Origin of the sequence: Rathayibacter sp. AY1A2 (genome assembly GCF_002930935.1) — a bacterium.
Taxonomy (GTDB): Bacteria; Actinomycetota; Actinomycetes; order Actinomycetales; family Microbacteriaceae; genus Rathayibacter.
In genome coordinates this window covers 137,022-305,304 of record NZ_PSTP01000003.1, presented here as the reverse complement: position 1 = coordinate 305,304, position 168,283 = coordinate 137,022, and the positions used below count along the sequence as shown (strand labels likewise).

Below are 168,283 nucleotides of genomic sequence, written 5' to 3'. Positions count from 1 at the left end.
CGCCCACCCCCGCCACCGCCCGCCCGCGGATCCGCGTCGGCGCCGTCCTCTACGGACTCGTCCTCGCCGCCGCCTCGATCGGCCTGCTCGTCGTCTCGGCCGACCCGGTGCTGCGCGCGCAGGTCGTCGAGCGCGGGATCACGCTCGAGCCCGGCGCCGCGCTCGCCCTGGCCGTCGCGGCGCTCGGCGCCATGGCGCTCCTCCTCGGACTCGCCCGCCTGCTCGACCGCCGCGCCGCTCGCGACGACGGCTGACCCCGGCGCGGGACGCCGGGTGCTCGCAACCCCCTGCCCCGCATCCGCCGAGAGGCGCAGACTCGTCCCGGGCGATCGCCCGCCACCCCCTGGAGACGAGACCATGCCCTTCTGCGCCCTCGAGAGCCTCCGCTGATGGAGCTGGGCATCGCCGCGATCGTCGGCGTCTCGGTCCTCGTCGCGGTCGCCGTCTTCTCGCGGCGCCTCGGCGTCGCCGCCCCGATCGTCCTCGTGCTCGCCGGCGTCGGCCTCTCGTACATCCCCGGGGTGCCGGAGGTGGTCGTCCCGCACGAGTGGGTGCTCGACGGCGTGCTGCCGCCGCTGCTGTACGCGGCGGCGCTCAGCGTCCCGTTCATCGACTTCCGCCGGAATCTGACCACCATCACCGGCCTGTCGGTCGTGCTGGTGCTGATCTCGGCGGCCGGCGTCGGCGCGCTCCTCTTCCTCCTCCTCCCCGAGCTCGGGCTGGGCCTGGCGATCGCCGTGGGCGCGATCATCAGCCCGCCCGACGCCGTCGCCGCGACCTCGGTCGGCCGGCGGCTCGGCCTCCCGCCGCGGCTGCTCACCCTGCTCGAGGGCGAGGGACTGATCAACGACGCGACCGCGCTGGTGCTCCTCCGCTCGGCCCTCGCCGCCGCCGCGGGGACGCTCGCGACGCCGTGGGCCGCGATCGGCGACTTCCTCTACGCGGTCGTCGTGGCCGTCGTGGTCGGGTTCGTGGCCAGCGTCGTCACCGTCTTCGTCCGCTCGCGGCTCGAGGACCCGGTGCTCAACACCGTCCTCTCCTTCATCGTCCCCTTCGTCGCGTTCATCCCCGCCGAGGGCCTGGGCGCCTCGGGCGTGCTCGCCGTGGTCGTCGCCGGCCTGCACACCGGACACGCCTCCTCCCGCGCCTTCACCGCGCAGTCGCGGGTGAACGACCGGATCAACTGGCGGACCGTGCAGTTCCTGCTCGAGAACGGCGTGTTCCTGCTGATCGGTCTCGAGATCCGCTCGCTGATCCACGACGCCGACAGCGCGCGCCTCTCCGTGCCCGGAGCGGTCGGGATCGGGCTGATCGCGGTGGTCGGGCTGATCGTCGTGCGCTTCCTCTGGGTCGGGCCGGTCCTCCTCGGCGAGCGCTGGCAGACCCGCCGGGCCGAGCGCCGGGCCCGCGAGCAGAAGGAGCTGCTCGAGTCGCCCGAGGCGCAGGAGCTGCCGAAGGAGGAGCGCGGCCGGGCGAAGCGGCGCTACCTGCTGCGGCGCAGCGACTACCGGCACTTCAGCCGCAACGGCATCGGCTGGCGCGGCGGTCTGGTGCTCGGCTGGTCCGGGATGCGCGGAGTGGTGACCCTCGCGGCCGCGCAGTCGCTGCCCGAGGACATCCCGTACCGCCCGCAGCTCGTGCTGATCGCCTTCACCGTGGCCGTCGCGACCCTGCTGATCCAGGGCAGCACGCTGCCGCTGCTGATCCGGGCGCTGGGCATCCGCGGGATCGACGTGCCCGAGGACCAGCGCGCACTCGCGGGCCTGCTCGACGAGATCACCGAGAAGGGCCTCTCGGTGCTGGAGCACCCGGGCGACGCCGTCGAGGGCGCCGACGGCGTCGCTCCGGACGTCCTGGAGCGGGTGCGCCAGACGTCGTTCCTCCGCTCCGAGGCCGCCTGGGAGCGCTCGCGCGGCACGGAGCGGTCGGTCGCGGACACTCCGCACCGCCTCTACCGGGCGCTGCGCCTCGCCGTGGTCGCGGCCGAGCGGGAGGCGCTGCTGGACGCGCGCTCGCGCCGCGCCTACCCGCAGCGCATCCTCCGCGACGCCCAGTCGCTGCTCGACCTCGAGGAGACGCGGCTGCGGGTCCGGCGGGGCTCCGAGTCCTGAGGGCTCGGGATCGTGACGATCGCTCCCGGGGATGCCCGCGCTGATCCGCGCCCTGTGGAGGAGCGCCGAGCTCCTCGAGTGCGCCATCCGGATCGACCCCTCGGACCACGGCCGTCCGGCCTCCCCGGCATAGCCCGCCGATGCGTCACCCCCCGTTAAGCCCGCGCTCCCCGCTTCCTCTGGCACTGCCGTCGCCCCGCCCGTAACCTGCGGATCGCCTGAGAATCGGAAGCTCGATTCGGCCGCACTCGAAGAGGGGTGGCGGGCCGGGGCGGATCCCCTCGGGCGATATCACGAGGGCCGATCCGCGCGCCAGCCCTCGCAGAGAGGGCAGACGGGGCGCTGAGAGGAACGCTATCCCGTGCGGCGCCGGAGCGCACGCGCCACTTCGTTCGAGTGCTCTCAGGTCCAGTCGAGAGCGGAGCGCTCGGCCCAGTAGCGGACCGGATCCACGGCGAGCGCCGGGAGGTCCGGGAGCTCCCGGGGCCGCGCGCGCAGGTTGGCCCGCAGCTGCTCCGGAGTCGCCGCGCCGCTCAGCACGACGTCGGCCCAGGGCTGCGCGAGGACGGCCCCCAGGGCGACGGCGTCCGGCGCGGCGGCGGCGTGCTCGATCGGGTGCGCCACGAGCCTCCCGTTGGCGAGGGCCTCCTTGACCACCACCAGCCAGCCGTCGTCGTGCGCGGCGGCGAGCGCCCGGCCCGCGGACTGCTCGAGCGGGTTCCAGGTGCTCTGGACCGCGCTGAACGGCGACTCCGGGATCGCGCGGGCGAGCTCGATCACGCGCGCCTGCTCGGGTCCGCTGGTGGAGAGGCCGACGCGCACTCCGGAGCCGGCGAGGCCGCGCAGTCGGTCCAGCAGCGGGCGGTCGGTGAGGGCCGGGCTCTCGGGAGTGATCGAGTGGACGAGGTAGGAGTCGGGCGCCGAGCCGAGCGCGTCGAGCGTGAGCGGCCACTGGCGGTCGAGCATCGCGACCGAGTGCTCCTTGCGCTCGTGCACCGGCGCATCCATCGCCCACCCGCCGACGTACTCGTAGCCCCACTTCGACTCGATCGTGAGCGCCGCCCGCCGCTCCGGATGCCGGGCGAGCCAGCCGCCGAGGAACTCCTCCGCCCGCCCGTAGGAGCGCGCGGCGTCGAGGAAGCGGACGCCGGCGTCCCACGCCGCGTCGAGCAGCAGGTGCGTGCGCTCGCGCAGCGCGTCGACGCTCCGCTCGGCCGCGGGGCCGAGGTCGTCGTCGCGCCCTGCCGTGATGTACGCCGGCCGGCCCACGGCCGCCAGCCCGATCCCGAAGCGCTGCATCCCGCCCACGGTACGCCCGTCCCGGAGCTGCGGCAGCCGCTAGCGTCGAGCGGTGACCTCCGCCCTCGACCGCAGCATCCTCCGGCTCGCCGTCCCGGCGCTGGGCTCGCTGGTCGCCGAGCCGCTCTTCCTGCTCACCGACTCCGCCCTGGTCGGCCATCTCGGCGCCGTCCCGCTCGCCGGGCTCGCGCTGGGCGGCACGGTGCTGCAGACGATCGTCGGCCTGATGGTCTTCCTCGCGTACAGCACCACTCCGCGGGTCGGCCGGGCCCTCGGCGAGGGCGACGAGCGGAGGGCCGTGGCGGCCGGGATCGACGGCGGCTGGCTGGCCCTGCTCCTCGGCGCCGGCATCGCCGTGGTGGGCGCGCTGACCGCTTCGGCCGTCGTGGCGCTCTTCGGCGCGGAGCCGGCGGTTGCCGAGGCGGGCGTGCGGTACCTGGCGGTGAGCATGGCCGGGATCCCCGCCATGCTCGGCGTCTTCGCGCTCACCGGGCTCCTCCGCGGCTTCCAGGACACCCGCACTCCGCTGGTGATCGCCGCCGGCGGATTCGCTCTCAACGCCGCTCTCAACGCCGTGCTGATCTACCCGGCCGGCCTGGGGATAACCGGCTCCGCACTGGGGACGGTGATCGCGCAGTGGGCCATGCTCGCGGCCTACGCGGGAGTCGCGCTGCGGCTCGCCCGGAGGGTCGGCGCGCCGCTGCGGCCGCACCTCGCGGGCCTGGCCTCCTCCGCGGGATCCGGCGGCTGGATGCTGCTGCGCACAGCGAGCCTCCGCGCGGCGATCCTGCTCGCGGTCGCGACCGCCACCTCGCTCGGGGCGGAGGAGCTGGGCGCCTTCCAGGTGGCGATGACGCTGTTCTCGACGGTCGCCTTCGCCCTCGACGCGGTGGCGATCGCCGCGCAGGCGCTGCTGGGCCGCCTCCTCGGCGCGGGCGACGCCGAGCAGGCCCGCGCCGTCACGAAACGCTGTGTGACCTGGGGAATCGGTGCGGGTGCAGTGCTCGGAGCGCTGGTCACCGGTCTGAGCGGTGTCCTGCCGTACGTCTTCTCGAGCGACCAGGAGGTGCTGCGGCTGCTCCCCGCGGCGATCGCGGTCGTGGGCCTCACCGCTCCGCTCGGCGGCTACGTCTTCGTGCTCGACGGCGTGCTGATCGGCGCCGGCGACGGCCGCTACCTGGCGCTCAGCGGCCTCGCGAACCTCGCCGTCTTCGTCCCGCTCGCCCTGCTCGCCCCCGCCGCGCCCGCCGAATGGCGCCTCCTCGCGCTCTGGCTCGCCTTCGCCGTCGGCTTCCTCGGCGCCCGCGCGGTCACCCTCGGGCTCCGGGTCCGCAGCGACGTCTGGCTCCGCTGACCGCACTCCTCCCCTGTGGAGAAGCCTGTGGACAACTCCGGTCAGCGCGGCGGTGCGCTGGTGTTCCCGCGGTGGAAGACGGCGTGGAAGCAGACCGCCTCCGCCTCCTCGTCGGCCAGGAGCGCGACCGCGGCCCGTCCCGCCGCACGGCCCTTCTCGACCGCGGGCTGGGCCATCGTCGTGAGGTCGTACTCGGCCGCGAGACCGGGCACCTGCACGCCGTCGAAGCCGACCACCGAGAGGTCCTCGGGCACGCGCAGCCCGCGCTCCTCCGCCGCGAGGATCACGCCCGCGGCCAGCAGATCGCTCTGCGCGACGACCGCGGTCGGCGGCTCCGCCCCCTCGAGCAGCGTGCGGCCCGCGGCGACGCCCTCGTCGACGGAGCTCGCCGCGGCGGCGGCGACCGACGCGTCCGGGAAGACGTCCTGCACGCCGAGGAGGCGGTCGACCGGAGTGATGCTGGGGCTCGAGCGCCAGCCGGCCGGGATCGCGCCGCGGCGGCGGTCCTTCGCGAACGGGAGCGAGACCACCGCGATCCGCTCGTGGCCGAGCTCGCGCAGGTGCTCCGCGAGGGTGCGGCTGGCCTCGCGGTTGTCGAGCGAGATCACGGCGCCGCCCAGCTCCGAGAGGCCCTCGACCACGACGACCGGCACCCCCCGGCGGCGCAGCACGGCGACGGAGTCGTCGACCGACGGGCTGCAGCCGACCAGGATCATCGCGTCGACCGGGGCCGTCGCCAGCAGGCCCGCGCCGTCGCCGGTCTCGGTGAGCAGCAGGATCCCGGCGTCGACCCCGCCGAGCACGTCGGCGATCCCGTCGAGCATGGCGATCTTGATCGGGTCGCGGAACGCGTGCAGCATCCGCTCGTCCACAACGACCCCCACGATCCCCGAGCGGCCGCGGCGGAGCGAGCGCGCCCGCGGGTCGGGGCCGGCGTAGTCGAGCTCGGACGCCGCGCGCAGCACCCGCTCCTTCGTGGCCTCCGAGACGGGGCCGGAGCCGCTGAAGACCAGCGAGGCGGTGGAGGGGGACACTCCGGCCCGGCTCGCGACGCGGGCGAGCGTCGGCCGGGGGCTCTTGCGGGGTTCCACGTTCCTCCTCGTGGGGGCGGCGCGCTCGTCGTCGGTTGACCGTCCCCGGGGTTCCGGATAGCTTAGACCGGCTCGCTTCGAATCGATTCGACCGTGCCTCTCGATCCGATGCCCGGATCCCGCCCGCACCAGGAGAACCGCCATGACCTCGACGTCCGCGCTCACGCGCCCGCACCTGGTCGCCTGGCGCAACGCCGTCTTCACGATCTTCGTCCTCAGCGGGATCTCCATCGCCACCTGGGTCTCGCGCACCCCCGCCATCCGTGATGAGCTCCAGCTCTCGACCGCCGGAGTGGGCCTGCTGATCCTCTCGATGTCGATCGGCGCGATCGTCGGACTCGCGTTCTCGACGCCGGTCATGGGCGCGATCGGCGCCCGGCGCGGCATGGCGCTCGGCCTCACCGTCTCGGCGGCGGGGCTCGCGGTGCTGGGCGTCTCGGCCGACGTCATCGGCGTCCTCCCCGCGGCCTTCGCCGGCATGGCGATGCTCGGCTTCGGCAACGGAGCGGTCGACGTGATGATGAACGTCGAGGGAGCGGCCAACGAGAAGGCCTTCGGCAAGACGCTCCTGCCGCTGTTCCACGCCTTCTTCAGCCTCGGCACCGTGGCCGGCGCGCTGATCGGCGCGGGCGCCTCCGCTCTGGCCGTGCCCGTCGCCGTCCACCTCGGCGCGATCGCCGTGGTGATCGCCGTGACCGCGGTGATCGCGATCCGCTTCGTCCCGGTCCGCGAGGAGCTCGACACCTCCGGCGCGGCGACCACGGTGAAGCCGCCGGTCCGCGAGCGCGTCGCCGCCTCCCTCGGCGTCTGGCGCGACGGCCGCCTCGTCCTCATCGGCCTGATCATGCTGGGCATGGCCTTCGCCGAGGGCTCCGCGAACGACTGGCTGACCCTGGCGATGGTCGACGGCCACGGCACCGACAAGACGACCGCCGCCGTCGTGTTCGGCGTGTTCGTCGCCGCCATGACGGTCGGACGCGTGATCGGCGGACCCGTGCTCGACCGCTTCGGCCGCGTCCCGGTGCTGCGCGCCTCCGCCGGGCTCGCGATCGTCGGCATCCTGCTGTTCATCCTCGCCCCGGTCGACGCGCTCGTCGTCGTCGGCGCGGTCGCCTGGGGTCTGGGCTGCTCGCTCGGCTTCCCGGTGGGCATGTCGGCCGCGGCGGAGGGGCCGCACTCGGCCGCCCGCGTCAGCGCGGTGGCGATGCTCGGCTACGTCGCGTTCCTGGTCGGACCGCCGGCGATCGGCTTCCTCGGCGAGCACTACGGCCTGCTGAACGCCCTCTTCCTGGTTCTGGCCCTGGTGGTCGTGGGCGGGCTCGCCTCCCCCGCCGCCCGCAGGCGACGGAGCTGACCGCCGCGCCCTCGACGCCGCCGCAAGCCCCCGTGCGGCCCGGGCGCCCCGACGCGCCTCCCCCTAGGCTTCCCAGGACGGCGGCGGAGGGGGAGCGGATGCGGTACCGAGCGCGCGACGGCGCCCTGCTCCACGTCGACGAGCACGGAGCCGGTCAGGGGCGGCCCCTGGTGGTCGTCCCCGGCGAGCCGGAGCGCCATCCCTCCTACCTCGGCTCGTTCGCCTCGATCGCCTGCACGCGCCGCGTCCTCGTGCTGCACCCGCGCGGAGTGGGCGGCTCCGCGGAGCTGCCTCCCGCTCCCCCGGCCACGACGGCCGCCGACGTGGAGGACCTGCGCCGTCACCTCGGCGTCGACGAGCTCGATCTCGCCGCGCACGACTCCGGATGCCGCGCCGTCCTGCTCGCCGCCGTGGACGCGCCCGAGCGCATCGCCCACCTGCTCCTGATCGCCCCCGGCACCGCCTGGCTCGGGATCGACGACCGGGCTGCCGGTCACACGACTCCCGCCGGCTCCGACGACACCGCGGCGATCCGCGCCGCTCTGCAGCGCCTCGACTGCCCCGCGGTCGTCCTCGGCGGGGAGGACGATCCGGTGACGGGCATCGCCGCTCTGGAGGCGCTCACCGCGCTCCTGCCGCAGGCGAGCCTGGCCGTCATCGAGTCGAGCGGCCACCACCCGTGGGCGGAGGCGCCGGCCGAGTTCGCGGTCGCGCTGCGCGCCTCGCTCTCGGTGCCGCCGCCCGCTCCTCCGCTCGGCCGCCGGCCTCCCGTCGCCGCGCGCTGAGCCGGGAGCCCGCCGGAGCCGCGCCGTCTATCCTCGACGGGTGCGTCTCGTCATCGCGCGCTGCTCCGTCGACTACACCGGCCGTCTCAGCGCCCACCTCCCGCTCGCCACCCGCCTCCTGCTCGTCAAGGCCGACGGGAGCGTCCTCATCCACTCCGACGGCGGCTCCTACAAGCCGCTGAACTGGATGAGCCCGCCCTGCACGCTGATCACGGGCGAGCCCGACGAGGAGGCGCGCGCCGCGGGAGTGACGCAGCAGTGGACCGTCGCGCACCGCAAGACCGGCGACGCTCTCGTCGTCTCGATCCACGAGGTGCTGCACGATTCGGCGCACGAGCTCGGCGTCGATCCGGGACTCGTGAAGGACGGAGTGGAGTCGCATCTCCAGCGCCTTCTCGCCGAGCAGATCGGCCTCCTCGGAGAGGGGCACACTCTCGTCCGGCGCGAGTACATGACCGCGATCGGCCCGGTCGACATCCTCGCCCGCGATTCCTCGGGAGCCGCCGTCGCCGTCGAGATCAAGCGCCGCGGCGAGATCGACGGAGTGGAGCAGCTCACCCGCTATCTCGAGCTGATGAATCGCGATCCGCACCTCTTCCCGGTGACGGGAGTCTTCGCCGCTCAGGAGATCAAGCCGCAGGCGCGGACTCTCGCCGAGGACCGCGGAATCCGTTGCGTGGTGCTCGACTACGAGGCCATGCGCGGCACCGACGACTCCCACACCCGCCTGTTCTGACAGGCACGGCGACAGGCACGGCGAAGTCGCGGCGACAGGCACGGCGAAGGCCCCCGCGATCGGATCACGGGGGCCTTCCGCTCACCGGGCGCGAGGCCCGGGAATGCGGCGTCTCACCGGGCCGAGAGCCCGGCGGCCGCTACTTGTGGGCGGCCTGGTAGGCGGCCTGGACCTCGGAGGGGATGCGTCCGCGGTCGGAGACGGGGTGGCCGTTGGCGTTCGCCCACTCGCGGATGGCCTTGAGCTGCTTGGGGTCGCTCTTGGAGGCGGTCGCGACGCTCGTGGCGGCCGCGGGGCGCGAGCCGACACGGCGGGCGCTCGAGACGAACTTCTCGAGCGCCGAGTGGAGCTCGGCGATGTTGTCGGGGCCGAGATCGATCTCGTAGTTGGCGCCCTCGATGCTGAAGCGGACGGTACCGCCGTCACCGGAATCGATAAGGGTTCCGTCGATATCGTCGACAAGCGTGATCTTCTGGGCCACTTTTCCTCCTGGAGTTCGCGGGACCGGACTGTCTCGACCCGGACCGGGAGAGACATTACCCCCTTTCACAATCGAGTGCGCCATGAATGGCGCCATTCGTCCCTTTCTCGCGCCATGTCGAGGGGAATGTTCAGGATAAGCGGAGGCAATCACGGCTGAATCGAGCTGTTCGCCACCAGCCGTCGAATAGAGGACACGGTGTCCGCAGACGGCCGTAACGATTCCGGACACCGATCGCGCGCATTCCCGGGAACCGGTCCCGGCGATTCCGATCACGCCCCGGTCTTCGTTAGCGTGGAGCCATGGCACGACGAGGCGGACCCCCTGCACGCCCGGCGCGACCCGGTCCGTACCGCAATGCGGAGGCTCGGGAAGCACTGGAGGCGCTCGTCGCCGCTCCCACCGCCGAGGCCGTCGACCGGCTGCTCGAGGCCTGCCTCGACGGCTCCCTCGTGGTCGACGTCACGGGCTCCCAGCCCGGAGGCGTGCCGCACGTCCGCACCGTCGCGACGACCACCGGGGAGCAGGTCCTGCCGCTGTTCACCTCCACGGACGAGGTGCGCACCGCGGTCCCCCGGCAGCAGCATCCGCGGGTGCAGATGCTGGTCCTCCCCGGACGCGAGGCCTTCGCGCTGATCCGCACCGCCGACTTCGTCGCCGTGCAGCTCGACCCCGGCTCGATCGCCCAGGTCGTCACCCGTTCGTTCGTCGAACGGGCTCTGGACGCCGAACGGCCGTAGAGTGTGGCCCCCGGCGGGGCAGCGCCGGCGTCACCCCGTCCTCCGAGGTCAGGAGCCCGCCATGTCCGACACGACCCTCGCCGCCACCGGCCTCGACGCGCGAGCCGGCACCTGGTCCTGCATCCTGTTCGACCTCGACGGCACGATCACCGACTCGGCCCCCGGCATCACCGGCACCCTCGTCGAGACCTTCGTCGAGCTGGGCCGCCCCGTGCCCGCTCCGGCCGAGCTGCTGGCCTACGTCGGCCCTCCGCTGCTCGAGGCGTTCCGCGAGCTCGGCGGGATGACCGTCGAGGAGGCACAGGCCGCGCTCGTGGTCTACCGCCGCCGCTACAACGCGGGCGGACTGTTCGACTCCTCGGTCTACCCGGGGCTGCCCGAGGTGCTCGCGCGCATCGCCGAGGCCGGCGTGCCGCTCTCGCTCGCGACCTCCAAGCCGGAGTCGGCGGCCACGCGCATCCTCGAGCACTACGGACTGGCGCAGTACTTCACGGTGATCTGCGGCGCCTCCGAGGACGAGGTCCGCAGCGCCAAGGCCGACGTCGTGGAGGAGGCGCTGCGCCGGCTCCGCGAGCTCGGCGTCGACCTCTCGGCGCCGGTGATGGTGGGCGACCGCGAGCACGACGTGCAGGGCGCCGCCGCCCACGGCGTGCCGACGATCATGGTCGAGTGGGGCTACGGATCGCCGCTCGAGGCGGTCGGGACGATCGCGCTGGTGTCCGGCGCCGAGGAGCTCGCGGACCTCCTGCTCCCGTGACCTGCGTACGATGAGGGCATGACTGGTCTGGGCGTCGTCCTCTCGTTCGTGCTGTTCCTCGGCGGGATCCTCGTTCTCGGCAACTCGTTCCTGCTGCCCGACATCGCCGGATTCCTCTTCGTCGGCGGCATCCTGATGATCTCGGGATCGCTCGCCGTCGCGTTCCACGTCCTGCCGAAGTCGCAGTAGCCGGGTCGCTCCGGGCGGCCGCCTCCGCGGCTCGCCGCTCCGCTCAGCCCAGCGTGCTCGCGTCGAGGTTGATGACTGCATTGATGTAGACCGCCTCGCCGGCTCCGGCGATCGTCGGGTTCATCCGGAGCAGCTGCTGCACCGGGATCCCGAAGCGCTGCGCGATGTCGAAGAACGTGTCGCCCTGCACCACGGTGTAGCTCACGATGTCCCCCTCCCCGTCGCGGGTCGGCTCGCCGTTCGCCCCGGGAACCGCGCCGTTGTCGACCGCGAAGGCGGTCTCGGGGATGTCCGGTGTCGCGTTCGGCGTGAAGGTGACCGTCGCCTCGGGGACCGGCGCGAAGACCGTGGCCGTCGCTTGCGGGAGCGCCGCCGTGACGGTCGGGTCCGGCACCGGAGTCGGCGTCGCCGTGGCGAACACGGTGACCGTGACCGTCGGAGCCGGAGCGGGCGCCGAGCACCCCGCGAGCGCGAGCACACCGGCCAGTGCCGTCGCTCCGATGACCGTCCTGCGCATGTCCCCCGCCCTCCGCACGCCCCGCGGCGCCCGCTCCACCCTAGGAGACGGGGCGGCCGGGGGCACGTGCGCTGTCGCAGGAGGCCGGTGCTGCGGATCCACCGTCGTGCAGGGAGCTCCGCGGTCGCCGGGGCCGGGTCGGCCTCACCGGGACCGGGTCAGGACGGGGGCTCGGGGAGCAGGCGCAGCCCGCCGCCGCTGTTCGCCGCGTCCATCAGGAGCTCGACCCAGGCCGGGTTGATCGTCGGCTGCCGGCTCCCCGCGAAGTGGAACTGCAGGGCGATGTTCGGGTTCATCCAGAAGGAGTGGCGGCCGCGCGCGCCCTCGGGCATCGAGTCGAGGGTGAGACTGAAGCGCTCGTCGCGGCGGAACTTCGCGTAGATCACGATCTGGAGGTGGGCCAGGGTCCGGTCCTCGATCTCGATGACGGCGGGAGGAGTGCCGTAGAGGAATTGACCCATGCCGCCAGACTATAGGCCCCCCGGCTTATTACTAGTCCGTCTAGCTATTTCGCTGCGGAGGGTTCCGCGTCGTCCGCTTCGTCCGTATCGTGCCCGTCGCCGTGCTCCGCGTCGATCTGGTCGACGGCCGCGCTCATCCGGCGGAGGAAGTTGACGACGACCTCGGCCTCGGGAGCGTCCAGGTCCTCGGCGATCTCGAGCATCCGGCGGTGCATCTCCTGGAGCGTGGCGCGCACCTCGTCGTCGCTGTCGACGGTCGCCTCCACGACGATCCCGCGCCGGTCGGTCGGGTTGGGCTTGCGCACGAGGTGGCCGCTGCGGACCAGGCGGTCGATGAGGACCGTGGTCGACGCGGACGAGATGGAGAGGTGCGAGGCCAGGTCCTTGCCGGTCACCAGCTCGCCCTTGCGCTGCTGGCGGAGCAGGTACTGGATGGCGATCAGGTCCGTCTCGCCCATCGCCATCCGCTCGCGCGTGCGGCGGCGCATCGAGACCTCGGAGACGCGGTACGTGCGCATGGCGCTCAGCACCTCGACCGCACGGCGGGTGGACGACTCGTCCGGGTACCAGTACCCGGCGCCGCTCCGCAGGCTCGTGTCGCTCATCCGCACATCCTAGACCGGCTGATCACCAGGCCGTCTAGCGAGTCGCCCGCGCCTACGCTGGACCGGTGACCGCCACCCTCGTCGCCAAGGGCCTCTCCGGAGGCTATGCGCACCGCACCCTGTTCGACGGACTCGACCTGACGGTCGCCCCCGGGGACGTGGTGGGCGTCGTGGGGGCGAACGGAGCCGGCAAGTCGACGCTCCTGCGCATCCTCGCGGGCGAGACGGCTCCGCTCGAGGGCTCCGTCGTGCTCTCGCCGGGCGACGCCTTCGTCGGCTGGCTGCCTCAGGAGCACGAGCGCCGCGAGGGCGAGACCGTGGCCGGCTACATCGCGCGCCGCACCGGCTGCGCCGAGGCCTCCGCCGAGCTCGACGCCGCCGCCTCCGCCCTGGCCGACCCCGATCCCGACGGCTCGATCGCGGACCGGTACGCCCTCGCGCTCGACCGCTGGCTCGCGAGCGGCGCGGCCGACCTCGACGAGCGCACCCCGGTCGTCCTGGCCGACCTGGGCCTGTCGCTCGGCGCCGCGGCCGCCTCCTCGACGATGACCTCCCTCTCCGGCGGGCAGGCGGCGCGGGTCGGCCTCGCGGCGCTGCTGCTCTCGCGCTTCGACGTGGTGCTGCTCGACGAGCCGACCAACGACCTCGACCTCGACGGCCTGGAGCGCCTGGAGGCCTTCGTCCGCGGGCTCCGCGGCGGCGCGGTCCTCGTGAGCCACGATCGCGAGTTCCTCGCCCGCAGCGTCACCCGCGTGCTCGAGCTCGATCTCGCGCAGGGCACCAACCGGGTCTACGGAGGCGGCTACGACGCGTTCCTGGAGGAGCGCGAGACCGCGCGCCGCCAGCGCCGCGAGAAGTACGAGGACTTCGCCGAGCAGAAGGCCGACCTGGTCTCCCGCGCCCGCACCCAGCGGGAGTGGTCGAGCCAGGGCGTGCGCAACGCGATGAAGAAGGCCCCCGACAACGACAAGATCCGCCGCAAGGCCTCGGCGGAGTCGAGCGAGAAGCAGGCGCAGAAGGTGCGCCAGATGGAGAGCCGGATCGCGCGGCTCGAGGAGGTGGAGGAGCCGCGCAAGGAGTGGCAGCTCGCCTTCACGATCGGCAGCGCCCCGCGCTCGAGCTCGGTCGTCTCGACACTGAACGGCGCGGTCGCCCGCCGCGGCGCCTTCACGCTCGGGCCGGTGTCGCTCCAGGTCGACGCGGGCGACCGGATCGGCATCACCGGGCCCAACGGCGCCGGCAAGTCGACGCTGCTGTCGCTCCTCCTCGGCCGCGCCGAGCCGGAGGAGGGCGGCGCCTCCCTCGGAGCGAGCGTGGCGATCGGCGAGATCGATCAGGCCCGCGGGATGCTCGCCGCCGAGGTGCCGCTCGCGGACGCGTTCGAGGCGCTGGTGCCCGAGTGGCCGACCGCCGAGGTCCGCACGCTGCTGGCGAAGTTCGGGCTGAAGGCCGACCACGTCGGCCGCCGCGTCGGCGAGCTCTCGCCGGGCGAGCGGACGCGGGCCGCCCTGGCGCTCCTCCAGGCCCGCGGCACGAACCTCCTGGTGCTCGACGAGCCGACCAACCACCTCGACCTCGTCGCCATCGAGCAGCTGGAGGAGGCGCTCGAGGCGTACGAGGGCACCCTGCTGCTGGTCACCCACGACCGGCGGATGCTCGAGACGGTGCAGCTGACGCGGCACTGGCACGTCGAGGCGGGCGTCGTCACGGAGGCGTGACGCCCGCCGCCGCGTCAGTCCCCGGAGGCGCGGGCCGCCTCGTCCTCGCGCCAGCCGGCCTCCTTCTGCACGTACTCGTTGTCGGCGAACTCCGCGAAGTCGCTCTCGTCGGTGATCCGGCGCACTTCGAGGCGGTTGCCGGGCACCAGCGGGCAGCGCAGCGCCCACTCGCGGGCCTGCTCCTTGGAGTCGACCCCGATGATCCAGAAGCCGTTGAAGAGCGACTCGGTCGGGCCGTAGGCGCCGTCGACGACGGTCGGCGGCTCGGAGGAGAAGTCGACCACGAAGCCGGAGGAGGCGACGTCGTCGGCCAGGCCGTCGCCCGAGAGCAGCACGCCCGCCTCGATCATCGCCTCGTTGTACTGCCCCATCCGGGTGATGATCTCGTCGATCGGGATCGAGGCGTATGCCTCCTTCGCCGCATCGGTCGCGCGCATGATCAGCATGTACTTCATCGGGTCTCCCTGGGGTCGGTGCGCGGGGGCGCCGGGCCTACTCTGGCCCATCCGGGGTGCCTGCGGAACGGTGGGTCCCGAGCGTCTGCGCCACGGGGGCGAGCGCGGAGCGACGGACCTTGCCCGCGTCGCTCCGAACGGGCTCGTGCACGATCCGGAGGGCCCGGAGGCGCCGCTCAGCGCCCAGCTCGGCGTTCGCCCGAGCGAGCAGACCGGCCGGGTCCACGCCCGCGTCGCCCACGTCGACGACCGCCTCCACCGCCTGCCCCAGCTCCGTGTCCGGCACGCCGAAGGCGACCGCCCCGCGGACTCCGGGCAGGGCCTCCAGCACCCGCTCGACCTCGGCCGGCCAGACGCTCGCTCCGCCCCGGAGGATCAGATCGTCGGCGCGGTCGACCACCCAGAGCCACCCGTCCCCGTCGACGCGGCCGACGTCGCCGAGGGTGTCCCAGCCCTCCTCCGTCCGCCGCGAGCCCGCGCCGAGGTAGCGGTAGGCGGGGGCCTCGCCGCGGTGCAGCCAGATGCGGCCGAGCTCGCCGGTCGGAGCCTCCGTGCCGTCCTCCCGCAGGATGCGCAGGGTCGTCCCGCTGATCGGCCGTCCGACACTGCCCGGGTGCTCCAGCCACTCCCGGCCCGTGATCATCGTCAGCCCGTTCGACTCGCTGCCCGCATAGACCTCGACCACCCGCTCCGGGCCGAGCCAGCCGATCAGCGCCCGCTTGTCGGCGGGCGCGCAGGGCGCTCCGAGGTGCAGCACCGTCGCGAGCGAGGACACGTCCGCCCCCGACCGCTCGGGCGCAGCCAGCAGGCGGCGGATCGTGGTCGGGACGAGCAGGGTCCAGGTGACGCGGTGCTCCTCGATCGCCGCGAGGACCCGGGCGGCGTCGAACCGCGGCAGCAGCACCAGGCGCTGCCCGGTCATCAGCCCGCGGAAGGCGTAGGTGAAGGTCGCCGAGTGCATCAGCGGGCCGCTCACCAGCTGCACGCCCTCGCGCGGCAGGAACGGCGCGACCGGCGCGTCCGAATCCAGCAGCGCCGGGCCCGCGGCCAGCACCACCTTCGGCCGCCCCGTGCTGCCGGAGGAGGTGGGCGCCTTCCAGGACGAGGCCCATCGGTCCTCGAGCGAGCCGGCCGGCACCTCCGGCCCGGGCCGCCAGTCGCCCGCGCGCCACGGGACAGCGGAGGAGGAGGGCGCGCCGATGACGAGCGCCGGCCGCGCGATCCGCTCCACCTCGGCGCGCTCCGCCGCCGACAGCCCGGTCGAGACCGGCTGCGGCACGGCGCCCGCCTTCCAGACCGCCGCGCAGACGACGAGCGCGTCCAGCGAGTTCGAGAGCGAGACGGTGACGAGGTCGTCGGTCCGGACGCCGAGATCGCGGTAGGCGCGGGCGAGGCGGGTGCTCTCGCGGTCGAGCTCCCCCGCCGTCAGCGCGCCCTCGTCGGCCACGGCGACGATCCGGTCGGGATCGGCGTCGGCGAGACCGGTGACGATGCGCGAGATCGACCGGCGGGTCACCGGCGGCGCCCGATCGTGTCCAGGCGGCAGGACGGAGTCATCCGGGCACGCCTGCTCGCGCGGATCCCGGCCCGTCCGGAGGAGTTCCTCCTGAGCTCTGAACCGAGCCGTCGAGCACCCGCTCGTAGAACCGCAGATGCGCGGCCGCGACGTCGTCCCAGGAGTGCGAGGCGGCCAGGGCCCGGCCGTCCGGCGAGGGCAGCGTCAGGGCCTCCTCCAGCGCGTCGGCGAAGGAGGCGGGGTCCCGCCCGTAGCGAACCGCGTCCCCGAACACCTCGTGGATCACCGGCAGCTCCCGCGCCACGACCGGCACCCCCGCGGCGAGCGCCTCCATCGCCGCCAGCCCGAACCCCTCCTTCACCGAGACGAAGCCCAGCGCGGAGGCGCCGGCGACGAGCGGAGCGAGCCTCTCCTCCGGAACGGTGCCGAGGATCACCGGAGCGATCCCGAGCTCGGCCGCCCTCCGGTCGAAGGCGGCCCGGTACTCGCGGTAGTCGAACAGGGTCTCGCCGCCGCCGAACACCAGCGCGACGTCGTGGCCGCGCTCGCGCAGCAGAGCCCACGCCTCGAGCAGCTCGATGCTGCCCTTCCGCGGCTCGATGCCGCCGAGGGCGAGGAGGTACGGGCCGAGCTCGGCCCGCCACCCCCCGGTCAGCGGATCGTCGACGGCGGCCGCGAACCGCGCCGCGTCGACACCGTTCGGGATCACGTCGGGCAGCAGCCCCCAGCCGGCGCGCACCTCCTCGGCGACCGCAGCGGACACGCACAGCCGGGTCAGGGGGAGCCGGACGGCGCGGTCGTGGCAGGCGCGCAGCTCCGGGGTGGTGAAGTCGTCCAGGTGGTGGATCGTGCGGATCGGCGCGAGTCCGGCGGCGAGCGCCGCGTTGGCCGAGATGCAGTCCTGCGCGTGGACGACCGGGGCGTCCTCGCCCCGCAGGGCCTCGGCCATCGCGGCGATGGACCGGACGATGCGGGCGCCGACCGGCTCGCCCTCGCGGTGCGGAAAGGGCACCACCCGCACGGTCACGCACGGATCGACGGGGCGGAAGAAGGAGTCGTCGCCGCCCCGGGCGAGCGTGCGCACCGTGACGTCGTGTCCGGCGCGCGCGAGCGCCTCGGCGAGGGCGAGGGTGTGCACCACCCCGCCGCGCGGCCGGGTGGAGTAGGTCAGCAGGCAGATCCGCATCTCAGCTCCGGTAGGCGTGCTCCGCGCGGTCGCGGAGGTGGTGCATCGTGCGGCGGGCGCGGGCGACGGAGCCGGCGACGTCAGCGGAGGCGAGCGCGAGCCCGCCCTTCGCCCAGGTCTTCGCGATGATCTCTCCCGCCGGATCCACGACCTTCGCCTGCCCGAGGAACCGCAGGCCGCCGAGCACGCCGGTCTGGTTCGAGGAGACGAGGTAGACCTGGTTCTCGGCGGCGCGGGCGCAGTCGTAGAGATCGAACAGGTGGGCCTGGCGGTCGTTGCGGATCCGATCGGAGCGGTCGGTCACGCTCGCGGGCCACGCGCTGAGGCAGGCCAGCACCTCCGCGCCGTCGAGGGCCAGCGAGCGCGAGGACTCCGGGAAGGTCTTGTCGAAGTCGATCAGCATCCCCATCCTCCCGATCGGCGAGTCGAAGGCGGCGAAGCCGCGACCCGGCAGGTACGCCTCGGACTCGCCCAGCGGCAGGTGGACCTTGCGGTGCGTGCCGATCAAGCGCCCGCCGTGCACGCAGACCGCGGTGTCGTAGCGGACCTCGCGACCGCCCTCGAGCGCGCGCTCCGCGATCCCGAAGCACACGGTGAGATCGCCCGCCAGCTCGGCCACGCGGGCGACCTCCGGCCCATCGAGCTCGAGGCTCGGCGGCAGGTCCGGCCCGGGGTGCTGGAGGTCGAGCAGGTAGCCGCCGAGGGTCGCGTCCGGGAGCACGAGCAGGTCGACCGAGCGCTCGCGGGCGTGAGCGATGATGCCGGCGAGCTTGGCGAGGGTGCGGTCGATGTCGCGACCGAAGTGCGCTGCGACCGCACCCATCACCGTCTCCGTCATGCGAGGAGGCTATCCGGCGAGATCCGACTCGCGCTCCCGAGCGAAGCGCCCCGCCTCGCGCACTCGCCGGACCTCCTCCGCCAGGTGCCCCGCATCGCGGGCGATCGCCTCGAAGCGGCCGGACCCCCAGGTGTGCAGCCACGGCAGCCCGAGGAACGACAGGCCCGGCACGCTCGTCACTCCGCGCTGGTGGGTGGGATGGCCGGCGCCGTCGAACACGCCGATCTCGACCCAGCGGTAGTCGGAGCGGAACCCGACCGCCCAGACGACGCTGCCGATGCGCGCGAGGTCGAGCCCGGTCGCCTCGGACTCCGGCCGCCAGACCGGACGGCAGCGGTCCTCCTCGGGAGCGTCGATGCCGTGCGCCGCGATGTAGCGGTCGATGTCGTCCTTGATCGACTCCGCGACCGAGTCCGCGTAGTCGAGCGACGCCTCCGCCGTGGGGGCGAAGCGCAGCCGGGACCCCTCCACCCCGGCCAGTCGGCCGTAGAGGTGCATCCCGTCGCGGGCGAAGGCGCGCAGGTCGATGTTCCGCCCGCCCCCGCGCCCCGTCACGTAGTGGTTGGTCGACTCCCGCTTGGTGAGCCCGCCGACCTGCGCGTGGACGGGCACGTCGTACACGCCCATGTCCTGGAGCCAGGCGACGCAGTCGCGGCCCCGGTAGAAGCGCGCCACCCGCGGCGCGCTGCCGAGGGCGAGGTGGACCTCGCGCCCGGCGAGGAAGAGGTCCTCGGCGATCTGCGCGCCCGACTGCCCGGAGCCGACGACGAGCACGCCGCCGGGCGGGAGCGCCTCCGGCGAGCGGTAGTCGGCGGAGTGGAGCTGCAGCACGTCCGACGGCAGCCGCGCGGCGACGGCGGGGAGGACCGGGCGGTGGTAGCCGCCGGTCGCCACGACGACCTGGTCGGCCGTGATCGCGCCCGCGCTCGTGATCAGCTCGAACCCTCCCCCGGCGCGCTCGCGGAGCCGGCTCACCTCCACGCCCTCGACCACGGGGGCGTCGAAGCTCTGCGCGTAGCGGCGCACCCACGCGTGCACCTCGTCGCGCGTCATGAATCCGTCCGGGTCCGGCCCGTCGTAAGGGTACCCGGGGAGGCGGCACTGCCAGTTCGGCGTGACGAGGGTGAAGGCGTCCCAGCGGCGGTCGATCCAGTCGTGGCCGATGGTCGCGCGCTCGAGCACGACGTGCTCGATGCCGTCGTCGACCAGGTGCCGGCTGATCGAGAGCCCGGCCTGCCCGCCTCCGACCACCGCGACCTCGACGTGGCGCCCGGGCTCGATAGCGGCGCTCACGGCCGCACCCGCTGCCCGGCCGGAGCGGGCGGCTCCATCGCGAGCACCCTGACCGTGCCGCCCTCGAAGCGCTGCGCCGTGCGGAGGATGTCGGACTCCTGCTGCATCGCGGAGGTGCAGGCGAACCCGAACCGCTCCCGCACCCGGTCCGACGCGATGCGCAGCGCCTCACTCGAACGGGCGACGAAGTCCTCGAGCGAATAGGCGGTCCCGGTCCCGAGGAACTCGTGCACGACCAGGCTCGGCGAGTAGCAGCGCTCCTCCGAGCCGTCCGGCCAGCGGACGTGGAAGGTCATCTCAGGCATGGACGAGTCCTCCGTTCCAGACCCGGTCGATGTCGTAGGCGCCGGGCCGCCGGTCGCGCAGGTGGAACATCCCGCCGCGCATCGCCTCGAAGGCGCCGCGCACGTCGATGTCGGCGACGGCCATGCCTGCTCCGAGCAGCGTCGTCGCGAGCACGTTGCCGCCGGGATCGACGACCTTCGCGTTCCCGACGTAGCGGAGCGAGCCGAAGGTCCCCGACTGGTTCGAGGCGAGCCAGAACACCTGGTTGTCGAGGGCGCGGGCGATGTCGAACTGATTGAACCGGTACGTCCAGCGGTCCTCCTGCAGGTTCTCGGCCGTCGCCGTCCGAGCGGCCGGCCACGCCGAGAGCGAGGCGATGATCTCGGCGCCGTCCAGCGCCATCGACCGCGCCGCCTCGGGGAACGCCTTGTCGTAGCAGATCTGCAGGCCCACCCGGCCGACCGGCGTCTCGAAGGTGCCGTAGCCCGGGCCCGGCGAGTACGAGAGGTGCTCGCCCAGCGGCTGGTGCACCTTCCGGTAGCTGCCGTAGACCTGCCCGCCGTCCAGGAGCGCGGCCGCGTTGTAGCGGGTCTCGCCGTCGTCGTCGAGCTCGCAGAAGCCGATCGCCACCACCAGGTCGCCGACGATCTCCTGCACCCGCCGCAGCTCCGGCCCGTCCAGGCGCACCGCCGGCGGGAGGGAGCGGCGGGTGGTGGCGACCGTGTCGCCGTGGTTGCCGAGCGAGGAGAGGTAGCCGCCGATCGCGGCCTCGGGGAGCACCAGGAAGCGCACTCCCCTCTCGCGGGCCTCCTCGGCCAGGGAGGCGATGAGCGCGTAGTTCTGATCCAGGTCGCGGGTGAAGTTCGCCGCGACCGATCCGACGAGGGTCATCGCGATCGCCTACAGGTTGTAGGTGGAGTTGATGATCGCGCCCTTGCGGGCGTAGTGGATGAGCGCGTCCTGCACGTCGAGCGGGTGGCAGGGGATGCAGCCCTCGATCAGGTCCTCCTCGCGGAGGCCGTGGAGCGCCATGCCGAACCGGCAGACGAAGACGCGGTTCCCCTCCTGGATGAAGGTCTCGATGGCGTTGTTGAGGTTCTGCTCGCCGGGGAATCCGGAGTCGCCGACCGTCGGGAAGCCGCGGGTGGCCATCGCGTTGATGGTGCCGGGCCCGTAGAAGTAGAGCGCGGACTCGTAGCCCTTCCGCGCCGCGCGGGTGGCCTGGAGCACTGCGACGAAGCTGACCGAGGACTCGTGGGCGATGCCGTGCACGAGGGTCAGGTACGACTCCCCGGGCTCGGCCTGGTAGTCGGGGAAGACCTTGGTGGAGCCGTAGAGGTTGCTGCCCTTCGGGAGCGCCGGGTGGGCGATCTCGGAGCGCGACATCTCGATGTTGGCGCTGACCTGGTCTTCGATCTCCTGGGAGACGGACATGGTTCCTCCTGGTGTCGGTCCGCCGAAGCGGCGTGCGAGTGCATGGCTCCGGCGGGATGCGCTGAGACGACGCGGGACGACGTCCGCCGGGGTGGAGCAGTGGTGCGGAGTGGAACGCGTCCAGTCAACGGCCGGGATGTTTCGGAGTGGTTTCCACCGGAAGAAGCTCCCGTGACGGCGGATCCGTAACGAGACCGCGTTCCTCCCGTCACGAGGGCGAAACACGAGGCGCCTTGACTGGGGGGTGAGACGACCGCACCGACATCCCGGCCGCCGCTGTGCGCGGCCCGTCCGGCCCGCTCCGCGGTGCCACGAAGGAGTCCTCGTGACCGATCTCCGCAGTCCCTCCCCCGCGTCCTCGCCGCCGGCAACCGGTGCGGCGCACCCGGCCGCCGGCCCGCACCCGGTCGGCGGGGCGCACTCCCCGGGAGGGGCGCACTCGACCGGGATCCGCCGCACCGGCCCCTCCGCCCTCCGCACTCGCGTCGACATCGCCCTGCAGGGCATCCGCGTCGAGGCACCGGTGCACCGCGAGGCCGGCGCCGGCCCGAGCGACGACGGGCACGTGATGCTCGGCGGCCTGGGCGCCGCGATCCCGGTGAACCCCGACAGCCCCTACGTGGTGAGCGGGAACCGCCTCCTGCTCGAGGGCGCCGACATCGGCCTGGACGTGACTCCCGTCCGCCGCCCGCGCTTCTACGATCTCGACACCGCCGACGGCGTCTCCTACGAGAAGATCGCCCGGCTGCACGGCCGTGACATCCTCGCGACCACCGTCGTCCAGACCTGCATGCGCTACGACGAGGCGGAGCGCTGCCGCTTCTGCGCGATCGAGGCCTCGCTCGAAGCCGGTGCGACCATCGCGGTCAAGACCCCGGCCCAGCTCGCCGAGGTCGCGGAGGCGGCGGTCCGCCTCGACGGCGTGCGCCAGATGGTGATGACCACCGGCACCTCCAAGGGCCGCGACCGCGGAGCGGCCCACCTCGCGCGCTGCGTCCGCGCGGTGCTCGCGGCGGTCCCCGGGCTGCCGATCCAGGTGCAGTGCGAGCCGCCCTCCGACGTCTCGGCGCTGCAGGCGCTGAAGGACGCGGGCGCCGTCTCGATCGGCATCCACGTGGAGTCGATGGACGACGCGGTGCGGCAGCGCTGGACCCCGGGCAAGGCGCGGGTCAGCCTGGACGAGTACCGCTGGGCGTGGCGCGAGGCAGTGCGGATCTTCGGCCGCAACCAGGTCTCGACCTACCTCCTGGTGGGCCTCGGCGAGGACCCGGACGAGCTGGTCACGAGCGCCCGCGAGCTGATCGGGATGGGGGTCTACCCCTTCGTGGTGCCCTTCCGTCCGCTGCGCGGGACCCTGGCGACCGAGGTCGACCACGTGCTCCCGCCGGCCGGGTCACTGCTGGAGCGGGTCAGCGCCGAGGTCGCCGCGCTCCTGATCGAGGCCGGGATGCTGAGCAGCGGCCAGAGTGCGGGCTGCGCGGCGTGCGGGGCCTGCGGCGTCCTGAAGACGGCCGGCGCCTGATGGTGGAGCTCTCGATCCTCGAGGGTGTTCGGGTCGCGCCTGCGTTCACGGTGGTGCGGGCGGAGGAGCGCGAGCTCGCCGCGCACCGGGCCCTGCGGCGCGAGGTCTTCGTCGCCGAGCAGGGGCTGTTCGCGGGCGACGACCACGACGACGCCGACGACGATCCGCGCTCGGTGGTGCTCGTCGCGGTGGCTCCGGACGGCGCGGTGCTCGGCGGGGTCCGGATCGCGCCTGTCGGCGGCGGACGCGATCTGGGCTGGTGGACCGGCAGCCGCCTGGTGGTGGCGCGCGAGGCGCGGGGCGGCTCCGGGATCGGTGCCGCCCTCGTGCGCGCGGCCTGCGCGGAGGCGGAGGCGCGCGGGGTGCTCCGCTTCGAGGCCTCGGTGCAGCTGCGCAACGAGGTGCTGTTCCGGCGGCTCGGCTGGCGGAGGATCGGCACGAGCACCGTCGCCCGAGTCGAGCACGCCCGGATGCGCTGGCCGGTCGACCGGCTCGACCGGGCGGCCACCGCGGCCAAGGCGGCCCTCGGCGCCCTTCTGGCTCCGCTGGCGGCCGAGGGGGGCCTCGGTGGGGCCGGCTTCGTCGGCGACGACGGAGCACCGGTCCCGGGCAGCGACCTGATCGCCGTCTGCGACGCGATCGTCCCGTCCATGGTGGAGCGCCACCCGGAGTGGGCGGGGTGGTGCTCGGTGCTGGTCAACGTCAACGACCTCACCGCGATGGGCGCGACCGGCATCGGGCTGATGGACGCGATCGGCGCTCGCGACGCGGCCGCCGCCGCGCGCATCGTGAGCGGTCTGCGGGCCGCCTCCGCCGCCTGGGGCGTCCCCGTGCTCGGCGGGCACACCCAGCTCGGAGTGCCGGCGGCCCTGAGCGTCACCGGTCTCGGCCGTACCGCGGCGCCGGTGCCGGGCGCCGCCGCTCCGGGCGACGAGCTCTCGCTGACGGCCGACCTCGGCGGCGGCTGGCGGCCCGGCTTCGCGGGCGCCCAGTGGGACTCGACGTCGTCCCGGCGCGCGGAGGAGCTCCGGGCGATGGCCGCCTCCGTCGGACTCGCGCGGCCGAGGGCGGCGAAGGACGTGAGCATGGCCGGGCTGGTGGGGACGGTCGGCATGCTCGCCGAGGCCAGCGGAGGAGGAGCGGTGATCGACCTCGCGGCGGTCCCCGTCCCCGAGGCGGCCGGCACCGCCGACTGGCTCGGCTGCTTCCCCGGCTTCGCGATGATCACCGCCGACCGGCGGGGGGAGTCGAGGATGGGCACACCCTGGACCGCGACGGCCGCGGTGGGGAGCGTCGTCACGGAGCCGGGCGTGCGGCTGCGCTGGCCGGACGGCGAGGAGACGACGGCGATCGCCGGTGCGGTGACGGGGCTCGGCGCAGCGGGCTGACGGGCCGGGCCGGAGGCGCATCGTCCTCGGCGCGGCCGTGAGACGCAACCCCGTGCAGATCCTCGCCGAGCGGCGGAGACTGGCGGCGGCCCGTTGCTCGACGGGCGCTCATCGACGGAAGGAACGACCCCATGGTGGATCTCGGAGGACTCGCGGACAAGGCGAAGAACGCCGTGAACAGCGACAAGGGCGAGGAGCTGACCGACAAGGGACTCGACAAGGCGGGCGACGCCGCCGACTCCGCGACCGGCGGGAAGTTCGCCGGCCAGGTCGACAAGGCCCAGGAGGCCGGCGACCAGCACGTCGGCAACGACTGACCGCCGGGCGGCCCTTCCGCGCTGTCGCGGAGGGCCGCCCGTCCATCAGTCCCGGTCGCCGAGCCCGCGCAGCAGCGCCCGCACCACGGCGACGGAGCGATCGGCCGCGTCGTCGACGTGCGCCTCGAACTCGCCGGGGGCGCAGAGGTCCGAGATCCCGCGGACCGAGACGAATGGCAGCCCGTGCACGTGCGCCGTCTGCGCGAGGGCGACGGACTCCATGTCGGTGGCGAGCGCGCCGGGGAAGTCGTTCCGCACGCGGTCCACGTGGGCGCTCGAGACGAAGACGTCGCTCGAGACGATCAGGCCGCGGCGCACCGGCGGCCCCTCCAGCAGCTCGAGCTCCGCGGCGAGCGCCGCGTTGTCCCCGGAGTAGCGGGCGGGCATCCCCGGGACCTGCCCGAGCGCGTAGCCGAACGCCCGCGCATCGGCGTCGGTCTGCACGTACTCGGCGCCGATCACGACCTCGCCCACGCGGACGTCGGCGCCCAGGCCGCCGGCGGTCCCCGCGCTCACCACGAGCGGCCGGGAGCCGCCCTCCCGCAGGATCGCTGCGGTGAGACCGCCGGCCGCGTTGACGAGGCCGATGCCGGTGCGGACGAGCAGCACCGCGCGGGAGTCGAGCTCGAGCTCCCACTGCAGCGCGTTGCCGACGGCGCGCGGCTCGGAGGCGCTGGACGCGGCGGCGAGGAACGGCGCGGCCTCCTCGTCCATCGCGACCAGGACGATCGCCGTGCTCACGCGGTGACCGTCTCCCACTCCGAGCGGTGCGCGAGGAACGTGCGCGCCGCCTCCTGCGCCCCCTCGAGGGAGTGGTTGGCGCCCCAGCCGCACTGGGTCTCGTTGGCGGCCGGGACCTCGTCGGCCTCGGTGATGTCCTGGAGCGTCGCCTCGACCAGGCCGAGCACCTCGGAGAGCTCGGGCTCGCCCGAGAGGAGCAGGTAGAAGCCGGTCTGGCAGCCCATCGGCGAGAAGTCGATCACGCGGTCGGAGTGGTTGCGGGACTTCTCGGCGAACAGGTGCTCGAGCGAGTGCACGGTGGGCATCTCGAGGTGCCCGCGGTTGGGCTGGGTGAAGCGCACGTCGTACTTGACGAGGTGGTCGCCTCCGGGCAGCGTCTTCGCGTCGGCGAGGCGCACGTACGGCGCGGCGACGGTGCGGTGGTCGAGGTTGAACGACTCGACGTTCATGCGCGGCTGATCCACGGTGGTCTCCTTCACTGGGGGTCCCTCCATTGTCCTCCGCTCCGCGGAGCGGAGGCGGACCCCGGCGGATCCGGCTGCTTCTTCTCCGGGGCTGCGCCCGGATGCGAGGGCGGAACGGAGATCCCCGATCGACCGGGCGGAGGGGTGGCCGGAGCGGGGCGGCCGTACGCAGGCGGGTAGCGGAGGGCCGTCGAGCCGTCGTTCGCAGTCGTCTTCCCGGTCGTCGTTCCTCCTCCTCGGCGTGCGGGGCGGCGTCCTCGGTCCACTCGACCACGGACTGGTCGGGCACGGAGAGCAAGCGTGCCGTCGCGCCCGACGCGGCGGGGACCCGGACCCCTGAGCGGTGGAGAACGGGCAGCTCCGATTCCTGGGGAGGAGCCTCGGCCGCTCCTCAGAACAGGTCCGAGAACCCCATCGCGACGAGGTTCGCGTGCGAGGTCCGCAGGCAGTCGAGCGCGCTCCGCCCGTAGCGCTCGTCCTGCTCGACGAGGAGGTGGTCGACGCCGAGCGCGAGGCTCGTCCCGATGATCCCCGGGAAGTCGAGATTGCCCTCCCCCACCTCGGCGAACTGCACGTTCGAGGTGAAGGCGTGCACAGACCACCCGCCGGACATGTCGGCGGGCGGCCCGACCCGGTAGTCCTTCAGGTGCACCAGGGCGACGCGCTCCCCGTACCGGCGCAGCGTCGTCACAGGATCGAGCCCGCCCCGCTGCACCCAGTGCACGTCGAGCTCGAGCCCCAGCAGCGGAGCCCGCTCGGCGACGACGTCGAGCAGGAGGCGGCCGCCGTGCCGCGCGAACTCGTGGTGGTGGTTGTGGAGCAGCAGCCTCAGCCCGTCGTCGCGGAGCCTCGCCGCGGCGGCCTGGCAGCGGTCGGCGAAATCGAGCAGAGCGGCCGGCGAGGCCGCCGCGGAGGCGGGCAGCATGCCGATCCGGACCGTGCGCGCGCCGAGCGCGCGGGCGTCGGAGACGATCCCGGCGAGCCCGCCCTCGAGCGCGGCGCCCGGGGAGTCCCCCGGTGCCAGACCCGCCGAGATCGCCGCGATCTCCACACCGAGCTCGTCCCGCGCCCGCTGCAGCTCGGCCACGGTGGCCGCCGTCAGCGGGATCTGCGAGATCTCCACCGACCGGTAGCCGATCGCTCGGACCTCCCGGAGCGTCGCGAAGGCGCCCGCCGAGGCGAACGCGTCCTTCAGCATCATCGCCTGCACGCCGATCCTGGTCACGGCAGTCCTCCCGATCGCGGTGGGGGCCGACGTCTCCGCGGCCCGGAACGCTCCCGACGGTAGAGGCGTGCCTCCGATCTTGTCAATCGGTTGCCAATACGCGTATGGTCGTGGCACGGCGGCGCTCCTGCCCGCCGGTTCCCGACGACGAGAACGAGGCACGCACCGTGACCACCGCACCCGCGACCCCCGCACCCGCGACCACCGCACCCGCGAACCCCGCACCCTGGACCCTCTCCGGCTTCGGCGACGAGATCGACCCCGACCCGGTCGTCCAGGTCGCCGTCCTCCGAGCGCTCGGCGCGCACAGCATCGAGGTGCGCAGCGCCTGGGGCCGGAACGTCGTCGACCTCGACGACGAGCGCCTCGCCCGCCTCGCCGCCGTGCTCGAGCGCGGCGGCCAGTCCGTCTCGGCCGTCGCCTCACCCATCGGCAAGGTCGACGTCGCCCTCGATCCCGAGCTCGAGGTCGCGCGCCTCGACCGCGTCATCCGCGCCGCGCACGCCCTCGGCACGCCGAGCATCCGCGTCTTCTCGTTCTACCGGGGCGAGGGAGTGCCGGTCGAGAGCATCCGCGACGACGTCCTGCTGCGCTTGCGCATGCTCGCCGACCGCGCCGAGCGCGAGGGCGTGGTGCTGCTGCACGAGAACGAGAAGGACATCTACGGCGACGTCCCCGAGCGGATCCTCGACCTGGTCGAGTCCGTCGGCTCGCCCGCCCTGCGCCTCGCCTGGGACAACGCGAACTTCGTGCAGTGCGGGGTGCGGCCCTTCGACGACGGCTGGACGGCGCTGCGGCCCTACGTCGACTACCTGCAGGTGAAGGACGCGGTGGCCGCGACCGGCACCGTGGTGCCCGCCGGCGAGGGCGACGGCCAGCTGCGCGAGACGCTCACCGCCCTGCGCGACGACGGCTGGACGGGCGTCGCCTCGCTGGAGCCGCACCTCGCGATCACGGACGCCCTCGGCGGATTCTCCGGCCCCGAGTCGTTCGGGGTGGCCGCTCGGGCCTTCCGGGGGCTCGCCTCCTCGCTCGGGATCGACCTGCGATGACCGTCCGCGCGGCGGTGATCGGCTGCGGCGACATCTCCTCCGTCCACCTCGCGGCGATCGGCACCGCACCCGGCGCGGAGCTGGTGGCGGTCTGCGACACCGACCCGGGCCGGCTCGCCGCGGCCGCCGAGAGGCACGCGGTGCCGGGCTTCCCCGAGGCGGTCCGGATGCTCGACTCCGTCCGCCCCGACGTCGTGCACGTCTGCACTCCGCACAGCACGCACGCCGCGCTGGCGGTCGCGGCCCTGGACCGCGGCGTCGCGGTGCTCCTCGAGAAGCCGCTCGCCTCCTCCGTCGCCGAGGGCGAGCAGGTGATCGCCGCGGCCGAGCGGGGCGGAGCGCGCATCGGCGTCTGCTTCCAGAACCGCTACAACCCGCCCGTGCAGCGCCTCCGCGAGCTGCTGGCGTCCGGCTCCCTGGGTGCCGTGACAGGTGCGGCCGCGATCGTGCTCTGGCACCGCGCTCCCGGCTACTACCTCGACCGCCCCTGGCGCGGGATGCGGGCCGAGGGCGGCGGCGGGATGCTGATGAACCAGGCGATCCACACCGTCGACCTCCTGCAGTGGCTCCTCGGCGACGTGGTCGCGGTGAGCGGCTCCGCCTCCACGCGCCTGCTTCCGATCGAGGTCGAGGACACCGCCGACCTGGTGCTCAGCCACGCCTCCGGCGCGCGCAGCGTCCTCTACGCGACCGTGGCGAACGCGTGGGACGAGCCGGTCGAGCTCCGCCTGCGCACCGAGCGCGCCACCGTCTCGCTACGCGGTGCCCTCACCGTGCGGCGCGACGACGGATCCGTCGAGGTCGTCCCGGACACGGAGCGCCGATCCGGCGGGCGCTCGTACTGGGGCGCCTCGCACGAGCTGCTCGTGCACGACTTCTACGCCCGCCTCGGCGAGGACGAGCCCTTCTGGATCTCGCCCCGCGAGGCGGCGAGGTCGCTCGCGATCGTCCAGGCCGCCTACGCCCCGAGCGCGCCCGCGCGGATCCCCCACTCCACCCCGAACGAAGGACTCCTCCCATGACCACCGTCCGCCTCGGCATCATCGGATTCGGCGCCCAGGGCTCCTCCTACGCCCGCTTCCTCGCCGACGGCAGGGTGCGCGACCTCGTCGTCACCGCCGTCGCCGACGTCGACCCCGCCCGGGAGGCGGCGGCCGCCGCGCTCGCACCCGGAGCGTCCTTCCACGCCGACCACCGCTCCCTCCTCGCGAGCGGGGAGGTCGACGCCATCGTCGTCTGCACTCCGCACTACCTCCACCCCGGGATCGGCATCGACGCACTCGAGCACGGGCTGCACGTGCTGGTCGACAAGCCGGCGGGCGTCTACGCCGCGCAGGTGGCGGAGCTGAACGAGGCCGCCGCCGCCCGTCCCGGTCAGCGCTTCGCGATCATGTTCAACCAGCGGGCCAACCCGCTCTACCGCCGGCTCAAGGAGGTCGTCGACGAGGGCGGGATCGGCCGGATCCTGCGCTCGAACTGGATCATCACGACCTGGTGGCGGCCGCAGGCCTACTTCGACCAGAGCGCGTGGCGTGCGACGTGGGGAGGCGAGGGCGGAGGCGTCCTGGTCAACCAGGCGCCCCACCAGCTCGACCTGTGGCAGTGGCTGTGCGGAGTGCCGGAGTCGGTGGTCGCGAAGGCCGGCTACGGGCGGTGCCGCGACATCGCGGTGGAGGACGAGGTGACGGTGCTCGCCGACTTCGGCGGGGGCACGACCGGCGTGCTGGTCACCACGACGCACGACCCGATCGGCACCGACCGCCTCGAGATCGTCGGCGACCGCGGCCGGATCGTCGTCGACGACTCCCGGGTCGCGACCATCACCCGGCTGAACGCCCCCGAGCGCGAGGTCAGCGCCGCCCTCAGCGCCGAGGACGTGGGCCTCCTGCTCAGCGGTCGCTACGACACCGCGGGCCTCTCCACGACGGAGCGGATCGAGTCGGCGTCGGTCTGGGGCGAGCAGCACACGGCCGTCCTGCAGGACTTCGCGGACAGCATCCTGCACGGCACGCCGCTGCTCGCACCCGGGGCGGAGGGGATCCTCGGGGTCCGGCTCGCCAACGCCATCCACTACTCGAGCTGGACGGGACGCGAGGTACCGATCGACCTCGACGAGGGCGTGTTCCTGGCGGCGCTCAACGAGCGCATCCGCGAGGAGGGGGCGTTCCCGGAGCGGAGCTGACGGGGCGGAGCCGCGCGGACCCGCGCTGGACGGGGCCGGAGCGGTGGGCGGCCGGCCGGCGACGGCGGCCTCCCGGAGCGCGGGCTCCCCGATCCGGCCCGACCCGGACGCGAGCGACGGGCCGGGCGGGCTTCTCGGCCCTGTGGCAGCATGGGCGGCGGACGGCGCCCCGTCCGCCGCCGTGCCCCTCGAGAGAAGACCGCGATCGTGCCCAGCGAAGACGTGCCCACCGGCCCCTCCGCCGCGAGACGCCGCGGCCGCTCCGCGACGACGATCTACGACGTCGCCCGACTCGCCGGCGTCGCCCCCTCCACCGTCTCGCGCGGGCTGAGCACGCCCGGACGGCTGAACGCCGCGACCGAGCAGCGGATCCGCGCCGCCGCCAAGGAGCTGGGCTACCGGCTCAACCCGATGGCGCGCGCGCTGCCGACGGGCCGCACCTCGACCCTCGGGCTGCTGGTGGCCGACATCACCAACCCGGCCTTCTTCCCCGCCGTGCGCGGAGCGGAGCGGGCGGCGTCGCACCGCGGCTTCACGATGATCCTCGCCGAGTCGCAGGAGTCCGGGGAGCGCGAGGCCGAGGCGGCCGACCGCATCGCCGCCTCCACCGACGGGCTCGTCCTCGTCAGCACCCGCCTCAGCGACGAGGAGATCATCGCGCTGGCCGGGCGAATCCCCGTCGTCGTCCTCAACCGCGTGGTCCCCGGCGTCGCGGGGATCGTGCCCGATCTCGCCCCCGGGATCGACGCCGCGCTCGACCACCTCGCGGCCCTCGGCCACCGCTCCCTCGCCTTCATCGCCGGTCCGCCCGACTCGTGGATGAGCGCCGCGCGATGGGAGCTCCTCCTCGACCGCGCTCCGCAGCGGGGCATGACGGTCGTCGAGATCGGGCCGGGCGTCTCGACCCTCGAGGGCGGGAGGAGCGCGCTCGCGAGGGTGACCGCCTCCGGCGTCGGCGCGGTGATCGCCTACAACGACCTGGTCGCCATCGGACTGATGCGCGCGGCTCAGGAGTCGGGCGTCGCGATCCCGGAGCAGCTCAGCATCATCGGCTTCGACGACATCTTCGGGAGCGACTTCACCTCGCCGCCGCTGTCGACCATCAGCGCGCCGCTGGGCCGGATGGGCGAGCGGGCGGTCCGCCGGGTGCTCGGCGACGAGGAGCCTCCGGAGCGGGCCGACGACCTGCCGACGGAGTTCGTCCCGCGCGCCTCGACGGGACCCCGCCGCGACTCCTGACCCCGGTCCGCGACCGGCGCGCCATCCGGTGCGACACCTCTGGCAATCGGTTGACACTCCTCGGCACCCATACTTGGATGGCCCCGTGCCGACGAAGCTGCTGAACGATCCCGACCGACTCCTGCCGATCGACCCGACGACCCGGGCGATCGCCCGCGATCTCCACGCGAGCGTCGCCGACCTGCCGATCCTCTCCCCGCACGGGCACGTGGATCCGCGCCTCCTGCTCGAGGACCGCCCCTTCGCCGACGCGTCCGAGCTCTTCCTCCGGCACGACCACTACGTCACCCGGCTGCTCCACTCCGCCGGGATCGACCTCGGCGATCTCGGCATCCCCGGGGGCGAGCGCCTCGCCGGCCCGGAGGAGGTGTGGCGCACGTTCTGCGCGCACTGGCGGATCTTCGCGGGAACCGCCTCGGGCTACTGGCTCCAGTCGATCCTCGCCGAGCAGTTCGGCATCACCGAGCAGCCCGACGCCTCCACCGCCGACGCCCTCTTCGCGGCGATCGGGGGCCAGCTGGCGTCCGACGCCTTCCGCCCGCGGGCGCTCTTCGAGCGGTTCGGGATCGAGGTGCTGGCGACGACCGACGATCCGCTGGACGACCTGGCCGTCCATCGGGCTCTGGCGGAGGATCCGGCGTTCCCGGGCCGCGTGCTGCCGACCTTCCGCCCCGACGCCTACCTCGATCCCTCCACCCCCGGCTGGCCCGAGCGCGTCGCCGCCCTGGCCGCCGCCACCGGAACGAAGGAGTCCAGCTTCCCCGGATTCCTCGAGGCCCTCCGCGCCCGGCGCCGGTACTTCCTCGACCACGGCGCCGTCTCCGCCGACCACGGAGTGCTGGAGCCGCTGACCGTCGACCTCGACCCCGCCGAGGCGCAGTCACTCTTCGCCCGCGCCCGCGCCGGCACGATCGACGCCGAGGGCAGCCGCGTCCTCGCCGCCCACCTGCTGCTGCAGTCCGCCCGCATGAGCGTCGACGACGGCCTGGTGATGACCGTCCACGCCGGCGTGCTGCGCAACCACGATCGGCCGACCTTCGAGCGCTTCGGTCCCGACACCGGCCACGACATCCCCGTCGCGACCGGGTTCGCCGAGCCCCTCCGCCCGCTGCTGCAGGAGCTCGGCAACGCATCGGGCTTCCACCTCGTCCTCTTCGGGATCGACGAGAGCACCCACTCGCGCGAGCTCGCTCCCCTCGCCGGCTACTACCCGTCGGTGTTCCTCGGAGCGCCGTGGTGGTTCCTCGACGCGCCCGACGCGGTGCTGCGCTTCCGCGCCGCCGTGACGGAGACCGCCGGCTTCTCGCGGAGCTCCGGCTTCATCGACGACACCCGCGCGTTCCTCTCCATCCCGGCCCGTCACGACATGGCGCGGAGGCTGGACGCCGCGTTCCTCGCGCGCCTGGTCGCCGAGGGGCGCATCGACTCCGAGACGGCGAGCGCCGTCATCCTGGACCTCGTCGACGCCCAGCCGCGGAAGGTCTTCAAGCTGTGAGCGGGCACGGCGAAGGAGGCGGTCTCGATCGCGCGTCCGCGGGCCTGCCGGCGGCTCCCGTCCGCATCGTCCACCTCGGCCTCGGCGCCTTCCACCGAGCGCACCAGGCCTGGTACACGCACGCCGTCGACGACGACCACGAGTGGGGCATCGCCGCATTCACCGGCCGGAGCCCCTGCGCGGCCGAGGAGCTCGCCGCGCAGGACGGCCTGTTCACGCTGATCGAGCGCGGACCGGAGGGCGACTCGGCGACGGTCGTGGGCAGCATCGTCGAGGCGGTCGACGGCGCGGACGTCGCGCGTCTCGTCGAGCTCGTCGCGGCTCCGGCGACGGCGATCGTCACGCTGACGATCACGGAGGCCGGGTACCGTCTCGCCGCGGACGGCGGCCTCGACCTGGACGACCCCGCCGTCCGGAGCGACCTCGCCGCCCTCCGATCGGGAGGAGCGCCGACGACCGCGCTCGGCCGCCTCCTCCTCGGCCTCACCGCCCGGCGCGACGCCGGCTCCGGCCCGCTCGCCGTCGTCCCCTGCGACAACCTCTCCGGCAACGGCCCTCTCGTGCGCCGTGGGCTGCTCCTGCTCGCCGAGCGGCTCGACCCGTCGCTCGCCGACTGGATCGACCGAACCGTCTCGTTCGTGTCGACCTCCGTCGACCGGATCACTCCGGCCGCCACGGCGGCGGACCGGGAGGCGGCGGCCGAGCTCACCGGCATCAGCGACGCCGCGTCCGTCGTGACCGAGCCGTTCCGCGACTGGGTCCTCTGCGGCGGCTTCCCCGCCGGCCGGCCCGCCTGGGAGCGCGCCGGAGCCCGCTTCGTGGACGACATCGAGCCCTTCGAGCGGCGCAAGCTGCGACTCCTCAACGGCGCGCACACGCTCCTCGCCGCCACCGGCCGCCGGCGGGGTCTCGCCACCGTCGCGGAGGCGATCGCCGACCCCGCCTGCCGGAGCGCCGTCGAGGCGTTCTGGGCGGAGGCGGCGGCCGGCCTGCCCGCCGGTCTCGACGCGGACGCCTACTGCGCCGCCCTCCTCGGGCGCTTCGGCAACCCCCGGATCGAGCACCGGCTCGAGCAGATCGGCGCCGACGCGACCGCCAAGCTCCGCATCCGGATCGCGCCCGTGCTCCTCGCCGAGCGCGCGGGCGGACACGACGGAGCCGCCTCCCTCCGTGCCGTCGCCGACTGGATCGCACTGCTGCTCCAGGGCGACCGCCTGCCCGACACGCAGCGCCACGCCCTCGACCGCGCCCTCGGCTCCGCCCGGCCCGTCGAGGCGCTGCTGCGGCTCGTCGACCCGCGCCTCGCCGACGACCCGGCCCTCGTCGCCGCGGTCGCCGCTCAGGCGGCCTAGACCTCCACCCCGCCTCTCCGCGCGGCGCCTCCGGCGCCGTCGGCAACCGATTGCCACCCTCGCACCGTCTCGACGCGGCGCGGATCCCGACGGGTCCGCGCCCGGGTAAAGGAGCCCGCATGACCCCCCGCACCATCGCGCCCGGAGCGCCCGCCGCTGAGAAGCTCTCGAAGCTGAGCATCGTGGGCTACGGCGCCGGCGACACGGCGAACAACCTCGCCTTCACCACCGCCACGATGTTCCTGCTCGTCTACTACACCGACGTCGCCGGGATCTCCGCGGCCGCGGCGGGCACGCTGCTGCTCGTCGTGCGGATCTTCGACGCGTTCGCCGACGTCTTCGCCGGCCGGGTCGTGGACCGCACCTACAGCAGGCGCTTCGGCAAGTTCCGGCCCTTCCTGATGTTCGGGTCGGTCCCGCTCCTGCTGCTCTCGGCCGCGACCTTCTCCGTCCCGCAGATCGGCGAGAGCGGAACCCTGCTCTACGCCTACCTGAGCTACGCCGCGCTCGGCCTCGCCTACAGCCTCGTCAACATCCCCTACGGCTCGCTCGCCGGAGCGATGACGCAGGTCGGCACCGAGCGCGCGAAGCTCGCCAGCGCCCGCGCCATCGGCGGCGCGATCGTGGGGGCCGGGCTCGGCACCTTCATGGCCCCGCTGGTCGTCCCCGGCGCCGATCTGCAGTCGCTCTTCTCGATCGTCACGCTGAGCTTCGTCGTCGTCGGCTCCGCGCTCTACCTCTTCACGATCCTGACCGCGAAGGAGCGCGTCCAGCGCGACGTCGCGCACGTCACGTTCCGTCAGAGCATGACGACCCTCCGCTCCAACCGGCCGCTGCTCTTCCTCTGCCTCAGCTCGTTCCTGTTCCTCACCGGGACGCTCGCGCTCCAGACCGTGCAGCTCTACTACCTGCGCGACGTGCTCGGATCGGTCCAGCTCTACGCTGCGATGTCGCTGATCCAGCTCGCCCTGACCTTCGGACTGGCCGCCCTCGTCCCGACGATCGTGCGGCGGTTCGGCAAGCGCAACGCCTACATGGCCGGAGTCGGGGTCCTGATCAGCGGCGGAACGGTCGTCTTCCTCGCCCCGGGCGACGCGGTGGCGGTCGGCTTCGGCGGACTGGTCCTCGCCTACGTCGGCATCCAGCTCGTCAACATGCTCGTCTGGGCGATCGAGGCCGACACCGTCGAGTACGGGGAGTGGAAGACCGGCATCCGCTCCGAGGGCACGATCTACGCCCTGTTCTCCTTCACCCGCAAGACCGGCCAGGCGGTCGGAGGCGCCCTCGCCGCGTACGCGCTGGCCTGGGGCGGCTACGTGGCCGGCGCCGCGGAGCAGAGCGAGCACGCCGAGTGGGGCATCCGCGCCGCCGCCGGCCTCATCCCGGCCGTCGCGGCCCTGCTCGCGGTGCTGATCATGGCGTTCTACCCGCTGACCGACCGCCGGCACGCGCAGATCGTCGCCGAGATCGCCGAGCGCCGCGAGAGCACGGGTCAGGCCGCGCCCGTGGCGCCCGGCCTCTCGACCGCCGCGTTCTCGATGGACCGCGCTCCCGGCCGGAACCCCTGACCCGATCCCCCACCACGAAAGGCATCCCATGAAGATCGACAAGGCCGAGGTCGTCGTCACCAGTCCCGACCGCAACTTCGTCACCCTCAAGCTCACGACCGACGACGGGCTGACCGGCCTCGGCGACGCGACCCTCAACGGCCGCGAGCTCGCCGTGGTCTCCTATCTCGCCGACCACGTCGTGCCGCTGCTCCTCGGCCGCGACGCCTCGCGCATCGAGGACACCTGGCAGTTCCTCTACCGGTCGTCCTACTGGCGCCGCGGGCCGGTCACGATGGCGGCGATCGCGGCGGTCGACACCGCCCTCTGGGACATCAAGGGCAAGGCCGCGGGCATGCCGCTCTACCAGCTGCTCGGAGGCGCGTCCCGCACCGGCCTGCTCGCCTACGGCCACGCGTCCGGGCGGACGGACGCGGAGCTGTTCGACAGCATCCGCGAGCACCAGGAGCAGGGGTACCGCGCGATCCGCGTGTAGACCGCGGTGCCGGGACTGACCTCGATCTACGGCATCGCCTCCAACGCCGTCCTCGAGGGCAACGCCGGCGTGCGCTACGACCACGAGCCGGCGCAGCGCGGCGGCCTGCCGACCGAGGAGGACTGGGACACCCGCGCCTACCTGCGCCACGTCCCCCGCGTCTTCGAGGCCGTCCGCAACGAGTTCGGGCCGGGGCTCCCCCTCCTCCACGACGGCCACCACCGGATGACGCCGATCCAGGCCGCGGCCCTCGGCAAGTCCCTCGAGCCGTACGACCTCTTCTGGCTCGAGGACTGCACGCCCGCCGAGAACCAGGAGGCCCTCCGCCTCGTCCGGCAGCACACCACCACGCCCCTGGCGATCGGCGAGGTCTTCAACACCGTCTGGGACTACCAGCTCCTCATCCGCGAGCAGCTGATCGACTACATCCGGAGCGCGGTCACGCACACCGGAGGCGTCTCCCACCTCCGGAGGATCCTCGACCACGCCGCGCAGTACCAGATCAAGTCCGGGATGCACGGACCCACCGACGTCTCCCCGGTGGGCATGGCGGCCGCGATGCACCTGGGCCTGGCGATCCACAACTTCGGGATCCAGGAGTACATGAAGCACGGCGAGCGGACCGACAGCGTCTTCCAGCAGTCGTTCACCTGGAGCGAGGGACGGCTGCACCCGGGCGACGCCCCCGGTCTGGGCGTGGAGCTCGACGTCGACGCCGCCGGGAAGTACCCCTACGTGCGCGCGTACCTGCCCTTCAACCGACTCGCCGACGGCACCGTCCACGACTGGTGACCTGCCCCCCTCCGCCGAGGCGATCCCGGCCCGTCGAGGGAGCCACGGCCAGCGGGCCCCCTCGACGGTCCGGGGTTCCCCCGCCGAGCACAGGCCGGTCAGGGCACGAAGCGGTAGCCCATGCCCGCCTCGGTCAGCAGGTGGCGCGGATGTGCGGGGTCGGGCTCGAGCTTCTTGCGCAGCTGCGCGAGGTAGAGGCGCAGGTAGCCGGTGTCGGTGACGTGCGCGGGGCCCCAGATCTCGGCCAGCAGCGAGCGGCGGGTGACCAGCTTGCCCGCGTTGCGGATGAGGATCTCGAGCACCTGCCACTCCGTCGGGGTGAGCCGCACGGAGACGCCGTCCCGCGTCGCGCTCTTGGCCACCAGGTCCACGGTCACCTCGCCGATCACGACCAGCGGCTCGCCGTCGGCCGGCTGCACCCGCCGCGAGAGGGCCCGGATGCGCGCGAGGACCTCGTCCATCGAGAACGGCTTGGTCACGTAGTCGTCCGCGCCGGCGTCGAGCGCGCCCACCTTGTCGGCCGCGCCCGTGCGCCCCGACACCACCAGGATCGGCGCGCTCGTCCAGCCGCGCAGTCCGTGGATGACCTCCACCCCGTCGAGCCGGGGCATGCCGAGGTCGATCATGTAGAGGTCCGGATGCTCGTCCACCGCGCGGTTGATCGCCTCGGTGCCGTCGCCGGCCGTCACCACGTCGTATCCGCGGGCGGTGAGGGTGATGCGCAGGGCGCGCAGGATCTGCGGGTCGTCGTCGGCGATCAGGATCTTCATGCGGCTCCTCCGGAGTCCTCGTGCGGAGCGGTGCCCGACCCGCCGTCGTGCGGGGCGGGACCCGACCCGCCGTCGTGCGGAGCGGCAGGAGCGACGTGAGCCGCAGGAGCAGCGGCAGCAGTCTCCTTCGCCAGCGGCAGCGTCACCACCATCGTCAGCCCGCCCCCCGGAGTGTCCTCCGTCTCGAGCGTGCCGCCCATCCCCTCCGTGAACCCCTTCGAGAGCGCGAGGCCGAGGCCGAGGCCCGTCAGGTTGTCGTCGTCGCCGAGTCGCTGGAACGGCACGAAGATCTCGGCGCGGCGCTCCTCGGGCACCCCGGGGCCGTGGTCGACGATCCGCAGCTGCGCGCTCCCGCCGAAGGCGCTGGCGGCCACGCGCACCCGGGTGCCGGACGGCGCGTAGCGGACGGCGTTCGCGAGCAGGTTGACCACGACGCGCTGCAGCAGCACGGCGTCGGCGAGCAGCGCCGGGCCCTCCGGATCGAGGTCGAGGTCGACCTCGCCGGGACCGAGCCCGAGCTCGTCGAGCGCGGGGAGCACCACGTCGGCGGCGTCGAGCGGAGCGAGCGCCACGGCGAGCGCCCCCGCCTCCAGCCGCGTCACGTCGAGCAGGTCGGTGACCAGCGCGGCGAGCACGGTGAGGCTCTCGTCGGCGGTGGCGAGCAGCTCCTCCCGGTCGCGCTCGCTCCAGACCACTTCGGGCGAGCGCAGTCCGCTGACGGCCGCGGTGGCCGCGGCGAGGGGCCGGCGCAGGTCGTGGCTGACGGCCGAGAGCAGGGCGCTGCGCACCCGGTCGGTCTCGGCCAGCGGAGCGAGGGAACTGGCCGTCTCGCTGAGGGCCGCGTTCTCGAGCACCGAGTCCAGCTGGGCGGCGACGACCTGGAGCAGCCGCCGCTCGCTCCCCTCCAGCTCGCGGCCGTGCAGCTCGAGCACCGCGCCCTCGCCCACCGCGATGCGCGCGGGATCGCCCTCCGGCTGCGGCTCGCCGTCAGCCGCGACGAGCTCGCCGCCGCGCAGCAGCCGCACGCCGGTCAGCCCGAACGCCTCGCGCGAGCGCTCGAGGATCGCCTGCAGCGCCCCCTGCCCGCGGATCACGCCGCCCGCGATCGTCGCCAGCAGCTCCGACTCCGCCCCCGACCGCTTGGCGGCCCGCGCCCGCCGGGCCGCGCGGTCGACCACGGCGCTGACGAGCGCCGCGTTCAGCACGTAGAGCACCAGCGCGAGCGCGTGCAGAGGCTCGTCGACGGTGATCGTGTAGAGGGGATCGACGAAGAAGAAGTCGAGGGTCAGCCCCGAGAGCACGGCCGCGAAGAGGGCCGGCCAGAGCCCGCCGACCAGCGCGACCACCACCACCAGCAGCTGGTACGAGAGCACGTCGCTCGTGATCGACTCGTCGCTGCGGAGGCTCGAGAGCAGCCAGGTCACCAGCGGGCCGCCCACGAGGGCGAGGGCCAGTCCCAGGAGGCGGCGCCGCAGCGTCAGGGCCCCGTCGAGCCTCGGCAGCACCGCGGTGCGCCCGGCGGCGGAGTGGCTGACGATGTGCACGTCGATGTTGCCGGACTCGCGGATCACCGTCGACGCCGTGCCGGGCGTCAGCGCCGAGGCGAGGCGGCTCCGCCTGCTCACGCCGATCACCAGCTGCGTCGCGTTCACCGAGCGGGCGAACTCGACCAGCGTGCGCGGCACGTCCTCGCCGACCACCTGGTGGTAGCTGCCGCCGAGCTTCTCGACCAGCACCCGCTGCGCCTCGAGCACGTGCGGCCGGGGAGTGCGGAGGCCGTCGGGGGTCACCACGTGCACGGCGAGCAGGTCGCCCCCGGAGGCGCGGGCCGCGATCCGCGCGCCGCGCCGCAGCAGGGTCTCCCCCTCCGGCCCGCCGGTGAGGGTCACGACCACGCGCTCGCGCGCCTCCCAGGTGCTGTCGATGCCGTGCTCGACGCGGTAGTCGCGCAGCGCGCTGTCGACCTCGTCGGCGAGCCAGAGCAGCGCGAGCTCGCGCAGGGCGGTCAGGTTGCCGAGCCGGAAGTAGTTGGACAGCGCCGCGTCGATGCGCTCGGGCGGGTAGACCCGGCCGTCGGCGAGGCGGTCGCGCAGCGCCTGGGGCGCCAGGTCGACGACCTCGATCTGATCGGCGGCGCGGAGGACCGCGTCCGGGATCGTCTCGCGCTGCGGCGCTCCGGTGATCGCGTGCACCACGTCGTTGAGCGACTCGATGTGCTGGATGTTCACGGTCGAGAAGACGGTGATGCCGGCGTCGAGGAGCGTCCTGACGTCCTCCCAGCGCTTCTCGTGCCGGGAGCCGGGGGCGTTGGTGTGTGCGAGCTCGTCGACCAGCGCGACGTCGGGCCGGCGGGCGAGCACCGCGTCGAGGTCCATCTCGTCGAGCAGCACACCGCGGTGCTCGACGGCCCTCCTCGGCACGACCTCCAGCCCCTCGACCATCGCGGCGGTGGCGGAGCGGCCGTGCGTCTCGACCACGGCCACCACGACGTCGCGACCCTCGGCGGCGAGCCGGCGGCCCTCCTCGAGCATCGTGTAGGTCTTGCCCACTCCGGGCGCGGCTCCGAGGAGCACGCGCAGGCGGCCCTTCGTCATGCTCCCGGCCTCCCCTCGTGCTCGCGGCTCCGGGGCGTCCCGGGCTCGCGGGACCGGCGTCGATCCGCTCGATCGGACGGTCCCGACGAGCCGATCGCGATTCTACGAGCCGGAGGCGCCACCGGAGCGGTCACAGCCGCGCGAGAGCGGCGTTGAGCTCGAGCACGTCCACCGTCGGCTCGCCGAGGTACCCGAGCTCGCGGCCCGCGGTGTGCTCCTCGACCAGCGCGCGCACGGCGCTCACGTCGAGCCCGCGGGCGGCGGCGACGCGGGGCGCCTGCAGCTGCGCGTAGGCGGGGCTGATCGCGGGGTCGAGCCCCGAGGCGGAGGCGGTCAGCGCATCGGCCGGCACCGCGGCCGGGTCGACGCCCTCGAAGGCGGCGATCGCGGCCCGGCGCTCCTCGACGGACGCGACCAGGTCGGCGTTCTCGGGGCCGAGGTTGCTGCCGGTCGAGGCCGCGGCGTCGTAGCCCGCGGCGGAGGGACGCGACTGGAACCACTCCGGCAGGGGCGCTCCGTCGGCGTCCGTGAACGACTGCCCGATGAGCGACGAGCCGATCACCGCGCCGTCCTGGCGCAGCAGCGAGCCGTTCGCCTGGGCGGGCAGGGCGAGCTGCCCGATCCCGAGCACCGCGAGCGGGTACGCCGCTCCCAGCAGCACGGTGAGCACGATCATCGCGCGCAGCGCGACACCGTAGGGACGGAACATGGTCTCTTCTCTCTGTCTTCGGTGGTCGGGACGGACGGGTCAGAAGCCGGGGATCGCGGCGACGACCAGGTCGACGAGCTTGATCCCGAGGAACGGAGCGATCACTCCGCCCAGCCCGTAGACCAGGAGGTTGCGGCTGAGGATGCGCGAGGCGGCGACCGGGCGGTACGCCACTCCCCGCAGCGCGAGCGGGATCAGCACGACGATCACCAGCGCGTTGAACACGATCGCCGAGAGGATCGCCGAGGCCGGCGAGTGCAGCTGCATCACGTTCAGCACCGCGAGCCCGGGGAAGACTCCCGCGAACATCGCCGGGATGATCGCGAAGTACTTCGCCACGTCGTTCGCGATCGAGAACGTGGTGAGCGCGCCGCGGGTGATCAGCAGCTGCTTGCCGATCCGCACGATGTCGATGAGCTTGGTGGGGTCGGAGTCGAGGTCGACCATGTTGCCCGCCTCCTTCGCCGCCGAGGTGCCGGTGTTCATCGCCACGCCCACGTCGGCCTGCGCGAGGGCCGGGGCGTCGTTGGTGCCGTCGCCGGTCATCGCGACCAGCGCGCCGCCCTCCTGCTCGCGCCGGATCAGGGCGAGCTTGTCCTCGGGGGTCGCCTCGGCGAGGTAGTCGTCGACTCCCGCCTCCGCCGCGATCGCCTTCGCGGTCAGCGGGTTGTCGCCCGTGATCATCACGGTGCGGATGCCCATCGCGCGCAGCTCCGAGAAGCGCTCGGCGAGCCCGTCCTTCACCACGTCCTTCAGGTGCACGACGCCGAGCAGGCGGGCGCCGTGGGCGTCCTTCACCGCGACGACCAGGGGCGTGCCGCCGCTCTCCGAGACACCGTCGACGAGCACCGTGAGGCGCGCCGCGACCGCGGACGGCAGCGGCCCCTCCTCCTCCACCCAGGCGCGCACGGCCGAGCCGGCGCCCTTGCGGATGGAGGAGCCGTCGGGGAGGTCGAGCCCGCTCATCCGGGTCTGCGCGGTGAACGGCACCACGGCGGCCTGAGCGGGCTCGACGGCGGGGCGGCCCGAGTCGCCCGCGAGGTCGACGATCGACTTCCCCTCGGGTGTCGGGTCGCTGAGCGAGGAGGAGGCGGCCGCGTCGACGAGGGCGGCCTGCGCCACTCCGTCGAGGGGGAGGAACGCCACCGCGCGGCGGTTGCCGTAGGTGATGGTCCCCGTCTTGTCGAGCAGGAGCGTCGTGACGTCGCCCGCCGCCTCCACCGCCCGGCCGGACATCGCGAGCACGTTGCGCTGCACGAGCCGGTCCATGCCGGCGATGCCGATGGCCGAGAGGAGGGCGCCGATGGTGGTCGGGATGAGGCAGACGAGCAGCGCGACCAGCACCGGGACGCTCACGGAGGCTCCCGCGAACGAGGCGATCGGGTTCAGGGTCAGCACGACCACGACGAACACGATCGAGAGGCTCGCCAGGAGGATGTCGAGCGCGATCTCGTTCGGCGTCTTCTGCCGCGACGCGCCCTCGACCAGGCCGATCATCCGGTCGACGAAGGTCTCGCCCGGCCGCGAGGTGATGCGCACCACGATCCGGTCCGAGAGCACTCGCGTGCCGCCCGTCACCGCGCTGCGGTCGCCTCCGCTCTCGCGGACGACCGGGGCCGACTCGCCCGTGATCGCCGACTCGTCGATGGAGGCGATGCCCCAGACGATGTCGCCGTCGCCGGGGACGAGGTCGCCCGCCTCCGCCACGACCACGTCGCCCAGCTGCAGCTCGGCCGAGGAGACCTCGACCAGGCGGGCCGACAGGGCGGAGGGGTCCGCGGGGTCGTAGTCGGCCACGCGCCGGGCCGGAGTGCTGGTCCGGGTGGCGCGCAGGCTCTCGGCCTGGGCCTTGCCGCGGCCCTCGGCCACCGACTCCGCGAGGTTCGCGAACACCACAGTGAGCCAGAGCCAGATCGCGATGCCGGCCGTGAAGGTGACGGGCACCGTCGATCCGCCCGACTCCTCCGGCCCCCCGAGGAACGGCTCGGCGATCGCCAGCACCGTGGTCAGCACGGCGCCGACCTCGACGATGAACATCACGGGGTTGCGCCACATCAGGCGCGGATCGAGCTTGCGCAGCGCTCCGGGGAGGGCGGCGGCGAGCTGGCGCGGCCCGAGGGCGGCGCGGGTGGGGCGCGCGGGTTCCGCGGGGGCCTCGGTGAGTGCAGTGGTCATCGGAGTCGCAGTCCTTCCGCCAGGGGGCCCAGCGCGAGTACGGGGAAGTAGGTGAGCGCGGTCACGACGACCGTGACGCCCACGAGGAGGCCGACGAACTGCGGCCGGTGGGTGGGCAGCGTGCCGGCGCTGGAGGGCACCGGCGACTGCGCCGCGAGCGAGCCGGCCAGGGCGAGCACCAGCAGGATCGGGAGGAAGCGGCCGAGGAGCATCGCGACGCCGAGCGCCGTGTTGAGCCAGGGCGTGTTCGCCGTCAGCCCCGCGAACGCCGAGCCGTTGTTGTTGGACGCGGAGGTGAAGGCGTAGAGCACCTCCGAGAGCCCGTGCAGCCCGGGGTTCAGGATCGACGTGCTCTCCACGTCCTCCCGCACCGCCGGGATCGCGAAGCTCAGGGCCGTGCCGGCCAGCACGAGCGTCGGCGTCACGAGGATGTAGAGGCTCGCGAGCTTGATCTCGCGCGGGCCGAGCTTCTTGCCCAGGTACTCGGGCGTCCGGCCGACCAGCAGCCCGCCGACGAACACGGCCAGCACCGCGAGCACGAGCATCCCGTAGAGGCCCGAGCCGACGCCGCCGGGGGCGACCTCGCCGAGCATCATGTTGAGCATCGGCAGCATGCCGCCGAGCGCGGTGAAGGAGTCGTGCATCGCGTTGACGGCGCCGGTCGAGGTGAGCGTCGAGGCGGTCGCGTAGAGGGCGGAGCCGGCGATGCCGAAGCGCGTCTCCTTGCCCTCCATCGCGGCTCCGGCGGCCTGCGCCGCGGATCCTCCGCCCGCCGCCTCCAGCGCGGTGAGGGCCGCGAGCGACACGACGAAGATCGTCGCCATCGCCGCGAGGATCGCGCGGCCCTGCCGCACGTCGCCGACCATCCGGCCGAAGGTGCGCGGCAGCGAGAACGGGATCGCGAGGATCAGCACGATCTGCAGCAGCGACACCCACGCCGAGGGGTTCTCGAACGGGTGCGCGGAGTTGGCGTTGAAGTAGCCGCCGCCGTTGGTGCCGAGCAGCTTGATCGCCTCCTGCGAGGCCACCGCGCCGCCCGGGATGCTCTGCTCGCCGCCGGTGAGCGTGGTCACCGTCAGCGGGCCGTTCAGGTTCTGGATCACGCCGCCCGCGATCATCACGACCGCCGCCACCACCGCGAGGGGCAGCAGGAGGCGCAGCGTGCCGCGCACGAGGTCGACCCAGAAGTTGCCGAGCGTTCCGGAGGAGCGGCGCGCGAATCCGCGGATCAGCGCCACCGCCACGGCCAGGCCCACGGCCGCCGAGACGAAGTTCTGCACGGCGAGGCCGCCGAGCTGCACCGCGAAGCCGAGGGTCGCCTCCGGGGAGTAGGACTGCCAGTTGGTGTTGGTGACGAACGAGACGGCGGTGTTGAACGCCAGCCCCTCCGGCACCGCGGGCAGGCCGAGGGAGCCGGGCAGGACCGCCTGGAGGCGCTGCATCCCGTAGAGCAGGAGCACGCCGACGAGCGAGAAGGCCAGCACGGCCCGGAGGTAGGCGCGCCAGCTCTGCTCGCCCGCGGAGTCGACGCCGATGAGGCGGTAGACGCCGCGCTCGAGGGCGAGGTCGCGCGTCGAGGTGTAGACGCGGAACATGTGGTCGCCGAGGGGGCGGTGGAGGAGGGCGACGGCCAGGCCGACGGTCGCGACCTGGAGGACGGCGAGGAGCGGATCCATCAGAAGCGCTCCGGTCGGATCAGGGCCGCGACGAGGTAGACGACGGCGGCGAGCGCCAGCACGGCCGCGAGGGCGTCGAAGACGATCACCGGCCCGCCTCCTTCTCGCGGGTCCCGCGGGTCGCCGAGGGGGGCGGTCCGCCCAGCCGCTCGACCCCCTTCGCGGCGAGAGCGATGAGCGAGAAGAGGGCGAGCACGCCGAGGAGGTAGGCGAGGTCGAGCACGGAGGACTCCATCCGGGGAGCGGACGACGCCCGGGACCGGACGCCTGCCGGGAAGCGGCACAGGAAGCGATGCAACACCTCGCGGGGGCCCCTCGGAGCGGTCCTCACGGTTCCCCTACGGCCCGGCCCGGAGTCCTCGCGTTTCCCTCACGCGGACGGCGGCGGGCGCCCGGCGGAGGGGCGCGAGCCGGGCGGGAGCCGAGCGGTGAGAGCGTTCTCTCCCAGCAACGGCGGGGGTCGACGTCCCGAAGATCACATTTCGGCATCGCCTGGACAAATTCACCGCCCGCGCTTTACTCCCCCCGATCGAAGGAATATGTTCTCTCCGTGGACAAAGCCCCTCGGGGCTCTCCCGCCCTCCCGGGCGACGACACGACGACGTGCGCCACACGTGCACGCCTCTTGTCGTCCTCTCCCTCGGACACTGCTTTCAGAGAGGAATGCACTCCATGAAGTTCTCCCGCGGCATCACCACGCTGGCCGCCGCCGGCATCATCTCCCTCGGCCTCGCGGCCTGTTCCGCGAGCCCCGCCAACTCCGGAGGCGCCGCTGCCGGCGCCGGCGCGGAAGGCGACTGCACCGTCGGCATCTCGATGCCCACGCGCAGCCTCGAGCGCTGGATCAACGACGGCGAAGGCCTCCAGTCGCAGCTCGAGGGCGACGGCTGCACCGTCGACCTCCAGTACGCCGACAACAAGACCGATCAGCAGATCTCGCAGATCCAGAACCAGATCGCCGGCGGCTCCAAGATCCTGGTCATCGCCGCGATCGACGGCGAGGCGCTCGCGCCCGTCCTCGCCGAGGCGAAGAAGCAGAACGCCACCGTCATCGCCTACGACCGTCTCATCAACGGCACCGCGGACGTCGACTACTACGCGACCTTCGACAACTACAAGGTCGGCCAGCTCCAGGGCCAGTACATCGAGTCGACCCTCGACCTGAAGAACGCCGCGGGTCCCTTCACCCTCGAGCCCTTCGCCGGCAGCCCCGACGACAACAACGCGAAGTTCTTCTTCTCCGGCGCGTGGGACGTCCTGCAGCCCTACATCGAGAGCGGCAAGCTCACCGTCCCCTCGGGCAAGTCGCCCGCGTCGGACGACGACTGGGCCTCGATCGGCATCCAGGGCTGGGCCTCCGACAAGGCGCAGTCCGAGATGGACAACCGCCTCTCGTCCTTCTACACCGGCGGCCAGAAGGTCGACGTCGTGCTCTCCCCCAACGACAGCCTGGCCATCGGCATCGAGGCCTCGCTGAAGTCGGCCGGCTACACCCCCGGCGCCGACTACCCGGTCATCACCGGCCAGGACGCCGACAAGGCCAACGTCAAGGCGATCCTCGCCGACGAGCAGTCCATGACGGTCTGGAAGGACACCCGCACCCTCGGCGACCGCGTCTTCCAGATGGTGCAGTCGATCGTCGCGGGCGAGGAGCCCGAGGTCAACGACACCGAGACCTACGACAACGGCGAGAAGGTCGTCCCGTCCTACCTGCTGGAGCCGCAGGTCGTCACGAAGGACGACGTGCAGTCGGTCCTCGTCGACTCCGGCTTCCTCAAGGCCGGCGACGTCGGACTCTGATCCGTCGGGCGGGGGCGGGGAGGAGCGATCCTCCCCGCCCCCGCCTCCCCGTCCGCACACCACTCCCCCCCAACGAAGTGAGGCCCTGTTGGCCAGTCCCATCCTCATCATGCGCGACATCGTCAAGGAGTTCGGCGGCGGCGTCCGCGCCCTCGACGGCGTCTCGCTCTCGGTCCAGCCCGGCGAGGTCCACGCCATCTGCGGCGAGAACGGCGCCGGCAAGTCGACCCTGATGAAAGTCCTCTCCGGCGTGTACCCGTACGGCAGCTTCGAGGGCACCATCGAGTTCGAGGGCGAGGAGGCGCAGTACCGGTCGATCAACGACAGCGAGGCCGACGGCATCGTGATCATCCACCAGGAGCTCGCCCTCAGCCCCTACCTCTCCATCGCCGAGAACATCTTCCTCGGCAACGAGAAGTCGACCCGCGGCGTCATCAACTGGAACGCGACCAACGCGGAGGCGGCCAAGCTGCTCGCCCGCGTCGGCCTCGCCGAGAGCCCCGCGACCAAGATCCTCGAGCTGGGCGTCGGCAAGCAGCAGCTCGTCGAGATCGCCAAGGCCCTCGCCAAGGAGGTGAAGCTCCTCATCCTCGACGAGCCCACCGCCGCCCTCAACGACGAGGACAGCGACCACCTGCTCGGCCTGATCGACCAGCTCCGCAAGCAGGGCATCACCTGCATCATCATCAGCCACAAGCTGAAGGAGATCCGCGCCATCGCGGACACCGTCACGATCATCCGCGACGGCCGCACCATCGAGAGCTTCCCGATGGCGGGCGAGGAGGCGTCCGAGAGCCGGATCATCCGCGCGATGGTCGGCCGCGACCTCAACAGCATGTTCCCGCCGCGCGACCCGCAGATCGGCGAGGAGAAGCTGCGCGTCGAGAACTGGACGGTCCACCACCCGGTCGACATCAACCGCGTGGTCGTCGACGACGCCTCCTTCACCGTCCGCGCCGGCGAGATCGTCGGCTTCGCGGGCCTGATGGGCGCCGGACGCACCGAGCTCGCGATGAGCATCTTCGGGAGGAGCTACGGCACCGGCATCTCCGGCCGCGTCTACAAGGACGGCGAGGAGATCCAGACCCGCACCGTCGACGAGGCGATCCGCAACGGCCTCGCCTACGCGACCGAGGACCGCAAGCGCTACGGGCTCAACCTCATCGGCGACATCACCGTCAACGTCTCGGCCGCCGCGCTCTCGCGCCTGGCCCGGCTCGGCGTGATCGACAAGCACCGCGAGTACAAGGTCGCCGACTCGTACCGATCGAAGATGAACATCAAGGCGCCGACCGTCTCGGCCGTCACGGGGAAGCTCTCCGGCGGCAACCAGCAGAAGGTCGTCCTCTCGAAGTGGATCTTCTCCGGTCCCGACGTGCTGATCCTCGACGAGCCCACCCGCGGCATCGACGTGGGAGCCAAGTACGAGATCTACGGCATCATCAACGAGCTCGCGGCCCAGGGCAAGGCGGTCGTCGTCATCTCGTCCGAGCTGCCCGAGCTGATCGGCCTCGCCGACCGCATCTACACCATCTCCGAGGGACGGATCACGGGCGAGATCGATCGCGCCGACGCCACCCAGGAGCACCTCATGCACTACATGACCGCCGGAAAGGAACAGGCCCGATGAGCGCCACGACCACCACAGCGCCGGCGGACACGCCCGCCAACACGCCCTCCACCCCGCCCAAGCGCTCGCGCCGGCTGAACATCAACCTCCGCCAGTACGGCATCCTCGCCGCACTGGCCATCATCGTCCTGCTCTTCCAGGTGCTGACCGGCGGGCGCCTGCTCCTGCCCGGCAACGTCAACAACCTGATCCAGCAGAACGCCTACGTGCTGATCCTCGCGATCGGCATGGTGATGGTCATCATCGCCGGCCACATCGACCTCTCGGTCGGCTCGGTCGTGGCGATGGTCGGCGCCATCTCGGCGATCGCGATGAACAACTGGGGCCTGCCCTGGTGGGCGGCCGTCGTCGTCGCCCTCGTCACCGGCGCCGCCGTCGGAGCCTGGCAGGGCTTCTGGGTCGCCTTCGTCGGCATACCGGCGTTCATCGTGACCCTCGCGGGCATGCTGATCTTCCGCGGCTTCACCCTCGTCCTCCTCACCGGCGGAACGATCAACGGCCTCCCCACCGAGTTCACCGCGATCGGCGCCGGCTGGCTCCCGGGCGTCCTCGGCGGCATCGCCGGGCGCGACGCGCTCACCCTGGTCCTCGGCCTGATCGTCTGCGTCGTCCTCGTGGCTCAGCAGCTCCGCAGCCGCGCGACCCTCCGCCGCCTCGAGCTGCCCCGCGAGCCCATCGGCTCGCTGGTGGCGAAGTCGGCCATCGCCGTCATCGCGATCATGGCCCTCTCCTGGCTGCTCGCCGGCTACAGCGGAACCCCGATCATCCTGATCGTGCTCGCCGTGCTGATCCTCGCCTACAGCTTCGTGCTCGGCCGGACGGTCTTCGGCCGCCACATCTACGCGATGGGCGGCAACCTGTTCGCCGCGATGATGTCCGGCGTCAAGACGAAGTGGGTCAACTTCTTCATCTTCGTCAACATGGGCGCACTGGCCGGAGTCGCGGGCATCGTCAGCACCGCCCGCGCCGGCGGTGCGGTCGCCTCGGCCGGACAGAACTACGAGCTGGACGCGATCGCCGCGGTCTTCATCGGCGGCGCCGCCGTCCAGGGAGGCGTGGGCACCGTCGTCGGAGCCGTCATCGGCGGACTCGTGATGGGCGTGCTCAACATGGGCCTGTCCATCCTCTCGGTCGACGCAGCCTGGCAGATGGCGATCAAGGGCTTCGTGCTCCTGCTCGCGGTGGCGTTCGACATCTTCAACAAGCGCCGCGCCGGCGGCCGCTAGGCGAACGCCGGGCGCCGCCCAGCGGCGCTCCTCGTCCTTCTCTTCTACAGTTCTCGGGCGCGGCTTCTCCTCGGGGGAGCCGCGCCCGAGTGCATCCGAGACCCGTCGGGGTCCAGCGACAGGCAGGCGATCATGGCAGGAGCAGTCGGAGCCTCCAGCAACGCGCTGCTGCGCCGCACGAACCTCGCGAGCCTCGCGACGCTGGTGCACCGCTCCGGTCCCACCAGCCGCGCCGAGCTCGGCCGCCTCACCGGGCTGAACCGCTCCGCCGTCGCGAACCTGGTCGGCGAGCTGAGCGAGCTCGGCTGGGTGGCGGAGGAGACCACCGCACCGGACGGCCGCATCGGCCGCCCCAGCGCCACCGTCGTCCCCGGCGACCGGTTCGCGGCCGTGGGCGTCCACCTCGACACCGACGCGATCATCGTCGGCCTCGTCGGCCTGCACGGCGAGCTGCTGCGCCGCGTCCGCTTCGACACCCCCAAGCCCGCGAGCCCGGCCACGGTGGTCCGCGTCGTCACCGGCATCGTCGAGGGCTTCCGCTCCGAGCGGGAGTCGCTCCGCACGCTGGTCGGCGCGGGCGTCGCCGTCCCCGGCCTCGTCCAGGCCGACTCCGGCTTCGTCCACCGCGCCCCGCACCTGGGCTGGCGCGACGTCGACCTCGCCACCCAGCTGAGCCGCGCCCTCGACCTCCCGGTCGCCGTCGGCAACGACGCAACCCTCGGCGCCATCGGCGAGTCCCTCTTCGGAGCCGCGCACGGCGTGGCCGATGTCGTCTACGTCACCGGCGGCGCGGGCGGCATCGGCGGAGGAGTCATCATCGGCGGCGTCCCGCTCCAGGGCTCCTCGGGGTTCGCGGCCGAGCTGGGCCACACCCTCGTCGCCACGAACGGCCGCCTCTGCGGCTGCGGCCGGCGCGGCTGCCTCGAGGCCGAGGTCCGGATGCGCTCCCTCCTCGACGTCCTCGGCGCCCGCGTCCTCGACCAGGACGAGCTCGACATCGCCCTGGGCACCTCCCGCGACCCCGCCGTCCTGGGCGAGGTCGCCCGCCAGGTCGACCTGCTCTCGGAGGGCCTGTCCACCTACATCAACCTCTTCAACCCCACCGCGGTCGTGCTCGGCGGCTTCCTCGGCTCGCTGCTCACCGTCGACCGCGAGCGCCTCGCCGCCCGCGTCTCGGCCCGCGCCCTGAGCGACCTCGCGCGCGGCGTGCGGATCGAGCGCGCGGCCCTGCGCTCGAGGCTGGAACTCGTCGGCGCCGCGGAGCTACCCTGGCGGCGGGCGCTGGCGGATCCCGCCGCCGTCACCGGGGGCGCACAGCCGCCGGGTGGGAGCAGCAGCCGCGAGGACGCTCTGGGCGCCCGCGCCTGACCCCGGCACTCGAGTGCCGGCACCGCGTCGAGGAGGACGAGCATGGCCGACTGGAACGACACGATCATCGAGGAGTTCCGCGCGAACGGCGGGACCGTGACCACGGGCGGCTTCGGGAGGAGCCTCGTGCTGGTGCACCACCGCGGCGCCCGCTCCGGTGAGGAGCGCGTGACTCCGCTGATGGCGCTGCACCCCTCCGAGGACGTCTGGCTGCTCGCCGCGTCCGCCGCCGGTGCGCCGAAGCACCCCGCCTGGTTCCACAACACGATCGCCCACCCGGACCTGGCGATCGAGACCCCCGACGACGGCACCGTCGACGTCCGGGCGCGCGTCCTCGCCGGGGAGGAGCGCGACGCTGGCTGGGCCCGCTTCACCACCGCCTCCGCCGGCTTCCTCGACTACGAGAAGCGCACCACCCGCATCATCCCGGTCGTGGAGCTCACCCGCCGCTGACCGCGGCTCGTCAGCGCAGCAGCACGGGCACCGTGTCCGGCGTGCTCCAGCTCAGCGCGATCCGCTCGCGGAAGCCGCCGCTGCGCACCTCCGCCTCGAGCGCGTCGATCACCACGGGGAGCAGCGCGCGCCGCTCGATCAGCAGGTCGAGCACGAGCCGGTCGCCGGCCGTCAGCAGCACCGGGCCCGATCCGGGCAGCACCGCGATCCACTGGCACTCCCCCACCTGCACGCTCCGGTGCCGGCGGAGGCGTCGGAGCAGCTCGGGCAGCGCCTGCGGATCGAGGGCGGACACGTCGGCACGGAGGGCGATCACCCCGCGAGCGTGCCCGCGCCGGACGACCTCGCGCCGACCTCCCGGTGAACACCGCCCCTCCGCGGGACGCCGTCCGCGAGAACGACACGACAGGAGCCCGCCCCGCGGCGCACCGCACCCGGGAACGGAAGAAGCCCCCGACCGGACATCCGATCGGGGGCTTCTCCTCTGGTTCTCTCGAACCCGGTTCTCTCGAACTCCGGTTCTCGTGAAGTCTGGTGCGCGAGGGGGGAGTTGAACCCCCACGCCCTTTCGGGCACACGGACCTGAACCGTGCGCGTCTGCCTATTCCGCCACTCGCGCTCACCAGCGGCACCGAAGCGCCGACGAGAAATCGTAGCACCCCCCGGCCCCCGAGCCGAACCGGCGCTCACCGTCCCGGGCCGCCGCTCCCCCGGGAGCCGCCGCCGAGCCGCCCCGGTGAGAGCGCGCACACGGCAGTCCGGCCGCGAAACCACTGCGGAGGATCGCGCATCCAGACCATCCCAGTAACATGCCCGTAGCCGTGCGCGGCGCAGACCAAGAAGAGGAAGCGGCGACGGGCGCGCAGACATCTCGATCCGTGCGCGACCGCCGAGAAGGCGAAGAACCGGAAGATCGGAAGACTGTGGGCATACTGGACAACTTCGAGAAGGGACTCGAGCGCGTCGTCAACGGCGCGTTCGCGCGGACCTTCAAGTCGGGTCTGCAGCCGGTCGAGCTCGCCTCCGCCCTCCGCCGGGAGCTCGACACCTCCGCCGCCGTGGTCAGCCGCGACCGCATCCTCGTCCCCAACAGCCTCGTCCTGCGGATGTCCGCGACCGACCTCGACCGGATGCAGCGCCTCGGCGCCACCCTGATCGACGAGCTCACCACGGTCGCCACCGAGCACGCCACCAAGCAGGGCTTCCGCTTCCCCGGCCCGATCGACATCTCCCTCGCCGTCGATCCGGCGCTCAGCGACGGCATGGTCGAGGTCGACTCCCGCAGCGTGAAGGGCACCGTCGCCTACACGCCCGTCCTCGACATCGACGGCCGGCGCCACCCGATCACGAAGGCGCGCACCGTCATCGGCCGCGGCAGCGACGCCGACATCACCGTCGACGACTCGGGCACGTCCCGCAAGCACGTCGAGATCCTCTGGGACGGCTCCCGCGCCCAGGTGCACGACCTCGGGTCCACGAACGGCTCCAAGCTCGACGGCCGGCCCGTCACGCAGGCGCCCCTGGCCCCCGAGCAGACCATCACGATCGGGCGCACCTCGATCGTCTACCGCGTCGTGCAGGGCTCCGCGCCCGCACGCACCGACCGCCCGTCGTCCGGCAGGGCAGCCGGACGCGGCTCCGAGGGATTCTGGGACGACCGGCTATGAGCGAGCTCACTCTCTTCCTCCTGCGCATCGCGTTCCTCGCGCTGCTGTGGTTCTTCGTGTTCGGCATCGTCTACGCGCTGCGCTCCGACCTGTTCGGGCAGCGCGTGCGCAAGCTGCCGCCCGGCGCGCAGGCCGCGTCCCCCGAGGCCCCGTTCGTGACGGCGGCCCAGCCCGTGGTCGCCGCGGCCGCCGCGGCTCCCGCGCCCGCGCAGCCCGCCTCCCCGTCGGCCCCCTCGGCCCGGAGGAGCCGAGAGGCCGCCGCCGAGCGCGCCGAGCAGGGAGGCGCCGCCACGGTCCACACGGCGCAGCGCCTCGTGATCACCTCGGGCCCCAAGCGGGGCACCGAGCTCGAGCTGACCGGCGACCCGCTGACGATCGGCCGCTCCGCGGAGTCGACGCTGGTCATCCGCGACGACTACACCTCGACCCACCACGCCCGCCTGCTCCTCTGGAACGACGAGTGGATGATCCAGGACCTCGACTCCACCAACGGCACCTTCCTCGACGGCCGCCGCGTCGGCGCGCCCACCAAGGTGCCGCTGGACACGCCCGTGAAGGTCGGCACCACCACCTTCGAACTGCGGCGGTCGTAGCGCGTGGCCCCCACTCCGGAGAGCGGCTCCGGCCACGGCGCGGTGCGCGAGAGCGCCGCCGTCTCGCACGTCGGCAGGATCCGCTCGAACAACCAGGACTCCGGCTACGCGGGCCGGCAGCTCTTCGTCGTCGCCGACGGCATGGGCGGCCACGCGGGCGGCGACGTCGCCTCCTCCATCGCGATCAAGCGCATCGCGGAGGCCGACCGCGTCTACGCCTCCACCTACGAGGCCGAGGACGAGCTCAAGCGCACCCTGCTGGCGGCCAACACCCTGCTGGCCGACGCCGTCGTCGACCACCCCGAGCTCACCGGCATGGGCACCACCGTCAGCGCGATCGCCCGCGTCGGCGAGTCGGTGGCGATCGCGCACATCGGCGACTCCCGCATCTACGTCCTCCGCGACGGCCGGCTCGAGCAGGTCACGACCGACCACACCTTCGTGCAGCGCCTCGTCGACTCCGGCCGCATCACGGAGGAGGAGGCGATGACGCATCCGCGCCGCTCCGTCCTGATGCGGGTCCTCGGCGACGTGCACACCAACCCCGAGATCGACACGCTCACGCTCGAGACCGAGCCGCACGACCGCTGGCTGATCTGCTCCGACGGCCTCTCCGGCGTCGTCCCGCACGACGAGATCCTCAAGGAGCTCAGCCGCGACGAGACCGCCCAGCAGGTGGCCGACCGCCTGATCCGCGACAGCCTCTCGCACGGCGCCCCGGACAACGTCACCGTCGTCGTCCTCGACATCCCCGGGGCGGGCGACACCGCGCGCATCCTCGCCCCCGTGGAGGAGCCGGTGGTCGTCGGATCCGCCGCCGCACCCACGCCCTTCAGCACCGACGACTCGCAGAACCGCGTCCGGATCCCCGGCCTCCGCCTGCACACCCGGGCTCCCGCCGCGCAGGGCCCCACCCACTTCGAGCCCGCGTCCGAGGACTACCTCGACGAGCTGATCGAGGAGGACCGCCGCCGGCACCTGCGCCGCCGCATCACCTGGCTCGTCGGCCTGTCCCTCGTGCTGATCATCGGATTCCTCGGGATCCTCTTCGCCTACGACTGGACACAGTCCCGCTTCTACGTCGGCACCGACGGGGACACCGTGATCATCTACCAGGGCATCCAGCAGTCGGTCGGCCCGCTCTCGCTCTCGGAGGTGAAGGAGGACACGGGCATCCCGCTCGACTCCCTCCGCGCCTACGACGTCGAGCAGCTGGAGCAGACGATCAGCGCCGACTCCTACGCCGGCGCGGTCGACATCGTCGAGCGCCTCACGGACGCGAACGGAGCACCATGACGGACGCCGCCACGGCCACCGCCCGCCCCGCCCCCGAGCGGCAGGGCTTCTTCCGCCAGAAGCTGCGCAATCTCGAGCTCCTGCTCCTGATCGGCGCATGCCTGATCGACGCCGGCGCGATCGTGCTCGTGCAGCTCGGCGCCCTCGGCTCGATCGACACCACGCTGGTCTCGCTGGGCGCCGGCCTCTCGGCGCTCGTGCTCGCCGTGCACGTCGTGCTGCGCTTCGCGGCCCCGGCGGCCGACCCCTTCCTCCTCCCGATCGCCACCGTGCTGAACGGCCTGGGCGTCGCCGAGATCTACCGGATCGACATCGCCGACGGCGCGACCGGCTGGGAGTCGGTGGCGGTGCGGCAGATCTTCTGGAGCGCCCTGGCCGTCGTGGCGGCGATCGTGGTGCTGCTGGTCATCCGCAACCACCGCGTGCTGTTCCGCTACACCTACGTCGCCGGGTTCGCGGCGATCGTGCTGCTCCTCCTGCCGCTCCTGCCCTTCATCGGCCGCGAGGTCAGCGGCGCGCGCGTCTGGATCGGGATCGGCGACGTGGCGAGCTTCCAGCCCGGCGAGATCGCCAAGATCGCCCTCGCGGTCTTCTTCGCCGGCTACCTCGTGCGCAACCGCGACTCCCTCTCGATGGTGGGCCGCACCGTCCTCGGTATGCGCTTCCCGCGCCTGCGCGACCTCGGCCCGATCCTGGTGGTCTGGGCGGTCACGATGGGCGTCATCGTCTTCCAGCGCGACCTGGGGACGGCGCTGCTCTACTTCGGCCTGTTCCTGGTCATGCTCTACGTCGCGACCGGCCGCACCGGCTGGGTCCTCATCGGCGTCGGCCTGTTCCTCGGCGGCGCGCTGCTGGCGAGCCAGACGCTCGACTACGTGGGCAACCGCTTCGCCAACTGGCTCGAGCCCTTCAGCGCCGAGCGCTACGGGGCGGATCCGGGCGGCAGCTACCAGCTCGTGCAGGGCCTCTTCGGCCTCGCGCACGGCGGACTGCTCGGCACGGGCCTCGGCCAGGGGATGCCGGATCTCACGCCGGTCCCGCAGTCCGACTACATCATCGCCAGCCTCGGCGAGGAGCTGGGCCTCGCCGGGCTCTTCGCGATCTTCGGCCTCTACCTCCTGCTGGTCTCGCGCGGGTTCCGCATCGGCTTCGCCGGGCAGGACGACTTCGGGCGCCTCCTGGGAGTCGGCCTCTCGTTCGTGATCGCCCTGCAGTGCTTCATCGTCATCGGAGGCGTCACCCGCGTCATCCCGCTGACCGGCCTGACCACGCCGTTCCTCGCCGCCGGCGGCTCCTCCCTCGTGGCGAACTGGATGATCGTGGCGGTGCTGCTGCGCCTGTCCGACACAGTCCGCAGTCAGCCTCGTCTGGTGGTGTGATCCGTCGATGAACCGAGAACTCAAACGGGTGAGCCTCGTCGTGCTGACGATGTTCGTGGCCCTCTTCCTCTCCACCACCACCATCCAGGTGATCCAGGCCGACTCCCTCGACGAGGACGGCCGCAACACGCGGACCCTCTACGAGAGCTTCTCGACCGAACGCGGCGCGATCCTCGCCGGCGGTCAGCCGATCGCCTCCTCGACGCCGTCGGACGACCTCTACAAGTTCCAGCGGCAGTACGCGAACGGCCCGCTCTACTCCGCCGTGACCGGCTACTTCACCCTGAACCAGGGCACCACCGGCATCGAGCGCACGCTCAACGACTACCTCTCGGGCACCTCGAACTCGCAGTTCTTCGACGAGATCAACAACCTCGTCACGGGCCAGGACCCGAAGGGCGCGTCGGTCGAGCTCTCGATCGACCCGGTCGCCCAGCAGGCCGCCTTCGACGCGCTCGGCGACTACACGGGGGCCGTCGTCGTGACGGAGCCGGCCACCGGACGCATCCTCGCGATGGTCTCGAAGCCCACCTTCGATCCCACCGCGCTGGCCTCCCACGACACCGACGACGTCCTCGCCGCCTACCGGGCGCTGAACGACGACTCCTCCGAGCCCCTCGTGAACCGTGCGATCGGCGGCTCGCTCAACCCGCCCGGCTCCGTCTTCAAGCTCGTCGTGGCCTCGGCCGCCCTCGAGTCCGGCCGCTTCACGGCCGACTCGAGCTTCCCCAACGTCGAGTCGTACACGCTGCCCGGCTCCTCGTCGCAGGTGATCAACTCCGGAGGCGGTCTCTGCGGCTCCGGAGAGACGGTCACGCTGGCCACCGCCGTCTCGCTCTCCTGCAACGTCCCGATGGCCGAGATGGGCGTGCAGCTGGGAGCGGACGCGATCCGCTCGCAGGCCGAGAAGTTCGGCTTCGACACCGAGCTCGAGATCCCGATGTCGGTCGAGGCGAGCACCTACCCGACGAAGACGGACGACGCCCAGACGGCCCTCACCGCCTTCGGACAGTACGAGGTGCGTGCGACGCCGCTGCAGATCGCCATGGTCTCCGCGGCGATCGCGAACGGCGGCGAGGTGATGCAGCCGAACCTGGTCGACTCGATCCGCTCGCAGGACCTCAGCGTGCTGCAGCAGTTCCAGGAGAAGTCGCTCGGCCGGGCGGTGAGCACGCAGACCGCGGACGCCGTCAAGGCGATGATGGTCGCCAGCGTCCAGGGCGGCGCGGCGACGAATGCAACAATAGGGGGCGTCACTGTGGCCGGTAAGACCGGTACCGCCGAGAACGGCGGGGACGACCCGTACACCCTCTGGTTCACCGGCTTCGCGCCTGCGGACGACCCGCAGTACGCCATCACCGTGCTCGTGGAGAACGGTGGAGGGCTCGGCCAGACCGGGTACGGCAACCTGATCGCCGCACCCATCGGACAACAGGTACTAGAGGCGGTGCTGAACAAATGAGACCCACGACAGGCCTCACCTTCGGGGGACGCTACGAGCTGCAGTCCCGGATCGCCATCGGCGGCATGGGAGAGGTGTGGCAGGCGACCGATCTGGTCATCGGCCGCACCATCGCGATCAAGATCCTGAAGGACGAGTACCTCGGCGACCCCGGCTTCCTCGAGCGCTTCCGCGCCGAGGCCCGCCACGCGGCGCTGGTCAACCACGAGGGCATCGCCAACGTCTACGACTACGGCGAGGAGGACGGGTCGGCCTACCTGGTCATGGAGCTCGTCCCCGGCGAGGCGCTCTCGACCGTCCTCGAGCGCGAGCGCGTCCTCTCGACCGACAAGGTCCTCGACATCGTCGCGCAGACCGCGCTCGCCCTGCACGCCGCGCACGCCGCGGGCCTCGTGCACCGCGACGTGAAGCCGGGCAACCTGCTCATCACGCCGGACGGCCGCGTCAAGATCACCGACTTCGGCATCGCGCGCATCGCCGACCAGGTCCCGCTGACGGCGACCGGGCAGGTCATGGGCACGGTCCAGTACCTGTCCCCGGAGCAGGCGAGCGGCCAGCCCGCCTCCCCCGCCACCGACATCTACTCGCTGGGCATCGTCGCGTACGAGTGCCTGGCCGGGCGCCGCCCCTTCACGGGCGAGTCGCAGGTCGCCATCGCGATGGCGCAGATCAACGACACCCCGCCGGAGCTGCCGGTCACGGTCGCGGAGCCGGTGCGCAACCTCGTCTACTCCTGCATCGCCAAGAAGCCGGCCGACCGCCCCGCCACCGCCGCGCACCTCGCGCGGGCGGCCCAGGCGCTGCGCTCGGGCGACGTGCGCGGAGCGGCGCTGGCCGTCCCCGCGGTCCTCAGCGACCTGCCCGCGACGCAGGCGACCACGGTCCTCCCCTCCAACCAGGGCGCGACGCAGGCGACCACGGTGCTCCCCTCCGGCGCGCCCGCGGCCGCGGCCGCCGCTCCGTTCGTGCCGATCGAGGATCCGCTCGAGCCGGCCGAGGAGCCGCGTCGCCGCAGCCCCTGGACCTGGCCGCTGATCGCCCTCATCGTGATCCTCGCCGTCGTCATCGCGGGCACGATCTTCGCCCTGACGACCGGCGGGAGCAGCGACCCGGCCGCCTCCCCCACCGCGCCGACCAGCACGGCCCCGTCGCCGACGCCGTCCGAGACTCCGAGTCCCACGCCGACGCCGACCTCGAACACGGTCGTCATCGACAAGGCCGACTACGTCGGGCGCTCCTTCGACGACGTCGAGACCGAGCTCGAGGCCCTGGGCATGGGCGTCCGCCGCGCGGACGGTCCGAGCGCCCCCACCGCCGAGCAGGTCGGACTCGTCGAGGACGTGAACCCCACCGCGAACGTGGTGAAGGGCACGACCATCGAGGTCTCCGTCTTCACCGAGGTCGCGACCCCGGACGCACCGACCGCCGTGCCGACCGTCACCCCCGCCGCCTCCAGCGTCGAGGCGGGCGCGACGTTCAACGTCACCTGGAGCAACTACAACCAGTGCCCGAGCGGAACCTCCGTGAGCGGTTACCGGGTGACCGCGACCGGTGAGGGCGCGAGCGTGACGAGCACCAACCCGTCGAACTCGACGACCGCGACGATCCAGGCCGGCACCACGGCGGGCACGATCGACGTCACGTACACCGTGCTCTGCGGCGAGTCGGAGTCGGCGGCCTCGCCCACCCTCTCCGTCACCGTCGAGGAGCCGGCTCCGACCCCGGCGCCGACCCCCACCTCGAAGGCCACCTCGACGCCCACCCCCTCCGAGTAGCGGCGGCGCGCCGGCTCGGGGCACTGCTCCGGCCCGGCGCCTCGCGGCCGTCGCGTCGCGCCCCCGCCCGGAACACCAGGGGCCCATAGGTACACTTGCCGTGGCTCCTCGGGGCCGCACCACACGGAAGTACAGGGCGGGAGCGTGCGCGTGACGGATGAGGGTCGCCTGATCGCGGGACGGTACCAGGTCGGGCCCCGGCTCGGCCGCGGCGGGATGTCCGAGGTGTACCTCGGCACCGACACCCGGCTCGGCCGCACCGTCGCCATCAAGGAGCTGAAGCTCTCCCTCTCCTCCGACTCCGCCTTCCGCCTGCGGTTCCGCCAGGAGGCGCAGTCCGCATCGCGCATGTCGCACCCCACGATCGTCCGGGTCTTCGATGCGGGCGAGGAGGTCTCGCTCGACGACAGCGGCGCCGAGTCGCGCCGGCCCTTCATCGTCATGGAGCACATCGAGGGCCGCCTCCTCAAGGACCTGATCGCCGAGGGCCCCCTCGACGTGGACGAGGCCGTCCGCATCACGGAGGGCATCCTCACCGCCCTCGAGTACTCGCACCGCGCAGGCGTCGTCCACCGCGACATCAAGCCCGGCAACATCATGCTGACCCCGTCGGGCCAGGTGAAGGTGATGGACTTCGGGATCGCCCGCGCCGTCTCCGACTCCGCCGCCACGGTCGCTCAGACCACGGCGATCCTCGGCACCGCGGCCTACTTCTCCCCCGAGCAGGCGAAGGGCGAGCAGGTCGACGCCCGCAGCGACCTCTACTCCGCCGGCATCGTGCTCTTCGAGCTCCTCACCGGGCGTGCGCCCTTCCGCGGCGACACCCCGGTGGCCGTCGCCTACCAGCACGTCAGCGAGACGCCGCCGGCGCCGAGCTCCATCAACCCGGCCGTCACCCCCGCACTCGATGCGGTCGTCGCCCGAGCACTCTCGAAGGACCGCTACGAGCGCTTCCAGGGAGCTGCGGAGTTCCGCGACGACCTGCGCGACGCCGCCGCCGGACGCCTCCCCGACCACCGCCCGATCGACGAGCTGACCACCTCGCTCTTCGCGGCCCGCAGCCAAGGTGGAGTCAACGACTCCGAGCTCGCCCTCCGCCAGCTGGCCGAGGACAACTCGATCGTCCGCACCCAGCGCCGCCCGCCGGTCCTCTGGATCTGGTCCTCGATCGTCGTGCTGGCCGTGATCGTCGCCGCACTCGTGATCTGGGTGCTGACGCTCCAGCCCGCGTCGACCCTCCCGTCGCAGTCGCGCGAGGTCCCCACCCTCACCGAGACCACCTACGACAGCGCCCAGTCGACCCTGACCGAGCTCGACCTCGTGCCGAGCCAGGTCGCGGAGTACAGCTCGACCGTCCCCGAGGGCGAGGTGATCCGCACGGATCCGGGCTCGGGCACGATCGTCGCGCCCGAGACGGTCATCCGCATCGTCGTGTCCCAGGGTCCGCAGCCCGTCGCCGTGCCGGACACCGTCGGGCAGAGCCTCGCCGAGGCCATCGACGCGCTCACCGCCGTCGGCTTCGTCGAGGGCTCCCAGACCCGCGAGAACTCGCCGACCGTCCCGGGCGACGTCGTACTCGCCGCCTCTCCCGGAGCGGGCCAGCAGGTCGCCCCGGGCACGCCGGTCGACCTCACGGTCTCCTCCGGCCAGGTCACGCTCCCCGACCTCGTCGGGACGTCCCTCAGCAGCGCGCTGGCCACCCTCGCCTCCGAGAAGCTGCAGCTCGTGGGGGTCGAGGTCCCGGACGAGACCTGCGACGCGACCCGGGCGAACCCGCCCATCACGACTCAGTCCCTGGCTCCGGGCGACGTCCCGCAGGGATCGACCGTCCAGCTCGGCTACTGCGCGGGCTGACCCGGCCTGCAGCCCGCTGCGGCTGCGGCGTCGGCCGACGGTGCTCGGTGGAGGCCGGGCCGCTGCTCTGCGCGCCGAGAAGGGCTCGTCCGGACGTCGCTCGTCGGGGTCGATGCTCCGCGAGGCCGACGGCCCCGAGGTGAACGGCTACGCCCGGCGCGCGTCGGCGAGCGGGGGCTGGAGCCGCACGACCTCGCCGGCTGCCGATCCGTCGGCGGGGCGCGCGATCCTGCCGCGGATGTCGCTCGGGGTGAGCCCCTCGCGGCGCTTGAGCGCACGGCGGAGGTGGTCCGCCGAGGAGAATCCGGACGCGGCGGCGATCGCCTCGAGCGGGACCTCCCGCGGGCGGCGGCGCAGGAGCTCCACGGCGCTGGCGACCCGGGAGCGCTCGATCTCGCTCGCGACGGTGGTGCCCGCGTCCTCGAAGAGCCGCTGGAGGGAGCGGGTGGACACGTTGACCGCGTCGGCCACCGCCTCCGGGGTGCAGCGTGGCGTGCGGTGCGTCCGGTCGATGACCGTGCGCGCGCGCCCGAGCGTGGCGGCCCGGACGCTCGTGGTGCCGGGCTGCGAGCTCGCCGCCGCGAGGAACGCGCTGGTGAGGAGCTGCTTGACAACGTGGGCGAAGCCGGTGACCTCGCCCTCACCGGGCAGCCCCGTCCCGGACTCCGCCGCGAGGGCGAAGGCGGTCGTGAAGGCGTATGCGGCGCGGGTGGACCGGGCGTCGGGATCGAGCGCGTAGACCGGGGCCGACGTGTCGAAGCCGTAGCGGCGCATCTCGTCGGCGCGCAGCGAGAGGTGGAGGATCGTGGCCGGAGTCGTCGACTCGGTCGTGAACGTCGTCGTCCCCTGCTGGTACGAGATCGAGCCCGGACGCAGCAGCACCGTTCGGTCCGGGGCGACCATGCGCACGAAGCCGTCGATGAGGAAGCTGAAGGTGAGGAAGGAGGTGTCGTCGGCCGGCCACGTCCCGCGGAGGACGCGCAACGGCGAGACCGTCATCAGCACGACGCTCAGATCGGCGGTGCCGAATCCCGAACCGGTGATGCTCGGAACGGTGCCGGGTTTGACGACGATGCGCGGTCCGAGATTCTCGAGTTCTCGGATTCCCGAGAAAGCCCAGGAGATCGATGCGACCATGAGGTCCCCCCGGACTTCTCTTCTGCGGCGCCGACCCCCTGTCGGCGCCCTCTGATTATGCAGGGAAAAGGGGCCGCATCCTCCGCCGGGAGCCCGTCAAATCCCGCCACCTGATCGGGGGGTGCGCAAGGGGGTGGACAAGGTCACGCTCATACCCTGTCTCGGCTTTCTCCTCCGCCCACCGTCATTTAGCCGTCAGATGGCGGATTTCTACGTGAGAACGCACTCAGGGCGGCATCCCCGTTCGGGGGACGGTGGTCGCTGATCATTCTCAATGCTCTCGACTCGATAACGAGCCCGATAAGCCCGGCGAATTCCGCCTCACCGAGCCGGGATCGAGAGTCCGGGCGTGTCGTCGGCCGATACGGACGACCGGATCGACGTCACCTCGCGCAGCCAGTTCTCGAGAAGGCGCCGCCCGCCCTCGGTGAGGACCGACTCCGGATGGAACTGCACGCCCACGAGCGGAGCACTCCGGTGCCGGACGGCCATGACCACTCCCTCCGGTGTCCGCGCCGTCACCCGCAGCTCCTCGGGAAGGCTCTCACCGTCGACCGCGAGCGAGTGGTACCGCATCGCGGCGAATCCGGAGGGCAGGCCGTCGAAGAGCGGATCTCCGTCGTGGAGGACCGCGGACGTCCGGCCGTGCAGCAGCTCCGGCGCCTCCGTGACGCGGGCGCCGAGAGCGTGGGCGAGCACCTGGTGGCCGAGGCAGACTCCGAGCAGCGGCCGCCCGGTCGCCTCCGCCCGCTGCACGAGCGCCGTCGACGCGGGGACGTCCCCGGGACGGCCCGGCCCGGGTGAGACCAGGACTCCGTCCGCCTCCTCCGCGCGAGCCAGGAGCGCCGTCGTCCCGAGATCGTCGCCCTCGACCACGTCGACCTCGGCACCGAGCTCGCGGAGGTACGAGACGAGCGTGAAGACGAAGCTGTCGTGGTGGTCGACGACCAGGATCCGCGGGGCCGCGCCGGCGGTCACGAGCCGACGGTCACGTTCCGGTCGAGCACGAGCGACTGCACCCAGGGGAACACCCACTCGTCGAGCGCGACCAGGACCGCCGCGACAAGGACGAGGACGATCAGGAGCCGGACCCACCACGGCCCGGGCAGGAGCCGCCACAGCGCTGCATACACGGTCAGCCCTCCTGAGCCAGCGAGGCGGCGATCTCGGCGGGGGCGCCCGCGGACCGAGGCTGGAACGAGTCGAAGACGCCGTACGCGATGATCCGCTCGGCCGTCGAGTAGAGCGGGTTGCAGCTCGTCAGCGTGATCAGGCGATCGGTCGGAGCCGCGTCCGGAGTCCACGGAACCGGGTCGATCACCTGGACGTCGGAGGGCTGGACGTACTCGAGATTGCGGAAGCGGTAGGTGTACCAGCCGTCCGCCGTCTCGATGTAGATCGGGTCGCCGAGCTGGAGCTCGTCGATCAGGTGCATGCCTCCGCCGTACGCGCTGCGGTGCGCGGCGAGCGCGAAGTTGCCGGCCTGGCCGGGCATCTGCGTCCCGGGGTAGTGGCCGATGCTCCCCTCGTCGAGCACGTTCTCGGCGTCGATGCCCTCGGCGATCGTGCGCACCCACCCCTCGCCGTAGCGGGGGATGTAGAGGTTGCCGAAGGAGGTGTCGAGGGCGGCGACCGACGCGACGACCGGCTCCGCCGGGGCGGCCTCGGTCGGCTGCGGTGCCGGAGAGGAATCGCCCCAGGTCTCGCGGAGCTCCGCGGCCTGCGTCGTTTGCCGGCCCGCGATCACCGCGTCGTTCCACCAGAGCTGCCAGGCCAGGAAGAGCAGGACCAGGACGCCGGCGGTCATCAGGAGCTCGCCGACGACTCCGAAGAACGAGAGTCGTCGGACCGGGCGGGCCCTCCGTCGCTTCGCTCGCGGCCGCAGAGCCGCCCCGTCAGGGTTCTGGGCGGTCATGCGACGAGTCTAGGCGCGAGCCGTGACCCGCTGTGGCGCATGATCCGGACCTGTGGAGAGCCCTCCCGAGTCGCCGCCTGAGGAGGGCCGATGAGACCACTCGAGCGCCCGCACCGGCCGCTCCGCGAGTCCGCACAGCACCCGCGCAGCCCCGACGCTCCCGGCCCGGAGCCTCCGCCCGGTACAGTGGTCGGCATGGCACGAGCGACGAAGAGCCCGAAGCCCGAGCGCGACGAGGCCCGGACCGGCGAGAACGCACCGAATCCGGTCTGGTTCAAGCCGGTGATGTTCGGCTTCATGCTGCTCGGACTCGCCTGGATCATCGTCTTCTACGTGAGCCAGGGCACCCTGCCGATCCCCGATCTCGGCAACCTCAACATCCTGATCGGCTTCGGCATCGCGTTCATCGGCTTCCTGATGACGACGCGCTGGCGCTGAACCTCCCCCAGTCGTGAACGACGCCCCGTCCGGTCCGCCGACGGGGCGTTCGTCGTCGGTGGAGCGTCTGCGCGCCGCCGGCTGCGTCTTCGCCGAGGAGGAGGCGGGCCTGCTCGAGGAGGCCGCCGACTCCTCCTCCGACCTCGAGCTGCTGCTCCGTCGCCGCGAGACGGGCGAGCCCCTCGAGCAGATCCTCGGCTGGGTCGCCTTCCGCGGCCTGCGCGTCCCCGTCGCACCCGGCGTCTTCGTGCCCCGCGTGCGCACCGAGTGGCTGGTCGACTGCGCCCTGGAGGTCCTCCCGGACGGCGCCGTGGTGCTCGACCTCTGCTGCGGATCCGGCGCCCTCGCCCGGTCGATCGCGGAGGAGCGGCCGGACGTCCGCCTGCTCGCGGCCGACCTCTCCCCCGCCGCCGTCGCCTGCGCGCGCCGCACGCTCGCAGGCCGCGCCGACGTCCACGAGGGCGACCTCTTCGACGCTCTCCCCCGGAGTGAGCGCGGGCGGATCGACGTCGTCGTCGTCAACGCCCCCTACGTCCCCACCGCGGCGATCGCGCTCATGCCGCCGGAGGCCCGGGTGCACGAGCCGATGCTCACGCTCGACGGCGGATCGGACGGGCTCGCCCTCCACCGCCGCATCGCTCAGGAGGCGGGAGCGTGGCTCGCACCCCACGGCGTCGTCGTGATCGAGGTCGGCGCGGATCAGGCCGCGGCGAGTGCCTCCGCGTTCCAGGCGGCCGGGTTCGCCACCTCGCTGCACCGCGACGACGACCGTGAGGCGACGGCCCTGGTGGCCGTCCGCCGGAGAACTACACCGCTGTAATTATCCCCAGCTGTGGAATCTCCTGTGGAGAACTCCGCGGTCCCCGCCGCGCTGGCCTGCTCGAGGCGAGCAGGGCCCGGATCCGCACCAGTCCGCCGGTCCTCGGACGCGCCGCCGTCCCCGGATCGTCCTCCCGAGGAGGACACCCGGGACGTTCTCCCCAGTGTTAACAACTCTGTGGATAACTTCCTCCCCACCTGTTGAGAGCACCTGTGGACAGCGGTGGAGACGGTCGCCGCGGGAACGACGAAGCGGCGGGCCCGGGAGTGCGCGAGGCACTGCCGGACCCGCCGCTGCGGGAGAGGACGGGGTCAGCCGAGGACATAGGCGCCCGCGGTGATCGCCACCAGTCCGACTCCGATGAGCCCGACGAGGAGGTTCTGCGTGCGCCGCTGGGCGCGCTGCCGCGTCTTCGTGAAGACCAGCCCGATGAGCGCGCCCGCCACCAGACCGCCGACGTGCGCCTGCCACGCCACGTTCATCCCGGGCAGGAAGCCGATGACGAGGTTCAGTCCGACCAGCACCAGCAGCTGCGACGCCTGACCGCCCAGGTGCCGGAGGATCACCAGGTACGCGCCCATCAGCCCGAAGATCGCACCGGAGGCGCCGATCACCGGGGTCAGCGGGTTCGCGAGGAGCAGGACGCCCACCGACCCGGCGAAACCGCTCAGGAGGAAGAGGGTGAGGTACCGCCCGCGGCCCAGCATCCGCTCGAGCACCATGCCGAACACCCACAGCGTGTACATGTTCAGCACCAGGTGGAACGGGATGACGATGAAGAGCGACGTGCTGTGGAGGAACACCGAAGTGAGCATCCGCCACGGCTCGAAACCGGCGCCGAAGCCGGGGAGCGTGTAGGCGGGGGCGTACAGAAGAGCGTTGACCGCCGGCCCGCCGACGAAGGGGAGGATCTCGACGATCCACAGCACGATGCAGAGCGCGATGATCGCGTAGGTCACCGTCGGCTGGTCGGCGCGGGTCATGGCCCGCACGCGGGAGAGAAGGGGACCGCGGGTGCGCGGCGCGGTGGCGCGCTGCTGCGCCATGTCGTCCGGGCAGATCACTCCGACCGGAGCGGGCGTCTGGCACTCGCCGCAGATGGTGCGGCCGCACCGCTGGCAGCGCACGAAGCTCTGCCGGTCGGGGTGTCGGTAGCAGGAGTAGGTGCTGCTCGGCGGGACCTGGGTCACGGACGTGCCTCCGGGGAGAACGAGGGCCGGGCCCTGACGGACCCGGCCCTCGAATGAGTGGTGGATGAGGCGATCAGACCTCGGTGATCTCGACGCTCTCGATCACGACGTCCTCGAGCGGCTTGTCACGGCCGTCGGTGGGGACCGCCGAGAGCGACTGCACGAGCTTCTTCGACTCCTCGTCGGCGACGGCGCCGAAGATGGTGTGCTTGCCCTGGAGCCAGGTCGTCGGCGCCACGGTGATGAAGAACTGCGAGCCGTTGGTGCCGCGGCCCGCCTGCTTGCCGGCGTTCGCCATCGCGAGGATGTAGGGCTGGGTGAAGTCGAGCTCCGAGTTGATCTCGTCGTCGAACTGGTAGCCCGGGCCGCCGATGCCCTGCCCGAGCGGGTCGCCGCCCTGGAGCATGAAGTCGGGGATGATGCGGTGGAAGACGGTGCCGTTGTAGAGCGGCTCCTTCGTCTTCGCACCCGTGGCGGGGTGGGTCCACTCGATGTCGCCGGTCGCGAGACCGACGAAGTTGCGGACCGTCTTGGGAGCGTGGTTCCCGTAGAGGTTGACGACGATGTCGCCCTTGTTGGTGTGGAACGTCGCGACTGCGGTGTGCAAAGGCATGCTCGGATTCTCGCACAGCGCGTCTGTAGGCCCCTGCAACGCCCGGTGTCAATGCGCTGGGTGCGCGATGCGGACGCCGATCGATGAGTGGCAGTATTGAGGCGTTCGCTGCTCGTAGCCGATGGAGGACCAACATGGGTCTGTCACGTAAGCACAAGAAGGACCTCAAGCGTCTTCGCAAGAACGCCGAGGCGGTCTGGGGCGAGCAGCAGGAGGTGCTGGCGCACGCGGCCTCCGTGCTCGAGAAGAGCCGCCGCCACGCGTCGAAGTACGCCAAGAAGGAGCTCGTCCCCTTCGTCAAGGACACGTACGACTCGCGAGTCAAGCCGGTCTACGACAACGGCGTCTCGGCCGTCGAGGGCACGTACTCCTCGGCACGCAACGCCTACAAGCACAAGGTCGTCCCGACCTTCGCCGCTGTGGGCGGCACGGCCGCCGCCGCCTTCGAGGCCGCCAAGGACTCGAAGAACCGCGCGAAGCTCGCCGAGATCTCGAAGGCGCGCTGGGAGGAGCTCACCACTCCGCCGAAGAAGAAGAGCAAGGTCGGCACGGTCTTCGCGATCGGCGCCGCGCTGGTCGCCGTCGGCGGCATCGGCTACGCCGTCTGGCAGACGTTCCGCGCCGACGACGAGCTGTGGGTCGCCGAGGACGAGCCGCAGAGCGCCGCGCAGAACGCGGCCTCGACCGCTTCCTGACGTTCTCGTCGCTGGAGCCGGGCCCCTCAGGGGGTCCGGCTCCTTCGCATGCCCGGGTTAGGCTTCTGCGGTGGACATCCGGGTCGCCGCGTACGGCGTGATCATCGACGGCGAGCGGATGCTGCTCGCGCACTGGAGCCAGGGCCCCTGGTCGGCCTGGACGCTTCCGGGCGGCGGGATCGACGAGGGCGAGTCGCCCGCCGACGCCGCGGTCCGCGAGATCTTCGAGGAGACGGGCTACCGTGCCGAGCTCGACGCCCTCATCGGCGTGGACTCGCACGTGATCCCCGCGCACCGCCGCAGCGATCCCGAGGCCGGCCCCCTGCACGCCATCCGCGTCGTCTACCGCGCCCGCATCGTGGGCGGCGAGCTCACGCACGAGGTGGACGGCTCCACGGACGCCGCCGCCTGGTTCCCCCTGAGCGACGTCGAGGAGCTGGAGCGCGTCGAGCTCGTCGACGCGGCCCTCACCATGAACGAGGCCTGGCTCCTCCGCTGACGGTGCCCGGGAATCCCCGGCCGCGCCCCGGCGTTCCCTTCGTCGTGATCGTCGAGCTCTACACCTCCGCCTTCTGCGGCGCCTGCCATGCCGCGCGCTCGGTGCTGGAGCGCGCCGCGGAGCTCGTCCCCGCCGCCGAGATCCGCGAGCGCGACGTGGCCTTCCACCCCGTCGAGGCCGAGGCCGCCGGCATCCGCTCGACCCCCACCGTCGTCGTGCGCGATACGGCCGGAGAGGTGGTCTTCCGAGCGGAGGGCGCTCCCTCCCTTCCGCAGGCTCTCGCCGCTCTGGCCCTCGCGCTGCCCGCGTAGGGTGGCCGCGGGAGGACCCATGCACTGTCGTGCCGCGCTCGCGAGCACCGTCGTTCTGCTCGGCGCCCTCGCGCTCTCGGGATGCGCCTCCGAGGAGCCGGTGACCACGGCCGCGGTCGGGCTCGGACGGGGCGGCGAGCGAGGCGAGGTCCTCGGGGTCGTCGTCGTGTGCTCGGGGTCCGTCGACGGCCTCGACCTCGCCGCCTCCGACTCCGCTCCCCTGACCATCGGCGACGGGCTGCGGAGGGTCACCCGCTGGGTCTCCCCGTCCCCGGTCACGCAGCTGGGCGCGACCGACCTCTCCGGATCCACGGTCTGGCCGGCCGACACGGTGATCGAGCGGTTCCCGCTCGGCGTCGACCTCGCGCTGGGCGCCTACGCGACCGACCGCTCCGTGCTCGCCCGCCCGGTCGTCTTCACGGCCGAGCAGTTCGACACGCTCTCCGTCGGCGAGATCATCGTCGGCGACATCCGCGACGGCACGTCCGAGACCCTCTCGGTCCAGCAGTTCCTCGGCCTCGCCTGCGTGGACCGCTGAGCGGGCGACTCGGTCATCCGAGTGGCGACCTCGATCGCGGGGACCGCACGGTCGGCGACAGGAGGGGCCGCCGAAGACCTCGACACGGTGACCCCGCGACGGCGGAGGACCCGGAGTGCCGTGCGCCGGTGGACCAGAAGGGCCGGCGAAGGGGAAGCACCCGCGAGAGGGAGGAAGTGTGGAGCCTAGGAGATTCGAACTCCTGACATCCTGCTTGCAAAGCAGGCGCTCTACCAACTGAGCTAAGGCCCCGGGCCGGAGACGGGGCGATCCGTCTCCGAGAGTCGAACGGCCCGCCACCGCGAGGTGACGGGCCGTTCGGACCGGGTGGGGGTACCAGGACTTGAACCTGGGACCTCTTCATTATCAGTGAAGCGCTCTAACCGCCTGAGCTATACCCCCGGAATGGCCAGAGGAGACTCTACCCGACATCGAGCAGGAATCCCAATCGGCCGGACCGTGCGCCCTACTGGTTGGTGAAGCCCACCAGGAGGCCGCCGGTGATCTTGACGCTGAGGTTGTACAGCAGCGCCACGATCGCGCCGAGCGCGGTGGTGACGATGGTGTTCAGCACCGCGACGACGATCGCGAAGCCCATGACCTGCGGCAGCGAGATGATCGTGTTGAGGTCGAACGCCTCCGCGCCGGCGATGTCCTGCACAAGGCCGTTGACCTCGTCGAACACTCCCGTCTGAGCCAGGACCGTGTAGACCAGGTAGACGACGACGATCGTGATGATCGCGAGCGTCAGGCCCAGCAGGAACGAGAGCTTCACGGCCGACCAGAAGTCGACGTAGACGAGCTTCAGGCGGACCTGCTTCGCCGCCGGGCTCTTCGCGGACTTCCTGGCGAGCTTCTCGGCGACGGTGCTACTCATCTACGGACCCATCCTCCTCCGACACCGGAGCGGACTCGGCCGGCGCCGCGGCGTCGGGATCCTCGTCCTGGGCGTCGAGATTGCGTTCGGTGTTCTTGGCGAGTGCGATGATGCGGTCGTCCTCAGCGAATCGTGCGAAGACGACTCCCATGGTGTCGCGACCCTTGGCCGGTACCTCGGCCACCGCAGAGCGTACCACCTTGCCGCTGGCGAGCACGACGAGCACCTCGTCGTCCTCTCCGGTGATGATGGCGCCCACGAGGTCGCCGCGCTTCTCCTCCAGCTTGGCCACCTTGATGCCCAGCCCGCCGCGTCCCTGGAGGCGGTACTGGTCGACCGCGGTGCGCTTGGCGTAGCCGCCCTCGGTGACCACGAACACGAAGCCCTCGTCGCTGACGACGTTCGCGTCGAGGAGGCGGTCCTCCCCGCGGAACGACATGCCGCGGACTCCGGAGGTGGAGCGGCCCATCGGACGCAGCGCCTCGTCGGACGCGGTGAAGCGGATCGACATGCCCTTGCGGGAGACCAGCAGCACGTCGCTGTCCTCCTCGACCAGGAGCGCCGAGACGAGCTCGTCGCCGTCGCGCAGCTTGATCGCGATGATGCCGCCGGAGCGGTTCGTGTCGTACTCCGAGAGGGCCGTCTTCTTCACGAGGCCGTCGCGCGTGGCGAGCACGAGGTAGCGGGCCGCCTCGTAGTCGCGGATGTCGAGGATCTGCGCGATCTGCTCCCCCGGCTCGAGCGCGAGCAGGTTCGCGATGTGCTGGCCCTTGGCGTCGCGGCCGGCCTCCTGCAGCTCGTAGGTCTTGGCGCGGTACACGCGACCGGTGTTCGTGAAGAACAGCAGCCAGTGGTGCGTGGTGGTGACGAAGAAGTGCTCGACGATGTCGTCGGCCTTCAGCTGCGCGCCGCGCACGCCGCGGCCGCCGCGGTGCTGCGCCCGGTAGGAGTCGCTCCGGGTGCGCTTGAGGTAGCCGCCGCGGGTGACGGTGACGACCATCTCCTCCTCGGGGATCAGGTCCTCGACGCTCATGTCGCCGTCGAACCCGAAGAGGATCTCGGTGCGGCGGTCGTCGCCGAAGCGGTCGACGATCTCGTCGAGCTCGTCCGAGATGATCGTGCGCTGGCGCTCGGGGCTCGCGAGGATCGACTTGTAGTCCTCGATCTCGGCCTGGATCCGGTCGTGCTCGTCGATGATCTTCTGGCGCTCGAGGGCCGCGAGGCGGCGCAGCTGCATGTCGAGGATGGCGCGGGACTGCACCTCGTCGATGTCGAGCAGCTCCATGAGGCCGTCGCGCGCCTCCTCCACGGTGGGGGAGCGGCGGATGAGGGCGATGACCTCGTCGAGCGCGTCGAGCGCCTTGAGGTAGCCGCGCAGGATGTGGATCCGCGCCTCCGCCTCGTCGAGGAGGTACTGGGTTCGGCGCACGATGACCTCGACCTGGTGGTCGACCCACGCGCGGATGAAGCCGTCGAGCGAGAGCGTGCGCGGGATGCCGTCGACGATGGCGAGCATGTTCGCGCCGAAGTTCTCCTGCAGCGGGGTGTGCTTGTAGAGGTTGTTCAGCACCACCTTCGCCACGGCGTCGCGCTTGAGGACGACGACGAGGCGCTGGCCGGTGCGACCGGAGGTCTCGTCGCGGATGTCGGCGATGCCCGAGACGCGCCCGTCCTTGACCAGCTCGGCGATCTTGATCGCCAGGTTGTCCGGGTTCACCTGGTACGGCAGCTCGGTGACGACGAGGCAGGTGCGGCCCTGGATCTCCTCGATGGAGACGACGGCGCGCATCGTGATCGAGCCGCGGCCGGTGCGGTACGCGTCCTGGATGCCGCGGACGCCGAGGATCTGCGCACCGGTGGGGAAGTCGGGTCCCTTGATCCGCTGCAGCAGCGCCTCGAGGAGCTCCTCGCGCGTCGCGTCCGGGTTCTCGAGCGCCCACTTGGCGCCGGCGGCGACCTCGCGCAGGTTGTGCGGCGGGATGTTGGTCGCCATGCCGACCGCGATGCCGACGGAGCCGTTGACGAGCAGGTTCGGGAACCGGGCCGGCAGGATCGCCGGCTCGCGCGTGCGGCCGTCGTAGTTGTCCTGGAAGTCGACGGTGTTCTTGTCGATGTCGCGGACCATCTCGAGCGCGAGCGGCGCCATCTTGGTCTCGGTGTACCGGGGAGCGGCCGCACCGTCGTTGCCGGGGGAGCCGAAATTGCCCTGGCCGAGCGCGAGCGGGTAGCGGAGGCTCCACGGCTGCACCAGGCGGACCAGCGCGTCGTAGATCGCGGAGTCGCCGTGCGGGTGGAACTGGCCCATCACGTCGCCGACGACGCGCGAGCACTTCGAGAACGCCTTGTCGGGGCGGTAGCCGCCGTCGTACATGGCGTAGATCACGCGGCGGTGCACGGGCTTCAGGCCGTCGCGCACCTCCGGCAGGGCTCGCCCGACGATGACGCTCATCGCGTAGTCGAGGTAGGAGCGCTGCATCTCGAGCTGCAGGTCGACCGGCTCGATCTTGTCGTGACCGTGGATCACCACACCGGTCTCGGTGACGATGTCGTCGCTCTCGTCCGGGCCGGTGGGGGTGGTGGGTTCTTCTGCCATGGTCTCTGGTCTCTCAGGTGGGTCCGTGCCCCGGAGGAGCGGGGGCGGCGGTCGCGCTGGGTGTCAGGTGTGTCGTCGGTGTGCGGGCCGGTGAGGGCCTCTGTCGCGTTCTGGTCGAGGATGCGGCCCATCGAGGGCCGCCGTCACGTGTTCGAGATGCTCGCGAGGGCGGTCCACTGGACCGCCCGGCCGCCGCCTCTCGAAGGACGTCCGTTTCCTCGACAGCTAGATGTCGAGGAAGCGCACGTCCTTCGCATTCTTCTGGATGAAGGAGCGGCGGGACTCGACGTCCTCGCCCATGAGGGTGGAGAAGATCTCGTCGGCCGCGGCCGCGTCGTCGAGCGTGACCTGGAGGAGGGTCCGCGTGGCGGGGTCCATCGTGGTCTCCCACAGCTCCTTGTAGTCCATCTCGCCGAGGCCCTTGTAGCGCTGGATGCCGTTCTCCTTGGGCATGCGCTTGTTGGTCGCCGAGCCGTGCGCGATCAGGGCGTCGCGCTCGCGGTCGCTGTAGACGTACTCGTGCGGGGAGTTCGACCACTTGAGGCGGTACAGCGGCGGCTGCGCGAGGTAGACGTAGCCGAGGTCGATCAGCGGGCGCATGTAGCGGAAGAGGAGCGTCAGCAGCAGCGTCGTGATGTGCTGGCCGTCGACGTCGGCGTCGGCCATCAGGATGATCTTGTGGTACCGCGCCTTGTCGGGGTTGAAGTCCTCGCCGATGCCGGCGCCGAACGCCGTGATCATCGCCTGGACCTCGTTGTTGCCGAGAGCGCGGTCGAGCCGCGCCTTCTCGACGTTGAGGATCTTGCCGCGGAGGGGGAGGATCGCCTGCGTCTCGGGGTTGCGGCCCTGCACCGCGGATCCGCCCGCCGAGTCGCCCTCGACGATGAAGATCTCGGAGATCGACGGATCCTTGGACTGGCAGTCCTTGAGCTTGCCCGGCATGCCGCCGCCCTCGAGCAGGCCCTTGCGGCGGGCGGTCTCGCGTGCCTTGCGCGCCGCCATGCGAGCCGAGGCCGCCTGGATCGCCTTGCGGATGATGTCCTTGGCCTGGCTCGGGTTGCGGTCGAACCAATCGGCAAGCTGCTCGCCGGCCACGCGCTGCACGAACGCCTTCGCCTCGGTGTTGCCGAGCTTCGTCTTGGTCTGGCCCTCGAACTGCGGCTCGCCGAGCTTGATCGACACGACGGCGGTGAGGCCCTCGCGGATGTCGTCGCCCGAGAGGTTCTCGTCCTTCTCCTTGAGCAGGTTGTTCGCGCGCGCGTAGCGGTTGACCAGCGTGGTCAGCGCGGCGCGGAAGCCCTCCTCGTGGGTGCCGCCCTCGTGGGTGTTGATGGTGTTGGCGTAGGTGTGGACGCTCTCGGTGTAGGCCGTGGTCCACTGCATCGCGACCTCGAGCGAGATGCGGCGCTCGGTGTCCTCGGACTCGAAATCGATGATCTCGGAGTGCACGAGGTCCGACTTCTTCAGCGAGTTGATGTACTCGACGTAGTCGACGAGGCCCTTCTCGTAGTGGAAGACGTCGGTCCGGTCTCCCTCGGTCTCGTTCTCGCCCTCCCCCTCGAACTCGACCTCGTTCTGGTCGGTCAGCGCGATGCGCAGGCCCTTGTTGAGGAACGCCATCTGCTGGAAGCGCGCGCGCAGGGTCTCGTAGTCGAACTCGACCGTCTCGAAGATGCCGGCGTTGGGCCAGAAGGTGATCGTCGTGCCGGTCTCGTCGCTGGCCTCGCCCTTCTCGAGCGGGGCGTCCGGCACTCCGTCGGTGAAGCCCATCCGGTACACGGCGCCCTGGCGCTTGACCTCGACGTCGAGGCGCGTCGACAGCGCGTTGACCACGGAGGAGCCGACGCCGTGCAGGCCGCCGGAGACCGCGTAGCCGCCGCCGCCGAACTTGCCGCCGGCGTGGAGCACGGTGAGGACCAGCTCGACCGTGGAGATGCCCTCGGTCGGGTGCATGTCGACCGGGATGCCGCGGCCGTTGTCGGAGACGGTGACGCCTCCGTCGGCGCGCATCAGGATCTCGATGTTGTCGCAGTAGCCCGCGAGCGCCTCGTCGACGGCGTTGTCGACGATCTCGTAGACCAGGTGGTGCAGACCGCGCGGACCCGTGGATCCGATGTACATGCCGGGGCGCTTGCGGACCGCCTCGAGGCCCTCGAGGACCTGGATCTGGTTCGCGCCGTAGTCGCCGGACGACTTGGTCGACATGCTCTCGTGCGGAGCGGAGGGGGCTGCTGAGCCGTTCGCGTCCAGGTCGTTCGCTGCGGGTGACGTGGAGTCGTTCGGCTCGTGAGTCATAGCTGTGGAGTTCTCCTCTGACGGTCCGTCGCGACGCGCACGGTGATCTGGAGATCGCCCGCGCGGCGGCGTCACTGCGGTTCGGCGGCCCTCCATTCTACCGCGTGCCGGGTCGATCCGAAGCGCTGGACGGCGATCTGAGGCGCGAAAGATCGGCGGTCGACCGAAAATGCGTCCTCAGCCGTAGGTGTCGCGCGGACCACGCCCTGGAATCGACCTGGGACCCTTTTTCCAGTTCGGGACGTCCGGGCCCTGGAATCGGATCGACGCGATGCCCGCGTCGGGGAAGTTCACGGCGATGTGGTTCATGATCTCGATCCGCATCAGCCGGAGCTGCGTCGACCACGCCGTGGACTCGCACGCGACGGTCAGCACGCCGTCGACGACGCCCACCGGAGTCGAGTGCTTCGCGGTCTCCTCGCCGGCGATCGCCGTCCACGACGACATCAGGTCGCCCTGCGCCAGCGGCGCCGTCCAGCCGAGCTTCACGGTGAGGGAGTCGAGGACGTCGCCGAGGTCGTGCGGGTCGCGGCCCTTGCCGAACGGGATCGCGTCGCCCTTGGGCTCGGCGCGCTCGACGGTCTTCCGGATGCGGCGCCGACGGGGCGGGGGCGGTCGGCTCCGGGGACGCGGGATCCGTGGACGCCGGCGCTGGGGACGCGGTCTCCGAGGAGGAGGCCGCGGCGGAGGAGACGGCACCAGGAGAAGGGGAGTCGGACGAGACCGGATCGGGAGAAGAGGAGCGGGAGGACTCGGGACCGGGAGGAGGGGAGTCGGAGGACACCGGATCGGACGAGGCGGAGTCGGGTGCGGTCGGCTCCGGCACGGCGATCGGCGCGGCGGCGGCGCCCGTGCCGACGATCCGGCCGGCCTCGATCCGCACGGTGTGCGCGGCCAGCGCCTCCGGGACGTCGTCGAAGACGGCCGCGGTGATCAGGACCTGCTCGTAGTCGGCGACCACCGAGGCGAGGCGCTCGCGCCGGCGCGCGTCCAGCTCGGCGAAGACGTCGTCGAGCATCAGCACCGGATCGCCCATGGGGGAGTCGCGCCGGAGCAGCTCCGCGGCGCCCAGCTTCAGCGCCAGCGCGAACGACCAGCTCTCGCCGTGGCTGGCGTAGCCCTTGGCCGGCAGCGCGTTCAGCTCGAACTGCACGTCGTCGCGGTGCGGGCCGACGAGGGAGACGCCCCGGTCGAGCTCGCGGCGGCGCACCCCGGCCAGGGCGGACGCGAACGCCTCCGCCAGTCCCTCGCCCGCCGCCGGTGACGCGGCGCCCGGCTGCTCCACGGGCTCGCCGTCGTCGTCGACCGCGCCCTCGATGCTCAGGCGGGAGCGGAGCACCGGACGCTGGTCGGCACCGGCGACCGCCTCGTACGCGGCGCGCACGGGTCCGCTCAGCTCCTCCACCAGGGTGAGGCGCGACTGCATGATCTCGGTCCCGAGCGCGATCAGGCGCTCGTCCCAGATGTCGAGGGTGCCGAGCTTCGACGGGTCGCGGACGCCGCTCGCGCGCGCCGACTTGAGCAGCGAGTTGCGCTGGCGCAGCACCCGCTCGTAGTCGGCCTGGACGGCGCTCATCCGCGGGGAGCGGAGGATCACCAGCTGGTCGAGGAAGCGGCGGCGGGCCGACGGGTCGCCGCGGATGAGGAGGAGGTCCTCCGGCGCGAAGAGGACGCTGGAGAAGAAGCGGGGGAGCTCGCGCGGCTTGATCCCGCCGCGGTTGATCTGCGCGCGGTTGGGGGAGGAGCGGTTGATCTGCACCTCGGCCAGCAGGTCGCGCTCGCCGTTGCGGAGGCGGGCGCGCACCACGGCGCTGTCCCGGCCGGCGCGGATGAGCGCCTGGTCGCTCGACACGCGGTGCGAGCCCAGGGTGGAGAGGTAGCCGAGAGATTCGACGAGGTTCGTCTTGCCCTGGCCGTTGCGGCCGACGAAGAGGTTCGGTCCGGGCACGAGCTCGACATCGACCGACTCGTAGTTCCGGAAGTCGCTGAGCGCCAGCTGCGTCACCTGCACGTCGCGCTCCTCTCCTCCACCCGTCGTCGCGGGCCTTCCCTGCACCCCTGCGGGTCCTCGCCCGTCCCGATCGGGCTGGTCCGCCCGTTCCGGCGCCTGCGATCCGCTCTCCCAGCGCCGGCCAGACCCTCGCCTCGAGCCTCGATACGCCCCTCCGGGGCTACTCGACCAGCATGCTGGCAAGACCATCCGTCGGGCTGGTCTCCATGCGCCGTCGCGGGGCTACTCGACCAGCATGATCGGCGGCGCCCCGTCCCTGCCCGTGAAGGCGGCCGCAGGCTCGCCGCCCGACGCCGGTAGCAGGGTGGAGGCGGCCGGAGGCCCGCCGCCTCCGCGAGAGCATCCTTGCCTCACGGGGGCGGCGGGCCGCAGTCCGCCGTCCGTCACCGGCTCTACGGAACGCGCCCGCCTCCGGAAGCCGACCGCCGTGAGGACTGCCGGAGGCAGTCCTCACCAGCCGACTCAGTCGACGGCCTTGACGGAGTGCCCGCCGAACTGGTTGCGGAGCGCTGCGACGGCCTTCATCGCGGGGGAGTCCTCCTGACGGGAGACGAAGCGGGCGAAGATCGAGGCGCTGATCGTGGGCACCGGGACGGCGTTGTTGATGGCCTCCTCGATGGTCCAGCGGCCCTCGCCCGAGTCCTGCACGTAGCCCTCGATGTTCTTGAAGTCCGGGTCCTGCTCGAGGGCGCGGACGAGGAGCTCGAGCAGCCAGGAGCGCACGACCGTGCCGCGCTGCCAGGCCTTGAAGGTGCCGGTGACGTCCTTGATGATGTCGCTGCGGGTCTCGAGCAGCTCGTAGCCCTCGGCGAACGCCTGCATCAGGGCGTACTCGATGCCGTTGTGGACCATCTTCGCGTAGTGGCCGGCGCCGACCTCGCCGACGTGGACGAAGCCCTCCTCGCGGGGGCCCTCCGGGCGCAGCGCGTCGAAGACGGGCATGGCGTACTCGACGAGCTCCTTCGGGCCGCCGACCATCAGGCCGTAGCCGTTCTGGAGTCCCCAGACGCCGCCGGAGACGCCCGCGTCGATGTAGTGGATGCCCTTGGGCTTCAGCAGCGCGTCGTGCTTGAAGTCCTCGGTGAAGCGGGAGTTGCCGCCGTCGATGACGAGGTCGCCCTCGCTGAGCTTCTCCGACAGGTCCTTGACGACCGCGTCGGTGATCTCGCCCGCCGGCACCATCACCCAGACGATGCGGGGCGAGGGGAGTGCGGCGATCATCTCGTCGAGAGAGGCCGCGTCCGAGACGTCGGGATTGCGGTCGTAGCCGGTGACCTCGAGCCCCTTGGAGCGGAGGCGGGAGCGCATGTTGTCGCCCATCTTGCCGAGGCCGACGAGTCCGATGTGCATGGTGAACCTTCCTGGATTCGTTGTCCGGCGGGCGGGCGCTCGTCGGGAGCGGGGCGGTCGCGGCTCTGCGATCCGGGGAGTGGTCAGCGCAGCAGCAGGTTGGGCTGGAGCAGGTAGCGGTAGCTGTCGCTGCCGGGCTGCTCCCGCGAGGTCTGCGCGGTGATCAGGACGGGGCCGGGCTTGTTGGGGTTCTCGGTCTTCGTGAACGCGATGCGCACGAACTCCGAGTGGACGGCGGCGAGGCCGTCGAGCAGGAACTGCGGCTTGAGCGAGACGACCACGTCGTCGCCGGTCACGATCGCGTCGATGCTCTCGGACGCCTGCGCCTGCTCGGAGCCGATGGCCTCGAGGGTGAGGCCGTCGCTGCTGAAGCTGAAGCGGAGGGCCGCCTCGCGCTCGAGCACGAGCGAGACGCGGCGGGTGGCCTCGATGAGGTCGCTGGTCGACATGACCGCGTAGTTCTCGACGGAGGCGGGGAAGAGGCGCTTCACGGGCGGGAAGTTGCCCTTGATCAGCAGCGAGGTGACGGTCTTGCGGTCCGCGGTGAAGGCGATCAGCTCGCGCTCGTCGCGGTTGGTGATCCCGACGGAGACGGTGCCGGAGTGGCCGAAGGTCTTGCCGACCTCCTGCAGCGTGCGTGCGGGCACGAGGGCGGTGAGCGGCTGGGTGGGCGCGGGGTTGTCCCCGTTGTCCCAGTCGATCTCGCGGACGGCGACGCGGTAGCGGTCCGTCGCGACGAGGCCGATCGTGTTCTCGGTGATCTCGAGCTGCACGCCGGTGATGACGGGGGTCACGTCGTCGCGGGAGGCGGCGACCGCCACCTGCGAGACGGCGGCTGCGAAGGCGTCGGCCGGGACGAGGCCGGTGGAGGCGTCGATCTCGGGGATGCTCGGGTACTCCTCCACGGGCATCTGCAGGAGCGTGAAGTGCGCCGAGCCGGCCGAGACCGAGACGCGCGACTCCTCCGTGGCGATGCGCACGGGAGCGTTGGGGAGGCGGTTCGCGATGTCGGCGAGCAGACGGCCCGAGACGAGCACGGTCCCCGTCTCCTCCACATCGGCGGCGATCTGCGTCTGCGCGGACACCTCGTAGTCGAAGGAGGACAGCGTCAGACCCTCGGCGGTCGCCTCGATGAGGACTCCGGAGAGGATCGGCAGGGTCGTGCGCTGCGGAAGCAGCTTGACCGCGAAGGACACCGCCTCGCTGAAGACATCGCGGTTGGCTTGGAACCTCACGAGTACACCCCTGACGAGTCGCGGACGAAGACCGTCGCCCATCGTACCCGCCGGGCTCGACGAGCTCGGAAGGGGGTGGACCGCCGAGCACTCCCGAGCCGCTGTGGAGAGGTTGCCGGTCGAGGCTTCATTAAAGAGAGAACTGCGTTAACAGTGTTAACACGTGTGGAAACTGTGGAAAACGCTTAGGACCCCTTCTCCTGGGTGGGATCGGAGGGACCCGCCCCTGTGGAGGGAGTGTGAGCGGGGCCGTGGACGCCCTGTGGAGGGATCCGAGCCGACCGGTCGCCCTCCACAGGCGGGCTCTCCCGGCGCACAGTCCCGAGGCGGTTGTCCACAGTTATCCACAGGTTCCTCACACTGTGGAAATCGGCCCTCCGGGGTGCGCGAGGCGGCGTGTCCGAGGCGCGCGCGGAAGGTCCGAGGAGTCCGTCGACGACTTCTCCGGTCACGACGGAGACCGTCGAGGGCAGCTGCCGCCGTCCGAGCGGCCCGGAAGACAGTGCGCGCTCCCTCTCCCCCGCGTTGCCCTCCGGGCCAACGCACGGCGGATCGACACCGTCCGATCGCACGCCGGCCGCTCAGCCGCCTACCCGGACCCCTTGAGCACGTGCGGTTCATGCTGGTCGAGTAGCCGCAGCGCGGCGTGTCGAGACCCCCGCCAGCGCCTTCGCCTGATCTCGACGCGCGCCGACACCGACGTCCTGCTGCTCGCGCCGCGATCCCCGTCGCCTCCGCCTCCCCTCACGCGAGGAAGGAGGGGAGCGATTACCCGACCACCGGGCACGGACGCTGATGGACCCCGGGGCACGCCACCCGGGACAGGCGGTCCCGGGGACCGCACGACTGCCGGCTAGCGGTTCGTCTTGATGCGGGTGGTCAGCTCGGTGACCTGGTTGTAGATGCTGCGGCGCTCCTTCATGAGCTCCGAGATCTTCTTGTTCGCGTACATGACCGTGGTGTGGTCGCGGTTCCCGAACAGCTGGCCGATCTTGGGCAGCGAGAGGTTCGTCAGCTCGCGGCACAGGTACATGGCGATCTGGCGCGCGGTGGCGACGGCCTGCGAGCGCGACGAGCCGTAGAGGTCGTCGACCGTGAGCTTGAAGTAGTCCGCGGTGTGGTTGATGATGTCGACCGGCGAGATGACGTTGTCCTCGTCGAGCGTGATCAGGTCCTTCAGCACGGTCTGCACGAGCGACATGTCGACCGGCGTCCGGTTCAGGCTCGCGAACGCGGTGACGCGGATGAGCGTCCCCTCGAGCTCGCGGATGTTGCTCGACACCTTCGACGCCATGAACTCGAGGATGTCGTCGGGCACGAGCAGCTTCTCGCTGACCGCCTTCTTGCGGAGGATCGCGATGCGGGTCTCGAGGTCGGGAGCCTGCACATCGGTGATGAGGCCCCACTCGAAGCGCGAGCGCATCCGGTCCTCGAAGCCGGTCAGGGCCTTCGGCGGCAGATCGGACGTGATCACGACCTGCTTGTTGTGGTCGTGCAGCTGGTTGAAGGTGTGGAAGAACGCCTCCTGCGTCTCCGCCTTCCCCTGCAGGAACTGGATGTCGTCGATCAGGAGGATGTCGACGTTGCGGTAGCGGCCGTGGAAGGCGTTGCCCCGGTTGTTCGCGATCGAGTTGATGAAGTCGTTCGTGAACTCCTCGCTCGAGACGTACCGCACGCGGATCCCCGGGTAGAGGCTCATCGCGTAGTGGCCGATGGCGTGGAGGAGGTGCGTCTTGCCGAGCCCGGAGTCGCCGTAGACGAAGAGCGGGTTGTAGGCCTTGGCGGGAGCCTCGGCGACGGCGACGGCCGCGGCGTGCGCGAACCGGTTGGAGCCTCCGATGACGAAGTTGTCGAAGCTGTACTTCGGGTTCAGCCGGGTGTCGGTCGCCGGCACGGTCCGCAGCTCCTCGACCCCGCGGGTCGGCGCGACCGTCGCCGAGGAGGCGGTGATCGGCTCGAACGGGTTCATCGACTCCTGCGACGACGGGGAGCTGAGGGGCTCGTGCTCGATGTCGGGGTTCACCACGAAGGCGAACGTCGTGACGCCGAAGGAGTCGTCGAGCGTCCCGATCGCGCTGAGCAGGGGCACGCGCACGCGCTGCTCGAGCATCCCGCGGGTGAACTCGTTCGGGACCTCCAGGTAGAAGGTGCCCGCCATGATGCCCTTGGGCTCCACGAGCGAGACGAACCCGTAGAGGGGAGCGGTGATCCGCTCGTCCTGGGACAGTGCGCCGAGGATCACGTTCCACGCGTCGACCATGGACGTGTCGTCTGCCATCTGTCTCCGGTCCTGGGTGCTGTCGCTGTGAAGTCGCTGCGGGATCGCCGTCTCCGCCGGACCCGTCGCCGCCCGCTGCAGGGGCGTCGCGGACCGGGCGCGGAGCCGGGTCTCGAGTGCCGCTCTCTCCACAGGGTTGTCCACCGGCCTCGAGCGATGCCTGTGCGGGCGCGGGAGGACGCGGATCCCACCTGTGGATAACTGCGGCTCAACACCGTAACGAACGGAGCCGACGGGAGACAAATCCACCACAGCGACACCCGCGTGTCAATGCGCGGAACCCCGTGTCCCGTGTGCATGATCGAGGTTTCGCGCCGTCCACATTTGACCGGTGACGGAACAGGCCGTAGTTTAAATCAGTTGACGCCTGCCCGGTGTCGTCCGTGCGGCCCTCGCAGGCCGAGCGGATTCCGCAGCCGGGCACCCCTTCTTCCCGGAGGATCCGAGTCTCCGCCCGAGCGGGTGGTGCCGGTTCGCGCCGCGGAACACGTACGTGGAGATCTGATTATGAGCAAGCGAACCTTCCAGCCGAACAACCGTCGTCGCGCCAAGGTGCACGGCTTCCGTCTGCGCATGCGCACCCGTGCCGGCCGCGGCATCCTCAGCGCGCGCCGCGCCAAGGGGCGCACCGAGCTCTCCGCCTAGCAGCGAGCGGTACCGACCAGCGGTGCTGGCCAGAGCCAATCGCATCGTCCACGGAGGCGAGTACCGGACAGTCGTCCGTCGCGGTGTGCGGTCCACAGGACCGCACACCGTCACGTATGTCCGCCGGTCCTCCGCGGGCGATCCGGCGCGGTTCGGGTTCATCGTCGCCAAGACGGTCGGCACCGCGGTGACGCGCAACACCGTCCGCCGCCGGCTCAAGGCCGTGGCGTTCGAGCTCGTCCCCGAGATCGACCCCGGCACCCAGGTCGTCGTCCGCGCGCTGCCCGGCAGCGCCGACGCCCCCTGGTCGGAGCTGCGCTCCGAAGTGTGGTCCGCGATGGCGCGAGCCGCGCGGAAGAGCGGGGCGTCCTCGTGACCGCCGTGCTCCCCCGCCGCGAGGCGCCGCTCGCCCGGTTCGGGTGGGCGATCCTCCTGCTGCCGCGGAACATCGGCGTCCTGCTCCTGATCGTCTACCGGGCGGTCGTGTCCCCTCTCTACGGGGACGTCTGCCGTTACTACCCCTCGTGCTCCGCGTACGCGCTCCAGGCGGTCCAGCTCCACGGGCTCGTCCTCGGCTCCGTCCTCGCGGCCCGCCGTCTGCTCCGCTGCCACCCGTGGGCGGCCGGCGGCATCGACGACGTCCCGACCTCGATCCCCCTGCACCGACCGGCTTCCGGCCGGACCCGCTTCGCCGTGACGCGAGCCGGGTTCGTCGTGGGCCCTCGAAAGGACTGACCCCACTCCATGGACCTCCTCGGCACGATCCTCTGGCCCCTCAAGTGGGTGGTCGAGCTGCTCCTCGTCGCCTTCCACCAGCTGCTGACCTTCACCGGCATGGAGGCGGCCGCGGGAATCACCTGGGTCCTCTCGATCGTCGGCCTGGTCATCGTCATCCGCGCCGCGCTCATCCCGATCTTCGTCAAGCAGATCAAGAGCCAGCGCCGGATGCTCGAGGTCGCACCCCAGCTCAAGAAGATCCAGGACAAGTACAAGGGCAAGCGCGACCAGCTGTCCCGCGAGGCGATGTCCCGCGAGACCATGGAGCTCTACAAGAAGACGGGCACCAACCCCCTCGCCTCCTGCCTGCCCCTGCTGATCCAGATGCCGATCTTCTTCAGCCTGTTCTCGGTGCTGAACGCGGCTCAGCACAGCCAGAAGGGCGTGGGCCCGCTCGACGAGACGCTCGCCCGCCAGTTCGGCGAGGCGAACCTCTTCGGCGTCGCACCGCTGCACCAGTCGATCCAGGGCGCACTCGCCGAGGGCGGCCAGGAGCCGGTCATCATCATCGCGGTGATCATGGTCGTCCTGATGACGGCGTCGCAGTTCATCACGCAGCTGCAGATCGTGTCGAAGAACATGTCGCCCGAGGCGAAGGCCTCGCCGACGTTCAAACAGCAGCGGATCCTGCTCTACATCCTCCCCCTCGTCTTCGCCTTCTCGGGCTTCGCCTTCCCCCTCGGCGTGATGTTCTACTGGCTGACCTCGAACATCTGGACGATGATCCAGCAGTTCATCGTCATCCGGAACATGCCGACCCCGGGCAGCGAGGCCGCCAAGGCCCGCGAGGAGCGCCTGCGCCGCAAGGGCAAGCTGGTCGAGGAGACCACGGCCGCCGGCGACGTCACCCTCGTCGAGAAGAAGGCCGTGCAGCGCACGCAGCCCGTGAGCAAGAACCGCTCCAAGAAGCAAGCCGGAAAGAAGTAGAGCCGCCATGACCGATCCGATGCAGACCATCACCGAGGACGCGTCCGCACCCGTGGACGCGTCCGCCGTCGACGAGGCGCCCGAGTCCACGCTCTCTCAGCTCGAGGACGAGGGCGACGTCGCCGCCGACTACATCGAGGAGTTCCTCGACATCTGCGACCTCGACGGCGACATCGACATCGAGGTCCGCAACGGCCGCGCCTACCTCTCGGTCACCGCCTCCGGCGACACGAACCTCCGGGTGCTCTCCCGCCCCGACGCCGTCCAGGCGCTGCAGGAGCTCACCCGCCTGGCGGTCCAGACGAAGACCGGCGCGTTCTCCCGCCTCATCCTCGACATCGGCGGCTCCCGCGACGCCCGCGAGGCGGAGCTGGCCCAGCTGGTCGACCGCGCGATCGAGCGGATCGAGGACGGCGCCACGTCGGCCTCGCTCCCGCCCATGTCGTCGTACGAGCGCAAGCTGGTCCACGACATGGTGGGCGAGCGCGGCTTCGTGTCGGAGTCGCGCGGCGAGGCGCGCGAGCGCCACACCGTCATCACCCGCGGCTGAGCGGCGTGGAGTCGACCCTCGAGGCCGAGCCTGCAGCCGCTGCGGCGATCGCCGGCGATCGCCTGCCCGTTCTGCGGCGCTTCACGGAGGCTCTCGCCGACCAGGGCGAGGAGCGCGGCCTGATCGGGCCGTTGGAGCTCCCCCGGCTCTGGACGCGGCACGTGCTCAACAGCGCCCTGGTGGCCCCTCTCCTGCGTCCGGGACTGGTCGGTGATGTCGGCAGTGGCGCTGGCCTTCCCGGGCTCGTCCTGGCCATCGTGCGGCCGGACGTCCGCTTCGTGCTCATCGAGCCGATGGAGCGTCGCGTCGTCTGGCTTCAAGAGCAGGTCGACGGACTCGCACTCGAGAATGTCTCAGTTATTCGCGCCCGTGCCGAAGAGGTGCAGCTCCCGGAGCCTCTCGACCAGGTGACCGCTCGGGCGGTCAGCGCCCTCTCGAAGCTGATCCCGCTGACCGCGCCGCTGCTGCGGCCCGGAGGCGAGCTGGTCCTGCTGAAGGGCATCAACGCCGAGAAGGAGATCGAGGCGGCGGCCAAGCAGATCCGTCGTTTCCGGCTCTCCCCGCCCGAGGTCGTCGTGCTCGGCGACGGCGTGCTCTCCGAGGTGACGAGGGTCGTCCGGGCTACAGTGGGTTGATCGCCACGACGCCGCAGTGAGCCCCCGACTCCTCGTCCGTCGACTCCTCGGTGCTGATGTCCGTCCCACTCGCTGAGCGAAGGTTTCACGTGAAACAAACCGATTCCGCCGGTCTGACCGGAGGCTTCGATTCCTCGACTCCCCTGGCCCGGGAGATCGCGGACATGACCCGTCGGCGCGCACTGCTGAACGCCCAGCCGCTGCCCAAGCCCGAGTCGACGCGCGTCATCACGATCTCGAACCAGAAGGGCGGCGTCGGCAAGACGACGACGACCGTCAACCTCGCCGCCGGGCTCGCCCGCGGTGAGGCGAAGGTGCTCGTCATCGACCTCGATCCGCAGGGCAACGCGTCGACGGCCCTGGGCATCGAGCACCGCGCCGAGACGGCCAGCGTGTACGACGTGATCGTCAACGACACTCCCCTCGCGGACGTCGTGCAGAAGAGCCCGGAGTTCGCCTCGCTCTACGGTGTGCCGGCGACCATCCACCTGGCCGGCGCCGAGATCGAGCTGGTCTCGCTCGTCGCACGCGAGCAGCGTCTCCGCCGTGCGCTCGACCGCATGCTCGACACCATGGACGAGCCGTTCGACTACGTCTTCATCGACTGCCCGCCGTCGCTCGGTCTGCTGACCATCAACGCGTTCGTCGCCGCTCGCGAGGTGCTCATCCCGATCCAGTGCGAGTACTACGCGCTCGAGGGGCTCAGCCAGCTGCTCAAGAACATCGACTTGATCGAGCGGCACCTCAATCCGAACCTCGGTGTCTCGACGATCCTCCTGACGATGTACGACGGCCGCACGAACCTCTCCCAGCAGGTGGCAGCGGATGTCCGAGAGCACTTCCCGAAGGAGGTGCTGCGCGCGGTGATCCCGCGCAACGTGAGGATCTCGGAGGCGCCGAGCTACGGACAGAGCGTGATCAGCTACGACCCGCAGTCGTCCGGTTCGCTGGCGTATCTGGAGGCGGCCGCGGAGATCGCACGACGCGGAGCTCGGAAGACACCCGAGACGGCACACGAAGGAGAGGCACGCTGATGGCGACCAAGCGCACGGGACTCGGCCGGGGGATCGGCTCGCTCATCCCGACCAGCGACGAGTCGCGCTCCCGGCCTGTCGACGTCTTCTTCCCTGATCAGGTCGGCGATTCGGCCCGTGCCGAGGAGCTCCTCGAGGTCCCCGGAGCGCGCTTGGCGCGACTCCCCCTCGCCGACATCACGCCCAACACGGCGCAGCCGCGGTCGGTGTTCGACGAGCACGACCTCGCGGAACTCGTCCACAGCATCCGCGAGTTCGGAGTGCTGCAGCCGATCGTCGTCCGGCCCGTGACGGCTCGCGGCGGAGCGAAGTACGAGCTCGTGATGGGTGAGCGCCGGTTCCGCGCCTCGAAGGCCGCGGGACTGACCACCATCCCCGCGGTCGTCAAGGACACGGCCGACGAGAACATGCTCCGCGACGCGCTGCTGGAGAACCTGCACCGCGCCGACCTCAACCCGCTCGAGGAGGCGTCCGCCTACCAGCAGCTCCTCAGCGACTTCGGGATCACCCAGGAGGCCCTGGCGACGCGGCTCGGACGTTCGCGGCCGCAGATCTCGAACACACTCCGTCTTCTGCGTCTCCCGGCCGATGTGCAGGCCCGCGTCGCTGCCGGCGTCCTGACCGCAGGACACGCGCGTGCGGTTCTGTCCCTCGACGACGTCGAGATGATGCGCCGCCTGGCCGACAAGATCGTCAACGAGGACCTGTCCGTCCGCGCCGCCGAGGCCGCCGCCGCGCAGATGAAGGCGCCGCGGACGACCGTGCGTCCCGTGGTGGAGGAGCAGGGCGGGCACTCCGGACACCTCTCGTCGATCGCGGATCACCTCGGCGACCGGTTGAACACGCGCGTCAAGGTCACCCTGGGTGCTCGCAAGGGCCAGATGGTCATCGACTTCGCCACCATCCAGGACTTGAACCGCATCCTCGCCGAGATCGGGGAGCCGACCGAGGTGTCGCTCGCTCCGTAGTGGCCGGCCTAGCGGCCGCCACTGATTCGCCGTGCGGCTGGCGTGCGCGTGCTCGCGCTGTGTTCTTGGCCGCAATCGCCGATGTGGCGGTATCCGCTCCCCTCGTCGGCACCGCGATCGCAGATCAGCACGCTTGGGGCGATCTTCGAGATGCCTTGTGAGCTGAGAATTCTCGGTTGTCGTCCTCTCTCTGATTGATAGGCCCTTCTGACCGGTACAGTCCGATGAAGTGGTTCCAGGTTCTGCGGGGCCCTGCTGACTCCGGTCCTGGTCGAGAATACGGCTGGTATCGCCGAACGGTGACGATCGCCGGGTATCTGGGGCATTGATCTCTGGATGGAGTAGCTCACGATGCGCCTATATCGCGGTTGAGTAGGCGTGGAGCGCCGGATCTAGGGTTGGCTGAGTTCAGACCTCCTGACCTCCGGAGTTCATGTCGCTTTCAGTGACTCGCTGGCGGGCTCAGGACGGGTGCCTGGGCGGGTCGTAATCGGTGGCGCTCTCCGCTGCCCGGGGCGACGTCATGGTCGCCCATAGTCGCGTGCGCAATGTTTCACGTGAAACATTCCTACGTTGGCCGCTGAGATGAGGATCACCTCGGCTGTCCGTGCATCCCAAGTCTCCGGTGAGGAGCGCTTCCTCGGCCTCCAGAAATTGGCCGGCGGGGGGGCAACCTTAGACGAATTGCAGTATTGCTTCGTTTTCGCGGATCGATGCAGATGTGATGACTGGGTTCGCCGAGCTTTGACGGAGGACTCCGTCGGCGGTCGCCCCCGGAGAGCACTGAAAGAGACGATGGAAGGGCCGTTTCACGTGAAACGGTCCGCTCTAGGGCGGCCTAGCCATTGAAGAGCTACGAGCTTGTCAGGTAGGAGAGGAGGCCCTCGTCGGCTCGACTCGCTCCAACGAGCGCAACATTTCGGATCGAAGTTGCTCAACGGCTGCGGAAGCGTTTCACGTGAAACGCCCCTGCCGAGAACATTGGACGCCCATGCGGATCATCGTGGGACCGACTTCGACCGCAATGCTCGAAAGAGATTGCTCGCCTGACCAGCGGAATAGAGACACCACCCCCCCGAGGCGAAGTTGAGGTCGGAGAATCAAGCTAAAGGGGTCCCTTCGGGCCGTGGGTCTCGGTACGTCGCGTAGTGGCTACTCGACCCGCATGGCGACGGGTGCCTGGTGTCGATCAGCGTCGATCGACCATGTTGTGTCTCCCCAGAGATGGCGCGGGTGGCGATCGTGGTGAGCCTCGATTCGACGCACTACTGCTCTTCACCGGTATGTCTGCGGATATGGCCAGACAGTGGGCGTGGATACATCGCTCCAGGCAACGCCCGCCAGGTACCCACTGGGGGTGGCCGGGTCTCGATACGCGGCAATGCGTCTACTCGACCAGCATGACGACGAGGACCAGGTGGCGATGGATGCCCGTGGGCCTGGTGAAAAGGTGGCGGCGGGGGCGGGATGTACCACGCTGATCTGCGGATAATCGGCCGGCGCGGCGACAGATGTCCGACGTTGGTGGGAGTCGATACGCGGCCTCGGGTTCTTCCCCGAGTTGGCACTAATGGTCTGCTGATGATGACGTGGACCCGTTATTGAGCGGCTACTCGACCCGCATTGTAGGGAGAAGGCGGCGATAGAGGGTCCTGATCGGCCGCGACGCAACTACTCGTCTGGCATGGATTCGAGCTTTCGTTCAGAACTCAGCAGCCATGTGATCAGGAGCGTACGCGCAGCGGACCGTTTCACGTGAAACGGTATGGAGTCAGGAGGCGGCGAGCTTCGCGAGAGTGGAGTAGACGTCGCCGAGGTAGCGGCCGGATGCCTCGATGGCCTGGGGAACGAGTGAGGTCTCGGTCATTCCGGGAAGGACGTTCGCGTCGAAGAACCAGGGGAGTCCGGCGTCGTCGATGATGAAGTCGAGCCGCGACAGGTGGCGGAGTCCCAGCAGTTCGTGGATCGCAACGGCCACGCGGGACACCTCCTCCGTAATCTCCGGCGGGATCCGTGCCGGCGTGTAGAAGTGCGTCTCCCCCGCGTTGTAGCGCGCCTCGAAGGTGTACTGGCCCGCGACGGGTGCGATCTCGACAGGCGGCAGGGCGAAAGCTCCGTCACCGAGGTCGAGAACACCGACGGAGACCTCGGTCCCCTGGATCTGCTGCTCGATGAGCACGACGTCGCCGTAGGTGTACGCCTCCACCATCGCTCGCGGGAGCTGCGACGACTCCGTCACGATGCTGACACCCTGGGCCGAACCGCCCTGGGCGGGCTTCACCACGAGGGAGCCCGGCAGGTGCGCCTCGACCTGCTCCAGGATCCCGGCGGCTCCGAGCTCGCGGAAGGTCTCGCGGGGGAGGGTGACGGAGCGCGGGGTCGAGAAGCCGGCGCGAGCGACGAGCGTCTTCGCGGTCGGCTTGAACCAGGCCAGGCGCGCCGCGTCCGTCCGCGAGCCGACGTAGGCGAAGCCCGCCGCCTCGAGGAGCCCGAGGAGCGCACCGTCCTCACCGCTCGCCCCGTGCACCGCGGGCCAGACGACGTCGGGACGCTTCTGCAGGAGCGTCGAGAGGAGGCTGGCGTCCGGTTCGTGCAGGGAGACGCGGTGGCCCATCGCGGAGAGACGATCCGCCACGCGTCGGCCCGACCGCAGGGAGACGTCGCGCTCGTGGCTGATGCCACCGCTGATGACGACGATGTCGAGTGTACGGTCGAGCACAGAGAAATCGGTCATGACCAGGGCTTTCTTATCGAAGGAGCGGTGTCAGGAGACGTTCGGCGGCAGGACGGCGTCGCGCTTGCTCGCGTCGGCGCTGCTCAGCCGGCCCGTGCCCGCGAAGGTCGACAGCAGATCGAGCTCCCCGTTGATGACCGTGGCGAGGCGGCGGATGCCGTCACCGATGCGCTCCGGCGTCGGGTAGCAGAACGAGAGGCGGATGTTCTGACGTCCGTCTCCGTTGCCGTAGAACGCGGTACCCGGCGTGTACGCGACGAGCTCCTTCACTGCGCGCGGCAGCATCGCCTTGGAGTCGAGCTCCTCGGGCAGCGTGACCCAGACGTAGAAGCCGCCGTTCGGGTTCGTCCAGCTGAGGCCGGGCAGATGGGTCTGCAGGCCCTTCAGCATCGCCTCCTTCCGCTCGCGGTAGACGCCACGGAAGGTGTCGATCTGTCCGCGCCAGTCGGCTGTCTCGAGGTACTTCGAGATGACCAGCTGGCTGAAGGACGACGGACTGAGGACGGCCGCCTCGTTGGCGAGGATCAGCCGCTCGCGGATCGCATGCGGAGCGAGAGCCCAGCCCACTCGGAAGCCGGGAGCGAGCGTCTTCGAGAACGTGCCGAGATAGATCACTCCGTCCTCCTCCAGCGAGCGCATCGCCTTCGGCGGGACGTCCTCGAAGTAGAGGAGGCCGTACGGGTTGTCCTCGAGCACGAGGATTCCCTCGGACTTGCAGATCTCGAGGATCTCGACGCGGCGCTCCCAACTGAGGGTCACGCCCGCGGGGTTGTGGAAGGTGGGGATCGTGTACAGGAACTTGATCGTCTTGCCGGCGGCGCGCACGCGGGCGATGTGCTCGCGGAGGGCGGCGGGGATGAGCCCGTGCTCGTCCATCGGGACGTGCTCGACCTCGGCCTGGTACGACCGGAAGATGACCATCGCCGTGACGTAGCTGGGGCCCTCGGAGAGGACGACGTCCCCCGGGTCCAGGAACAGCTTCGAGACGAGCTCCAGGGCGTGCTGAGAGCCCGTGGTGACCACGATGTCGTCCGCACTGGCGGAGATGCCCTCGAGGGCCATGACGTCGAGGATCTGCTCGCGCAGGACGGGGACGCCCTGGCCCGACCCGTACTGCAGCGCGACGGGTCCCTGCTCCCGCATCACGGTGTCGATGGCGCCGGTCACCAGGTCCTGGGGGAGCGCGGACACGAACGGCATGCCGCCGGCGAGCGAGACCACTTCGGGGCGTGACGCGACGGCGAACAGGGCTCGGACCTCGCTGGCGGCCAGACCGGCCGTGCGCTCCGCATAGGAGTTGTACCAGGGGTCGAGGTTGGTGCCGCGGTTGGTCACGATGGTTCCGCTTCGCTCGGTGGACAGGGTCTCTCCGGCCGGAGCCGGGTGGATCCACAGTACCGGCCGGTCCTGTGCTGCGGCGGGGCGGTCGGTCGCCACCGCAGGGATCGTGGCCTGCGCCCCGGCGGGGCTGTTTCACGTGAAACAGCCTCGGGAACGAGGAGAGCCCCCGTCACGACGTGACAGGGGCTCTCGGAGACCGCAGAGGGCGGTCAGGAGTGCGAACTCAGAGGAACGCGGCCAGGTCGGCCTCGAGGGCCGGCTTCGGCTTGGCGCCGATGACGGTCTTCACGACCTCGCCCTTCTGGTAGACCTTCATCGCCGGGATCGACGTGATCTGGTACTTCGCGGCGGTCTGCGGGTTCTCGTCGACGTTCAGCTTGACGATCTCGATCTTGTCGCCGTGCTCGGCCGAGATCTGGTCGAGGATCGGTGCGACCATGCGGCAGGGGCCGCACCACTCGGCCCAGAAGTCGACCAGGACGGTCTTCTCGGAGTCGAGGACGTCGGACTGGAACGATGCGTCGGTGACGCTCTTCGCGGTGGACATGGTGTTCTCTCCTTCACGAGTCGGCGGGCTGCCGGCTCCGATGTGCGATGACCGGACGGTCAGCGGGTGATGAGCTCGGCCCGGGGTGAGCCTTCGGTGTGGGCGGTGCCATCGGCGAGCGAAGCGAGGTAGTGCTCCGCGTCGAGGGCGGCGACCGTTCCGGATGCCGCGGCGGTGACGGCCTGACGGTAGGTCGGGTCGATCACGTCGCCGGCGGCGAAGACGCCGGGAACGGAGGTCTGGGAGGAGCGGCCGACCACCGAGATGGTGCCCTCGGTGGTGAGGTCGAGCTTGCCGTGAACGACGTGCGTGCGCGGGTCGTTGCCGATCGCGATGAACAGGCCGTCGAGGTCGAGGTGGGACTCGGTGCCGTCGACCGTGTCGCGCAGCTTCACGCCGTCCACGTGGTTCTCGCCGGTGATGCCGGTGACCTCGGCGTTCCAGATGAACTCGATCCTCTCGTTGTCGAAGGCGCGCTTCTGCATGACCTTCGAGGCGCGGAGAGAGTCTTTGCGGTGGATCACGTAGACCTTCGCGGCGTGCTTGGTGAGGAAGGTCGCCTCCTCCATGGCGGAGTCGCCTCCGCCGACGACGGCGATGGTCTTCCCCTTGAAGAAGAAGCCGTCGCAGGTGGCACACCACGAGACACCGTGTCCCGACAGGCGGTCCTCATCGTGGAGGCCCAGCTTGCGGTAGGCGGATCCGGTCGCGACGACGACGGTCTTCGCCTCGATGCTCTCGCCGGAGCCGAGGTGGACGGTCTTGATCTCACCCTCGAGATCGAGGGAGGTGACGTCGTCGTAGAAGGTCTCGGCGCCGAACTTCTCGGCCTGCGCCTGCATCGAGGTCATCAGCTCGGGGCCGAGGACGCCGTCGGGGAAGCCGGGGAAGTTCTCGACGTCCGTCGTGTTCATCAGGTCGCCGCCGATCTCGACCGACGAGGCCACGACCACCGGGTGCAGCTCGGCGCGCGCCGCGTAGATGGCGGCGGTCCAGCCGGCGGGGCCGGATCCGATGATGACGATGTCGCGCACGGCAACTCCTCGGGGTCTGTACGAGCGGTGACGGGTGGGGCGGGAGCCGAGCACCCGGAGCCGGTCGCTCGAATCGTTCCGCGGCTCCGTGGGCTACAACACATCCTAGGCGGGCACTATTCCGCGGGCCCGGGAGTGCCGGTCGTGCCACGCGCCGCTCGATGCAGCAGCCCAGGAAATGCACTCTGACCGGGCTTTTACCGGAGCAGCATCAGCGGCCGAGTCGGCGGAGCACCGGAGCGAGGACGGCGCGCAGCTCCGGCACCCGGAGGAACCAGAGGACCGCGAAGTAGACGAGCGCCATCACGGTGCCGGTCGCGGCCATCGAGAGCAGCGGCTCCACGTAGTTCGAGACGGCGAAACCGCCCGCGCGCGTGCCGCCGAGGGCGACCAGGACGCCGTAGCCGGCGGCGGCGGAGGGCACCGCGGCGAGGACGAACTGCGCGAGCCTGACGAGGATCCGCCTGCCTCCGCGGCCGCCGAGCCGGCGGCGCAGGAGGAGGGCCGCCACGAGGGCCTGCACGCAGATGCCGAGCGAGGTCGCAGCGGCGATGCCGACAGCGGTGCGGTCAGCGGGGAGCCGGAGCACGATCAGGTACCCGGCGACCGCCACGACGACCTGCACCAGGGTGAACAGGAACGGCCGCGCTCCGTCGCTCAGGGCGTAGAACGCGCGCTGCATGATGGCGATCGAGGAGAACAGCGGCAGGGCGATCACGTAGGCCATGGCGATCGCTCCGATGGCCTGCGCGTCCGCGAACGAGTCGGTGAAGACGGAGCCGAACGGCACCGCGACCACGACGATCGCGGCGGCGGCGAAGACGAGCATCATCAGCACCAGGCGGAGCGAAGTGGAGACGTCCGAGCGGAACTCCTTCATCTCCCCCCGCGCGGTGTGGCCGCTCATCTTGGTGAAGTACGCCATGGCGATCGAGATCGCGATGACCGAGTGGGGCAGCATGAAGATCAGCCACGCCTTCTGCAGCGCCGCGGCCGAGGGCCCCTCGCCGGACGCGGTGGAGGAGACCTGGCTCTCGACGATGCCGGCGACGATGGTCAGCAGCACCGTGGCGAACGACCACAGCGACATCCGCCCGGCCGTGCCGAGGCCGACGCCCCGGAAGCGGAAGTCGGGGCGGTAGCTGAGGCCGACCCTCCGCCAGAAGAGCATCAGGAACAGCGACTGGACGACGATGCCCAGCGTCGCGCTCCCGCCGAGGAGGGTGACCATCGCCGGGGACCACGAGTCGACCGGACGGTTCCCCTCCGGATCGGCGCCGAACAGCACCATGAAGGCGACGAGCCCGGCGATCACCACGACGTTGTTCAGCACGGGCGCCCAGGTGAAGGGGCCGAACGAGCCGCGGGCGTTGAGCACCTCGCCGAGGATCGTGAACAGGCCGTAGAAGAAGACCTGCGGCAGGCACCAGAACGCGAAGGCGACGGCCAGCTGGTACTGCTCCGGTCCGTAGCCGGGCGCGTAGAGGCGCACGAGCAGGGGAGCGAGGACCGTGGCGGCGATCGTGGTCACCAGGAGCAGGCCGAGCGCCAGGGTCAGCAGGCGGTTGATGTAGCCGCGGCCGCCGTCGGCGTCGAGGCCCGCCCGCACGATCTGCGGGACGAGGACGGCGTTCAGAGCGCCGCCCGCGATGATCGAGTAGATCGTGTTGGGGAGCAGGTTCGCCGTCGTGAAGGCGTCCGCGCCCGGCGCGACCGCGGCTCCGATCGTGTTCGCCATGACGATCGACATGATGAAGCCGAGGATCCGCGAGACCATCGTGCCGGAGGCGAGGACGGCGCTCGCGCGTCCGAGGGAGAAGCTAGCCACGCGGGTCCGATCGCTGGTCGTCGAGATCGGGCTGGACCTCGAGCACGGCGTTCGGGTCCTCCTCGTCCTCAGGGGTGTCGCCTCGACGGCGACGGCGGATGTTGCGGAGGATGCCGGCTCCGAAGACGACGACGAGCGCGATCCCGATGACCAGGGTGCCGACGGTCTCCCAGTCGGCGCGGACGCTGGTCGTCATGCCCGTGGGGGTGCCGATGGGGACGCCCTGCGCCGAGGTCAGCTGCAGGCCGAGGCTCGTCTCGCCGTTGCCGACCCGGGCCTTCACGGGGATGAGGACGCGGCCCTGCGAGCGGGCGTCGATCTCGGTGGTCTCGATCGCCTCCTCGTCGATGTCGAGGACGGCGTTCGAGGTCGAGGCCTGGATGCGGACGGCGATCGGCCAGGGGAGCTCGTTGCGGACGTACACGGGGATGCTCGAGTCGCGGGAGACCTGCAGGATGCTGCCGGTCGCGTCGATCGACACCAGCGAGAGCGTCCGTTCGGCCTCGGTCATGGCCGCGCCGACGGCGTCGCCCCAGCCGCTGCCGTCTCCGCGCCAGGTGACCGAGAGCAGCGCCAGCACGTCGTTGCGGCTCTTGCCCGACAGCAGCTCCGGCTCCTGCAGCACGGAGGAGAACGCCTCGACCTCGGAGCCGGCGTCGAGCAGGTCGCGCACCCGGTCGAGCCGCGACTCCGACTCCGGCGAGTCGACGACGCTCGCGCCCTCGGTCGCGGGGACGGCGAGGGCGGTGGAGAGGGCGACTCCGCGGGCCCAGGGCAGCGACTCGATCGCGTCGAGGGTCTCGGAGAGGCGCGCGGCGCCGATCGCCGAGCCGCGGCCGAGGGTGAGCACGACGTCCGGCGCGGTCCCCTCCTCCTGCACCTCGGCGAGATCGGTGGCGATCTCGGACATGCGGGCGCGCCACTCGGTGTCGTCGGTGGCGGTGGTGGCCGCATCGAACGCCTCGGTGAGGCGCGAGTCGGCCACGACCAGGTCCGAGTCGCCGACGGTGGCGCGCGAGGTCGTGGTCACCTCCTCCGGCAGCAGGAGACCGGAGGAGGGGACGACCGTGCGGTTCACGCCGCTGGCCGCGTAGACGTCGAGGTCCGACCCGCGGAGGGTGCCCTCGTCGGGCCAGGCGACGCTGCCGAGGGAGGTGCTCCAGTCGGAGGCGAGCAGCGACTCGGTGCTCGGACGCGCCGGCAGGTCCTCGGCCGGCTGGTCGGAGTCGACGGCGACCGTGGGCGCCGGGCTGGCGGTGCCGGGGACCGCGGCGAAGCGGGTGTCGTCGATCGCGTACTCGAAGGAGGTGGGAGAGAGGAGCGCGGAGAGCCCGGCCTGCGCCTGGGCCGAGACGTCGGCGTCGGCGTACGGCAGGGCGAAGCGCTCGTTCGGCACGGACTGCAGCCGGTCGAGCCAGCCGAGGGCGGACTCCGGAGCGGCGCTGCCGAGAATGCGGATCGAAGCGAGGATGCGCGGGTCGACCCCGATCGTGACGCCCTTCCCCGCGACCGCGTCGAGCTGCCGGGTGAGGGTCCCCGTGCCGTCGGTGTAGTCGGCGAGGGCCTCGGCCGAGAGCAGGCCGTCGGCCGTGTCCGGGACGGTGAGCGGGACGAGGACGCTGACGCCGGTCTCGCGCTCCGGGGCCACCGCGTCGTCGGTCAGCTCGACGGCGGTGCGAGCGGTCGAGACGACACCACCCGGACCGGTGACCGTGACGAGGACGGCGTGGGTGCCGAGCGCGGTCCGGTCGTTGGAGAAGGGGATCTGGTCGACCGGCACGGTGAGGCCGGCCTCGGCGGTGCTGGAGGGCAGCAGGCGCAGCTGGGCGGTCGCACGGACCGGGTCGGTGTCGTTGTCGGCCTCGGCGTCGAGCCAGTCGTGCAGCTCCGCGCGGGTGTCGAGGGTGGCGTAAGAGAGGGCGACCGTCACGTCGGCGCTGTCGATCGCCTCGGTGGTGCCGTTGCGCACGGCGATCGAGAGCTCGAGGTCCTGGCCGGGCCGCAGGACGCCGTCACTGCCGGCCCCGGCGGTCGTGGTGACGGTGCCGGGAGCGGGCGTCGAGGTCGCCGTCGCGGCGGTGACCGGGGCCGCGAGGGCGGGGGAGGCCACGCCGGTCAGGCCGAGCGCGAGGGCGGCAGCACCTGCCGAGCGGAGCAGGAGGAGGGCCGCCCGCGAGCGGCGGGAGCGGAGGGAGGGGTCGCGCCGATGCATCGGACTCACTCGGCCTCCATGCGGGTGATTCTACGGGCAGCCCTCCTCGGGGCAGGCGGTGCGTCCGCTGTGCAGGCGGTTCCCCCGCGTAACCCCCTGGCACGGTCACCCGCTGCCGGGACACCCCCCGCCACTAGGATCGTGCGAATGCACAGCGTCCAGACCGCTCTCGAGACCCTCCGCGCGCTCGCGGGGACGCCCACGGTGGCGCGGCTGGCGGAGGCGTTCGCAGCCCAGGGCCACGAGCTCGCGCTGGTCGGCGGCCCGGTCCGCGACGCCTTCCTCGGCCACGGCGTGCACGACCTCGACTTCAGCACCTCCGCACGCCCCGACGACATCGTGCGGATCGTCGCTCCGATCGCCGAGGCGCACTGGGACATCGGCCGGGCCTTCGGCACGATCGGCGCTCGCGTGGCCGGCGAGACGGTCGAGATCACGACCTACCGCAGCGACAGCTACGACGGGGTGAGCCGCAAGCCCGAGGTCGAGTTCGGCGACTCGCTCGAGGGCGACCTGGTGCGGCGCGACTTCACGGTCAACGCGATGGCGCTGCGGCTCCCGGAGGTCGTCCTCGTCGATCCCTCGGGAGGAGTGGAGGACCTGCTCGCCGGCCGGCTGCGCACCCCCTCCCCCGCCGACCTCTCCTTCGGCGACGATCCGCTCCGGATGCTCCGCGGCGCGCGCTTCACCTCGCAGCTCGGATTCCGCACCACCGACGAGGTCGAGTGGGCGATGGCCGAGCTCGCCGGCCGGATCGACGACGTCTCGGCGGAGCGCGTGCAGGAGGAGCTGCGGAAGCTCCTCGCGACCGCCTCGCCCCGTGCCGGCCTGGAGCTGCTCGTCGACACCGGTCTGGCCGGTCGCTTCCTCCCGGAGCTGCCCGCGCTGCGCCTGGAGCAGGACGAGCACCACCACCACAAGGACGTCTACACCCACAGCCTCACCGTGCTGGAGCAGGCGATCGCGCTGGAGGAGTCGCGGCACCCCGGAGCCGCGCCCGACGTGGTGCTGCGGCTCGCCGCCCTCCTGCACGACATCGGGAAGCCGGCCACGCGGCGGCTCGAGCCGGGCGGAGCGGTGAGCTTCCACCACCACGACCTGGTCGGCTCCAAGCTCGCGATCAAGCGGTTGCGCGCGCTCAAGTTCGACAACCAGACGACGAAGGACGTGGCCCGCCTCATCGAGCTGCACCTGCGCTTCTTCGGGTACACGGACGGCGCGTGGACCGACTCCGCGGTGCGCCGCTACGTGACCGACGCCGGGCCCCTGCTCGAGCGGCTGCACATCCTCACCCGCGCCGACGTGACCACGCGCAACCGCCGCAAGGCCGACCGGCTCGCGCACGCCTACGACGACCTCGAGGCGCGCATCGCGGAGCTCGCCGAGAAGGAGGAGCTCGCCTCCAAGCGCCCCGACCTCGACGGCACGCGGATCATGGAGATCCTCGGCCTCGCCCCGGGCCCCGAGGTCGGACAGGCGTACCGGTTCCTGCTGGAGCTGCGGCTCGAGGAGGGGCCGCTCGGCGAGGAGGTCGCGACGCAGCGGCTCCGCGAGTGGTGGGCGTCTCGCTGAGGCGCTGAGCCGGGCCGCGTGCCCGCCCCGCCCTGCACCCGGGGTGGTGCGCCTCGAGCGGATCCGTCCGGCGCGTCGCGGCGGTCCTGTTGTAGTCTGTACAGGTTGTCCACGACCAGACGCACTCGCGTCCGCGGGAGTGGGCAGATGCTACATACCCTCCTGTCACGGAAATACCGTGGCCGTTCAGTCCGAAGGAGGTGGGTTAGTGACGCATCAGTACGAGATCATGGTCATCCTGGACCCCGAGATCGATGAGCGCACCGTCGCTCCGAGTCTCGACAAGTTCCTCAACGTCATCCGCACCGATGGTGGATCCATCGACAAGGTCGACGTCTGGGGCCGCCGTCGTCTGGCGTACGAGATCAACAAGAAGTCCGAGGGCATCTACGCCGTCGTCGACTTCACGTCGACCTCCGCCGCAGCGAACGAGCTCGACCGTCAGCTGAAGCTGTCCGAGGCCGTCATGCGCACCAAGGTGCTGCGGGCCGAAGAGGGCATCGCCCAGGTCGCGGCCGCCGCGAAGCTCGCCGACGAGAAGGCCGCCCGCAAGGCTGCCAAGGCCTCGGCCGCTCCCAAGGCGTAGCGCTCATGGCCGGCGAGACGATCATCACCGTGGTGGGGAACCTCACCGCCGACCCCGAGCTGCGCTACACGCAGGGCGGGCTCGCGGTCGCGAACTTCACCATCGCCTCCACGCCGCGCACCTTCGACCGTCAGGCGAACGACTGGAAGGACGGCGAAGCGCTGTTCCTCCGCGCCTCCGTCTGGCGCGAGTTCGCCGAGAACGTCGCAGGAACGCTGACCAAGGGCAGCCGCGTCATCGCGACCGGCCGCCTGAAGCAGCGCTCCTACGAGACGAAGGAAGGCGAGAAGCGCACCAGCATCGAGCTCGAGATCGACGAGATCGGGCCCTCGCTGCGCTACGCGACCGCGCAGGTCACGCGCGCCTCCGGTGGAGGCGGACGCGGCCAGGCCGGTGGCGGCCAGGGCAACGGCGGTCAGATCGGCGGCGGCCAGGGCGGCTTCGGCGGCGGCGGTCAGGGGGGCTCCGGCAACGCCGGCGGCAACCGTGGCGGTCAGGCCGAGGAGCCGTGGGCGCCGAGCGCTCCCGCCGGTGGCGACGTGTGGAGCACGCCGGGCAGCTACAACGACGAGACGCCGTTCTGAGCCTCGGCTCGGACGCTCTCCTCACCTGAATCACGCCTCCCCCGCACCGCGATCGCTCGCGGCGGGGCAGGGGCGAACCAGAATCTAAGGAAACCACTATGGCTGGAAAGAGCAGCGGCGACCGCCGCAAGCCGATCCGCGGCAAGGGCGCGAAGAACGCGGCCCCCGCGAAGTCGGTCCGCGTGGGTGTCATCGACTACAAGGACGTCGCGACCCTCCGCAAGTTCATCTCGGAGCGCGGGAAGATCCGCGCCCGTCGTATCACCGGCGTCTCCGTTCAGGAGCAGCGCCTCATCGCCCGTGCCGTCAAGAACGCCCGCGAGATGGCGCTCCTGCCCTACGCCGGCAGCGGAAGGTAGGTAACGGTATGTCCAAGGTCATCCTGACCCACGAGGTCGACGGACTCGGCTCGGCCGGCGACGTCGTCGACGTGAAGAACGGGTTCGCCCGCAACTACCTCATCCCGCAGGGCTTCGGCGTCGCGTGGACCCGCGGTGGCGAGAAGCAGGTCGAGCAGATCAAGTCGGCGCGAGCCGCTCGTGAGCACAAGACCATCGAAGAGGCCCAGCACACCAAGCAGGTCCTCGAGGCCAACCGCGTGAAGCTGACGGTCAAGGCCGGCAAGGACGGCCGCCTGTTCGGCTCGGTGAAGACCTCCGACATCGCGAACGCGGTGGCGGCGGCCGGATTCGGCGAGCTCGACAAGCGCAAGATCGTCATCTCGAACGCGATCAAGCACGTCGGCGAGCACGAGGCCGTGGTGCGTCTGCGTGACGACATCCAGGCCACTGTGAAGCTGCAGGTGGTCGCGGCCAAGTAAGGCCGCGAGAACGCCGCGGAGGGCGGTGCGACGGGACTTCCGAGTCCCCTCGCACCGCCCTTCGTCGTTCCCGTTCTCCACAGCTCCATCCACATACACCCTCCAGCGGGACCAACCTTCACTGTGGTCTTGAGACTCTTTTCCCCACACACCTGTGGAAAGCAGGAAATGCCTGGTCAGGAGCCGGAAAAAACTTACTGAGAGCCGCTGATCCCACAGGGTTGTCCACATGTTGCCCACAGTGGGCCCGGCGTTTCCCCGCGGTTCTGCACAGCTCTCTCCACAGGGCGGTTTGCGTGCCGCGGGCGGCGGTCCGTAGGGTGGCGCAGCGCCCCGCGAGGGGTGCGGGCAGGCGCCCGTGCGCCGCTGTCGGAGGTCGCTGGTAGACCGGATCCCGGCACCGCGCGACCGGACGCGCAGCACCCGACAGGAGGAGGCGAAGGCATGACGATCGCGCACCTGGCGGTACCCGGCTCGGACGGACGGGACGGTCGCGGAGACCGCGGCGAGTCGCGCGGGAACGAGCGGACCCCTCCGCACGACCTCCTCGCCGAGCAGTCGGCGCTGGGCGGCATGCTGCTCTCGAAGGACGCGGTCGCCGACGTCGTCGAGAGCGTCAAGGGCACCGACTTCTACATCCCCAAGCACGAGATCGTCTTCGACGCGATCCTCGCCCTCTACTCGCACGGCGAGCCGACCGACGTCATCGCGGTCACCGACGAGCTCACGAAGCAGGGCGAGCTGCAGCGGGCCGGCGGCGCCGACTACCTGCACACGCTCACCTCGATGGTCCCCACCGCGGCCAACGCCGGCTACTACGCCTCCATCGTCGCCGAGCGCGCTCTGCTGCGCCGCCTCGTCGAGGCGGGCACCCGCATCGCGCAGATGGGCTACCAGGGCGAGGGCGAGGTGCTCGACCTGGTCAACACGGCGCAGGCCGAGATCTACAACGTCACCGGCTCCGAGACGGCGGAGGACTACGTCCCGCTGACCGACGCGGTGACCGTCGCGATCGACGAGATCGAGGCGGCCGCTCACAAGGACGGCAGCTTCACCGGCGTCCCCACCGGCTTCGCCGACCTCGACGACCTGACCAACGGCTTCCACGCCGGGCAGATGATCATCGTCGCCGCGCGCCCCGCGCTCGGAAAGTCGACGCTGGCGCTCGATTTCGCCCGCGCCGCCGCGATCAAGCACAACATGGCCACGATCTTCTTCTCCCTCGAGATGGGGCGCAGCGAGATCGCGATGCGCCTCCTCTCGGCCGAGGCGTCCGTGCCGCTGCAGCACATGCGCAAGGGCACGGTCGACCAGCGCGACTGGACGACCATCGCCTCCACCCGCGGCCGGATCAACGACGCGCCGCTCTACATCGACGACTCGCCCAACATGACCCTCGTCGAGATCCGGGCGAAGTGCCGCCGGCTCAAGCAGCGGGTCGGGCTCAAGATGGTCGTCATCGACTACCTGCAGCTGATGACCTCCGGCAAGAAGGTCGAGAGCCGCCAGCAGGAGGTCTCGGAGTTCTCGCGTGCCCTCAAGCTCCTCGCGAAGGAGCTGCAGGTGCCGGTCATCGCGCTCTCGCAGCTGAACCGAGGCCCCGAGCAGCGCGCCGACAAGCTCCCCGCGATCTCGGACCTCCGCGAGTCCGGCTCGATCGAGCAGGACGCCGACATGGTGATCCTCCTGCACCGCGAGAGCGCCTACGAGAAGGACAACCCGCGCGCGGGCGAGGCCGACCTCATCGTCGCCAAGCACCGCAACGGCCCGACCCGCACGGTCACCGTGGGCTTCCACGGCCACTTCTCGCGCTTCGCCGACATCCCGGCGGTCTGACGTGTGCTACCGACAGGGGCGAATCCCGGTCATGATCTTCCCAATTTGACCTACTCAGTGCGAGGTGCATGTAAGGGCACCGAGGCAAGACCGAACTGCGGCTGGAACCGTACTGTTCAGCGTGCCGTGCAATAGCATCGATGACGGCAGACTGCTTCCGATCGCGTCCGAATACAATCGGCGTCGGATCGATCTCGGCCACTCCCCACACTTGCCGGTGAGCCAATTGCCGAAGCGCTCTCCTTGCATCGAAATTGTCGGCGCTCCTCAGCGGGAATGCCATCATCGGACACGCCGCCTCACCGGAACAGCAGGTGAACGCCAGCCGCGCCGTGCTCTGAACGGATCCGAACCGGTTGTCGAGAATCCGAGATGTCGCGTCACTCGATCAATAGGTCAAGGGCGCTCCTGGCAACATCGATGAACTTCGATCGATAGAGCTCCAGTGGGTCACCGGGTTGTTCGGATACGCCCAGGGCAACCACGGAATAGACGGCACCGTCGCTCCCCACGGCAACCAGCGTGACCGCCACGACGCCTGGCGAGCTTCCGATCTTCTCCGAGAGTGTCACCAACCCGCGTTCTACAAACGGCGAAGAAGACGCGATCTCGGGTGACCGGAGGATCTGCGACATGCGCGGATCGTCGCGTCCCAGCTCCACGACCGCCCGGTGCGCACTCGCCACGTCTTCAGCGTTCGCGAACCAATCGATGTCGCGTGGCCAGAACGGCGCGCGCTCGATCCATGCCGGGTCCACTGTCAGCGGCTGACTGCTCAACTTCTCAAGAATGCCATGGCGAGCCGCGCTGGATGCCTCGTTCCAGTCGTTCGCGAGCGACGTGTCGCCGCCGAGCGTCAACTGGAACATTTTCCTCGTCGTCGGGAACGGTTCGAGGAGGTCAGGTTGGTGATGCCCGAGATCGCGCACCGCGGCCGACAACCGCTGGGCTCCGACAGCGTCCATGAGAACGTCGGCTGCTGTGTTGTCGCTGATCTGCATCATCAAACGTGAGAGCTCGAACACGCTAATTTCTGTTCCGTCCGGCTCGAGGTGCAGCCGACCGGTTGGGAGACTCTTCTTCCCATCGTCGATCATGAGCACGTCCTCCCAGGAGAGATCCCCTTCTTTGATCGCTTCCACTACAGCTGCCAGAACGTACAGCTTCATCACCGATCCAACCGGACGGAGAACGTCGTGCGCCCGCTCGTGAACCGACTCCGTGTGCGACCCGCGTGTCACCTGCATGAGCAGTGATGACGCAGGAACGAGCGCTTCGAGACGAGCCGCTGCTTCGGCAAAGGATGCAATCGATGGTGATGCAGTGGCAACCGCCGCGTTCACGACGAGCGCTCTGAGCTCTCCGTTCGCGTTCGCGGTGATCTGCAGATCGAGGAGAATGCCAAGCCGATTGCGGACGACAGCAAGAGCTCCCTCGGGTCGAAGTTCGAAGGACTTCACCGTGTATGGGCCCAGGGGCCGAAGGCTCGAATTCACCATGGTGACCAAATGCGCGGTGGACTCCGAGTCGAACGCACCCGCGTCCGATTTCGACTCGACAGCCTCAGTGGTCAAGTCCTCCTCTGCGTTCAGCCGTTCGACCGCCCACAGCATCAGATCTTGGGTCCGGAGTTCCTTAGCGGTCAGGTCTGTGCCCGCTGTCGGAACAGTTTCTCTGAGATTCAGGCTGCATCCGACCAGCACCGAGCACAGGAGGAGCGGAACGGCGAGCTTGCGCCAGTAGGCGTGATCCGTGCGGACTGCGCGCCGGACGCAACCACCCGTGCTCGGCGCCTCACGCCTTTGCCGCGGCCTGGCCGACCGGAGGAATCGCAGCATCACAACACCTCCGATCGCCGAACGGCATCGTCGTCTCCGAGGATCGATGGAGAGTCGTCCTCGTCACTCGCAGAACCGGGCGAAGCGGAGGGCGGGACGAGCTTCATCGTCGCGATCCCGACGGTTGCGATCATGATGATCCCGAAACTCCACAGCCCGATGCTGAGGATGATCCCGACGTGCAATGCGACCGCCATAATGAACGCGATCCGTCGACCGAAGTCAATGGTCACAACGAGAATTCCGATGCAGATCTCTGCGACGATGACACCCCAGGTGATGACGGCTAAGAGGAGCGGGACTGACGTCGCCCAGTGCAGCACATCTGCGATGAGGCCGCTTGCGCCAAACATGTACCCGCGAGAGATGTAGTACTCGGCCGATCCGTTGGACCAGTCATCGACGTTGAACTTCTCAAATGCACTATTGAGATAGATCAAGGTCACCTGGAGTCGCAGGGCATAGATCCCAGCGAGTGCAACACCTCGACCGACTGGTCCGACGGGCCGGCGCTCCTTGGACCATGCCCATCTCCGATCATCCGCAGCCATGATGAAGATGATGATCACCGAGACGATCGCGGCCACAGAATCGCCGCCATCGGGCAATGAGATTCCGGTGGAGATGGAGATGGCGATCCAGGCATGAACGAACGCCATCACCCTCGGCAGGAACCCGACGAGCACGAGGCCCAGCAAAACAATCATGACGATGACCCGCACGATCGAGGGCACCTCTGGACCACCGATGCAGAAGGCGGAGATGATCCGCGCCCCAGCACAGTAAGGCGCCGGTTCGGCTCCTCCGACCGTTTGCATCAGTGCGCTGAACGGCGTGAAAACGAGGATGGAGATCTGGGCGGCCGCCAGAGCGCCGCGGCCGAGCGTGAAGGCACGCTGCCGAACCTCCAACGATTGCAAGGCGATCTGGAGCCGTAGCGCTGGCCCGGGTCGCTCGTGCATCAGCACACCGCGTCCACGGTCGTGAAGGTCTCGATGGAGTGCATGGGGAGATCGAATTCTCGGTATTCGAAGGGCGTGAACGTCTCTGTGGTCAGAATGATCGGGCCGCAAAGCGTACGGTGAGCGAGGTTCACGGTGATCTTCTGTGGCTGCAATGAACTGGCCTCGGCGAGGCAGTGTTCGCGGGTCTGGCCAGTTTCACACTCGTGCCACTGCCCGACGGCTTCGGAGAGCTGTGCGAGCTCGGGCCCCTGCGCCCGCTGCGCCCTGCTGAGGCCGAAGAGATTCTCCACCCGCCCTTGAGGTGCAAGCATCAACGACGCCATCGTCTCCGCGTCATATGCGGCGATCTCAGTCGCCTGTGGTGCGTTCGTGAAGAACCCACACCCCTGTGGGGAGACCGTTGTGAATGCCAGCTGCAGGTTCTTGTGCACGTCCGACTCACTTGACAGAACATTGGGCGGGAGCACGAAGTACACGCTTGCCCCGATCCAAACAGCGAGCACGGCCAAGGCTGCCCCGAAGAACCAGACAGCCTTGTCCGCGATCACTCCCCTCTCCCTCGAGCGCGGAGGCAGCCTCACCTACTTGCCGAGAGCCGCAGCGAACTGGGCCGCGCGCTTCTCATGCGAGATCGGGCTCTGCTCAGTGCTCGTCCCCCAGAAATCGATGGTGTTCCAGACCCATCGCACGTTCCCCGCCCCGGCGACCGTCGCCACGGCCGCTCCGGCGACAGCAGCCACGACGACGACGAAGACGATCGATCGCGCCGAGACGAACTCCTCCTTGTCGGGCACGTTGAGCCCCATGACCTCCGCTACGCCGTAGGAGATCTCGGAGAAGTTCTCGAGAGCAACGTCGACGAGACGAGGATCACCGGACTGCAGCGGCACGGTAACGAGCTCGTTGAAGTTCGGTTCGACACCCATGAACAGGGCGTACATCTCGTCTCGTGCTTCGACGGTGACGCTATCCACTTCCGGCGCATACGGCGAGAGTGCCTTGTGGTCCTCGTAGACCGGACCCGAGCCGAGCACCAGGAAGCTGATGATGTCGTGGTCCGTGTACGACGTCGTCGTCGCCGCCTCGTGCTGTGCAACAAGGCTCGCGCCGGAGGGCGCCGCAACCGCAGGCAGGTTCCCCGCGAGTACCAACGCTGCCGCACACAGCACCGAGACAGCCGACTTCATCCTGATAGCCAATGTTCCCCCAAGAGTGATGGCCTCGAGCGCCAGGGACGGGCTCGTGGACCAGTGGAGCGGAGGCGAGTTGCCAGCGCCACATCGCGAGCTGCACTTCGCAGACTCGTCGAATCAAACCAAACATGTACGGTGCTTTGTTTCTGGGCGCGAAAATTGGCGCGACGACCGACGGCGCGAACGACGACATACAACCGTGCATGTATGTTTGGTTCATGGTTTTCGGAGTGCTCGTCCTCGTGTTCGCTGCTGCTGCCGTCGTCGCAGCCGTCGAATGCGCCGCCCGAGGGCGACTCGGCCCGAACAACCTGGTCGGGATCAGAGCAGCCTCGGTCATGGCTTCCGATGAAGCCTGGCAGCGGGGCCATCAGGCAGCCCGACCCTGCGTGTGGATCGGCGCATTCTTGGCGGTCACGGGGGGCTCGCTCAGCCTCGTGGTCGACCCCACGCACTCGAACGCGTTCGTGCTCGCAGGCCTGTCGGCGTTTCTGATCTTCGTGCTGCTCGGAAGCGCGATCGCCGTGCGCGCGGCACGCCAGGTCCCCCCGCCGGGCGTCGACGACGACCGGCGAGCAGCGCCCCTCCCCTAGCGTCCAGCACGATGCACTCCGGGAGAGCACCATCCCTGTCGATCCGGTGACACCTTGCCTGATCTACGGCACGGGCTCGGTTGCAGCGGAACTCGCGATGCAGGCAAGGCGCCGGGGCATGCCGTTCCTCCTCGCCGGGCGCGACGGCGCGAGTCTCGACATGCTGGCTGACCGGTACGGCGTCGCGAGGATGCAGCTCGACCTCCGGCAGCGTGCGAGCTCCCTGACGCAACACCTCGACGGCGTCAGCGGGGTGATCAACGCAGCCGGACCATAGTCCTCCACCGCGAAGCCGCTCATGGAGGCCAGCGCGGAAGGTTGCGTCTCCTACGCTGACCTGTCGAATGAGGGCCGCACTCACGAGTACGCGTGGAAACGGGATGCCCACTGGCGAGAATGCGGCATCGCCGTGGTAACCGGCGCGGGGTTCGGCACGTATCTGGCCGAAGTGCTCGCCGAGCATGCGCTCCGAACGATAGACCAGCCGCAGAAGGTCAGCCTGACGAGCCTCGCGAGTGGCAGGACTTCGAAGTCACCAGGCGTCACAGCTTCGTCGCAGGCAGTTCTCGCTTCAGGAAGCTGGCGCTTCCGGTCCGGGACGCTGGTCAGGCTGAGAGTTGGAAGAGCAGTTGAGACCTCTGAGACGAGCTCTCACCTGACACTGCACACCGGCGACCTGTTCGCTCTGCGGAGGACGACGGCGGCGACCGACATCCAGGTGTTCGCCGAGCTCGGGTTGCCTCGCGGCCAGCTCCTCCTGCTACTCCCGCTCCTGCGAGTGCTGTCTTCGCTGCACGGAGTTCGCCCTCTCAGGCTTCCATCACATCGGCGAACGCGGCCTCGGATGCTCACGTCGACCGCGAGCACCATCATCAAGCCTCGTCTCCGAGTCACCGTGGAAGGCAGCGCCGGCGATCGTGCATCGTTCGTTCTGACTGCTGGGTCTGGAACAGCCTTTGCGGCTGCGATCTACCTGGAAGTACCGGCAGCCCTCGCAGCCGAGGCACGGTCCGGGTGCATGACGCCGCTCGAGATCCTGGGATCGAATCCGGCGAGACACCTTCCAGGCGTGCACATATCACCAGACCGATCAGAAGATCCGAAGGGACGAGATGCACCACTTTGATGGGCGGCCATTAAAGGAGATACTCGGCAAGGAGTCCGGCCGATACTTCGGTTCGGGTCATCGACACATCAGGCATACCGTCAGCCAGGTGGCCGAACACGTCGACGGTGACAGGATCCGACTTTCGGCGGTTAAGCAGGCGGTCTATCCGCGCCGCTGGTCGCTGGACGCGGCAGGAGATCCCCGCGAGGTGCATCTCAGTTCTATCGATGCGATCAGCCTGGCGCTGAAGACCATCAGCTTGTGTGAGAACACGAATCGCGGCGCTTGGTGGGAAGGGCCGTTCGATGTCACAGGGTTCTCAGTCGTCGCCGGACGTGTGGCGACAACTGATGTGGGCTCTGTCCCCATCGGCATCACGACCGATCACGGCGGACCGCTCGTCAGCACCAAGTCATTGCGGGCTTGTATCGGCGGACTGGACGTCGACTTGGAGTGCGCCCCGAGCCGAGCCCGACCGGGCGCAGCCGAGGCGGCACCCGGCCTCACCCATGCGGCAGCAGGCGACTCGAACCAGATGTCGTCCCACGTCGATCGCGTGGACCTCGTCGATGGACACCTCGAGACGTCCCATTCCGTCACATCATCCCAGGCAGGGTACTCAGCCGCCCCGCCCCGCCTTGACGCCGTCGATGAACTCGTCATGTTCGGTCAGTTGGCGCAAGTCCTCATCTACGCCGTCAATGACACCAGCCGCTCCGCTGTACCGAACCTCTGGCTCAGGCGCGCCTCCGTCTCTCGGACGCCCGCTCCGTCCGGCGGCCAGGCTCGATTCTCCGCTCGCACGTCCGTGCGCAGGAACGCCGAGGTCGTCATCGGCGGCCGAACCCTCCGCGACGTGAGGTTGGTCTCGACATCCGAGCACGGTGCGAGCGCCAGCGCGGCGTTCGGCTACTCAGCGTGAACCCTCCCGAACGGGGACCAGACGGCAGAGACGCTGAACCATGGGCCGATAGAGTGGCTTTGGGATCAGTCGGAGGTGCGCGTGGCACAACAGGAACGCGGGATCGCCACACGAGAGGCGATTATTCTCGGTGGGGCGAAGGTGTTTGCGCGCCTGCACTACTCGACCGCTCGCGTCGCCGATATCCTAGAAGCAGCATCCGTCACGCAGGGTGGTTTCTACTTTCATTTCCGCAGGGGCAAGATCGAGGTGGCGGAGGAGATCATCCGCCGCCAGGACCAGGGCTTCATCCTCCTCCGGGATTCGATTCTGGAGTCGGGCGACGACGGCCTCGCTTCACTGCTCACGCTGTCCCGGTCCCTCGCGAGAGCAGTGCAGCACGATCCAACGGCGCAAGCAGGCCTGCGTCTCGTCGCACAAGCCTCATCTGAATTCCCCGGCGTTGCGAAGTTGCCGGATCCAGTCTGGCTCGACGCGATAGCGTTGTTTCTCGAACAGGCACGAGCTGAAGGCAATCTTCGCGCCGAGGTCGATATCCCGACTGCCGCTCGAGCCGTCGTCTATATGTTCACCGGCGCGCAGACGAGCTCGTTCGTCTCGAACGGTTGGCGACACCTGGAGGCGAGCCTCGAGGCGACACATTGGTTCTCCATGCAAGCGCTCGCCACGCCGGAGTACCTGGCGACCACGAAGAACACCCTCTAGTGCTTCGCCCGCAGGCATGCATGCGAAACAGCCGCACCGACATCGCCCTGACGCCTCGCTTGTTGCGGCTGTTCCGGCAGCCAGCCCGTTCGAGCAGGCCGCGCAGGGCGGCAGCTCCGACGCCGACCGCGACGCCGAGGAAGGCTTCGTGGAGACTGAACCCGAAGTCTGTGCCAACCCGACCTCGTATGGCCGCCGGGCACTTCCTGCGCGGCGAGGGGCCACCGAATGACCCCATCGAGGCCTCAGATCCGCGGAATCACGCGGGCATGTTCGGAGCGACACGTTGTGCTGGAAACTGCGGCGACACTTACGTGGGAAACCCGCTGATCCAGGGGGCCTGCGGCGACATTTCGCGGGCGCGTTCACAGACGTGAAGGGCGCCGCTGCCGTCCCCGAGCCCGTCGACGTCCCGCTGGGCGGCGGGTCGATCCGTCTGGGCCAGTTCCTCAAGTTCGCGGGGATCCTCTCGGGCGGCGAGGCCAAGGAGGCGGTCGCCGAGGGGATGGTGACCGTCAACGGCGAAGTGGATCTGCGCCGCGGGCGCCAGCTCGCCGTCGGCGACGTCGTCGGGTTCGATCGGAACCGCTTCCGCGTCTGCGAGTGAGGGCGGCCGCCCCTCGGCGGGTGCGATCGGCCGAGACGGCGCGGAACCGATGAGACGCCGCTCAGAGGCGGACGCGTCGGCGTGTTGAGCGGTGGCTCGGCGCACACTGGCTCCTGGACATCCCGGGACGACAGGAGACGCGCGTGCAGCTCGGCATTCACTTCATGGACTTCACCCTTCCAGGCGGGAGCGCGGGGATCGCGCCGATCCTCGGAGCGACCGCGCGGACGGCCGAGGACGTCGGCTGCGCGTGGTTCACGCTGATGGACCACTACTTCCAGATGGAGCACTTCGCGACGAGCGAGGATCCGATGCTCGAGGGCTACACCTCGCTCGGCTTCGTCGCCGGCCGGACGGAGCGGATGCGGCTGGGGCTCCTCGTCACCGGCGTGACGTACCGCCATCCGGGACTGCTCGCGAAGATCGTCACCACCCTCGACGTGCTCTCCGGCGGGCGCGCGATGCTCGGCATCGGGGCCGCCTGGTACGAGCGCGAGCACCTCGGGCTCGGCGTGCCGTACCCGCCGCTGAAGGAGCGGTTCGAGCGGCTGGAGGAGACGCTGCGGATCTGCCGTCAGATGTGGAGCGACGACGACGGGCCGTTCGAGGGGACGCACTACCGGCTCGCCGAGACGCTGAACCACCCGGCGCCGATCCAGCAGCCCGGCCCGCCCATCCTCATCGGCGGCGGCGGAGAGAGGAAGACGCTGCGGCTGGTCGCGCAGTACGGCGACGCCTGCAACCTGTTCGGCACCGGCGCGGACGACGTGGCGCACAAGCTCGACGTGCTGAAGCGGCACTGCGACGACCTCGGGCGCGACTACGCGACGATCACGAAGACCATCACCGGGGGCGGCGATCCGATCGGCGACCCCGACGGCTTCGTCCGCGCGATGGAGGAGTACGCGGCGCTGGGGATCGACCACGTGCAGCTGGCGCCGGCCGGGCCGGATCCGGAGGGGTACGTCGCCCGGCTGGGCGAGGGCGTGATCGAGCGGGTGGCGGCTCTCGGCTGAGGGCTCCCGGGACGCACAGCACTCCGACCGGTTCGGGTGCCGCGGGCGTCACCGCTGATCCGCTCCGCCGGCCGGGTCCGCCGTCACCGGCGCGAAGACTCCGGTGGCGGGCATGTCCCGGGTCGGGGGACGCCGTCGGCGGATCCTGCCCCCCGTCAGGGTCGCGGCGTAGACGCGGGCGAGGAGCGCGACCCACGGTTCGAGCCTCCCACCTCGGGTTATTGAGCTCACGCTGACGTGGGCAGATCGCTGGCCTCATTGCCGCACGTGTCCTCTCGTACCTCGCTCCGCCGTCATCGGCAGAACCGCAGAAGAGGGGCGATCGGGACGGGTGTCGTCCTCGCCGTCGTCGGCGCCGCGCTCTTCGCCGGCGTCTCGGCGCACGCGGCCACTGCTCCCGACCTCGGCACGGCGGAGGACTACTCGGTCCTGGCCGCGTCGACCGTGACGAACACGGGGTCGAGCGTCCTGGACCAGAGCGTCGGGGTCAGCCCGCTGACCGCCGTCACCGGGTTCCCGCCCGGACGGACGGACGGAGTGATCCACCGCGGAGACGCGGAGGCGGCTCAGGCCCAGGCCGACGTGGGCACCGCCTACGGACAGCTCGCCTCGCAGGCGACGACCGCGCAGATCGACGCCGAGATCGGCGGCAGGACGCTGAAGCCCGGGGTCTACACCGCGGCCGGACCGGTCGGAGTGACGGGGACGCTCACGCTCGACGCCGAGGGCGTCAACGAGGCGGTCTTCGTGATCCGCGCCGCGTCGACGCTGACGACGGCCTCGTCGAGCACGGTGGCCCTGATCAACGGAGCGTAGGCCTGCAACGTCTACTGGCAGATCGGCAGCTCCGCGACGCTCGGCACCGACTCGGACTTCGTGGGCTCCGTGCTCGCCTCGGCCTCGATCGCGGTGACGACGGGCGTCTCCGTCGAGGGCCGCGCACTGGCCCGCACGGGAGCGGTCACGCTCGACTCCAATGACTTCACCGAGCCGGGCTGCGAGCCCTCCGACGGCGGATCGTCGCCGACGGCGACTCCGACCATCACGCCGACCGTGACGCCGACGATCACGCCGACCGTGACGCCGACGGTCACGCCGACCGTGACGCCGACCGTGACCCCGACAGTCACGCCGACCGTGACGCCCACGGTCACTCCGACGGTGACCCCGACCATCACGCCGACCGTGACGCCGACCGTGACTCCGACGGTGACCCCCACCGTCACGCCGACCGTGACTCCGACAGTGACGCCGACCGTGACGCCGACCGTCGTGCCCACCGTGGCTCCGACGGTCACGCCCACTGTCACGCCGACCGTGACTCCCACCGTCACCCCGACGGTGACCCCCACCATTACTCCGACGGTGACGCCGACGATCGCGCCCACCGTGGCCCCGACGGTCACGCCGATGACCACGCCGACGGTGACGCCGACCGTGGCTCCGACGGCGACTCCCACCACCACGCCGACCGCGACGTCCACGGCCTCGCCGACTCCGACCGCGACCACAGCGCCGCGACCGGCGCCCTCCCACGCCGCGGTCGTTCCCGTGTCCGGGTCGAACGGTCCCCGCGGTCCGGCTCTCGCCTCGACCGGAGTGGACGCCGCAGCGACGGCGACCGCCGGAGTGCTGGGCCTGCTCGCCCTGGTCGGCGGCGGTCTGATGCTCCTCACCCTCCGACGCCGCGGTGAGCACACCGGCAGCTGATCCCGGCTGATCACCGGAAGCTGATCACCGCCAGGCCGTGCGCCGGACTCCCGAGGGGTCCGGCGCACGTCTGCGCCCTCGATCGCGCTCCGCCCGTCTCTCGGGTGTCCTCGCCGATGCGCGCAGGCCCGCTCGTGCGTCGAGACGCCGCTCCGAGCGTCGGGACACCGCTGAGCAGGCGGTGTCCTCCGCGTTCTCGCGGAGGGCGGGGGCGTCAGCCGGAGGACTCCCGCGGCACGAAGCGGACGGGCATGGCCTGCACGCCCGCGGTCGGACGTCCGTGGATCGCGTTCGAGAGCTCCTCCGCGGCGGCGCGGCCGAGCGTGTCGAGCATCATGTCGATGCTCGAGAGCGGCGGGCGGGCGGCCTCGACGAGGAGGTCCCAGTTGTCGAAGCCGACGACGGCCACGTCCTGCGGCACCCGCCGGCCGGTCTCGCGCAGGTAGTCGAGCGTGCCGCGGGCGATCTGGTCGCTCGCGCAGATGATCGCGTCGAGGTCCGGATGCGCCCGCAGCAGCGTCTCGGCGCACTGACGCCCCCAGCTCTCGGACCACTGCCCGAAGAGGACGCCGCCGCCGACCAGCGGCAGCCCCGCCTCCGTCAGCGCCTGCTCGACGCCCCGGGCGCGGTCGTGCGCGGCGGTGTAGCTCGGCTCGCCGTTGACGAGGGCGATCCTCGTCCGTCCGCGCTCGATCAGGTGGCGGGCGGCGAGGACGCCGGCCTGCACGTTGTCGGGCGTGAAGGAGGAGTCGCGCGGATCCTCCGAGGGCGCATAGGCGTAGACGACCGGCACCGGGATGGTGCGGGTGATCGAAGGGCGCGGGTTCGTCGTCCGGCCGAGCACCACGATCCCGTCGACGCGCTTGGCGAGCAGGTTCTTGATGTGGTGCTGCTCGCGGATCGAGTCGCCGCGGGCGTCGCAGAGGAGCACCGACGTCGATCCTGCGCCGAACGCGTCCTCGGCGCCGAGCAGCACGGGGAGCACGAAGCGGTTGTCGAGATCGTTGGTGAGCATCCCGATGGTGCCCGTGCGCCGGGAGTTGAGGGCCTGCGCGAACGGGTTCGGGGTGAAGGAGAGGGCCTCGGCGGCGTCCAGCACGCGCTGGCGGGTCTCGGCGCGCACCTGGTCGCGGCCGTTGAGCGCCTTGGAGGCGGTGGCGATCGAGACGCCGGCGGCGGCCGCCACGTCGGTGAGCGTGATGGTGCCGGTGGGCTTGCGTGGTGGCACCGCGCCTCCGTTCCGGGCCCGGCGGGCCGCCGCGTCGATCCTCGCACGACTCCGGCGAAAAACCGAAAAGACCGAAAAGGTCGCATCTCTTGACGCGCTGACCGCCCCTGCCTAGGTTTACCCGACAGAAAGTAGTTTCGGCCCGGCGTAGACGATCGGGACGACTGCCGAGGAATCCGTCAACGACGAAGGGATCATCCGTGAAGACGAGGAAGCACGCTCGGGGCCTCGCCGCCGCCGTCCTGCTGGGGACGGCCGCCGCCGCACTGACCGGCTGCGCGAGCGGCTCCGGGGGAGACTCCGGCTCCGCCGCGGGAGGCAGCTACACGTTCTGGGACCCGTACCCCCAGTTCGACGAGTCGTCCGACTGGGCGAAGCTCATCGACTCCTGCGGGACCGAGGCCGGCGTCACCGTCGAGCGCACCGGCTACGACACCACCGACCTGACCAACAAGGCGCTGCTCGCCGGCCAGCAGGGCAACTCGCCCGACCTCCTGCTCGTCGACAACCCCGTGGTCTCGACGCTCGCGGAGTCGGGCATCCTGACCACGACCGCCGAGTCCGGGCTCTCCACCGACGGGATCGACGCGAACATCCTCGCGGCCGGCCAGACCGGCAGCGACACCTTCGGCGTGCCGATCGGCGCCAACACGCTCGCGCTGTACTACAACAAGGCCGTGCTCGAGAAGGCCGGCGTGGACGCCGCCTCCATCACCGACTGGGCCGGGCTGACCGACGCGCTCGAGAAGGTCACCGCCTCCGGCGGCAAGGGCATCACGTTCTCCGGCATCGGCACGGAGGAGGGGACCTTCCAGTTCCTGCCGTGGTTCTGGGGCTCCGGCGCCGAGCTGACCGACCTCGACTCGCCCGCCGCGGTCGACGCCGTCTCGCTCTGGAGCGACTGGCTCGAGAAGGGCTACGCGCCCAACTCCGTGATCGGCAACACGCAGACCACGAGCTGGCAGGAGTTCGAGACCGGCGAGTACGCGTTCGGCGAGAACGGCACCTGGCAGCTGGCCAACGCGAAGGCCTCGGGCATCGACTACGGCGTCCTGACCATCCCGTCGAAGGACGGCGGAGCGGCCCCCGCACCGACCGGAGGCGAGTTCCTCACCCTCCCGGTGCAGTCGGATACGGCGCGCTACGAGACCTCGAAGCAGATCGCCGAGTGCCTGACCTCGACGGAGAGCCTGGTCACGACCGACAACACGCTCTCGTACATCGCGCCGACGGCCGAGGCGCAGCAGGAGCAGGTCGCCGGCAACGCCGACCTCGAGCCGTGGGTCACCGCCGTGCAGGCCGCGAAGGGCCGCACCTCGGACGACCTCGGCACGAAGTACCCGAAGATCTCGGAGCAGCTGTGGGGCGCGGTGCAGACCGTGCTCAGCGGCTCGCAGTCTCCCGAGGACGCCCTGAAGGCCGCCCAGTCGGCCGCCGAATCCGCCACGAAGTAGGACGACCGGGGGCTCCCGCTCCCCGAACGAGGTCCCCCCGGCCGGTGCTCCGCGCACCGGCCGGGGGGACGGGAGAGACCATGACCACTGCCACCGAGACCGCCCGCCTTCTGCGGCGCGGCACCGAGCCGCCGGCCCCGCCCGCCCCGGCCGCCGAGAGCCGTCGGCGCCGCTGGCGACCCGAAGGCGGCCGCCTGGTCGCGTGGGCGTTCCTCGCCCCGCTCGTCGCCTACCTGCTCGTCTTCTACGCGTTCCCGCTCTACCGCAACCTCGAGCTGAGCCTGAAGGACTACACGGTCCGCTCGTTCGTGCAGGGGAACGCGCCCTTCGTCTGGTTCGACAACTACGTCCAGGTGTTCCAGGACGCGACCTTCGGCCCGGCGCTGCTGCACACGGCGGTCTTCACCGGCGTCTCGCTCCTCTTCCAGTTCACGCTGGGGCTGGCGCTCGCCGTGTTCTTCTACCGCCGCTTCCCCCTGGCGAGCACGCTCCGGGCGCTGTTCCTGGTGCCGTGGCTCCTGCCGCTGATCGTCTCGGCCTCGACCTGGTCGTGGATGCTCAACAGCGACTCCGGCATCGTGAACGCGTTCCTGGAGTCGTTCGGGATCGGCCAGATCAACTGGCTCACCTCGCCGACCACCTCGCTGATCGCGGTCCTGATCGCGAACATCTGGATCGGCATCCCGTTCAACCTGGTGATCCTCTACTCCGGCCTGCAGAACATCTCGCAGGACCTCTACGAAGCGGCCTCGCTCGACGGCGCGACCGGCGCCCAGCAGTTCTGGCGGATCACGCTGCCGCTGCTGCGGCCGGTGTCGGCGATCACGATCCTGCTCGGCCTCGTCTACACGCTGAAGGTGTTCGACATCATCTGGATCATGACGAAGGGCGGCCCCGCCGACTCCTCGACCACGCTCGCCACCTGGACGTACCAGCTCGGCTTCGGCTCGATGCTGCCCGACTTCGGACCGGCCGCGGCCGTCGGCAACCTGCTGATCATCCTGGCCCTCGTCTTCGGCCTCGTGTACATCCGCGTCCAGCGGAAGCAGGCCGACTCGTGACCGCGCGCCGCCCCTGGTACCTGACGGTGGTCGGGATCGCCCTCACGGCGGTCATGCTGTTCCCCGTCTACTGGATGATCAACGTCTCCCTCACTCCGACCGGCTCGATGCGGAAGGATCCGCCGGACTGGTTCCCGTTCTCGCCCACGTTCACCGGCTACCAGGCGGTGCTGAGCGAGCAGCTGCCCTACCTGGGCACCAGCCTCGTCGTCGGCCTGGGCACGGTGCTGCTGACCGTGGCGATCGCCGCTCCCGCCGCCTACTCGCTGGCGAAGCTGCGGCCCCGCGGCGGTCAGGCCCTCTCGTTCGTGCTGCTGATCGCGCAGATGATCCCGGCGATCATCATGGCGATGGGCTTCTACGCCATCTACCTCAACCTGGGGCTGCTCAACTCGATCCCGGGCCTGATCGTGGCCGACTCCACCATCGCGGTGCCGTTCGGCGTGCTGATCTTCACGGCCTTCATGTCGGGGATCCCCGACGAGCTCACCCAGGCGGCGCGGATGGACGGAGCGAGCGCCTGGCGCACCTTCACCTCGGTGATCATGCCGATCAGCCGCAACTCCGTCGTCACCGTCTCGCTGTTCGCGTTCCTCTGGGCCTGGTCGGACTTCATCTTCGCCTCGACGCTCGACAGCGGCGGGAAGCTCCAGCCGATCACCCTCGGCATCTACAAGTACATCGGCAACAACAACCAGGAGTGGAACTCGATCATGGCGACCGCCGTGGTCGCCTCGCTCCCGGCCGCCGTCCTCCTCGTCGTCGCCCAGCGGTACGTCTCGGCGGGAGTCACCGCCGGCGCCGTCAAGGACTGACCCGTCCCTCCAAGGAGACACCGTGACCCTCACCGCCCCCACCGCCACCGCCCTCGGCGGCCCGGTCGCCCCCTCGCGGAGCGTGCTCCGGCCGCTGCGCCAGGACGAGATCCGCCTCACCGGCGGCTTCTGGAAGCACTACCAGGACCTCAACTCCTCCGCCGTCATCGAGCACTGCCGCTCATGGATCGAGCGCGTCGGCTGGGCCGGCAACTTCGACCGCGCTGCCGACGGCTCGATCTCGTCAGCCGAGAGCGGCGACGCGCACGCGGGCATCGAGTTCGTGGACTCCGAGGTCTACAAGCTCCTCGAGGCCATGGCCTGGGAGCTCGGCCGGAGCGACGACGCCGGGCTGCAGGAGCGGTACGACGACCTCGTCTCGCGGGTCGCCTCCGCCCAGCACCCGGACGGCTACCTGCACACGAGCTTCGGCCGGCCCGGCCAGCGTGCGCGCTACTCCGACCTGGAGTGGGGCCACGAGCTGTACAGCTTCGGGCACCTGATCCAGGCCGGAGTAGCGCGGCTCCGCACCGGGCACGACGACCTCCTGCCGCAGGTCGCCCGACGGCTGGCCGACCACGTGCACCGCGAGTTCGGGCCCGAGGGGAGGGTCGCCGTGTGCGGCCACCCCGAGATCGAGCCGGCGCTCGCCGAGCTGGCGCGGGCGACGGGGGAGGAGCGCTACCTCGAGCTGGCCCGCCTCTTCGTGGAGCGGCGCGGGACGGGGACGCTGAAGCCGATCGCGTTCGGCGCCGAGTACTTCCAGGACGACGTGCCCGTGCGCGACGCGGAGGTGCTGCGCGGCCACGCGGTGCGGGCCCTCTACCTCGCCTCCGGGGCTCTCGATGTCGCGGTCGAGACCGGCGACGCCGAGCTGGAGGAGGCGGTCCGCCGCCAGTGGGAGGCGACCGTCGAGCGGCGCACCTACGTCACGGGCGGGATGGGCTCGCACCACCAGGACGAGGCGTTCGGCGCCGACTACGAGCTGCCGCCGGACCGCGCCTATGCCGAGACCTGCGCGGCGATCGGCTCCACGATGCTCAGCTGGCGGCTCCTGCTCGGCTCGAACGAGCACCGCTACGCGGACCTGATGGAGCGGACGCTGCTGAACGCGGTGCTCCCCGCCACCCGCGACGACGGCCGCGCCTTCTTCTACACGAACACGCTGCAGCAGCGCGTCGACGGAGTGGCGCCGGACGAGTCGCGCGAGACCGACCGCGCGCAGTCCAGCCTCCGCGCGCCGTGGTTCTGGGTCTCGTGCTGCCCGACCAACACCGCCCGCACCCTCGCGAGCGTCGAGCTCGGCTTCGCGACCGCCACCGACGACGGGGTGCAGCTCCACCAGTACGGCGCGTACGAGGTGCGCACCGGAGGCGTCGCGCTGCGCGTCGAGACGGAGTACCCGGCCGACGGCGAGATCGTCGTGCGGATCCTCGAGGACGCGGAGTTCGCGTTGACGCTGCGGGTGCCGCCGTTCGCGCGGGGCTCGGCGCTGCTCGACGGCGAGCCGGTCTCGACGCCGACCGTCACCGTCCGCCGGGCGTTCTCCGCCGGCGACACCGTGCGTCTCTCGCTGCCGATGTCGGCCCGCTTCGTCGCCCCGCACCCCCGGATCGACGCGGTGCGCGGCCAGGTCGCCCTCGAGCGCGGGCCGTTCGTGCTGGCGATCGAGTCGCTCGACCTGCCCGAGGGCCTGGACACCGAGCACATCGCGGTCGACGCGTCGGTGCCGCCCGTCGTGACGGCGGAGGGAGCGCGCGTGTCCCTCGTGGCGCGGGAGGCGGCTCCCGGCTGGCCCTACGGTTCCGTGCCGGTGGAGGAGGGGCGCCGCTTCGAGGCGGAGTTCCGGCCGTACCACCGCTGGGCGAACCGCGGGCCGTCGACGATGCGGATCTGGACGCCGACGGCCTGACGGGCACCGCTCGCGAGAACGCAGAAGTCGTCGCACTCGCGCTCGAGTGCGACGACTCCTGCGTAGTGGCTGCCGTTGCGGCGCCTCCGCTCAGATCCAGCCGCGCTCGCGGGCCTCGATCACCGCGCGCTGGCGGGTGTCGACGTCGAGCTTGCGCAGGATCGACGAGACGTGGTTGCGGACGGTGCCGGAGGAGAGGTGCAGCGCCGCGCCGATCTCGCCGATCGTCTCGCCGCGGGAGCCGGCGCTGAGCACGTCGAGCTCGCGGTCGGTCAGCGGGCTGCGCGTGCTCGCCAGGGCGTCGGCGGCGATCTCCGGATCGACGTAGCGGCGTCCGCTCGCGACCTGGCGGATCACCTCGGCGACGTCCTCGACCCGGCGCGACTTCGGCAGGAAGCCGCTGACGCCCGCTCCGAGCGCTCGCCGCAGGACCCCCGGCCGCGCGTGCCGGGTGACGACCACGACCCGCGTCGCCGAGACCCGGCGCAGCCGCTCCGCCGCCTCGATCCCGTCGAGCCCGGGCATCTCGACGTCGAACAGGCACACGTCGGGCTGCAGGCGCAGCGCCTCCGCGACCGCCTGCTCGCCGTCGCGGCACTCGCCCACGATCTCGAGGTCCTCCTCGAGGCGGAGGAGCGCGGCCAGCGCCGTGCGGATCATGTCCTCGTCGTCGGCGATCAGCACCCGGATCACGAGTCGCTCCCCACCGGCAGGCGCGCGTCCAGCTCGAAGGAGCGGCGGACCGCCCCGGCGCGCAGCGTCCCGCCCGCGCGCTCGACCCGCTCCGCCATGCCGAGGACGCCCGAGCCGGTCCCGTCCGCCTCCTCCGCGTCCGGTGCCAGGTCGTTCACCGCCTCGAACCGCCACTCGTCCTGCTCCCGCGCGAGCCGCAGCCGCGCGCTGGAGCCGCCGCCGTGCTTGAGGATGTTCGTCGTCGTCTCGCGGACCACCGGCCCGAGCGTCTCCGCCGGCGCGTGGGACGCCGCCGGGTCGACCTCGAGCTCGACGCGGAGCCCGGCCGAGCGGAGCAGGTCGGCGGCGTTGGCCAGCTCGTCGACGAGCGGGACGCTGCGGAAGCGCGTGGCGAGCTCGCGGGTGCCGGTGCGGGCGCCGTCGACCGAGCGCTGTGCGGCGCGCAGCTGCTCGAGAGCGGCCTCCGGGTCGCTGCCGAGGAGGCGCTCGGCGAGCTCGAGCTGCAGCGCGATCACCTGGAGGTGGTGGCCCTGGAGGTCGTGCACGTCGCCGGCGAGCAGCAGGCGCTCCTGCGCGGCGGCGAGACGGCCCTCGGCGGCGCGCGCCCGGTCGAGCTCGCGGACGATGTCCCACCACCACAGCGCGCTGACGACCGTCAGGGGCAGCAGCGTCGCGAACAGCAGGAGGGTCGAGAGCGCGGCCGACGCGTCCGGCGCCGCGCGCGTCTGCTCGAGCACCGCCGCGACCGCGAGGACGATCGTGCAGAGCACCATCACCCGGAGCCGCACGCCGCTCTGCCAGGGCAGCACGGCGACCAGGGTCGCGGCGAGCGAGAGCCCGAGCGCGAGGCTCCCGGCGGCCGTGCCGGTGAGCGCGGCGGCCGCCACTCCGAGGCAGAAGACCAGGGTCGGCGCAGCCCGGAGACGCACCGGGCCCTCGCGGTCGGCGCGCCGGTACGCGAGCGCGGTCGGCGAGAACACCGCGACCCAGGCGGCCGCACCCAGGAAGTAGGCGCCCTTCCGCCACTCCTCGGCCTCGGCGCTCAGCACCGCCACGGACCAGACGGCCAGGACGACCACCACGAAGGAGGCGGCCGACGCGAGCGTGTACCACCAGGTCACGGCGACGCCGCGGCCCGCGCGCACGGGCGGATCCGCCTCGGTCGAGTTCACCATGCGGCCCAGGCTACGACCATGACACTTGTCACCCCTCGGGCCGTCGATCCTCCCGGGACGCGGTGACCCGGCGGCACTGCCGCAGCGGGCGCGGACACGGTCGGATGGAGGAGTCCCGAGAGCCGGGGCCACGTACCGGAAGGCACGACCATGACGATCATCAGCGACGCGATCCTCGGATTCCAGGACCTGATCGGCCGCGTTCCCGAGCTCGTGCAGCCCCTCGTCGTCGCCGCGGCCGGGGCCGTCCCCTTCATCGAGGGCGAGGGAGCGGCGAGCATCGGGATCATCGGCGGCATCCACCCGGTCGTCGCCGGGCTCGCCGGGGCGATCGGCAACTTCGTCTGCGTGGCGCTGCTCGTGCTGCTGGGCACCGGCGTCCGCTCGGCGATCACGGGCCGCTCGGAGGCGAAGCGGACGACTCCGCGGCGCGAGAAGTTCCAGCGGGCCTTCACCCGCTACGGCGTCCCGGGCGTGAGCCTGCTGGGGCCGCTGCTGCTCCCGACGCACTTCACCGCGGTGATGCTGGCGGGCGCCGGAGTCGGCCGCGGGCGGATCCTGCTCTGGCAGGGCGTCGCGATCGCACTGTGGACGACGGTACTGACGGTGATCGTCGGGCTCGCGGTCTCGGGCGCGACGCAGGCGGGCTGAGCGGGCCGGACACGGTCCTGAAGCGTGCGACCCCGGTGGCGCAGAGGCGTTCGCGCCACCGGTCAGTGCCGGATGCGCCGTCCCGGTCCGCCGTCCGGATCCGCCGGGCCGGCGGACTGCAGGTGCGTGTGCAGGCGGATGAGGGTGTCGCGCAGCCGGGTCTTGACGGTGCCGAGCGGGATCGACAGCTCCTCCGCGATCTCGGAGTGGCTGTACCCGCGGACGTAGGCGAGGTAGAGGACGTCGTGGTGGATGGCGGCGAGCTGCCGGATCGCGCCGGCCGCGGGCGCCAGGGCCAGCCGGACGTCCGAGCGCTCCCACTCGTGATCGCGGGGCCGGTCGAGGACCGTGTACTGCAGCTCCCGGCGCCGCGCCGACCGGTCCGCCCGGGCGCGGTCCACGGCACGGCGGTGCGCGACCTGGGCCAGGAAGGCGAGCACGGGACGGCCCGGGTCGAGCGAGCGCGCGGTGCGCCAGAGCTCGAGGTAGACCTCCTGCGCGACCTCCTCGGCTGCGGCGCGGTCGTCGAGCACGGCGTCCGCGACGGAGAAGACCCGGCCCGCGGTGAGCGAGTAGAGCTGCCGGAAGGCGGTCCGGTCGCCCGCGCAGACCCGCAGCAGCAGGGCCGCTGACCGCGCAGGGCCGTCCCCGGGCTCACGCCGCTTGCCCGTCATCGTCGACACAGGGCTCAGCCTGGCACCGCGGACGCGCTCCTCCCGGGGTTACTCCCTGTGAGGTGGCCCCCGTTAGAGGCTCACTTTCACAGGAGTCCGCCGATGCGCGCCGCACGCCCGCCGATGCGCGGCCCCGGTCGCGCACGGGGCCCGTGCGGCGGCGTCGACGGACTCGGCCGCCCGTCAGGCGGCGACGCGCGCGTTCGACTGCGCGAGGAGCGCGACCGAGCGCAGGCGCGCCTCCGTCTGCAGCGACGCGTGAGCGACGATGACCTCGTCGGCGTCGGCGGAGCGGGCGAAGTCGGCGGCGTAGTCGGCCACCTGGTCGCCGGTGCCGACACCGGTGTAGGTGGTCATGCTCGCGACGTGGGCGCCGATCGGCGCGCTGAGCAGGGCGTCGAGCTCCTCGTCGTCGAAGGTCTGGCCGACGGGGATCTGCCCGCTCTGGCGCAGCAGCATCATCAGGCGGGCGCGCTTCATCTGCGCGAACTGCTCCTGCGCGTCCTCCTCGGTGTCGGCGGCGATGGCGTTCATCCCGGCGATCACGTAGGGGGCGTCGAGCGGCTCGGAGGGGCGGAAGCCGCGCCGGTACTCCGCGACGGCCTGGTGGAGCGCGTCCGGAGCGAAGTGCGAGGCGAACGCGTACGGCAGGCCCAGCGCGGCGGCCAGCTGCGCGCCGAAGAGCGAGGAGCCGAGGATGTAGAGGGGGACGCGGGTGCCGGCACCGGGCGTCGCGCTCACTCCGGGGATGCGGGACTCGCCGGCGAGAAAGGCCTGCAGCTCCAGCACGTCCTGCGGGAAGCGCTCGGAGGAGTCGGGGTCGCGGCGGAGCGCGCGGAAGGTCGCCTGGTCGCTGCCGGGGGCGCGGCCGAGTCCGAGGTCGATCCGTCCCGGGTGCAGCGTCTCGAGGGTGCCGAACTGCTCGGCGATGGTGAGCGGGGAGTGGTTCGGCAGCATGACGCCGCCGGAGCCGAGGCGGATCGTGGAGGTCTGCGAGGCGACGTGCGCGATGAGCACCGAGGTCGCGCTGGAGGCGATGCTCGCCATGTTGTGGTGCTCGGCGTACCAGACGCGGCGGTAGCCGTTCCGCTCGGCCTCCTGGGCCAGGGCGACGGAGGCGGCGAAGCTGTCGCGAGCGGTCTCACCGGGGGCGATGGGGGCGAGGTCGAGGATGGAGAGGGGAACGCTCATGGTGAGGGCAACGCCCGCGACGGCTCCGGTGTTCCCGTCGCGGGCGCCTTCCTCACGCCTCGGGGATGTCGCGGCCGTACGCCTCCAGCGTCACGGCCTCGGGCTCCGGTCCGCCGCGCACGCCGGCCTCGAGGGCGTCGATCCTTGCGAGCTCCGAGCCGGAGAGCGCGAAGTCGAACACGTCGATGTTCTCGGCGATGCGCTCGGGGCGGGTCGACTTCGGGATGACCTGGCGGCCCTCCTGCAGGTGCCAGCGGAGCATCACCTGCGCGGCCGTCTTCCCGTACTTGGCGCCGAGCTCGAGGAGCACCGGGTCGTCGAAGCTGCGGCGCGGGGAGTCGCGGTAGGCGGTGATGCCGCCGATCGGTGACCAGGCCTGGGTGAGGATGTCGTTCTCGCAGCCGAAGCGCTCGACCCGCCGCTGCTGGAAGTACGGGTGCACCTCGAGCTGGTTCACCGCGGGGACGACGTCGGTCTCGGCGAGCAGGCGGGTGAGGTGCTCGACCATGAAGTTGCTCACGCCGATCGCCCGCACCCTCCCGTCGGCGAGCAGCCGCTCGAGCGCCCGATAGGCGTCGAGGGTGCGGTCGAAGGCCTCGGGCAGGGCCTGGTGCAGGATCAGCAGGTCGATCCGCTCGACGCCGAGCTTGCCCGCGCTCTTGTCGAAGGCGTGCAGCGTCTCGTCGTAGCCGTAGTCGCTGATCCACACCTTCGTCTCGAGGAAGACGTCGTCGCGGCCGGCGATCGCCTCGCCCACCTCGCGCTCGTTGCCGTAGGCCGCCGCCGTGTCGATGTGCCGGTACCCCGCGTCGAGCGCGGCGGCGACGGCGGCGCGGGTCTCGTCGGGCGGAGACTGGAAGACGCCGAGTCCGAGGGCGGGGATCTCGACACCGTTGTGGAGAGTGAACGTGTTCATGAGCCCACGCTACGTCCGCAGACGCCGAGTCGCCCGAGAAGCCGCGCGCGACTCCTCAGGCGACCCCGTCGCTCCGGCCCTGCTCAGCCGTCGATCGGCAGCAGGATCCCCTTCACCGTCTCGTCCGTGGCGAGGAACTCCTGCACGGCCGGGTCCTGGAAGGCCTGGACGAGCTTCTTCACGTTCTCGGTGTCGCGGTACTTCGAGCCGATGGTGAGCTGCCCGGCGAAGTCGTCGGGGGCCTGCGGGGCGAAGATCTGCTGCTCGATCGGGATGCCGGCGGCGAGGTAGTACTCGGTGTAGCCGACGGCCGCGTCGAGGTCCGGCAGCGCGCGCGACTGGGCGGCGAAGTCGAGCAGCGTGAACTGCAGGTTCTTCGGGTTCTCGGCGATGTCGTCCTGGGTCGCGGTGCCCGGCTCCGTGCCCGGCTTCAGCGTGATCAGGCCGGCGTTCTGCAGCAGCCAGAGGCCCTGCGCCTCGTTGGCGGGGTCGGAGTAGAGCGAGACCGTGCCGCCGTCGGGGATCTGGGAGACGTCGGAGTACTTGTCGCTCCAGAGCCCGAAGCCCCAGCGGAAGACGGGGGTGGCCGCCTCCTCCTCGAAGTCGGGGTTGGCCTCGAGCACCTGTCCCAGCCAGAGCTTGTGCTGGTAGACCGTGGCCGCGACCTCGCCCTCGCTCACCGCGCGGTTGATGGTGTTGCTGTCCGAGAGCCCCTTGAAGGCGACGGTGATGCCGTAGCGCGGCGCCACCTCCTTCGCGACGAAGTCGACCAGGGCCTGCTCGGAGGCGTTGCCCTCGGCGGTCGCGACGTAGAGCGTCGCGCCCTCCTGCTCGTTGGCCGAGACGGCGGGGGAGAGGAGCGGGACGGCGATCGCGGAGGCGACGCCGACGACGACGACGGCCGCTCCGGCGATCCAGGGCCAGCGGCGCTTCTTCTTGAGATCGAATCCGAGGTCGTCGGGAGTGGACATGGCGATGCCTTTCGAAGAGGGAGCGCGCGGGCGCGCGCGAGGGACGCCCGAGGGCGCAGGAGGAGGAGTGGTTCTAGACGGCGGCCGCGACCCGGGGCGCTCGCCGCGAGCGGGAGGCGCCGGGCGTGGTCGCGCGGACGAGGGCGTCGCCGGTGAGCTGCACGGTCGCGACGGTGGCGACCAGGATCACGATGGTGGCGAGCATGACGGTGGTGTCGAAGCGCTGGTAGCCGTAGGTCACCGCGACGTAGCCGATGCCGCCGGCGCCGATCGTGCCGGCGATCGCCGAGTACTCGATCATCGCGATCGTGTTGATCGTCAGGCCGCCGATGATCTGCGGCACCGCCTCGCTCAGCTGGGCGGTCCGCACCACCTGCAGCCGCGACGCTCCGGAGGCGCGGGCGACGCGGGTGAGCGAGAGCGGCACGCTGCGCAGCGCGTTCTCGACGATCCGGGTGAAGAAGGCGATCCCCGCGATCGACATCGGCACGACGGCGGCCGCGATCCCGATGTTGGTGCCGGTGATCAGGCGCGTGAACGGCATGATCGACGCCATCAGGATGAGGAACGGCAGCGAGCGGCCGACGCTGATGACGGCGCTGAGCACCTGGTGGGCGGCCCGGTTCTCGGCCAGCCCGCCCGGAGCGAGGTTGTGCACGAGAGCGCCCAGCGGCACGCCGACCAGCACCACGATCGCCATGACGATGCCGACCATGATCAGCGTCTCGCCGAGCGCCGGCAGCACCAGCGCGGGGATCTGCTCGAGCGGGACCTTGTTGTCGAGGTGGAGGATCACGCCGCCACCTCCTCGGCGAGGACGCGCACGCCGGCGGGCCGGACCGACAGGCCGAGCTCGGCCGCCGCACGGGTGAGCCGCGCCTCGTCGACCGGGCCGAGCCCGATCGTCGCGTGGCCGACCGCCTGCCCGTCCACCGTCTCGATCGCCGCGCCGAGCAGCGAGACGGGGCCGACCGCCTCCGCGAGCCGGGTGACCCAGTCGGTCGGCACTCCGGAGCGGGAGTAGCCCACCACCCATTCGCCCAGGCCCGGGCCGGGCGCGACGGCGGGGCGCACCGGGTTGAGGGCGAGGCCGAGCGGGGACGCGGGGTCGCGCAGCAGGTCGACGAGACGTCCCGACTCCACGATGCGGCCGTGGTCGAGGCGGGCGACGGAGTCGGCCACCTGGCGCACCGTCTCCATCTCGTGGGTGATGAAGAGGATCGAGAGGCCCAGGTCGTCGCGCAGCTCCTTCAGGAGCGTGGTGATCGCGGTGGTCGAGGCGGGGTCGAGGCCCGAGGTGGCCTCGTCCGAGAGCAGCACCGAGGGGCGGAGGGCGAGCGCGCGGGCGATGCCGACGCGCTGGCGCTGACCGCCGGAGAGCTGGTGCGGGTAGTAGCGCGCGCGGTCCGAGAGGCCGACGCGCTCGAGCAGCTCCGCGACGCGGCGCTTCGTCTCGGCGGCGGTGACGCCGAGGTACTCCAGCGGAAGGGCCACGTTCTGCTCGGCCGTGCGGCGGCTGAAGAGTCCGTCGGACTGGAAGACGGTGCCGATGCGGCGGCGGGCGACGCGCAGCCGCTCCTCCGAGAGCTGCGAGAGCGCCTCCCCGTTGACGACGACCGTGCCCGAGGTGGGCCGTTCCAGGAGGTTCACGCAGGCGGCGAGCGTGCTCTTGCCCGCACCGCTCGGGCCGACGACGGCGAAGATCTCGCCGGTCGCGACCGAGAAGTCGAGGCGGTCGAGCACGGTCGCCGGACCGTACGACTTGCTGAGCTGCTCGAGCCGGATCATCGCGTTCCTTCGGACGGGTCGGGCGGCCGCGGCCTCTCCGCGTCGTCCCGGACACGATGATGGAGCACCGCGGGCCCGCCCGTCCCGGCCCGCGTCGCCCGGCGTAATCCTTCGTCGCCGGGCGTAACAGTGCGCGGGGCGGAGGGGGTCGCTCACGCCGGTCCCGCCGCTGCCGGGCGCTCCCGCTCAGCTCGCGGCGGCCGCCGCGCGGGGGCTCTCGGCGCTCGCCTCGCGGTCGAAGCGCTCGCGGCTGAAGACCTGGTCGGCTGTCGTCAGGGCGAGGCCGATCACGCCGGCCAGCTCGCCCAGGTCCGATGTGTGGATGGTCAGGTGCCGCGTGGCGAGCGGGTGGGTGCGCAGGTAGACGCGCTCGCGCAGGCCCGACATCAGCACCTCCCCGCAGTCGCCGAGCTGGCCCGAGATCACGATGGTCCGCGGGTTGAGGATGTTGACGAGGTCGGCGACCGCCTCGCCGAGGACGCGGCCGGCCTGGCGCACCGCCTGGGTGGCGCGCATGTCGCCGCGGAGCACGCGGGCCGTGACGTCGGCGACGTGCTTGATCGAGGGGTCGTCGGCCGAGAGGTCGCGGACGAGGGCCCAGCCGCTCGCGTACGCCTCCACGCAGCCGGCGTTGCCGCAGCGGCAGGGCAGCGGATCCGCGTCGACCGTGCCCGTGACCGCGCGGGTGTGGCCGATGTCGCCGGCCGCGCCGACGGCTCCGCGGATCGTCGCTCCGTTGAAGACGAGGCCCGAGCCGATGCCGGTGCCGAGCTTCAGGCTGATCAGGTTGTCGGAGCCGTGGTGGCGCGACTCGGCGAGGGCGCGGGCGTTCGCGTCGTTCTCGATGACGACCTGCACGCCCTCGTGCGGCTCGGCGAAGTAGCCGGCGATGTCGAAGTCGTCCCAGCCGGTCATGATCGGCGGGTTGCGCACGCGCCCGGCGGCGAACTCGACCGGCCCCGGGACTCCGACGCCGATGCCGGCGACCGCGTCGCCCTGCTGCAGCCGCTCGAACGCGGCGATCACCAGCGAGAGCACGGCGTCCGGTCCCTCCCAGACGTCGACGACGCCGCTCTCGTGCCGGAGGGGGGTGCCGCGCAGGTCGCAGGCGGCGGCGACGAACCCGCTCGCCCCGATGTCGGCGGTGAGGAACACCGTGCCGACGAGGTTCATCGCGAACATGCTCGAGGGGCGCCCGCCGGTCGACTCGCCGCCGGTGGTGGGGGCGATCAGGCCGAGATCCACGAGGGTCGCGAGGCGCTGGTTGACGGTGGAGCGGGAGAGCCCCGTCTGCTCCATCACCGCGTTGCGCGAGACCTCGCCCTGCTCGCGGAACAGCGCGAGGACGTCGGCCACGTGCGAACCGGCCTCGCCGGTGGAGTACCCCGTCATCGCTCCCCCTCTTGTCACGGTCAGCGTACATGCCTGCCGACGGGAAACCTGAAGTTCCCCGACTTTCGTGTTGCGGTAACGCGAAAGCGCCGGTAGTTTTCACACACCGGCACGCAGTGGTGCCACTGATCCTCAAGGATGACGATGAACCGCACAGCACGCCGCCTCCTCCCGGTTCTCGCACCGGTCGGCGCCCTCGCACTCCTCCTCACCGGCTGCGCCTCGGGTGGCGACACGGCCGCCGGCGGCTCCGGATCGACCAAGGTCGCCGCGGTCATCAAGGGCCTCGACAACCCCTTCTTCCAGGCGATGGAGAACGGCATCGAGGACACCGCGAAGGACGACTCCGTGGACGTCTCGGTGCAGGCCGCCGCCGACATCGGCGACACCACCGGACAGGCGGACAAGCTCACCACGGTCGCCGGCCAGGACTTCGGCTGCCTGATCGTCAACCCGATCAGCGGCACGAACCTGGTGCAGGCCCTCGCCTCCGCCACCGGCAAGACGATCGTCAACATCGACAGCCCGCTCGACCCCGACGCGGTCGAGGCCGCGAACCTCGACGTCACCACCTACATCGGCACCGACAACGAGGCCGCGGGCGGCAAGGCCGGCGACTTCCTCCTGCAGCAGCTGCCCGCCGGCTCCGAGGTCGCCGTCATCGGCGGAGTCTCGGGAGACGTCACCAGCGCCGCCCGCGTCGACGGCTTCACCGCCGCGATCGGCTCCGACCTCACCGTCGTCCAGGAGGCCGCGGCCGACTGGAAGCGCGAGGTCGCGCTGACCAAGGCGACCGACATCCTCGCCGCGAACCCCGACGTGAAGGCGTTCTTCGCCGCGAACGACGACATGGGCCTCGGCATCGTCAAGGCCGTCGAGAACGCGGGCCTCACCGGCTCCGTCCAGGTGGTCAGCGTCGACGGCAACGAGGACGCGCTGCAGTCCGTGAAGGACGGCGGGCTCACCGCCACCGTCGCCCAGTACCCCTTCGCGATCGGCCAGCTCGGCGTGCAGGCGTGCGAGGCCGTCGGCGCCGGCGAGGAGATCCCCGCCGAGATCGAGTCGCCCACCGCGCTCGTGACCTCCGAGACCGCGGAGCAGGCCCTCGGCGCCTTCCCCCAGCCGTTCGAGGAGTTCGACAACCCGCTCGCCGCGCTCGTCCCCGGCAAGTAGGACCTCCCGCCCATGGCAACCCAGGAAGCGACCATGACCTCAGTCACCGCCCGACCCCCGGCCAGCGCCTCCCCGCTGCTGGCGAACCTCCGTCAGCTCAGCTTCTGGGCCGAGAACGCCGCACCGATCGGGCTCGTCGCCCTGGTGATCGTGTTCTCGATCGCGACGCCGACGTTCCTCAGCCTCGGCAACATCAAGGCGATGCTCGTCGCCGCCGCGATCCTGGTCATCCTCTCGATCGGCCAGTCCTTCGTCATCACCACCGGCGGCATCGACCTCTCGATCTCGGCGACGATGACCGTCGGAGCGGTCGGCTTCGGCATCGGCTGGAGCGCCGGCTGGGGCTTCTGGCTCTCGGCGCTCGCGGCCCTGCTCTTCGCGGGGCTGATCGGAGTGATCAACGGCTTCCTGATCGCGAAGGGCAAGGTCACCGACTTCATCGCGACACTGGGCACGCTCTCGGTGGCGACCGGTCTCGCGCTGATCGTCTCCGACGGCAAGCCGATCACGGTCGGCAGCCCCGAGCTGCTCCGCCTCACCACCGGCTCGATCGGGATCATCGGCTACCCGATCATCCTGGCCGCGGTCATCGGAGTCCTCGCCTGGGTCGTCATGTTCCGCACCCGCTTCGGCCTGCACGTGCAGGCGGTCGGCGGCAACGAGGAGAGCGCGGTCGCCAACGGCATCAAGGCCGGACGCGTGCGCATCGCGGTGTACATCATCGCCGCCGTCCTCGCCGGAGTCGGCTCGCTCCTCCTCGTCGCCCGCGTCGGCGCCGCGGAGCCGGCCATCAACACGCAGTACCTGCTCAACTCCATCGCGGCCGTCGTGCTCGGCGGAGTGAGCCTCACCGGCGGCAAGGCCAAGATCGTCGGCCCGATCATCGGAGCGTTCCTCCTGACCGCGCTGACCAACGGCCTGACCCTGCTCGGCGTCTCGCAGTTCTACCAGCCCCTCGCCGTCGGCCTGGTGGTCGTGCTCGCCGCCCTCATCACCCGCTACCAGAAGAAGTGAGCCCAGCCATGACCAGCGACATCCTGCTCGAAGCGCGGGACATCAAGAAGTCCTTCGGCGGCGTCCACGCTCTCAAGGGAGCGTCGATGTCGATGCGCCGCGGCGAGATCACCGCCCTGATCGGCGACAACGGCGCGGGCAAGTCCACCCTCGTCCGCTGCCTCTCCGGGGTGCACCCCGCCGACTCCGGCACCATCACCCTCGACGGCGACGTGGTGCACTTCACCACTCCGCTCGGCGCGCGGGACGGCGGCATCGAGACGGTGCACCAGACCCTCGCCCTGGTCGAGGACCTGACCGTGTGGCAGAACTTCTTCCTCGGCCGCGAGCTCACCAAGGGCGTGCCCGGGGTGCGGTTCCTCGACCGCACGCAGATGAAGAAGACTGCCCAGGAGCTGCTCGGCGACCTCGCCGTGAACGTCCCGCCGGTCACCAGCAAGGTCCGCCGCCTCTCGGGCGGCCAGCGCCAGGCGGTCGCGATCGCCCGGGCCGCGGGCTGGGGCAGCAAGATCGTGATCATGGACGAGCCGACCGCGGCGCTCGGCGTCCAGGAGACGGCGCGCGTCGAGAAGATCATCCTCAAGCTGCGCGACGCCGGAGTGGCCGTGCTGCTGATCAGCCACAACTTCGACCAGGTGATGTGCCTGAGCGACCAGGTGTGGGTGATGCGCGCGGGCCTCGCCGTCGCCGGCCGCCGCACCGCCGAGACCAGCGGCGACGAGCTCGTCTCGCTGATCACGGGCGCGAAGGCCGCCTGATGCACCCCGAGTTCCTGCACCGCGGGAGCACGGAGCGCTCGTCGCCGATCGGGGTCCACGCGGGCCTGCTCGTCGGCGACTGGACGCCGGAGTCGGGGCGCCTCGCGATCGGCGCCGCCGCCTCGATCGGCTTCGACCTGATCGAGATCCCGGCTCCCGCCGACCCCGACGCCTCCGCGTGGACCGCCGACCTGCTCGACGAGCACGGGATCGACGCGGTCGTCTCGCTCGCGCTGGACGCCGACTCCGACATCACCGACCAGGCCACGGCCGGCCGCGGCGAGGAGCGGCTGCTGGCGGGGGTGCGGTTCGCCGAGGCGATCGGCGCGCGGTACGTCGGCGGAGTCACCTACTCCGCCATGCGCAAGTACGAGCACGCGGCCGACATGGCTGCCCGCTCGCGCTCGCTCGACGTGCTGCGGCGGGTCGCCACGGCCGCCGCTCCCGCCGGCGTCGTCGTCGGAGCGGAGTACGTGAACCGCTACGAGAGCAACCTGCTGAACACGGCCGCCCAGACCGCCGCGTTCCTCCGCGAGCTCGACGCGCCGAACGTGCTCCTGCACCTCGACACCTTCCACGCCCACCTCGAGGAGGTCGACCTCGCGAGCGCCGTCCGCGACGCCGGCGACCTGCTCGGCTACCTCCACGCCTCCGAGAACCACCGCGGAGAGCTGGGCACCGGGAGCACCGACTGGACCGGGCTCGCGGCGGCGCTCGCCGACTCCGGCTACCGCGGCCCGCTCACCCTCGAGAGCTTCTCGCCCGCCGTCCAGCCCCCGGCCTCGGCCGAGGGCATGGGCCTCTGGCGCGAGCTCTGGCACGACCCCGTCGCCCTCGCGACCTCCGGCCACGCGTTCCTCGCGGACCTGCTCGACACCGACCCCGCGGCCCGACGCCGCCTCTGAACCTCTCGAACCAAGGAGCACCACCATGACCACGAACCCTCTCGGAGTGCACGCCCTCGTCTTCGCCGGCGGCACCACCCCCGACGAAGTGACCGCGACGATCGAGCAGACCAAGGCGGCCGGATTCGACCTGCTGGAGCTCTCGCTGCACGACGTGCAGAACCTCGACACCGCCTCCGCCCGCGCCGCCCTCGAGGCGAACGACCTCGGCATCGTCTGCTCGCGCGGCCTCGCCTTCTCGGCCGACGTCTCCAGCGACGACCCGGAGGTGGTGGCCCGCGGCGCGAAGCTGCTCGCCGACTCCCTCGAGACCACCCACGCGCTCGGCGGCACCCACTTCACCGGCGCCCTCTACAGCGCGCTCGGCAAGTACAGCGCGCCCCTCTCGGCCGCGGGCCGCGCGAACGTCGTCTCGGTGCTGACCGACCTCGCCGCCGAGGCTGCGACGAAGGGCATGACTCTCGGCCTCGAGATCTGCAACCGCTACGAGACCAACGTCATCAACACCGCCGCGGACGCCCTGCGCCTCGCCGACGACATCGGCGCCGACAACGTCCTGATCCACCTGGACACGTACCACATGAACATCGAGGAGGACGACTTCTTCCGCCCGGTGCTGCTGGTCGGGGATCGTCTCGGGTATGTCCACATCGGCGAGAACCACCGCGGCTACCTCGGCAGCGGCCACCTCGACTTCACGACGTTCTTCCACGCCCTCGCCGCGATCGACTACCGCGGACCCATCACCTTCGAGTCCTTCTCGTCGGCCGTCGTCTCGCCGACCCTCTCGAACGACCTGGCCGTGTGGCGGAACCTCTGGAACGACGGCCCCGCGCTCGCCCGCCACGCCCACGGCTTCCTGGTGAACGCGCTGGAGAGCAGCCGTGGCGAGGCCTGAGACCGAGGTCGCGCCCGACGCGGTGCGGCCCGGCCTCGACGAGTTGGCCGGGCGCGCGCTCGCGCTGACCTCGCCGGGCCGCCGCGCGATCGTCGCGATCGCCGGCAGCCCCGGGGCCGGCAAGACCACGCTCGCCCGGGCCGTGGTCGCCCGCGCGAACGAGCTCGCGGGGGAGGGGACCGCCGCCTTCGTGCCGATGGACGGCTTCCACCTCGCCAACGCCACGCTCGACGAGCTCGGCCGCCACGACCGCAAGGGTGCCCTCGACACGTTCGACGGCTGGGGCTTCCTCGCCCTGGTGCGGAGGCTGCGCGCCGAGACCGACCACGTCGTCTACGCGCCCACCTTCGAGCGCACCGTCGACGAGGGAGTGGCCGGCGCGCTGGCCGTGCACCCCTCCGCCTCGCTCGTCGTGCTGGAGGGCAACTACCTCCTCGTCGACGAGGGCCCGTGGGCGCTGCTGCGCGCCGAGTTCGACGAGGCCTGGTTCTGCGCGACTCCCGAGACCGAGCGCTTCGAGCGCCTGGTCGACCGCCACGTCTCCTTCGGCCGCGCCCCCGAGGCGGCCTCCGCCTGGGCCTCCGAGGTCGACGGGCGGAACGCGCTGCTGATCGAGGCCACTCGCGACCGCGCCGACCTGATCGTGTCGGGGACGGCGGCGGGGGTGGTCTGACGCCCGATGTGGCGGAGGAGCGGTCCGCTTCGGGGCGCGACCTCGGCTCTCGGGCGGGTCCGGCCGGTCGATCGGTCGGACGACGGAGGACCCGTCGCCCGGCGGATGCGGTCTCGACGGGTCGGGCGCCAGGCTCGAGGGATGGACGACTCGACACGGAACTCCACGGAACAGCCCTCTCCCACCACCCCGCCGGCCGTTGCGCGCCCCGGAGCCGGGCAGCCGCCCCTCCCCGTCGCTCTCCTCCTCCTGCTGCGGCGGAGCGACGGGCGGCCCGCGGCTTCGTCGGGCGCTCTCGACACCGTCCTGGCCGCTTCCGTCCTCGCGGAGCTCTCCCTCCAGCGGCGCGTCGAGGTGGACGCCGGAGTCGTCGCCCTCGGGCCGGAGCGGTCCGCGCTCGGGGACGCCGTGCTCGACGGGGCCCTCGGGTGGATCGAAGCGGAGCGAGCACCGCGCAGCGCCTCCTGGTGGATCGCCCGCCTCACGCGGAGGGAGCTGCATGCCGCCCTCCTCGAGCGGGTCGCCGCCGTGGAGCCGGCGGAGGACGAGCGGCTGCGGATCCGGGTCGCCGAGGTCCTCGCGGCTCGGACGGCGCCCCAGCCGTCGGACGCGGCGCTCATCGGCCTGCTCGACGCGGCCGGAGCGCTCTCGCCGAGGCCCGGCATCCCGGACCGGCAGGCGATCCGGTCGCTCGCGGCGCAGCACTGGGCAGGGCCGGCGGCCGCCGCCGTCCTCGCGGGAACCGCCGCGAGCGTCACGGGAGCCGCGGTGATCGCCGCGACGACGACGGTCACGATCACCGGCATGTGATCCGACGCGTGCGACTCGCTGAAGCCGCGCGCCCCTACTCCGCCGGGTAGTCGGGCGCGACGAAGACGCAGAACGGGTGGCCGGCCGGATCGGCGAGGACGTGGAGCGCCTCCTCCGGGTCGTCGCTCCTGTCCTCGATCAGCTCGGCGCCGAGGGCGAGCGCCCGGGTCTTCTGCCGGTCGAGCTCGTCGGCGTCCGCGACCATGAAGTCGAGGTGCAGCTGCTGCGGGACGGGCCCCTCCGGCCAGGTCGCGCGCGGCAGGGCGGCCACCCGCTGGAACGTGAGCTTCGCGCCGTCGGCGGTGACGATCGCGACCCACTCCGCCTCGTCGTCCGAGCCGTCCGCGGGCGGCTCGTCGCCGGGGCGGTACTCGCCGCCGAGCAGGGCGAGGTAGAAGGCGGAGAGGGCGCGGGCGTCCTCCGTGTCGAGGACGACCTGGCGCAGGCGCATGCGGGCAGGGTACCGCCGGACGGCACCTGAGAGGGATGACGTGCTGTGCGGGACGGCTGCGGCGGGCCGGGCGTCGTGGGTCGCGGCCCGACGTCGGCTGAGAAGGGGGGTCCCTGCCCCGACACGGCAGGCCGCGTCTCAGCGGAGGTTGTCCAGCTCTCTCGCTCCCGACCGCGCAGCCCTGCCACTCCGCGCCCGCTTCCTCAACCCCTCCCGGCTCCCGGCCTCGCGCCAGGGCCCGGCGCGTACTGTGGCCGCTGACTCACGACGGCTACGAGGGAGACACCATGACGGAGCAGATCGGAATCCCCGAGGCCGCGGCGCTGGGGAGCGAGCAGCGGAGCATCGCGATCCTCGGAGCGGGCGGCGACCTCACCGAGCGGCTGCTGCTGCCGGGCCTGGGCCGGGTGGCCGAGCTCGCGCGCGACCTCGAGCTCACGCTGATCGGGGCGGCGCGCACCCCGCAGACCGACGAGGAGTGGCAGGGCCTCGTCCGCCGCAGCCTCGAGGCGGCCGGAGTCGCCGCGCACACGGTCGAGGCCCTCGCGTCGCGCGCGCGCTTCGTCGCCACCGACGCCTCCGACCCGGAGCAGCTGAAGGCCCTCCTCGACGCCTGCCCGTCGACTCCGGTGCTCTACGTCGCCCTGCCGCCGGCGATGGGGCACAAGGTCGCGGCCTCGCTCGCCGAGCTCGACCTGCCCGAGGAGCTGGTCGTCGCCATCGAGAAGCCGTTCGGCGAGGACCTCGACGACGCGATCGCCCTCAACGCGGCGTTCGCGAAGGTCCTCCCCGAGAGCCGCCTCTGGCGCATCGACCACTTCCTCGGCAACGCGACCGTGCTGGGGATGCTGGGCCTGCGCTTCGGCAACAGCCTGCTCGAGGCGAGCTGGAGCGCCGAGTGGATCGAGAAGGTCGAGATCGTCTACGACGAGACGCTCGGCATCGAGGGCCGCGCGGCCTTCTACGAGAAGACCGGTGCGCTGCGCGACATGCTGCAGAGCCACCTCCTGATGGTGCTCGCGCTGACCACGATGGAGCGCCCCGACGAGGTCGCGCCCGACGAGGTCCACGCGCGCATGGCCGAGGTGCTCGGCGCCGTGCGGCTCTGGCGCGACGACCCCTCCTCCGCCCGCCGCGCCCGCTACACCGAGGGCCGCGTCGACGGCCGCTTCTTCCCCTCCTACGTCGACGAGCCCGACGTCGACCCCGAGACCGGCACCGAGACCCTCGCGCAGCTGCTGCTCCAGGTCGACACCCCGCGCTGGGCGGGCGTCCCCTTCGTCCTCCGCTCCGGCAAGGCGATCGGCGACCCTCGCCGGGAGGTGGCGATCCACTTCCGCGCCGCCACGCCCCCGCGCGGCCTGCAGGCGGCCGAGGGCGACGCCGGGACGGTCCTCCGGATCGGCCTCAAGGGCGGCGACGTCAGCCTCGACCTGGTCGTGAACAGCGCCGACGAGCTGACCGATCTCGAGCGCACCACCCTGACGGCGCAGCCCGGCGCGGCCACGCTCGACCCCTACGCGCAGGTCCTCGCCGGGATCCTGCAGGGCGACACCCTGCTCTCGGTCCCGGGCGACGTGGCCGAGCAGTGCTGGCGCATCATCACTCCGGTGCTCTCCGCCTGGGCCGCGGGCGACGCTCCACTGGACGAGTACGAGGCGGGGAGCGCGGGGCCCGAGGGCTGGTGAGCGCGCGGTGAGGCGGGCGGGCTGAGGCGTCGGCGCGTGGCGTGATGCGGGGTCGGGTCCGCCGACGCCGGTCGCGTCGCCTCCCGCCCGGCTCCGCTGCTGGCCGTCCCGCTGGTCGACCCGTCCCGCCGGTCGACCGGCCGGTCGGTCGACCTTGCCGCCCATCGACCCTCCCGCTCGTTGACCCTCCCGCCGGGGGAGACGGGATGCTGGAGGCATGTTGGGCATCGGGGAGTACGCAGGCATCACGGGTCTGAGCGTGAAGGCGCTCCGGCACTACGACGAGAAGGGCGTGCTGGTCCCGGCGGAGGTCGACGAGCGGTCGTCGTACCGCCGGTACGCCGACGCCCAGGTCCGGGCCGGAGTCGTGATCAGCGCCCTCCGGAGCGCGGGGGTGCCGCTGCCCGAGGTCGCAGCGGCGACTCGAGCCGGCACCGCGGCGGAGGCGCTGCAGGCGCACAGGGAGCGCGTGCTCGCGGAGCGGGAGCAGGAGGACCGGGCGTTCGGGGCCGCCGAGGTGACGCTGCGGGCGCTCGCCGTGCCGGTCGAGGTCGCCGAGCGGACGATGCCGGCGCAGCCGTACGTCGGCCAGGTCCTCACGATCGCCCTGGACGAGGCCGACGGGCCGGGCGACGACGAGGCGAACGAGATCTTCGGCGCGCTCGCCACCCGAGTGCACGCGGCAGGGCTCGGGCCGACGGGACGTTTCTGGACGGCGCTCCGGGCGGGCGAGCCGGGTTCGGCGGAGCTCGTCTGCTGCTGGCCGACGTCGGCGGAGGCGGAGGGCGACCTCGCCGATCTCGCCGCGATCCTCCCGGCGCGCACCGAGCTGGTCGCCACCTGGCGCCCCCGCGACGGGGAGGAACTGCCCGAGGGGACCCTGCATCCGGCGATCGTCGCGCTCTTCGACGCCGCCGGAGACCGCGGTCTGCGGCTCGACGGGGTCGAGGTGCGGCAGACGGTGCTGGGGGAGGGGCCGGAGGACGTGGCGGTCGAGGTGTCGCTGACGGTCGCGGGGTGAGCGCAGGGCGGGAGGCGGGGCGACCGCAGTCGCCCCCGTCTCCCGGTCCCGGTGCTGCTCAGTAGGCGAACTGCCACATGTAGCGGCGTCCCTCCAGCGCGCAGCCCCGGGCCGCGGCCCAGTGGGCGGCGAGCCGGGAGACCAGCGTCGAGTACACGAGCGGTGCGACGAAGGCGCGCTGGGGCGCCGCGATGCCGGGCAGCTCGAGGTCGCGGGAGTCGACGTAGTGGGTCGTCCCGCTGTACTGGTCGAGGAAGCTCCGGGCGCGCTCGCCCATCGGCCGCGTCGCGTCCTCGGCGAGGAGGACGAGGCTCTGCGTCTCGCCGTCGAAGACCTCGAAGGGGCCCTGGAAGAACTCGTCCGCGTTGATCGTCGCGGCGTGCATCCACTGCATCTCCTGCAGGTAGCAGGAGGTGAAGGTCTGACCGGGGCCCATGAGCGACCCGGAGGTGACGAGGTAGGTCACGGGGACGTCCTTCATCGCGGCGGCCAGCTCCTCGGCCCTCGGCTCGAAGGCGGCGACCGTGGCGACCATCGCGGACGGCAGGGCGCGCAGCGCCTCGAGCCGATCCGTCACGTCCACCCCGTCGCGGCGCAGGACCGCGAGCGCGAGCAGCTGCAGCACGAGCTGCGTGCCCTGACCGGTCTGCGCGACGAAGGCGGTGTCGAGGGCGAGCGCGAGCGGTCCCTCCTGCTTGAGGGTCACTCCGACCACGGCGGCGCCGCGCTCCTGCGCCCACTCGCCGGCCCGCACGGTCTCGGGGGTCTCGCCGGTGCCCGAGAGCACGACGACGAGGGCGCCGGGGCCGACCGAGGCGGGCGCGCGGAAGAAGAACTCGTCCGAGTTGTAGGAGGCGGCGGGCGTGATCGCGGCCGTGTCGAGCAGGTACTGAGCGGCCTGGACGCCCATCAGCGATCCGCCCGCGCCGACCAGGAAGACGCGGTCGACCGCGGGGAGGGAGGCGACGTGGTCGTCGATCCGGCTCCACCCCTGCCGGCCATCGGCACGGCGGACGTCGCCGGGGAGCGGAACCTCTGCGCCACTGACCGCGTCGGGGCGACCGGATGGATCGCCGGCTGCGCGGGAGTGTCGCGGCGCTCTCGGTGCCGAGGTCAGACGGGGCTCGGCTCGACCGCGCCGACGTCGCGGTCGTATGGCGCCACTCCGGGCATACCTGTATGCTGTCACGCATGATAGATGGAGTCGGGGCACAGCTTCGAAAGGGCGTAGCCGAGTTCTGCATCCTGGGGCTGCTCGACACCGTTCCCATGTACGGGTGGGAGCTGTCCACGCGCTTGCAGGAGGTCGGTGTGATCGGGAGCATCGGCACCCTGTACCCGCTCCTGGGTCGGCTGCGGGACCGAGGCTCGATCACCGCAGTCGTCGTCCCGAGTGCGCAGGGTCCGGCTCGGAAGTACTACTCGTTGACCGACGTGGGGAAGGTCGAGCTCGGGCGGTTCAGGGCGGAGTGGCCGTCCTTCGTCGGGCAGGTGAACGAGACGATCGGAAGGGGAACGTCATGAGCACGACGACATCGCCGGCGGCGGCGCGCTACCTCGAGGAGCTGAGGATCGCATTGTCCGGCGTGCCCGCCGACCTCCGGAGTGAGATCTGGAGCGGGATCGCGGAAGAGCTGGACGGCCTCGACGACGATGCCGCCCGTGAGCGGATCGATGAACTGGGAAGTCCCTCTCGGATCGCGCAGGCCGCCGGCGGATCGCTCGCTGGGGGCGGCGGGTCGATCTTCGACCGCCCCTGGTTCGCCGTCGTCGCCTCGCTGGTCTTCGCCTTCGGCTGGCTGGTGATTCCCGGATTCGGCTGGCTCCTCGGCGCCGTCGCGATTCTCCTCTGCTCGTCCTGGACCGTCTCGCAGAAGAGGAGGGCGCTGGTGATCCCCGTCGTCGCTGCCGTGGTGGTCGGCGGGGCGATCGGGCTGTACTACTGGCTGTCGGCGATGCCGAGTTCCGGTATGACGACGTGGACGGTCCTGGCTGGTGCGTGGCTGGTCGGGGGTGGCACCAGCCTTGTTCTCGGGACGCGACTGTGCGCCCGCTTCGTGAGGACGCGGCGGGCGCACAGCGCGTTGGAGTGAGCCGGATGAGCTCTGCTCGTCAGCTCCAGCTCACCGTCGCGGCTCCTCCGGAGACCGTCAGGCGCAACTCGAAGGTCGTGTTGTAGGGGACGCCGCACATCTGCGCGTTGATGAGCATCTGCGCGCGGTTGGCGAGCGGTCGGCCGAGGTAGTTGAGCGACGAGCCACAGGCTCCCCCGATCGTCCAGGCCGGGCCCCACGGGTTGGCGGTCACCGTGTTGCTCGACAGGTTGTAGGAGGTGTAGAAGCTCATGCTCACCAGTCCGACCCAGGTGTCGATCTTGCAGCCGTTCCGCGCGGACCCGCTCACGGAGCACTCGCTGATGCCGCGCGTCTTCACGTCGGCGCCTTCTCCTCCGATGCGGACGACACTGACGGATCCGTCCTCATAGGTGGAGATCGTGTAATCGCCATCAGGACGCTTCTCCTCGACCACCTTCCTTACCGTTATTTCCGTGGATCCGGGGCAGTTGTAGGCTCCGGAACGCGCCAGGGGTCCCGGGTATGGCTGACCGCCTTCAGCCGACTGATGGCACGCCGTGATTAGCCGCCCGGGACCCCGCAACGGCAGGACCGCTCATTGAGAAACGCGACCAGATCGCCCCGTAAGGACATGCCGGCAAGGTCGTTCACGGCGCACCGCACCCTCAACGGAAGGACCCTGCGTGCCCCAACTCTGGGCCGGTATCGACGCCGGCAAGACCGAACACCACTGCGTCGTCATCGACGCCAACGGAACCAAGCTGCTCTCCCAACGGTTCAAGAACCGAGAAACGGCGATCCTGACCCTGATGGGAGACGTCGCCTCCCTGCCAGGCGGCACCGACGTCGCCTGGGCAACGGACCTCAACCACGGCGGGACAGGGCTGCTGCAGACGCTCCTGCACTCGCATGCGCAGCCGCTGTTCTACATCTCAGGCCGCGTCGTGCATCACGCCTCGGGCGCCTACCGCGGCGAAGCCAAAACAGACGCGAAGGACGCGGTCATCATCGCCGACCAAGCGCGGACCCGGCGAGACGTGACGCTGATGCGCCAGGCCGACGAGGTCACGGCGGAACTGCGCCTGCTCTCGGCGCGACGAGAAGACCTGGTGCACGATCGCACCCGCGCCGTGAATCGCCTGCGCGCCATCCTGGTCCACTACTTTCCGTCGCTCGAGGGGGCATTCAACTACGCGACGACCAGGGGACCTCTGGTGCTGCTCACCCGGTACGCGACCCCCGGTGCGATCCGGCGCATGGGGGAGAGCCGGCTGGCGGCGTGGTTGAAGGGACAGGGCTGCTGGAAATCCGCGGCGGTCGCGAAGACGGCGGTGGAAGCCGCGCGCGAGCAGACATCGGTCGTCGTGGGGGAGGGGGCAGCGGCTCGGCTGGTGAGCCGGTCCGCGCGTGATCTCCTCCGCATCCGCGACGAGGTCGCCGAGCTCGACGGGGAGATCGAAGCCGCTTTGCAGGACAGCAGATCCGCGGATCTTCTGGTGTCGATTCCTGGGTTCGGGCGCAGGCTCGCCGCGGATTTCCTTGCCGCGACCGGTACTGACCTCGCCGCGTTCGAGACGCCCGACCGGTTGGCCAGCTTCGCGGGTCTCGCTCCCGTGCCGCGGGACTCCGGGAAGATCTCCGGCAACCATCACCGGCCACGTCGCTATGACCGGCGGCTGTTGAACGCCTGCTTCCAGGCGGCGTTCATCGCGTCGAGGAACTGCCCGGTCTCGCGCTCGTTCTACGATCGGAAACGCCAGGAGGGGAAGTCGCACAAGCAGGCTCTGATCGCTCTCGCCCGGCGCCGTATGAACGTCATCTGGGCGATCTTCCGTGACCAGACGACCTTCAACCCCACCCCGCCCCGGCCGAACGATCCCGTCACCCCGCTTCTGCAGCACGGTCCAGAGTCGCCATCGAGGAGCAGACCCACCATCGCCCTTGCGGCCGCCTGACGCGTCTAGGTGAGGAGTTCGGTCTGGATCCGGGCGGCGACGGCCTCGCGGAGGGGGCGGACGTTCTCGGTGCTCCAGTCGGTCGGGTCGGGGAACTTCCACTCCAGGAATCGGCCGGTCGGCGTTGCGGGGAGGGTGAGGCCGGGCTTCATGGTGATGACGATGTCCGCGTTCTCGAGGTCCTCGACGGTGACGGCGCGGGGGATGTGGTTCCTGATGTCGAGGCCGAGCTCGGCGACGGTCGCAGCGATCGCGGGGTTCACCGTCTCGGCGGGGGAGAGACCGGCGGAGGTGGCGGTGTAGCGGTCGCCGGCGAGGACTTCGAGCAGGCCTGCGCCGAGTTGGGAGCGGCCGGCGTTGTGCTGGCAGAGGAAGAGGACGGTGGGCTTCTCGGTCATGCGGGGATGCTGCTTCCGGTGGTGGTGCGGGTCCAGGTCTGGGTGGCGATCTGCACGGCGTCCCAGGGGGAGCCGAGCGGGGGTGTGTAGGAGAGGTCGAGGTCGGAGACCTGCTCGACGGTGAGCCCGGCGAACAGGGCGGTCGCGTACGTGTCGACGCGCTTGGCGGTCTCGGTGCCGAGGCGTCCGACGAGCTGCGCGCCGAGCAGACGTCCGTCGCGGGTGTCGCCGGTGATGCGGATCGTGATGGGCTGCGCGCCCGGGTAGTAGCGCTTGTGGTCGTCCGCGACCGCGCTCGTCGTCGCCGGCGCGAAGCCCGCGGCGAGGGCCTCGTGCTCGCGAAGGCCGGTGCGGGAGGCGACGAGGTCGAAGACCTTCACGACCTGCGTGCCGACCGAGCCGGCGAACCGGGCATCGCCGCCGAGAGCGTTCTCGCCGGCCACCCGTCCCTGCTTGTGGGCCGTGGTGCCCAGCGGCAGGTAGGTGCTGCCGAGCAGACGGTGGTGCGTGGTCACTCCGTCGCCTGCCGCGAACACGTGCGGCAGGCCCGTGCGCATCGCCTCGTCGACGACGACCGCGCGGCCGGCGCCGAGAGACGCTCCGGCGCGGGCGAGCAGGTCGGTGTTCGGCTTCACGCCGACGACGAGGAGGACGACGTCAGCGGTGCGGGTGAGAGGTGTGCCGTCGTGGTCGGCGTGCACGGCGAGGCCGGTGGCGGTCTTCTCGATCGAGGCGACGGTGGTGCGGGTGAGAACCTCGACGCCGCGCTCGGTCAGTTCGGTGTGGACGAGGGCGCCGAGTTCGGGGTCGAGGGTGGAGAGCACTTCCGGGCCGCGCTGGAGCTGGGTGACTCGGAGGCCGCGGACGGTGAGGGCTTCGGCCATCTCGAGGCCGACGTAGCCGGCGCCGACGATGATCGCGGTCTGCGGGTCTCGACTGTCGAGGAACCGCTCGAGCGCGAAGGTGTCGCCCATCGAGTGCAGCACGTGCACTCCGTCCTCCGGCCCCAGTGCGTCCACTCCCGCGATGCCGGCGGAGGAGGCGAGGGCGCCGGTGCCGACGATCAGCTCGTCGTACCCGATCCGGTCGAGCGAGCAGTCGGGGGTGCGGACGGTGAGCTGCTGCCCGGCGACGTCGATGTCCGTCGCGAAGGTGTCCAGGCGCAGGGTCATGCCGGTGGCTTCGAGATCGGCGTGGCTGCGGTGCGCAAGCGACTGCCATGGCTGCACCTCGCGGGAGAAGTAGTACGGGATCCCGCAGATGGAGAAGTTCGGGTACGAGTCGGCGACGACGACGGTCACGTCGACGGACGGGTCGAGCTCGCGGGCGCGCAGCGCGGCGGAGATCCCCGCGTCGCTGCCGCCGATAGCGACGAGATGCATCAGATGGGCCTTTCGAATCAGACGTGTGAAGAGGTCGAGGTGGCCGGGACCACAAGGTCCCCGGCGGCCCGGGCGGCGCCCGGGAAGAGGAACACGGCGATGCCGACGCCGATCGCGGCGCCGACGAGCTGCGCAGCGACGAACGGCAGGACGGAGGCGGGGGCGATGCCGGCGAAGGTGTCGGTGAAGACGCGGCCGAGAGTCACGGCGGGATTCGCGAACGAGGTCGAGGACGTGAACCAGTACGCGGCACCGATGTACGCGCCGACCGCGGCCGCCGCGAGCGGGCCTCGGTGCGTACGGGCGAGGGAGAGGATCACGAGGACCAGGCCCGCGGTGGCGACGACCTCCCCGAGCAGGTGCCCGGCAGTGACCCGCTCCGTCGTCGCGATCGAGGACGGGATTTCGAACATCGCATTCGCGAGGACCGCGCCGCCGATGCCTCCGAGCAGCTGCGCGCCCACGAACACCGCCAGCTCCCGCCCCAGCAGGCCGGTGCGGTCGCGACGACCGAGGACCGCGTCCACGGCGGAGACGAGCGGATTGAAGTGCGCCCCCGACACCGGGCCGAGAGTGAGGATCAGCACCGCCAGCCCCAGCGCGGTCGCGAGGGAGTTCTCCAGCAGTTGCAGACCGACGTCGTCCGGGGAGAGCGTCTGAGCGGCGATGCCGGAGCCGACGACGATCGCCACGAGCAGACCGGTGCCGAGGAACTCGGCCACGGCCCGACGAGCGAGCGGAGGAGGGGAAGTGGTGTCCATGTCGTCGGCCATCTTGACCGCTCACGATCACTCAGTCAAGATTGAGTCAATGAACACCGAGCGAACCGAACTCGAAGCGCGCGCCGCCCGGCACGCCGCCCTCAGCGACCCCGCGCGCCTGCGGATCACCGACCTGCTCACCCTCGGAGACCTCGCGCCGCGGGAGCTGCAGGACCGTCTTGGGATGCCCTCGAACCTCGTCGCGCACCACCTCGCCGTCCTCGAGCGCGAAGGCATGATCCTCCGTCGCCGCTCGGAGGCGGACCGGCGCCGCAGCTACGTCCATCTGATCCCCGGGGCGTTCGACCAGCTCGGGCCCTCGACCACCGCCGCAGCGCGGCGAGTGCTGTTCGTGTGCACCGCGAACTCCGCCCGCTCCAAGCTCGCCGCGCAGCTCTGGGCGCAGCGCAGCCCCATCCCCGTCGCCTCCGCCGGCACCCACCCGGCCGCCGCGGTGGCCGCCGGAGCGATTGCGACCGCCGAACGCCACGGCCTCCCGCTACCCGAAGGAGCCCCGCAGCAGCTCGCGGACGTCGCCGCCGACACAGACCTCGTGATCACCGTCTGCGACGCCGCGCACGAGGAACTCGGCTCGGACGCGCTGCACTGGTCGATCCCCGACCCGGTACCTGCCGGCACGGATGCCGCGTTCGATGCGGCCTACGACGAGCTCGCCGCGCGCGTCGACGCTCTCGCGGCGAGGGTCACGGCCGCCTGATCAGACGCGGGTGAGCATCCCGGCGAGGGAGTCGAGCGCGCCGGGGACGAGGGAGAAGTACGCCCACGTGCCGCGCTTCTCGCGGGCCAGGATCCCGGCGTCCACGAGGATCTTCAAGTGGTGCGACACGGTCGGCTGACTCAGCCCGACCGGCTCCGTGAAGTCGCACACGCACACCTCGCCCGAGCTGCTCGACGCCACGATCGACACCAGGCGGAGCCTCGCCGGATCCGCCATCGCCTTCAACGCTCGCGCCAGCAGCTCCGCGCCCTCGGCGCTCAGCGGCTCGCGCGCGAGCGGCGCGCAGCACGCGGCCGCCGCCGCGGTGAGAGTCAGCTCGGTCGTCGCCATGCCTCCACCCTCCCACACATTGACAGCCATCGATATGCCGGGGCAGACTCGATCCATCGATGACCGTCGATGTTGAGGAGTGCACCTGATGACCCTGCTGCTGACCGTCCCGCCCCGCACCGACGAGCGCCGCCTCACCGGCCTGCCCGTCGCCGTCATCGGCGCCGGCCCCGTGGGTCTCGCCGCCGCCGCGCAGCTGCTCGAGCGCGGCCTCGACGTCATCGTCTACGAGGCGGGTGAGAGCGCAGGTGCCGCTGTGCAGCAGTGGGGTCACACTCGCTTGTTCTCCCCGTGGGAGTTCCTGGTCGACGCGGCCGCCGGGCGCCTGCTCGACGCCGCCGGCTGGGAGGCCCCCGCAGCGAAGAAGCTGCCCACCGGGCACGAGTTCGTCCGCGACTACCTCGCTCCTCTCGCCGCGACCCCGGAGCTCGCCCCGGTCATCCGCTACCGCTCCCGTGTCACCGCCGTCTCTCGTGAGGGCATGGATCGCACCCGCTCCACCGGCCGCGCTGCGACCCCGTTCCTGCTGCGCCTGGACACTCCGGAGGGCGCCGTCGACGTCACCGCGCGCGCGGTCATCGACACCTCCGGCACCTACTCCACGCCCAACGCGCTCGCCTCCGCGGGCCTTGACCCAATCGGTGTCCTTGATGTCGCGGAGCACCTCAGCCACGCACTGCCGGACGTGCTCGGTGCGGACCGTGCCCGGTTCGCCGGGAAAAGCGTCCTCGTCGTCGGCGCCGGCCACTCCGCCGCGAACACCCTGATCAAGCTCGCTCGACTCGCCCGCGAGGAACCGGAGACGAGGATCACGTGGGCGATCCGCGGCACGAGCCCGGTGCGCGTCTTCGGCTCCGGCGACGACGAGCTCGAGGAGCGCGGCAAGCTCGGCGGCACCGTCCACCAGCTCGTCCGCGACGGCGCGATCACCCTCCTGGACCGCTTCGAAATCGACCGCCTCGAGAAGACCCCCTCCGGCGGCGTCACGGTGATGGGGCGCCGCCGGAAGGAGCGCGAGAGCGTGGAAGTCGATGTCGTGGTGCAGGCCACCGGGTTCCGGCCCGACCTCGACATGCTGCGCGAGATCCGCGTCTCCCTGGACGAGATCGTGGAAGCACCCCGCGCCCTCGCCTCGCTCATCGACCCGAACCTGCACTCCTGCGGCACCGTCGACCCCCACGGCGTCGCGGAACTCGCCCACCCCGAGCCGAACTTCTTCATCGCCGGGATGAAGTCGTACGGCCGTGCGCCGACCTTCCTGCTCGCCACCGGCTACGAGCAGGTCCGCTCCATCGCGGACGAACTCGCCGGCGATCACGCCGCCGCCCGGCGCGTCCAGCTCGTGCTCCCCGAAACCGGCGTCTGCTCCACCGACATCGGATCCGCCGGAGGGAGCTGCTGCTCATGACCGCGATCCGGCCGATGACCCCCGGAGACTGGGCGGCGGTCGAGACGATCTACCGCGAGGGGATCGCGACCGGGCACGCCACCTTCGAGGCCGAACCGCCCACGCGGGAGGCGTTCGACGCGGGGAAGCTCGACGTCGGGCGCCTGGTCGCCGTCGACGGAGAACAGATCCTCGGCTGGGCCGCGTTGTCGAAGGTCTCGGCCCGCCCCGTCTACCGGGGCGTGGTCGAGCACTCCGTCTACATCGCCGCCGCTGCACGTGGCCGCGGCGTCGGATCGAGGCTGCTGGCCGCGCTCATCGCCGCGGCGGACGACGCGGACCTGTGGACGATCCAGTCGAGCATCTTCCCCGAGAACACCGCCAGTCTCGCCCTCCACGACCGCGCTGGATTCCGGCGTGTGGGCATCCGGGAGCGCATCGCGCAGATGACGTACGGGCCGGAGGCTGGCCGCTGGCGCGACACGATCCTCATCGAGCGGCGGCGCCCGTGACGCCGTGACTCGTCCAGGATCCGCGTGTATCGTGATCGTCACAACGGGCCGGTTCCCGGAACGTTGCCAGCCGAAGACCCCGCCTAGCGGGGTCTTCGTTTTTAAGGCGTCCAGATCCGGTCGTGCGACGTCGACGCGTCGATCAGAGCGCCCAGGCGCGTCATCGTCGCCGCGGACTTCGGGTGCGTCTCCGTCACCGTCTGCCGACGCCGGTGCAGGTAGATCGCGAGGTCGGCCGCCTGCACCCCGGCGGCGTTCCTCGAGGACGCGAACTGGATCGGGGAGGAAATCAGGTTAAGGCGGCTCGTCAGGTAGCCCGGCGTGCCCAGTGACCGGTAGCTCTCGAACTGCCGCCGGTGCTCCTCCTGCGTCGCGATCTCGTCGGCCACGACGATCACCTCCTCGGTATCGAAGGAGAAGACGTCACGGCGGTACTCGTTCACCCGCTCGAGCAGGTGCTGCAGCACGATCTTGTGCGGCTGCTCCGGGTACCGGTACCGGGCGTTCAGGCGCTTCACGTCCACGCCCCGGAACAGGTAGCGGACTTCTGCCTCCTGCGCGATGCGCAGCGCGGCCGCGTAGATGCCCGCCGCCTCACGATGCTTCCCGCGCAGAGGAGCCCACTCGCCGGCGCCGCCCATCAGCTCGTGCCCGTGAAACTCGACATCCGCCGGCACCCCGTGATCCGCGGCGATCTGCTCCCGGAGAGCGGCGTAGCCGTGCTCGAGCTGCTCCCACTTCTCCTGTGTCGTCACGGCAGCGCCGATGAAGTAGAAGTCCTGTGTGTAGGACTCGTCCAGGTACGCGATCAGCACCCCGTCATCATGTCAGCGACCCCCGCCACCACTGGCGGCAGAACAGCCCGGACGGGCCGCTCCGGACAGCTCAAAGGCGCGAGCATGTCGCAGGAACACACATGCTCGGGGTGCATGGAGAGCACCCGATCGATCGGCTGTCACCGCTTGCGCGCGTCGGCGTCGAGGGTCTGCTGGAGAAGTCGGAGAGCCTTAGGTCCTACCCCATGGAGGGTCGCGAGGTGGTCCAGGCCCACCCGCCGCAGGTCGTCCGCATCGTGCACGCCCGCTTCCTCGAGCGCGCGGGAGGCCGGGGCGCCGATGGCGGGTAGCTGTCGAGACGGTTCCATAAGTCCGACCCTACGAACCGAACTGCTGCCCCGATAGCCGATGTCATCGCTCACCTCGGCACGCCTGCGCCAGGCTGCGGCGCTACTGCGGTCGTGTTCGTTCGCCTCATCCCACGGATCGCAGCGGATCGAACTGCCGTGAAGCCGTCGAAGGACAAGCGGGAACGCTTAGCCAGGGCGCCGGTATCCCGCTGCGTCGAGGACCGCCGGCGTCATTCAGGGCGGGTTGCGCACTTGAACGTCAGGAGCGGACGAGCCGCGCGATGGCGTCGGAGGCTTCTTGCAGCTTGATCTTCGCTTCGTCGCCGCCGGCTGCGGCGGCCTCGAGGACGCAGTGGTTCAGGTGGTCGTTCAGGAGACCGAGCGCGACGGACTCGAGGGCGCTGGTCATCGCGGAGATCTGGGTGAGGATCTTGATGCAGTACTGCTCGTCTTCAACCATGTTCTGCAGGCCGCGAGCCTGCCCCTCGATGCGGCGAAGGCGGCGGAGGTACTGGTCCTTGTCGGAGATGTAGCCGTGGGCGCCGGTGATGTCGGTCTGCTCGCTCGTCTGCTCGGTCACGGTGTCCTCATCCCCCGGGTGCTGGTGCAGCTCGTCCGCTGCTGCGCGGGGCGGACGGGTACGGAGGGGGTTTTCAGCCGCTCCGGCTGCTTTCTGCATACTCTAGGGGGGTATGCATGGGCGTCCCTTCTGATGCCCTCGGACGAGTGACGAGCAGTGTCGGAGGTGTGGATCATGAGCGACAGCGTCGTTTCTAAGCTGTCCGCGCCGCTGATGCGCGCGGTGGTCGTGGTGCTGACGTTGGCGGCTCTGCTGCTGGGCGTGTTCGCGATGCACTCGATGATGGGCAGCCATTCCGACGCGTCTGTGTCCGCAGGACACACGCATGCGCAGACCGATGCTCACGCCGACCCGGTAGCTGCGTCGACAGGCGGGATGGCTCTCGTGGCTGGCGCCGATCAGGGCGCGGTCGTGCCGATGGTGCCGTGTGATGACAGTTGCGCGATGGGGTGCGCTCTGATGGCGGCGACGTGCGTCATCGTCTTCTTCCTCGCGTCCCTGATCCTCCTGGCCCGGGTGCCGGCGCTGTTCGCGCGCGTGCTCGACGCGGGTCCGCGTCTTCTGCTGCTCGTTCCGCGCGCGAAGTTCCATGTGTATCTGCCGTCGTTGACGGTGTTGTCGATCAGTCGCACCTGATTCGCCTGTCGTCGCAGCGTCCGCTGCGACCTCATCACCCCGCCCGCAGGGCGCGGTTCCGGCGATTCCTGCTACCGACTGAACGGATACGACACTCATGAACAACAAGCGCACTCTTCTCGCCTCGACTCTCGCTCTGGCGACCGCAATTACTCTGGCCGCCTGCTCGGACAGCTCCGGCACGGGCGGCATGGAGGGGATGGACCACAGCAGCTCCTCCTCGTCCGCGTCCGCGTCGCCGTCTTCGACTGCTGCGGCGGAGGCGGACTTCAACGATCAGGACGTGATGTTCGCGCAGATGATGAAGCCCCACCACGAGCAGGCGGTGGAGATGGCCGACATGATCCTCGCGAAGGACGGCATCAGCACCGACGTCACCGACCTCGCGACCCAGATCAAGGAAGCGCAGGGTCCGGAGATCGCGCAGCTCGAGGAGTGGATCAGCGCGTGGGGCGCTGAGGACTCGATGTCGGGCATGGATCACAGCATGGACGGGATGATGTCCGACGAGGACATGTCCTCGCTGGAGAGCGCGACCGGCGCCGAGGCGGAGACGCTGTTCCTCGAGCAGATGATGATGCACCACGAGGGCGCCGTGGAGATGGCGCAGACCGAGGTCGACGAGGGCCAGAACGCGGACGCCATCGACATGGCGAACACGATCGTGCAGACCCAGACCGAGGAGATCGCAACCATGCAGGATCTCCTCGCGTCCCGCTGACCCGTCTTTCTGACGCCCCTTCCCCCTCCTGGGCAGGCGGAGCGCTGCTGCGTCGCGCCCGTGCGCGCTACCGCCGCGCCCCGGTGGGGGTCGCCGTACCTGGCGATCCCCACCCTCTACTTCTTCGCGCCCTCTGAGGGCGCTCGAACCAGAAACGTCCCCCTATGCACCGCCTTCCTCTTCACCCCCGTCCGCTTCGCTCGGGAGTCGCCCGGTGAGCGCCGCGTCGACGCCGACGAGCGACCCGCGCCGCCGCGACGTGCACCGCACCCGAACCCGCACCCGCGATGCCTCCCCGCGGCAGGCTGCGCTCACGCTCGGACGCCGGGTGACGTACACGGCGCCCTCGCGAGCCGACGCGCAGGCGTTGCAGCACGCCGCCCGCGTCGCGGCCCGCCCGCGCCCGGCCCCGCCGGGCACGGCCACGATGCGGCCGCGCCTGGCTGGGATGTCCGCGATGACTCTCGTCACGATGATCGCGGTGACCTCCTCCATGCCCGCGTTCGCCGTCGACGGCACCCCGACCAAGACCACGACCCTGGCCGTCAGCGAGGCGCAGCCGCAGACGTTCGTCGCGGCCGGCGCGGTGCAGCTCACCGTCACCCGGGACACGTTCGGCGCGGAAGCCAAACCCGAGGTGCTGGTGACCGCCGCCGTCGCCACGGAACTCGTGGACGACGCATCAGAAGAGTCCGCCGCATCCACTGAGGACAGCGAGGTCGCGTCCGCTACCTGGCGGGTGCCGGTCGCGGGGCGCATCTCGAGCACGTTCGGTCCTCGCCCGGATGCCCCGGTCGCGGGCGTGAGCGCGTTCCACAAGGGCACCGACCTCGCCGCCCCCTGCGGAACCCCGGTGGTCGCAGCGACTGGCGGCACGGTCGAGGAAGCCGGCTACGCCGGCAGCTACGGCAACTGGATCCTGCTGGCGAGCAGCGACGGCATCGAGACCGGCTACGCGCACAACAGCGACCTGCTCGTGGACGTGGGTGACACGGTCGCCGCCGGCGACCTGATCGCTCTCGTGGGCTCCACCGGCGCCTCCTCCGGCTGTCACCTGCACTTTGAAACGCGCGTGGACGGGAGCCCCGTGGACCCGGAAGGCTTCATGAGCGATCTGGGTGTCGGCCTTGGCTGAGCATTGCGGGCACCGCTCGCGCCGCACGCGGCGTCTCGCCGTCATCGTCGGCGCCGCCGTGACGGTGGCGCTGCTCACCGGCTGCGTTTCGTCAGGCCGCGTGGAGACGGGCGCGCTCGTGGCCGCGCCGGCAGGGTTGGAGCACGTGCACGGGCTGGGCTGGGATCCGGTGACCGGGCTCACCTACGCGGCTGCGCACTCGGGAGTGTGGGTGATCCCCACCGACACCCTCCCGGACACCTACCCGGCCAGCCCCACCCCGACCGACGACGAAGCGGGCGGAGGGCCGGTCGCCGGCCGGGCGCAGGACACGATGGGGTTCACGATCACCCCGGAGGGAGTGTTCTACGCCTCCGGGCATCCCGACCCCGCCGACAGGTCCGCGCCAGGACCCAACCTGGGTCTGATCCGCAGCATCGATGCGGCCGCGACCTGGGAGCCGGTGTCCCTGAGTGGGGAGACGGATTTCCACGACCTCGCGACCGTCGCTCTCACCGATGCGGCGACCCGCGTGTACGGGTACGACGCGAGCCGCGGCGTCATCCTCCGCAGCGACGACTCCGGCGCCGCATGGACCCCGTCTGCGCAACTGCCGCTGCGCGATCTGACCGTGGACCCCGAGCGTCCCGACCGGGTGTTCGCGACGACCGAGACGGGCTTACAGGTCAGCGAGGACGCCGCGGTCACGTTCCGGCCCGTCTCCGGCGCGCCCGCCCTGTTCCTCGTGGACGGCAGTGCCGGCGGGCAGCTGGTCGGTGTCGACGTCGACGGGACGTTGTGGACGGGAACTCTCGAGGGCTCCTGGCAGAGCCACGGAACCCTCGAGGGGCAGCCGGAGGCGTTCGCGCTCGTCGACGGCGAAGAACAGTGGGTCCTTGCCGCCGACGAGCGCGGAGTGGTCGCCTCCGGCGACTACGGGCGCACCTGGACGGTACTGCGGCCCTCCTCGTGACGGACTGGGCTGGTGTCGCGTTCGCGCGCGGCGCGGGTGCTGGCCTGCGGGGACAGCTCCAGGCGGCGCAGCAGCTGCGCGTTCACGGCGACGACGACCGTGGACGCGGACATCAGCAGAGCCCCGACCGACATCGGCAGCACGAACCCGATCGGCGCGAGCACTCCCGCGGCCAGGGGGACGGAGAGGAGGTTGTAGCCGGCCGCCCACCACAGGTTCTGCTTCATCTTCCGGTAGCTGGCCCGGGACAGCTCGATCACGGACAGCACCGACCGGGGGTCATCGGAGGCCAGGATCACCCCGGCGGATGCGATCGCGACATCGGTGCCTGCGCCGATCGCGATTCCCACGTCGGCCTGCGCGAGAGCGGGAGCGTCGTTGACGCCGTCACCGACCATCGCGACCCGTCGGCCCTCGCGCTGCAACTCGATGACCTTCGCGGCCTTGTCCTCCGGCTTCACGCCGGCGAACACCCGGTCGATGCCGAGCTCCTCGCCCACGGTGCGGGCGACCGCTTCCGCGTCGCCGGTGATCATGACCACCTGCACGCCGATCGCGTGCAGCGCGTCGACAGCCTGCCGGGACTCCTCCCGCACCTCATCCGCGAGCCCGAGAGCCCCGATGACCCGACCGCCGGCGAGGACGTGGAGGATGATCATCCCCTCCGCCTCCCACGCGCGCGTCTGCTCGAGCGCGGCAGCGTCGTGCGCGCGCAGCATCGACGGACCGCCCACGCTCACCGCACGCCCCTCGACCTGCGCCGTGACGCCGACAGCGGTCGACGCCTGGAAACCGGTCGCTGCCGGCACCCGCACGCCGCGGCTGTTCGCGGCTGCCACGATCGCCCGAGCGAGAGGGTGCTCACTGTCCGCCTCGACCGCCGCAGCGACCGCGAGCAGCTGCTCCTCGTTCACCCCGTCGACAGTGTGCACGGCGGCGAGCGTCGGCTCGCCCTTGGTCAGGGTGCCCGTCTTGTCGAACAGGACCGTGGTCACCGTGCGCATGCTCTCCAACGCGAGACGGTCCTTGACGAGGACGCCGCCCTTCGCGGCCCGCTCGGTCGCGATGGACACCACCAGCGGGATCGCGAGTCCCAGCGCGTGCGGGCACGCGATGACCAGAACCGTGATGGTGCGGATCACCGCCTCGTCGGGACTGCCCAGCAGCGACCACACGATCGCGGTGATCACTCCCGCGCCCAACGCGAACCAGAACAACCACCCGGCGGCAACATCAGCGATGCGCTGCGCCCGGGAGGACGAGTTCTGCGCCTCCGTGACCAGGCGCTGGATGCCGGCGAGAGCGGTGTCGTCGCCGACGGCCGTCACCTCCACCCGCAACGCCGTGTCCGTGGCGACCGTGCCGGCCACGACCATCGATCCCGGGCCGCGACTGACCGGGCGGGACTCCCCGGTGATCATCGACTCATCCACGTCCGCGGTGCCCTCCAGCACCCGGCCGTCCGCCGGCACCCGGCCGCCGGGACGCACGACCACGACATCCCCCTGCACCAGGTCCGCGGGAGACACCTTCTCCACCTCACCCTCGCGCACCCGCTCCGCCTCATCCGGCAGCAGCGCCGCGAGAGAGTCCAGCGCCGAGGACGTCTGCGCGAGAGAGCGCATCTCGATCCAGTGCCCGAGCAGCATGATCACGATCAGCAGCGCCAGCTCCCACCAGAAGTCCAGCTCGTGATCCAGCAGCCCCGCGCTCGCACCCCACGACGCGAGGAACGCGACCGTGATCGCCAGAGCGATCAGCAGCATCATCCCCGGCGTCCTCGAGCGCAGCTCCGACACCGCCCCCTGCAGGAAGGGCCGGCCGCCCCAGACGTACATCACCGTCCCGAGCACCGGCGAGATCCAGCCGACCCCCGCAACGTCGGGGAGGGAGTAGCCCAGGATCATCGAGAACATGCCGCTGAACACGACCACCGGCACCGCGAACACCAGCATGATCCAGAACAACCGCCGGAACTGGCCGACATGATCGCCGTGGCCGCCGTGGCCGCCGTGGCCGCCGTGGCCGCCGTGGCCGCCGTGGCCGGCAGCGCCCGCCGTCATGTTGTGGCCTGCGTGAGGATCAGGCGCTCCGCGCATCTGGTGCCCGGCGTGCCCGTCAGGGGCCGTACTCACGTGATGACCTGTCCTTCCCGCGTCGACGTCGCGTGCTTCGACGGTGCGGTGAGCACTCTCGTGCTCGTCATCGTGCAGGTGGTGCTGCGCCATCATGACTCCTTCCGGCCGCTTCCGGCCTGATCCGACGGTATACCCCCCGGGGGTATCAGACAACGGGGTGATCGGGCGGAAGATTCCCGACTTGACCGAAGATGTCGGGGCAGGGGCAACGCACCACATCGATACGGGATGGGTTGGGCGGGTGCCTAGGCTGAGCGCATGAGTGACTCCAACCCGTCTGGCACGCCGTCGCCCGTCCCGGAGCGCCCCCGCTGGGTGAAGGTGTTCATGGTCGTCGTCGTCGTCCTCGCGATCGGCTTCATCGTCGTGCACCTGCTCACCGGCGGCGGGGCGCAGATGATGAATCACTGATGATGCTCGGCCCGCGAGCTCGCCGAGTCGCCCTCACCGTCCACGTCCTGGTGTCCGTGGGCTGGTTCGGCGCGGTGGGCGCGTTCCTCGCGATCGCGCTCGTCGGAGCGACCAGCAGCGACCCCTTCACGGTCCGAAGCGCCTACTTGGCGTTGGACCCGCTGGGGACGTTCGTCATCATCCCGTTCGCCCTCGCCTCCCTCGCCACCGGAATCCTGCAAGGCCTCGGAACGCACTGGGGACTGGTGCGCCACTACTGGGTGGCGATCAAGCTGTGGCTGAGTGTCTTCGCAACCGCAGTCCTCCTGCTGCACACGCGCCTCATCGAGACGATGTCCCTCGCCGCCCGCCACGGGCTCATCCCCTCCACGCTCGAGGGAACCCGCACGCAACTGGTCGTCGCGACCGCCGGCGGCGCCGTCGTTCTCGTGGTTATCACCGCCCTGTCCGTCCTCAAGCCTCGCGGCCGCACCCGGCTCGGGCTGAGAGCAACCCGAACGACCTGACCGGCGTTGAGTTCCGGCGTGTCAGCGCCGAGACAATGAGGAGGCGCGGGGGTGATCGCTGCCCGGGCGCAGCGCTATCCAGAGCCCGCACCGCCGGCACACGTACGCGGCGCCATCGTTGAGTGCGTGAACCTGACGTCGACGGCGGGCCCGTCCGCAGCAGGAACAGGTGACGGAGGAATCAGGGTTCACGGGCAGCGATCGCTTCCACGAGCTGCTCCGTCGTCGGAAGACCCGCCAGCCCGCTCGGCGTGAAGTAGATCCGACAGGCAAGATCCGTGGTCCGCCCGCCCGACGGGAACAGGTCTTCCCCGTCGAGGGTGATCGTCGGGGAACCCGCGAAAGCGACGCCGGCGGCGTCCTCCGGTGTCGCCAGAAGCCGGTAGGTGACGGGGATGTCGGAGTGGCCGGTGGACTTCAGCGCCTGGTCCAGGCGAGGGCCGACGTCCTTCCAGTTCGGGCAGTCGTCGATGTGAAGAACCTCGATCATCATTCTCCGATCATCCTCCCGCCGTGCGCGTCGCACCCGAGGAGAGCACTTCTGAGGTTGAGGGTGTCTGCCCCGGAACATCGATCGTCAGCCCGCTCGTGGCTCGCCTGTCGGCGCCCGCTCTAGTCATCGTCATCGTCGTCTTCTACGAGCTCGCCTTCCCAGGCCTCGCGTCCCTCGTGAATGGCGAAGAGAGCGATGACGAACCCTGCAACCGGGTCAAGCCACGCGGCTCCAGTGAGGGCGTAGAGGACGAGCCCGACGAGGGTGGAGACGCTCAACAGCACGCAGATCCGAGTCTCCGCTGCGTCCGCGAGGATCAGGGGGTCTCCGAGCCTCTTCCCGACACGCGTTTTCACCGCCGCAAGGACCGGCATGACGATGATCGAGAGGATCAGGAGCACGATGCTGACCGGGGAGGACTCGGGAGCGTCACCCGCGATCAGGCTGCGGATGCCCTCGATGCTCACGTAGGCGGCGAGGAGGAAGAACGTCACGGCGACGAACTTCAACGTGCGCCGCTCCTTCGCTTCGTCCGCCTCACCATGCCGCAGCCGCGCCGCCAGGCGCAGCCCTACCAGCACGGCGGCGATCGACTCGATGCCGGAGTCGATGCCGAACCCGATCACGGACACGAGTCCCGCGGCGATACCGGCCGCGATCGCGACGATGCCCTCGATGACGTTGTAGGCGACGGTGAACTGCGCCAGGCGCAGCCCGCGTCGGGTCAGCTGTTCGGTCTCGGCGGGGGTGAGTGCGCTCATTCGGTGGTCCTCTCGGGGCGGGGGTGACGGGTCAGATGGGGAGGACGAATCCGTTGATCAGGTTCTGGAGGCGGTAGATCAACTGGGTCCACAGGCCGCTGACCATGGCGGTGCCGATGAGGATGAGTAGCCCTCCGCCGAGGAGGTTGATGGTGCGGATGTGGCGTTTGAGGAAGCTGGTCGCGGTGGCGGCCCAGGAGAATCCGAGGGCGATCAGCAGGAACGGCAGTCCCAGGCCCAGGCAGTACAGCAGGCCGAGGAACGCGCCGCGGCCGGCGGAGGCGCCGTCCAGGCTCAGCGCGGAGATCGCGGCGAGGGTGGGCCCGAAGCAGGGTGTCCAGCCGAGCCCGAACACCACACCGAGCAGGGGTGCTCCGGCGAGTCCGGTCGCGGGTTTCCAGCGGGGGCGGATGGTGCGTTGCAGGAACCGGACCTGCCCGATGAACACGACGCCCATGAGGATCACGAGCACTCCGAGGATGCGGGTGACGGTGTCCTGCCATTCGAGCAGCCATGTCCCGAGGGCGCCGAACGCGGCGCCGTAGGCGATGAAGACGACGGCGAAACCGGCGATGAACAGGCCCACTCCGGCGACGAGGCGGCGCCGGCTGCCTGTGGCGAGGTCGGGGTTTCCGCCGATGTAGGCGAGGTAGCCGGGGACGAGGGGGAGCACGCACGGGGACGCGAACGAGACGAGGCCGGCGAGGACCGCGATGGGCGCGGCGAGCAGGAGTTGGCCGCTGAACACAGCCTCTCCCCAGTTCACGAGGCCGCCTCCGCGATGGTGTCCGCGATGAGGGTGTCGAGGATGGAGCGGGCGGTGACCCGGCCGAGGATCCGCGCGGCGGGTCGGCCGTCGACGTCGAGCACGAGGGTGGTAGGGACGGCGTTCGCGGCGAACTTCCCAGAGAACGCGAGGGCCACGGCGGCGTCGGTATCGATGATCGAGGGGTAGGTGATGCCGTAGGTGTTCGCGAACGAGGTGGCGGTGTCGGCTTGGTCGCGAACGTTGACACCGAGAAACGCCGCTCCGTTCCCGTCGTACTGCTCGTGCAGCGCTTGCAGGTCGGGTGCTTCGGCGCGGCAGGGGGCGCAGGCGGCGTACCAGAAGTTCACGACGAGCACCTGCCCGCGGTAATCCTCGGAGCTGATCGCGTCGCCCGTTTCGCTCGTTCCGGCGAAGTCGACCGGCTCGCCGCGGCTGCCGACAGGCCATTCGATGACGGTGCCGTCACCGGCGACGTAGTTCTTGTTCGACCCGCCGCGGTACTGCTCCGCGAGGTCGTCCCGCGCGCATCCGCTGGTCCCGATGCCGATCATCGCGAGCGGGGGAAGGGCCAGCAGGGCGCGGCGGCTGAGGGCGCTCACGAGGCGAGAGCGGCGTCGAGAGCGGCCTGGATGTCTTCGAGGCGTTCGAGCTGGATCGCCTCGTCGTTGACGAAGATCGTCGGCGTGCCCTGCACCCCCAGGTCCTTGCCCGCCTCGAAATCAAAGCGCACCCGCTCGAGCGTCGACGGGTCGGCCACATCCGCGTCGTACTGCTCCAGGTCGAGGCCGATCTCCTCCGCGAAGCCGCGGAACACGTCGGCCTTGGAGTCTTGGCTCTCGCCCCAGCTCGCCTGCGTCTGGAACATCCGGTCGTACATCTCCTCGAACCGGTCCTGCCGCGCTGCTGCCTCGACGGCGAGAGCGGCATTCTCGGAGTTGCGATGCGAGGGAATCGGGAAGTAGCGGGTCGCGAAGGTGACCCGGCCTGCGTACTCCTCACGCAGCTGCTCGATGGTCGGGTAGACGGCCGCGCAGACCTCGCACTCGAAGTCGAGGAACTCGACCAGCGTCACCTTCCCGTCCTCCGCCTGATCGAGCATGTGGGTGTTCTGCTCGAGGACGGGCGTCGCGGCGGCGACCTCTTCGCGGGAGGCGGAGAAGGGCCGGAAGATCGCGATCGCGGCGATGACCGCGACGACGAAGACAGCCGCGGCGATGGCGATCAGGTTGACCTTGGTGCTGGTTTTCACGGGTGGTGCTTTCTGTCAGGCCGGTGGTCGGCAGAAACAAGGGGACGGCGCCGTGATCCGGCGAACGGTGAGGCTCAGGGCTGCGCCTCGATCAGGTTTCGCTCGTCTGTGGTTGGGGCGCGTCCGCTCTGCCGAAGACCTGCAGGAGGGCCCAGCCGGCGATGCCGCAGGTGGTGAAGATGTCGGCGACGTTGAAGATCGCGAACCAGTCGACCGCGATGAAGTCGACGACCTCTCCGCCCAGCGGCGTGTCCGCGGCTCGGCTGATGCGGTCCCAGATGTTCCCTGCGCCACCGCCGGCGGCGAGAGCGAGAAGTGCCGGTCCACCCAGCGGAGCCCCGCGGATGGTCCGCACGAACACCCACACCGTGAGGGTCACAAGAATGACGATCAGTCCGACCGCCAGTGCAGGTCCCAGCTCGGAGCCCATCCCGAAGGCGACGCCGGGGTTGAAGATCAACTCGAACCGCGCTCCGAGAGCGAGCTCGATCGTGCGTCCGTCTTCCAGCGCTGTCAGGGCCCAGCTCTTCGTGAGCTGATCAAGACCGAACGCGGCCGCAATCAGCGCAGCGATGAAAGCCACTCGGAGGACGAGCCTGCGCGTGGCGGGCATCAGAACAGCTCGAGGAGTCGAGGCAGAACACCCGACTCGATCAGGATGAACAGACCCAGGCCGATGAATACGGCAGGCACGAGCCAGTGCTCGACCCTCTCCAACAGCTCGGTCACCGTCTTGTTCGTGCCGACGACGCGAGCGATCAGGCACCACACCGCGACGAGGAGGAAGAACACGATGATCGTGACCACCGTGTCCGCGATCGGGCTCGTGCGGAATACGGGCGTGTAGAGGGAGATGTTGTCCGCGCCGTTCGCGATCGTGATCCCCGCAACGCCCAGCAGCCCGACCGCACTGATCGAACTCTCGTCATCGTCGTCGTCATCATCGCCCCTGCTGCGCAGGGTGCGGATGAGCCCGTACAGACCGATCGCCAGCGGGATCAGGCCCAAAAGCCCCACCCACTCATCCGGGATGATCGTCAACCCGGCGGCGGCAACGACGCTGATCGCGACGAGAGTCGCGAAGCCGAGGTACTGCCCCGCCACAACCTTCCAGCCCGGCAGCGAGCCACGGGCGGACGCGAGGAACAGCACCGTCAGAACCACGATGTCATCGATGTTCGTCGCAGCGAACAGTCCGATTGCCGCCGCGATAGTGCCGATCACGGCGCCACTTCCACGCCCCGACGGACCTCCGATGCGGCAGCGTCCACGTCACGTGCGCTCCGTGCTTCCGCCCCGAACGTGCCGCACAGATCCGCTTGGAACCCCGTCGCCTCCAAAAGTGCCTCAGCGGACTCGAGAAGATCGATCAGCTCCGGACGGGCCAACGAGTAGAACACCTGCCGTCCCTCTGCACGCCCCACGACCAGGCCGCACTCGCGCAGGCAGCTCATGTGCTCAGAAGCCGTCGACTGCGCCACGCCCAGCTCCGCCACTAGATCACTGACCCGAGCCTCACCATGCTGAAGTCGCCGCACGATCTGGAGACGCTTCGGGTCGGCCAAAGAGTGAAAGAGGGAGACGGCGGCAGAGGTGCCCCGCACGTGATCAATCGGCATGCACCGATGTTATCGACAGAAATCGATTTGAGCGACCACTGCCGAGGTGTTCGCGAACGATCGTTTACGAGACGGTCGAGCAGCGCGGCGGTCCAATCGGCGCGCCGTGTTCCACGGCCCGTGTCCGAGAGCTATGACCCGCAACCTACGTTCGCAGTACAGTCAGGCCTATGGCTTCGATCGGATACGCGCGCGTCTCGACCAGAGACCAGAACCCCGACGCTCAGACCGATGCGCTCACGGCAGCCGGCTGCGAGAAGGTGTTCGTCGAGCACGCCTCCGGAGTACTCGCGAAGCGTCCCGCGCTCGAGGACGCTCTCGACTACCTCCGCGAGGGTGACTCCCTCGTCGTGACGAAGCTCGATCGCCTCGGCCGGTCCGTGCGGAACTTGAAAGAGGTAGCCGACGGCCTCCAGCAGCGCGGCGTCGGACTGAAGGCGCTGTCTCAGGGCATCGACACCACCACTCCGGGCGGCCGGCTGTTCTTCCACATGCTCGCCGCGATCGCGGAGTTCGAGCACGACCTCATCGTGGAGCGAACCCACGACGGCCTTGCCGCCGCTCGAGCTCGCGGACGTAAGGGCGGCGGGCGCTTCAAGATGACGCCGACGAAGGCGAAACAGGCGCGTGCGATGTACGACGAGAAGACCTACACGGTCCAGCAGATCGCCGACACCTTCGGCGTGTCTCGCGGCACCATCTACCGCCACCTCACCGAAGACCACTGAGAGCCGCCGCGACGAGCGTCGCGGTTCACAGACCCGAGCGAACACCGGCCTCTGGCCGGCGGCGGTGTTGAGCGCTGTGCGCATTTTTGCCTGGAAGCCTTCGGCAGCGTACGGGCCTCCAGTGTCCGCGCAAGCCGCTGCGCGGCCGGCTCCTCCGAGGTTCTCGGCACGCGGTCGCTGCGCTCCCTCACATCGCGCCGACAACCTCTCCTCCTCCGCCCTCCGGGTTGCGCTCCCGCCCCCGACCCTGCTCGGCACTACGTGCCTTCCAGGCAAAAAAACGCTGGGAGAGAAGGAAGAACAGGCGAGCCAAACCATCCCCGCTGGCTTGACAAATCTGATTGAGAATCACGGTCGGGTTAGCGCTCGACAGCGAGTCCCACGCCTCGCCGGCGAGGTACGCCTCGACCAGGTCGTCCTGCGTCTCGGAGGGAACGCCGTACTCCGAGAGGAACTCGCGGGCGATGACGACCTCCGAGTGCTCGGCTTCCGTGCTCGCGCTCGCAGGCGCGGCTCCGGTGAGAGCGAGTGCGAGGACGGCGATCCCCGCCATCAGCTTGGATCTGAATCCAGACATGAGTGTCTCCGTTTCTTGTTCCGGGTGGAACATTGCGTGACAAGGTACTGATGGCGTGCACAGGTGGCCAAGGCTTCGGAGTACGGTGGCGCGTTCGCTGCGCCACAGACGCGATTCTCGCCGCGCCGTGTGCCGGTGCGCGGGGGCCCTGCGCCAGTTCGTGCCGCGGTCCCGTCCGTCTCCGTAGGCTCCGACGCATGTCAGATCAGGTCCAGGCCGGAGTTCAGCACGGAAATGTGCGGGGGATTCTCGCCCGTCGGTGGTTCGCGGTCGCGGCCTCCCTGGTCTTCGCCTTCGGCTGGCTGCTGATCCCCGGAATCGGCTGGCCGATCGGCGCCGTTCTGGTCCTGTGGAGCTCGTCGTGGACCGCCGCCGAGAAGAGCTCGGCGCTCACGATCCCACTGGTCGCGGCCGCGCTGGTCGGCAGCGGAGCGGGGCTCGTATTCGGGCTGCACGCCGTGCCGAGTTCGAGCATGACGATCTGGACCGCGGTGTGTGCCGGGCTGCTGGCGGGAGGCGTGACGAGCGTCGTTCTGGGGGTCCGGCTGTGCGCCGGGGCACTCCGCAGGCCTGCAGCGTCGGGCGACCGCTCGCTGTCCGGGGCGGCCCCTGCGCCTCGCGCGCACGACGTCAGCTGACGGGAGGGGGCGTCGGCTCCTGAGGGAGGCCGCCCTGTCTCAGCCGGGGTCGTGCGCACCCCGGCGGAGGCGAGCGCCTCGACGGCTCGAAGGGCGCAGGTCCGCCGGCGTCCTCGCGCGTCGGCAGGTCCCGCTCAGCGCCCGCCGGCCCCGCTCGCGTCGTAGCGGAGCCGCACCAGCTCCGAGCCCGGCAGAACCGTCGCGTCGAGGAGGCGCAGCCCGTGCTGCGGCACCCCGGAGTAGAGCGGCGTGCCGCCGCCCGCGAGTCCGGCGCCGACGAGGACGATCAGCTCGTCCACCAGACCCTGCTCGAGGAGCGGATTCCAGGTGGTGCCGCTGCCGAACATCAGCAGGTCGCCCCCGTCGCCCTGCTTGAGCCGTCCGATCTCGGCCGGACCCTGCTCCCGCGGCACGATCCGCGTGGTGGCGGCCCACGGCGCCGCCGGATCGGGAGCCAGGGAGTCGCTGATCACCAGCGCGTCGAGCGACGTGACCAGCCGCGCGGTCTCGTGCTCCCGCTCGCCCGCCGTTCCGTCCGCGGCGACGGCGCTCCAGCTGTCCCAGTTGTCGCGGAACCAGCCGCCGCCGTAGACGAGCGTGCCCGCGCGGCGCAGCAGCTCGAGGTTGTGGTCGTTGAACGCGTCCTCGAACGGCAGCGCCGAGAGGTCGTGCCCGGGCCCCTCGAAGCGGCCGTCGAGCGAGGTGAGGACGGAGACGACGAGCCTGCTCATGCGGGGGATGCTACTCAGGCGGGGGTGCCGGGTGAAGGGGCGCGGAGGGCCGCGAGCCGGAGGAACAGCGGCGGGGGCAACTCGCCCGGCAGGGGTGTCCGAGAAGCGTTGGCAGCGGTGTTCCCGATCACCTTTCGATACGCGGCTGGATAGTGTCGAGCCGGGAAAAGGCGTCTACGGGGAACAGGTACGGGTGATGGTCGAGCGACCGGAGTTGGACAGGGCGAAGGAGAGAGTCGCACGAGCTGCCGGCGATCTGAGCAAGCGGGCGCGGAGCGCTACGACGCAGGTGATGGAGCAGGCCGGCGATCTCCGCGAAGCAGCCGCCGAGAAGTTCGGCCCGAGGAGCCTCCAGTCGTACGAGGAGGTCACGGCCGAGTACAACCGCGCCTTCACGGCGATGAGCGACGACGGGCTCTCCCTCCTCCGGCAACGCGAGCGCTCCACCGACCTGATCGCTCTCGTCGAGCTCGTGGTGAACAGCATCGCCAACACGCCCAAGTCCTTCAGCGGGGACTTCGAGCAGATCGAGCTCGACAGAGCCCGGTTCCTGGACGCCGAGGAGATCGCCCGCGCTGATCTGGTCGCTGCACGGAAGTCCGCGGCGGGAGCGGGCGCCGGTGTCACCGCCGGAGCGGCGATCGCGAGCGTCGCGCCGACCGCCGCCATGTGGGTCGCCACCACGTTCGGCACCGCGTCGACCGGGACCGCGATCTCGACCCTGTCCGGTGCCGCTGCGAGCCAGGCCGCCCTGGCATGGCTCGGCGGCGGGGCCGTCGCTGCCGGTGGCGGAGGGACCGTCGCGGGAGGAGCGCTGCTCGCGCTGGCAGGCCCGGTCGGCTGGAGCCTCGCAGGCGCCGCCGTCCTCACCTCGGTCGTCCTGTTCACGAAGAAGAAGTTCGAGAACCGCGAGACGAAGCACGAGATGCTCACCGCCGTCATGCGGAACATCGCGCAGGTGCAGGCGATGGACGCGCAGATCGACGACCTCCTCCAGCGCACCGCCTCTACTCGAGAGCTGCTTCTGAAGGTCTACGGCGAGGCGCTGCCGCTCTTCGGGGCGGACTTCGCGACCCTGGCTCCCGCCCAGCAATCGCAGCTCGCCGCGCTGGTGAACGTCGCGAAAGCGAGTGCGGCACTGCTGAGCGCCCGTGTGGAGCAGGCCGCCGACGATGCCTGATCTCGCCGACGTCGCCAGAAGCACTCACGAGCAGGCCGTCGCCGCCTGGGTGGGCTACCTGAACCAGGTGCGCGTCGATCGACTCATGGGCGCCCTGAGCAGGCAGGACCGGAACCTCTCGACGGCTCTCGACCATCTGGATACAGCCCTCCTGCACATAGGCGACGTGGTCTCGTCGAACCGCGGTGGGGTGAAGGGCGCGCATGGATTCATCGCCGAGGTCGCCGAGGTCGGCATCGGCAACGCCCGTGCCGCTGTGCTCGGGACGACCGGCGGCAACTCCTGGGTGAACGACAACGGCCCCGTCGATCTGATGCGGAACGGCCTGCTGATCCAGCAGAAGTTCTCCGCCGCCGGCGGGCGGTTCGGCCTCGGCGCGATCACGGAGCACCTCGAGAGGTACCCGGACTTCGTGAGGAACGGCGGCAGGTACCAGATCCCGAGCGACCACTTCGAGGTCATCCAGAAGCTGCACGCGATGTCCGCCGAGGATGCGGCGAAGGTCCTCTCCCGGAGCGGGGACGGTCCGTCCCTCCGCGACTGGAACCGGGTGAAGACGTTTTTCTCGAGCGAGACGATCGACATCGCGGCACTCGAGCCCTCCCGGCTGGAGTACCGCGACGTGCAGCTCGGTGCGTACACCGACACGTTCGCGGCGGAGGAGGGAAGGATCACGGCGACCGACGAGGCCGCCCGCACGGCTGCCGTTCGGGAGAACCGGGCGACGGTGCGCCAGGGCGCTCAGGTCACCGTCGCCGCCGCCGGGATCGAGGGTGGGACCGCGTTCGTCTCCGCGGTCCTCGCCAAGCGCCGCGAAGGCACGAAGCTCAAGGAGTTCTCGGCCGACGACTGGAAGGACATCGCGAACGCCTCCGGTCTCGGCGCGGTGAAGGGCGGTATCCGCGGTCTCACGATCTACTCACTCACCAATCTCACTGCGACGTCGGCCGCCACGGCGAACACGGTCACGACCGCCGCGCTGGGGATCGCGGGCCAGGCGAGCAGGCTGCGAGCGGGCGACATCTCCGAGATCGAGTTCATCGAGAACTCCGAGATCCTCTGCCTCCAGGCCGGCATCAGCGCGCTGTCCTCGGTCGTCGGGCAGGTGCTCATCCCGGTCCCCGTCCTCGGCGCCGTCATCGGCAACACCGTCGGCTCCGTCATGTTCAGCGTCGCGTCGTCCTCGCTCTCCGCCCGGGAAGAAGCGCTCATCGCCGGATATCTCGAGGACCAGCGCTCACTCGATCAACAGCTGGCCGCCGACTACGCCGATCTCCTGGCGAAGCTCGAGACGAGAATGCTGCACTTCATCGACATCCTCGACCGGGCGTTCTCTCCCGACATCGAGGTCGCGCTTCTCGGGGCGATCGACCTCGCGGCCCGAGTCGGGGTGCCCTCGGAGGAGATCCTGGACACCGACGAGAAGGTGAACGCGTACTTCCTCGACTAGGTGCCCGCGGGGCGGGGCCGGACGTCGTTCGTTGCTGGGGCGTTGTGCCGGCCTGGCCCCACGTGTTCCGGATGGTGCTGCCGGCACCCCCGCCGCGCACCCCTCCTCACATCGCCGCCGCCAGCGCGTCCCGCAGCGTCGCCCGCGCCCGCGCGTGGCGGCTCCGCACGGTCGCGGCGCGGAGGGACAGGATCTCGGCCGCCTCGGCGAGGGAGAAGCCGTCCCAGTAGACGAGGGTGATGATCTCCTGGTCGACGGGCTTCAGCTGCGCGATCGCGGCGCGGACGTCCTCCGCCGCGTCGTCGGCGGGTGCGGGCGGAGTGATGCGGAGCTCCTCCGCCAGCCGCTCGACGAGCGCGCTCCTCCGGGTAGCGGTGCGGCGCTGGCCCGAGAGCACCCGCCGTGCGACGCCGAACGCCCACATCCGCGCGCGCGTCTCGTCCTCGGGGATCGACCGCTCCTTCCGCCAGAGGATCAGGAGGGTGTCGCTGAGGAGATCCGCGGCGTCCTCGGGGCTCGCCGTCCGCCGCGCGAAGTAGCGGAGCAGGTCCGCCGCCTCCCGCTCGACCAGGGCCGTTATCTCTGCCCCGCGGTCGCGCGCGGGGGAGCGGACGACGCTGCGGGCCATCGACGGCGCCGCCTCGCCGGCGCTCATCACAGCGCTCCCGTGCAGTCGGTGCTGCCGCCCAGGCCGCCGTCGCCCTCGACGATCACGCCCTCGGGGATCGTGTCGAGGATGTGGTCGTCCGCGGCGGTGATCCAGGCCCGCCAGCGGATCGTCTCCTCCGAGAGGCCGGGGCCGTCGCTGTTCATGTCCGAGGCCAGCCAGGCGGGGTCGGTCGTGTAGGCGAGCGCGTCGTCGTGGATCCGCTGGCCGATGCCGTTCCAGTCCTGCGCGCGGAGGTAGTCGGTCGCGGAGGTGGTGACCTCGCGGTAGTCGATCTCGCCGTTGAAGTAGTCGATCGAGCACGACACCGCTGAGCCGGAGTCGGTGGTGTAGGTGATCGGGATCGTGAAGTCGGGGACCGAGCGGACGTCGGTGCCGGCGCTGGTCGCCAGCACGAGACCCGGGACGAGGAGGACGGGAGCCGCCAGCCACCACGCCCTCGACCGCGCGGGACGGCGGGGCGCGCGCTCGCGGGTCTCGGCGATCACGGCGTGCAGGGCGGTGCGGACGCCGGGCGCCCGGTCGTCGGTCGCGGGGTCGCTGCGGGAGAGCAGGTCGTCGAGTGTGCGTCGCGTCATCGGGTCCATCCTTCGTCGGTCGGGCGTCTACCGAGTACGTGGCCGGGTGGGGCCCGAGCGTTGCACGGGACCTGACGGGAGGAGTGAGCCGAGCCGGTCGCGCGCGCTCACTTCTTAGAACTCCTTCGCGAGGACCCGTCAAAAGGCGCCATATTCGGCTTCACCCCGGTCCTTTTCTCATCGGTTATGGCCCCGACAAGGGGGGCCCACTTCTCTATGGCGAGAGGGAGGCCGACCTATACGTTCATCTTCGGAAGCCCG

The 168,283-nt window shown here is 71.1% G+C and carries 169 protein-coding genes, 3 tRNA genes and 3 pseudogenes; 90 read left to right on the top strand and 85 right to left on the bottom strand.

All coding sequences use genetic code 11. The annotated features are described in order from the left end of the window. On the top strand, positions 1-254 hold a 254-nt coding region (locus C5B93_RS17200; protein WP_181068335.1), incomplete at its 5' end, for a hypothetical protein. A gap of 135 nt (positions 255-389) precedes the next feature. Continuing rightward, positions 390-2,111 (top strand): sodium:proton antiporter, encoded by a 1,722-nt coding sequence (locus C5B93_RS05465; RefSeq protein WP_104261412.1) that lies wholly within the window; start codon positions 390-392, stop codon positions 2,109-2,111. A gap of 402 nt (positions 2,112-2,513) precedes the next feature. Here C5B93_RS05465 and C5B93_RS05460 read toward each other — a convergent pair whose 3' ends face one another. After that, complete coding sequence (locus tag C5B93_RS05460; RefSeq protein ID WP_104257972.1) at positions 2,514-3,410, bottom strand: aldo/keto reductase; 897 nt, start codon at positions 3,408-3,410, stop codon at positions 2,514-2,516. Positions 3,411-3,462: 52 nt separating this feature from the next. Between C5B93_RS05460 and C5B93_RS05455 the strand changes: the two genes are divergently transcribed. Then, positions 3,463-4,764, top strand: coding sequence for an MATE family efflux transporter (locus C5B93_RS05455; protein WP_104291965.1), 1,302 nt, complete (start codon positions 3,463-3,465; stop codon positions 4,762-4,764). A 41-nt stretch (positions 4,765-4,805) separates the two neighbouring features. Here the strand turns inward: C5B93_RS05455 and C5B93_RS05450 are convergent, their stop codons facing one another. Further along, positions 4,806-5,855 (bottom strand): LacI family DNA-binding transcriptional regulator, encoded by a 1,050-nt coding sequence (locus C5B93_RS05450; protein ID WP_258068145.1) that lies wholly within the window; start codon positions 5,853-5,855, stop codon positions 4,806-4,808. 142 nt (positions 5,856-5,997) lie between these two features. Here C5B93_RS05450 and C5B93_RS05445 point away from each other — a divergent pair, with 142 nt between their 5' ends. The 3 genes from C5B93_RS05445 to nucS all read left to right on the top strand — a co-directional run bounded on the left by C5B93_RS05445 (position 5,998) and on the right by nucS (position 8,730). After that, a complete protein-coding gene (locus tag C5B93_RS05445) occupies positions 5,998-7,209 on the top strand; it encodes a sugar MFS transporter (protein ID WP_104291964.1) in 1,212 nt (403 codons plus the stop codon). 98 nt (positions 7,210-7,307) lie between these two features. Continuing rightward, entirely contained in the window at positions 7,308-7,994 is a 687-nt protein-coding gene (locus tag C5B93_RS05440; protein WP_104291963.1) for an alpha/beta fold hydrolase, read from the top strand. A 40-nt stretch (positions 7,995-8,034) separates the two neighbouring features. Next, the gene (nucS, locus tag C5B93_RS05435) at positions 8,035-8,730 is read left to right on the top strand and encodes an endonuclease NucS (RefSeq protein WP_104222623.1); all 696 of its coding nucleotides are present in this window, start codon (positions 8,035-8,037) and stop codon (positions 8,728-8,730) included. A 139-nt stretch (positions 8,731-8,869) separates the two neighbouring features. On the opposite strand, the gene C5B93_RS05430 is transcribed toward nucS, so the two are convergent. Continuing rightward, positions 8,870-9,211: an Lsr2 family protein gene (locus C5B93_RS05430; RefSeq protein ID WP_104222624.1), complete on the bottom strand. Its 342-nt coding sequence runs from the start codon at positions 9,209-9,211 to the stop codon at positions 8,870-8,872. Positions 9,212-9,513: 302 nt separating this feature from the next. Between C5B93_RS05430 and C5B93_RS05425 the strand changes: the two genes are divergently transcribed. The 3 genes from C5B93_RS05425 to C5B93_RS17195 all read left to right on the top strand — a co-directional run bounded on the left by C5B93_RS05425 (position 9,514) and on the right by C5B93_RS17195 (position 10,897). After that, on the top strand, positions 9,514-9,951 hold the full coding sequence (locus tag C5B93_RS05425; protein ID WP_104222625.1) for an SseB family protein: 438 nt from the start codon (positions 9,514-9,516) through the stop codon (positions 9,949-9,951). 61 nt (positions 9,952-10,012) lie between these two features. Continuing rightward, positions 10,013-10,708 carry an HAD hydrolase-like protein gene (locus tag C5B93_RS05420; protein ID WP_104222626.1) on the top strand — a complete coding sequence of 232 codons (696 nt, stop codon included), beginning with the start codon at positions 10,013-10,015 and terminating at the stop codon, positions 10,706-10,708. Between the two features lie 18 nt (positions 10,709-10,726). Beyond that, positions 10,727-10,897, top strand: a complete 171-nt coding sequence (locus C5B93_RS17195) for a hypothetical protein (protein ID WP_159911733.1) — start codon at positions 10,727-10,729, stop codon at positions 10,895-10,897. 43 nt (positions 10,898-10,940) lie between these two features. Here the strand turns inward: C5B93_RS17195 and C5B93_RS05415 are convergent, their stop codons facing one another. From C5B93_RS05415 to C5B93_RS05405, 3 genes are all read right to left on the bottom strand, one after another. Continuing rightward, complete coding sequence (locus C5B93_RS05415) at positions 10,941-11,414, bottom strand: LysM domain-containing protein (RefSeq protein ID WP_104222627.1); 474 nt, start codon at positions 11,412-11,414, stop codon at positions 10,941-10,943. A 158-nt stretch (positions 11,415-11,572) separates the two neighbouring features. Next, positions 11,573-11,875 (bottom strand): ATP-dependent DNA ligase, encoded by a 303-nt coding sequence (locus C5B93_RS05410; protein WP_104233014.1) that lies wholly within the window; start codon positions 11,873-11,875, stop codon positions 11,573-11,575. Positions 11,876-11,919: 44 nt separating this feature from the next. Continuing rightward, positions 11,920-12,480, bottom strand: coding sequence for a MarR family winged helix-turn-helix transcriptional regulator (locus tag C5B93_RS05405; protein WP_104233013.1), 561 nt, complete (start codon positions 12,478-12,480; stop codon positions 11,920-11,922). Positions 12,481-12,545: 65 nt separating this feature from the next. On the opposite strand from C5B93_RS05405, the gene C5B93_RS05400 reads away from it, so the two are divergent. After that, on the top strand, positions 12,546-14,198 hold the full coding sequence (locus C5B93_RS05400) for an ABC-F family ATP-binding cassette domain-containing protein (RefSeq protein WP_104222629.1): 1,653 nt from the start codon (positions 12,546-12,548) through the stop codon (positions 14,196-14,198). A gap of 14 nt (positions 14,199-14,212) precedes the next feature. Here C5B93_RS05400 and C5B93_RS05395 read toward each other — a convergent pair whose 3' ends face one another. From C5B93_RS05395 to C5B93_RS05360, 8 genes are read right to left on the bottom strand one after another with little or no spacing between them, the layout of a single operon-like run. Continuing rightward, a complete protein-coding gene (locus tag C5B93_RS05395) occupies positions 14,213-14,653 on the bottom strand; it encodes a YciI family protein (RefSeq protein WP_104291962.1) in 441 nt (146 codons plus the stop codon). Positions 14,654-14,690: 37 nt separating this feature from the next. After that, positions 14,691-16,169, bottom strand: coding sequence for an AMP-binding protein (locus C5B93_RS05390; RefSeq protein ID WP_104250273.1), 1,479 nt, complete (start codon positions 16,167-16,169; stop codon positions 14,691-14,693). Positions 16,170-16,206: 37 nt separating this feature from the next. Then, positions 16,207-17,355: an MSMEG_0565 family glycosyltransferase gene (locus C5B93_RS05385; protein WP_104222632.1), complete on the bottom strand. Its 1,149-nt coding sequence runs from the start codon at positions 17,353-17,355 to the stop codon at positions 16,207-16,209. Position 17,356: 1 nt separating this feature from the next. Beyond that, positions 17,357-18,193, bottom strand: a complete 837-nt coding sequence (locus C5B93_RS05380; RefSeq protein WP_104250272.1) for a carbon-nitrogen hydrolase family protein — start codon at positions 18,191-18,193, stop codon at positions 17,357-17,359. A gap of 9 nt (positions 18,194-18,202) precedes the next feature. Beyond that, the gene (locus tag C5B93_RS05375; RefSeq protein WP_219814022.1) at positions 18,203-19,486 is read right to left on the bottom strand and encodes an MSMEG_0569 family flavin-dependent oxidoreductase; all 1,284 of its coding nucleotides are present in this window, start codon (positions 19,484-19,486) and stop codon (positions 18,203-18,205) included. After that, positions 19,483-19,791 carry an MSMEG_0570 family nitrogen starvation response protein gene (locus C5B93_RS05370; protein ID WP_104222634.1) on the bottom strand — a complete coding sequence of 103 codons (309 nt, stop codon included), beginning with the start codon at positions 19,789-19,791 and terminating at the stop codon, positions 19,483-19,485. The genes C5B93_RS05375 and C5B93_RS05370 overlap by 4 nt, the downstream gene beginning before the upstream one ends. Continuing rightward, on the bottom strand, positions 19,784-20,662 hold the full coding sequence (locus C5B93_RS05365) for a carbon-nitrogen hydrolase family protein (RefSeq protein ID WP_104250270.1): 879 nt from the start codon (positions 20,660-20,662) through the stop codon (positions 19,784-19,786). The genes C5B93_RS05370 and C5B93_RS05365 overlap by 8 nt, the downstream gene beginning before the upstream one ends. 9 nt (positions 20,663-20,671) lie before the next feature. Further along, entirely contained in the window at positions 20,672-21,205 is a 534-nt protein-coding gene (locus tag C5B93_RS05360; protein ID WP_104222636.1) for an MSMEG_0572/Sll0783 family nitrogen starvation response protein, read from the bottom strand. A 325-nt stretch (positions 21,206-21,530) separates the two neighbouring features. On the opposite strand from C5B93_RS05360, the gene C5B93_RS05355 reads away from it, so the two are divergent. The 3 genes from C5B93_RS05355 to C5B93_RS05345 all read left to right on the top strand — a co-directional run bounded on the left by C5B93_RS05355 (position 21,531) and on the right by C5B93_RS05345 (position 24,432). Then, entirely contained in the window at positions 21,531-22,727 is a 1,197-nt protein-coding gene (locus C5B93_RS05355; protein WP_258059779.1) for an MSMEG_0568 family radical SAM protein, read from the top strand. Continuing rightward, complete coding sequence (locus C5B93_RS05350; RefSeq protein WP_104250269.1) at positions 22,727-24,115, top strand: MSMEG_0567/sll0787 family protein; 1,389 nt, start codon at positions 22,727-22,729, stop codon at positions 24,113-24,115. Before C5B93_RS05355 ends, C5B93_RS05350 begins: the two co-directional genes overlap by 1 nt. Before the next feature lie 131 nt (positions 24,116-24,246). Beyond that, the gene (locus C5B93_RS05345) at positions 24,247-24,432 is read left to right on the top strand and encodes an antitoxin (protein ID WP_104222638.1); all 186 of its coding nucleotides are present in this window, start codon (positions 24,247-24,249) and stop codon (positions 24,430-24,432) included. Positions 24,433-24,477: 45 nt separating this feature from the next. Here C5B93_RS05345 and mtnN read toward each other — a convergent pair whose 3' ends face one another. The 3 genes from mtnN to C5B93_RS05330 form a co-directional block, all read right to left on the bottom strand. Then, on the bottom strand, positions 24,478-25,173 hold the full coding sequence (gene mtnN / locus C5B93_RS05340; RefSeq protein ID WP_258068144.1) for a 5'-methylthioadenosine/S-adenosylhomocysteine nucleosidase: 696 nt from the start codon (positions 25,171-25,173) through the stop codon (positions 24,478-24,480). Then, positions 25,170-25,667 (bottom strand): S-ribosylhomocysteine lyase, encoded by a 498-nt coding sequence (locus C5B93_RS05335; RefSeq protein WP_308471247.1) that lies wholly within the window; start codon positions 25,665-25,667, stop codon positions 25,170-25,172. Before C5B93_RS05335 ends, mtnN begins: the two co-directional genes overlap by 4 nt. A gap of 361 nt (positions 25,668-26,028) precedes the next feature. Continuing rightward, positions 26,029-26,862, bottom strand: a complete 834-nt coding sequence (locus C5B93_RS05330) for a sugar phosphate isomerase/epimerase (protein WP_258068143.1) — start codon at positions 26,860-26,862, stop codon at positions 26,029-26,031. Between the two features lie 167 nt (positions 26,863-27,029). Here C5B93_RS05330 and C5B93_RS05325 point away from each other — a divergent pair, with 167 nt between their 5' ends. The 8 genes and pseudogenes from C5B93_RS05325 (at position 27,030) to manD (ending at position 37,017) form a co-directional block, all read left to right on the top strand. Next, positions 27,030-27,914, top strand: coding sequence for a sugar phosphate isomerase/epimerase (locus tag C5B93_RS05325; RefSeq protein ID WP_258068142.1), 885 nt, complete (start codon positions 27,030-27,032; stop codon positions 27,912-27,914). After that, complete coding sequence (locus tag C5B93_RS05320) at positions 27,911-28,936, top strand: Gfo/Idh/MocA family protein (protein WP_104250267.1); 1,026 nt, start codon at positions 27,911-27,913, stop codon at positions 28,934-28,936. Before C5B93_RS05325 ends, C5B93_RS05320 begins: the two co-directional genes overlap by 4 nt. Then, positions 28,933-30,096, top strand: a complete 1,164-nt coding sequence (locus tag C5B93_RS05315) for a Gfo/Idh/MocA family protein (RefSeq protein ID WP_104291961.1) — start codon at positions 28,933-28,935, stop codon at positions 30,094-30,096. The genes C5B93_RS05320 and C5B93_RS05315 overlap by 4 nt, the downstream gene beginning before the upstream one ends. A 207-nt stretch (positions 30,097-30,303) precedes the next feature. Continuing rightward, positions 30,304-31,335 (top strand): LacI family DNA-binding transcriptional regulator, encoded by a 1,032-nt coding sequence (locus C5B93_RS05310; RefSeq protein WP_181068334.1) that lies wholly within the window; start codon positions 30,304-30,306, stop codon positions 31,333-31,335. An 85-nt stretch (positions 31,336-31,420) separates the two neighbouring features. Beyond that, positions 31,421-32,830: a glucuronate isomerase gene (gene uxaC, locus C5B93_RS05305; RefSeq protein ID WP_104291959.1), complete on the top strand. Its 1,410-nt coding sequence runs from the start codon at positions 31,421-31,423 to the stop codon at positions 32,828-32,830. Beyond that, positions 32,827-34,182 carry a mannitol dehydrogenase family protein gene (locus tag C5B93_RS05300; protein ID WP_258068139.1) on the top strand — a complete coding sequence of 452 codons (1,356 nt, stop codon included), beginning with the start codon at positions 32,827-32,829 and terminating at the stop codon, positions 34,180-34,182. Before uxaC ends, C5B93_RS05300 begins: the two co-directional genes overlap by 4 nt. A 119-nt stretch (positions 34,183-34,301) precedes the next feature. Further along, on the top strand, positions 34,302-35,750 hold the full coding sequence (uidB, locus tag C5B93_RS05295; RefSeq protein WP_104291958.1) for a glucuronide transporter: 1,449 nt from the start codon (positions 34,302-34,304) through the stop codon (positions 35,748-35,750). A 28-nt stretch (positions 35,751-35,778) separates the two neighbouring features. Continuing rightward, positions 35,779-37,017, top strand: a pseudogene (manD, locus tag C5B93_RS05290) (D-mannonate dehydratase ManD). A 98-nt stretch (positions 37,018-37,115) separates the two neighbouring features. Here the strand turns inward: manD and C5B93_RS05285 are convergent. The 7 genes from C5B93_RS05285 to C5B93_RS17190 form a co-directional block, all read right to left on the bottom strand. Beyond that, positions 37,116-37,787, bottom strand: a complete 672-nt coding sequence (locus tag C5B93_RS05285) for a response regulator (protein ID WP_104222647.1) — start codon at positions 37,785-37,787, stop codon at positions 37,116-37,118. Then, positions 37,784-40,381, bottom strand: coding sequence for an ATP-binding protein (locus C5B93_RS05280; protein WP_104291957.1), 2,598 nt, complete (start codon positions 40,379-40,381; stop codon positions 37,784-37,786). The genes C5B93_RS05285 and C5B93_RS05280 overlap by 4 nt, the downstream gene beginning before the upstream one ends. A gap of 130 nt (positions 40,382-40,511) precedes the next feature. Beyond that, on the bottom strand, positions 40,512-41,090 hold the full coding sequence (gene kdpC, locus C5B93_RS05275) for a K(+)-transporting ATPase subunit C (protein WP_104225770.1): 579 nt from the start codon (positions 41,088-41,090) through the stop codon (positions 40,512-40,514). 39 nt (positions 41,091-41,129) lie between these two features. Then, a complete protein-coding gene (kdpB, locus tag C5B93_RS05270; RefSeq protein ID WP_104291956.1) occupies positions 41,130-43,265 on the bottom strand; it encodes a potassium-transporting ATPase subunit KdpB in 2,136 nt (711 codons plus the stop codon). Further along, positions 43,262-44,941, bottom strand: coding sequence for a potassium-transporting ATPase subunit KdpA (kdpA, locus tag C5B93_RS05265; protein ID WP_104222651.1), 1,680 nt, complete (start codon positions 44,939-44,941; stop codon positions 43,262-43,264). Before kdpA ends, kdpB begins: the two co-directional genes overlap by 4 nt. Continuing rightward, positions 44,941-45,030, bottom strand: a complete 90-nt coding sequence (kdpF, locus tag C5B93_RS05260; protein ID WP_068209492.1) for a K(+)-transporting ATPase subunit F — start codon at positions 45,028-45,030, stop codon at positions 44,941-44,943. Before kdpF ends, kdpA begins: the two co-directional genes overlap by 1 nt. Further along, positions 45,027-45,176: a hypothetical protein gene (locus C5B93_RS17190; protein WP_167299012.1), complete on the bottom strand. Its 150-nt coding sequence runs from the start codon at positions 45,174-45,176 to the stop codon at positions 45,027-45,029. The genes kdpF and C5B93_RS17190 overlap by 4 nt, the downstream gene beginning before the upstream one ends. Positions 45,177-45,613: 437 nt before the next feature. On the opposite strand from C5B93_RS17190, the gene chvE reads away from it, so the two are divergent. The 5 genes from chvE (at position 45,614) to C5B93_RS05235 (ending at position 51,418) form a co-directional block, all read left to right on the top strand. Continuing rightward, positions 45,614-46,741 (top strand): multiple monosaccharide ABC transporter substrate-binding protein, encoded by a 1,128-nt coding sequence (gene chvE, locus C5B93_RS05255; RefSeq protein WP_374952918.1) that lies wholly within the window; start codon positions 45,614-45,616, stop codon positions 46,739-46,741. A gap of 109 nt (positions 46,742-46,850) precedes the next feature. After that, complete coding sequence (gene mmsA, locus C5B93_RS05250; RefSeq protein ID WP_104222653.1) at positions 46,851-48,371, top strand: multiple monosaccharide ABC transporter ATP-binding protein; 1,521 nt, start codon at positions 46,851-46,853, stop codon at positions 48,369-48,371. Further along, positions 48,368-49,597, top strand: a complete 1,230-nt coding sequence (gene mmsB / locus C5B93_RS05245; RefSeq protein ID WP_104291955.1) for a multiple monosaccharide ABC transporter permease — start codon at positions 48,368-48,370, stop codon at positions 49,595-49,597. The genes mmsA and mmsB overlap by 4 nt, the downstream gene beginning before the upstream one ends. A gap of 132 nt (positions 49,598-49,729) precedes the next feature. Beyond that, positions 49,730-50,965 carry an ROK family transcriptional regulator gene (locus tag C5B93_RS05240; protein WP_104222655.1) on the top strand — a complete coding sequence of 412 codons (1,236 nt, stop codon included), beginning with the start codon at positions 49,730-49,732 and terminating at the stop codon, positions 50,963-50,965. Positions 50,966-51,007: 42 nt separating this feature from the next. After that, complete coding sequence (locus tag C5B93_RS05235) at positions 51,008-51,418, top strand: nitroreductase/quinone reductase family protein (protein WP_104255652.1); 411 nt, start codon at positions 51,008-51,010, stop codon at positions 51,416-51,418. Positions 51,419-51,428: 10 nt separating this feature from the next. Here C5B93_RS05235 and C5B93_RS05230 read toward each other — a convergent pair whose 3' ends face one another. Next, on the bottom strand, positions 51,429-51,734 hold the full coding sequence (locus tag C5B93_RS05230; RefSeq protein WP_104291954.1) for a hypothetical protein: 306 nt from the start codon (positions 51,732-51,734) through the stop codon (positions 51,429-51,431). Positions 51,735-51,950: 216 nt separating this feature from the next. Next, a tRNA-Leu gene (locus tag C5B93_RS05225) sits at positions 51,951-52,037 on the bottom strand. A 304-nt stretch (positions 52,038-52,341) separates the two neighbouring features. On the opposite strand from C5B93_RS05225, the gene C5B93_RS05220 reads away from it, so the two are divergent. From C5B93_RS05220 to pknB, 7 genes are all read left to right on the top strand, one after another. Next, entirely contained in the window at positions 52,342-53,085 is a 744-nt protein-coding gene (locus C5B93_RS05220; RefSeq protein WP_104225775.1) for a DUF3662 and FHA domain-containing protein, read from the top strand. After that, entirely contained in the window at positions 53,082-53,678 is a 597-nt protein-coding gene (locus C5B93_RS05215) for an FHA domain-containing protein (protein ID WP_104255650.1), read from the top strand. Before C5B93_RS05220 ends, C5B93_RS05215 begins: the two co-directional genes overlap by 4 nt. A 3-nt stretch (positions 53,679-53,681) precedes the next feature. Beyond that, positions 53,682-54,974 (top strand): Stp1/IreP family PP2C-type Ser/Thr phosphatase, encoded by a 1,293-nt coding sequence (locus C5B93_RS05210; RefSeq protein WP_244229533.1) that lies wholly within the window; start codon positions 53,682-53,684, stop codon positions 54,972-54,974. After that, positions 54,971-56,353 carry an FtsW/RodA/SpoVE family cell cycle protein gene (locus C5B93_RS05205; RefSeq protein ID WP_104291953.1) on the top strand — a complete coding sequence of 461 codons (1,383 nt, stop codon included), beginning with the start codon at positions 54,971-54,973 and terminating at the stop codon, positions 56,351-56,353. The genes C5B93_RS05210 and C5B93_RS05205 overlap by 4 nt, the downstream gene beginning before the upstream one ends. 7 nt (positions 56,354-56,360) lie before the next feature. After that, positions 56,361-57,815: a penicillin-binding protein 2 gene (locus C5B93_RS05200; protein ID WP_104232999.1), complete on the top strand. Its 1,455-nt coding sequence runs from the start codon at positions 56,361-56,363 to the stop codon at positions 57,813-57,815. Continuing rightward, a complete protein-coding gene (locus C5B93_RS05195) occupies positions 57,812-59,590 on the top strand; it encodes a protein kinase (RefSeq protein ID WP_104291952.1) in 1,779 nt (592 codons plus the stop codon). Before C5B93_RS05200 ends, C5B93_RS05195 begins: the two co-directional genes overlap by 4 nt. Before the next feature lie 150 nt (positions 59,591-59,740). Then, a complete protein-coding gene (gene pknB / locus C5B93_RS05190; protein ID WP_104291978.1) occupies positions 59,741-61,444 on the top strand; it encodes a Stk1 family PASTA domain-containing Ser/Thr kinase in 1,704 nt (567 codons plus the stop codon). Positions 61,445-61,591: 147 nt separating this feature from the next. On the opposite strand, the gene C5B93_RS05185 is transcribed toward pknB, so the two are convergent. From C5B93_RS05185 to C5B93_RS05175, 4 genes are all read right to left on the bottom strand, one after another. Next, positions 61,592-62,581, bottom strand: a complete 990-nt coding sequence (locus tag C5B93_RS05185; protein WP_104222664.1) for a helix-turn-helix domain-containing protein — start codon at positions 62,579-62,581, stop codon at positions 61,592-61,594. A gap of 321 nt (positions 62,582-62,902) precedes the next feature. Next, the gene (locus C5B93_RS05180) at positions 62,903-63,559 is read right to left on the bottom strand and encodes an aminodeoxychorismate/anthranilate synthase component II (RefSeq protein WP_104257946.1); all 657 of its coding nucleotides are present in this window, start codon (positions 63,557-63,559) and stop codon (positions 62,903-62,905) included. Beyond that, positions 63,556-63,714: a hypothetical protein gene (locus C5B93_RS17185; protein WP_167299010.1), complete on the bottom strand. Its 159-nt coding sequence runs from the start codon at positions 63,712-63,714 to the stop codon at positions 63,556-63,558. Before C5B93_RS17185 ends, C5B93_RS05180 begins: the two co-directional genes overlap by 4 nt. 2 nt (positions 63,715-63,716) lie before the next feature. Next, complete coding sequence (locus C5B93_RS05175) at positions 63,717-64,496, bottom strand: class E sortase (RefSeq protein WP_104232997.1); 780 nt, start codon at positions 64,494-64,496, stop codon at positions 63,717-63,719. Positions 64,497-64,691: 195 nt separating this feature from the next. Between C5B93_RS05175 and C5B93_RS05170 the strand changes: the two genes are divergently transcribed. Both C5B93_RS05170 and C5B93_RS05165 read left to right on the top strand, forming a co-directional pair. Continuing rightward, positions 64,692-64,934, top strand: coding sequence for a cell division protein CrgA (locus C5B93_RS05170; RefSeq protein WP_104222667.1), 243 nt, complete (start codon positions 64,692-64,694; stop codon positions 64,932-64,934). 58 nt (positions 64,935-64,992) lie between these two features. Continuing rightward, entirely contained in the window at positions 64,993-65,754 is a 762-nt protein-coding gene (locus C5B93_RS05165) for a putative protein N(5)-glutamine methyltransferase (RefSeq protein WP_104291951.1), read from the top strand. 311 nt (positions 65,755-66,065) lie between these two features. Here the strand turns inward: C5B93_RS05165 and C5B93_RS05160 are convergent, their stop codons facing one another. Next, positions 66,066-66,944 (bottom strand): rhomboid family intramembrane serine protease, encoded by an 879-nt coding sequence (locus C5B93_RS05160; protein ID WP_104222668.1) that lies wholly within the window; start codon positions 66,942-66,944, stop codon positions 66,066-66,068. Between the two features lie 73 nt (positions 66,945-67,017). Further along, a complete protein-coding gene (locus tag C5B93_RS05155; protein ID WP_104222669.1) occupies positions 67,018-67,557 on the bottom strand; it encodes a peptidylprolyl isomerase in 540 nt (179 codons plus the stop codon). 134 nt (positions 67,558-67,691) lie between these two features. Between C5B93_RS05155 and C5B93_RS05150 the strand changes: the two genes are divergently transcribed. The 4 genes from C5B93_RS05150 (at position 67,692) to C5B93_RS05135 (ending at position 69,600) form a co-directional block, all read left to right on the top strand. After that, the gene (locus C5B93_RS05150; RefSeq protein WP_104232995.1) at positions 67,692-68,252 is read left to right on the top strand and encodes a hypothetical protein; all 561 of its coding nucleotides are present in this window, start codon (positions 67,692-67,694) and stop codon (positions 68,250-68,252) included. A 70-nt stretch (positions 68,253-68,322) separates the two neighbouring features. After that, on the top strand, positions 68,323-68,751 hold the full coding sequence (locus C5B93_RS05145) for an NUDIX hydrolase (protein ID WP_104291950.1): 429 nt from the start codon (positions 68,323-68,325) through the stop codon (positions 68,749-68,751). A 2-nt stretch (positions 68,752-68,753) separates the two neighbouring features. Then, entirely contained in the window at positions 68,754-69,062 is a 309-nt protein-coding gene (locus C5B93_RS05140; RefSeq protein WP_258059325.1) for a thioredoxin family protein, read from the top strand. A 19-nt stretch (positions 69,063-69,081) separates the two neighbouring features. Then, the gene (locus tag C5B93_RS05135) at positions 69,082-69,600 is read left to right on the top strand and encodes a hypothetical protein (RefSeq protein ID WP_104291949.1); all 519 of its coding nucleotides are present in this window, start codon (positions 69,082-69,084) and stop codon (positions 69,598-69,600) included. Between the two features lie 179 nt (positions 69,601-69,779). On the opposite strand, the gene C5B93_RS05130 is transcribed toward C5B93_RS05135, so the two are convergent. The 10 genes and pseudogenes from C5B93_RS05130 to dnaA all read right to left on the bottom strand — a co-directional run bounded on the left by C5B93_RS05130 (position 69,780) and on the right by dnaA (position 82,119). Next, a tRNA-Ala gene (locus C5B93_RS05130) sits at positions 69,780-69,852 on the bottom strand. A 76-nt stretch (positions 69,853-69,928) separates the two neighbouring features. Then, a tRNA-Ile gene (locus tag C5B93_RS05125) sits at positions 69,929-70,002 on the bottom strand. 64 nt (positions 70,003-70,066) lie between these two features. Continuing rightward, positions 70,067-70,477, bottom strand: a complete 411-nt coding sequence (locus tag C5B93_RS05120) for a DUF3566 domain-containing protein (protein ID WP_104222673.1) — start codon at positions 70,475-70,477, stop codon at positions 70,067-70,069. Further along, the gene (gene gyrA, locus C5B93_RS05115) at positions 70,470-73,070 is read right to left on the bottom strand and encodes a DNA gyrase subunit A (RefSeq protein ID WP_104222674.1); all 2,601 of its coding nucleotides are present in this window, start codon (positions 73,068-73,070) and stop codon (positions 70,470-70,472) included. The genes C5B93_RS05120 and gyrA overlap by 8 nt, the downstream gene beginning before the upstream one ends. A 225-nt stretch (positions 73,071-73,295) precedes the next feature. Beyond that, positions 73,296-75,275 carry a DNA topoisomerase (ATP-hydrolyzing) subunit B gene (gene gyrB / locus C5B93_RS05110; protein WP_219814024.1) on the bottom strand — a complete coding sequence of 660 codons (1,980 nt, stop codon included), beginning with the start codon at positions 75,273-75,275 and terminating at the stop codon, positions 73,296-73,298. Positions 75,276-75,542: 267 nt separating this feature from the next. Further along, a complete protein-coding gene (locus C5B93_RS17180; RefSeq protein WP_258059326.1) occupies positions 75,543-75,854 on the bottom strand; it encodes a DUF721 domain-containing protein in 312 nt (103 codons plus the stop codon). Positions 75,855-76,215: 361 nt separating this feature from the next. Beyond that, positions 76,216-77,376: pseudogene (gene recF, locus C5B93_RS17175) on the bottom strand (DNA replication/repair protein RecF); the annotation flags it as partial. Positions 77,377-77,838: 462 nt separating this feature from the next. Next, a complete protein-coding gene (gnd, locus tag C5B93_RS05095; RefSeq protein ID WP_104222677.1) occupies positions 77,839-78,726 on the bottom strand; it encodes a phosphogluconate dehydrogenase (NAD(+)-dependent, decarboxylating) in 888 nt (295 codons plus the stop codon). A gap of 83 nt (positions 78,727-78,809) precedes the next feature. Further along, complete coding sequence (gene dnaN / locus C5B93_RS05090) at positions 78,810-79,961, bottom strand: DNA polymerase III subunit beta (RefSeq protein ID WP_104291947.1); 1,152 nt, start codon at positions 79,959-79,961, stop codon at positions 78,810-78,812. A gap of 853 nt (positions 79,962-80,814) precedes the next feature. Beyond that, positions 80,815-82,119, bottom strand: a complete 1,305-nt coding sequence (dnaA, locus tag C5B93_RS05085; RefSeq protein WP_374952921.1) for a chromosomal replication initiator protein DnaA — start codon at positions 82,117-82,119, stop codon at positions 80,815-80,817. 627 nt (positions 82,120-82,746) lie between these two features. Here dnaA and rpmH point away from each other — a divergent pair. The 8 genes from rpmH to C5B93_RS05045 all read left to right on the top strand — a co-directional run bounded on the left by rpmH (position 82,747) and on the right by C5B93_RS05045 (position 87,775). Further along, complete coding sequence (rpmH, locus tag C5B93_RS05080; RefSeq protein ID WP_055784512.1) at positions 82,747-82,884, top strand: 50S ribosomal protein L34; 138 nt, start codon at positions 82,747-82,749, stop codon at positions 82,882-82,884. 22 nt (positions 82,885-82,906) lie between these two features. Next, the gene (gene rnpA / locus C5B93_RS05075) at positions 82,907-83,260 is read left to right on the top strand and encodes a ribonuclease P protein component (protein WP_104222680.1); all 354 of its coding nucleotides are present in this window, start codon (positions 82,907-82,909) and stop codon (positions 83,258-83,260) included. Between the two features lie 5 nt (positions 83,261-83,265). Further along, positions 83,266-83,619, top strand: coding sequence for a membrane protein insertion efficiency factor YidD (yidD, locus tag C5B93_RS05070; protein WP_258068149.1), 354 nt, complete (start codon positions 83,266-83,268; stop codon positions 83,617-83,619). A gap of 9 nt (positions 83,620-83,628) precedes the next feature. Then, positions 83,629-84,588: a membrane protein insertase YidC gene (gene yidC / locus C5B93_RS05065; RefSeq protein WP_104222681.1), complete on the top strand. Its 960-nt coding sequence runs from the start codon at positions 83,629-83,631 to the stop codon at positions 84,586-84,588. A gap of 7 nt (positions 84,589-84,595) precedes the next feature. Then, complete coding sequence (locus C5B93_RS05060; RefSeq protein ID WP_258068138.1) at positions 84,596-85,138, top strand: R3H domain-containing nucleic acid-binding protein; 543 nt, start codon at positions 84,596-84,598, stop codon at positions 85,136-85,138. A 5-nt stretch (positions 85,139-85,143) separates the two neighbouring features. After that, on the top strand, positions 85,144-85,773 hold the full coding sequence (gene rsmG, locus C5B93_RS05055; protein WP_104291946.1) for a 16S rRNA (guanine(527)-N(7))-methyltransferase RsmG: 630 nt from the start codon (positions 85,144-85,146) through the stop codon (positions 85,771-85,773). Between the two features lie 164 nt (positions 85,774-85,937). Then, positions 85,938-86,807, top strand: coding sequence for a ParA family protein (locus tag C5B93_RS05050; protein WP_104247021.1), 870 nt, complete (start codon positions 85,938-85,940; stop codon positions 86,805-86,807). Further along, positions 86,807-87,775, top strand: a complete 969-nt coding sequence (locus tag C5B93_RS05045; protein WP_104291945.1) for a ParB/RepB/Spo0J family partition protein — start codon at positions 86,807-86,809, stop codon at positions 87,773-87,775. The genes C5B93_RS05050 and C5B93_RS05045 overlap by 1 nt, the downstream gene beginning before the upstream one ends. A 1,771-nt stretch (positions 87,776-89,546) precedes the next feature. Here the strand turns inward: C5B93_RS05045 and C5B93_RS05040 are convergent. The 6 genes from C5B93_RS05040 to C5B93_RS05015 all read right to left on the bottom strand — a co-directional run bounded on the left by C5B93_RS05040 (position 89,547) and on the right by C5B93_RS05015 (position 97,471). Further along, entirely contained in the window at positions 89,547-90,509 is a 963-nt protein-coding gene (locus C5B93_RS05040) for an ATP-grasp domain-containing protein (RefSeq protein WP_104257798.1), read from the bottom strand. A 30-nt stretch (positions 90,510-90,539) separates the two neighbouring features. After that, on the bottom strand, positions 90,540-91,871 hold the full coding sequence (locus tag C5B93_RS05035; RefSeq protein ID WP_374952920.1) for a PLP-dependent aminotransferase family protein: 1,332 nt from the start codon (positions 91,869-91,871) through the stop codon (positions 90,540-90,542). Between the two features lie 202 nt (positions 91,872-92,073). Beyond that, positions 92,074-92,397, bottom strand: coding sequence for a thioredoxin (gene trxA, locus C5B93_RS05030; RefSeq protein WP_104222687.1), 324 nt, complete (start codon positions 92,395-92,397; stop codon positions 92,074-92,076). 59 nt (positions 92,398-92,456) lie between these two features. Next, the gene (gene trxB, locus C5B93_RS05025; protein ID WP_104291944.1) at positions 92,457-93,431 is read right to left on the bottom strand and encodes a thioredoxin-disulfide reductase; all 975 of its coding nucleotides are present in this window, start codon (positions 93,429-93,431) and stop codon (positions 92,457-92,459) included. A 211-nt stretch (positions 93,432-93,642) separates the two neighbouring features. Further along, positions 93,643-95,259, bottom strand: a complete 1,617-nt coding sequence (gene murJ / locus C5B93_RS05020; protein ID WP_258068136.1) for a murein biosynthesis integral membrane protein MurJ — start codon at positions 95,257-95,259, stop codon at positions 93,643-93,645. Beyond that, positions 95,252-97,471, bottom strand: coding sequence for a DUF6049 family protein (locus C5B93_RS05015; protein ID WP_104291943.1), 2,220 nt, complete (start codon positions 97,469-97,471; stop codon positions 95,252-95,254). The genes murJ and C5B93_RS05015 overlap by 8 nt, the downstream gene beginning before the upstream one ends. A gap of 147 nt (positions 97,472-97,618) precedes the next feature. On the opposite strand from C5B93_RS05015, the gene C5B93_RS05010 reads away from it, so the two are divergent. From C5B93_RS05010 to dnaB, 6 genes are all read left to right on the top strand, one after another. Then, positions 97,619-99,043: a CCA tRNA nucleotidyltransferase gene (locus C5B93_RS05010; RefSeq protein WP_104291942.1), complete on the top strand. Its 1,425-nt coding sequence runs from the start codon at positions 97,619-97,621 to the stop codon at positions 99,041-99,043. 208 nt (positions 99,044-99,251) lie between these two features. After that, positions 99,252-99,629: a 30S ribosomal protein S6 gene (gene rpsF / locus C5B93_RS05005; RefSeq protein ID WP_068207796.1), complete on the top strand. Its 378-nt coding sequence runs from the start codon at positions 99,252-99,254 to the stop codon at positions 99,627-99,629. A gap of 5 nt (positions 99,630-99,634) precedes the next feature. After that, positions 99,635-100,213, top strand: coding sequence for a single-stranded DNA-binding protein (locus C5B93_RS05000; RefSeq protein WP_104222691.1), 579 nt, complete (start codon positions 99,635-99,637; stop codon positions 100,211-100,213). 98 nt (positions 100,214-100,311) lie between these two features. Continuing rightward, a complete protein-coding gene (rpsR, locus tag C5B93_RS04995) occupies positions 100,312-100,572 on the top strand; it encodes a 30S ribosomal protein S18 (RefSeq protein WP_055784551.1) in 261 nt (86 codons plus the stop codon). Between the two features lie 8 nt (positions 100,573-100,580). Beyond that, positions 100,581-101,033: a 50S ribosomal protein L9 gene (rplI, locus tag C5B93_RS04990; protein ID WP_104222692.1), complete on the top strand. Its 453-nt coding sequence runs from the start codon at positions 100,581-100,583 to the stop codon at positions 101,031-101,033. A gap of 444 nt (positions 101,034-101,477) precedes the next feature. Beyond that, the gene (dnaB, locus tag C5B93_RS04985; protein ID WP_104225797.1) at positions 101,478-102,869 is read left to right on the top strand and encodes a replicative DNA helicase; all 1,392 of its coding nucleotides are present in this window, start codon (positions 101,478-101,480) and stop codon (positions 102,867-102,869) included. A 380-nt stretch (positions 102,870-103,249) separates the two neighbouring features. Here dnaB and C5B93_RS04980 read toward each other — a convergent pair whose 3' ends face one another. The 4 genes from C5B93_RS04980 to C5B93_RS04965 form a co-directional block, all read right to left on the bottom strand. Next, positions 103,250-104,482, bottom strand: coding sequence for a serine hydrolase (locus C5B93_RS04980; RefSeq protein WP_181068332.1), 1,233 nt, complete (start codon positions 104,480-104,482; stop codon positions 103,250-103,252). Positions 104,483-104,706: 224 nt separating this feature from the next. After that, entirely contained in the window at positions 104,707-105,669 is a 963-nt protein-coding gene (locus C5B93_RS04975; RefSeq protein ID WP_146078446.1) for a sporulation-delaying protein SdpB family protein, read from the bottom strand. Then, positions 105,669-106,220, bottom strand: coding sequence for an SdpA family antimicrobial peptide system protein (locus C5B93_RS04970; protein ID WP_181068331.1), 552 nt, complete (start codon positions 106,218-106,220; stop codon positions 105,669-105,671). The genes C5B93_RS04975 and C5B93_RS04970 overlap by 1 nt, the downstream gene beginning before the upstream one ends. A gap of 33 nt (positions 106,221-106,253) precedes the next feature. Continuing rightward, positions 106,254-106,859, bottom strand: coding sequence for a hypothetical protein (locus tag C5B93_RS04965; protein WP_104295087.1), 606 nt, complete (start codon positions 106,857-106,859; stop codon positions 106,254-106,256). A 134-nt stretch (positions 106,860-106,993) separates the two neighbouring features. Between C5B93_RS04965 and C5B93_RS04960 the strand changes: the two genes are divergently transcribed. The 7 genes and pseudogenes from C5B93_RS04960 to C5B93_RS04930 form a co-directional block, all read left to right on the top strand. Then, the gene (locus C5B93_RS04960; RefSeq protein WP_104232982.1) at positions 106,994-107,458 is read left to right on the top strand and encodes an SdpI family protein; all 465 of its coding nucleotides are present in this window, start codon (positions 106,994-106,996) and stop codon (positions 107,456-107,458) included. Positions 107,459-107,576: 118 nt separating this feature from the next. Beyond that, positions 107,577-107,735 carry a hypothetical protein gene (locus C5B93_RS17170; RefSeq protein WP_181068330.1) on the top strand — a complete coding sequence of 53 codons (159 nt, stop codon included), beginning with the start codon at positions 107,577-107,579 and terminating at the stop codon, positions 107,733-107,735. A gap of 835 nt (positions 107,736-108,570) precedes the next feature. Beyond that, positions 108,571-109,488 carry an AvrD family protein gene (locus tag C5B93_RS16925; RefSeq protein ID WP_146078445.1) on the top strand — a complete coding sequence of 306 codons (918 nt, stop codon included), beginning with the start codon at positions 108,571-108,573 and terminating at the stop codon, positions 109,486-109,488. Positions 109,489-109,569: 81 nt separating this feature from the next. Continuing rightward, the gene (locus C5B93_RS04945) at positions 109,570-110,193 is read left to right on the top strand and encodes a TetR family transcriptional regulator (protein ID WP_104257791.1); all 624 of its coding nucleotides are present in this window, start codon (positions 109,570-109,572) and stop codon (positions 110,191-110,193) included. Positions 110,194-110,566: 373 nt separating this feature from the next. Next, positions 110,567-110,800 carry an RNA-binding S4 domain-containing protein gene (locus tag C5B93_RS04940; RefSeq protein WP_104222694.1) on the top strand — a complete coding sequence of 78 codons (234 nt, stop codon included), beginning with the start codon at positions 110,567-110,569 and terminating at the stop codon, positions 110,798-110,800. A 143-nt stretch (positions 110,801-110,943) separates the two neighbouring features. Further along, on the top strand, positions 110,944-111,816 hold the full coding sequence (locus C5B93_RS04935; protein WP_181068329.1) for an LLM class F420-dependent oxidoreductase: 873 nt from the start codon (positions 110,944-110,946) through the stop codon (positions 111,814-111,816). A 237-nt stretch (positions 111,817-112,053) separates the two neighbouring features. Continuing rightward, positions 112,054-112,740: pseudogene (locus C5B93_RS04930) on the top strand (ice-binding family protein); the annotation flags it as partial. On the opposite strand, the gene C5B93_RS17600 reads toward C5B93_RS04930, so the two are convergent. Both C5B93_RS17600 and C5B93_RS04920 read right to left on the bottom strand, forming a co-directional pair. Then, the gene (locus C5B93_RS17600; protein WP_258068151.1) at positions 112,644-113,327 is read right to left on the bottom strand and encodes a hypothetical protein; all 684 of its coding nucleotides are present in this window, start codon (positions 113,325-113,327) and stop codon (positions 112,644-112,646) included. The pseudogene C5B93_RS04930 and the gene C5B93_RS17600 overlap by 97 nt on opposite strands. 413 nt (positions 113,328-113,740) lie before the next feature. Further along, positions 113,741-114,754, bottom strand: coding sequence for a LacI family DNA-binding transcriptional regulator (locus C5B93_RS04920; RefSeq protein WP_104291938.1), 1,014 nt, complete (start codon positions 114,752-114,754; stop codon positions 113,741-113,743). A 200-nt stretch (positions 114,755-114,954) separates the two neighbouring features. Between C5B93_RS04920 and C5B93_RS04915 the strand changes: the two genes are divergently transcribed. From C5B93_RS04915 to C5B93_RS04900, 4 genes are all read left to right on the top strand, one after another. After that, positions 114,955-116,208 carry an extracellular solute-binding protein gene (locus tag C5B93_RS04915; RefSeq protein WP_104291937.1) on the top strand — a complete coding sequence of 418 codons (1,254 nt, stop codon included), beginning with the start codon at positions 114,955-114,957 and terminating at the stop codon, positions 116,206-116,208. An 80-nt stretch (positions 116,209-116,288) separates the two neighbouring features. Further along, positions 116,289-117,269 carry a carbohydrate ABC transporter permease gene (locus C5B93_RS04910; RefSeq protein ID WP_104225802.1) on the top strand — a complete coding sequence of 327 codons (981 nt, stop codon included), beginning with the start codon at positions 116,289-116,291 and terminating at the stop codon, positions 117,267-117,269. Then, positions 117,266-118,084, top strand: coding sequence for a carbohydrate ABC transporter permease (locus C5B93_RS04905; protein ID WP_104222699.1), 819 nt, complete (start codon positions 117,266-117,268; stop codon positions 118,082-118,084). Before C5B93_RS04910 ends, C5B93_RS04905 begins: the two co-directional genes overlap by 4 nt. Before the next feature lie 22 nt (positions 118,085-118,106). After that, positions 118,107-119,996, top strand: coding sequence for a glycoside hydrolase family 127 protein (locus C5B93_RS04900; protein ID WP_104291936.1), 1,890 nt, complete (start codon positions 118,107-118,109; stop codon positions 119,994-119,996). A gap of 90 nt (positions 119,997-120,086) precedes the next feature. On the opposite strand, the gene C5B93_RS04895 is transcribed toward C5B93_RS04900, so the two are convergent. Then, complete coding sequence (locus tag C5B93_RS04895) at positions 120,087-120,689, bottom strand: response regulator transcription factor (RefSeq protein ID WP_104222701.1); 603 nt, start codon at positions 120,687-120,689, stop codon at positions 120,087-120,089. After that, a complete protein-coding gene (locus tag C5B93_RS04890) occupies positions 120,686-121,864 on the bottom strand; it encodes a sensor histidine kinase (RefSeq protein ID WP_104291935.1) in 1,179 nt (392 codons plus the stop codon). The genes C5B93_RS04895 and C5B93_RS04890 overlap by 4 nt, the downstream gene beginning before the upstream one ends. Before the next feature lie 150 nt (positions 121,865-122,014). Between C5B93_RS04890 and C5B93_RS04885 the strand changes: the two genes are divergently transcribed. After that, entirely contained in the window at positions 122,015-122,515 is a 501-nt protein-coding gene (locus C5B93_RS04885) for a small multidrug efflux protein (protein ID WP_104225805.1), read from the top strand. A gap of 62 nt (positions 122,516-122,577) precedes the next feature. Here C5B93_RS04885 and C5B93_RS04880 read toward each other — a convergent pair whose 3' ends face one another. The 7 genes from C5B93_RS04880 to C5B93_RS04850 form a co-directional block, all read right to left on the bottom strand. Then, positions 122,578-123,189, bottom strand: coding sequence for a sigma-70 family RNA polymerase sigma factor (locus C5B93_RS04880; RefSeq protein ID WP_258067511.1), 612 nt, complete (start codon positions 123,187-123,189; stop codon positions 122,578-122,580). 183 nt (positions 123,190-123,372) lie between these two features. After that, positions 123,373-124,380: an LLM class flavin-dependent oxidoreductase gene (locus C5B93_RS04875; RefSeq protein WP_104291934.1), complete on the bottom strand. Its 1,008-nt coding sequence runs from the start codon at positions 124,378-124,380 to the stop codon at positions 123,373-123,375. Positions 124,381-124,432: 52 nt separating this feature from the next. Continuing rightward, positions 124,433-125,296 (bottom strand): aldo/keto reductase, encoded by an 864-nt coding sequence (locus C5B93_RS04870; protein ID WP_104257784.1) that lies wholly within the window; start codon positions 125,294-125,296, stop codon positions 124,433-124,435. Positions 125,297-125,379: 83 nt separating this feature from the next. After that, on the bottom strand, positions 125,380-126,267 hold the full coding sequence (locus tag C5B93_RS04865) for a MetQ/NlpA family ABC transporter substrate-binding protein (protein WP_104257783.1): 888 nt from the start codon (positions 126,265-126,267) through the stop codon (positions 125,380-125,382). 73 nt (positions 126,268-126,340) lie between these two features. Further along, positions 126,341-127,063 carry a methionine ABC transporter permease gene (locus C5B93_RS04860; RefSeq protein WP_104222708.1) on the bottom strand — a complete coding sequence of 241 codons (723 nt, stop codon included), beginning with the start codon at positions 127,061-127,063 and terminating at the stop codon, positions 126,341-126,343. Continuing rightward, a complete protein-coding gene (locus tag C5B93_RS04855; protein ID WP_104257782.1) occupies positions 127,060-128,055 on the bottom strand; it encodes a methionine ABC transporter ATP-binding protein in 996 nt (331 codons plus the stop codon). The genes C5B93_RS04860 and C5B93_RS04855 overlap by 4 nt, the downstream gene beginning before the upstream one ends. 186 nt (positions 128,056-128,241) lie before the next feature. After that, entirely contained in the window at positions 128,242-129,447 is a 1,206-nt protein-coding gene (locus C5B93_RS04850) for an ROK family transcriptional regulator (RefSeq protein WP_104291933.1), read from the bottom strand. Between the two features lie 144 nt (positions 129,448-129,591). Between C5B93_RS04850 and C5B93_RS04845 the strand changes: the two genes are divergently transcribed. From C5B93_RS04845 to C5B93_RS04815, 7 genes are all read left to right on the top strand, one after another. Continuing rightward, positions 129,592-130,620: a substrate-binding domain-containing protein gene (locus C5B93_RS04845; protein WP_104257780.1), complete on the top strand. Its 1,029-nt coding sequence runs from the start codon at positions 129,592-129,594 to the stop codon at positions 130,618-130,620. 33 nt (positions 130,621-130,653) lie between these two features. After that, on the top strand, positions 130,654-131,634 hold the full coding sequence (locus tag C5B93_RS04840) for an ABC transporter permease (protein WP_104237738.1): 981 nt from the start codon (positions 130,654-130,656) through the stop codon (positions 131,632-131,634). Positions 131,635-131,642: 8 nt separating this feature from the next. Beyond that, positions 131,643-132,392, top strand: coding sequence for an ATP-binding cassette domain-containing protein (locus tag C5B93_RS04835; RefSeq protein WP_104291932.1), 750 nt, complete (start codon positions 131,643-131,645; stop codon positions 132,390-132,392). After that, positions 132,392-133,297 carry a sugar phosphate isomerase/epimerase gene (locus tag C5B93_RS04830; protein WP_104257779.1) on the top strand — a complete coding sequence of 302 codons (906 nt, stop codon included), beginning with the start codon at positions 132,392-132,394 and terminating at the stop codon, positions 133,295-133,297. The genes C5B93_RS04835 and C5B93_RS04830 overlap by 1 nt, the downstream gene beginning before the upstream one ends. A gap of 25 nt (positions 133,298-133,322) precedes the next feature. Further along, entirely contained in the window at positions 133,323-134,195 is an 873-nt protein-coding gene (locus C5B93_RS04825; RefSeq protein WP_104222717.1) for a sugar phosphate isomerase/epimerase, read from the top strand. Then, complete coding sequence (locus tag C5B93_RS04820) at positions 134,182-134,868, top strand: nucleoside/nucleotide kinase family protein (protein ID WP_208543338.1); 687 nt, start codon at positions 134,182-134,184, stop codon at positions 134,866-134,868. The genes C5B93_RS04825 and C5B93_RS04820 overlap by 14 nt, the downstream gene beginning before the upstream one ends. A gap of 141 nt (positions 134,869-135,009) precedes the next feature. After that, positions 135,010-135,678, top strand: a complete 669-nt coding sequence (locus C5B93_RS04815) for a GPP34 family phosphoprotein (protein WP_181068328.1) — start codon at positions 135,010-135,012, stop codon at positions 135,676-135,678. A gap of 34 nt (positions 135,679-135,712) precedes the next feature. Here C5B93_RS04815 and C5B93_RS04810 read toward each other — a convergent pair whose 3' ends face one another. Then, positions 135,713-136,129, bottom strand: a complete 417-nt coding sequence (locus C5B93_RS04810) for a VOC family protein (RefSeq protein WP_104262559.1) — start codon at positions 136,127-136,129, stop codon at positions 135,713-135,715. A 287-nt stretch (positions 136,130-136,416) separates the two neighbouring features. Here C5B93_RS04810 and C5B93_RS04805 point away from each other — a divergent pair, with 287 nt between their 5' ends. After that, positions 136,417-137,817 carry a glucose-6-phosphate dehydrogenase gene (locus tag C5B93_RS04805; RefSeq protein ID WP_104291930.1) on the top strand — a complete coding sequence of 467 codons (1,401 nt, stop codon included), beginning with the start codon at positions 136,417-136,419 and terminating at the stop codon, positions 137,815-137,817. 217 nt (positions 137,818-138,034) lie between these two features. Further along, complete coding sequence (locus C5B93_RS04800) at positions 138,035-138,838, top strand: MerR family transcriptional regulator (protein ID WP_104291929.1); 804 nt, start codon at positions 138,035-138,037, stop codon at positions 138,836-138,838. Between the two features lie 58 nt (positions 138,839-138,896). Here the strand turns inward: C5B93_RS04800 and C5B93_RS04795 are convergent, their stop codons facing one another. Then, positions 138,897-140,027, bottom strand: coding sequence for an SIS domain-containing protein (locus C5B93_RS04795; RefSeq protein WP_258068135.1), 1,131 nt, complete (start codon positions 140,025-140,027; stop codon positions 138,897-138,899). 2 nt (positions 140,028-140,029) lie between these two features. Between C5B93_RS04795 and C5B93_RS04790 the strand changes: the two genes are divergently transcribed. Beyond that, entirely contained in the window at positions 140,030-140,362 is a 333-nt protein-coding gene (locus tag C5B93_RS04790; RefSeq protein WP_104250299.1) for a PadR family transcriptional regulator, read from the top strand. Next, positions 140,359-140,931 (top strand): hypothetical protein, encoded by a 573-nt coding sequence (locus C5B93_RS04785; RefSeq protein WP_104266541.1) that lies wholly within the window; start codon positions 140,359-140,361, stop codon positions 140,929-140,931. The genes C5B93_RS04790 and C5B93_RS04785 overlap by 4 nt, the downstream gene beginning before the upstream one ends. 19 nt (positions 140,932-140,950) lie before the next feature. Here the strand turns inward: C5B93_RS04785 and C5B93_RS04780 are convergent, their stop codons facing one another. Continuing rightward, complete coding sequence (locus tag C5B93_RS04780; protein WP_104266540.1) at positions 140,951-141,271, bottom strand: hypothetical protein; 321 nt, start codon at positions 141,269-141,271, stop codon at positions 140,951-140,953. Positions 141,272-141,596: 325 nt separating this feature from the next. On the opposite strand from C5B93_RS04780, the gene C5B93_RS04775 reads away from it, so the two are divergent. Continuing rightward, the gene (locus tag C5B93_RS04775; protein ID WP_235577278.1) at positions 141,597-142,868 is read left to right on the top strand and encodes an IS110 family transposase; all 1,272 of its coding nucleotides are present in this window, start codon (positions 141,597-141,599) and stop codon (positions 142,866-142,868) included. Between the two features lie 5 nt (positions 142,869-142,873). Here C5B93_RS04775 and C5B93_RS04770 read toward each other — a convergent pair whose 3' ends face one another. From C5B93_RS04770 to C5B93_RS04760, 3 genes are read right to left on the bottom strand one after another with little or no spacing between them, the layout of a single operon-like run. Next, positions 142,874-143,266 (bottom strand): low molecular weight phosphatase family protein, encoded by a 393-nt coding sequence (locus tag C5B93_RS04770; protein ID WP_055794495.1) that lies wholly within the window; start codon positions 143,264-143,266, stop codon positions 142,874-142,876. Continuing rightward, positions 143,263-144,648, bottom strand: coding sequence for an FAD-dependent oxidoreductase (locus C5B93_RS04765; protein ID WP_055794493.1), 1,386 nt, complete (start codon positions 144,646-144,648; stop codon positions 143,263-143,265). Before C5B93_RS04765 ends, C5B93_RS04770 begins: the two co-directional genes overlap by 4 nt. A gap of 17 nt (positions 144,649-144,665) precedes the next feature. Next, positions 144,666-145,409 carry an MIP/aquaporin family protein gene (locus C5B93_RS04760; protein ID WP_181028834.1) on the bottom strand — a complete coding sequence of 248 codons (744 nt, stop codon included), beginning with the start codon at positions 145,407-145,409 and terminating at the stop codon, positions 144,666-144,668. Positions 145,410-145,458: 49 nt separating this feature from the next. Between C5B93_RS04760 and C5B93_RS04755 the strand changes: the two genes are divergently transcribed. Then, entirely contained in the window at positions 145,459-146,127 is a 669-nt protein-coding gene (locus tag C5B93_RS04755) for a helix-turn-helix domain-containing protein (RefSeq protein WP_055794490.1), read from the top strand. On the opposite strand, the gene C5B93_RS04750 is transcribed toward C5B93_RS04755, so the two are convergent. Then, positions 146,128-146,478: a helix-turn-helix transcriptional regulator gene (locus C5B93_RS04750; RefSeq protein WP_055794488.1), complete on the bottom strand. Its 351-nt coding sequence runs from the start codon at positions 146,476-146,478 to the stop codon at positions 146,128-146,130. Positions 146,479-146,566: 88 nt separating this feature from the next. Between C5B93_RS04750 and C5B93_RS04745 the strand changes: the two genes are divergently transcribed. After that, on the top strand, positions 146,567-147,886 hold the full coding sequence (locus C5B93_RS04745; RefSeq protein ID WP_055794485.1) for an FAD-dependent oxidoreductase: 1,320 nt from the start codon (positions 146,567-146,569) through the stop codon (positions 147,884-147,886). Continuing rightward, positions 147,883-148,377: a GNAT family N-acetyltransferase gene (locus tag C5B93_RS04740; RefSeq protein ID WP_055794483.1), complete on the top strand. Its 495-nt coding sequence runs from the start codon at positions 147,883-147,885 to the stop codon at positions 148,375-148,377. Before C5B93_RS04745 ends, C5B93_RS04740 begins: the two co-directional genes overlap by 4 nt. 101 nt (positions 148,378-148,478) lie before the next feature. Here the strand turns inward: C5B93_RS04740 and C5B93_RS04735 are convergent, their stop codons facing one another. After that, a complete protein-coding gene (locus tag C5B93_RS04735) occupies positions 148,479-149,192 on the bottom strand; it encodes a DUF3800 domain-containing protein (protein WP_055794482.1) in 714 nt (237 codons plus the stop codon). A gap of 570 nt (positions 149,193-149,762) precedes the next feature. Then, positions 149,763-150,083, bottom strand: a complete 321-nt coding sequence (locus C5B93_RS04725) for a metal-sensitive transcriptional regulator (RefSeq protein WP_055794478.1) — start codon at positions 150,081-150,083, stop codon at positions 149,763-149,765. 174 nt (positions 150,084-150,257) lie between these two features. Here C5B93_RS04725 and C5B93_RS04720 point away from each other — a divergent pair, with 174 nt between their 5' ends. From C5B93_RS04720 to C5B93_RS04705, 4 genes are all read left to right on the top strand, one after another. After that, entirely contained in the window at positions 150,258-150,719 is a 462-nt protein-coding gene (locus tag C5B93_RS04720) for a hypothetical protein (RefSeq protein WP_146078443.1), read from the top strand. Positions 150,720-150,816: 97 nt separating this feature from the next. Beyond that, the gene (locus tag C5B93_RS04715; protein WP_104257772.1) at positions 150,817-151,440 is read left to right on the top strand and encodes a DUF305 domain-containing protein; all 624 of its coding nucleotides are present in this window, start codon (positions 150,817-150,819) and stop codon (positions 151,438-151,440) included. Between the two features lie 472 nt (positions 151,441-151,912). Further along, positions 151,913-152,575 (top strand): M23 family metallopeptidase, encoded by a 663-nt coding sequence (locus C5B93_RS04710; protein ID WP_146078442.1) that lies wholly within the window; start codon positions 151,913-151,915, stop codon positions 152,573-152,575. Then, positions 152,568-153,527 (top strand): F510_1955 family glycosylhydrolase, encoded by a 960-nt coding sequence (locus tag C5B93_RS04705; protein WP_146078441.1) that lies wholly within the window; start codon positions 152,568-152,570, stop codon positions 153,525-153,527. The genes C5B93_RS04710 and C5B93_RS04705 overlap by 8 nt, the downstream gene beginning before the upstream one ends. Here C5B93_RS04705 and C5B93_RS04700 read toward each other — a convergent pair. Further along, positions 153,488-155,590 carry a heavy metal translocating P-type ATPase gene (locus tag C5B93_RS04700; protein WP_374953131.1) on the bottom strand — a complete coding sequence of 701 codons (2,103 nt, stop codon included), beginning with the start codon at positions 155,588-155,590 and terminating at the stop codon, positions 153,488-153,490. The genes C5B93_RS04705 and C5B93_RS04700 overlap by 40 nt on opposite strands. A 333-nt stretch (positions 155,591-155,923) precedes the next feature. Here C5B93_RS04700 and C5B93_RS17165 point away from each other — a divergent pair, with 333 nt between their 5' ends. Next, positions 155,924-156,076 (top strand): hypothetical protein, encoded by a 153-nt coding sequence (locus C5B93_RS17165; protein ID WP_157603228.1) that lies wholly within the window; start codon positions 155,924-155,926, stop codon positions 156,074-156,076. After that, positions 156,076-156,582: a DUF2269 domain-containing protein gene (locus C5B93_RS04695; RefSeq protein ID WP_219812359.1), complete on the top strand. Its 507-nt coding sequence runs from the start codon at positions 156,076-156,078 to the stop codon at positions 156,580-156,582. The genes C5B93_RS17165 and C5B93_RS04695 overlap by 1 nt, the downstream gene beginning before the upstream one ends. Before the next feature lie 181 nt (positions 156,583-156,763). Here C5B93_RS04695 and C5B93_RS04690 read toward each other — a convergent pair whose 3' ends face one another. The 8 genes from C5B93_RS04690 to C5B93_RS04655 all read right to left on the bottom strand — a co-directional run bounded on the left by C5B93_RS04690 (position 156,764) and on the right by C5B93_RS04655 (position 161,473). Beyond that, entirely contained in the window at positions 156,764-157,075 is a 312-nt protein-coding gene (locus C5B93_RS04690; protein WP_055794463.1) for a hypothetical protein, read from the bottom strand. A 119-nt stretch (positions 157,076-157,194) separates the two neighbouring features. Continuing rightward, positions 157,195-157,836: a cation diffusion facilitator family transporter gene (locus C5B93_RS04685; protein WP_055794460.1), complete on the bottom strand. Its 642-nt coding sequence runs from the start codon at positions 157,834-157,836 to the stop codon at positions 157,195-157,197. Positions 157,837-157,867: 31 nt separating this feature from the next. Beyond that, on the bottom strand, positions 157,868-158,584 hold the full coding sequence (locus tag C5B93_RS04680) for a cytochrome c biogenesis CcdA family protein (RefSeq protein ID WP_374952936.1): 717 nt from the start codon (positions 158,582-158,584) through the stop codon (positions 157,868-157,870). 14 nt (positions 158,585-158,598) lie between these two features. Beyond that, positions 158,599-159,204: a TlpA disulfide reductase family protein gene (locus C5B93_RS04675; RefSeq protein ID WP_104233615.1), complete on the bottom strand. Its 606-nt coding sequence runs from the start codon at positions 159,202-159,204 to the stop codon at positions 158,599-158,601. Continuing rightward, positions 159,201-159,854, bottom strand: coding sequence for a thioredoxin domain-containing protein (locus tag C5B93_RS04670; protein WP_082481720.1), 654 nt, complete (start codon positions 159,852-159,854; stop codon positions 159,201-159,203). The genes C5B93_RS04675 and C5B93_RS04670 overlap by 4 nt, the downstream gene beginning before the upstream one ends. Before the next feature lie 91 nt (positions 159,855-159,945). After that, positions 159,946-160,437: a signal peptidase II gene (locus C5B93_RS04665; RefSeq protein ID WP_162238049.1), complete on the bottom strand. Its 492-nt coding sequence runs from the start codon at positions 160,435-160,437 to the stop codon at positions 159,946-159,948. A gap of 29 nt (positions 160,438-160,466) precedes the next feature. Continuing rightward, positions 160,467-161,078 carry a cadmium resistance transporter gene (locus C5B93_RS04660; RefSeq protein WP_055794455.1) on the bottom strand — a complete coding sequence of 204 codons (612 nt, stop codon included), beginning with the start codon at positions 161,076-161,078 and terminating at the stop codon, positions 160,467-160,469. Beyond that, positions 161,075-161,473, bottom strand: a complete 399-nt coding sequence (locus tag C5B93_RS04655) for a helix-turn-helix transcriptional regulator (protein ID WP_055794452.1) — start codon at positions 161,471-161,473, stop codon at positions 161,075-161,077. Before C5B93_RS04655 ends, C5B93_RS04660 begins: the two co-directional genes overlap by 4 nt. A 170-nt stretch (positions 161,474-161,643) precedes the next feature. Between C5B93_RS04655 and C5B93_RS04650 the strand changes: the two genes are divergently transcribed. After that, positions 161,644-162,201, top strand: coding sequence for a recombinase family protein (locus C5B93_RS04650; RefSeq protein ID WP_104256092.1), 558 nt, complete (start codon positions 161,644-161,646; stop codon positions 162,199-162,201). Positions 162,202-162,388: 187 nt separating this feature from the next. On the opposite strand, the gene C5B93_RS04645 is transcribed toward C5B93_RS04650, so the two are convergent. Next, positions 162,389-162,778 carry a hypothetical protein gene (locus C5B93_RS04645; RefSeq protein ID WP_104257770.1) on the bottom strand — a complete coding sequence of 130 codons (390 nt, stop codon included), beginning with the start codon at positions 162,776-162,778 and terminating at the stop codon, positions 162,389-162,391. Positions 162,779-162,975: 197 nt separating this feature from the next. Between C5B93_RS04645 and C5B93_RS04640 the strand changes: the two genes are divergently transcribed. Beyond that, positions 162,976-163,416 (top strand): hypothetical protein, encoded by a 441-nt coding sequence (locus C5B93_RS04640; RefSeq protein WP_146078440.1) that lies wholly within the window; start codon positions 162,976-162,978, stop codon positions 163,414-163,416. Positions 163,417-163,550: 134 nt separating this feature from the next. Here the strand turns inward: C5B93_RS04640 and C5B93_RS04635 are convergent, their stop codons facing one another. After that, positions 163,551-164,147, bottom strand: coding sequence for a dihydrofolate reductase family protein (locus C5B93_RS04635; protein ID WP_104291927.1), 597 nt, complete (start codon positions 164,145-164,147; stop codon positions 163,551-163,553). Positions 164,148-164,436: 289 nt separating this feature from the next. On the opposite strand from C5B93_RS04635, the gene C5B93_RS04630 reads away from it, so the two are divergent. Next, positions 164,437-165,327 carry a hypothetical protein gene (locus C5B93_RS04630; RefSeq protein WP_219814021.1) on the top strand — a complete coding sequence of 297 codons (891 nt, stop codon included), beginning with the start codon at positions 164,437-164,439 and terminating at the stop codon, positions 165,325-165,327. Beyond that, complete coding sequence (locus tag C5B93_RS04625; RefSeq protein WP_104291926.1) at positions 165,320-166,777, top strand: hypothetical protein; 1,458 nt, start codon at positions 165,320-165,322, stop codon at positions 166,775-166,777. Before C5B93_RS04630 ends, C5B93_RS04625 begins: the two co-directional genes overlap by 8 nt. Before the next feature lie 106 nt (positions 166,778-166,883). Here C5B93_RS04625 and C5B93_RS04620 read toward each other — a convergent pair whose 3' ends face one another. Continuing rightward, positions 166,884-167,432: an RNA polymerase sigma factor gene (locus tag C5B93_RS04620; RefSeq protein WP_219814020.1), complete on the bottom strand. Its 549-nt coding sequence runs from the start codon at positions 167,430-167,432 to the stop codon at positions 166,884-166,886. Next, positions 167,432-168,022 carry a hypothetical protein gene (locus C5B93_RS04615; RefSeq protein WP_104291925.1) on the bottom strand — a complete coding sequence of 197 codons (591 nt, stop codon included), beginning with the start codon at positions 168,020-168,022 and terminating at the stop codon, positions 167,432-167,434. Before C5B93_RS04615 ends, C5B93_RS04620 begins: the two co-directional genes overlap by 1 nt. Between the last annotated feature and the right edge of the window lie 261 nt (positions 168,023-168,283).

Coding starts and splice junctions, on each gene's coding strand:
- C5B93_RS05465 (WP_104261412.1), top strand. CDS start 390: ATGGAGCTGGGCATCGCCGCGATCGTCGGCGTCTCGGTCCTCGTCGCG.
- C5B93_RS05460 (WP_104257972.1), bottom strand. CDS start 3,410: ATGCAGCGCTTCGGGATCGGGCTGGCGGCCGTGGGCCGGCCGGCGTAC.
- C5B93_RS05445 (WP_104291964.1), top strand. CDS start 5,998: ATGACCTCGACGTCCGCGCTCACGCGCCCGCACCTGGTCGCCTGGCGC.
- C5B93_RS05440 (WP_104291963.1), top strand. CDS start 7,308: ATGCGGTACCGAGCGCGCGACGGCGCCCTGCTCCACGTCGACGAGCAC.
- C5B93_RS05425 (WP_104222625.1), top strand. CDS start 9,514: ATGGCACGACGAGGCGGACCCCCTGCACGCCCGGCGCGACCCGGTCCG.
- C5B93_RS05420 (WP_104222626.1), top strand. CDS start 10,013: ATGTCCGACACGACCCTCGCCGCCACCGGCCTCGACGCGCGAGCCGGC.
- C5B93_RS17195 (WP_159911733.1), top strand. CDS start 10,727: ATGACTGGTCTGGGCGTCGTCCTCTCGTTCGTGCTGTTCCTCGGCGGG.
- C5B93_RS05415 (WP_104222627.1), bottom strand. CDS start 11,414: ATGCGCAGGACGGTCATCGGAGCGACGGCACTGGCCGGTGTGCTCGCG.
- C5B93_RS05410 (WP_104233014.1), bottom strand. CDS start 11,875: ATGGGTCAATTCCTCTACGGCACTCCTCCCGCCGTCATCGAGATCGAG.
- C5B93_RS05405 (WP_104233013.1), bottom strand. CDS start 12,480: ATGAGCGACACGAGCCTGCGGAGCGGCGCCGGGTACTGGTACCCGGAC.
- C5B93_RS05395 (WP_104291962.1), bottom strand. CDS start 14,653: ATGAAGTACATGCTGATCATGCGCGCGACCGATGCGGCGAAGGAGGCA.
- C5B93_RS05385 (WP_104222632.1), bottom strand. CDS start 17,355: ATGCGGATCTGCCTGCTGACCTACTCCACCCGGCCGCGCGGCGGGGTG.
- C5B93_RS05380 (WP_104250272.1), bottom strand. CDS start 18,193: ATGACGGAGACGGTGATGGGTGCGGTCGCAGCGCACTTCGGTCGCGAC.
- C5B93_RS05370 (WP_104222634.1), bottom strand. CDS start 19,791: ATGCCTGAGATGACCTTCCACGTCCGCTGGCCGGACGGCTCGGAGGAG.
- C5B93_RS05365 (WP_104250270.1), bottom strand. CDS start 20,662: ATGACCCTCGTCGGATCGGTCGCGGCGAACTTCACCCGCGACCTGGAT.
- C5B93_RS05360 (WP_104222636.1), bottom strand. CDS start 21,205: ATGTCCGTCTCCCAGGAGATCGAAGACCAGGTCAGCGCCAACATCGAG.
- C5B93_RS05350 (WP_104250269.1), top strand. CDS start 22,727: ATGGTGGAGCTCTCGATCCTCGAGGGTGTTCGGGTCGCGCCTGCGTTC.
- C5B93_RS05345 (WP_104222638.1), top strand. CDS start 24,247: ATGGTGGATCTCGGAGGACTCGCGGACAAGGCGAAGAACGCCGTGAAC.
- C5B93_RS05335 (WP_308471247.1), bottom strand. CDS start 25,667: ATGGAGGGACCCCCAGTGAAGGAGACCACCGTGGATCAGCCGCGCATG.
- C5B93_RS05320 (WP_104250267.1), top strand. CDS start 27,911: ATGACCGTCCGCGCGGCGGTGATCGGCTGCGGCGACATCTCCTCCGTC.
- C5B93_RS05315 (WP_104291961.1), top strand. CDS start 28,933: ATGACCACCGTCCGCCTCGGCATCATCGGATTCGGCGCCCAGGGCTCC.
- uidB (WP_104291958.1), top strand. CDS start 34,302: ATGACCCCCCGCACCATCGCGCCCGGAGCGCCCGCCGCTGAGAAGCTC.
- C5B93_RS05285 (WP_104222647.1), bottom strand. CDS start 37,787: ATGAAGATCCTGATCGCCGACGACGACCCGCAGATCCTGCGCGCCCTG.
- C5B93_RS05280 (WP_104291957.1), bottom strand. CDS start 40,381: ATGACGAAGGGCCGCCTGCGCGTGCTCCTCGGAGCCGCGCCCGGAGTG.
- kdpC (WP_104225770.1), bottom strand. CDS start 41,090: ATGTTCCGTCCCTACGGTGTCGCGCTGCGCGCGATGATCGTGCTCACC.
- kdpB (WP_104291956.1), bottom strand. CDS start 43,265: ATGACCACTGCACTCACCGAGGCCCCCGCGGAACCCGCGCGCCCCACC.
- kdpA (WP_104222651.1), bottom strand. CDS start 44,941: ATGGATCCGCTCCTCGCCGTCCTCCAGGTCGCGACCGTCGGCCTGGCC.
- C5B93_RS17190 (WP_167299012.1), bottom strand. CDS start 45,176: ATGGAGTCCTCCGTGCTCGACCTCGCCTACCTCCTCGGCGTGCTCGCC.
- chvE (WP_374952918.1), top strand. CDS start 45,614: ATGAAGTTCTCCCGCGGCATCACCACGCTGGCCGCCGCCGGCATCATC.
- mmsA (WP_104222653.1), top strand. CDS start 46,851: ATGCGCGACATCGTCAAGGAGTTCGGCGGCGGCGTCCGCGCCCTCGAC.
- mmsB (WP_104291955.1), top strand. CDS start 48,368: ATGAGCGCCACGACCACCACAGCGCCGGCGGACACGCCCGCCAACACG.
- C5B93_RS05240 (WP_104222655.1), top strand. CDS start 49,730: ATGGCAGGAGCAGTCGGAGCCTCCAGCAACGCGCTGCTGCGCCGCACG.
- C5B93_RS05235 (WP_104255652.1), top strand. CDS start 51,008: ATGGCCGACTGGAACGACACGATCATCGAGGAGTTCCGCGCGAACGGC.
- C5B93_RS05215 (WP_104255650.1), top strand. CDS start 53,082: ATGAGCGAGCTCACTCTCTTCCTCCTGCGCATCGCGTTCCTCGCGCTG.
- C5B93_RS05205 (WP_104291953.1), top strand. CDS start 54,971: ATGACGGACGCCGCCACGGCCACCGCCCGCCCCGCCCCCGAGCGGCAG.
- C5B93_RS05200 (WP_104232999.1), top strand. CDS start 56,361: ATGAACCGAGAACTCAAACGGGTGAGCCTCGTCGTGCTGACGATGTTC.
- C5B93_RS05195 (WP_104291952.1), top strand. CDS start 57,812: ATGAGACCCACGACAGGCCTCACCTTCGGGGGACGCTACGAGCTGCAG.
- C5B93_RS05185 (WP_104222664.1), bottom strand. CDS start 62,581: ATGGTCGCATCGATCTCCTGGGCTTTCTCGGGAATCCGAGAACTCGAG.
- C5B93_RS05175 (WP_104232997.1), bottom strand. CDS start 64,496: ATGACCGCCCAGAACCCTGACGGGGCGGCTCTGCGGCCGCGAGCGAAG.
- C5B93_RS05170 (WP_104222667.1), top strand. CDS start 64,692: ATGGCACGAGCGACGAAGAGCCCGAAGCCCGAGCGCGACGAGGCCCGG.
- C5B93_RS05155 (WP_104222669.1), bottom strand. CDS start 67,557: ATGCCTTTGCACACCGCAGTCGCGACGTTCCACACCAACAAGGGCGAC.
- C5B93_RS05150 (WP_104232995.1), top strand. CDS start 67,692: ATGGGTCTGTCACGTAAGCACAAGAAGGACCTCAAGCGTCTTCGCAAG.
- C5B93_RS05135 (WP_104291949.1), top strand. CDS start 69,082: ATGCACTGTCGTGCCGCGCTCGCGAGCACCGTCGTTCTGCTCGGCGCC.
- C5B93_RS05120 (WP_104222673.1), bottom strand. CDS start 70,477: ATGAGTAGCACCGTCGCCGAGAAGCTCGCCAGGAAGTCCGCGAAGAGC.
- gyrA (WP_104222674.1), bottom strand. CDS start 73,070: ATGGCAGAAGAACCCACCACCCCCACCGGCCCGGACGAGAGCGACGAC.
- gyrB (WP_219814024.1), bottom strand. CDS start 75,275: ATGTCGACCAAGTCGTCCGGCGACTACGGCGCGAACCAGATCCAGGTC.
- gnd (WP_104222677.1), bottom strand. CDS start 78,726: ATGCACATCGGACTCGTCGGCCTCGGCAAGATGGGCGACAACATGCGC.
- dnaA (WP_374952921.1), bottom strand. CDS start 82,119: ATGGCGGGCACCTTCTACCTGGAGGTCCCGAACGAGTTCACCCGCGGG.
- rpmH (WP_055784512.1), top strand. CDS start 82,747: ATGAGCAAGCGAACCTTCCAGCCGAACAACCGTCGTCGCGCCAAGGTG.
- yidC (WP_104222681.1), top strand. CDS start 83,629: ATGGACCTCCTCGGCACGATCCTCTGGCCCCTCAAGTGGGTGGTCGAG.
- C5B93_RS05060 (WP_258068138.1), top strand. CDS start 84,596: ATGACCGATCCGATGCAGACCATCACCGAGGACGCGTCCGCACCCGTG.
- C5B93_RS05050 (WP_104247021.1), top strand. CDS start 85,938: ATGACCCGTCGGCGCGCACTGCTGAACGCCCAGCCGCTGCCCAAGCCC.
- C5B93_RS05045 (WP_104291945.1), top strand. CDS start 86,807: ATGGCGACCAAGCGCACGGGACTCGGCCGGGGGATCGGCTCGCTCATC.
- C5B93_RS05040 (WP_104257798.1), bottom strand. CDS start 90,509: ATGACCGATTTCTCTGTGCTCGACCGTACACTCGACATCGTCGTCATC.
- trxA (WP_104222687.1), bottom strand. CDS start 92,397: ATGTCCACCGCGAAGAGCGTCACCGACGCATCGTTCCAGTCCGACGTC.
- C5B93_RS05015 (WP_104291943.1), bottom strand. CDS start 97,471: ATGCATCGGCGCGACCCCTCCCTCCGCTCCCGCCGCTCGCGGGCGGCC.
- C5B93_RS05010 (WP_104291942.1), top strand. CDS start 97,619: ATGCACAGCGTCCAGACCGCTCTCGAGACCCTCCGCGCGCTCGCGGGG.
- C5B93_RS05000 (WP_104222691.1), top strand. CDS start 99,635: ATGGCCGGCGAGACGATCATCACCGTGGTGGGGAACCTCACCGCCGAC.
- rpsR (WP_055784551.1), top strand. CDS start 100,312: ATGGCTGGAAAGAGCAGCGGCGACCGCCGCAAGCCGATCCGCGGCAAG.
- rplI (WP_104222692.1), top strand. CDS start 100,581: ATGTCCAAGGTCATCCTGACCCACGAGGTCGACGGACTCGGCTCGGCC.
- dnaB (WP_104225797.1), top strand. CDS start 101,478: ATGACGATCGCGCACCTGGCGGTACCCGGCTCGGACGGACGGGACGGT.
- C5B93_RS04980 (WP_181068332.1), bottom strand. CDS start 104,482: ATGCTGTGGGCGGTCGAACGGCTGAACGCAGAGGAGGACTTGACCACT.
- C5B93_RS04975 (WP_146078446.1), bottom strand. CDS start 105,669: ATGCACGAGCGACCCGGGCCAGCGCTACGGCTCCAGATCGCCTTGCAA.
- C5B93_RS04965 (WP_104295087.1), bottom strand. CDS start 106,859: ATGAAGTCGGCTGTCTCGGTGCTGTGTGCGGCAGCGTTGGTACTCGCG.
- C5B93_RS04960 (WP_104232982.1), top strand. CDS start 106,994: ATGTACGGTGCTTTGTTTCTGGGCGCGAAAATTGGCGCGACGACCGAC.
- C5B93_RS17170 (WP_181068330.1), top strand. CDS start 107,577: ATGCCGTTCCTCCTCGCCGGGCGCGACGGCGCGAGTCTCGACATGCTG.
- C5B93_RS16925 (WP_146078445.1), top strand. CDS start 108,571: ATGCACCACTTTGATGGGCGGCCATTAAAGGAGATACTCGGCAAGGAG.
- C5B93_RS04910 (WP_104225802.1), top strand. CDS start 116,289: ATGACCACTGCCACCGAGACCGCCCGCCTTCTGCGGCGCGGCACCGAG.
- C5B93_RS04890 (WP_104291935.1), bottom strand. CDS start 121,864: ATGGTGAACTCGACCGAGGCGGATCCGCCCGTGCGCGCGGGCCGCGGC.
- C5B93_RS04885 (WP_104225805.1), top strand. CDS start 122,015: ATGACGATCATCAGCGACGCGATCCTCGGATTCCAGGACCTGATCGGC.
- C5B93_RS04880 (WP_258067511.1), bottom strand. CDS start 123,189: ATGACGGGCAAGCGGCGTGAGCCCGGGGACGGCCCTGCGCGGTCAGCG.
- C5B93_RS04875 (WP_104291934.1), bottom strand. CDS start 124,380: ATGAGCGTTCCCCTCTCCATCCTCGACCTCGCCCCCATCGCCCCCGGT.
- C5B93_RS04870 (WP_104257784.1), bottom strand. CDS start 125,296: ATGAACACGTTCACTCTCCACAACGGTGTCGAGATCCCCGCCCTCGGA.
- C5B93_RS04865 (WP_104257783.1), bottom strand. CDS start 126,267: ATGTCCACTCCCGACGACCTCGGATTCGATCTCAAGAAGAAGCGCCGC.
- C5B93_RS04855 (WP_104257782.1), bottom strand. CDS start 128,055: ATGATCCGGCTCGAGCAGCTCAGCAAGTCGTACGGTCCGGCGACCGTG.
- C5B93_RS04850 (WP_104291933.1), bottom strand. CDS start 129,447: ATGACGGGGTACTCCACCGGCGAGGCCGGTTCGCACGTGGCCGACGTC.
- C5B93_RS04845 (WP_104257780.1), top strand. CDS start 129,592: ATGAACCGCACAGCACGCCGCCTCCTCCCGGTTCTCGCACCGGTCGGC.
- C5B93_RS04840 (WP_104237738.1), top strand. CDS start 130,654: ATGACCTCAGTCACCGCCCGACCCCCGGCCAGCGCCTCCCCGCTGCTG.
- C5B93_RS04835 (WP_104291932.1), top strand. CDS start 131,643: ATGACCAGCGACATCCTGCTCGAAGCGCGGGACATCAAGAAGTCCTTC.
- C5B93_RS04830 (WP_104257779.1), top strand. CDS start 132,392: ATGCACCCCGAGTTCCTGCACCGCGGGAGCACGGAGCGCTCGTCGCCG.
- C5B93_RS04825 (WP_104222717.1), top strand. CDS start 133,323: ATGACCACGAACCCTCTCGGAGTGCACGCCCTCGTCTTCGCCGGCGGC.
- C5B93_RS04815 (WP_181068328.1), top strand. CDS start 135,010: ATGGACGACTCGACACGGAACTCCACGGAACAGCCCTCTCCCACCACC.
- C5B93_RS04810 (WP_104262559.1), bottom strand. CDS start 136,129: ATGCGCCTGCGCCAGGTCGTCCTCGACACGGAGGACGCCCGCGCCCTC.
- C5B93_RS04805 (WP_104291930.1), top strand. CDS start 136,417: ATGACGGAGCAGATCGGAATCCCCGAGGCCGCGGCGCTGGGGAGCGAG.
- C5B93_RS04800 (WP_104291929.1), top strand. CDS start 138,035: ATGTTGGGCATCGGGGAGTACGCAGGCATCACGGGTCTGAGCGTGAAG.
- C5B93_RS04790 (WP_104250299.1), top strand. CDS start 140,030: ATGATAGATGGAGTCGGGGCACAGCTTCGAAAGGGCGTAGCCGAGTTC.
- C5B93_RS04785 (WP_104266541.1), top strand. CDS start 140,359: ATGAGCACGACGACATCGCCGGCGGCGGCGCGCTACCTCGAGGAGCTG.
- C5B93_RS04770 (WP_055794495.1), bottom strand. CDS start 143,266: ATGACCGAGAAGCCCACCGTCCTCTTCCTCTGCCAGCACAACGCCGGC.
- C5B93_RS04765 (WP_055794493.1), bottom strand. CDS start 144,648: ATGCATCTCGTCGCTATCGGCGGCAGCGACGCGGGGATCTCCGCCGCG.
- C5B93_RS04760 (WP_181028834.1), bottom strand. CDS start 145,409: ATGGACACCACTTCCCCTCCTCCGCTCGCTCGTCGGGCCGTGGCCGAG.
- C5B93_RS04755 (WP_055794490.1), top strand. CDS start 145,459: ATGAACACCGAGCGAACCGAACTCGAAGCGCGCGCCGCCCGGCACGCC.
- C5B93_RS04750 (WP_055794488.1), bottom strand. CDS start 146,478: ATGGCGACGACCGAGCTGACTCTCACCGCGGCGGCGGCCGCGTGCTGC.
- C5B93_RS04745 (WP_055794485.1), top strand. CDS start 146,567: ATGACCCTGCTGCTGACCGTCCCGCCCCGCACCGACGAGCGCCGCCTC.
- C5B93_RS04740 (WP_055794483.1), top strand. CDS start 147,883: ATGACCGCGATCCGGCCGATGACCCCCGGAGACTGGGCGGCGGTCGAG.
- C5B93_RS04720 (WP_146078443.1), top strand. CDS start 150,258: ATGAGCGACAGCGTCGTTTCTAAGCTGTCCGCGCCGCTGATGCGCGCG.
- C5B93_RS04715 (WP_104257772.1), top strand. CDS start 150,817: ATGAACAACAAGCGCACTCTTCTCGCCTCGACTCTCGCTCTGGCGACC.
- C5B93_RS04710 (WP_146078442.1), top strand. CDS start 151,913: ATGATCGCGGTGACCTCCTCCATGCCCGCGTTCGCCGTCGACGGCACC.
- C5B93_RS04700 (WP_374953131.1), bottom strand. CDS start 155,590: ATGACGGCGGGCGCTGCCGGCCACGGCGGCCACGGCGGCCACGGCGGC.
- C5B93_RS17165 (WP_157603228.1), top strand. CDS start 155,924: ATGAGTGACTCCAACCCGTCTGGCACGCCGTCGCCCGTCCCGGAGCGC.
- C5B93_RS04695 (WP_219812359.1), top strand. CDS start 156,076: ATGATGCTCGGCCCGCGAGCTCGCCGAGTCGCCCTCACCGTCCACGTC.
- C5B93_RS04690 (WP_055794463.1), bottom strand. CDS start 157,075: ATGATGATCGAGGTTCTTCACATCGACGACTGCCCGAACTGGAAGGAC.
- C5B93_RS04685 (WP_055794460.1), bottom strand. CDS start 157,836: ATGAGCGCACTCACCCCCGCCGAGACCGAACAGCTGACCCGACGCGGG.
- C5B93_RS04655 (WP_055794452.1), bottom strand. CDS start 161,473: ATGCCGATTGATCACGTGCGGGGCACCTCTGCCGCCGTCTCCCTCTTT.
- C5B93_RS04650 (WP_104256092.1), top strand. CDS start 161,644: ATGGCTTCGATCGGATACGCGCGCGTCTCGACCAGAGACCAGAACCCC.
- C5B93_RS04645 (WP_104257770.1), bottom strand. CDS start 162,778: ATGTCTGGATTCAGATCCAAGCTGATGGCGGGGATCGCCGTCCTCGCA.
- C5B93_RS04640 (WP_146078440.1), top strand. CDS start 162,976: ATGTCAGATCAGGTCCAGGCCGGAGTTCAGCACGGAAATGTGCGGGGG.
- C5B93_RS04635 (WP_104291927.1), bottom strand. CDS start 164,147: ATGAGCAGGCTCGTCGTCTCCGTCCTCACCTCGCTCGACGGCCGCTTC.
- C5B93_RS04625 (WP_104291926.1), top strand. CDS start 165,320: ATGCCTGATCTCGCCGACGTCGCCAGAAGCACTCACGAGCAGGCCGTC.
- C5B93_RS04620 (WP_219814020.1), bottom strand. CDS start 167,432: ATGAGCGCCGGCGAGGCGGCGCCGTCGATGGCCCGCAGCGTCGTCCGC.
- C5B93_RS04615 (WP_104291925.1), bottom strand. CDS start 168,022: ATGACGCGACGCACACTCGACGACCTGCTCTCCCGCAGCGACCCCGCG.